This is a genomic window from Paenibacillus daejeonensis DSM 15491 (assembly GCF_000378385.1).
GTDB lineage: Bacteria > Bacillota > Bacilli > Paenibacillales > Paenibacillaceae > Paenibacillus_D > Paenibacillus_D daejeonensis.
On record NZ_KB899666.1, the window covers coordinates 115,344 to 343,932 of the forward strand.

The following is a 228,589-nucleotide window of genomic DNA, read 5'->3' on the forward strand; positions in this document are numbered from 1 at the left end:
CGCCATAGTCGGTATGCTCGGCTTCGATTCGTTCCGCAAGCGCGGGGATATCCGTGCGGCCTGCAGGAGAAAGCTTACCCGCCGTGCCGTGACCGTGCGCAGCGATCATGCAAGGACGGCGCTCTCCTGGCTGCAGATCGTCCGGAAGGAGTAGGTAGAATGGCATCCACACGTCCGGTTCGGTCTGGATTAGCCATTTCTCGCGGCGATATCCATCCTCCTGGACGGTTTCCAGACGTTCAGGGAGCAAGTCGCACATCTCCATCCGGGCGATGCCGATCAAGTCGCTCAGGGCAGCCTTCACCTTCGTCTTCCAGGCCTCGTACTCCTCCACATCCGACGCCTCGAATTTTAGCTTCCTTGCCTCCCTGTCGAACCTGCCGACCAGGCTTTTCATGGCTGTATAGTAGGTCTTCGTAGGCACCGTTCGCATGTAACTACCTCCAGGTCACTTGATTCAAGTCAATAATTCACGCATTAAGGCAAGACATACAGGCGCCCCTCACCCGGAGCAAAGGATGAAGACAACTGACCGGTGGCGGCATTATAGTTGGTTGCCGTCTCCAGTCCGGTCGATTGGGATACTTCGGTCACCGAAGCCGGTTGCGTGGATAAAACAAACGAAACGGTTCTTGCATTCGCCGTATCCCGGTTGACCACCATGACATATTCTCTGCCGCTGGCGTTTTTGAAGCTGCTCACAATGAGAGGCTGCGTCAGATCGACCGGCTGCCAGAAGAAGCTGGATGGCAACGCTGTTGTCGACTCCGGCAGCGTTCCGGTATGATACACCGCCTGCGAATCAAGTGTAGTCAGCGTAGGGCCGATCTGGAGCAGCGCAGCGTTAATTGTCTTCGCCCATGTATACAACGGCCCCTTGGAGCCATCAGGGAGAATAATCCCGTCATGGAATGACTCTCCTTGCCCGCTCGGCGTCTCGTACGTAAAATAATTGATGCCTTTGGCACCATATGCCAGACTGGTATAGACATTATACCTCAACTCATTTTCAGAGGGCGAACGCAAGCCGTCCGTAATCCCGACGGATTGAATATAAGTCCAGAAATCAAGCGACGCCATCTGCGCTTGTCGCCTTACAATCTCAAGATTAGTGTAATATTCGCCGCTGAAGCCGCCGCTAGCGCTGAACGGATAATGATCAAACATCAGCACATCCGGCTTCTTGCTCGCCCACCGGTACACATAATCTTCATAGGAGAAAGGCAGCAGATTTTGGTTCAAAGCAAACCAAAAATCGCCGTTGATCGGTGTCCCCGAAGCGTAAGCCGTCCCGTCCTTCTCCCATTTCGTGCCGCTGGTGGAACGAATAACCCAGCCAACAGCGTTGTCTCCGCCCCCGCCATGGGTCAATTCCCAATAGTATTCGGTATTCGGGCTCACCACTGCGTTAATCTCAAAGCGGGGGAAACTCGTAGCCGAGCCGGACAAGGTGCTCTGTCCGAGCAAGGTAGTCTTCGCAGGTGAGTCCCATAGCTTGAGCGTCAACGGTTCGTTGCTTCCCCACTGGCTATTGTCGATATAGAGCTGAATCGTCGAAATCTGAGTCGTCCCCGCATTTGTCTTGAATGACTGGCCCAACGCTCTGTCCGGCGTAACGTATTCGCCAGTCCGATCGCCGAATCCAAGATTGGCTGCGTAGGTCGGCAACAGATTGACGTAGGTCATGTGGTTCGGATCAGCCTGTCTGAACTTCTCCATCGTTCCGTGCAGCCCGGTCATGGCCGCAGCGGAAGGCTCATCCATGAGATTATAGCCGAGCAGCCCCGGATTGGAGGCATAGTGGGAGACAATATCGTTCACCGTGGCCGTCGAAGGCTGCGCAACGCCGCTATACATCTTCTGTCCATAATTCAGCTTGAACCAGAAGTCGTAATTACTCAGCGCCGTTCCATTCTGATACGCCGTTCCTCCGGCGTATACATCGGACGTTTGGCCGACGACCCAGCCAATGCTGGAGGCGCTGTCACTCGTCAGTTCCACATAATAGGTCGTATTCGGTTCGAGCCATTTGTAGAGTTTGAACACAGGATAATTGTCTGCTACCGGACCCGTGATGTTATCCGAGCCGATTAGCACGTCTTTACTCGGCGAGGTGTACAGGCTCAAAGTCAGCGTTTTGCCTGCCGTCCATTGCGACTTGTCGATATAGAGCTGGATCGTATCGATGGCCACATCCGGCTCGTCGGGCGTCGTGAACGTCTGGCCGAGCGAATAAGCGCTCGACACGTATTTGCCGTCATTTCCTGCCGTTTGGCTGACCGTGAACTTGTAGGATCCGAGCCGGTCATCCTGGACGATACACCTCAACCCTTGAGCCGCACATTGGGCCAGCGCCGCATCATTCTGAGCATACGAGTATACACCGTTGGACAGCAGTACATAGGTAGCATTCATTTCTTTAATCTCCTGGTACTTGGCGCTTGTGGTCTCCTCGGGGCCGGGCGACCAGAAGATGCCGATTGGAAACGGATCAACCTGATGAACGGCAGCCTGTGCAGAAGTCCCTCCAGTCAGGCCTGCCAGGGCAACGGACAATGCAGCGATTGTTTTGGTCATCTTGCTCATCTTACGTATCATACTCATCTCCCTCTTCGCTCCTGATCAATGGAGCAGATTCATTTCTTGTAACTGCAGGGTTGCTTCTTCCAGCAATTTCTGTCCCCCTGCAAGTAGCCACTCCTGCTTGAACGCCTCGTAATCGCTATCCTTACCAAGAATGTACTGGATATCGAAGGCTCGGGTAAGGTGCCTCAGCTCCGACAATACTTGCGGATCCAGGTTTAGCAATTCGTGATAATTAGGATAGCTTTCCATTAGGATTACCTTACCATCTATCTCCAGCTGTTTGTCGTCCGCAGCACCGGGACTGTCCGTCTGCCCCTCAAGCACCCGGTCCTGGCTAGTCGCAACCCACGCCCCCCAATCATGCGCACCGATCATCTCTTTCCGGTACGGATCATTTTTCATACCAATGAATTTGGCACCGTTTGGTAGATTACTGACCGTCTGGCCGTTCACGCCGACGCCCCAACGAAGCGCCCAATACCCTGCGGTCGGATAAACGGTCGAGTCGATGAAGGTCAGGATTCGTTCCATTTTCACCGGATCACTGGCAGCCTGCGCAGATACGGTCAGCATTCCTCCTGCAATTGGAGAAGGTGGGCGTTTGCCGCCGAGCTCCGAACCCGTGGGGATCGGGATCGCATCCCACCACTCCACCGTCCTACCCGTCGCGCCGGTCGCCTTCTCTGCTTCCTGGACGATCACCCCTGGATAGTGGACCATGCCGATTTGACCGCCGAACAACTTGGGCTTCCGCTGCTCCCAGCCTTGCGTGTACCAATCGGGATCGATGAGCTTTTCTTCAACGATCGTCCTCATGAAAGTCAGGAATTGCAAATGCGTGCCATTAACAATGCCGTGTTGGACGGTGCCGTCAGGACCGATGTGAAAGCCACTCTGACCATACATCGACTCAAGCACGCTGATTTCGCCTATATCGCTCCCTGCCCCTGCGGAACTGATTCCCCAGGTATCGTCTTTCCCGTTGCCGTCAGGATCGTCATACGTAAATTTGCGAAGGACCTCCAGCAGCTCGCTATCCGTTGACGGAGGATCAAGCTGAAGTGCATTCAGCCAGTCCTTACGAAGCATTAGCGTCCAGGTGAACGCATCCGGCATTTTGGGAAGACCGATAATGTTGCCATCTTTTGTGGCAAAGACCCTCATCTGGTCATTCCACGTACTGGTTACATTGGGGAGCTTGGACAAGTAAGGCGCCCAGTCGTCTAGGACAAATCCTTGGTTATGCAGCTGGGTAATCAAGTTGCGGTCCCATGTAAAGATAAGATCGGGCGGCTCATTGGAAGCGAAACGGACAAGTAGTTTGCTCTCCAAATCGCCAATCGACATCGCGTTCAACGTCATGTCAATTTGAAATTGATCCTCCACCCATTTCTTCCAGGGATCATCCGCATCGGTCGGTACATTGGACCATCCATTGAGCATCATTTCCAGCTTGATCTTACTCTCCGAGGGATTCGTTTCCGGGCGATTGCTCGTTTCCACCGGTTCATTCTTCTCCGAGCAGCCTGCACTGCTAACGATCAGCAACAGCACGCAAGCGATGATCAGCAACCATAGCTTCTTCATCAGTTAACTCCTCTGTGATGTGTATTCGTGGATTCACCTCCTCTGTTGATGGATCACTTTCATTATATAGAGGAGCGAAATCACGCTATAGGACAGGACATTGCGATAAAGGAACGGATCTTGCGAATGTTGTCTCACGGCTACGTAACGTCTCGACGGTAATCGGCGGGACCGATACCAGTGAATTCCTTGAACACGCGGCTAAAATGCTTCCAGCTCTTGTAGCCGATCTGCTCCGCAACTTCATATATCTTGATACCCGGCTCCTTCAACATGCGTTTTGCTTCTTCCATCCGCAAGGTTGTCACATATTCGAGAAAGGTCATGCCGGCCCGCTCGCGAAAGAGATGGCTCAAATAATGGGGGCTGACATACACTGCTTCCGCTACATCCGTCAGCGTGAGCGAACCTGTTAAATGGCTGCGGATATAACTCTTGGCACCCACAAGTACATGACCCTCCAGATGTTTGGGGAACAGAATCTCGGCCATGTGATTGACGTAATAAAGCACCTTTTCTCTCAATGCAGCTTCATTTCTTGTCCAGACCAGCTTAGCGATAAGATCGGCTGTTTGTTGCGCGCGAAAGGTTGCAGAGGCAGGCTGTCGCTCTTCCATATGCTCGTACAGCATGAGAAATAATGCCTCTAACCCTCGCACCAACACTTCAACGTCTTTTTGTGCAACCCACGTGTCTAATCGTTGCCCGACCTCGGCAATAAACACCGCTTCATTTGCCGTTTCCAAAGCTGCGCGAAGCGAATGTAAGTCATGCTTTGCGCGCTTGTCGCTTGTCTGTTCCTTGTCCGTGTCATAGATATACTCTCCTGTTCCGTCATACAGACGGGTTAATAAGGACACGCAGGCTTGAAACGCAAGCTCCCCTTCGGCACCTTCACAGACATAAGAAGCGGAACGTCCGATACTGACAGTCAACTTCATCCGCTCGCGCCAAAACGTTGTAAATTGTTCTGTGAATGCGTTGGCGACCCCCTCACCCGCTTCTTGCGAATCTGCAAATACGCCGATAACCAGATTGTTAGGTTCTAAGCGAGGGGTATCGGATATAGAACAGAGATGACCCAGTTCATCGGCAATCTCATCGAATACTTTGGCCAGCAGCCATGAGACCACCTGCACACCCCCAAGTTCGCGGACTCTTGTATCCTCCATATCGTCCACATCCACAGCCAACATCACCTTGAAGCGCTCGCTCATCTGCTCAAATGCCGATCGTGTCATATGCCGGTTCTTCCTAAGCTTATAATTGCTATGCAGCGCGGCGCGCTGCAGTGCAGCCTCCAATTCGCTCTCATTGACCGGCTTCAGCAAGTAATCCACCGTACCGAGTCGCACAGCCTTCTGCATATAACCAAAATCGCCATGCCCGCTAAGCACGATGATTTGAATCGACGGAAAACGGTAGCGGATCGTCTCCGTCATGCCGAGCCCATCCATCCCTGGCATACGGATATCCGTCAAAACGATATCTACGGCGCAAGCGCTTAGGAAATCCAACGCCGCCATCGCGTCCGGCACGGATCCGACCACTTGTATATCCCCATCGCAGGCGAACATCGTCCGAAGCATATGATGCAGTCCCTCCCTGATCTCCTGCTCGTCGTCGACGATCAGCACCTTCATCATCTGCACTCCCCCTCATAGGCTGACATGTCATTCTCGGCAAGAGGAATATGAATGGCTACAATCGTGCCTGCGCTTTCCATACTTTCGATATAGAATCGGGCCTCAGCACCAAATACTAGTTGAAGACGCTGGTAGATGTTCTCCAGACCAATACGTCCGCCCGGGGCTCTGGGGTGCTGCCGAAGCGATTCTAGAAGCGTATCCAGCTTGTCCGGGGACATGCCTTGACCCTCATCTATTATGGAACATACCATGTGCTCGCGTTGCCGTTTCACACGCACCGTAACGCGTATCCGTTGATCGTAAGGCGAAGCCCCATGAGTAATCGCATTCTCGACGAGCGGCTGCAGTAGCAAGCCCGGGACACGAACCTCCAATACCCCTTCCTCCACTTCCATCTTTACGCTGAGCCGCTCGCCAAAACGAAGGCGCTGGATGCTTATGTAGCTCTGAATGAACTGGATTTCCGTCTTTAGCGGTACCATTTCGTTTGCGTTTGTCGCGTGATAGCGCAGCATATGACCGAGCTCGACAAGACCCTGCTCACCTCTTTTGAAGTTGCCATTACGGATGGTCATTCGAATAGTTTCCAACGTATTATGCAGGAAATGAGGGTTAATTTGGCTTTGCAACGCACGAATCTCCGCCTCCTGATGAAGCAGCTTCTCATGCAGCACCTCATTGGATAACAACTGCATTCGCTGCATCATGTGCCGGAACGATTGGCTCAGTTGTCCGATTTCATCGTCGCCGACTTGGCCCATATTGACTGGCGGGGCGGAGAGGTCGACCTGCATTCTCGTAATTCGGGTCAGTTTGCGAAGTGGATTGGTCAGGCTAACCGACAGCATGGAGGATAACAGGATAACCCCCAATATACCTAATGCAATCCATACGACTATCCAGAGCTTCAACCGGTCAGCTTCCTGGCTGACGTTCTGCAGCGGAATGACACCCACGACCTTCCATCCGCTCTCGCGGGAACGGTGATAGCTAACCAGCATGTCGTCGCCATCCATCGTCTGGATACTCGAACCCGAGTCGCCTTGCATCTTTGTGAATCCAGCGTCGTAACCACTTTCCCAAGGGGTGCCCAGAAGGCTGCGGTCCGAAGCAAAGACAATCCGGTTCCGATTGTCTAACACATATAAGCGGGAGTCGGGGCCAAAATCAATATCGCGCATGATATCCCGGATCGCATCAAGCGTCCCGACAATTTGAATCATTCCTTTGAGTAGCTTGGTTTGGGTCTTGCGGAAGGGTTGAACCACGGAGAAGGCATGAAAATCGCCGATAAAAGGATTGTCCCCAAAGAGCGTGAACGGGATGGTCCCCAGGACGGTGGGCGTAAGCTGGTCCCCATCCACATCGCGGAACCAGGGCTGCTCCTCGACGGAGGCATCAAGCCATATGCCACTAGCGGATTGCCTTACGTAGACCTGACCGGAGTCGGTATAGAATAATACCCCTACATAATCCTTGCTTGGATTAAAGGTTATAAATGACAGTGCCTCATGCAGCTTAATCGTATCTTCGAGCCTCCGTTCGGTCCCGGAACTCTCGAAGCCGCTAATCGCTTCTTCCATCATTCGGCTATATGGCTCGACCAGTATCATCTGGGATAGCGATTTCACATCGTTTACATAATCCTCTAGCCTGACATTGACTTGATCCAGCACCTGGGGAATATAATGTTTGATTTGATTTTCCATCGACCGGCGCGAAATATCATAGGCCATCAGACCGGCCACGATGACAATAGCCGTTAACAGTATCGAAAATAAGATGGCCAGCTTGTAAGCAATCGGCCAATGCCTGAACTGCAAACCGTTGAGTCGCACGCCGTGTTGCCCCCCCTGATGCATCATGCTTAAAAGTGCCATCATTATATCAATTCCTCTGATCGACGTAAATTGATTTTATACGGGCTCGGTACCGGGCAGGCGAATAACCTGTTTTCTTCTTAAACAACGCATGGAAGAACTTCAAGTCGCGGTAGCCCACACGATTGGCAATCTCCTGAATGGAAAAAACTGACTGGCCCAACAGCTCGATGCTTTTTTTGATCCGTACATTCTGAATATACTCCGTGAACGTCTGGCCGGTAACCTGCTTAAACTGTTTTTGCATATTGCTTGAGCTGGTCGAAATTAACTGCGCTGCTTGAGTTAAGGTAATCGACTGATGATAATGTCGGTCGATATAGGCTAAGATCGCTCCGATGCCCGTAGCCTCCGGCAGACCTTGGGGCGGGCTGGTCTCCAAGCGATACAAATAGACAAGCAGCCTGGTCAGCTGCGCATACAAGACCGCCTCGAAGCCCGGTTGTCTGGCACAGTACTCCTGATGCATCGCTTCAAAAAGCTGACGGGCGGTTGCTTGCAGGTCTTTGTACTGCAAATAGCGCTGGCGGTTTGCGGCAAGCATAACGGATAGCTCTGCAGGGAGTGGGTAAGCCAGCGCCAGTTGGCGGGGAAGACGCTCGTCGAACAAGCAATTGTAGACGATCAGTTCATCCTTTGCCGATGGCGAAGAGGGGCGATAGACATGTTCCGTACCGATCGGAATCATGAACAGATCGCCTTTCTCTACCACGATGCGATCGTCGCCAATATAATGAAATCCCTTACCCTCAGCTACATATTGAAGCTCAATGAAGGTATGAAGATGAAGCGGCAGCGCGAAGGCCTCCCGCTCTCTCGTAATATGGAGGGGGAAACACTCATCCCAATAGTCTTGTCCATCCAATATACGTTTGTAGGAACTCATCCGTAACGCTCCTCTCCAGTCAGAACAAAAAAATAAGATTGCCCTATACATAGCATAGATCGTCCTCTATAAACAAGTAAAAAAGCTATGATATGCTGAGAAAAAATGACGACGCTATCGTTAAGGGAGGATATTTATGAAGTGGGAAAGCGAGTGGATATGGCGAAGCAGCGAAGTTCAAATCAATGATTTTGCGTATTTCCGCAAATCGTTTGACCTGCCGATACAACCGGCCTCGGCGCGCTTGTTCGTCTCTTGTCACCATTATGCGCAAGTGTATGTGAATGGCATCCGGCTTGGCGGGTACGGCACGCCTGCTCCGACCGATCCTGAGCATCGAAAACTGTATACGACTTACGAGGTGGCCGACTTGCTGATCGGCGGCTGCAATTGTATTACGGCAGATGCTCATTACCTGGGAGGAGACTGTCAGAATTCGGTCAATGGACGGCCAGGATTCCGTCTGGAGCTGCACTGGCAGGACACGAACGGCAAGACATTCAAGCTACTCTCGGATACGAGCTGGCAGGTGCTTATCGACATGCCGCATCAGACCGGAACACCCTATCAGCAGAACAGAAGAATCTCGGCTATCGAAGCCTATGATGCCAGGAAGTTGGATCCGCAATGGCGCGATCCGGGAGGGGAGTTCCGCCCTGTGTCTGCAGACGCGCAGTTGGCTGCCGTGCGCGTAGATGAGTGGCCTATGCAAAGACAGACGATACCAGAAGGGCATATTGGAGAGGAGATTGTTCCCGAGCAGCTCGGCGTGCTGCGTGGCACCGATGAGGAAGGGAGCGTACAGATCTTTGATGCGGGCAGAATCGTTAGCGGCTGGCCCCGCATCCGTCTCAAAGGCTATGAAGGCATGACGCTTCGCATGCGCTATTCGGAAAATCTCAACCCACTGGGGCGAGTGGGTCATAACGTAGCCAATGAACCTTCTGACACGTATTATGACGAATATACGATGCGCGGCGATGAGGTGGAGTGTTGGCAACCGGATTTTTCGTATAAATCGTTTCGATTTGTCGAGATTACCGGTTACCCCGATCCTATTACAGAGGCGGGCGATCTCGTCGTTTGCGCAGCCAGCACCGCCTTACCCTACGTTGGGCATTTTGAATGCTCTGACGAGCTGTTGAACCGATTGTACGAAGCTGCAATTTACACTCAAAAAAACAATATGCTAGGACAATTGGTCGATTGTCCGCACCGGGAGCAGGCGCAATACTTAGCCGATACAGAGCTTCAATCGGAACTGCTGCTCTATAACTTTGATGCAATCGCCATGATCGACAAGACCTTGTGCGACTTTGCCGATGCGCAGTTGGCGGACGGTACGTTCCCCTTCGTCGCACCGACAACCTACGAACACCCGTCGTTCCATATTCAGATCCCAGAGTGGGACCTGCACTACGCTACGTTGTTATGGAAGGTATACGAGGCAACCGGGGAATCCGCGAGATTAGCGGACCACTACGCAACAATGACAAATATGATTGCTTATTATCTTGGTATTATCGATTCGAACACGGGACTGGTGCCTACCGATAAAGGCTGGCATATCAGCGACTGGCCCTATCCGTCCGTAGATCATAAAGGTCAATTCCTTACCGTGCAACAGATCAAGTTAATTCAAGCGTTAGATGTGGCAGGAAAGGCCGCAGCCTTGCTGGGCAAGACCAGAGACTGGCATCACTACGAGCAACAGGCCAAGGCTCTGCGCAAGCATGTAAACTGGCATCTGTATCTGCCGGAGGTCGGCGGCTACAAGGACAGCCTCGCATCTTCCGCTGCGCATCAGGGAGTGAGCGCCATCGCATTATTTGCCGATGTTGTGCCGCAGGAGCTGCGTGGACGCACGTTAGCCTATGTAAAGCAGAAGGAGTGGGAATGCAGTACGGTCTTGTCGCTGCCTCTGCTACGTATGTTGTTCGACAACGGTTGCGGGGCGGAAGCCTATGCAATCATCGCCCGGCGGGCGTATCCCGGCTGGCTGCATATGATCCAGCAAGGGTCCCTGACACTGTGGGAGGGCTGGCAGGATATCGAAAGCCACTCCCATGCTTGGAACGGCTATCCAGCAAGACTCCTGCAGGAGTATCTCGTAGGCATCCTTTCGACAGCGCCAGGCTTCAAGAAAGCAGTGATTCGGCCGTTTCTGGCCACTGATCTTACTTTTGCCGAGGCCAGCATCTGGACGATACATGGCAATATCTACGCTCGATGGGAAAAAACAGCTCGCGGCCAACTACTTGTGACCACCGACATTCCCGCAGGCATAGCCACTCGGCTGGAGTTGTCTGTTGGCCATTCTATGATAGAAAAGGAACTGACAACAGGCGTAAGTGAGCTCGTGTTTGAAGGGTGCTGGTAACGCCAAGGATCTTAATCGGATAAAGAAAACTTTATATTGCAACTTTGAGCGTTGGAAGAATGCTATTATTAAAACGATTAGCACATTTATAGCGCATCTTGTAGATTGGGGTCGACTTCATGATGAGGCGTAAATTACGACTCGGTTCTCGTTCTATCCTGCTTCAGCTTGCTGTTGTCATTGCGGTTGGTTTGATTGCAAGCTTTACTATCGTGTCTGCGCCAGACTCCCCCAAGGTTCTCAGCGAAGAAGGCAGACTGAATTTAACACAGGCTCAAGTTAGCAAGAATCCCATGCATCTACAGGGTGAATGGACGTTCTACTGGCAAGAGCTGCTCTCGCCAGAGGATATACAGGTTCGTATGGAAAGTGGAGAACATCAGGATCAATACATAACCATTCCAAGCTCTTGGCTGGGTTACCCCATGGATGGTCAAGCGCTCACAGGTGAAGGCTTTGCGACCTATCGGCTAGTTATTGAGCTAAGCGAGCAGGATCGAAATGAGCGATTGGCGCTGCGGCTGCCTACCATTTTTCATTCGTATGTATTATGGGTCAATGGAGAACGGCTCGCAGAAGTAGGTAATGTTGGTCAGGACAAGCATGAGGCAACCCCCCAACTGGCCACAAGGCTGGTGTTCTTCCAACCCGAAGAGGATACGGTAGAGTTAGTCATGCAAGTCGCGAACTTCCATCATAAGCGAGGCGGCATCACCAAAACGATCGAGCTGGGCGGCAGTAACGAGTTATTGATCAGGACCAATCAAAACCTTGCTGCAGATATGTTTATATTGGCAAGCCTGCTAGTCATTGGACTGTATCATCTGCTGTTGTTCGTGCTGCGACGCAAGGACAAGGCCCCCTTGTATTTTGGCCTGCTCACCACGCTGATCGGCATCCGGTCCTTGCTGGTCGGTGAGCTTATGCTCACCCAATGGCTGCCTCATTTCCCGTGGGAACTGCAGTTCAAAATCGAGTACCTGATTCTGTGCATCAGTGGTTATATCATGACCAAGTACTTTGATTGCATTTTCCCCAATTACGTGTCGCGATGGTTTCGTCTTGGCAGCTGGATCGCAACCGGTGCACTCTGCCTAGTTGTTCTGTTGACCCCTGCCCTGATCTATTCCCAACTGTTACTGACGATCGGGGTCGTCGTTGTTCTGCACATGACGTATCTGATGATTGGGCTGGTCCATGAGGTTGTGCGGCGGCAGGAAGGCGCGTTGATCTTCCTGTTGATGTCGGTGATTGCGCTTGTTACGGTCATCAACGATTTTCTGTATTATAATGGCTGGTCACCCATCGGCAATACCTCTCCGACTGGTTTATTGGTGTTCACGATCGCACAGATGATTCTGCTTTCGACCAGATTTACGAGGGCGGCAACGAACGAAGAACGCATTGCACGTGAGCTGCAGGAAGCGAATACCAAGCTGACGGACATGAATGCCAACCTGGAGCGAAGCGTGATGGAGCGCACACAAGCCTTGTCCGCAGCTCACGAAGATCTCCGCCATTCCTATGAGCAACTGCTTCACTCCGAGCACGGGAGAAAGAAGCTGCTGGCCTACATTACGCATGATCTGCGCATGCCGCTCTCCAGTATGCTTGGTTATGTAGAGGCTGTGCAGGATGGAGTCAAGCCGGAACGCAATGAACAGTATTTGAAGTACATCCGGGATAACACGATCCGCATTAACCGCATGATTGAAGAATTGTCCTTCTTGTCCCATCTGGAGACAGGACAAATCGCATACCGAATGGAGCCAATCCCTGTGGTTCATTATTTGTGTGATTTCTATGAACAATATGAGCTGGTTGTGCGTGACGCCGGGTTGGATTTCAAGCTGGATATCGGGGACATAGAGGATCTGCTAACTGATTCGCCTATTGCCGAGATCGATGCACAACGATTGGAGCAAGCGTTGTTTAATCTCGTGTCCAATGCGATGAAGTTTACCCCTGCTGGCGGGACGGTGCGCATAGCACTCACCTTGGACGAAGCGCAAGATCCCCACTATGTGACCATTAGCGTCCAAGACTCTGGCACAGGCATTCCCCCGGAGCAGCTCGAACAAATCTTCGATCGTAATTACAGGTACGAACGATCCGGCATGGAAAAGGAAGTCGAGGGCAGCGGGCTCGGGCTAGCAATCTGCCGGGAAATCGTTCATGCGCATGGAGGAACCGTTCGTGCGGAGAGTGATGGACAGACAGGCGCAATATTCCGTGTCATAATTCCTTGTATTGTACTAGAGAGAAGGTGATGATGTGGCGGACACGCACAAAATAATGATTGTCGATGACGATCCTCATATATGCGAAATTGTTCAGGTGTACTGCGAGAGGGAGGGCTTCACCACCTCCTACAGTCATGATGGGCTAGACGCAATGAAGCTGCTGGTCTCGTTTGAGCCAGATTTGATTATTCTGGACGTCTTGCTCGCGCATGATAACGGCATTGATTGGTGCAGGAACGCACGGAATTACACGGATGCGCCGATCGTATTTCTGAGCAGCCGCGAGGAAGATGAAATCAAAATCAATGCCTTAGCTTATGGCGGCGACGATTATGTAACCAAACCATTCAGTCCGGGCGTCCTCATGGCCAAAATCAAGGCCCATCTTCGCCGAGTGTCCAAGGGCAGAAGAGATCAATTACTGGAGTTACCAGGCTTGACGCTGGATTTCTATGCACAGTCCGTCAACCTGGGCGGTGAACCCATTTTTTTATCTAAGAAAGAGTTCAATCTCCTCTCCTATATGGCGCAAAACGTGAATCGGGTCGTCAGTGCCGATGCGCTGTTTCAGCTCATCTGGGGAATGGAGAGCCTGGAGGATACGCGAACGGTCGCTGTCCACATCAGTAATTTGCGCAAAAAAATCGAAGCGGACCCCGCCAATCCCGAGCGAATCATCACCCTTCGAGGCGCCGGGTATATGCTGGTGGCCGGCAAGCGCGAAGTTTAAGTTTTCTTTGAACTTCACTTAGGAGCCTGTTTACCATGATAAGATGCAAGTAGGAAATAACCTATGCAAGATCCTTCATGGTAAAGGAGTGAGTCCAATGCTGGTCATTGGAAGAAAACCCGGACAATCCATCATTATCAACGAAAAAATAATCATAAAGGTCATCAAAACCGAAGAAGGCCTCTTACGCTTGGCGATTGATGCGCCCAAAGATGTTCCTATCGTGCGCGGAGAGCTGCTTAATTCGTAAGGACCTGACGTGCGTAAAAAGTCGAAAACAACCCGTTCGGGCATAACGCCACGGAACGGGTTGTTTTTTGCCATTTGAGCGTAAACCAAGTAAATCAAGAAGCCTGCTTCACCCTTGGACGTTTCGGCTAATTTATTAAAAAGAGGAAAGAAGGGATTCGATTAAAAAAACATCCAACCACCCTGTTGTGCGCCATCATGGCGCTAGTCCTTGCTATCAGCCCATTTCAGACGGCCCATGCGGATTCCCCCATCACAACCACCGAGTTTTACAAAGCGTATCTGGATGAAGCGATCGTCCAGAAGGCACACCAAGCGAAGGATGTGACGGAGGAGCTGGCGTTATACTTGGCAGATGAAGAGAATCCGCTCGCCGTGCGGGCCGCCGTGATTAATGCCATTGGCTGGGAGAACGAGCAGGCTGAACGAGCGGCATCCTTTGCGCAGCTCACGTATGACAAGCCACTGTCAGAGCTCGCGACGACCAATCTTCGCGGCGATGAGCGCTTCGTCATCGGCTATTTGCTCGCTATGGACGATTACTTCGATACCCGTGAGGCAGAGGCATGGTTAGCGGATGCCAAGCAACTTCTGCCGGACAGCTTTACCGCCGCGTTGATTCATGCCTTGGTCCAAGCGCAGCCAGAGGTGCAGTCCTCCGACTGGACACACGTCTGGAGGATCGTGGCAGACGTTGCCTTCAATACGGACTTGGAGATGGACATGCGGCCAGCAGCCGCCGAAATTATTATTGATTATATGGTGACGTACAGCGACAAGCGCGTCATCAACCCTTTTGCCGAACAAAGCCGTCTGGCGCTGAATATCGGAGCGAGTGATTTCACCCTGAACGGCGAGACGTTCGAGATTGATCCCGGCTATGATACAGCGCCAGCGTTGATCAACGGCACCGCCTACTTGCCGGTTCGTTTCTTGACGGAGGCCATCGGCGGTACGATCCGCTGGGAACCCAACACGCAGACAGTAACTGTGAATACGGCTCACGTGACGATGGAAATGTCGATTGGAGACACGACGGCTGTCGTGGACGGAGAAGAACAGCAATTGCTGGGCGCCCCCTACATCGCCAACGGACGCACCATGCTGCCCTTCCGTTTTATCGGAGAAGCGCTGGGGTTTGACGTATCCTGGAATAGTACCAGTGGCGAAATCGGACTCACGCTGGCCTCCCAGTCCCGCAATTAACGGTGCAAGCGAAGCGGCGAATGTTTAACAAAACCTCCTTGTGATATAATGGTAATCATGTGCCGGGTAAGGAGATGTAAGATCATGAACTTCGTCAAAATCAACAATTTAAAGCAAGAGTTAGATTCACTTCGACCACTTCCGGCTGCAGGCGTGAGAAATTTAGATGAAATTTACCGTGTGGAGTGGACTTATAACTCTAATGCAATCGAAGGAAATACATTAACCCTTCTCGAAACCAAAATGGTTTTGGAAGAGGGTCTTACGATTGGCGGAAAAAAATTACGGGAGCATTTTGAAGTTATTAATCACGCAGAGGCGATTCACTACGTAAAGGACATCGTTAACCGAGAAATAGAGTTGTCTGAATACGTAGTGAAGTCGATTCATCAACTTGTGTTAAGAAATATTGATGACGAGAATGCAGGCCGTTACCGCACGATCAATGTAGGCATATCTGGATCGAAACATACCCCGCCAAACTATACAGTCGTTCCACAGCAAATGGAACAGTTAATTCAGTGGTATCAACAAAATAAAGATCATATACACCCCGTTGAGCTAGCAACGCGACTACATTTTCAATTTGTCTATATTCACCCGTTTACGGATGGCAATGGACGCACGGCACGTTTATTAATGAATCTAGTCCTCATGGGATATGGGTTCCCGCCTGCTATCGTCAAGGCCGAAAGTGGCCTTCGTTTGCAATACTACGAAACGCTTGAAGAAGCCAGTGTCCATAATAATATAAATCCGTTCATTCACTTGATTACGGAATGTATAGAGGAAAGCTTGCAGAAATATATCTCCGTTGTAAAGTAAGGGAAATAAGTAAAAACAGTCGATCCTCTTTAAGGATCGACTGTTTTTGCTTCGTAACAGACTCTTCATCGTTATTCTAATGCATCATACAGCTTGTGGAATAAATTCAAAATGGCTTGCGCAGTTTCTGCGCGGGTGGCATTCGCTGAGGGATCGAAGATGCCCTGGCCTTTGCCTTGCAAAAGCCCGGCGGTCATGGCTTTATTCACGCCCTCTATGGCCCATGAAGAGATGCTAGCTCCGTCCTCGAGATCAGCTATTGCTTGTTCAGAAGCTGTAATGGTACCGTTCTCGTTCTCATAAGCACGAACAAGCAATATCGCCATTTGCTCACGGGTGATGTCCGCATGCGGATCGAATGTGGTCTCCGACACTCCCGTGATCAGCCCCGCTTCATAAGCGATCGCCACTTCCTCTGCATACCATTGTCCCGATGGAACATCTGCAAACGGCACGGAGCTTGCCGCATCTGTCAAGCCTAATGCCCGCACCAGTAAGGAAGTGAACTCTGCGCGAGTGGTAGACCCATTGGGCGTGAAGTGGGTATCGCTTGTCCCGTTAACGATATGCTTGGCGGCGAGCACCTCCAGCGTCCGGGCAGCCCAGTGTCCTGCAGGAACATCTGCGAAAGACTTCGCGTATTCCAGAACCGCATAGGTGCTCAGATGCTCAAGCGTGACCGTCATGGTGGTTGTGCCAGCGTCCACACGGCCTCCTGCATATTCCCACTGCTTGCTTCCTTCATTGTAATAATAGATGCCTAACAACTCTTCATCCACCCCGTCAAGATAAGGCAAGGTAAGCTCCACGCCGCCGTTCCCACGCTGGATGTCGATGACTTCATCGTTGAACTTCAGCTTCAGCGTGATGTCGTAGATCCCACCTACTACGGCCACACGCGCTTGACCTCCAGCGGCAGAGACGTTCGACAGATCTGAAGCACTCACTGGAGCCACGGATATCTCAAGGCTTGCTCCGGACGGGTTCCCCGCCGCCGTCAGCCATTGCTTAAGCGACTCCGCTTGAACCGTGACAATGGCCTTCTCCGCTCTCACCTGCAGCGTTCGTCCACCGAGATCCTCTACAGCTATGGACTTCGATGTGATCCCGCTGCCAAGCTCCACAATTGCTTTATCTCCATCTATGACGATGTCCCCTTGAGACGGCGTCGATGGTTCTGGATCGACTACAGGCGGACTAACAGGCCCTGGATGGATGGGAGGATTCGTTGGACCTGTAGGACTCGTGGTCTGGCCACTAATCGTAACCAGCTTTGTGCCCACAACGCCCGAGCCATCGGCCGCCGTCGCCACTACCGTGACGTTGCCGTTGCTAACAGCTGTCAACAGACCTGATTCATCGATCGTTGCGCTGCCGGTTCCATTCTCGACCGACCAGATGACCGACTTGTTGGTTGCATCTGTTGGCCGTACCTCTGCTGTTAGAGGAAGGGTACCGCCTTTTGTCGTGATGATATCATGACCGTTAACCTGAATGGATTGTACAGGTACCGTCTCTATATCCACCGAGAAGTCCTCAGGATGGTCCACGGTATTGAGCATGCCATAATTCTCTTCGCTTACCCGATAGGCAAAGGTCACCGCCGTATCCTTCTCCACCGTCAGGCTGCCACCTAATGTGCCTTCATGACTATCAATCTGGTCCGTCCAGGTGTAGGTTCCAGGTTCTATAAAGGCGGTCACCATATAGGCATCTTTTCGCGTCTGGACCATAGTGTACAAGCTCTCGTCTCCGTCTTTACGAAGTGACAGCTCCACCTTGGCGGTGCCAATAGGCTTGCTATAGTCTTCCTCGCCTTGAAGCTTGAATACCGTGCGCCCATCGTTAATGGAGTCAAACAGAATGCCGTTTATCGAATCCACCCATAGCACAAAGTTATCCGATTCTCTATCCGATGCCGGGAATACCACATTTCGATTTGCACCAGGAATCTCACCGTTATTCCATGTTCGGTCAAAATTGACCTTGTAATCATACGACACCGCCGCTTCTGGCACCGTATAGGTAAACGCTCTTGCAAAAATGCCGCCGCCAAGGTAATCAAGGGTAGACAACGGACTGGCTTGATCCCAACCGCCAAACGCTTTAAATTCCTCTATCCCCGTCCGATTAAAGAAATTCCCGGTCCAGTTCGCCACCTTCTTAATCTGCTGTACCGGATTACCGTTAACATCCTCACGGACATCCTGTCCCGTTACCACTTTCCCCTCTGTAGCCAATAAACGGATGATTACCTTCTGCGAAGCATTACTTTCGACTATCGCGCCTCTATAGATGGATTCTCCATTGCTTAGAACCTTATAGTCTTTTACCCCCTGAGGAAAGGCTACCTCTGCTTCGTAGATCCCCTGCTCATACAGGCTCATGTTGGTCACGCTATCGCCCACCTGGACCTGTACATAGTCCCCGGCCTTAACATCTATCTCTGCCGTCGGTTCCTCGTTATCCTCTGGGTTGGGCAGATGATAGACTTCCAGCTCATACAAGCTGGCGTAGTCGCTCTTTTTTTCAGTTACATGGACACGAACATATTGATAGTCCACAGCAGCGAAGCGTATCTCCTGTTTCGCGGTGCTTGTGCTTTCTCCTGTAGCAATGACCTCATATCCCGCTTCCGGATCATTTGTACCTTCAACTGTAAATTTTGCTTTGAATGAGTCTGCATAATCTCCAGTAGCACCCCAATACAGCGTCAGCTGATTGAAGGCTGTCGGTGTACCTAGATCCACACCAAACCACGGATTCGGATCCTCTTCATGCAATACGATAAAGGAGGTATAGCTACCGTCTGTAAGATTGCCAACATTCCGCGGGCCAATGCCACGCGTAGCGCCTCTTGCATTGGAGGATGCACTCCCTTGTTTTTGATGGGCAAGATTAACCGTCGCATCCACGCCGCGTCCGGTCACATCCGGTACTTGATCCAGATTGCGGTAGGCAGTTGCAAATGCATGGGCCTTCCGTTCAATGGCATTCACGAGATCTCGATCATAAGGAACCGGATAATTCCTGTAGTCCGAGCTCTCCACCAGCGCCCTCACGACGGACTGATCTTCCTCTCTAATCTGGAGAACGGGTTGTTCCGCTCCCGCGATGGTGTAGAATAGGGTACTCGCCGAGACCAAAGAAGCAAGATCATTCCCGTGAACATTGTCCCCGTTCCGATACCAGTGCTTGCCTTCGTTAAAATACAGGTCATAATAGGCCTCACCGCTAGGAGCAACTAAGGCGCTGTAGTCTTTTGCAACCGCAACGTAGGCATTTGTAAAGGTGGATTGCATGGATTTAAACACATCTTCATTGGACCAGGGCATATACAGCACAAGCTGTGGGTTGGACTCTGCCTCCTGAATCCATGGATCAAACGCCTGAACGCCTTGTCTTAACAAAGCCTCTGTAAATCCAGAGGATTTCTCCTGTAGGACGATATAATCATAGTCCCCCTCAACGATGGCCTCCCGTGTGCTCGCCGCAAGAATCTCTGCCTGATCAATCAGGGAAGCGCCCATCTGGGTCCGCGTATCTATCATCGCCTGTTTGCCGGCATATGCAAACAATCGCTCCAGCTTATCTGCTACACTGTTGTACCTGGTCAAACTGTTGCCCACCATTAATATTCGGATCGGATCCTCTTGAGCCTCCGCCTCTGATGCAAGCGCTTGCAGATTTCCGATGCTCAGAAGGATAACCAATACTATGGCGATCCATTGCCGCAAACTGCTTTTCGTTTTCATATATTCATCCCTTTTCCTTTCGACGCGTTGGATTTTGACTCACTAGCAGTCGGGATGATTATAGTTCAAAAAAAGAGTTGCTGAGAATAACCAGATTATATATATTCATATATATCACAGGATATATGGGGGCTGTATTCGGATGGAGCTATTACAACTACGTTATTTTCGGACAGCGGCCATACTGCAAAACTTCACCAAAACCGCGGAGCACTACAGGATCCCCCAGTCTGCGGTAAGCAAAACCATTCTTAAACTTGAAAGAGAGCTGGGCTGCGATTTATTCACCCGGCACGGAAAGAAAATCGTTTTGAATGAACAAGGCACATTGTTCTTGAAAAAGGTGGATATCGCTCTTACTCATATCGATGCAGCCATAGAGGAAGTGAAATACCCGGTTCTCAAAACCATTGGCATCCACATTCAAAGCGGGGTCCATTTTATACCCGATTTGGTCACTGCCTTTGAACAGTCCCACCCGGACAGTAAGGTGGTCTATTATCAAGGGGAACCCATCCTCTCCCATGAGGGGGAGTTCACCTTTTTTCAGCTTCCCATTGATGAGACCCTCTATAACTACCGCCTATTAATGGAGGATGAGATCATGCTCGCGGCTTCACGCAACAGTACATGGGCCAAGAAGAAAGAAATTGACCTGGCTGCGCTCCACAATGAACCGTTCATTTCCTATGATAAAGGAAACCAGCTTCGGATCTTCACCGAACGAATTTGTGAAGAGCATGGCTTTCAGCCGTCCATTATCTTTGAAGCCCATACTGTCTCCTCCCTCCGCTCCATGGTCGAAGCCAATATGGGCCTTTCTCTCGTTCCCTCGATCTCCTGGAATCTAGAGGTGTCCAAGCATGTGCAATTAATTCCGTTCACAACCCACCCCAAGCGCCAATTAGTCCTTGCCTGGAAAAAAGCCACGCCCCTGACAGCAGACAAGCAGCAATTTCTAGACTTTGCTCTTGCGTGGTTTAACGAGTTATCAAAACCCTAACGGAAGATTCAACAACGATCCAAATTTCCTTCCAAACAAACCTCAAGTTGCCATGTAGCCGTTTGACCGCCGGAAACCTGCTTCACCTTCCCTCGGTTATACGCTTCCTGCACGGAATCCAAATAGCCTGTCGCAGGTTCGGGGGCAACGGTGTAATGTCCAAAAGCGCCATAATGCGCCCATATGGCCAAATAAGGGATTTCCTCAGGATCAAAACGAAAAACAATGCCAGCGCCGGAGACCGGATCGGTGATGGCTGCGTAGCCATCTTGCAAAGGATCGGTAAAATAATACTTCTCCGCATGTCCACAGGAAGCGTCCTCCAGGATGGACAGGTCTGTAATCCCTTCATCTCTTGTTCGCGCCAAAGGGTAAGCGGAAATAGCATGCCTCTCGCCCAAACGTTCCCGATGAGAATAGGTAAGCTGAATGTTTCCTTCGGCGGGTATGGTATGGAGCTTCATCCCCGGCTCCACCTTCAGCAATGGATGAGCCGCCCATAAATAAGAAAATGATGCGGCAGCCCGATTCACAAGTTCATATTCCATATGGAGTCGGTTGCCTGTCAGAGTGAGTCTTTTTTTCAGAGTATAGGGAAGCTCAATACCATCCACTTCCATACACAACCGATCCCCCTCATAGGTGTACCGCCATGGTCTGCTCCATACCTCTCCATGGTCTGGAAACATAAGATGTTCCCAAGGCTTGTCGGGGCAAGCCGACGGCGTAATTGTCGGGAACATTTCATCCCAGCCGCCACAGTCGCCATCCTCCCAGCTCATTCCCATCGTCAAAGGCTCCCATGGGCGATTGGTTCGAAAAATCCATTCCCTTTCAATTGTTTTGTCGAACAAGGATACGATTTTACTACCGCGGTCTGGCACTACGGTTACCCCCAAGCTGCCATTTTCACCTCTGATGCATGTATAGCCCTCATAGGCAAACTCCTTCCAGGTTGTCTTATTCAATCCATCTCCTCCTCATCCCCCTCTTACTCATCTGAAATAATAGCCAAACCGTAAATATGGGCTGCCCGTCCTTCGTCATTGTAGAGCCGGATCTTATTATTGCCTGCCTGCATCCAGATGCGGATTTCGCGTTGCTCCTTGATATCCCACACCGGGAAGCCCCAGCCGGCCGTGCTGTGCAGATTGGTACGATACGTGTGCGCTCCTCCGTTAAGCTCGATGCTAAGGTCTCGGCTCTCCCCTGCACAGTAGTCAAAGCGCATGAGATAATAGCCCTCCGCAGGCACCGTAACAGGGTCAAACGCAAGCTCGCCGCCTTCACCAAGACCAGTAGCCTTCTTCGTGCCTACTGCATCCAGCACCAATTCGGCGCCGCCGCTCAGGTTGCCCTTCCCCACGGGAATATACATTTCTTTCGGTGGGTGGTTATCAATAATGTGGATTCGTTCCAATGCAGGCACCGCACCTGCGATTCGCTCCACTTCCAACGCGCGCACTCCGCCAGCGAACGGAAATACCACATCGCGGGTCATGAATATTTTATTGGACCCGCTTGGTGGCATATCCATGTCCACTTGGTTGATTCCGTCGCTTACACGTAGCGTCCAAGGCTCAGGTGCTGCATAGAACAGTCTTATAGTCTGAGGTGTATTCGTGGTTTCGACTGAAAAGACAAGACTGCCATTCAGCAACACCGCTGTCTGTTCATTTTCATATACGACCGGCTCACTGCCTTGCCGTGTTTTTCCTGCATGTGCCAAGTACTCTGTTCTTGCTTCACTCATGTAACCGGAGCACATGCCTTGGGGCAGGTCCGAGATTTGCTTAGTAATATAGACTCCGGCACCGCCGCTTTTCAGTAACGGAAGCTCTATGACTTCGCCAGAAGTCACTGTGATGCGCTTAACTTTCATCAATTCGCCGCTGGAGTCATCCTCATAGACATCTGCCTCAAACTCACCTTCTGGCAAGAAATCCATCGTTAGACGCAAGATCATCGCTTCATCGGTAATGCAGCCAATCAACCATTCCTCTTTCGACCGGCGCATAATAGCTGCATGATGACCTGGAAAACCGGACAACACCTTCACCTCATCGTAAACAGGCTTCATGCGGCGCAGCAACTCGGTTCCCCGCCATGCCTCCAAATAGTGAATGGAAGCCGCAATATGCGAAGCGCCGGATTCATAGACAACGGAGAGTGCCAGTTGATGCGCTAACGTCGTGTTTCGGTTGTTGTTGGAAAACCCGGTCGGCGTGTAATCCATCGGACCGATCACATTGCGCGTAAAAGGAACTGTGCAATTGTGCTTGGCGTCCGGCAAGCCGCCCCACATATAATGTTCAATTCCCAAGATTCCTTCTGCCGTCATAAAGTTCGGCCATGTGCGCCCTTCGCCCATACATTTGGTTGATCCATGAAAATTAATCATTAACCTATGTTCCGTCATTACGTTTGCAATCATCTCGTATTGCCACATCGTATGCTGGGAATCGTTCTGGAAGAAATCGACCTTTAGCCCGTCAACCCCGCAGCTCGCCCACAACGGAATTTTCTCTCGCGCTTTTTCAGGAGTGTCAATATATTGCATGGCGCTCCAGAGCCATACAACAATTCCCTTGGAATGGGCATAGTTGCACAGCTCTTTCAGCCATGTTATGTCCCAGTCCGCATCTACCGTCAGACCTTCAAACCCGACCGCTGCCGCAAAATCCACGTAACGTTTTTGCTCGGTGTAGAGCTGGGCACTATTCATATACTCCCACCAGCCCCATAAACAGCGCCCCGGCTTGATCCAGGTTGTATCCTCCATTACAGAAGGCGGATTCAAGTTATAGTTGATCGTGGTATTGACCAACTCATTCAAATCGTCTGTAGCCACAATGACGCGCCAGGGAGAGGAGAACGGAAGGCTGCAGGCGAGCGGTCCACCCATTTCTTCCGGTGCAAATTCCAAAGATAAGGTTCGCCCTCCGGCTCCGCGCAGATGACAGGAACAATAACTGCCGTCTGTGTTATACACCTCTGCTTCTGTAAGCATGACCCAGCCGCCATGGTCCGCATGGAACAAGCTAGGCATTCCGTAATCTCTGCCTTCCTTGTCCTCCCAGCCGGTACGGTCATAGGTGCCTTCATAGCTGCTTACCCACTGCTGCAGCCACAGATCATTGTAGGTCTCTGGCAAAGTGAAGGTGGTTGCTTCACGTATAATTTTCATGGGCTTCTCTACATCAGACCTTACTTGATAACGGAAAGCAGCGCCATCATTGTAAGCACGCGCACACAGGACAAATGTATACGAGCCGCACGCAAACGCTAACGTCATTTCATTCGCATGATTTTCATAAACCGCTTTTTTACCCGCGGGGATCGAATAACTCTCGTCCACAACAGCATGAGTTTTGTTTACAAAACGAAAGCCTGTTGTAAAGTTTTCTATATCACTTTCAAAGCCAAGCCCGCTTGGCCCGATGACCGTTTGGCCGTTGCGCTCCACGGTGTACCGCAACTCCTTCTCGGGAGTCTCATAAACGGTGAATTTAACTGCGTTATTTGGCGAATCCAATTTCCACATCGATGCAATCTCCTGTCTAATGTTATTTATTTCCCTCTCCACGCGATCGCTCCGGCAACAAGCGCACCATGCAGCTGGCATAGTCATGGTTAAGTGAAAGATCGAGACCATGATTCATTAAGAATGCACCTGAATAGTGCTGCTGTTGCTGGCCTTCTCTGTCCACCTGATAGATCGTTTTCGGGTTCAAGCCTCTTGGACGGATAGAAAACGTCGTGCGCCAGCGAGAAGGATGATCCAAGAAGGCAAACAGCACGCTTTCTTCTCCATTTTCGTATTGAACGGCCTGCAGTCCGTCCACCGGCAGCGAAGCCAATCGGTGTAATCGCCCAAACTGAATAATCGGACGGATGTCTTTATAGATCTTCACATAGGTTGCCAGAAGCTCCATATCCTCTACTGTGCACTCATTTAGATTCATCCCAATGCCGAGCGCACCGCACATGGAGCTATGCAACCGGAATAACAGCGGCATGGTACGTTTGCCATTGTTCCCCGAATCCGTCACCCAGGCACGCATATACTTGATGGGGTATAGATAGCTATATCCTTCTTGAATAGACAGCCGGTCCAGAGGATCCGTGTTATCACTTGGCCAGAACTCGTCAAAATAGTGCATCGCGCCATAATCCACGCGGCCGCCGCCGCTTGCACAAGCTTCCCACTCGACCTCGGGATGCAGCGTTCGGAGCGATTGGATAATATGATAGAACCCTTTCGTATGCTGGTACCAAATGGTTTTAAATTCACTGGGGTCCAAATTGGCAGAAGCCACCTCGCTTATGCCTCTGTTCATATCCCATTTGATATAGGCGATCTCATGCTCCGCAAGCAGCCGGTCGATCTCCCCAATGATATAATCCCGAACGTCTTGCCTTGTCAGGTCCAGCATGTACTGGTAGCGCCCCTCCATCACCGGACGATTGGGATAATGATAGACCCAGTCAGGATGCGCACGATACAACGCACTGTCGCGGTTTACCATTTCGGGCTCGATCCACAAGCCGAATCGCATGCCGTAGCTCTTCAGCTTGCGGGTCAACGGAGCCAGACCGTTGGGGAACTTAACCGCGTTCACCTGCCAATCCCCCAACCCCGCATGATCATCGCTGCGCTCGCCAAACCACCCGTCATCCATGACAAACAGCTCCACACCGATCTGTGCAGCCTTGTCGATCAGTTCCAGCTGCGCCTGTTCATTCACATCGAAGTAAGTGGCCTCCCAGGAGTTATATAAGACAGAAAGCGGCTGATCTGCCAACGGCTTGGGCATGACGTATTGTCTGGAGAACTCGCCCATCGCATTGGACATGCGGTCCAGCCCATCCGGCGAGTACCCCAGGTACAGAGCCGGTGTTTCCAGCGCTTCCCCGCCTGCCAACCGCCATTCAAAGTCGGTATCGCTCATCCCCGCCAGAATATTCAAATACTCGTACGGCGTTTGCTCCAACACGATTTTAAAATTGCCCGACCATGCCAGAGCACCGTAATAGACCTCTCCGTAGGTTTCACCCGCATTCTGATATAGCACAAAACTCGGATTGGCTACATGCCCGGTTGCGCCACGCAAGCTTTCCAAAACCGTCTTTCCGCCCGCGATGGTTTGCTCGTAAGCATCAAAATCCGCATTCCACATGCCATTAAAGTTTTTCAGCGTCCAGCCTGCTCCGGGCAATGAACATTCTCCCGAATGCAAACGCTCCATTGTAACCATTTCACTGCCGATGTTTTTTACGGTGCGGCGCTTCTCGATGATATCCACGTCTTCATACACCTTGTAGTGCAAGCACATTTGCAGCGGATACACTAGATCTTCCAACACCACGGTGAGTTCATTCTTGTCGATGGTGTGCCCCGCATAGCGATAACGAAAATCCCGGACGCCATCGGCAAACGCGACTTTGAACGACGTTTCTTTGAAGCGCATGGTTCCAAACGAGGAGCATTCTTCTCGCTTCACATCCTGGATCGGATGAAAGCCCTGCTCCCATACATAGGGCTCATTCTTGAAATCATCAACCGAATCAATGCGTGCTCCCCAATACAGATGCCGCAAGAGCCCCTCCTGATCCACACTAAAGCTGTACGAGCAGCTTCTTGTGGTTAACAAAAAAACATGGTTATCTCCATGGATAATAGCCATCTTAGTTCTCCTTTAATTGTTCTCGGCCGTATGATACAGCTCCATACGAACCTTATAGTTAGCCGTGTAAATATCTTCAATTTTCTTGGCATCATTGGCTTCTAATTCCGCAATCATGTCTGCATACATCTTCTCAATTTCATCCTGCGAATTGGCATACACCATATTAGAAAAGCTATTGTCGATAATATCCTTGATTTTTTGTTCACTTAAGGCGTCAGGCGTGCCTCCCTTTGGACCAAGATCATCATAGAGCGCCGTATCCCATGTGGAGCCTTCCATCGATTTCAAGGCGTGTTCATTCACACGATCCCTGTTGTAACGGAACATTAAGTCATAAGGCGTGCCATCCTCGCCCAATCCATTACGAATCATCCATGTCCATTTGCGCGCGCCCGTCGTTTTTGAGAATTCTGCCCAATCCGCACTGATGGCGTCCAACGCTTCCTGTGTCGGTACATGAACGCCGTTCTCCATATTCCAGTTCATGCCTTCTTTGCCCCACATCAGCAAATACTGACCTTCTTCACTTGCCAGGAAGTCCAAAAACTTGATGGTTTCTACCGGATGCTCGTTCGCTATCGTAATCCCAAGACCGTCCCAGCCCAAGGAACTGCGGGGACCGAAGGTGGTTTGATCCGGATTCACGCCTGGAGCCGTAACTTTAAATCCATAGAACAGTTGATTCGTGTCCTCGCCATGTTCAGCGCGGAATACGCTATTGGCTTCATTCACGATACCGCCCGCCGTCGCAAACACGCGTCCGCTGGCCGTTTTCTGCTCATATTTTTGAGCCTTATTGATGCCCCACTCCCGATCAAGCAAGCCTTCCGTATACAGCGTGTTGATAAATTTGATCATGTCCAAGTACCGCGGATCTCTGACGATAAATTCAAGACGGCCATCTTGCTCATAATACGTTTTCATCCCGTACATGGCTTTGAACGAACCCATGATGGTAGGCATGTGATCTGCGTTCACGGTCATCGGTATGGAAGGATTTCCGTCTACTGTCGGATACGTAGCTTTAAATTTTCTTAGCAAGTCTAAAAATTCATCCTGCGTAAAAGAATCTCCCGCCAACGCTCGCTCTCCATATCCGAACTCCTCCAGAATATCCATACGCATATTGATGGCCCAGTTAGGATCGGGGTCCAAGCCGTACCAGTTGTTCAGATAATAATTTTTGCCATCCTCATACACACTTTTGGAAAGCACGTCTCCATAACGCTCCTTGATATTCGGCGCGTGCTCCTCAATCAAATCATTCAGCGGGATCAAAGCTCCGCCGGCAATGTACTTGTTCAAGGTCGCCTCACGTCTGTCGATTAAAGCGATGTCAGGCAAATCGCCGCTGACTAACATCAAATTCAGTTTTTCATCCGGGTTGCCGGTTGGCTGCTGCACTTCAATGAATACACCGGTACGCTTGGTGATCTCTTCTGCGACGGGATTCGTAAATGGATCCCCTACATTTTTATCAAACAAAGTTAACGTGATTGGCTTCGTCGATGTGCCGCTACCGCCTCCCTCTTCGGATGTCGCGCCACCCCCGCTTTTGTTCCCATCACTGCATGCGCTCAAGAGCATGGTGGATGCAAGGACCGCTGCCAGGATCATTCTTTTTCTCATGTTGAAACCCTCCTATGACTGAATTCAGATTTTTGAACCTATCCTTTCACGGCGCCAATAAGCATGCCTTTGAGGAAATACTTTTGCAGCAAGGGATACATGAGAATAATCGGTAAGGTAGCTACCATGGTCACGGCCATTCGGATACTCTCACTGGATACCGGCATCTTGCGCTGTTCATTGGCCAGTTGCTGTGCCGTACTTAGCATGTCATTGGTCTGGAACTGATTAAGAATCTTCACCAGAACCGCAGACAAGGTTTTTAACTTGGGATTATACGTATAAATATAGGAATCGTACCAGGCATTCCAATGACTAATAGCCGAAAACAAGGTGATCGTAGCCAGTACAGGCGTACATACCGGGATGATGACTTTCAAAAATATCTGAATGTCATTGGCCCCTTCGATTTGTGCCGCTTCCTCCATTTCTTTGGGCAAGTTCTCCATATAGGTGCGAACTAATATCATCCAGAAAATACTAATCAGCCCAGGGAAGATAAACACCCAAAAATTATCAATTAAATTCAAACTGCGCACGACCATGTATGTGGGAATCAGTCCGCCACTGAAATACATCGTAAAAACAAAAAACAAATTGATCCCGCGCCAGCCAACAAGCTCTCTTTTACTTAGTGCGTAAGCCAGCATGGCAATGCAAGCCAGCGTCAGAGGTACGCCGATGACCGTGCGGCCGACCGTCACGACGATCGAATTCAGGATTTCTGCATCGTTCAAAACGGTTTTGTAGCTCTCCAGGCTGAAAGCACTCGGCCACATCATAAACTGTCCATAAGTTGGATCAGACGCATCATTCAGAGACAAAACGAAAATATGCCAGAACGGAAAAAAGGTAACGATGAACAATAAAACTAAAAATCCATAAACGATGAGATTCCCCGTTAGGGTACCCAACGTATAGCGCTGTGCCCATTGGCGCCTGGTGCTTGTGTGCTTTTGAGGCGCAACCTCATTCTGCATTTCTTTCTCCTCCCCCAGCCGCATGCTAAGCGTTTAGAACAAATGCGTTTGGCCCATTTTTTTAGCGATTCCATTAACCGTTATCACCAGGATAAACGCAATAACAGACTTGAACATACTTACAGCAGCTGCATAGGAAAACATGCCATTCTGAATGCCATAACGGAATGAATACGTATCAATGACATCCGAATAAGATCTGTTCAGTGAATTACCAAGCAAAAAATATTGATCAAACCCGGTATTCATCAAGTTGCCAATGTTCAAAATCAACAAAATTATAATGGTCGGTCTCAGCATCGGCAGCAACACATGCCAGATCTGCTTCAGACGATTGGCGCCGTCCACCTTCGCCGCTTCAAACAACTCCGCCGGAATGGCAGCAATAGCAGCCAGATACATAATGGAGTTGTACCCCATGTCTTTCCAGGCATTCGACAGAGCAATAATGATCCAGAACAGCTTGCCTTCCTGCATAAACAGCACACCTTGTTCGACAACTCCGAACTTCATCAGCAGTTGATTGACAGGCCCTTCAGCGGACAACAAGGTAATCACAATACTTGCCGCCACAACCCAAGAAATAAAAAACGGCAAATAGGAGGCTGTTTGTACCGTCCGTTTAAACCAGTTAATCCTCACTTCGTTCAATGCCACTGCAATAAAAATCGGAAGCACAAACCCAATTGAAAGGGTTAACACACTCGAAACCAACGTATTGCGCATCACTCGCCAAAAATCTTGTCCTGAAAAGAAGTAATCAAACCATTGAAAACCCACGAACTTTGCCTTAAACAGCGATCCCCAAAAATCTCCTAACGTCGGCTGATAATCGACAAAGGCCATAAACAAACCGGCCATCGGAGCGTAGGCAAACAATATTGCCCATAGCACACCAGGAATCAATAGGATATAAAAATATCGCTGTCGCACCATTTTTTTAAGCGTAGGATTTTGCAGAAACGGAGTTCTCTTGTTGCTTCGATCCACCTCAGCTTCCATTTTCCCGCCTCCTCCCATCCATAGTAAGGGTATAAATTTATCATAAGGAATCTTGTAGGGCATGGCTATATCACGATGTTCCGATTTCTATCGCAAAAAAACGGACTTCACAGAATCAAGGATGGAGGGGTTTGACAGGGTCTATAGGCAAATCTTATACTCTGTTCTAAGTAAGATAGGAAAAGAATGATGACCTACTTCAATGACATGCGTGGAGGAGCCTATGTACAATCTCATGTTAGTCGATGACGAACGGCTTACGTTGGAAACGCTTGCGCACTATATCGATTGGGAACAAATGTCCTGCCGTGTCATTGCGACGGCCAGGAACGGCAGAGAGGCATGGAATATGATTGAATCCTTGCAGCCGGATATTCTCATTACCGATGTTAAGATGCCCGTGATGGACGGGATCGAACTCTGCAAGCAAGTTCATGCCCGCTTCCCTGACATTCAAATTGTATTTCTAAGCGGATACCATGAATTCGATTATGCACGCGCCGCCCTGAAGCATGGCGCTTGCGGCTATTTGCTAAAACCCATCGACCACGAGGAACTGGCTGCTACGATGAGAATGGTTCGTCAACGCTGCGAAGAACAGAAAAACCGTCTCCATTCCACCTTACTCACATCGGGAGAATATTTGCGTGAGCTTCTTCAGATAGGGGGCACGCTGCTCTCCGGTTTAGCGGAAGAAGTGACCACCGTTTACAACCACCATATGCATCTTCCTGCGGATAACCAAATCTTTTCGTTTGTATTTATCACCATAGACGAGTACACGCTGTTGGCGAAGCATCCTCTTGATTTCGACGCGCCCTCAGAAGATTTTACCATCGTGGAAAAATTAGAATTTTTCATTGCCGGATTACCTAGCTTTTGCCCTGGCGTACTGACCAAACTTCGCGATGGGCAATGGATCTTCGTCACTCGGGAATTGAACGCCAATGTGTTGATTCGCTGGCGGAATCAGTCTGCAAATGCGCAGCGCTGGATATCGCTGTGCCTGACACCCCACCCGCAATCCCTGCTCTCCTTTGCCAAACAATGGCCAACCATGCTGCATATGCGCAATCATCGGGTTGCTGTGAATGGCACAGGACTTGTCATCGACAAGTGGGAACCGGTGCAATTCTCATGGCGCAAGGAGCTATTGCCCAGAACAGAGCATTTGATTGCCGCAGTACAACAAAACCGCAGAGACCAGGTGGAAGCCTGGCTGCATGATTTTTACGGTGGGGGTCTGCCAGCCGGGAATATCAGTCAAGTGTTCGTAGAGAGCGTGTCCGTTTTTGATGCCATCCTGTCTGCAGTCACAGCTAATCAACGTCGTATGAAAGAAGCTGCCGACAAGCATTCTCGTTTCTTGGAGCGCCTTGCCGTGATGGAGAGCATGCCCTCGATGAAAACACATATGCAGCACACGCTGAGCATGATGATGGACGAGTTGGAGGCCTCTCCTGTCGATCGTCATATCGAGATCGTTAATGAGGTGTGTGATATTATACAAAAAAATTACGGGGACATTATATCAATCGATAGGCTGGCCGAGCTCATCTTTCTATCGCCCAACTATCTCCGAACGATATTCAAGGAGGTTACTGGCAAAACCTTAAATGAATATGTGACACAGATCCGCATGGATCAGGCTTGCCGCATGCTGAAGGAGACGAATATTAGAGTGCAAGAGATTGCCAAACGAGTCGGGTATGAAAGCCCTTCTTATTTTGGCGCTGTCTTTTTCAAGCGTACGGGACTCACCCCTAACTCCTACCGGACGCACGCGAAAAAGGGATCCCGCACATGAAGACCATAAAAAAGTTATTCAATGATTCGTCATTGCTTCAAAAATTGTTGCTGATGTTTCTTACCATCACGATTACCCCGCTTCTATTCGTTACGGTTCTATTCTATGAACGCACCGAGCAGCGGTTGTTGGAGTTGACATATGACAATATGTCCAGCAGCAATCAGCAAATAAGAAGTAATGTGAATGCACATCTGGATAATCTTCGCCAGATTTCATCTTTAGTTTATACCGATGAGACCTTGCAGGCTTATCTTACGCAAACCTACACGAGTGACGTTGCGGTCCTCGAAGCTTACCGGTATATCGATGGCCTTCTTTACAGCTTGTTAACGGCCAACAGCAACCTAACCAGCATTAATCTGTATACAAACAACACGACCCTTCCAGAGGATGGACTGTTTCTCAAGCATATCAACTTAGAAAATGTGCAGCTGCAGTATCTTATTGAATTACAACAAACGTACGGGGATAATGTGTTCAGCAACGTGATACAGGATCCTAAAGAAAAAGACGTGATTTATCTAGGTCGTATGCTGAACTTCAATACCCAAAGCCAGCCCTACGGCATGATGACCATCGGCATCTATGAGGAATTGCTCTATCGCTTAATCGAGAAAGAGGATCAAAATAAAAACATCTACATTCTCAATGAAAAAAACCAAATCATCTCTGCATCGGATAAATCGCTATTGAACCTGCCGTTCAGCGAAGCCATCGGCCCGGAGTTGGCGGTCACTCAGGAGGTGGTCTCGATCAACGGAGAGCCCAATCTGCTCGTTTACCATACGATGTCCCATGGCTGGAAAGCCGTATCTCTCACACCGATTGACGAAATCATGCGTTCATCCAGGCAAACGGCTATGCAGATTGTCGGCCTAGCGATGTTTAGTCTTGTCATATCCGTCTTGATGATCATCGTCATCGCCAAATATCTGTCCCGCCGTCTGCGTAAGCTCAACCGTCAAGCCGCACAAGTCGAGCAAGGGAACTTTGCCCTCTTGCCTATCGATGCCAGTCGAGATGAAATTGGTCAATTAAGCACAGCATTTAACGAAATGGGAACAAGGCTCAAGCACATGATTGATACCCTGTATATCAAGGAAATTGCTAAGCGCGATGCCGAGCTGTATGCATTGCAAAGCCAGATCAATCCTCATTTCTTATATAATGCTTTGTCCAGCATCTCCTCTCTGTCTATACAAAAAGGTCATACGGACGTGAGCGACATGGTTAATCATCTCGCAAGGTTCTACCAAACGTCGCTGAATATGGGGCGTCAATATATTACGCTGGAAAAAGAAATTACGCTTACCAAACACTATCTTGCCATCCAGCACATGCGCTTTGATGATCGCTTTATGGAACAGTGGGAAGTGGACGACAGCTTACTTCGCTATGAAACGTTAAAATTAGTGCTGCAGCCCTTTGTCGAAAATGCTATCAATCATGCCATCTATGACGATCATCAATGCCTGACCATTGCCATCCGAGTCTACCGCTCCGTATACGCTGGTCTTCCATCGCTCGTCCTGGAAGTTGAAGATGACGGGTGTGGCATGTCTTCCGAGCAAGCAGAAACCTTGTTATCTTCCGAATCCCAAGCAGGATATGGGATCAAAAACGTCCATGAACGCGTACAGCTTGCATATGGACAAAACTACGGCGTAACGATCGACAGTCACTTGCGATCGGGAACAAAAATAACGATCACCCTGCCTCTACGGCAAGAGGTGATTTAGGCAAGGTGAAACGGCGGTCGCCGTCCTTTAGCGGCGCCGCTCGTTTCATTTCAAAAAGCTCTCCAGCTGTCAGATTGCCCTGACGTCTGGAGAGCTCTGTCTTTACGGGATTACGATGCCGAAGTTGTCGATCTCGGCCCCCCACCCCGGATAGGAGAACTTAATCGTATTGCTGCCGGCGTTCAGATCCATGGTGGTCACATAGCTTCGAACAACGTTCCAGCTTCCCGAATCCAGCCTTATTCGAAGTAAGGTGTCAGGCCCGCCATTCACACTGTAATTGGGCCACCTCTCGTCCCCGGCCAAATAATTTAATTTCACTTTGTAAGTTCCCGCCGCAGGTACGTTCACATCAAATTCTACTGCGCCTGCATTACTGCCCATATTGCCAACCTTATAGCCGTTCGTGCAGTTGACGCAGCTAACCACGTTAGCCGTCCCGATAAGCGTAGCGCTCTCCGCTTCATAGTACGTATAAGGATCATGAGGCATGCTCGGTACGGTGGTCTTGGAGATCAACACAGCGGCCCCTCCAGTTTCCAACAGTGGAATCGTGAGCGTCGAAGCGGCGGTCACGGTGCTGATCTCTTTACTAATGGACTCCCCGGTGTCTCCATCCTTATACACATAAGCTGTGTAATCGCCAGGCTCCAAGTTCAAGCTTGCCAGAGGAATGGATAACGTCCTCTCGTCTACAGTCATCCCGCCGATATACCAATCTGAGCCGCTGCGCCTTGCGATCACCGCGTGAGTTCCCGGGAAGCCGTCCAGGAGCTTGGTCTCGTCCCATGCAGCCGGTACGACCCGCAGCAGTTCCGTGCCTATCCAATTCCCATAGATGTCTATAGAATCAGCATAGTTTTGAATCTTGGTTTCATACACGACAGACATCGCCAGTTGGTGGCCCTGTGTGGTGTTTTTGTTCGTGTTGCTCAGCGCAACAGGCGTGTAGTCCATGGAACCCAGCACGTTACGCGTGAAGGGAAGCGTGGTATTGTGAACAGCGGTTGGAGCGGGCGGCCAATACAGTTTATACCGCTCGGAGCCGAGCACCCCTTCCGAACCGATTACATTCGGCCACGTCCGTTCTTCTCCGCCTGGCTTGGTAGAGTTATGGAAGTACACCATAAGCTCCAGCTCTGCGCAGTAATCGGCTACCGACTCCAGGAAGCTCATCCCGACCTGCGACTCATTGGCCGTCATGTCTACTTTTACGCCTTTGATGCCCCAGCTCGCCCATTTGCGCAGATTCATCCTGCTCGCTCCATACGGGGTATGGACATACGGACTCGCCCAGATGAAAATGCCCACATCCTTGGTGTCGGCATAGTCGACCAGATCGGCAATCGTGCCGTCGGTCCACTTCACCCATCCGGCGTCCACAGTCACATATTCCCACCCCATCGCGGCTGCGAAATCTACATAATCTTTTTGGCGCGCCAAGGAAAATGGCACTTCACGATAGCCTTCGGGCACATTCGGGTCGCCGTAATAGTCCTCGCTCCACCAGGACCATGCCGCGATCCCCGGCTTGATCCAACTGGTGTCGGCGATCTTCGACTCCGGATTAAGGTTCTGCACCAGGGTTGAATTGACCAGATCGTTCAGATTGTCGGTGACCATCACTGCCCGGTAAGGCGTCTGGAATGGCAAGGCCGCTTGAATCTGCGATCCATACATCGCCTGATCCTCCCCGCAGGAAAACGTCAGGTTCTGTCCCGGGTTGCCGGTGAGGATCGAAGGGCAATACGTCCCGTCCGCATTGTATACATTCGCTTCCGTCAATAAGGCCCAGTACGCATTGTTGTTAATCGAGGCCAGGAATGGCATAGAGACCGTGCTTGTAGCTAACGTGGCGGGATCGTAGTACTCCCACATGCCTTCATACGTGTTGACCGGCGGATGCCCCCATCCGCCCGTTCCGTCAGGCAGATTGTATTCGGTATATTCCTCTTCGATGAAGGTCTCCCCCATTCCGGGAAGAACGTACCGGAAGCCAAACCCATCATCATAGACCCTCATGATGATTTTGAGCTGAGCCGCCCCCTTCGAGACGATATATTCTCGTTGTACCCCATTATCCTGGTTGACGCTTTTTTTGCCGCCCGGAATGGTATAGGTATTATTCCAAGAGGTTGTACTCGTGGATACGAATGACATGCCCGAGTAGAAATCCGTGTCACTGGTCTTCAGACCCAACCGGGATTGTTCGACGATGGTCGTGCCATTTTTGGTAATGGTGTAGAACAATTCCCCGCCATCCAAGTACATCGTCGCCGTAAGCAAGCCATCCGGCGAGAGTGTGGCGTATTCCGTTCCGGGATCTGCCGCAAAAGCTGCAGGAACAGACGTAAGCAATAACGCAACTACCAGCATGAAGCTTACTACTCTCTTAAACGACATTACATTTCCTCCTCCATTCATCGCTTTAGCATCAAAGCAGCGGTCTGTACAGCGAAGACCAATTGCCTGATTCTATTATCGGGCGAACGAAGAGAGAGAATCTATCCCAATTTCCTCTGAATTCTATCGGAATTGAACGGACTTATAGCTCTTTAGTTGTAGACGGCAAGGGATCCATCTGCAAAGCCAAGCCACGCAGCTTTTGCTTAGCCCGATGGATTCTTGACTTCACGGCGCTCATCGATATCCTCTGGCAATCAGCGAGCTGTTCATAGGTCAAGCCATACTCGTAAATGAGCAGCAGCGCCTCCCGGTTGACCGGCTCCAGCGAAGAAAGCAATCGCTGAAGAAAGTCCTGATCAACGATCGTACATTCAACACTGGCTGCTCCTCGGCAGACAACCTGCAACGACCGATAGCTGCACATTTCCCGTCTGCGCTTGCGATACATGTCAATTGCCACATGTCGAGAGATCGCCACGAGCCAAGCTGCGCTCCCTTCTCGCCGCTTCAAAGAGTCGATACGGCAATAAGCCTTTAAGAACGCTTCTTGGACAGCATCCTGTGCAAGCTCGTGATCCCTGGTTATCGAATACGCCCCATAATAAAGCAACCTATAATAGCGGGTATATAGCCTATGGAACCATTCAGCGTTCGACATGCCCTGTTGTTCGGCTTCGTTATTCATTCAAATACGTTGTTACCCGGTTCTGGATCAGCTTGCTGACTTCTTCTGCGGATTTCTGTCCGCTTAAATAGCTTTCGAACTCCTCCATCGCGATCGTTAACACTTTCATATCGCTGGATCTGCGAGTGCCCGCCTCCGAGGTCAGCTTCTTTATCTCCTCCATCCGTTTTTCCATCGTTTCGATAGTTGGCAGCATATCTTCCGGGATAGGCAGATCAAGCGTTCCGCTCTCGATTAATTGCAACGCTTCATTCAATTTCACATCCGTAGCCGCTTGATTCATGGGTAATCCGAAGAGATCCGGCGAAGCTTGCATTTCATCGGAAAGCAAAAACTTGATGAATGCCCAGGCTTCCGGCTGTACATCGGATTTGCTGTTAATCCCCAGACTGTCAATCGCTTTGTACGGTATGCCTTCCTGGTTGCCGCTCACGCTTGGCTTCTGGTAGTATTCAAAGTCCGAAGGCATCATCAAGGCTGCCCTAGGGTTGAATATGCCCACCATCTGAAATACCGCTTTACTGGAATCGGCCGTAAACCCTTCGCTGAACAAGCCTTCGTCATAGATCGATTTGATTTCCTTCATCATGTTGCGGAACAGATCCGAATCGAAATTCGCCTGGCCTTGACTGACGAGCTCCGTATAATTTTCCTCCACATAATCATAGAGTAGCGGTGACATACCCAGGTTATAGTATCCTTCGCTATCCGCTTGTTGCTTCAGTTTCTTGGCGACATCCCTGAATTCGCTCCAGCTCCAGGGCTCATGTCTGTCGACTGTAATATTCTCCTTCTCCAGTATCCGGGTGTTTCCCTGGACCGTTTCAAGTGAAAAGGAGAGCGGCATGACATACAGGCCATCCCCGTCTTGGGCTGCCTTCAAAATATTGGTGTATAATGCGTTTTGGTCAAACGAACTGTCGCTTGCAATCAGGTCGTTCAAGTCAACTAACAGCTTTTTGTCGACAAATTTGTCTTGCGGCAGGTTGTTCATAAGAATAAGATCGGACCCTTTGCCGGAAATCACCTGCGTCGTCACCGATTGCACGTACTTTTCAATGTCCGCCAGCGAGAGAGCCTCCCGGGCCATGCCGCTTTCCGTTCCTTCCGACGCTTTGTATTCTTTGATTTCGATCTGAATGTCCTTATGCTTTTCCTCGAATAACCGTACAGCCGTTTCCAAAAACCGATTATTCTGCAGGACAGAAACGACGACGGTTTTTTTGCCGCCCTCCGTCAAACGATTGGCATCGCCTGTGGATTCGTTTCTAGGTACGTCTCCTCCATTTCCGGAACAAGCCGATGTCAGTAGCATGATGGACAGCATGACGAAGAACCCTAATTTTTTCACCTGAATCATCCTCTCAATGTAATCGAATACGGTTGCCTTCCTGCAACGGCTCGCTTGACTCCGTCACAATATCTTCTTCCGGGTAGAGACCTCCGAGTACAACAATCTCCTCGCCATTCTCCTTCCCCGTCGTTACATAAGCCTTCTGGACCGTGTAGGTGTTGCCGAGTGAGCTTCGATTCTCGCGCACGACAAACACATAGCTTCCGGTTGCATCTTTTTTGAGCCAGTTTTTGTCGATGACCAGGCCCTGCTCTTGGAACGGCTTCTTCAAGCTGATGCGGCTGGACTCACCTCCTTTGAGATGGTCTCCCGGAACGTGAACGACAATCGTTTTCTGATCCTTGGCGACGTCGTCTTCATCCTCCGGCATGCCGCCACCGTTCCCCGAGGGAGCATCCTTGATTTCGGCGACGGTCCCTTCGATATCCAGCGCCGTATCCTCGTTCACGTGAACAGGCACCTTCTCGTCGATTTGCATCAGATCGGCCAATTCTTTGGCAATTGTAAAAGAGAACTGAAATCCCTTCCCGGTTTCTACCAGTGTTAACAGCGGCTGCCCTGGAGGACTAGCCATTCCCGCTTCGGCTTGAAGATTTGTCACTTTGCCATCCACAGGCGCTGTCAACGTGCTTTTTCGTTCCAGCTCTTGGCGCAGGGATTCCATTCTCCGCTTCGCGATGTCAGCGTCTATTCGATCCAAATCAAGGTCTCGTATCGCCATGCGAATCTCACGCTCGTCTCCTGCGTGCTGAGCGGCTATGAACTGTTCTTTCAGCAATTCCCGGTTCAACGCTCTTTTTTTCATGTCGTCCTCCGCATCGAGCAGCTGCTGCTTCAACTCTGTTCCGTCAAAAGTTACGAGAATCTGCCCCTTCTTGACATCCTCTTCCTTGTGCACATGCACCTTCTCCACCTTCCAGCCGCTGTCGCTGTTCAATTCTAATAACTTGCGCGGCGTGATCAGACCATTGCCTTCGATATGATGGGATAACGTTTTTTTTACAGGCTTCGCTGTTGCAACTTTGGGCAGCAAGGCGGTTTGAAGCGTTTGGCTGAACAACGTAAACCCAGCCAGTACCAAGAGAAAGACTCCTAGTGCCACACCAGCCATCCGTTGTTTTCGCTGTACCATGTTGCCACTCTCCTTTCGCTCAGCCTTTCACGCCGGAAAGCTGGATTCCCTCAATAAAATACCGTTCGGCGCTTAAGAACAGGAGCACCATTGGCATCATATACACAACCGATACGGCAAACGATACGCTAAGCAGCTCTTCCTGGATGCTGGCGAGAAAAACCGATAGCGGCTGCATCGCGGCATCCTGAAGAAAGATAAGCGGCTGCTCAACCATATTCCAATAGTCGACGAACAGGAGGACGACGAGCGCGGCAATGCCCGGCTTCACCATCGGCAGCGCAACCGATCCAAGTATGCGCAGAAGACCGGCCCCGTCCATCTTGGCAGCCTCGATATAAGACGAATGGATATGGAGCATGAACTGCCTGAGCAAGAAGACGCCGAAGGGAGCGAACACGCCGGGCAGGATGATGGAGCTGGAATGATTCAGGAGGCCCAGCCGATCAGCCATCAAGTAATTGGGCACCAGTGTGACCTGGAACGGCATCAGCATGGTCATCAGATAGAGAAGAAACCATCCTTCCCTGCCCGGAAAACGCAGCTTTCCGAATGCAAATGCGGCAAGGGTTGCCACCAGAGCTTGTCCGATGATGATGGGCACCACCATATAGACGGAATTCCAGAACAGGTACAGAAACTTCGGCGTCGCAATCAAGGCTTTGTCATACTGCTGAAAGGAAACCCAGTCGGGAATCCATTTCAGATTGACGAAGAGGCTTGTATCGGTTTGGCCCAGCATCCCGTAATTCGCCATCATCTCCCGCTCCGTCATCAAGGAATTGACGACGGTCAAGACGACAGGCATCAGCAGCAGAGCCGCGATGGGGATCAACAGTATCGAGCGCAACAGCGGTGCGACCCATCCCTTGGTCACGTTCCTCACCTCTTTCTTGCCCTTACTCCATATAAGAGCGGAACATCCGCTCCATGCGGAACAGGACGAACACGAGCGCCATAATGCAGCACGCCATGAGCACCGCGGCGGACGAAACCTTCTGGATATCGAGGGACAAAAACATATTGTTCATGTAATGCTGCATCATATAAATCCGGTCGTGCGGGTAGGCCCCGGCAATGAGATACGTCTCGCGAAACACCTTGAAGGAATTCAGCACGGACATCAGTACCACCAGAAACGTCGTCGGCGTCAAATAGGTGAGCGTAATGCCGAACAGCTTGCGAACCGGACTGGCCCCTTCCAGGTCGGCGATTTCATAATATTGCCCCGGAATGTTCTGCAAGCCGGCCAGAAATAGAATGACATTGTAACCAACATTTTTCCAAATGTAGACCAGAACGATTACAAAACCGGCCCATTCTGATTTCATCCAGTCTTGGCGGTCAAGGCCAACATGCTGCAAACCCGCGTTTACTGCTCCATTCCAATCGAAGAGAATCTGCCAGACAAGGACAATCGAAGCGACCGGTACAACAAGCGGTAGGACATAAGCCGTGCGAAGCCAATTCCGGATGAACACCCGCTGATTCAAGAGCAGCGCCAGCAAGAGCGAAACAGCAACAAGAATGGGCACACTGATCGCGGTGAACCAGAACGTGTTGGACGCTGCTTTTTGAAACGAGGAGCTCAGAAGCAGCTCTTCGTAGTTGGATAACGTGAAGCCCTCTCCCCACCGGTCCTGGAACGAGTTCAGGACGCTCTGTCCGAACGGGATGAGGTAGAACAGGGAGAATCCTGCAAGGCTCGGAGCCAATAGCCAGAGGGCACTGACCGACTCGGATCGGATGAATCGTGTGAACCGACGGTTCAAGGGATTGGGAATCGCGTTGTTCTTCACGCTATCTCCTCCTCGGGAAGCACCAGCCGAAAGATGACGCCGTTTTGTTCATTGCTCACCTCAATCTGTGTACCGTAGCTACTCAATAGTTGCCGGACGATGGACAGACCCAGTCCGAACTGACCCTTGGCACCCATGCGATACGGTTCAAACAGACTTTTCAGCAGTGCAGAATCCAGTTGCGGACCGTCATTTCGGATTTCAATGACACGCTCCCCGGCATCGGCCACAGGAGCCGTAATGGCTATCTGTTGACGGGCATAACGAATTTGATTGTCTAGCAGATTCTCAAATACGATCTTCCATTGGTCGACATTGCCACGCATACGCCAGGAAGGCGGATTCACCACCCAATGAATCTCTGGCCTGCGGAGGCGCAGCCGCTCTACCGTATCTCGCACCACGTCATCGACGTTAAACCACTGGTGGGGGGCCTCGCGCGCTGACACGTATTGCAGCCTGCTAAGCGATAGCAGCTCGTACACCCGCTCCATAAGCCGGTCGGTTTCCTGCAGGATGGTGTCCACACTTCCCTTCAATGATCCTCTCGGATAAATGTCATCGATGATGGACTGGGCATAGGTGCGGATAATCATCACAGGCGTCTTTAATTCATGGGAGATATTCTGCAGCAGGACTTGCTGAGTCTCATCTTGGCGCAGCAGCCGCTGGCGCATCTCGTCGAAGGCGCGGGACAGCTTGCCGATCTCATCTCTTCTCCCCAACTCGAAGGACTCATGCCAGTTGCCCTCTGACATTCGGTTCACCTGGCGCTCCATGCGGGTAAGCGGATGGGATAAATACCGGGCGAGCCAGATACAGGGAATCGAGCTGATCAGCAGCAACGCAATCAGGAGTAGGAGCAAATGGCGGAACATTGTTCCGACCATCTCATTGCGATACTCCGCCCAGGCATAGGAGATCAACACGTCGGAACCGCCGTTCAAGGTTTTGGAGATGGAATAGAACAGGGTCTGCCCCTCAACTTGGATCGCGTTCGTCTCCACCTCCTTGACCTGTGCTGCAGCCTCCTGCTCTAACCGCTTGGTTAAGGACTCAGGCAAGCTCCTGTCCTGGTTCAAAAAAAAGGATTTCCCCTCCACCATGAAGAGATGACCAATAGCAGGCCCGCCCACGTATCCGGTAGACTCAAATTTTCCGATGCTTTGCTCCCCGCTATCGCCGTTCGTTTCCTCTGGATCTGTTGGCAGGGATAGGGCGATTTCCACACCGCCTTCTTCCTCCCTAAATCTGATGTGTCCCCTTTCCTGATCAAAAATCTCCGAGACCACGTTCAACTGCTGTTGAGCATCCCGAATCATCGCATAGGTTTGCTCGGTAAAAAAGCTTTTTAGTAGACTGGGGAGAGCCAAGGCCACCATCAAAAAAAGGAACAGCAATAAAGCAGCGAAGACAAACCATATTTTGATTGCCAAAGGCCAGTGCTTCATCTTTTCACCAGCCTGTAACCAAGCCCGTATAGCGTTTCCAGCCGCAGCGCCGGCATTTTCTTGCGCAGTCGCCAGATGAGATCGTCCACTACGCGGTCAGAGCCGAAATAATCCCTGCCCCATACCTCATTCAATATGCCTTCGCGTTGCACAACCTGTCCGGCATGCGTTACGAAATAGAGCAACAGATCAGATTCCTTGGCAGTCAGTTCGACTTCTTGTCCCGAACGCTCCGTCACCATGCGGGAATGTCTATTAATCGTGTAGGGTGGGTAGTCAACCTGCTCGAGAGGCGAATCCATCAATTGCGCAGGACGTGCTCCCCCATACACGCGCTCCATCAGCTTGCGAACCCGGATGATGAGTTCACGCGTCTGGAACGGCTTGGCCAGATAGTCATCACTGCCCAGCTCCAAGCCGTTAATGCGATCCAGATCCGAATCCCTTGCCGAAATAAAGATGACCGGGATGGACTCATGTACGCTCCGTATTTCGCGAATCAGTTGATACCCGTCCAGGCCAGGAAGCATAATATCGAGTATCCACAGATGAGGGGGCTCTTGCCCAATCGCAGCTATCGCTTCCCCGCCGTCCGTGAAGGAAACGACATTCCAGCCCTCCCTCCGCAGGTAGGAACAAATAAGCTGATTCAAACTGACTTCGTCCTCGACAAGATGAATGGTATACATGGTTGGTGATCTCCCCTTCATGTGGGTTCATTTAACAACTTATCAAATCAATGTAGCAGAATTATCTTAGAATTATCTGAAATTGTCTGACGACAAAAAAACACGAACCGTCGCCCCGAAATGATAATAATTATCAGTATCATCTTCTCAAATCAAAATCAATCTGATACAATACTACCAACGAACCAAACATCCTACGTTTAAACAAAGGAGTGATGCTGTTTGTTATCTCAGACGCAACGTTTAACCTTGGTGGAGCAGGTAGCCTCCCAGATCCAGGGGAAGATCGAAAACAATGAATGGCAAGTAGGGATGCGTATTCCCCCAGAGCCCGAACTGATGGAACAGCTTCAAGTCAGCCGTAACACCTTGAGGGAAGCCATTCGGGCTTTAACGTATGCGGGGTTGCTGAAGACCAGACAAGGGGATGGGACCTATGTCTGCTCCTCAAGTGTTTTGGGGGCAGTGGTTGAAAAGGTGATTCAGCACACCGATAGGTTTGAGAGCTTGGAGGTTCGATACGCCTTAGAAAGAGAGGCTGCTACCCTGGCTACGTTCAGGAGAAGCGAAGAAGATTTGGAGGCAATTCGGTCATGTTTGGAGCAGTGCAGACAAGCAGCCAACCAGCAAGATCTCAAAGCTTATGCTCACTGGGATGTCGAGTTTCATAAAATGGTGATTGCCGCTTCACATAACCAATTGATGTTGAATTTGTATAATCATATTTCCGAAGCGCTACAAAAAACAATTTTAGAAACCAAGGATTTCAAAAATGTAGCTTTTTATCACGACTCCCATGAGCTCCTTTATCAAGCTATTGCGAATCAAGATTGCCATCAGGCCGAGGAAGCTGTTCGCTTATACACTGAAAAGACCCGTGCTGCACTATGCTAAGTGAAGCTTAAAAGCACGAGCACGAAACTGCAATTTAGCATTTCCCAAGCGTAGGAGGAACCTTTATGCGTTCAGCAGAACAATTGATAAAAAAACAAAGTGCAATCCCCCAAACCGGAGCTCGCACACAAGCGACAGTCTGGTTTATGATTTTAGGAATTATTTTTATCTCAGCAAATTTGCGTGCTCCCCTCACCTCAGTGGGGCCATTAGTCAGTATTATTCGGGAGAACGTGCACATTTCAAACGCTTTAGCTGGCTTAATTACAACAGTTCCACTGCTTGCATTTGCATCGCTATCCCCTTTTATACCAAAATTAGGACGCAGATATGGTGTAGAGCGTATTATCTTGATTTCCCTGATTGTTTTAACCATGGGTATAGCTGTTCGTTCGTTATCCGGAGTGGTGACCTTGTATGTTGGAACCGCAATTCTAGGGTTCGCTATTACCATATGTAATGTATTACTCCCTAGCCTGATTAAACGGGAATTTCCGAAGCAAATGGGTGCTATGACAGGTATTTATTCTGTTTCCATGAATTTATGCGGGGCAATCGCATCGGGTATAAGTGTTCCGTTAGCTGTAGGGGCAGGCTTGAATTGGCAAGGCGCATTGGGGGTATGGGGGATACTTAGCTTCATTTCTATTCTCTTATGGGTGCCGCAGCTCAAGGTTTCATCGAAATCATCCGCCGTTGACAGCACTGCAGTTAAAAACCAGCAGATCAATATATGGCGCTCTCCATTGGCTTGGCAGGTAACTCTTTTCATGGGAATACAATCGACCATTTTTTATGTGCTGGTAGCATGGCTGCCTGAGATACTTAAAAGTCAGGGGATCAGCTCTAGTCAATCAGGCTGGTTTCTTTCGATTCTGATTATAGCTTCGCTCCCCTTCGCGTTTATCGTTCCTGTTGTAGCTGGGCGGATGCGTAATCAACGATTATTAGTTATTATTACAACGATTTTGTTTTTGAGTGGAACACTTGGCCTTCTCTACAGCAGCACCCATCTTTTTTCATTTTGGGTTATTATCCTAGGTGTTGGCGGGGGCTTTGCCTTTGGCTTATCTATGATGTTTTTCGGCTTGCGTACCCAAAGTGCCCATCAGGCGGCTGAACTATCAGGGATGGCCCAATCCATCGGATATCTACTGGCTGCTATTGGCCCCGTGCTAATTGGATATTTGCATGATGCCACTCATGGCTGGAGCGTTCCACTCTTGATAATGGTTTGCGCTTCTGCTCTACTCGGTATGGTTGGTTTAGGGGCGGCAAGAAATAAATTTGTTGATTCTGTCTAGCTGTAATGGTGGCAGATTTTTTTTAGCAGCTCAGCAGCTGTCCTTGATTTTCACGACATTCCTGGCTTCCGCCTTCACTTGTCACCCTCGCCTTCATTACAAATTTCAGAGCGCTGCGGATGGTTCATACCAAAGATATGATACGATGTGATCCCGTTGGCAAATAGGCTATCGATCAACTTGACCAATTCTTCCGACGATAAATCTTTGTCATTGCGTATCCACAGGCGAAACATCGATAGTAACGTGGATATGTAGAACTCAATGATGTAGGGGGCCAAAGCATCATTTGCGGGAAATTCTTTAATCAATCGCTCAAAGGGAATTTCTCTTTTCAGCCGTTCAATAAAATGAACTGCACCATAGTCGCCCAAGAGGGCTTTAAAAACGGAGATTTCGTCTGCATTTTCCAAGCATTGAAGTGCATCCTGGATCGTATGGGTAGAAAGCTCTCTGCTTGCCATTTCCTCGCGAATGGAGGCCAGGACACGCTCTTCCACGTAGTCCAACAACGCATAGATATCCGTAAAGTATTGGTAAAAGGTACTGCGATTATAGCCGGATTGTTTAGCAATCTCTTGAACGGATATTTTTTCAATCGGTTTTTGACTATATAAATTACAGAATACATTGATAAAGGTTTGCCTTGTTTTGTCCGTCATCTCAGGCTGCTTGTTCATGATTGGCCTCCATGTTCTGTTCCATCGATCACACGACAGATATTAAAAATCTGATGGTTGATGACCGTATAGGGAATGCATACAATATGATTATACAACACGTTGTTGGATGATCAACTATTCGGGGAGGCTACTATGAAAATTTTATTTTTCGGCAGAGGTGTCATATCGACCCAATATGCTTGGGCTTTTGAACAGGCAGGGCATACCGTTGAGTTTTACGTTAGACAAGGGAGAAAAGAAACGTTTGGAAGCAGTATAGAGCTTGAAATGTGGGACGGACGAAGAGGAAAACAGCTCATACAAGAAAGCTGGAACGTCACACTGCATGAGGAGATCAGCCCTGATTATGATCTCATCTTTGTGAGTGTCAACACGGAACAGCTTCCAGAAGCCGCACGCTTCCTATCCAGGGTTGCTGGGACCACTCCGATCCTCATATTCAATAACATTTGGCAAGATTTGAAATTATCGATCTCCCCATTGTCCATGAACCAAGTCGTTTTTGGGTTTCCAGCAGCAGGGGGCGGCATCGCGGACAATAAGCTTAGAGGCGGCTTTCTGAAAATGATATTTCTGGAAAAACCACGGGCAGGCACGGAACAGCTAAACAACAAGATCAAAGAGCTATTCGAACATGCCCATTTTAAAATTAGTTGGATCAAGGATATGGAAAGCTGGTTATGGAATCACTTTGCCATGAATGCAGCGATGGAGACCGAGGTGTTAAAACGGGGAAGCTTTCCAGCGCTCTTACATCATAGCGACTCATTCTCGAATGTGGGTAAGCATATGAGGGCCATTATGCCTGTACTTAAAGCAAGAGGCGCAAAGCTGGATGCGATTACGCTACTGGTGACCAAGATTCCACCAGTACTTCTCGGCCCACTTTTTAACAAGGTTGTTTTTGCAAAGGGCAGCTTACAGCGATTTTTCATGGAACACAACTATAGTAAAGCAGGCTTTGCGGTAGCTGAAGTAGTGAGAGAGGCAAAAAAGCTAGGCATCCCTCTGCCGCGCCTTAGTGGGGCAGTTGAAAACATTTTGTGAGAGAATCCTATGACTCTCCTGCTTCTTCTAATGAATTCAAGGTCGAACACATGTGGCATCGAGCTGCAGCCTCGGCGCCGGCCCCCCTTGTGTGTTGGCGATGCCGCTAACGACGAAACCGACGGATTTATAGAACGCTACCGCATGCGGGCCAGCGGTCACCTCAACACGCATACCGCGCCGTTCAACGTCTTTGATAAGGGAGCGCGCGATGCCTTTGCGCATCCAGTCAGGATCAGTGAACAGATCCTCGAGCTCTAGGAAGTCGTCGACAGGGCGAGCCGACGCAAAGCCAATGACACGCCCGTCCACGACGGCGACACGCGCGAATGGCAACATCGCGTCATCCCACACCAGCCACTCAGGATGGTCGGCGAAGAATGCTTGGGCGCCCTCGGTCGCCAGTGACGCACGGCGAAAGACGTCGCGCAGCGTATCGACGTCTTCGACGACTGCGCTTCTAATGACAAGGGTAGACGAAAATAAAGGTTTTTTCTCATTCACGGTCGAATCTCCTTATTTTGCTCACACAATAAACCGGTACCCCGAGCCCCACACCGTTCCAATGTATTGGGGCTTCGAAGGATTATCTTCGATTTTCTCTCGTATTTTGGCGATATGGACCGTTACGGTTGATGCATCACCCAGGGCATCCATCCCCCACACCCGCTCGAATAGCGTTTCTTTGTCAAATACGCGATTCGCGTGCTGCAGCAGGAACGTCAGCAAATCAAATTCTTTCTGCGCGAGCGCGACCTCTTTGCCACTCACGATGACGCGTCTGGAATCCTTGTGAACCTCCAGACCTCGAACGACCAGTTTACTGCTCTCCCATTCCTTGCCGAACCGCTCCTTCATGCGCTCGTACTTATTCAGGTGGGCGTTGACCCGGGCCACGAGCTCGCCAGAGCTGAACGGCTTCGTGATGTAATCGTCCGCACCGAGGCCAAAACCATTCACCTTATATATTTCTTCCGCGCGAGCCGAGACCAGCAGCACCGGCATGTCGCTCTTCTCGCGAATGGTCTTCAGCACATCGAACCCGCCCATTCCCGGCAGCATGATGTCGAGCAGCACTAGGTCATGGGCGTCTGATTCTTCAAGCGCAGTCAGCCCCTCCGGGCCACTCTCTGCGATGGTTACGGCATAGCCGCTCAGCTCCAGATAGTCCTTCAGTAAATTCGCGATACTCGGATCGTCTTCCACAATCAGTATCCGTTTCATGGCGCTCCCCTGCCTTGTCCATCCATTCTAAGTGAAATCATCATCCGGGTACCCTGGCCGACCTTGCTAAGCGCCCATATCTTTCCTTCATGGCCCTCAACGATCTGCTTGGCAATGGCGAGACCGAGCCCACTGCCGTCCGTTCGGTTCCTCGCCGGATCAACACGGTAAAAGCGTTCAAAAATACGCGGCAAATCCGCCTCGGGAATGCCCTGCCCATTATCCCGAATTTCTATGACTGCGGTGGCCGGTGTCTGACGCAGGATAATGACAACCTCACCCTCGCCCTTCTGAATATAGTTCCTTGCGTTGTCCAGAATGTTCTGAACCACTCGCTTCATGCGCTCCCGGTCAATTCGAACCGACACACTGCCGTTAAGCTCGTTATGTAGCCTCAGCCGTTTCCCAGCTTGGCTATACTCATATTGATAATCCAGGATGCAGTCCTGGAAATAACTAACTAGATCCGTCCGCTCCATATGATAGGACAACTGGTTCAGGTCGAGCTTGGAGTAAAGCAGTAAATCGTCAATCATGGCATTCACGAGCACCGTCTTCGCCCGCGCCGTCTCCAAGTACTGCTGCAGCTTCTCCGGCGTCTGGGCCACGCCATCCAGAATCCCCTCGATGTACCCCTTAATGGATGTCATCGGCGTCTTCAAATCATGCGAGATACTGGACACCAGGAAGCTCCGGTTCTCATCGTATTTCTCCTGCAGCTCAATGGATTCCTTCAGCTTGATTCGCATCAACTCCAGTGTTCGGCTAAGCTCCAGCACCTCTCCCTCGCCTTCCTCGGCAATGCCCCGCGAGAGATCGCCCTCCCGTATCCGAGCCGCCGCCTCTCGTAACCGGGAGACCGGAGCCGTGATCGTTCGCGAGAACCAATAGGAGACACCCAAATTAAATAGGAGGAACGTAAGAACGAACACACCGACGGTCACAAGACCGAAGATAAGATAGACATTCGTATGTACGGGTATCGGGGCAAGCAGGAGTAGCACACCTCTCTCGCCCGGCGCAATCTCATAATCGGTTCTGGCGAACGCATAGGGCGTGCCGCCAAGCTCCAGCGTATCCAGACCTGCAGCCTGATCCGTGAGAAGCAAGCTCCGCTCAATGTCAACGGAACTCATCGGCGATGCGGAATAGACTACGTTGCGATTTCTCACAATCACGGCGTTCCCCCCGAGCGTCCTCACACGATCCGAGAGCTCCTGCTGGTATTGATCCTCAAGCAGCTCCTCGAAGGTCATGGATGCCGCCATCCTCGTCAACTCACCGAACCCGGACTGAACGTCCAGGACGCGCTGCACCTCGTTCAAATTCGTATCCGTCCCGACCACCTTGGGGTAAAACCCCAAGAAGATGATGGCTGCCAATAAGGTAAACACGAACGCCCCCAGCATCGCCAGAGCATTCATCATAAAGAGTCGTTTTGTTACTTGCATGGGAATAACCTTCCTATATAAGGTTGTGCATTATATGAAGTTCACTATATGTCTTTGCGGTCAAACAGCATATATCCTGCGGTAAATAACATGACGCCCAAGCCGCCCATAATCAAGCCTTGCCGTACAATCTTAAATCCGCTCAGTTTCTCCGCTATCCACAGCGTATGCCAGTCAAACATGGAAGTCACCAGAAAGCTGGATGAGGCAGGAACGAGGATGCCCAGGAACGTGAAGGCTACAAACAGCAGCACGGACAAGAAAAAAACGCTGAGTCCGCCCCTCACCAGATTAGCCAGTAGCACAACGAGTAAAATGAAGACAAACACCGGCACGAAGGTCACCGCGTAGGACAAGAACACTCTTGCAACGCCAAGCCAGCCGCTCGACGTCGGATTGAAGATCAGCCCGGCGGTAAGCGACAGCACCATAACGAACGCTAGATTCACGGCAATAAACGACGCAATTGCGCTTACCTTTGCACTGAACACCCCAAACCGGGACACCGGTCGTGTCAGCGTGAGCTTCATCGTATTCGATGAATATTCACCGTTGAACATATCAATTGCGACGAAGGCCGCGAACAGCGGAAGTAGCGTATAGGAAAAGGCCGACAACACAACGAGTGGAAACTCCGTCCCGCCCACAAGGCGCAAGCCGAAGCCATGCTTGACCGCCGACACGGCGACTTGTCCGATAACGACTGCCAGAATCGCGAGAATCGCCGCCGCGTTCATTTTCTTGCGTTTCACCAGCTTGAAGAGTTCGTTCTGAAATGCCGCCTTAAACCCGACCATGTCGTTCCACCTCGCTCACGAAATAGTGTTCCAGCGAGGCATAGTCGCTAAGAATATTCTGCGTGTAGCCCTCGTTCACCAACCGCCCTCCGTAGACCACGCCGATCCGGTTGCACGTGAGCTCGACATCATGGATCAGATGGCTCGAGATGAAGAATGTCGTGCCTTCCATTTCGGCAAGCTGCTTGATCAGCCGCCGCAGGTCCAGCATCCCCTCGACATCCAGCCCGTTCAGCGGCTCATCCAGAATCAACACGCGAGGTCTCGACAGAATGGCCGCCGCCAAGCCGAGTCGCTGCTTCATGCCCAGAGAGAATTTCCTGACCTTTTCATGTTTATAGTTTAGCATGCCTGTGATCTCCAGGCACTCATCGATTCGTCGCCGGTCCACGAGAGGATAGTACCGAGCGAACAGCTTCAGATTATCGTTCGCCGTCAGATACGGATACGACTCCGCACTCTCGATCATACAGCCAACCTGCTTCATCGCTTGCACATAATCCTGCTGCACGCTCGCGCCGAAGATTCTCACCTCGCCGCTGTCCGGCTTCACGAGCCCAGCCATCATCTTCATCGCGGTCGTCTTGCCGGAGCCGTTCGGCCCCAGGAAGCCAAATATCTCTCCCTCATGAATCGTCAGGTTCAGATCTTTCATACCCCGGCCGTTTGAATACAGCTTCGTAAGACCTAGGATCTCTATGGCTTTCGTCATTTTGTCGTTATCCCCCCCAGAAACGTTGACAGGGCAGCTCCTGCGGGCACATGGTGCCAGCAGGAGCTGCCTGGTACGTTGGCATTTACTTTGAATGCCAAGCTTCTTTTTATTCTTCAAATACGCGTCTGAAATCTCCATTGTCATAAGGCCGATCATTGAACTGATACGAATGATCGTTCATGATCTGAATGTTCAACTGGAGATACACTCCCCCTGGGCTTGACAACTGCAGCTGTGCTTGCTCCTCTTCACCTTTCGAATTGGTATAGGTGAAGAAGTTCATTGAATTTGACGAAGTGAGCGTATGCTCGAACGTAAAGTTGTATTCCTCGCCATACTCATCCAGGTATTCAGGCTGCACCTTCTCGAAGTAGCTGCCGGAGATATCATTACCGTCGATACTGGAGATAATGAGAGTTCTCTCTCCAATTTTCACCAGAGCGCCATTCTCTTCTTTAACAATATCGTTGCGATACGTTCCCTCATGCATGGAGCTGAAGCCCGAGCCGCCGATCGACTCCACCGTGACATTCGTCAAGTCCGGTGCGGTCACGGAGGTTGTTCCGACGTCAACCAAGCTAAAGATCGCGCTCACCGTGAAATCGTTCAAATTTCCTGCTTCATCCTTGCCAGACAAGATGAGTTCACCTGTAAAGTGGCTAATCAAGCCGGCTTCGTCTTCCACAGCCATACCCGTCACCCGCTTCACGAACACATCGCTCGCCAGCTTGGGTATATCATAATCACGGACGATACGGCCTTGGTCCACAAGCATCTGCTTTACCCCAAAGGAGGCAACCGCGTTAATCAAAGCCGGCACCTGCACCTCAGACAAGCTGCCCGAATAGGTAACGCCTCCACCTGCCACCTCGTCGACTTGCACCTGGTCCTTCAGATTACCGATTACGGCATCGATGATCCGTTCCACTTCTGCTGCGCCCTCTTGTTCAAATGGATTAAAAACTCGATCATGCGAGTTCCACTCCTGATTGTACTCCGTCACATAATATTTCTCATCATAGCTGCTCTTCCAGATCATGCGTTCCTTATCCCTGTAGTTGTACCCCGTCGACACCTCGCCGTTGCCCAATAAGGTCGTGTTCGTTTCCTCCGTCGCTTGGTTCGCTGCGTCGAACTTGATCACACTGTTCAACTCATGCAGCACGCTTGTGTTGCTCTTTATCGTGTACCTCGCCTCAATGGTGTAGTTGCCCAATTCGCTCACCAGCTGCGCGGCTGTATGCTTCGACGCTGCTTTCAGGCGATCGTAGCCCGTACCCACGGCCAGATCCGCCAATGCCGTCGAGACAAAGACACAAGCGCCCAGAGCGAATGCGGCAATCGAGATGCCCTTTTTACTGAGTTTCATCGTTTCGTTTCCTCTCCTTTCCTATGTAAGGAAGCTTCCTCTACTGTTCATTATAGACGATGGCTATTGATTCCTTCTAAATGGATTATTAACACTTTATTAACTCCTTTTGGATACAAAAGAAAACACCCCTAAGGGTGCTCTCATTTGTTTTTTTAATATTTTTATTGGATTTGTATAGTTGTGGAAAGCCCCCTTAATTGAATAAAGAGTTGGGTATTTCACCATCAGTACTTATGTTGAACAAAAAGGTTCTATGCCAAAAATGTCATATTTTGATATAATACTAGAGTGCAACAGACTTGGGTGGGAAAGTATCGCCTCCAGAACGGCGGTGATGCGTATGCAATTTTCGTTGACAGAAGTGATTATGCTCGGTATGTTCTTCCTGGCGTTACTCACTTATCTGAATAAACGAAAATAATCCGCCCAGGTTAGCGCCAAGGTGCGGATTATTTTCTCTGAGTCATTTGGAGGTTTCCCACCCAAAATGTTGTGCAGGGAGTCGGATGGCAGTCCGGCTCCTTCTTTGTATCCTAATCATAACATGACCATTTCATTCCTGCAATTTGCTTTTTCTTTGCTGCTGTTCAACACTACACCAATGCTTATCCCCTCGGCTTCAACTGCTTAATCACCGACATGATCAGCATAATCATCCCTACGCCAAAGCCAGACATCGACAAGGGAGTAAGTAAAAATTGCATGATCTCCCCCTGCACAAAAAAGCCAGCCAGCATGACGATCATACATATCACTGTGAATAAACCGATGGTCAACGTCCCCATAAAGTCATTCAATAGATGGTTTTCTTCGCGGGCCAAGATGATTCGATTGTCTTTCAGTATAGGTAACGCCAGTAATTTGGGGAGGTAATCCTCTAATTGCCCCTTTGCCTTAGTTAGACGTTCCTTGGCTAAGTGCCCTTTATCGATACGGCTAGCGTACGATTGACTCGCCGCGGATAGGGAGTACCCTTTGTCTACAGAGGACAGGGTCCCGTCCAACGTAATGATGGCTCGGAACGCACCGGCAACCGTCGGTTTCAATGAGAGTCCCATCTCCGTAATCAGGGTCATCAGTCGTTTCATCATGACGCTCGTCGGATCATGTGAGAACGATGCTTCAGCTAAAAGCCTCCCGAGTCGTTGCTCTAAACGGTTCACATCGTGTAACGCCCCATCTTCACAAATGCTTATCAGGCCCTGCGCCATCTGCTTCGTATCCTTGCTGCCGAAACCGATCAGGAAGCTTAACATACCCTCTCGTTCATCAGCGGATAAATAGCCCACCGAACCAAAGTCAATCAGCGCAACCTCTCCATCCTTTGTCAGCATGAGGTTCCCAGGATGCGGGTCCGCATGGAAGATGCCAATGATCAGAATCTGATGCAGGAAGGCGTGCATGATCTTTTCAGAAACGTCGGTTGTCACTTCCTTGGTGAAGCTACTTCCCTCTATAAATTCCATCGTCAGAATTTGCTTCGTGGAGTACTCCGAGTAGACCCTCGGTACGCGTAGAGGGATATCGTGTTCTTGGAAGGCTTGTCGCAGCAGGTTGGTATTCAGGGCTTCAATATCAAAGTCCGTTTCCTCGATCAGATTCTGTTTGAAGCCTTGGGCCAGTTGGATTAAGCCAAGTTGTTTGATTTTGGTAGAGCGTTCGGATAACCAGGACACGAATTGAATCAGGAGATCCAAGTCCACGGTCATCTTTTGCTTAACATCCGGCCTCAAAATCTTAACAACCACTTTCTCTCCCGTCGATTTCAGCTTCGCCAGATGAACCTGACCGATCGAAGCCGCCGCGATAGGTTTCATTTCGAAGGCTTCATACGTCTCATCCAAGTTGCCAATTTTGCTGGCAATGATGCTCTTCAGCTCATCCTGACTGAGCGGTTTCACTTGGTCATGCAGACTGGAGAACGCTTCGATGTAGTTCGCGGGCAGCATATCTTTTTTGGTCGATAACACCTGGGCGAACTTAACAAACACGCCTCCCATGGTCTCCAGCACCCCAGCAATCGCATAAGGCAGCTTGGCATGATCCTGCTGAATCAAATGATTCACCCCTTTGCGCGACACAATCCAGAACAACCGAAGCATGCGACGATACCCTCGAATTTTATCCATGATGTACACAACGGGATTAGCGGCTTGCAGGATTTTGAAATTCAATACACAAAGCAGCATGTAGGCATAACAAGCAATAAAGATGATTAATAACGGGTAGTAAATAAACATTACTCGAATAATCTCAGAGTCCGAGGGTGTAGTGATTTGATTAAAATATGTAAAGGACAGGACAAGTGTCACGATGGACGTGCTAAAGAGCACCGCAACAAGCAGCTTCAGCTGTTCGTTCCTGAAGGTCTGAATGTTGCCGATGATGTAATACAAAACGAAAGCCACCACAATGATGCTGCTCAAATAGAACTGCTCCAGCACTTCAAGCACCACACTCACCACAAGCGCACTCGCCAGTGATACGAGGACCTTGTACTTTGTGTTGAATAGGAAACCAAGCGTCAGGAACAAGATAAAAGACACGACTAATGCGATAAAAAAGAACATCCCATCCCCCTAGTTACGTTGTGACTTTGATCGAAACAAGAACTCGAACAAATAATAAGTGAAGCCGCCTGCAACAAATGTTAAGAGAAAAGACAGATTGAAATTCCCGTGAAAGATAAGGGGTACACAGCCTAGAGCAGCTGCAGCCGCTATATAGAGTAGCAACTTCAAAACGGATTGTCTCAGGGATGCTGCAGGCGATGCCCCTCCGTCTTGTAAGACTCTTTCCATAACGAGCGATACCGGCAGACCTATCCCTAAAAATAGTACAAGCAGTACGAAAAAACCAGCCATGAATTGATACAAAAACGAAAATTGCTGGAACTCATTCTCATGTTGAACTAACGAAAATATCAAGGATAAGACAATCGCAGAACAAAGGGCGGATAATAGTTTTGCTATCAAAATGATCCCGTCCTTTCACACAAGAAATGCGTCTTCTCCCCCACTACTCCTCTGCTATGGATCGTAGCCATTCCGCAAATCGCTCTTTCTCTTCAAACTGCGGATAATGAGCAGATTTCTCGAACATCACGAACTCCTTCTTCGGAGCTTCCAGAACATCGAAATATTCTTTGGCTGCGTGTACTGAAGTCATATAATCATATTGGCCCATGACAAAATAAACAGGCAGATCTAATTTCTTAATAATCCTTGTTATATTGTTTTGTGACACTTCCTTCAACAAAATGTCCTGCGAGAGCGAAACGCCTTTTATATATCGAATAACATCAAGTAAATTATACTCCGGATTAAAGAGAAACCCTTGGTAATAATCCATATTATCATCAATTAATCTAGCTGCTCCGCCATACTTTCTCACCATATTTCTTGGCGTCAGGCGCTCCCCATTTTCGATTGGAGCCCGAAGCTTTTCTAATCGCTCGGCATCTTTTACGTTTCCTGCCAACTTTGCTTGTGCAATAGAATAATTCAAGCTATCCAGCTCGCTTTTCCCCATATCAGCAACCTGTCCAATACCCACGTAGGCCATAAATTTGTCAGGCGCTTTTTCGGCTGCCTTCATACCAATGTATGTGCCAAAAGAATGGCCGATCAGGAATACCTTTTCTTGTCCAAGTTCCTTCGTCACATCATCCGTTAATGCCAACAAGTCCTCTACGAGCAAGTCGGCGGATAAATCCGAATAGTCCTCCAGAAAGTGATACGACTTCCCGCTTCCACGTTGATCATAGTGTACAATGGTAAAGTGATCTTCCAGTAATTCTTGATATTTACATACATACGGAATTTCCGAACAACCAGGACCACCATGCACAAAGATTACGATCGGATTCCGTCTGTCCACGCCTCTAATCATTACTTCATGACCCGTGCCATTAATCTCAATCTGTTTCAAAAGGCTTATGCTGTGATGTCCTTCAATCCGAGGGGTCCAGGTTGGAAACACCAATCCGACTGAAAGAAGCAATACCATTATAAAAACAGTTATTTTTATCTTCTTATATTTCGTTTTCAATTGACTACTCCATCTTTTGGATTTGTATTTTCATGCGTCGTTATTTTAAGCTACCTCCATTTTACCATGGCCTATACCCTAATGCCTCTCCACTAGCTAAAAGAGCCATGCAAAAAACCTCCACCGCGGTGCGGAGAGGTTAGTCGGCCAGCGACAGCTTACGCTATCTGGTTAGGCCCGCCTTTATTGCTAGTTAATGAACTCTAACACTTGAAGCATCCGCTTCAGCATCACTGTCGCTTCGGCCCGGCTAGCCTTCTCCTTGGGGGAGAAGGTGGTAGCTGTTTTACCATAGATCACGCCTGCGCTCACAGATTGAGCAACGGCTTCTTTCGCCCAGTCGCTTATTGATGGACTGTCTGTGAATACGGACAAGCCTTCGGCATTAGCAGTTGGCTGCTGGTCGGCGAAGCGCATGGCACGAATGATCATCACCGCCATCTGCTCACGGGTAATGTTGGCACTTGGTCCAAAGGTACCCTCTTCAAGGCCCTCGACCAATCCCGCCTTAGCAGCTGCATTGACTGCGCCTGCGAACCAATCCGTCGATTGGACATCCGAGAATCTGGACGTGTGGTCCTCAGAGAGCCCCATGGCTCGTACTAAGAGCGTTGCAAACTCAGCGCGGGTTATCTCATGTTCAGGTTCAAAGCGATCGTCTGACATTCCTTTGACCACAAGTTTGGAAGCAAGCAATTCTACCTCTGCTTTGGCCCAGTGTCCCTTCAAATCTTCGAAGGTTTTCGAATATTGAATTACGGTGTAAATACTGTTGCCCGTTCGCTTAAGAGTCGCTATCGTTGCCCCATCTCTGCCACTCTGGAAGGTAGACGGAACGAACGAGAATGTCCCAAGCGTCGGATTGTATAAGACACCCGTAGCGGAGCTGGTGATTTCTTTAGTAAGTGGAATTTCCCTAGATACATACACGTCTCCAAAATCATCTACCGGTGATGTAATGCCGTTTGATTCTGCTGTTACATGAAAGTCTACCACTTCAGAAATGGGTTGCAGTCCCGATTGATTCGCTGCACGCTCAATAGCTGTAAGAGACGATCCGCTCACCTTATCAATCGTAACATTGACGTTCACATCTTCCACTTCCGCTCCTAATTTCTCTGCCATGGCCGGAAGATCGAGAGCTTTTACAGGAAGATCATAAGTCACGTTATCCACTCGTGCCGAAACTAATGCAGAAGGAACTTGAGCTTGTAGTTCTGCAATCATTCCAGCGCCAAGCAGGATATTCGTTATCTCCCCATTACCAGGTACGTCAATGATAATTGTTGGTGTACCTGAAGTGGACTTAAGCAAATCTATGGCTTTTTGCAAAACAGCCGGGTCGACGGTAGTCGTTGAAACGGTTCTGCCATCCTCGGTCTTCTCGATCGTAGAAGCAACCCTTAAGATGACCGTACGATTCTCTCCATCCGATGATCCGGATAAATTATCTTCTGTTAGGATTGGTGCTGTTATGGGCGATGTCGGTATAATGACTCCTGTCACGGGTGAAATTGGCACAACAACAATTGCGGTTGGTTGCGCACTACCCTCGTTGGAATGGGCGCTTTCCAATCCCTTATTCATCGCAGTCACGACATAATAGTAAGTCGTTCCGTTGACTGCTGTTGTATCTTGGTAGCTCGCTTCGGTCACATTGGCCGCTATTGTCGCATACGAACCACCTGAAGTTGTGCTGCGCTTCACTTGATAAGTGTACCCCTCACCCGGTGCCGCGTTCCAGACAAGATTCACTTGTCCATCGCCTGCTGTTGCCGTTAGGCTTGTAGGTGGAGCTGGAGCAGTCGTGAACGTATACGTATACTCACTCGAAGACGCCATCGAATGACTTGCAATCAGCGAGAAAGCATATTCTGTATTCGGCGATAGACCTGTAAGCTCATAGGAAACAGCAGTCACGCGCTCTTCAAAATCCTCACCATCGGATAAAAGGTATTCCGTGGCCGCAGGGATTTCATTCCACACTAACGTTGCAGTCGTAGCTGTTACATCCACTGCTCTCAGGTTCACTTCCGCAGCATCAGGCCATGAGCTGCCCGTTGTTGTGAATTCAATTTCAGCAGCAGTAGAGTACTGGAGACCATTGGATGCGTACACCTTTACCTCATAGGTCGTATTCTCTGTTAGATCACTAAGGGTATAAGGACTCTGGTCCACACCTCCTGCAAATTCGCCATTCACTTCCACCTCATATCTGGTCGCAAACGGATTAGGGTCCCAATGGATTTCCGCACTATTGGTCGCAACATTCAGAACCCTTACATTAGCCGGAGCTGCAAAAACTAATGGAGCCGTAGTAAATTCATGCTTAAGCTCGAACGTCTCACCAGCGGCATCCCGGTAATACAGCGTCATTTCTTGCACCATGTTAGGCTTCAAACCCGTCACCTCATGACGGAACTTATCTGGCGTAAAATCAAAGAGCTGCGTCCCGAATATATGTAAGGAATAACTTACCGCTCCCTCAATGGGGTCCCATTCCAAAGTCGCTGTCCTATCCGTGATATCGACTGCTTCAAACCTGGGCACGTCCTCACCGGATGCTGTTGCATGCCAATCCATTGACGAGAAAATCACACTACATACTAACGTGAAAATCAAAAGACTAGAAATGATTTTTTTCATGCCTATTCTCCCCATGATGTTTTTCAATCATCTTAACATCATAGATTAGGCCCGATTTGGAATGTAAAGAAAACTTTAGATTGGGCGATTGAAACTTTCGCTTTGGCTCCAATGAATAAGCTATGCGCTAATCTTTTCTATAAATCATGATCACATCTACGCTTTTAGCATGAGCCAGGTCATCAAAAGTAATGTTTTGTATATTCTCTTTCTTTCCAGAAGGGAAATTCACTATCAGTCCATCTACTTGAGCGATTTTTTTATTATCTTCTCCATAGAAATTCAATATGTAAGATCCGGTATGGACTTTCTTATTCCAGGCGTTCTCAATTTCAAAGAACACATCCCATCCATATTGAGCCTTTCTAGTTCTTATATTTCGAAAAATGAAGTCCCGATCCTCGGCAATATCTCTTATATAATTGATTTTCACGCCGTCTTTACTTGATATCGTGATCGTTTTATTATTTTCATTCCAAGCAACATCAGAATTGAGCATTTCAGAAACAGATCTTAATGGTACATATGTGGTTCCTTCGATAATCTTACTTGGACTAGATGATTTCACACCGTTAATAATAATAGAAACTTCTGACGAAGCATAAGCTCCAATGACGAAGGAACATGCCATAAAGCCAGTTACAAGTGGAACGAGATATCTCTTTTTCATGATTTAAGCTCCTCTGTTTCTACACAATAATTTCAGCTAACATTCGTGCATTTGGACATCTTCCAATTGTCACCTTACACTTCCCCAGTCAGCCGCTCCCGCGTGTCCGTCTCTATTCCTGCCAGACGTTTTTGGAACGTCGCTCTCCAATTCGAAGACAACTCCTGTACAGCTAGAATCTGATTCATGCCCTCGGTGTTCTCCTTGTCCTGGTGCATGATCCGGTTGGCAAAGGCAATCGTGATCTGCTGCGGATGCCGTTGTACGAGTGAAAGGCCGTCATTTCTGGAGACCATCCCTTCTCTCAGCACCCGGAAGTAAAAGCCCGTGTAGCCCGTCTGTTGAACCTTCAAGAGCATATCCGGCACCCCGTGTCTGAGGGTCAGCTTGTAGCAGGGCTGTCTCGGCTGGCTCACTTGAACCACGGCTTGTCCCCACTCAAAAATATCCCCAATACACACCTCCGTCTCCACCAAGCCTTGGGTTGTCAGATTCTCCCCGAAGGCTCCGTACACTAACGGTTGGGCCAGCTCCTTTTCCCAGAAGGGATAGTGCTCGTAAGGATAAACGCAGACGGCCTTCTCCCGTCCCCCATGATGCGCGAGATCGCCCTGCCCATCTCCATCCAAGTTGATATAAGACAAAAACAAAGCTTCGTCTGTAGGGGTTTTGAATATCCCTGTCGGCACCTCTTTCTTCTGAAATGGGACCACTTTGGGCATACCCACATTTAAGGATACGATAGGTATCACGCTCACTGAAATCACCTCGCGCTAGAATTTACACTTGCTCTCCCTCTTCATATGTAAAATACAACCGCCAGTGATCTGTTGCCTCCTCCGCACGGAGGGTTCGTTGCTGGTTGTCTTCAGACTCATAATAGTCCGCAAACAGCGAGACGATGTCCGCCATGTCGCAATCATCACAAATATTCGGCTCCGCAAAATACGCTGGCAAGTCCGGATCCAATGTCCGTAATGCCTCCTCAACGGTGGCATACAAGTTCACCATTTCGGGTTCGGTTGTTGGTTTGTTTATGTGAATGACCTTCGTTTGCATTGCAGGACGCCTCCTGTCCTCGTGAATGGCTGATGACAATGAGTTACCTTCATTTTACCATGGCCTATACAGTGGGAGGGGACAACATTTCAATGATAATTCCTAATACCTATCCAGTACAAAAAAGGCATACAAAAAAACCTCCACCGCGGTGCGCAGAGGTTAATAGGCAAGAGGCGGCTTTCCGCTATCTGAGTAGGGAGGGCTGAACGAATCGCGCTGATCGTCCTCCGCGGCTTGAGGACTCGGGTGCAGCATGCTCCTCGCCAGCTCCATCCCATCCTGGATCCCCTGCAGATACAACCGCTTCTGAACAGCAGCCTCTAATTGGTAGTGCTTCTCCTCCCAAGCCGTATAGGCTACGGAGCCTCCCTTATCCGAGAGTTCGGCATACAAAGCTTCGAAAGCTGCTTCTTCCTCAGCTCGCAAGTGGCTTAGCGAATCATCCAACTCCGCTTGAGCAACAACATCCACCAGCCGATGCTGGATGGCTTGCTGGAACCATGCTGGGATACCGATGGTCCTCTCCCCCTTTTCTAGGTTATAACGATCCGGCTGTTCATTCAACTTCATGCGGTCATGAAGCGCCGTCCAGGCATCCACCTTACGGCTCTGTGCCTGTACCTCTGGACACTTAGCCAGCGGCACACCCCGAGCCAGTGTCTGCATCCCCAGCTCATTCAGCCTTTGTCGCTCCCGCTCTACTATTCTCCGTATACGATGCATGAATCCACTCCTTTGTTTGGGGTGTAGGGATTGTGTTGGATGTCTATACTGAGTAGTAAATAGTAAATTTATAACTTTTTGTTGAATACTTTATCTGTCTTGATTAGTATATCAAATTGATAATGGACTTAAAAGGAGTAAATTTCCTTGAGCGAACCGTCCATCTCACTTAAACAGGTAATCGGCAAAACCGTTAAAGCCTTACGTATAAAAAAGGGGCTAAGTCAAGAAGACCTCGCCCATGAATGCAATGTAGACCGCTCCTATATCTCCATGATTGAAGTTGGCCGCAACGAGCCATCGGTCACTAAAATATTTGATTTGTGCCAGGGATTGCAGATCAAGCCATCTGACTTTATGAAGTTGGTTGAGGTTGAATATGAAGAACTGAGAAAAGACGAAACCCAATAAAAGCGAGACGGAAGCATAAATCTTAAGTCTCGTTTTTCAATCGATTTTGTTGCCCTGGAAGTAAACTCCGTTTTATCCCCGAATATATTTGTTCGACACTTCTAGAACATTCGAGTTTTCTATATGGAATTACTAAATGAACAGGATTAAAATAGAATAAGATTATACCTTGTGCGCACCGAGGTGAGAGGATGAAAAAAATGGACGGCTACTAGCTTCCCGTAAGGAGGTTAGATAGCCACTATGAGTAGAAGTTTAAAACGAACACCCGTATGTAAAGACCACAGTTCACCTGGGACACGTTGGGCAAAGCGTAAAGCGAGTAAAGCGGTTCGACGTTTCAGCGGCAAAGTCCCGAACGGAAAATGGTATCGTAAAATATTCTGTTCCTGGGATATTTGCGATTATCGTTTTTTCCAATCCGAACAACAAGCCATTCATGAGTGGGAAATCAATTTGTGGAGAAGCACTAAGAAGCATACTAAAGAAGAGATTATTCAATACTGGAAAAAGTGCTACAAAAGAAAGTAAGCTCAAGCGACGGTCAGGGAAGCCCGCCGCTTGTGCTTTTTCGACTATCCAGAGCTTGAGAGATTGCAACTCGGATGAAATATTACAAAGTTATAACTTCAGTTGGACGCTTAAATTTGGCCACCGCAAAAATTAAACCAACTTGTAGGAGTGCCACTGGAATTGCAACCTCCACACGATTAAGCAGAAAAAACACAGAAGGCAAAATGATGATAAGGATAATAGCCGTCCAACGCCGTAGCCCCTGCTTGCCCATACTTTTTTAATACCAAGTAACTGCTATGACCATGATTAACATGACAGGAAGAAAAAAGGAAAGCCCAAACAGAACAAGATTTGCTTTGAGCCATATTGTATCACACCTGTCTTCGTCATCCCGTAGATAAAGAAAAAAATAAAACTAGAATGACAATAAAAAAAATCGGCCAGATGGGCGCGTACAGTTTATTAATATACAGCTATACCCTCGAGTTCTTTAGTTTCTTTATAGTATCTATTAAACTTTCTTTTTCTACTTCTAAATATATCTTCTTTGATAAAAGTCTTTCTTTAGTCTCGAAAACGTACATCCCCTTTACATTCTCTTCATCCATTTCCCTATATAATATTACTTGTTCTTTGTTTGCCGGCTTTACTATGTAGAGTTTTCCATGTTCCTCGTGTTCAATAAAGTATCTATTTGTTATACCACTGATCGTTTTAAACAAGGGAACTATTTGCCAGTAAATCACGTACGCCAGCAATACACCTAATATCGATGTAGTAATTATTATCTTAAAGAGTTCCGACTCATTATCCTTATAGTTAGAGATATTATCACTTGTAAGCCACTCAATTAATTGCAACGAAATAAAGCTACAGAAAATTGACAGTCCTAGAAACCTAATTACATGAAAGATTATTTTTTGTTCGTCACTAAACAGCAATCTTTCTATTTTCGATTTATTCAAATAAGCTATTGTTTTAAGCACAATTAGTAGAATTGTTGTTATAGTTGTTATCGAAAGAATACTTGCTAGGTACTGCACCCGATTCTCCTCCAAATTTTAGTGTCCTTCCATACAACGTTCGTGCATTCACGAACCCTCACTGCCTTAAGTGACCTAAGGGAACGGCCGCAATGCGGTTAGGCTGTGCAGGGTTGTCCGCCTGATCCAGCTTCTTCAAAAACCCTCGGGCGGACCAAGGGACGACAGTCCCGCAGCGTGGATGTGGTATTATACGCAGTTACTGTCTTCTTCGATATACTATCTCCTGAACCTCTCTATTAGGGTCTTTATTTTTTCTCCATCTATAAAAACAATATTATTTTTAAGTGCATTATTTTCTATTCCCTCAACGATTTTCTCAATCGCATTCTCTTTAAACTTCCCTGAAACTGCTATAATTAGTTTTGATATTCTCTGTTTTGATCTTGTATAAACATCGTAAAAAGGCATTCTAAATGCATCAATTGCTTGCCCTGTAAGTTCATCAATATCTGAACGAACACCGCCCGAAACGTCACCAAATTTAGCTTGTATTCCCCAGTATTCATATTCATCAAATTCAGTTCTTCTAGTAAATATTACATCTTTTCCATATTCCTTTTTCCCATGGTTATAACGAACATTAGAAAAACCTAACTTCCTTATAAGTGGTATTAAAATTGCAATCGTAAAATCCGCTTCATTTTTTGCATGATTTATTTCTTTAAAGGGTGAATTTAATAATATATCAGTAGCACCTTGAATCTCTTTAACTAACTGTTCTGCCTGTTGGATTACTGTTTCAAGTAATTCAGAATCAATCTTCATACTATATCTAAGAGTGATATAGTCTCCATCATCATCATACTCATCAAATACAATATCTCCTATCTCTTTCTGTCTTTCAATTATCAAATCTCGCCTAGTCTCCATGTACAATTTATATCCAATTGGCCCATCCCAATACTTCCGTCTTCCAGATTCGTCAAAATTAACATCAACTATAGTCTTACTTTCTCTAGTTATTGTTCTAGTTATTGTATACGGGACTTGTTCAATAAAGATTGTATCATCGATAATTTTTTCACATATTTCCATTCTATATAAGGGATGCATTTCATCTATCCGTATACCTGAAACAACTGACTTTGGGATAACAAATTTATATTCATCATCCCTTTCAAATTCCTCACCATTAATAATTACTGATGAATATTCTTCTTCTTGTCCGATGTATTCCAACAAGCGATTTCCTCCTAAGGTTTCAATTCTTTCAGTAATTGCGTATAACGTTTCATATATTCGCGACGTCCGACGTAGTCGGATGTGTCCGACTGCCAATTCTCCCCTGCCAATTGCATCTGTCCGGACCGAGGGCGAAGCCCGAAGCGTGAATATGATGTTATGTGATGTTCCCGCCTTCCTCGACTTGACTTACAAAATATCTTTCTAGTGATTGTCTCATCCCTGCATTTCCCTCATCTTTCCATACAAGATTAACGAATTTTTCATTATCAAACCATAAATACAAATCAACCTCATTAATATCTTCGACGGTTCTGTGACCTACTCTATGGATGTTCATATATTCGCCTGAATCTAACAGCGCCTGACCAGTTAAAGTAATAAATAAATCATGTACATTTTTTAATGGATCTCGATTTAAAATCGCTAATATGTTTGGTATTTCATGATTAGAATTAACACTTTTGAATTGCTTCACAGCTTTATGTAAGTGTCTAGAAATAGCATTATAAGTTGAATCATCTTTCTCTCCTTCAAAATCGTCATAATCAAGAGTTTTTTCTTCACAGTAGAAGACTTTATGCTCTTCTTCAAACACTTCAAAATCTGGTGTTTTTTCGTCTCTTTCATTAATCTTGTCAGCTTTCAATCCTTTTCTTTCTAAGAATCTCTGAACAATATTTTGCCCAAATTCAGCCATAGTGATCTCTCCTTTTTTTGATTTGTGGAAATTTCACATAACGTTCCTGTATTCACGACCCGCCGCATGTCTGGTGTCCGGCGAATGCCGGATCAAGGATGAATGTCCTCAGCGTGAATATTATGTAATAGGATGTTAGCGACTTCTTTGATTAATCTAAATTTTCATTTTATCAAATACAGTTTAATATTATCTGGTTAACAATTTATTTAATTGAACCTGTGTTAACTTGTACAGTTTTTGTTGTCTATACTTTTCTTTATTTCTTAATGGTCGAGGATGTGTTACATAATAAAAAGGTTTCTTTGAGTAAATTTTATTTTTAGAGTTCATAAACTCGTAAGTATATATAGAATGTTTTTTCATCATAAAAGTTTTTAAAACAATACCGTTAACTTTTTGATGTTGAAATATTGCTTTTTGTCCTTTCATTCCCCACCCTACAAATATCATGTTTGATTCTTTCATAGCTTGTTGTATGAATCTCCAATTAATTTTATCGAACACGAATTTATCGCTGTTTAATTTGCTGCTACTCCCTCCTATGAAACTTGATACGTTAACAACATAAAGAGCATCATAATTATAATTCTGTGCTACTTCGATTAATTGATCGACAGTGTCGTCAGTGTTATCATGTGCTGCATTACTTGGGTTCATCATTATTGCAGTCAATATATTTTCGCCTTCACGCCAACGCTTCTCCAAAAAATAGCGTTTACGAGCACTTATATCTTTATTGAATACTGCTCTTCCTTCGATTCCATTGTGTACACCTGTGCATAGCCTTAAATTATTCTTTTCACTTAATTTCAAGAAAATCAAATTAATCACCGTCCATGTTTTTAAATTATAGATTTTCAAGCTAATTTCCTATAACGTCTGTGGATTCACGAACCCGAGAGGCTTAAGCTGCCTCGACGATCAGCGACGCGATCGTCACGCCGGGTCGTCAGACTTAACCTCGCAGGGTTGTCCGTTGATTCCGCTTCTTTGAGTTTGCATCCCGCGGACCAAGGGCGAATGCCCGATGCGTGAATGCGGCGTTAGATGATGTCACAGGCCTCCTCGAACATCCTCACAAAATCAGTTTTTCAGTCTCTTTATTACGAATGTCCTACTGTCTCTGTCAAATCCAATCTTCTCATAAAACCCTTCCGCTTGAGGGGCGGACGTCAGGATATATTTAACTTCATCATTTCCAAGTTTGTTTATTAATACATTAATCAATTCTCGCCCAATTCCAATAGCTTGGTATTCTTTGTCTACGGCTAAGTCAGATATATAGCAGCAGTATGAATAGTCGGTTATGGCTCTTAACACTCCTATTAACTTCCCTGAATCTCTTGCGGTCACGATCTCATCAGCATTCTCTATCATTCTCCTTAGTCGCTCAAGATCATCTGAAGGTCTTCTTATTCCAGATTTTTCGAATACTTCTGACAGTTCTTCAGATGAGCAATCTGAATTTATCTTGTACTCAAGCTCCATTGAACTTCCCCCAATTCTTCTATATATTCTTTATGTATTTCCTGTGATTTCATCTAACGTCTGTGGATTCACTAACTCGAGAGGCTTAAGTAGCCTGGACGATCAGCGTATCGATCGTCACGCCGGGTCGCCAGACTTAGCCTCGCAGGGTTGTCCGGCCGACTCCGCTTCCTCGCTTCATCACTCCTGCCGGACCAAGGGCGAATGCCCGCAGCGTGAATCTGGTGTTATGGGATGTTCCCCCCTGCTTTTCGCTTCTCCATGTTTTGATCTTTTAGAACCTGTAGTCTTTCGTTCTTAATAGTCATTGCTTTGTCGATCTCTTAGATCTCTTTAGAGCCCTTTGATCCTACAGGTTTTAAGCATTTTCGTCTTTAGTTTTCAATCATTCTCGTCTTGTTATTGTTAGCCTTTAGCTTATATAGTGTTGTCGTCTTTATTCCTTCTCATGTTGTTTAGTGTTTTAATGTTAGGCAGTGCAGGGTTGTTCGCCTGACTCCACTTCCAGAAACTTAAGCTTCGGGCGAATCAAGGAGCGAAGCGACGCAGTGTGAATACGGTGTTATAGGATGTCAGCGACTTCTTCGAAATTACTAACATCAGATCTTAAACTAAGTACTTCAATCTCTTCCATTCTCTTGGCACATGCAACCATATTGCAGGAAAAAAACAGGGTTCAAAAAGATCAGATTTCATAAATTCCTTAATGTATTTATTTATATTGTCATTTAAAGTCTTAATTTCTTCTTGTGTAACCTGTCCATGTTCAAATTGATCATAGAGTTCTTGGGATATATCAAAACTCTCAAAAATTAACTCCTATCTCACTAAACCAACCACTTAAAAATAAACTGGATGGTCCGCCAAATCCATGAGGACAATTAATACTTAACTTATTGTTTTCCGAACAGTGGCATCACCAAGTAACCCCATTAATCGCGATGCCTATACTTGTTAATTCACTTATTAAGGATTGGATTTGATTAGAACTGGTAATAAGATCGATATACCCGGATCCCACCGGTTGAGATTTATGCTTTTCTAATATTTCCTCGACTTTATGTTGTAAGAAATTACTAGATCTTAAGTAATTTAAGTAACTCATAAGATGGCACCTTAAAGTATTTTATTGTTTATTGGTTTTGCTGATTTCCTATAACGTTCCCGTATTCATGAATACTCCGGAGCATATTGAGCCATCGTTCCGGTGAGTGAGAGCCATCTCTCCGGCGTTTTTGAGCCACCCTTCCGGACGGGGTGAGCCACCAGAAGTGACCTCCTGTTAGAATGATCTTTATGCGTTATCGCAAGATAACGCAAATCATTCGTGAGGAGGTCACACCATGACCCCATATCGTGAAATCCTGCGGCTGCATAGCCAAGGGATCAGCCAACGTAACATCGCCCTCAGTTGCGCCTGCTCGCGCAACACCGTCGCCAAAATTATTGGGCGCGCAGGCGAATTAGGAATCGCCTGGCCGTTGGAGCGGGAGCTCACCGACGGGGAGCTTCGCCAGCGTCTCTTTGCCGAGTCAGCCCAAGTCTCCAGCCGCAAGCATCCGGATTACGCGTATGTCCACAAAGAAATGGCCAAAAGCGGCGTCACGCTTAGTTTACTCTGGAACGAGTACTGTGAGCAGTGTCGATCCAGCCAAGAGATTCCACTCATGTACTCGCAGTTCTGCCATCACTACCAGCAGTACACCCTGAAGTCGAACGCCACGATGCGGATCCAGCGTAAGCCCGGCGAACAAATTGAATTAGACTGGGCGGGACAGAAGGCAGCGATCATCGATCGAGACACGGGCGAAATGGTCACCATGTATGTCTTTGTAGGTATGCTTTCTTACAGCCAGTACGCCTATGTGGAAGCTTTCCCCTCGCAAGATCAGGAAAGCTGGGTTACCGCCCATATCCATATGTATCAAGCGTTTGGCGGTTCCTCGAGAGTCCTCATCCCAGACAACCTGAAGACGGGGGTCGAAAAAGCAACGCGTCATGAGCCTGTCATCAATAAGATCTATCACGAGATGGCTGAGCATTACAACACGGCTGTCATTCCAGCACGCGTGCGTAAGCCAAAGGACAAGCCTAATGTGGAAGGTTCCGTTGGCGTGGTCTCCACCTGGGTACTCGCCGCGCTGCGCCATCTGCAATGTTTTAACGCTGTTGAACTCAACCAGGCGATCAAGGAGAAGCTCGAGATCCTAAATGCCAAGCCGTTTCAGAAAAAAGAGGGGAGCAGGCGCAGCGTATTTATGGCAGAAGAAAAACCCTATCTGCTGGTTTTGCCGGCTACCCCTTATGAGATGGCGGTCTGGAAAACCGCCACGGTCCAATTCAATTATCACGTAAGTGTGGAGAAAATGCACTACTCTGTCCCTTATGAGTACATTAAGCACCGTATGGATGTTCGAATGACCCGAACGGCCGTTGAGTTGTTCTACCAAAATAACCGGGTTTGCTCACATCCGCGGCTTCACGGGAAACCCGGACAGTACCGTACAGTAGAAGCGCATATGCCAGAGAATCACAAGCGTTTTGTCCAGTGGAACGGGCAGCGTTTCATTTCTTGGGCAGCGCAAGTTGGACCTTACACAAGCACCGCCGTCCAGGCCATCCTCAGCTCTCACAAGGTCGAACAGCAAGGCTACAGAAGCTGTATGGCCCTCCTGAAGCTTGCTGACAAACACGGGGTTGACCGACTGGAGGCCGCTTGCGCCAGAGCGTTATCCTATACGCCAAGGCCCAATTTCCAAAGTATCAAAACGATCCTGACGACTGGACAAGATCGGCTTACAGACGCGTCCGCCTTGGACGAAACCTCATCCTCCTCTTCCGCCGAAAACCACGGCTTTGTGCGCGGCGCGGATACTACGGGAGGGGCTGATCATGGTGAATGAACCGACAGTACGCAAACTGCACGAGATGAGCCTATCCGCGATGGCTGAGTCGTTCCAAGCCCAATTGCTCGATCCTGGTTTTCAGGAACTGTCGTTTGAAGAACGTTTCAGTATGCTGGTGGATCTGGAATGGTCCAGACGAAAGAGTAATCGGCTGACCGCGTTAATCCGTAAGGCAGACTTTCAACAAACGAACGCCTGTATTGAAGACGTCGAGTATCACGCCGATCGCAAACTGGATCGCAAGCAGATCCTTCGCCTGGGCACGAGCGCCTACATTCATGATAAACACAATATCATCATCATTGGCGCTTCGGGTGCAGGCAAAACGTATCTGGCCTGCGCGTTAGGAATCGCCGCCTGTCGCAACTTCCTCCCCGTGAAATACATTCGACTGCCAGAGCTGTTAAATGAACTGGCAGTCGCACGAGGCCAGGGGATTTTCAGGCGCGTCTTGAAGGCCTACAAGAAAGTGCCTTTGCTCATCCTGGATGAATGGTTGCTGGTATCTCTCAAGGAGAGTGAGGCCCGAGACTTACTAGAGATCGTAGAGGGGCGCCATGACACCGGCTCCACCATCTTCTGCTCCCAATTCGCTCCTGGCGGCTGGCACAGTAAAATCGGTGAAAGCACACTTGCCGATGCCATTCTCGACCGCATCGTGCATTCCTCTTACACGATAACGATTGAAGGCACCGATTCCATGCGAAAACGCAAAGGGCTCATCAAATAATCGCCCGGGAGCCACCTCCGCACAGGTGGCTCCCTCCGCCGGAGGGGTGGCTCATGTTCGCCGGAGACCTGGCTCACTCATCACCGGAATGGTGGCTCTATTTCTTCGAAATATTCAATTCACGAACCCCGAAGGGGTTGTCTGCTGAAATGCCTCCTCGAAATGCTTCACTCAGATCAAGGCTCATCGGAGCCGCAGCGTGAATATTATGTTAGCTTAAGTACATCACTCCCAGAATTACAAGCGAAAAAGGTACAGACCCTAAGTTATGTCTGTACCTTGTTAATCACAATACCTTTTCAAGTAAAAAGCCGCTTCTGAATGTAGAGGACAGTCTTCTAGGGTCTATATTTTGGTAACCTTCCGGATACATATCAGTTAGAGCTGCAATAATCTTTTCATTTGCTCTGTTATACAATGCATCCTTTGCTCCTTCAAAATGAGACTTAGCAGTTTCAAAGTTAATATGTGTCAACGCCGCTAGCTCAATTTGCAGATCCTTAAGCAATAAGTCACCAATTATTGTTGACATAAAGTAATTGCTGTAGGGTAAATGGGGATATTTCGTTACAAGATTTTCGCGTTTTCTTTGGCTATCACAATACCTATAAATTAACACAGCTATTATTAGTTGTGCAGCGTTAAGACTATTAAAAATATCGTTATAAAACTTGCCAAATAATTCGTTTCGTTTGTATTTGGCAATGTGCGGTTGTTTCTTCCATATCGAAAAAACTGCTTCAGCTGCAACAGAAGAGGGAATTGAATCTCCAAAAGCAACGCCGCTATCCCTTTTTCTTTTATAGATGTATCCCAACTGTTCAACTGCTGTCTCTAATTGCTTTTGGTGTTTCTCGTTAGCACGTAGATCACGTAGGTCTACAGGATTTTGACTATTTGTAGCAAAGGTAATGTCTGCTAACATTTCCTCATGCTCTTCTCCAGGCAATTCATAAAGCCTCACTAAAACAAAACACTGAGAAAAATCTACATCAGGATTATCAATCACAGTTTGCATGATAGTTTTACTCGTTTGTCCACCATTTATAATCTGTAAGTCCTTAACATTCACAAGTCTGTTCTCTTCAGTAAATTTATTGTAATTGAATTGACTGCAGACCATGGTAATACCATTGTTGAAAAAGTAAAAATTAGGCTTCTTCTCTGATAACAATGTCTGTTGAATATCTGAATTCACGCGATTTTTATGAATTCCTAAATGTCTTCTAATGTTTTTTTCTAACAAACCATCGCCATACTTATCTAACAGATTAGCTATTTCCCTAACATTCATCTTTCCAATTACAACTCGTTTAAAATTAAAATCTTCTACAACGCTTTTACCTGATAGTGTTATTGATTCATTAACTTGATTTCTTCTTTGAATTTGGTTCACAATGTCACGATGATTAAAGTGGTCAAATAGAATTTGATCATTTTTTATTTCGTTTATATGCTGGTCTCCCTCGGCATTCCATGTGAGGCCATTATTTAACATTATACATCTTATATCTGGAATATAACCATCCATTATCAAGGCGCGTATTTCTGTTACCTTTTGCTGTAGGGTACTATTCATAATTAAGTCTTTATTAGGATTAAAAATAGCCTTAATTGCATTTGTTACCCTTAGGATACTGTTTGCAGGAAAGTTTGAATCATTTGATAGTTCAAATTTGTACTTTGCCTGAAAAATTACTACAGGAAAACTCACATTGTCATTATCTGTATCACCGATATAAATTGCATCAACCCCAGAATCATTTCCCCCATCTGTCATTAATGATTCAGCTTCAGATGGTTCAATACCTAAATATGAAGATACACCTAAAATGATAAAGGCTTTTGATATTTTTTTGTTTTCATCTCTATCCTTATCAAACCAATCTGGATGTTCTGTCACCATCTTACGTATCCACTGATCTACAATCTGTTTAGCAATATCCATGTTACTCACCTTCCAGATCCTGTTATAGTCTAATGATAATGAAATAATGAACATATTACAAGTTCTTGACTTTTAAAGGGGATTTTATTCATTCAAGGTATTTCAGCTAACGTTCAGGCATTCACGAAGCCTCACCACCTTAAGGAGAACCGAGAGGCTAGATATTCTTAGCCTCCCGGTTCTCCGGCCGCGATGCGGTTAGGTGGTGCAGGGTTGTCCGCTGAGTCCGCTCCTACGAAAATACTTCTCGCGGACCGAGGGGCGAATGCCCCGATGCGTGAATGCGGTGTTAGCTGATGCATCCACCATCTTCGATAAACCCAGCAACTATTGAAGTTTACTAATTAAATAATTCGTAAAACCAGAGCATATCACTAGAATATACTTCGCTTCTGAAAAAGTAATATTATCATTCCCTTCAATTAATGCATGCCGTATTCCCTTCTCATCACTCGTATATCCATATAGTTTATTAATAGATTCCTTTAATGAAGGATGCAAAAATAGTCCTTCTTGTTCAAACTTTTTTATTGCTTCTCCCAATGTTGCTTTTGGATTACTTGTAATTACTTTGCATAATGATTCAACCGCACTGATTGATTCTTTTATTGAATTCCTGTAATCAGGGTTCTTCCGATCTGACAGTAATGTAAGTGCCTGTTTAAGATGAATTTGAACACCATTAAACTTATTATTCTTTAAAGATTGATTTACTTCCTCAATTTCTATTTCAGAAGTTATAGTAGTTATATTGCCTTCAATAAATCTGTAACCTGAAACTTCTCGCTCCAAGACTAAATTAAATGAAGTAATTAATTTATTCCTTATTCCATATGTCTCGGAAAATCCAACAATAAACTCAAGCAAATCATACACTTCATACCAATGTGCATTTTCCAAAAAGAACTTTCTTAGAATACTAACACTTGTTAAAGTCTTACCAGCTAATTCTGGTGAATCTAAGGGTTTTTTAAAAAAGTTAGACCAAATCGATTTTAATAACCTATTGGCAATAGTGTCACGTATTGTGACCCAGGAATCGTACTTTACATCCTTCCAAATGGATTCATGTAACACATTCCATAGGCTATTTCTTAGTGCTTCATCCATTCCTTCTAATTGTATAACTTCTTTGATTGGAGTTATGCCCATTCTTTGAGAAAACTTCACTTGTATCACCTTTTTTATTATATATTTTGTGGATGTTTCAGCTAACGTTCTTGCATTCACGAACCCTCACTGCCTTAAACGACCAACGGGAGTGGCCGCGACGCGGTTAGGCAGTGCAGGGTTGTCCGCCTGCTCTCTCTTCCTCGAAAATCCTCGGGCGGACCGAGGGGCGATAGCCCCGATGCGTGAATGCGGTGTTATAAAGAAGTTGGCGCCTTCCTTGAAGTACATTCAAGTTCTGAACCCTGTTACTCTAAAATCATCTCCAGTAATTTCAGAAGAAATCATATCTATAAATTGGTATGCCGACTTAGTAATAAATTCAGACAGCAACCAACCAGCTGAGTTTGATAAATGTTTATCTAATGTGTTCGGGTCATAACGGGACATTTCACTTAACCTATGCATTGCAGCAAAAGTTAGTGTTAATGTGCTTTTATTTATTAATCCATTAGTTAGATTCGATCTTTTTATGTACCATAGTTTGTTTGGACTAAAGATATAACGAAGATTTCTTCTGTTCTTATAATAATATCTCTTAAAGCTCTCTACACTTACAGCAGTTGGTGCATTCCTAGGTGCTTCCCAAATGAAGGTCTTATTTCTTCTGATAACATAAAAATTTGAATTGCTATAATAGTTATCTAAACTATAGCCTTCTAACTTAGTTATTGTTGTTTGACTCGAATAATGAGGTTCAAGCACAGCTTCTAGCCAACCTATTTTCCGTTCCTTGTCATGGACAAATCTAATATCTTCTACAGGAATGTAAAGTTCAGGTTGATTTGAATACGTCATATTATACGCTCTATGTATATATTCCAGATTATAAAGTACATCCTTTAGGGTATAACTTTCTTTCGGGGCCGTAATCGATTCCCTGAGATAACTGCTAAGTCCCGAAAGAACTCCTCTTGGATGGATAGAAATTCGTTCATTTTGAATATTTACTCTTCCTGCGATACTTTCTCCAGACACACCATGCTGTAAATTGTATTGAACTTTACGAAATGTTAATAAAGCCTTTGTTGCATTTAAAAAACAATAATAAGATGTTAATGGCTTTGACAGCATATCTAGACTTTGAGTTGCTTTAAAAAAAGTTTTCTGCTTGGTACCAGTAATTTAGTGCCTCGCTTTCCTTATTTCTTTTCAGAAACAGTTCAACATAATGCCACTTTGAATCAGTTAGAACGGTTTTATTGGAGAAGTTAGGACTGATAACCGCTTTTCTAACAGGAATTTCATTGTTCCCCTTCTTAATTGCAACTCTTGCTTCTTTAACTTTGATTTTTTCTTTTACGGCTTTGATATCTTGGGAATTTTTTTGAATAGATTCTCTTAACCTTGTTATTGTTCTTCTATCAATCGTCATACTTTACACCTCGATAAGCAGTTTATGTAGTTAAGTGCATGATATTTAAGGTTTGCGCCAATTTCTTATAACTCATATATCTACGCACGTCATAAATGTCTGTATACTGGTGGTGTTTGCGTAGTAGTTCGTGAATACCATAAGAATCACGTGGTTTATGTAATTTTTTTTGTCTACTCATCAATTGTCTCGTCCAAGAGCTCCGAATTCTGGGAACAACCTTGATACAAACATTCGTATATTCGATTCTCGATTCCCTCCCAAAGCCGACACTGTTCGAATAATTCGTGACTTAGGAACAGCCTCTCTCTTTTTGCCCATGCTTTCACAAACTCTCCGAAGATAAGGCTAGCCGCATAGCTTTCCAAGGTCACAGGCAAGCAGCTCGGTGCCAATAGCCAGATGCATCTTATCGGTGCCTACATAAATGCCCTTTTTGCTCGTATATCTCCATCGTCTTGTACATCCCTCAGTTCTCATAGACAGCTAATCGTGTAAGGGTTAGTCCATAATCTCCATTATACCAAAATTATGAAAATAGAATAATAAAAAAGAGACTCTCCACCTGCTTCCAGCAAGTATCGAATCTCCGATGATTTCAGAAAATATTATACAGTTCCACCGACAAACTTCCTCACTAATAAAGCGACTGATTCTACATGCACCGTCCACGGAAACATATCCACCGGCTGCACCTCAACCGTCCGATACCCGCCATCCTCCAAAACCCGCAAATCCCGAGCTAGTGTCGACGGGTTACACGACACATACACCACCCGCTCCGGCTGCATCGCTAGAATAGTCTCCAGCAACTCACTGTCGCAACCTTTCCGCGGTGGATCCACCACAATCACATCAGGCTTGTTCCCTTCCTGCTTCCAACGCGGGATCACAACCTCAGCCGGGCCCGCTTCGAACGTCGTGTTGTCGATCTGATTCAGCTCTGCATTCTGCTTCGCATCCTCAATCGCTTCAGGTACGATCTCCACCCCATACACATGGCCAGCTTGTCTAGCCAGGAACAGTGAGATGGTGCCGATGCCACAATAGGCGTCGATAACATTTTCGTTCCCGGTCAGGCCTGCATACTCTACTGCCTTGCGGTAGAGCGCCACGGTCTGCTGCGGGTTAACTTGATAGAATGACCTTGCAGATATTGCAAAACGGATGCCGTCCAGCTCGTCATAGATGACTTCGTTGCCCCACAGGACACGGGTCTCGTCGCCGAAGATGACATTGGTGTTCTTTTTGTTCACATTCTGTACGATACTCGTTACTGCAGGCAGCTCAGCTCGGATGCTCTCGATCCACTGCTCCACCTGCGGGATACGCTGGCCGTTGGTAACGAGGACGATCATCATTTCGCCGCTGATATAGCCTGTCCGCGCGACGACATGGCGCAGCAAGCCTCGTCCACTCTGCTCATCATAAGCGGTTATGCCAAGTCTTCTGCCGATCTGCTTCACTAATCGTACGACTTCATCGTTGCGCTCATCTTGGATGAGACAGCTTTCCATATCAATGATGCGATGGCTACCCTGCGCATAAAAGCCAGCAATCAACTCACCTACGTCAGCAGTCCCACGCTCTTCCTTGCGCGCACCCTTGGGGTGGGTCTGGCCCCAGCTACTTCCTGACATTCCGACTGGTACCTGAGCCTTGTTCCGATAACGCCATGGATCGTGCATGCCAAGCGTATCGTGAACGATAACACCACTCTGCTCTTCCCCACCAGCGATTTGTAGTTTGCCGATCCGTTGCAGGTTGTCCACCACATGCTGACGCTTCCAGCGCAGCTGGGCTTCGTAGCTCATGTGCTGCAACTGGCAGCCGCCGCATTGGTTGAAGATTTCACATGGAGGAGACACGCGGTCCGGGCTGGCTTCCAATATCTCCAGCATTTTGGCATAGCCATACTGCTTCTTGACCTTCAACACCTTGGCCTGCACGCGCTCGCCGGGCAGTGCGCCCCGCACAAATAGGGTAAACCCATTTACCCGGCCTACCCCTTCGCCCTCATGCGTCAAGCCGACAATCTCGGCCGTAACGATTTCATTCTTACTTACAGGTATACTCATATCCTTCTCCGTTCTTGTTCTGTTGCCTTTTGCTTCATATTATAAGTTTGCTCGATCCAAAGAGCAAACGCCTCTACTTCTTTCTTCCCTTATAAAAAGAGTCGACGAGGACCGAAGGAACCGGAAGCATGCGGAGAAACGAAGTGTTCGCCTTTGTCCCCGGGTGTCGACCATAGGTCGCATCCAATCAAAGACACCTGGGGACAACAGCGATCAGAGCATGCTCCGGTAACTGTGGGTCTGACGCTTGACTCTTTGCACTTTCTACTTCCACTGTCCATTCCGCAGGTCCACGCTCGCCTATTTATACGACGTATTCCCCAACTCATCCACAAAAATCCGCAAATGCGAAGGCAACACCGACACCGAGCAAGGCAGTGTGCCGCCATACTCCCCATCCAAGTTGAGCTGGACGTAGTCGGGGGTCGTGATCTTGAGCTGGTTGGTCTGGAAATGGAGGACATGCGGGTCACTCAGATGATCGCCGCGCTGCGCCAGGGTGGCGATGCGGATGAATTCCGCGAGATTGCACTTCTTGAGCACAACGACATCGAACAGTCCGTCCTGCAAGCTCGCCGCCGGAGCCAGCTTCTCGAAGCCGCCCACGGAGTTACTATTGCAGATGAGGAACAGCAGCACTTCCTCTTGGATCTCGTCGAAGCCGTTGCCCTCGATGTGCATCATCGTCGGCCGCAGGCGCGTCATTTTTTCCAGGCCCTTCATATAATACGCCAGGTTGCCGATCATCGTCTTCAGCTTGCTCGGTACCTCATAGGTCAGCTCCGTCAGGGAGCCGCCACCAGCGATATTGATAAAATACTTCGTATTAATCTTGCCCACATCGATAGGCCGCGTATACTGCCGGATGATCAGGTCGCACGCCTGCTCCCACTGCTTGGGAACACCGAGCGCCCGTGCAAAATCATTGGTCGTACCCAGCGGCAAGATACCGAGCGGCGGCCGCGAGTCGCGTTCGGCCATGCCGTTGATAACCTCGTAGAGCGTGCCGTCGCCGCCAGCCGCGATAATAATATCGAAGCCGCGCTCGATGGCATCAGAGGCAGCAAGTGTCGCATCGCCTTCCCCCGCTGTCGCGTGACAGCTCGTCTCGATCCCGCCCAGCTCCAGGCGCTGCAGAATATCTGGCAAGCGCCGTTTCATCTCCTCGCGTCCCGAGGTCGGATTATAGATTAGTCTGGCCCGTTTGATGGTCATGCCCGTTCTCCCTCCAGCTGATCAGATCCTACGTTACGCTTGAACCCGTCCAGCCAGGCGGCCGCCTGTCGCTCCATCCACCGGGTGGCGAAAGGATGCGGCAGAATCGTCCGACCATTGTAGCGGTAGTCCAATCCGGACAACCGCGCTGGAATCACAGACTGGGTGAAGTACCCCCGGCTCAAAAATAATGGAACCACCAACACCGCCGTCTCCGGCTCCTGCCGTTTCATTGCGCCCAGCACACAGCCTGCCTGATTCGGCAGCAGCATCGCTGACTCGGCGCGACGGAAACCGCCTAGCTCACGGACTCGATCCGCCAAGCCGCGCATCCCCTGCCGCCAGCGGCCGTGGAACACCGGCTCCTTGCTGCCGTGGGCAACAAGCAACAGCGCTTCCCTCTCCGGATGCCCTGAGAGCTCCCGAATGTTGCCGAGCAGCACCTCCGCCAGCTCCGGATCATCATCAATCGGCGGACCGACCGTGATCCGCGCCGAGCGGATCGTGAAGACACCAAGGTCGCCCTCACGATCCGAAACGGGCGGCTGCCCGAAGCCTTGCCCGATATCATCAATATGCGTGCTGCCAGAGGAGACGAACAAGGGCAGGACATACATGTCCGTCACGCCCCTGCCCTCCAGGTCATCAATCCCGTCCTGAATGAGCCGGCCATCGATGAGCTCGAGGAACGAGGAGACGATCTCCACACCAGGAGGAACCTTCACTGCAGCGACTGCTTCATCTACCAGTGTGACCCAATCGGCATCCCGTGAACCGTGACTGATGACGAGGATACCGAACTTCCTCGCATCGCGAGGTTCCTCCCCATGCCGGTCCGAAGCAACTGCTTTTCCCGCTGCTCCACCGGCCAGGGCCAGTCCGCCAATACTACCCGCACCAGCAGCGAATTGCCCTGCACCCTCGCTACCTTTATCCCTACTATCTTCCCTTGCTCCGCTCGCCCCACCAACCCTCACCAACCGACTGTGGGGCTGTGCCTTGTCTTCGGGCCCTTGCATGGTTAGCGCCCCAGCCGTTCCAGAGCCATTTTGTAGCCGTCATTGCCATAGTTGAGGCAGCGCTTCACGCGAGAGATGGTCGCCGTGCTGGCTCCGGTCTCGGCTTCTATCTGATTATATGTACTGCCCTTGCCCAGCATGCGGGCAACCTCCAAGCGCTGCGAGAGCGACTGGATTTCATTGACCGTACACAGATCATCGAAGAACACATAACACTCCTCCACCGACTTGAGCGTCAGCACCGCTTCGAACAGTTGATCGATCGCTTTATCATTAAGCTTCTTCAATTGCATCTATTATTCACTCCTGTCTGATCCCCGCATAACAAAAAGCTTCGCCGCCCTTTGCGGGAAGCTCGCGGCAGATCGCACTTGCATGAGATTCCTTCTCTTCATTGTATAAGGTATGGGGGCATTTTTCAACCACTGCCGTATTCACGCTTTACCGCCCAAAAGAGCTTAATGTTAAAAAAAAGGACGCAGCGATAAGGGCTACGTCCTTTGGATCGGCCTGTTCTTTTCATAGTGAATGGAGTGCGCAGTGAACGGCGAGACTGTTTCATCCAATTAACGGTTCTCTAAATTATGCGTCATTCCATTTTTTCAAGAATTGGTGTAGTAACTTTTTTCTCGCTCTAAACAGCCGCTGGGCAATTACTTGCTCGCTTATTTCTAATTCTAAAGCAATCTCTTTGTACGACTTTTCATCCAAATAATATTTAGAAAGTACAATGCGGTATCCTTCCTTTAATTCGAGAATCGTTTCATGAAGTAGTTTGTTGCGAAATGATATTTCGAAGTTGGTTTCTGTATCCCATTGAGTCGTACAATTTAAATCATCTTTATCAACGTTCTCTAAGCTTGTGCATTGAAAATTCTTTTTGTTTTTTATAAAATCCTTCATTTGATTTTGGACAATCTGCCGCACCCATTGCCTTCCGGAAGCAACATTTTTCAGTTGGAGACGTCTGGCTGTTGCTTTTAAGAACGCTTCTTGAATAATATCTTCTGCAAGTGCATGGTCTTTAAGGGAAAAGATAATTTCTCTATAGGCAAAACAATAAAAAGATCGATACATATGCTGCTGCAGATCTTCATTTAACGTTTCGAAATCTGTCTCTAGTAACAGCCACCAGTTTTTCTTCATTGTTCCCCCTATCAATTTGGAAATCAAGACAACAATAAAACAACAACTAACTATATAGTATAATATTGTAATTTGTATGTAAAGAGAGGGGATGGAATAAAGCTAAAAAAATCCAAATTTTATTCAAAGAGGATTTAGCCGGAGATGGTCATAAATTTCTTGCAGAATTCATTGATTAGACAGATACTTCGAGATATATATAACCAATTGTAGCGGGCACTTTACGCCCGCCACATTCTTCCTTGGACGAACATGGTTCGTTCATCTTATTGCTTACCGGCAAATAAATCTGGAAATTGCTCTTTCCCCAAACTTATGATGTAATCATTTAATTGCTGGTCTTTATCATCGGTAGCTTCATAATGAATTTGATTAAAGGTAAGGTTGCTGTCCAAACGATACGTATTACTTCCTTCTTGGATATCCAGATAGTACAGATACCCTACGCCTTTACTGATCGTCTCCTGAACGTCTATCTGTGCAATCTTTTCTGTAATTCCATCGATTATTTTCGAGTCCGTTACTTCCATCTCGTGTCCATCACCAAATTGTACATGGATGGCCACTACATCAGAAAAATCGGTACCAATTACATCAGTCATGTTTTTGACCGCCAAAGTTCCTACTCCATTCATTTCACCATTTTTTGATTCGGTACATCCACTGCCGATAATTGTTACCAATACCAGAAGAGCACTGTAAAGTATAACTCTTATTTTCCACATATTATCCCTCCCTAATTCTAGACGTCGGCTGATTATAAATGGTTTCAAAAAAAGAAGTAGTCATCTGACTACTCCTCTCTGATATTCTCACCACTTCTTACTTAATTAGGCACAACTTTTACAGTTTCATTCCACGAAAGCTGTGGCAAGTAAAGGTAAACATCCGTTCCAGTACTGCTCCAAGTATCGTGCACAATGACGTATCTAAACCAAGCTAGGTTCTGATTTGTATCCTGGTATTCCTCGTAACCCACACCAGTCATATCATGGTCGCTATAAGTAGGATCATTTACAGTATTGATAATGTCTGGCCTTCCATTATTGATTTCTGTTTTATGCGTACTGAAGTTTGCGCTAATTCTTGTCACCGCTACGGAATAACCTCTGTCTGACCAAAAGTTCTGCATTCCTGTTACTCTGTCGTTCCAATTCGTTGTTCCGTTGCTCAGTGTATTCATGTAACTTGCCATAACTTGAATTAGTGTAGTAGAAGTGGTTGTACTTTGAACCAAGTTTGGATAACCATTGTTGTCCCAATACTTAACGATATTAGAAAAGGAAGTAGGGCTACATCCTATCACATTAGTATAATCGGGTACACCTGAAATGATTCTACGCGAATAGCTAATTATAGTAAACGGTCGTATATCTGCTGTTGACGAAAATGAAAGTACTGAATCCTTGTTTGGAGCTAAACTTTTATTAGTTTCCATTCCTTGCAGGGTGCCGCTTCCTTTAAGCTCGTTACTATTGATAACTTTACCTTGACGATGATCAATAATATGTTCTTTGTCTACTTGGCTATAGTGCATCGTTGCCCCAACATAATAATGGAGGTTTTCGCTTGATTTACTATAAGGGTGACTTCCCTCTCTAGTTGATTCCAATACCACAGGATTATCATCAACACTCACAATTAAGTACCCGCTGTCCACACCCAAAGAAGAGACGGAAAATAAATGAGCTGTCATTCTTTCATTAAAATCAAAAAGCGGAAACTCATAATTTACTTGAGCATGAGGCCAATCTTCTGTATTATTTTGTACAACTTGTACATACTGCGCTGCTACTTCTACCGCTTTATCATATTGGCTGAACTCGATCTTGGAGTTTTCTGTAACTTCTGCATAAGCAGTAATAGGGGTAATCGCAATAAGCCAAACCAAAAATAATAACATCCATTTCTTCTTCACAGGATCTTCCTCCTTCAGTTAGCAATAATTTAAAACTCATTAGTCAGACTTCTTTCGGCCTCCTTTCCTTTAAAGTGCAAGTCCTACCTGTCATTCATGCTGTTACTATTAAGACGACCATTTCCGAAAAATATTACGTTTTCAAAAAAAATCATTTTATTAGATGAGGATAAAGTACGCAAGAAAAGCAAATCGGTGAAACTGCTCATCACTCGGGCCAAGCGAAAAAGCCGCCACTCCGGTGCAATGTCATTAAGTTTAGCTTACTTAATGACATTGCACCCCCGTGACGGCTTCTCTCTACTGCCAGCGCAGCCTGCCTAAGCTGTTCTGCACCTCTTACGTATCATAACTCACCAAATAGTTCTGCAGCTCTGTCTGATAATAACCGACGCTGTACTCCACCAGCTGGCCGTCCACATCGTACGTGCGGCGCAGCCGGACAAGCAGCGGCGTTCCAATGGAAACGCCCAGCAGTCTCGCGGTCTCGGCGGAAGCCGGACCTACCGAGAACGCATCTCGGAAGTTGTCCAGCACGATATCCTGCTCTTCCAGCAGATCGTACAGCGATTCGAACGCGGGCTCGCCTGCCTCCGGCTCAGCACCGGACAACGTAGCAGCAGCCAAGTAGTGCTGAATATGAATATACGGCTGATCATCCAGCACATACAGCCGCTCGATCCGTACCGCTTCGGGTCCCAGCAGGCCATGCAGCTCCGTCCCCGGCAGCAGCCGTTCGTTGCCTACCTTGAGCAGCCGCTTCTCCAGCCGGTGGCCCTCCTCGACGAGCAGCTCGGTGAACCGTTTGCCTTTGGAGAGCCGGGTGACCGGCGTGTTGGTGAGGACGATGGTGCCGATGCCGCTTTTTTTCTCGACATAGCCCTCGTCCGCCAACTCGCGGATCGCGTTGCGCACCGTCATCTTGCTGACGTTGAACTCCTGCTCCAGCTGCGGCTCCGACGGGATATGGCCGCCCAGCGGATAGACCCCGTGCAGGATGCGATCCTTGACGATCTTCTTGACCTGCAGATACAGCGGCCCCTTCTTGCGCGTGATGGTCATCCCGGCTTCCCTCCTCTCCTACATGTGCCAATCTGCCTGACCTGGGTGGCACGGGCACTAGGGGCGGTAAGGGCGGCATGATGTAAGTCTGTGATGTCTGGTGCCTGATTCTTCCCTTCCCTAGCCACTACCAACCTCAAGCCATGCTACCTCTCCACATCCCCAGCCGTCCGCGACATCGCCCGGACCACATCGGCCTCGGTCGACATCGGCGTATCGCCGTGCACCGTGTGTGCTAGCACGGCCGCAGCCGTTGCATAATCGACACAATACTGCGGCTCGTCGCCGCGCAGACGGGTGTGGATGATGCCACTCGCATAGGCATCGCCGGCGCCGACCCGGTCATAGACCGAGAAGGTTACCGGCAGCGAGTACCAGAAGGTTTCTTCAGTATACATATACCCAACCAGGGAATGCGTATTGTCGGCGTTCACCTGGCGATGCGTACCCGCGATGGTGCCAATGTTATATTCTTTCGCGATCTGCGGAATGAGTTCCTGCAATTGCTCGGTCCGGTCTGCACCGCTGCTCGTCATGCCAAGAGTGAACATAGCATCCTTCTCGTTCATGAACACGATATCCGCCAGCTCCAGCATCTCGCGATAATGCGGGGTTGCCAACGCATAGCCACCCTCGCCCCACAGTGATGGCCGGTAGTTGCAATCGAAGATGACCCGTCCGCCCTGGCGTTTGACCTCACGGGCCAGCTCCTTGATCTGCCTGCGCGCGAGGTCGTTCATGGCCAGCGTAATCCCGCAAAAATGCACCGCATCCACCGTGGACGCGATCCGCTCCCAGTCACCAGCCGCATGGGGCACCGTGTTGAAGCTGCTGCCGAGCCGGTCGGTGTAAGTCACCTTGCTGGGACGCAAGCCGAAGCCGTGCTCCAGAAAGTACATGCCCACATATTGCCCGCCCCGGTTCACAAAATCCGTAGTGATCCCCAGCTTGCGCAGGTACGCCAGCGCGGCGTCGCCCAGCGGATTGGCCGGCAGCGTGCTCGCCAGGTAGGCCTCGTGGCCGAACCGGGACAACGCCGAGACGACATTGACCCCAGTCCCCGAGAACGAATACGCCAGATTATTGCTCTGTGCCAGCGTCTGGAAGCCCGGCGCCTCCAGGCGCATCATCACTTCGCCGAACGCGGCAATCTTAGGCATACTTATCAACCAGTGCTTTCAGCTCAGCCAGCAGCGTTTTAACATCCTCGACGCGCGTGTCGCCAGTCTCCGAATCGATGATCGAGGAGTATACATGCGGGATCACCTGTGGTACGCCTGCTTCCAGAGCGATCTCGAGGATTTTGCCGAAGTTCTCCAGGTCGATACCGCCTGTCGGCTCCAGCGCAAAGCCTTCCTCACCACAAGCCTTGGCAACCGCACGGAACTCATCCTCCAGCTTCAGCCCTTGCATTGGGAAATACTTGAGCGCATGACCGCCCATGTCGCGCACAAGCGCGATAGCTGCCTTAACTGGGACAATCGCTTTATCCTCGATCGCTGCACTGTGTACGCCCGTCGAAATGTTCACATAGCCCGGCTTGCCGCAAGGCGATACGAGCGCATTGATCCAGCTTTTACGGTCGCCCAGATTAGCACTGGTTGCGCCAACAGCCGGTAGGATTTGATTGATGTGCTGACCCTCATACGATTTGACGATCTCCGCCACAACAGCGCCCTGACGATTGTCGCCTGCGCCGAGGCCGATGGATACCGCGTCTTCGATAGCCAGTCCGTATTCTTTCATCCCGATTACAGCTTTCGCTGCATCCGGATACGCTTTGGAGAGCACGCCGACAACGACGTGGCCTTCTGCGGCTTCGTAGATTTCTTTTGCATTCTCGATGCTGCCTGCCAGTACGTTCAGTGCCGCTCTGTCCTTGTACAATCGCTTGTAGATAGCTTCCATTTAGTGATTCCCCCCGATAATATCTTGGATGCGTGTGATGATAACTTGCAGATCGTCGCCCTGAAGTGAACGTGGATCGAGGTCAAAATAACCCTGCGCCAATCCATAATCCCGCGTGTACACTGCGATATCGCCGCCTTGGAGCTCAGCATTCACCGTGCGTGCGGATTTGCCTGCCTGTGCCTCATCGATCTTGATGCGTCCCCGGAAAATAGCCCGGCCCGCTTCGTCCTGCACGATGCTTACGCTCACGCCCGGCAGCTCGCCGAGGACGTTGAGCGCGGCCAGCGCCGCTTTTTCCTGCTCGCTCTTGTCTTCCTTGACGAAATACTCGTCCAGCGCCTGCAGCAGGCCGAAGATCGATTCCTTGCCTACCTTCATGCTGCGACCAATCCCGTATAGCTGCGTTTTCACCCAGCTTACCAGCTCACCCTTGCCTGCGACGATACCCGAGGTCGGGCCTTCGATGGCCTTGGAGCCGCTGTAGATGACCAGATCCGAGCAGGTTACGTACTTGCGCAGATCCTCTTCAGCTGCAGCATCGACAATCAGCGGCACTTCGAGACGCTGGGCAACTTCCCAGGCATCCTCGACCTTGATCATGTTCTTCTGGACGCAGTGATGGGACTGGACAAAAAGAATCGCCGCCGTCCGCTCATTCACAGCCATCTCCAAATGCTCTTTTTTGCCTTCGTTGGCGTAACCCACCTCGACCAGCTTACCGCCACCCAGTGCCACCATCGTCTCGACCGGTGCGCCATACTGGACATTATGGCCTTTGAACATGACGATCTCGTTATTCGCCGGCAGCTCCTGGTGCAGCTTCAGGCTGGCACGCTTGTCCCCGCGCGTAACGACTGCCGCTACAGTCAGAGCAATCCCGCTGGATGCCGAGTTCACAACCACAGCATCCTCCGCATTCAACTGCTTGGCAACATAAGCGCCGGACTTGTCTACAAGGTCAGCCATCTCCACGTAGCTTTGACCGCCAGTCTTCACAGCATTCATGACGCCATCGGTTGGTGCCGAGACGCCGAGAATGCTCATGCGGCCGCTCGCGTTGACGACGCGTTTTAATCCGTATTTAGCATGCAAAGTATGATCCATCAATAACCGCTCCCTTGGCTTGAATGTATGTCTCCGCTGTCCGGGTCTCACCCTCGGAGTCGGTCAGCGTCTTGCTGCCCTGCACTACCTCAAAAACCGTCAGGTCAGCGGCTCCGCCAACCTTGACCTCTGCCAGCTCCGGTCGTCCCAGCCACGTAGCGGCGTTCACCGTCACGGCATCGACCACTTCCTCCAGGCTGTAGCCGAGATAGAGGAACTTGGTCATCACGTCAGCCAGGCTGTACACCGGACCGTCCAAGCGGTTGCTCTCATAGATGTCCGTGCTAATGGTTTGCAGAGGAATGCCGTGCGCCTTAGCCTGCTCAGCCACACGGAAGGCAAAGCTCGCCGTCCCGTGCCCAACATCCAGTCTGACCCCACGGGCCACCGCATCCACGAGTGCCGGCAGTGGGCGCCCCTGCTCATCGAACAAATTGTTGGCCTTGCCATTCAGATAATGCGTGACGATATCGTCCCGCTCCAGCAGCGCCATCACTTCCCCAATCGCTGGCGGCCCTGAGCCAATGTGGACCATCAGCGACAGACCTGTGGCTTCGGAGAGCTGGCGGGCGCGGCGCAGCGGCTCGATCCCTTGCTCCTTCACCACGCTGCGGCTGATTCGTGCCTTGAGCCCCACTATGAAGTCGGGATGCGCACGGAGCGCCTCACGTGCAGCCTTCTCATCGATCCACGACAGATCCGACAGCTCATCAATCCGCTCCAGACCGATACGGGAGATGTTCAGAAAAGCAAGCAAACGCGTCTTAGCGCCCTCGCCTGCCGCTAGCAACTCACCGATCCGGTTGGCGCCGCAGCTGCCAGCATCGACGATCGTCGTAACGCCCTGCTTCAAGCCGATTTCGTCAATCGCATCGCCATAAGGCTTCAGCTCCTGGAACGCATGCACATGCATGTCGATCCAGCCGCTGGAGACGTAACCGCCCTCGGCCACGACCTCGCCTTGTCCGATTCCCGGCGCGGCGATCTCCGCGATCTTGCCGTCCGAGATGACGATATCGGCGACCTGTCCGTTCCTAAGTGTCATATTACGCAGTACAGTACCCATATCTTGGTGTGTCCTTCCCTTCTGCGACAGCGCCTGTACGTTGTCCCCTTTTTCTTCGCCCTTAGCTTAACACATCCTAGCATTAAAATAAATATAACGTTATAATGTTTAAGTGACGTGAAGTTGAATTGAGACAAGTTGCAGCCAAAAGCTTGTCATCCCCTACAAACTCTGTGTAGAATAAGGTCTTATCCTAATCTATATGCTTCTTAATGTTTCCTTCAGCGCCCCGCAGCGATCTCCATAGCTGCGGGCAGCTCTAGTATTCCGGGTCTTCGGTCCTTTTAAATTTTGGTTTTCCCTTAAGCGTAGCGCTAAAGGGCTGGCGGAGAAACGACAGTGTTCGCCTTTAACGACCGATTTCATCCACTGAGGATGCTAATCAAGAAATCGGGCGTTAACAGCGATCGGAGCCACCCTTTAGCGCATAGCCACACAAGAAAACCACCTTTATCCAAAGTTGTCCGAAGTCCTTCTCAGGAGGTTTGTCCGTGAAACTACCCCAGCCCTTTCAACTAGCCTCGGGCATCCGCCCGACCTGGAATCGTTTCAAGTCCAAATTGCTGGTGACCTACACCTTGTCCTATATACTCATCTTCTTGGTTCCGCTTACAGGCGTGACCTATTTCATCTACCATAACGCTGCGGCCAACCTGCGCTCCGAGATTGAGCAATCCAACGTCAATCAGCTCAACCAGGTGAAGATGACCATCGACAATCAGATGACCAACCTGCTGGAGATTGCCAGTAAAATCTCCTACGATGAACGGCTAACCCCGTTTATGGTCACTCACCCCTACTACAGTCAGGAAGCCATTGCTGCGCTTGGCCAATATCAGGCCAACAACTCGCTAATCGAGGAGCTATTCCTGTATTATCACAATGATGACCATCTCTATTCCAGTCTGGGCATGACCGATGTGGACATTGTGTTCGGACGGATCTTCCGCTTCGAGAAGTGGCAACTCCCCGATGTGGCCCGTGCGCTGAACGACACCAAGTTGACAACGGTGCGGCCCGCGGAGCTTGTAAGCGTTAACTCCCGTCGCGAATCCCTGCTGTCCATGCTCATTCCCATCAAGCCCAACGATCCGTATCCATACGGCACGGTGCTTTACCTGATGAAGGAATCACAGCTTACCGGCGTCATGAACACGATTTTAACCGACTTCTCTGGAAGTAGTTATATCTTCGGCCCTTCTGGAGAGGTATTGACCGCCAATTACCGGGGCGACGCCCTGCGCGGCCAAGATTTGACCTCGCTGACCGAGCTGGAGCCTGGTATTCACAGTATGGCTCTGGGCGGCGAACGCTACTCTGTTGTGACCGTAAAATCCAGCGTCAACGGCTGGACGTATGCAACAGCAATTCCGAGCTACCAGTTCTTCGAGCAAGTTGGGCAGATTCGAACGATCATCTTGCTCGTTTTTGCGGTAACGGCACTAGTCGGTATTGCTGCTGCGACACTGCTCGCCAGACGGCAGTACCATCCGATTCGTGACTTGCTGGAGTTTGCCTCCCTTGAGGGCGTCAACAAGGAAACACCAAAGAACCGCAATGAATGGGACTGGATCAAGCAGACGATTCACGACTACCATGAACGCATCGATATGCAGGAGCCGTATGTGCGGAATCAGTGTCTGATGCTGCTCTTCAAGCACACCAAACCAGAAGATCCCGAGATTGAGCGGATGATCGTGCAATCCGGCTTGAAGCTGCCTGAGCAGGCCCGCTGCTTCACCATTATCCTCAGCTGGGATGAACAGAGCCGTAGCGGACAGTCCTGGAATCATCAGCAGGAACTGCGTCAGTGGCTCAGCCATATGGAACTGCCGGAGCTGCAAGCACGCATCTATGGCGTCGAGTTCTCAGTCAAGCAACAGATGGCGCTTATGGTGACGCTGTTGCCTTCAGAGTCGGAGGACGACGAAGCAAGCCGCGTCAGTCTGATTATCGACCACCTCGACGAACAGCTAGCGGAGCGGCTGGCGGCACGCCCGAATTTGGGCGTCGGCACCGTCTACGAAGACCTGTCCGACCTCCATCAGTCCTTCCTCGAAGCGGCTTCTGCCCTGGACCAGCGCATGTTGACCTTCAGCGGTCGGATCGCCTACTTCGAGGAGCTGACCGAGCTATCAGCTTCGGTGGTGGCTGGTGAGAGCTACTGGATTCCGAAGAAGTCGCTGCTCAAGCTGGAGCAGAGTCTCAAGCAGGGCAACGAAGCCGCCGCCGTCCAGCTGATCTCCGGCATGATGGAAGAGATTAAGCGCCAGACCTTGTCGGTCGCCCTGCTGCGCTGCCTGTGCTTTGACGTGCTGAACTCGCTACTGCGCACGGCTGCCGAGCTGGGCGTCGATGTGCATGATGAGATCGGCTCGCTGCATGCCTTTGAGACGTTGGAGGAGTTGGAGAACCGTCTCCGCATACTAGCTGCGCGAATCTGTGGGGTTGCCACCCATCAGACAGAGACAGAACAGCCGACACTCATGGACGAGATCGTCGCGTATGTCGACCAGAACTTTGCCGACTATACCCTGAGCTTGGAGCACGTCGCGCTCAAATACGACATCTCCACCTCCTACCTGAGCCGCAGCTTCAAGGACAAGACCGGCCACAATTTCACCCAGTACATCTGGCAGTGCCGGCTTAAGGAAGTTACGCATCAGCTCACCCATACGAGCGCACCGCTCAAGGACATCATCGAGCGCGTCGGCTACCTGGATGCCCCGAACTTCATCCGCAAGTTCAAAAAGGAAACCGGCCACACCCCCGGCCAATACCGCAAGCTCCACAGCACCAGCGGCGGGGTAGTGGAGGAAGAGGAGTAAGCTAAGCCAGAGTACAACAATAAATCCTAGTTCAAAGTACAACAATAAATCCTAGTTCAAAGAACGCTGCAACGTTTGACTCCACGAAGCGCCATTGACTGTAGTCAATTCAAGATGATAAAATGTCTTTAGGTATCATTTTGTATGAAATAAATGTACGTATGAATGCACTGGCTTTCGTCGTATACTAAGAAGAGCCTTTGCCGCGTCAACGGCAAAGACTCTTGAGACGCAGAAGGGCTGTGGATCACCACGGCGTGCATTAGAATTTAATCCGGATGCAAAACCCACCGTTAGGCGGCAACCTTACGCGGTGGGTTTTTGCTTGCGTTTTTTACGAAACTTACGTCGCAACCAACGGTACAGCTTGCGCACACCAAACACTAGGCTTAGTGTGGCAGCAACCCATCGGAGAACGTCCAGCCACGCCACAAGTACGGCCATCGGCGTCACCTCCTCTCAGGAGTTGTCACGCCGTGACCTCAAAAACATCCACCGCTTTTCTTTGTCCTATTTAAGAGTATAGCATGATATCATTCGAGCAGTAAGGGGCTGTCCTGGAATCGGCCAAGGACTGCTTAGGAGAATTCTAAGAATTTATATGGAAAACCTATACATCTTAGAATTAATAAAAGAGCCGACCCGCAAGCTCCATGCAGGTCGACTCTTTTATTGTGCAGCGCCTTACTTCGGCTCGTTCAACACATACTCCACCAGCTCATCCAGCGGCACAGTCGCCAGAGCGATGGCTGTATCCGTTACGCCGTAGTAGATGTAGAGCAGGTCATCCTTGACAACGTTGCCGGTTGGGAAGACGACGTTCGGGATTTGGTAGCCGAACTTCTCGTAGTACGTTTCTGGCTCCATGATGTAGTTGTGCGTGCGGGCGATGATTTTCTCCGGGTTCTCCAGGTCGAGCAGCAGCGCGCCCACGCGGTAGACGATCTTGTCGTCTACGCCGTGGTAGAGCACGAGCCAGCCTTTGTCCGTTTTAATTGGTGGCGTCGAGCCACCGATTTTGCGGGATTCCCAGTCCATGTTCTCTGCCTTTGCGAGCAGCTTCGGCTCATCCCAGGTAATCAAGTCATCGGAGTAGGTGATCCACATGGCGGCTTTTTCGGTGCCGTATTCCTTGCCGACATACTCCTCCGGACGACGCAGCAGCACATAGCGGCCGTTAATTTTCTCCGGGAACAGGATGTTGTCGCGGTCGTTGATGTCCAGCTCGGTGGTGTCCGCCACGAACTCCCAGTCGATCAGGTTGTCGGATTTCACGATGGAGGAGCGGGTCAGCCAGTGACCCGGGTCCTCCCCCCAGCCGTCCGGATACTCGGGAATCGAGCGCTCCGGTACGCCCGTGTTGGTCGGGTAGTAGCTCATGGCACACGGACGGAGCGCGTAGTTCATGTAGAAGGTGCCATCGATTTTGACCACGCGCGGGTCCTGCACGCTACCGTATGGGAAGCCCAGTTCGTCTGGTGTCAGAACCGGCTCATCCTTCACGTGTGTGAAGTGAACGCCGTCTTCACTTTCCAGCAGGCCGAGATAGTTTTTGCAAGGGGTCAGGGAGCCAGCAGTACGCTCGATCATGTAGAACTTGCCGTTGTCGATAATGACGGCTGGGTTAAAGACCGTCGCTTTGCGCCATTCGAATTCGCCGGGAACGACGATCGGGTTTTCGGGATGTCTAGTAATTTTCATAATAGATAAAGGCCTCCTATGCTGTTGCAGCTTCTGTAATTTTGATGGTGCGGACTTGATACGGGCGGAATGGTAGCTTCAGCTCGCCATCCACCACGGACAGCTCGCTGAGCTCATCCTCCAGCAAGTTGACTTCAGTGATACGCGCCGATGACGGTAGATCGCGCAAAACCGCGTGATCGCGGCCGCCGCCGGACTCGTACATGCGGATGATCGTGCCGCTGCCGTCCTCGGCCTGCTTGATGGTATCGAGCTGGACATGCTCGCTGTCGTAGGACAACCACGCATGCTTCGTGCCGAGCGTCCCCGGATGGGACGAGGTCGCCACGACCTGCAGCGGCTCATTGAGCGCTGCCGCCTCACGGACGACGCCCGCTTGACGCCAGTCGCCGCGATGCGGATAGAGCGAGTACGTGAACGCATGCGCGCCACGATCCGCGTCTCTGTCCGGCCAGGACGGCGCGCGCAGCAGCGTGATACGCATCACGCCGTCCAGGACGTCATAGCCGTACTTGCAGTCGTTCAGCAGGCTGACGCCATAGCCGTTCTCCGACAGGTCGGCGAAGCGATGGCCGCATACTTCGAACTGTGCCTGCTCCCAAGTCGTGTTGCGGTGTGTCGGACGCGCGAGCGCGCCGAAGGGAATTTCGTAGGTCGCCTGCGTTGCCAGCACATCCACCGGGAAGGCAGCCTTCAGCACCTTGTGATTCTCCTGCCAGTCAACCTTAGTGACGAAATCTACGCGGCCTGTATGCTTGTAGAACACCAGATCCTGCTCTACCGTGGAACTGCCGATGCGCCAGCGGAAACGCAGCACATCAAGCACGTCGCCAGTGATTGCCACTGACCGCTCCAGCAGCTCAGCCTGCTCGGCAGGCTGCTGCTCGAACCGTGGATCGATATCCCAGGCATCCCACTCCACTGGCGTGTCGTAGAACAGTTGGAGCTCGTTGGCCCGCTGACCGTCTGCAATCAGCTCACGCCCAACAACCTTGTCCAACCAGCGCGTAATCTCACCCCGCGCATTGAAATGCAGCAGCCAGCGGTCCGTCTCCCACGTATCAGAGAGCTCTGCGCCTGCTGTCTTACCCGCAACAACTGACTCCGCCTGCGGACGCTGCCAGATGACCCGGCTGCCGAATGCGGGTACAGCCTTCACTTGCACTGCCCATGTGGTCCGGCCAGTCTCCTCATCTACAGATCGAACATCACTTGCCAGCTCACCCTCGACATCCCAGAACGCAACGCCCGCCTGAGCGTCACTCTCAATCAGCACAGTATCTGTACGGTCCCAGCCCAGGCTGTTGAAGACCACATACGGCTGGCCTTCGCCCTCGGTATGCATCGCGGCAGCCAGCGCCGTTTGTCCCTGCTCGAGCGCCTCATGTCCCAGTTGGAACACTCGCTCATACTGTTCTCTCGACGTGACGTACACCTCAGGAATCGCCGTGCCCGGTATAATATCGTGGAATTGGTTAAGCAGCAGCAGCTCCCAGCCTTCCTGGAGCCCGTCCAGCGCAGCAACCTTCGTTCCGCCCAGCTCTGCGAACCGGCCCCAAATCTCTGCACGGCGATAGAGCTGCTCTGCCCGGCGGTTACTGAGCTTGTTGTACGCGTGCGTGGTCAGGGTGCCTCGGTGCAGCTCCAGGTAGAGATCCCCGTGCCAGGTCGGCAGCTCCGGCTGCTTGCTGTCGATGCCCGCAAAGAATTCTTCCGCAGTCGAGATCCGGCCAGCCGGCTGACCGACCATCAGCTCCCCGCGGTCAACGTACTCCAGCATCTCATGCGTGACGCCGCCTCCGCCGTCGCCGTGTCCGTACAGGAGCATCAGCTCGTCGTGCTTGTCCTTGGTCGCATATGCCTTCCAGTGGTCCTGCACATCCACCGGCTTGGTGTGCTCGTTGAGCCCGTGATTCTGGTAGGCCACCACCGAGGTCCCGTCGATGCCGACCCAGTCGAACAAGGTATGCGGGAATGTGTTGGTGTCGTTCCAGCCCAGCTTGGTCGTCATAAAATGATCGATCCCCGCCTGCTTCAGCAGCTGCGGCAGCGATGCACAGTAGCCAAAGGTATCTGGCAGCCATTCAATCGTCGAACGTTTGCCGAATTCCCGCTCGTAGAAGCCTTGGCCATAGAGAATTTGACGCACCAGCGATTCGCCGGAAGGCAAGTTCAGGTCCGGCTCGACCCACATGCCCCCGACCAGCTCCCAGCGCCCCTCCGCTACCCGCGCCTTGATCCGCTCGTACAGCTCGGGATAGTACGCCTTGACGTAAGCATAGAGCTGCGGCTGACTCTGCGAGTACGTAAAATCCGGGTAACGGTCCATCAGCGCGCAGACGGTAGAGAACGTGCGGCCCACCTTGCGCATCGTTTCCTTGAGCGGCCACAGCCAGGCCACGTCGATATGCGACTGCCCCACCATATGCATCACGCCGGTGCCAGCGCCACTTGCGCCTTCCTGCAGAGCGACTTCACGCAGCTCTTGCTCTGCTGCGGCTACGCGCTCCTCATCAGCCAGGCGCTCTGGCTGCGGATATAGCGCGTCCATCGTCCGCTCCAGCGCCTGCTCCAAGCGAATACGCCGCATGTCGGCCTCCGGCAGCAGCGCCGCAGACTCCTGCACCATTCGCACAGTGTGCAGCAGGCTGTAAACCGGTCGGTTAATTCGGGCCAGGGCGATCTCCGCGCTCTGCAACTGCGGTCGGACCGGCGCCTGATTATTGAGCGGATCCACAGGCTCGGGGAACGGGTCGAACAGCTCAATATCCAGCTGCAGCTCCTTGCCTGATTTGGCTGCAGGCAGCGGCACCAGCCAATGATTGCGATCCAGTCCGTGATACGGCGCGCCATCGATCGACAGCATGCCCTCACCCGTTCCGTAGTAGAGCAGCACGCTATCCTGCTGCGGCCAGTCTGCCGGAACCGCTAGCGACCGGCTCAGGAAATACGTCGTGCCTGCCCCGCCCGTCAGCTTCTCCAGCGAGCGACCGTGCGTTTCCGCTGCGGTCTCTTCGTAGACGCCCTGTGCGATGTAGCTCGTCTCCCGGATCGTCCAGTCGCCGAGCGGCTGCTTGTCCGCCCATTGGCCCTGATCCAGGTAACGGATGAATCGGTTCATACGCTTCACTACAGTTGCCTCCTTTGCTTCTCTGCTGCCCCTCTCGGGACCTCAATAGAAAAACTCTCCGAACGCAGATGCCTTCGGAGAGTGGTTGGACGATTAGGCCTGTCGTCTAGCTGTTTTTCCAACGGTCGTATGCCGCTTGATGAATTTCAGCCATGCGGTCGCCGCCCATTTTTTGAATCGTGCTTACATAGTTGTCCCAGTTCGTCATCGGCTCAGCGCCTGTCACGAACTTGGCTTCCATTTGACGAACATAGGTGTTGAGGTCAGACGTCATCATGGTGACTTCAGACTGCTCTTCCGGTGTCAGGAACAATACAGGGAAAGGAATCCGAGCGCCGCGGTCAAGCAGCTTGGTCTTCGTCTCGTTCTTCACCCAGTCATCGACTTCCTCCAGAAGACCATTTTCGATTTCAGCCAGGTTGATGGTTGGAGCCGGGATACCGTAGTTTGGTGTAATTCTGGAACGGTATTCCTCACGGTCGCCGCCGTCTGGTACAGGCAGATATTCCTTCACGTAGTTGTCTTTATCCGTGTACTGCCACAGGACACCTTCAGGTCCTTTGTTAAACATGGTCGCGCCCTCGATGGAGTACGCATGGTCGATCCAGCGCAGCGAAGCTTCAGGCGACGGATTCGTGTTGGAGATGGCAAACGCGCCCGTGTTGATGCCTTTGTTCATGGCGATCGCAGGCTTGTCTACGAATTCGCTGACAATCGGGGCGAACATTGGATCACTTTCACTCGGCTCTTCGCCCATCATTTGCCAAGGCACCCAAGCGGAGAACATGCCCAGCTGGTTATTACGAGCTTTGGCTTCGCGCTGCTCAGCAGTTTGGGAGAAGCTCTCCTGGTCCAGCAGACCTTCGTTCCACAGACGATTCAGGTACGTCAGGTACTCTTTGTAGCCTTCTTCCATAGGTGTATAACGGACAACTTCGTTGTCATCGACATAGATTTCTTCTTCATAGATACCGAATGCGCCCAGCAGCCATGTACGGATATCACGCAGACTGTTATTCGGGGAAGCAGAGGACAATGGAATCTCGTCCGCTTGGCCGTTGCCGTTCGGATCTTCTTCTTTGACACGCTTCAGGTACGTGAAGAGCTCTTCTGTCGTCTCAGGCAGCTTGTCCACGCCGAGAGCTTCCAGGAATTCACCGTTGTACCAGAGCGGGTTGCGGTACCAAGGCTGGTTGAATTCAATAACCGGCAGCGCGTAGATATGACCGTCCGGTGCGGTGATCGATTTGCGAATCTCCGGGTTTTCTTCAAGAATCTGTCTTACATTTGGTGCATGCGTCTCAATGAGATCTTCGAGCGGCAGCAGAATTCCCTGTTCCCCGTAGTTCATTTGCTCTGCAGGCGTGAGTCCCGCTGCATAGAAGATGTCAGGATACGAACCGCTGGAGAACACCAGGTTCTTCTTGGTTTCGAAGCCGTCCTTCGGTGCGTTCTGGAATTCCATTGTGATGCCCGTCAATTTCTCCATCTCTTGGAACACCAGCATATCATTCCAGTTCTGAATCCCTACGTCCGGACCCATCATGGTGAGCGTAAGCGGCTCATTAACAACCGGGAACCCTTCAGCGTTTACCGTTTCTGCAGATGTGCCCTGCTCGCTCCCTGTGTTTGTGTCTGATGAGCTGCAAGCAGATAGTGCTCCGGCGATCATGGCACCCGCAAGTACCAGTCCCAGCCCCTTTTTAACTCTTTTCATACGTGATCCTCCTTTGTAATAACCTTGCTTATGATTCTTATAATAAACGAAGATGACGGCAATTCCCTTAAACGACGGACGGTAAAAAATTGCAATCGCTTTTATTCGACCCGGCGCAGAGACCCCTCTTCGGTTATTAGCACAGTACAATTACGGCAGCCGCACAGCGCGGGACCGCTTACAACGTCGATATGGAAAGTGGGGCGTTGTGCCGGCACCCTCAGCGGGGTACCGGCCTGCCCCTGGCTGGCGAAGCAGGACCGGCATGAAGCCGGAACCCGCAATCGTCAAGCCTTTGACCCTTTTACTTAACCTTTTACCGAACCGATCATGACGCCTTGAACAAAGAAGCGCTGCAAGAACGGATAAACGGCAATAATAGGTAGCGTGGACACAATAATGACTGAATATTTAACCATGGATGCCAATTCAGCCTTGGATGACGCAATCGCCGCCATATCAGCGGTCATGGTGCCGCCTGTTGTTTCTGCTGTCGCTTCCTGGAGGACCAGGATCTGACGCAGAATCATTTGCAGCGGGAATTTGCTCTCGTCATTCAGATAAATCAAGGCCGAGAAGTAGCTGTTCCAGTGCATGACACCGTAGAACAAAGCCATAACTGCAATGATTGGCGCTGACAACGGAAGCACAATCTTGATGAACAGGCGCATGTTGGTACAGCCGTCAATGTGCGCAGCCTCCTGCAGCTCCTTCGGAATCGTGGAATGGAAGAACGTCCGGGCAACAATAATATTCCATACCGTAGCGGATACCGGAAGAATCAATGCCCACATGGAGTTAATCAGGCCCAGATCTCTTACGACCAGGTATGTCGGTACCAGACCACCATTGAAGAACATGGTGATCAGAATCAAAATCATGAACAGCTGACGGCCGTAGAAGTCGCTCCGGCTCAGCGCATAGGCTGCAGGCAGTGTGACCGCCAGGTTAATCAGGGTTCCGACCACGGTATAGAGAATCGTGTTGCGGTAACCCATCCATATTTTTGCGTTATCCAGGACAAGCTTGAAGCCCTCCAGCGTAAACCCTTTGGGCAGCAGCCACATCTCGCCGGAGTTGACATAACGCGGCGTACTGACCGATGCGCTGAGCATGTAGACCAGCGGATAGAGCACGACAATCAATGCCGCTGTCAGGAAAATATAGACGAAGACAAGAAATAACTTGTCGCCTCTGGATTCTTTAATTGCCGATATCATAGATGTGACCTCCTTTTACCACAGACTGTTGTCGCTGGTCTTTTTGGCGATGCGGTTGACCGTTATGAGCAGGATGGCGTTGACCACGGAGTTGAACAAGCCCACCGCCGTGGAGAAGCTGAGCTGGTTGTTAACCAAGCCTGCCCTGTAGACAAAGGTCGAGATGACATCGGAGGATTCCATGTTCAGCGAGTTTTGCAGCAATAATATTTTCTCGTAGCCGACACCGAGAATGTTGCCCACATTGAGGATGAGCAGAATCGAGATCGTCGGAATAATCGTCGGGATATTAATATGAAGCACCCGTTTGAACCGGCTGGCGCCGTCCACAATTGCCGCTTCATGCAGCTGCGGATCCACACCCGATAACGCGGCCAAATAAATGATCGTGCCCCAGCCTGCACTCTGCCATACGCCTGATAGCACATAGACCGTCTTAAACCAGGCCGGATCCTCCAGGAAATTCGCTGGCTGCAGTCCAACCCATTCGATCATGCGGATCAGAATCCCTGAGGACGGGCTCAGGAACGTAATGATCATCCCCGCCATAACGACGATAGAGATGAAATGCGGTGCATACGTAACCGTCTGGACACTTTTCTTGAAAAAGCCATTACGGATTTCGTTAAAGGCCAGTGCCAGGATAATCGGCAGCGGGAACCCAATAGCTAGCTCATACAAGCTGATGCTCAGCGTGTTCCACAGGAGATCCCAGAAATAGTAGGAGTTGAAGAATCGTTCAAAATGATCGAATCCTACCCATGGGCTGCCGGTAATGCCTTTGGCTGGCTGAAAGTTTTTGAATGCAATCTGCACGCCATACATCGGTAAATAATGAAAGATAAAAAAGTACAGCATGCACGGTAAGATAAATAAGTACAGCTCCCAATTGTGCATGACTCTTCTGCGCCAGGAAGTTTTCTTCGGTCGTTCCGGCGTGGTGTTTGTCTGAGGCGTCAATTCCTGACTTGCTTTCAAATCGTACCGTCTCCTTTCCCTCGGCTCAGCCCTGTGTTCTGCCTCTTTCCCGAAGCCGCTTTCATAGCTCTCATATAGAGCGCGTAACAAGGATCTGCGACGCATGCAATGGACGACTTCGCCGGTGTGTGGGCAGCTGTGACTGATGCCTTATCAAGCAAGCGTATTCATATCCGTCTCGCTCCGGCTTATAGGTCACATTGTAGGCATTGCGAGGGGTGAGGGTAAATATGTCGTCTATGCATTGTCATGACAAAAAGCCCGTCACGCCAGGTGTGGCAAGGCTTCCAGCGTGTTGACCCTCGGAGCTGAATGGGGGTTGTCATCGACGGAATGTGTAGGTTTTGACCCGGTAAAATGCAGCTCAAATGATACATATTGTGCTTCCGGGCGAGGTGTGACACCCTGTCTTGAGACCGATTACAACGTTACAGGAGGTTCTTCACCCCATGACAATTCCAGCATCCGTATCCCGCTATCTGGACCAGGTCGATGAGCGTCTGGCTCACCGCCCGAAGCTGCAGCAGCTGTTCCGCAACACCTTTCCCAATACATTAGAAACGACGACCAAGCTGATGGACGACGGCACGACCTTCGTCTTCACCGGAGACATTCCGGCGATGTGGCTGCGTGATTCCACGGAGCAAGTTCGTCACTATCTGCCGCTGACCAAGGACGATCCCGAGCTCCAACGCATCATCAGCGGATTGATTGCCCGCCAGATGTTCTACCTGACCATTGATCCATACACCAATGCCTTTAATGAAACCGCCAGCGATGCGCACTATCGTGCCTCCGACGATTGCAACCTCAATCCGTGGATGTGGGAGCGCAAGTATGAGCTCGATTCGCTCTGCTTCCCGTTCCAGCTGTTGCATGATTATTGGACAACAACGGGCGATACGAGCGTGTTCACCGACATTTGCTACCGGGCCATGACCTCCGCCGTGGACCTGATGATCACCGAACAGCGGCATATGGAACGGTCGCCATACCATTTTATCCGTGACACTCACCAGGAGACGGAGACGCTGCAAAATGAAGGCCGCGGCCTTCCGGTCAACTATACCGGCATGACTTGGTCCGGTTTCCGTCCAAGTGATGACGCTTGCCTCTTCGGCTACAACATCCCGAACAACATGTTCGCCGTCGTCGTGCTGGGCCATATCCGCGAGATCGCTAGCGAGATCTATAAGGATGAGCGGCTGGCCGCCCGGGCCGAGAAGCTACGCAAAGAAATCGACTTCGGCATTCGTGCCTACGGCATCGTCAACCATCCGAAGCATGGACCGATCTATGCCTACGAAACTGACGGCTTCGGCAACTACAGCCTGATGGATGACGCCGGTACGCCGGGCCTCATTTCGATTCCTTATATCGGCTACGTCGGTGCTGACGATCCGGTGTACCAGAACACGCGGCGGTTCGCGCTGAGCTTCGACAATCCCTTCTACTTTGAAGGTAAACACGCGCGTGGCATCGGCAGCCCGCATACACCAGGCGGCTATGTGTGGCACATGGCGCTCTCGATGCAGGGGATCACTTCAGAGGACGATGACGAGATCCGCGAGCTGGTCGACATGCTCGTCAATACTGATGCGGACACCGGCTACATGCACGAGGGCTTCCACCCCGACAACCCGGCGATCTACACTCGCCCTTGGTTCGCATGGTCCAACAGCCTCTTCGCCTCCCTCATCGTCAAAGCGATGGATCGGGGATTGGTGTAGGTTGACAGACTAGTTGTACGCGAGCCTTCAAGACCTCAGAAACGATTTAGTATTACTTAGAGTTACTTAGTATTACACCGTGAAGAAGCCCGTCTGATCTGTTGAGATTAGACGGGCTTTTTTTTGCTTCAATAGCTCACCCCGATTGAAATATATGATCGCTGTAAGCCCCCAATCTGGCGACAATGGCATGCGCTTGAGCACTCTGCAAGAAATCCACCTCCGATACCCAGGCTTTTCTTCTGCATACTCCCCTAACACCTCATCGTCCGCTTTATTCAGGTTCGCACTGCTCGTTTGCTGCGTAACAGTCGATGTGGCTCCTTAACCACTGGGGATTCTTGCGCCTCTCTAACCTTTACCGGCCCCTCACTGAGTTAGCAAATTCTAACGGCCACCACGGCTGCTATTTCGACCAAAATCGGCACTTTGAAACTCTAACGGCCATATAATCAGTTATTACATGTAAAAACGCCGCTTTTCATGAGTTCTTGTTACAATAGCTGCACCTGTGGCCGTTAGAATCGTAACCCCCTCAAAAAAGCCGAAATAAGCGCCTATATGGCCATTAGCGCAAGTTGTCGCGGAGCGAGAAATTTGGGCACCTGCTACGCACCGCTCTTTTGTCTTCAACTAGTTAATAACGTCTAAATGGTGCCTGCGCTGGTCAGAATTTCGTGTGGAACCCGGGCATCCGTCCAATCCTTATGTTTGCCTACCACATAGAGTAGTACTAAGAAGACACGGCTAATGCCGTATTCCAAAACAAAAAAGGGTTGTGATCCATGTGACTTATCGCTCTGATCCACGTCAGAGAGCATCATCGCACCCGTCGGGCAATCCATCCACAGTGGCACCGGGCGCCGCTTCTCGGTCGGCCACATCAGGTGCTGCAACAAAAGCCGCGAGACAGGAACTTGGAGCGCCGGGCGCTGTTTCTCGGAGCGCAACACCAGGTGCAGGAGCACCGGGTGCTGCATCCAGGACTGCGCGGCCGGGAACTGGCGCACCAGCCCCCGCTCCCCTGACGGCGGCCTCAAACGTCGGACCGGGCTATGCCCCGCGAGCCGGTAGTGTTGCCGGCACCGGAGTGCAGGGTCCAGGAGCCCGCGCATTGACACCATTCGGGCCATCCTCCTCGGAGCTGCCGCCGGGCGCTTCGCCGGTCTTCATGCCGGCGGTCGTCCCAGTAGCTGAACCGACCGTCATCCCGGCTTCCGGGTCGAGTGCCGCCGGCTCCTCTTCCAAGCTTGGCGGGATCATGAACGGTCTCGGCGAACTGAAAGGCGTTGTCGACCGTATGGGCGGCATCGATGGCATCATCGGTACCATGGGCAAGGTCCAGAAGGTCGTCGCCGGCGTCCAACAGATGGCCCCTATGGTGAAGCTGCTCATGGGCTCCTTCGGCAAGAAGGGCGCGGTCGCCCAAACCGCCGAAGAAGACACCGAGTGGCGCCCCCCTCGTCGCAGACGCCGTCGCCGTCCGGCTGGAGCAGGCAATGGCGCACGTCCCGGCAGCGGCCGTCGCCGCCCGGCGTCCTCCGCCCGACCACGAAAACGCCGCCCTCGTTAGGGCGGCGTTTGGTGTTCACAGGGCTGCTGGCTCCTGAGCCAAGCCGTCAGGAGCCAGCGCTTAGAAGCGAGTAGTAAGCAACGCGCAATCAGGTGCGTGCGGATGGGCATTTGCAATCAGGTGAGTGGCGTCAATTGCGTGCCCGTCAGACGCGGGTTAGTCGCGTGCAGCTAGGAACAGGCGCTCAGATGCGTTTACCAGGCGTGTTCGGCCAGGAGCAAGTGCTCAATATTGTGCGATCAATCGCGTTCGGCTAGGAGCAAGTGTACAGGACCGTTCGATCAGACGCGTACGCTCAAGAGCGTAAGTGTAAAACTACCATTAGTTTCTGGCTGGGACGGCTCCTTGTTTCTCGTAATTGCAAAACTACACTTAATCCAGTTGAAATCTCCTTGGAATTTCCAATTCCCTTAGGATTAGTTGTATTTTCGCTTTTAGCAAGGCTCTTCCTGTTCTTTTTATGGTTCGTAATTGTATTTTTGCAGTTGTTGAAGAACGGCCGGAGAGGCACGGAATCGAATCTGGTCAACGCTTTCTGAAAGAAAGCGACTTCGGAAGTATACGCTGCGAAGCGTTCGCCTAAAAGCTTTTCGCAGAAAAGCTAGCTTCGAAAGCATACGCTGTCCCCGGATTTCACCCCTACAAGGGGTAAAAATCAAAGAAATCTGGGGACAACAGCGATCGGAAGATCGATCCGTGACCGTAGGCTTGCTTTTCAACATCTTCGAAGAGGTCGAGTACACCTCACTGAACCACTTCGTGATCCAAACTGAATGAATGTTCCAGCCAGAGGTTCAAGTGCTGCCTGACCACCTCACCCTGTCCTTGCAGACAGAAGGCGCTCATCTGGAGCTCATTGCTGGTTACATACACATTCGTCGTCATGCCTTCGAACGCTGCCTGACCATCCAGCTGCGTAGTCGGCTGATACGTAGAGGCATCTGTTCCCGCGTGCTGATACAGGGTCAGGTAGTTATAGACCGGTACTTGCATCTGCTTCGGATCGATCCCTGCAAACGCCGCAGCTACCGCAGCATATTGCGCCTGGATGGACGGCTCGGCCAGCATGGCGGCCATATTGATATTGTGCTTCTTCAGGAACGCCAGGCGGTCTTGGATTTGACCAAGCGCCGGGTGCTCCTGAGACGTGTCCAGCACACTAGGAACAAAATCGATAAATTCCCCAATGTAGTCATAGAATTGCCGATCCTTCATGCTTCTGCCGGTGTGTACGATAAGCACTGGTATTTTCGTCTGCGGGAATACGCTTTTCAACAGCTCACCATACAGCTGACCGGGCAGGTGCCATTGCTGGTCTTTGAGACGTTTGGCCTGGTCTGCATCCAACCGGAACGTATAATGGAAGCTTTCAAACGTTTGGTTGTGTGAAGCTGCTTTGTACTGCGCGACCGCTTCACTGAATTCACCCAGCTGCAGGACAGACACGATGTCCTCTTCCGTGGTCAGACTTGGTCCCCGCTGGATCTGGTCCAGATAATCCCGGTAGTCCAATCTTTCCTTAGAAGATTTACTTGTCGCTTGCCCCACGGCGTCCCCATAGAGTGCCAACAGTTGACTGCAGAAGCTCTCGTGGCTCATCCCGTCGAAAATCAAATGGCTGCATGGCATAAGGAAGGTGTAATCTGCCTCTCCGCCCTTGAGCAGAATCATCGACTGTGTAAGCGTCTCTCCCTTGTACTGCCGTTCTTCGTCATAGCGGGCATAGAGCGCACGCGCGTGCTTCTTGACGGCCTCCCGCAGCTCCGGGGAACAGGACGTTAAATCATACACAGGAAGAGGTAAGCGTGTTGGACAAGCAAGCTCCATCAGCTCATTCGCTTCCACATGAATTCGGGTACGGAGCAGTGGATGTCTGTCCAGCATCTGCTGCAATGCCAACTCCAGCTTGTCAGGCTCGACCGGTCTATCAAAATGCAGCTCAGCCATGCTTGACCGGACACCCATCGCATACGACAGCTTCTGAATTGGGGAGAGCGGCAGCACGTTTGTGACCGGTAGCGACGCCAACTCGTCAGCGAAATGGTTCAGCAAGCCTTCAATTTGCACCACATGCCGAGCTAACTCGTCAGGCGCGACGGCGGCTCCGGCTCCGGCTTGGATTCTAGCCCCAGCTGCTTCAGCTGCCACTGCCACTTGCTCGTGTGCTGCTTGAGTCTGCACTGTTGAAACCTGCACCGCTTGATCCTGCGCTGTTGAACCCTGCACTGCTTGAACCCGCGCTTCTTGACTCTGAACTTGTTGAACTTGTACTTCTTGGCCTTGCCCTTCTCGACCCTGCGCTTCTTGACCAATTACCACATTCACCCGCTGTCCCTCACTCTGGATTACGGCGGCAAATGCAGCAACCGTCGGATGATTGAACAACTGTACAATCGTTGCAGGATAACCAGCATCACGCAGGAGCGCCATCATCCGCATCGCCTTGATGGAATCCCCGCTAAGCTCGAAGAAATGATCGTAGATCCCCACCTGTTCAACACCGAGCACCTGGGCGAACATGTCCGCGAGCAGCTGCTCGCGCTCGTTTCTTGGCGCCACATAGGCCTCGCCCGAGGTGTACACCGGCTCCGGCAGCGCGCGGCGATCCAGTTTGCCGTTACTTGTAATCGGCAGCTTCGCCAGCGCCATGATGCTGCCTGGCACCATGTAGTCCGGCAGATCCTCGCCAATGCCAATCTTCAGCGCTTCGACATCCAGCTCGGCTTCGACATCCTTGCCCACAACGTAGGCGCTCAGGTAGCTGTCACCTGCACCATCCTGGCGCACAATGACTGCTGCATCCTGCACCCCAGGCTGCTTCATCAGCACCTTCTCGATTTCCTTGAGCTCGATCCGGTAGCCCCGGATCTTCACCTGGTCGTCGATCCGGCCGATGTATTCGACGTTGCCGTCCGGCAGCCAGCGTGCCAAGTCACCGGAGCGGTACATCCGCTCGCCTGGTACGTACGGATTCTCTACAAACTTGGCCTCCGTCAGCTCGGGCCGGTTCACATAGCCCCGCGCCACGCCAGCGCCGGCAATACAGAGCTCGCCCGGCATGCCGATGCCGCACAGCTGATTGCCATTCAAAATGTACAGCTTCAGCGTCGGGATCGCCTGTCCGATATTGCTGATGCCGCGCTGGATATCCTCGGCTCCGATCCGCTTATGCGTCACGTGCACCGTCGTCTCCGTGATGCCGTACATATTCACAATCGCCATCTCTGGATACTTCTCCAGCCACGCCTTCAGCTTGCTGACATGCAGCGCCTCCCCGCCGAAGATCAGGTAGCGTACGTGCAGCGGCTCGCCTTCGCCCGCCAGCTCCGCATGCATCAGCTCATAGAAAGAGGATGGCACCTGATTCAGTACCGTGACCCGCTCCTTGCGGAGAATGTCCAGGAAGGCGTAGCTGTCTCGGGTGGCAGCTTTGGGAATGACCACGACCTTGCCACCATACAGCAGCGCGCCGTACATCTCCCACACCGAGAAGTCGAAATTGTAAGAGTGGAACAAGCTCCACACGTCATCCGTCGAGAAATCGAATGGCATTCGGTCGTTGACCATCAACCGCACCACGTTGCGGTGCTCGATCATCGTCCCCTTCGGCTGTCCCGTCGTACCGGAGGTGTAGATCATATAAAGCGCATTCTGCGGCTGGATCGGGACTACCGGGTTAGGATCGAAGGTGCTATCCGCACGGTCAGTCACATCGGACGCCAGCAGGCTTTCAACTTGTAGAACGGTCCCTGAGAACGAAAGATTCGAGAATCGTGAACCGACATCCACATGATCTCCCCTGGTGTCTCCGTCCCCGCTTGCGTCTCCCTTCCCACTTGCAAGCAGCACACGCGCCCCACTGTCCTGCAGCATATAGGCAATCCGGTCCTCCGGTGCATCCGGGTCCATCGGCAGGTAGGCACAGCCCGCCTTTACGACACCCAGGATACCCGCCAACAGATGCAGATTGCGCTCCAGCAGCAGCCCGACGATGGTCTCGCCTTCCCCTTTTTCCTCCAGCAAGCGACTCGCGATCCGATTAGCCTGGCGGTTGAGCTCCGCATAGGTCCATTGCTCTCCCTCGCATGTTGCAGCGATCTGCTGTGGCGTGCGACGCACCTGCGCCTCGAACAGCTCTTTGATCGTGGCCTGCTCCGGATACGACGCTGGGGCTTCGTGGAAATCATGCAGCAGCAGCTGTTTCTCTGCGGCCGTCACAACCTCCAGCTCCCCGAGCTTCTGCTCCGGCGCTGCGGTCACGGCCTGCAGCAGCTGCTCAAAGTGCGCGGTCATCCGCTCCACGGTTGCTTCCTTGAACAAATCACGGCCATACTCCCAGTGCAGCTCGTAACCGGACGGGGATGCCGTCACATTAATGCCCAGGTCGAACTTGGTCGTACGGAGATCGGCTTCCATCTCGCCAAAGGCCATGCCTTGTGCGGTAAGTGACGCTTCCTCCTGATTTTGCAGCACCAGCATCACATCAAAGAGTGGATTGCGTGACATGTCACGCCGTACCTGAACTTGCTCCACAATGTCCTCGAATGGATACGCCTGGTACTCGTAAGCCTTCAAGCTCGTTTGCTTAATCTCCTCCAGGAAATCCGCGTACGCCTTGTCCGCCTCCGGCTGGCCTCGCATCGCCAGCGTATTCACGAACATGCCGACCATCTGCTCGGTGTCATGATGCACTCGCCCGGATACCGGACTACCAACAATGATGTCTTCCTGTCGGCTATACTTGCCCAACAGCTCCATCAAGGAAGACAACAGCACCATATATTCCGTTGCTCCGGTAGCCCGGCACAGCTTCTGCACCTGCTCCCGCAGCCCAGCATCGAGTTGCTGAGTCACCACGGCGCCGGCAAAGCTCTGGAACTGCGGCCGCGGATAGTCCAGCGGCAAGTCCAATACCGGCAGCTCGCCTTCGAATTGGCGGAGCCAGTATTGCTGCTCTTCGCTCTGATCCTGGGTTCGCAGCCACTCGCTGTAATCCTTGTATTGAACAGCTGGCTGCTCCAGCTCCTCGCCATTGTAGAGCTGTGAGAACTCCTGTGTAATGATATTCATCGTTGTGCCGTCGGAGATCAGATGATGCATGTCGAACAGCAGCAGGCTGCGATTTTCCTCCGTCTTCACGACCTTGAGTCGAATCAATGGCCCCTTGCTGACATCAAAAGGACGGACGAACGCCAGTAGCATATCTTGGAATGACGCGGCCGGCCCTTCCAGCTCCTCGTAGTCAACGCTCACGTCCAGTCGCTCATGGATCTGCTGCACAGGCTCCCCTTCAATCATATGGAAGGTCGTTCGCAGACTTTCATGCCGATTCACAAGCTCCTGGAATGCCTCCGTAATCCGTGGCAGATCCACCTCGCCGTGCATGTCCATCATGCCCGGCATGTTATACACCGTGCTCGTCTTGTCCATCTCATGAATGACGAACAACCGCTTCTGTGCCGAGGACATTGGGTACCGGTCTCGGATCGGCGCCTGCGGAATCGGCTCATAGGCAGCCTCCGGCTCGCTGACCAGCACCTGGCTGAGCGCTTCGGCTGTCGGATGCTCGAACACCGTCCGCAGCGGCAGTCGGATGCCGGTTTGCGATTCGATCAAATTGATTGCACGAATTGCTCGTAACGAATGACCGCCGAGCTCAAAGAAGCTGTCATGGATGCCAACCTCATCCTGCTGCATGCCCAGTACTTCACTAAACGCTTGCACAATCGAAGCCTCAGTTTCGTTTCTCGGTGCTACCGTAGTACGGGCGCTATTGCGCTCCGGCTCCGGCAGAGCCCGGCGGTCCAGCTTACCATTGCTTGTCATCGGCAGCTGCTCCAATGTGACGTAGCTGGCTGGCAGCATATAATCCGGCAAGACCTGTCTCAGCTCACTGCGGCACTGCTCGATCAGCCGAGACTCCCCTGCTTCGTCAGCACCAGCCTGCGGCACAAGGTACGCGCAGAGATATTTTTCCCCTGACGCATCCTCCCGCACAATGACGGCGGCATCCAGCACGCCCTCTTGCCTGCGCAGGACGCTTGTAATCTCACCCGGCTCAATGCGGAAGCCGCGAATTTTGACCTGTTCGTCGATACGTCCCACATATTCAATGCTGCCATCCGGCAGCCAGCGGGCCAGATCCCCGGTACGGTACAGACGCCCTTCGGGCGCATAGGGATTCGGAACAAACTTCTGCTCAGTCAGCTCCGGACGGTTTAAGTAACCACGCGCCACGCCATCCCCGCCAACATACAATTCGCCCGGGATGCCAATGCCGCACAGACGGTCCTCTTGCATAATATAGGCGGTACTGTTACTGATCGGCTTGCCGACAGGAATGTTGGCATACGAATCCTCAATGTCAAAAGTGAGGGAGAAGGTCGTATTCTCTGTCGGACCGTATCCGTTCGTCAGGCGCAGATCAGGCAGCATAGCCCGCACTTCCTGCACATGCTTGGCGGATAACTTCTCGCCCCCGATCAACAAATGCTTCAAGCCTGCCAGTGATTGCGGTGCGGTATCTATCACGTGATTAAACAGCTGTGCCGTCATCCACATCGTATTGATGCGCTTGTCTGCGATTATCGCGGAGAGCTGCTCGCCGTCACTCACGGTTTCGCTCTCCGCCAGCACCAGCAACCCACCGTTCAGCAGCGCGCCCCAGATTTCAAAGGTGGAGGCATCAAAGGACAACGCGCCCGTCTGCAGGATGCGTGCTCCTTCAAAATTGGCATAGGTGGTATGTTTGACGAGCCGCACCACATTCCGGTGTTCAACCACGACGCCTTTCGGCTGGCCGGTGGTCCCGGAAGTGTACATCACATAAGCAATATTCGATGCATCGGACGTCCCGTTTTCCAAACCAACGCTGTCCTGCTCGCTCTCCGATGGCAAAAAGGCGCTGGCCTCCAGCCCGATCAGGTTCAGGTTGTCATCCACATCCTTGAACACATCGGCATGGGCCATTCCGCACAACACCGTACGAATTGAACCATCCTCCAGCATATAGCGAATGCGGGAATGCGGATCACTGCTGTTCAGCGGAATGTAGCCACAGCCTGCTTTGAGGATACCGAGAATGCCTGCGATCATATTCACGCTTTTCTCACTGGCGATCCCCACCAGTTCCCCTGCCTGCACACCACGCCGCTGCAAGGCGGCGCAGATCCGGTTGGCCGCACGATCCAGCTCGGCATAGGTCATCGCTTCACCCGGACTGGCTACAGCCTCCGCATCTGGAGAAGCCAGCACCTGCGCTTCGAACAGCTGGTGGATCGTCTGATCGGCCGGATAGTCCGTCATCGTATCATTGAATTCGGTCAGAATGAGTCGCTGCTCCTCCTCTGTCAGACAGGACAACTCGCACAGCGGCTTGTCTGGTGCTGTCGTAAGCTCACTCATCAGCTGCTCGAAATGGCCGGCCATCCGCGCAATACTATCTTCTCTGAACAAAGCCTGGACATAGTCCCATTGCAGCTCGTAACCGGAGGAAGAAGCCGTAATATTCACGGTCAAATCGAACTTGGCTACCCGCGTCTGGCCTTCCGAATCACCCAACGTTAAGCCCTCGGCCGTTAATGTCTCTTCCTCCTGATTTTGCAGTACCAGCATCACATCAAAAATCGGATGACGCGACCGGTCACGGTTTACCTGCACCTGCTCCACGAGATCCTCGAACGGATAGGTCTGATGCTCAAATGCCTTCAAGCTGGTTTCCTTGATCTCCTCCAAGAATTGCTTGTAGCCTTTGGCCGCCTCCGGTTTGCCACGCAGAGCGAGCGTGTTCACGAACATACCGACCATCTGCTCGGTGTCCTGATGCACCCGGCCGGAAACCGGGCTGCCGACGATAATATCTTCCTGACGGCTGTACTTCGCGAGCAGCACCATTAAGGCGGAGAGCAGCACCATATACTCGGTTGCTCCCGTGGCCTTGCAGAGCGCCTGGACACGCTCCCGCATGGTCGAATCCAGCTGCCAGGTAACCGTACCGCCCTCGAAGCTCTGCAGCTGCGGACGGGGATAATCCAGTGGCAAATCCAGCACGGGCAGCTCGCCACCCAGCTGATTTAACCAATACGCTTGTTTATCAGCCAGGTCCTTAGTGCGCATCCATTCGCTGTAATCCTTGTACTGCACCCCTGCCGGCACCAGTGTTTCTTCATTATATAGCTGGGAAAATTCCTTCGTAATAATGTTCATCGTCGTCCCGTCGGATACGAGATGATGCATATCGAACAGCAGCAGATGCTCGCCATCCCCCTTGCTCGCTACCTTGAGTCGGATCAGCGGAGCCTTGCTTACATCAAAGGGCTGAATGAATGCCGTCAGCAAGTCATCGCCATCCACCTGCTCATAATCAACAGCTACACTGACGCTCGTATGAATACGCTGCATCGGCTCTCCGTCAATCATATGGAAGCTGGTCCGCAGGCTCTCATGCCGGTTCACCAGCTGCTGGAACGCCCGCTCGAGGCGCGGCAAGTCAATCTTCCCGCTCAGCTTCAGCATGCCTGGCATATTGTAGACGGTGCTGGCCTGGTCCATCTCGTGAATGACGAACAAGCGCCGCTGTGCCGACGACATCGGGTAGTACTCCCGCACTTCTGCCAGCGGAATGCCCTCGTAGGCTTCGGCTGGCTCGCCCGTCAGCATCAGACTGAGCTCGGCTGCACTAGGGTGCTCGAAGATGGTACGTAGAGGCAAGCGTACGCCTGTCTGCGATTCAATGGCATTCATGGCCCGTACGGCCCGCAAGGAATGACCACCCAGCTCGAAGAAGCTGTCATGGACGCTGATGTCCGATACACCCAGCATTTCACTGAATACCTGAACAAGCTTCGCTTCCGTCTCATTACGCGGGGCGACAGCTGCCGCCTTGCTGCTGCGTTCCGGTTCCGGCAGCGCGCGCCGGTCCAGCTTGCCGTTGCTGTTGACCGGCAGGTGGTCAACCGTAACGAAGTAAGAAGGCACCATGTATTCGGGCAGCTCCTTCTTCAGTTCAGCCCGGCACTGCTCCACCTCATATTCCGCAGCGGCTTCACCTTCAGCCGTCACCACATAGGCACAAATATAGTTATCGCCTGCGGCATCCTGACGTGCAATGACCGCCGCATTGCGCACGCCTCGCTGCTGGCGCAGTATCGTCTCAATCTCGCCCAGCTCGATGCGGTAGCCTCGGATCTTCACCTGCTCATCCATTCGGCCCAGATATTCGATTGTGCCGTCAGGCAGCCAGCGGGCCAAGTCGCCCGTCCGATACAGCCGCTCCCCCTCCACAAAGGGATGCGCGATAAAGCGGTCCGCCGTCAGCTCCGGCCGTCCCAGATAGCCTCTGGCTACCCCTTCACCACTAATACAGAGCTCACCCTTCAGACCGATGGGCTGCAGATTCAGACGCGGGTCCAGCATGTATACTTGCGTATTGGCAATCGGCTGGCCGATGTTCACTTTCTCGCCACGGCGAATCTCCTGCATCGTCGACCAGACCGTCGTCTCGGTCGGGCCGTACATATTCAGCAGACGTCCATTCCATCCACTCAGCATGGCGGCAGCCAGATGGTCCGGTACCGCTTCGCCGCCCACCATAATTTCCTGCAGCGACTGGAACGGTGCATAATCCGTCACGCCGCTCAACAGCAGCTTAAGCCGGGATGGTGTGGTCTGCATCATGTCGATCTGCTGGGATGCGATCAATTGTCTCATCAGCTCCGGGTCCTTCTGCTGCGCTTCGTCCGCAATAATTACCTTCAGACCCTTAATCAGAGCAAGCAGGGATTCCACGATGAAGATATCAAATCCGATACTCGTTGCATTGAGGATGGACTTGCCCGGAACGAAGCTGATGTTGTTGCTCATGCCTTCCATAAAGTTATGTACAGACTGGTGCTCCAGCATGACGCCCTTGGGCTTGCCCGTCGAGCCCGACGTGTAAATGACATAAGCCAAATCGCGGGACGACAGCTCGGTCTGCAGATTCACTTCCTCCGACTCACTGTCGAGGCGTAAGGCCGCATCAATGACAGGGCAGCCCGCATCCAGTTCAAGTTCATGATAGAGCTTCAGGTCCGCCAGCAGCATCCGCGCAGCGCTGTCCTCCAGCATATACCGCATGCGGTCTGCCGGATGCTCGGGGTCAATCGGCAGATAAGCCCCGCCAGCCTTCAGCACGGCAAGCATGGACACCAGCATGTCTGCCGAGCGGCCGACCAGAATGCCTACAATATCCTGCGTGCGCATGCCTTGCGCCTGCAGCGTTCTGGCCAGTCGATTCGCACGCCCGTTCAGCTGCCGATAGGTCAGCGTTCCATTCTGGCATACCAGAGCCACGGCATCCGGGGACCTGCGCACCTGTTCCTCGAACAAGCCATGAAGCAGCTGCTCCCTGCGATACTCGTTATCTGTTGCATTGAACGCAGAGATCAGCGACTCCCGCTCGGCTGGCTGGACAATGGAGATATCGCCCAGGCTTTGCTCCGGCTGGGCCGCTATGCCCTCCACCAGGAGCAGCACACGCTGCATCAGCTGTTCGATGTCGTCTGCTGCCAGCACCGCAGGATCATACATCAGGTTCAACGCATAGACATCCGTATAGTGAATCATGAAATTTACCGGATAATTGGTTTGCTCACGGAACACATCCGTCTCGATCTGGAAGCTGTCCTCCAGTCCCTCAGGGGCACTCCGTTCAAAATAGTTCTCAAAAATCATCAGCGTCTTAACCGTATCGGCTCCGACTTCACTGAGCGCCTGTACCTCACCCAGCGGACAATAGTCGTAGTTTCCCGAATTCAGAGCCTGGGCATGAAGCCGACTTGCCAGTGTAGCAAAGCTGTCCTCCACATCACTAGTCATGCGCACCGGAATGGTATTAATGAACAAACCGACGATTTCCTCAATGCCTCTCAAGGACGCGTTGCGGCCGGATACGACCTTGCCGAACACAACATCGCTGCTTCCCATATAACGCTGCAGAATGGCGCCCCACACGACTTCGAAAAAGGTGTTCGCAGTCACCTGGTAACGTGCCGTCAGCGCGCTGATCGCATCGCTAAGCTCCTTGCTCAGCTCCGCTTGTACACTGGATACCCCATGCTTGCCTGCAGGTACGGGACGAACGGCCGCGATGTCCGCGACCGTATCATAGCCCGTGAGCAAGGACTTCCAATAGCCCATGCCTTCCTCGACATTTTGGGTTTTGAACCATTTGATATAATCCTCGTAGCTGGCAGAGCGCAGCTTCTCTTCTCGAACCGCAGCACTTAGCGCCTCAAGCGAATTCCCTTCCTTCAATGCCGCATAATAGCTCATGAAATCCGAGCAGATAATGGACAGGCACCAGCCATCCATAATGATGTGGTGGAAGCTCCAAATAATCTTGTACGACTTCGGGCCGCAGTGAATAACCTTCATACGGAGCAGGGTATCCTTCTCCAGATCGAAGCCACGGGCCACATCCGCATCCTTCATCTGTCCAATGGCTGTGCTTTGCTCCTCCGGCGACAGGCTGGTGGCATCGACATACTCGCATTCGATTTTGCGTTTATAGAACAGCAGCTGCTGCGGCTTGGCTACTTTGCGGTAGACGACCGCGGTGCGCAGCATATCATGCCGCTGGCTCAGCAGGTCCAGGGTCTGCTCGATCAGCGCTGGCTCCAGCGCCGCCCGCACGGACATAACCTCCTGCACGACATAGCTGGTCGACTGCTCGTCCATGATTTTATGGAAGAGCATGCCTTCCTGCATCGAAGTCAGCGGATAAATACGCTCAATGACTCTGCTCTTTTTCTTCTGCATACCCAACCCTCTTCCATGTAAATTATTAAATATTTTAGGCTACCCTCTAGAGTGCCGAAGAGGCACGGAATCGAATCTGGTCAACGCTTTCTGAAAGAAAGCGACTCCGGAAGCATACGCTGAGGAGCGCTCGCCTTTGTCCCCGGATTTCAACCGCTAGAGCGGTTAACAATTCAAGAAATCTGGGGACAACAGCGATCGGAAGATCGATCCGTGACCGTAGGCCCCTCTTTGAGGGCAGCCTGATTTTTTAGAATGTTACATTGTAGAGCGAGTAAAACATGCCTTTTCGCTCCAGGAGCTGCTCAAAGGAGCCTTTCTCGACGACTTCACCGTTCTTCATCATGATGATCTCGTCATACATCGCCAGCGAAGCAGAGTTTAGCTTGTGGGTAACGATAATGCGCGTCGTGCCTTCCAGCTCCAGGATGGACTTCTCGACCGCCCGGGCGGTTTCATTGTCGAGCGAGCTTGTAGCTTCGTCCAGCAGCAGGATGGGCGTATCCTTGATCAAGGCACGGGCAATGGAGACCCGCTGCTTCTCGCCGCCTGACAGGTATGTACCATTCTCTCCGCAATCGAAATCCTCGCCTCTGCGCTTGATAAACTCATCCAGACCGGACATGCTGATCGCTTTGGCCAGCCGCTCCGGCGGGTAGGTCTTATACAACTGAATGTTATTTTTCAGCGGCGCGTCGAACATGAACACTTCCTGCTGAATAACCGAGAGATTCTCGTACAGACTGGCCGGGCTGATCTCCTTGAGCTCATTTCCATCCACATGGATGCTGCCCTGGTAGGAATCATAGTAGCCCATGAGCACGTTCAGCATCGTCGATTTGCCACTGCCACTCAGACCGACCACCGCGTAGGACTTGTTCTTCTCCAGCTCCAGATTGAGATTGGACAGCACGTTCTTCTCCCCGTCAAACGAGAAGGATACGTCCTTGAACACAATTTTGTCCTGGAAGCGGCCCATTTGTTTGCCTTCTTCTTTTTGCTCGTCGCTCAGCAGCATAGTGTCGATCTTGGTGATCAACACAGCACCAGCCTTGCGCTTGTTGACCGTCTCGGACAACACGATAATCGGTCCCAACATGTAGTTGATCAATTGAATATAAGCGACAACCTCACCAACCGTGATATCGCCCATAATCGCCAGCCAGACGCCGAAGGCGATCGTTCCGATAAACATAATAAATCCCGTAACCTCGGTCAGTGTTTTGATGAGGCCTTGAACGTCATAGAGCTTTCTTTTCTTCGACTCCAGATCCTTGTTCACATCTGCAATCGTCTCGGTGACCTCTTTTTCCACACCGAAGCTCTTGATAACCGTGAAACCGTTGAAGATATCTTTAATGGACGTCGTGAAGCCTTCGTTTTTGCTGGAGACTTCTCTCTGGGTGGTGTCCACCTTGCCGTTGAAGCCAACCGTAGCCAGAATTGGCAGGATGCTGAGCACGATAACCGCAATCGCAATGTACGGATTCAGATAGAACATCGCCGCCAAACCCATAATGAACAGGGAGACCTGGGTGATAATCACCAGGTTCCCTTCCACATAATCCGTCTCAATCGATTTCACATCATTATTAATGACCGAGATATAACTGCCCGTGTTGCGCTTGCGGAAATCCGCCAGATTTTTCTTGATGATGATCCCCAGAATGGCATCCTTGTAGCTGATAAGTGCACGCATCACGTAGATGTTTTTGATTTTGTAATGAAAGACATTGACAAGCAAATAAATGAGCAGCAATCCGCCAATAATCCAAGCCATGTTCACGAGCTCGCTCACTTCACCATACACACCCAAATCAATGAGGATCTGGAGAATAAAAGCCAAGCCGACGTTCATAGCCGATATGATGAGCGAGAAGAAAATAGCACCCACAAACAAATGTTTGTTTTTGAATAAGTGATGTTTGAGAGAATTTGTCTGTTTAATGCTCCTCACCTCCATCATATAACTGCAGCACGCCTTCCAACTCGCTCTCATCCCACTCCAGCTCATCTCCGTAGTCGGATAAGGTGAACTGGGTATCCTCCTTGCCTGCACAATGCAGGATTACCTCCGTCAAGGCCTGCTCGAAGCCTGTACAGAACTGCTGCACCGCCCTCTGACTGAACGCGGAACGGTCATAGCCAATCGTAAACTTCAATTGATTTCCTTCAATAAGACCGTCAATGGTCATCGCTCTGGTCATCTGATTCTCCTCCGCGCTCATTGCACCAAAGCCAAGGCCGGAGAATTCGAAGGCTCCGCTGTCTTGATCGATGCTGCCTAAATAATTGAAGCTAACCTGTACCTGGTCCGAGCACCGCTCGGCTCTGTCCTTCAGTTCCGCCGTATCCTTCAGCAAGCTGTAACCTAACCCGTGATTCGGGATTTTGCGCAGCCCGTCCTTCGTCTGGGTAATGACGGCTCCGATATCCTCGCCAGCCTGCGACTTCAGCAGCACGGGATACATATTCGTAAACCAGCCCACCGTACGGTCAATCGCGATATCCGTATGGATCGGGTGACGGCCGTGGCTTTCCAGCTCGACGGCAATCTGATCCACGCCATAGCTTCTGCGGAACGCCAGCTGCACAGCGGCCAGCAGCAGATCATTGATCTCCGTATTGTAAGCATGGCTGCTATCATACAGCAGGTGATTCGTGAGCGTTTCGGATAGCTCCATCTGCTCATTACCCACTTGACGCTTGTTTTCACCATCTTTTGTCAAAAAATGTTCATCCCGACTCAACGGCGGCGTCGTCTCGCCAATCTCATCCAGCAGTGCGCTCCAGTAGGGAAGCTCCCGCTTCAGCAGATAGGAATCCGCATATTCCGCAAGCTCCTCCGACCAGCGCTGCACCGAGGCCGTCTTCGGCGGCAATTCCGCTCCCTCACCAGACAGCAAGCCGGTGTACAGGGTACTGAGATCCTCTAGCAGGATGCGCCAGGAAACGCCGTCTACCACCAGGTGATGGATACACAGGAACAAATGCGTCCCGTCCGCCATGTAGAACAAGGCAGCCTTCACCAATGGGCCCTGCTGCAGATCCATACTTTGCTGGATGGCCAGACAGTGCTGCTCCACCAGCGGCGCAAGCGTTGCAGTGTCATGTACATCTCCAAAATGAAGGGCCGCAAGTTCGAAGCCCTCGCCTTCATCGGTGCGGCGTACGCGCTGCGATCCATCCGCTTCGAACACGGTGCGCAGACCGTCATGATGAACAACCAGTTGTCCAAGCGCTGAACGAATCAGCTCTTCTTGCAGCGGCTGCTCGGACCGGATCATAACCGCCTGGTTGAAGTGATGCGGCTTGGCCAACTGCCAGTCAAAGAATTGCTGCTGGATCGGCGTTCGCCGTACCGGTCCTTCGACCTCGGCTTGATAAGCGGCCCATTGATCCTGCTGCACCTGCTCCAGCATGCCGCTGAGGCTGCGAATATCGCCCTGTTGGAACAAGGAGCGGTTATCCAGAACCAATCCCTGCTCCCTTGCCTTGGAGACGATCCGGATCGCCTTGATCGAATCCCCGCCGAGCTCGAAGAAGTTATCGTCAATGCTGACGCGGGGAATACCCAGCACGTCCTGGAAGACCAGGGCCAGCTTCGCTTCGGTTTCATTTCTCGGTGCAGCATACGCGCTGCTGCCTCCTCTGTCGGGCTCAGGAAGTGCCCGCCGGTCCAGCTTGCCGTTGTTCGTGACTGGGAGCCGGTCGAGGACGACCATGAATGGCGGAATCATAAATTCAGGCAAGCTCTGTCGCAGTTCATTCCTGCTGCGCGCCGCATCAAACGGCTCCGCCGCCTCATCCATTACGACATAGGCACAGATATAGGCATCTCCCGCTTGATCTTCACGAGCAAGGACCGCGGCATCACGCACTCCCGATTGCTTGCGGAGCGCGCTCTCGATCTCGCCGAGCTCAATCCGGTAGCCGCGAATTTTCACCTGCTCATCCAAGCGTCCCAGGTATTCGATATCTCCACCAGGAAGCCAGCGGGCCAGATCGCCCGTCCGGTACATGCGCTCACCGGCTGCGAATGGATTGGCTACAAACTTCTCTGCCGTCAGCTCCGGACGGCCCAGATACCCGATAGCGACGCCTGCTCCTCCGATGCACAGCTCTCCCTTCATGCCGACCGGCAGCAGGCGCTGGTGGGCATCAACGATATAGGCTGTTGTATTCGGTGTCGGTTTGCCGATGGTGACCCGCTCACCCTTGCGGATTTCCTTCACGGTTGCATACACTGTACATTCCGTCGGGCCGTACATATTCAGCAGCTTGCCGCTGATATGCTCTAGAATTGTGTCCGCCAGATGCTCGGACAGTGCTTCGCCCGCCACAATGACTTCCTTCAGCGAGCGGAACGGTGCGGAATCAGATACGCCGCTCAGGAGCATTTTCATCCGGGACGGGGTCGTCTGTACGATGTCGACTTCATGGGTTTCTATCAGACGTCTCATCGCTTCCGGATTCTTCTGGTCTTCTTCGCTCGTGATGACAATCTTGAGTCCCTTGGCAAGTGCAACAATCGACTCCACGACGAAAATATCAAATGAAATATTCGTTACGTTAAGGATCGACTCGCGCTCTTCAAACGGAAGGATCTGTGCCATGCCCGCAATCAGATGACTGACCGAGCGGTGTTCAATCCGAACGCCCTTCGGCTTGCCGGTGGAGCCCGAGGTATAGATCAGATAGGCTGGTTCCAGCGTCGTCATCATGACATCCAGACTCGTGTCATCTGCATCATAGCTGCTCTCATCCCGCACATTGACCACCTGTCCGTCAAAGGCAAGCTCCAGCTTGTCATAGATGGCAGGCTCGGTCAGCAGCAGTTCAGTGGCGCTGTCCTCCAGCATATAGCCGATCCGGTCCGCAGGATATTCAGGGTCGATCGGCAGGTAGGCCGCTCCAGCCTTCAGCACGGCCAGGATCGAGACGATCATCTCCAGGCTACGGCTCACCATAATGCCAACAATATCGCCGTTGCCCACCTCTTTGGCACGCAGTGCTCGTGCCAGTTGGTTGGCCCGCTCATTCAATTGCGCATAGCTTAGCGTTTGATCCTGATAAGCCAGGGCGATGCGCTCCGGTGTCCTGCGCACTTGCTGCTCGATCTGTGCGTGGGCTGTCTGATCCACCGGATAAGGCAGCGCCGTGTCGTTGAATTGGCCGAGCAGCTGCGATTGCTCTTGCGTGGTCATGAGTTCATATTCGCCCAGCTGCTTCTCCGGCAGCGACGCCAGCTCCAGCAGCAGCCGCTCGAAATGAGTGGCCATACGCTCCACGGTGTCTGGCTTGAACAGCTCGCGCACGTACTCCCATTGCATGCTATATCCTGTGCGAGTAGCCGTTATATTCAGAGTCAGATCGAACTTCGCCGCATGAAGGTCAGCCTCTACCTCGCCGAATGACAAGCCCTGCGCCGTGAGTTCTTCTTCCTCCTGATTGTGCAGCACCAACATGACATCAAAGATCGGATTGCGTGACATATCCCGTCGTACCTGTACCTGCTCTACGAGGTCCTCAAACGGATAGGTTTGATGCTCGAAGGCTTTCAAGCTCGTTTCCTTGATTTCCTCCAGGAAGGACAGGTAGCGTTTGCCTGGCTCAGGCTTGCCGCGCAGAGCCAGTGTATTCACGAACATACCAACCATCTGCTCGGTATCCTGATGCATACGGCCGGATACGGGACTGCCTACGATAATGTCCTCTTGACGGCTATATTTGCCCAGCAGCAGCATGAACGTTGATAGCAGCACCATATACTCCGTTGCTCCGGTTCTGCGGCACAGCTGCTGCACCGCCTCACGCGCTGCCGCGTCCAGCTGCCACGCCACCTCTGCTCCATTAAAGCTCTGCAGCTGCGGGCGGGCATAATCCAGCGGGAGATCCAGTACCGGCAGTTCACCCTTGAATTGGTTCAGCCAGTACGACTGATGCGCGTTCATATCCTGCGTAAGCATCCATTCGCTGTAGTCCTTGTAGTGGACCTTTACAGGCGCTAACGCCGTACCGTTATACAGCTGGGAGAACTCCCTTGTAATAATCGCCATCGTCGTGCCGTCGGAGATCAGATGGTGCATATCGAACAGCAGCAGATTCTGTGAGGGTCCGGTATGGATAACCTTCAGACGAATAAGCGGTGCGGTACTGACATCAAATGGCTGTACAAAAGATTCCAATCTGTCGCTGGCCGACTGTTCAACTCCCGACGCATCCTCATAGTCAACAATGACGCTAATGTGCTCATGGATGCGCTGCACCGGCTCGCCTTCTTCCATAAGGAAGCTCGTCCGCAGGCTTTCATGCCGGTCCACCAATTGCTGGAATGCTTGAGCAATTCGCGGCAGATCGGCTTCACCCGCCATCTCCATCATACCTGGCATGTTGTAGACAGTACTGGAAGGGTCCATCTCATGAATGACGAACAGACGCTTCTGGGCTGGCGACATCGCATAGAAAGGCTTCGATTCGGCCAGCGGGATCGGCTGATATGTGGTCTCGGGCTCGCCCGTCAGCAGACGGCCAATCCCTGCCACGGTCGGACTCTCGAAGATCGCGCGCAGGGGCAGCCGCGTGCCCGTAAGCGACTCAATCTGATTGACCAGCCGGATGGCTCGTAGGGAATGCCCGCCAAGCTCGAAGAAGCTGTCGTGAATACCCACTTCCGTTAAGCCGAGCACCTCGCCAAAGGCCTGTGCCAGCTGGGCCTCGGTTTCATTACGGGGCGCTACCTTGCCTCCCCTGCTGCCGTGATCCGGCTCAGGCAATGCCCGCCGGTCCAGCTTGCCGTTGCGTGTGACTGGCAGCTTCGCCATCAGCACGAACGAAGAGGGCACCATATAGTCCGGCAGCGTCTCTCTGAGCCCGCTGCGGAGCTGCTCCTGAAGATGCTGGTCAGACGGTAATCTGCCGTCGCTTGCAGGGTTGTTCACCGAATCGGTCTGCACAGGGACGACATAGGCGCACAGGTACGCATCACCCGCCGTCTCCTCGCGGACGATAACAGCGGCATCGCGCAAAGCCGCCTGGCTCCGCAAGGCCTGTTCGATCTCACCCGGCTCCACCCGGTAGCCGCGGATTTTCACCTGGGCATCGATGCGCCCGAGGTAGTCGATCGTGCCGTCAGGACGCCAGCGGGCCAGATCGCCCGTCCTATACAGCCGGCTTCCCGGAGCAAACGGATTGGCGATGAATTTCTGCTCCGTCAGCTCCGGCTGATTCAAGTACCCTCTGGCCACGCCATCTCCGCCGACATACAGCTCGCCAGCCATCCCGATGCCGCACAGCCGCTCTCCCTGCAGGATATAAGCCGTGCTGTTGCTAATCGGCTTGCCTACTGGGATATTGTCGTAATCGCCGTCGATCGCGAAGGTCAACGAGAAGGTCGTATTCTCAGTCGGGCCATAGCCATTGGTGATCTTGAGCTGCGGCAGGCTGGTCCGGACAGCGTGAACGTGCTTCGCAGACAGCTTCTCGCCGCCAATGAGCAGATGCTGTAGACCCGCAAACGCCTGCGGATACGTATCGGTCACGTGATTGAACAGCTGCGCGGTCATCCACATCATTGTGATGCGCTCGCTGGCGATCAGGCGCTCCAACTGCTTGCCGTCGCTCACCGTATCGCTCTCAGCCAGTACTAGCAGGCCGCCATTCAGCAGTGCGCCCCAGATTTCAAAGGTCGACGCATCAAAGGATAGCGCACCTGTCTGCAGGATGCGGGCGTCTGCAAAATCTGCATAATTCGTATTCTTCACCAGGCGCACGACATTGCGATGCTCGACGACGACGCCCTTGGGCTGACCCGTCGTACCCGACGTATACATCACATACGCGGCATCGGAGGCCTGTCCGGTCTGTGCCGGGAATGCGGTGCGAGACGCTACCGCTTCGCTGTTAGCTGTCTGACCGGTTACAGCCGATTCCAGCTCAATTACTTTCAATTGTTCTCCAAGATTCAATTCACTTACAACTGCCAGGCTCGCTTGCCCGCACAGCACTGTGTTGATCGCAGCGTCCTCCAACATGTAGCGAACGCGGCTCTGAGGGTCGCCTGTATGCAGCGGCACGTAACTGCAGCCGCTCTTGAGAATGCCGAGAATACCGGCAATCATATGTACGCTTTTTTCACTGACAATCCCAATTCGTTGCCCTGCCTGGACTCCCTGGCGCTGCAGCTCGCTGCTTACCAGGTTCGCAGCATGGTTCAACTCGGCGTATGTCATCCTCATCCCTGGGCTCGCAGCTGCTTCGGCATCTGGCGTCAGCCGCACCTGCTCTTCAAACAGCTGATGGATCGTCTGATCTGACGGATAGGCCGTTTTGGTCTCATTGAAACGGTGAACCATTAGCTTCGCTTCCGCCTCAGAAATAAAGCTCACTGCACTTGCTTTCTGCTCCGGCGATTGGGCAATATTCGTCAGAATGGCGGTCAATTGCTCAAGAATTCGTTCGATATCCTGTGCTTCGAACGCATTCGGATCATACATCATCTCCATGCGGAGCACATCATCGAGGTAAACGACTAGCGAGAGCGGATAGTTGGTCTGTTCCTTCAAGCTCTCTACCTCGATGGTCACTCCGTCCATATGCGCCTCATCATAATTGGCATAGTAGTTCTCGAAGGCAATGAGCGAGCGGATCAGCCGGCCTCTGAGCGGGGTCTGCTCCTGAATCTCGGTCAGGGAGCAATAATCGAATGGGCCGGTTTCAAGGGCCTGCACCTGCATGCGCGCGATGAGATCCTGCAGACGGTCACCTTCTTCGCACTGGACGCGAACCGGCACGGTATTAATGAACAAGCCCACCGTTTCCTCAATGCCTGGTAGATCCGCATTCCTGCCGGAGACGACCTTGCCGAACACGGCATCCGTCGTTCCGTTATAGGCTTGCAGCAGCAGTCCCCACGCTGTCTCGACGATGGTATTGACCGTCACGTTGAGCGTCGAAGCCAGCTTCGCCAGATGTTCACTCGTCTCTTCGCTCACTTCCAGATTGGCGATCTCCACCTGACTCTCTGACGGGGATGGGGGAGTCAACGGTTCGATACCCGTTTCCTGCTCGTATCCCTCCAGCAAACCGCTCCAATAGTCCATGGCCCGTTCCTTGCTCTGGGTCTGCAGCCATTTAATATAGTCCTCATACTTGGCAATGCTTCTTGCCTCATCTTCCGTATACCGGACCAGATCCTCCAGACGCTTGCCTTGCTGGATGTTGTTGTAGTTGCTCATGAAGTCCCGGACGATGATCGACATGCACCAGCCATCCATAATGATATGGTGGAAGCTCCAGAGCATCTTGTAGTCCGACTCCGCCAGCTTGATAACGGTCACCCGCATCAGCGGATCCTTCTCCAGATCAAAGCCTTTGTTCAGGTCATCCGTTTTGATCTGCTCCAGCTGCTCCGCCTGCTCCTGCTCCGGCAATGCACTGATATCGAAGGAGAAGAGCTCGAGGGCTCTCTCCTTCAGAACGATTTGACGCGGCTGCTTGATTTTCCGGTAGAAAAAGGAGGTCCGCAGCACCGCATGCTTGCGCGTGAGCAGGAATAGGCTTTGCTCCACCTTGCCCAGGTCCAGCTCGCCACGCAAACGAATCATATTTTGCACAACATAGCTTGTCGATGCATCATCGATCAGTTTATGGTACAGCATCCCTTCTTGCATCGAAGTCAAGGGATAGATCTTTTCCACGTTACTATTCATGTTCCATGTCTCCAATCCCTTGGTTAGGAGTAGTTTTTCATGATCTCATCGAACTCGTCCAGCTCCAGCTCCAGATCGCCAAAATCAGATGCCGTCAGCGAGCTGGTTTCCTTGGAGGTACAGTGATCAGCAATGCTGGCTGCCACTGCCCGGAACCGTTTGGAGAAGTCGCTGATTTGCTCCGCTGTATATCGGCTCATATCATAAGTGATCTCTAGGACAAGCTTTTCTTGAACGATGCTGGCATTGATCGTCAGCGCGTTCGGATGCTGATTGTCCTTCGCCATGCTCTCACCCGCCGACCAATCCGAGAGTCCCAGCAGTCTGCTGCCCGATTCGTTGTCCAGCTGCCCCAGATAATTGAAGCAATAGGTCGGGTGAAGCTCAGGCAGGGCATCTTCCCTGAAATGCTTGATCACACCGTAGCCCATGCCGCGATTCGGCACCTTGCGGAGCTGCTCTTTGATGGTACAAATGTGCTGCTCCATATCCGCGACGACAGGCAGATGAACCGGGAAGATACTGGTGAACCATCCCACCGTCCGGTCAATGTCCAACGGTCTGTGGATGCTCTCGCGGCCATGGCCCTCCAGGTCGATCGTCACGCCCTGCGCGGACGTCCAAGGCTCGAGTGTGCGGACCAGCGCAGTCAGCAGCAGATCATTGATCTCCGTATGGTAAGCCGTGTTCGCTTCGAACAGCAGCTTGTTCGTCGTTGCAGAATCCAACTCCATATCTACGGTGTGATAGCTTGCAGCAGAAGCTGTGTCGCTGCTCTGCTGTTCTGCGGCAGCTTGTGCTGTTGTGCTGACGTCCTGCCAGTACCGAAGCTCACGCTCCAGCTCTTCACTGCGCGCATATTCCTGCAGCGCTTGGGCCCATTGCTGATACGAGGCGGTTTTGGCAGGAAGCACAATCTCCTCTTTCCGCATCGCCTGCTCATACGCGGTCTCCAGATCCTCCAGTATGATGCGCCAGGATACCCCGTCCACCACGAGATGGTGAAGGCACAGCAGCAGCAAGTCGCCATTCATTATTTTGAATAAGCCCACCTTCAGCAGCGGTCCATCGCTCAGGCTGATGCTCTCCTGCAGCCGGTTTGCTTCCTCTTCCACCGCCTGCCGCACGTCTTGCTCGCGCTCCAGGTTCTCCAGGTGGCATTCCACAAATTCAAATCCCTTGCTCTCCTCCGAGCTGAGCAGCACTTGTCCCCGCTCTGCCGTATATACCGCCCGCAGCATATCGTGATGCTTGACAACCTCGGCTAACGCCTGGCGCAAATGCTCCGAGCTCAGCGCTGCAGTTGAAGTCAGCAGCATCGTCTGATTGTAATGCTCCGGCTTCGCAAGCTGCCAGTCGTAGAACTCCTGCTGAATCGGGGTCAGCAGCACCTCGCCCGTCACTTCCTCCTGCGGGTATTTGGTTACGCCCTCGACAGCTTCTTCTACTTTGACGGCAATCCAGCGAATCGTACGCTCCAGCATCAGGTCCTTCACTGTCAGCTCGTAGCCTGCTTCCCTGAGCTTGGAAATGACGCGAATTGCTTTGATCGAATCGCCACCCAGTTCGAAGAAGTTGTCATCGATGCCTACTTGCTCCATCCCCAGCACCTGGGCAAATACATCCGCAAGCAATTGCTCGCGCTCGTCTCTTGGCGCTACGTAGGCTTCGCCCGAAGTGTAGACCGGCTCCGGCAGCGCACGGCGGTCCAGCTTGCCATTGCTCGTAATTGGCAGCTTCGCAAGTACCATGATGCTGCCTGGCACCATGTAGTCCGGCAGATCCTCGCCGATCCCGGCCTTCAACGATTCGAGATCCAGATCGGCTTCGTTTTCCTTGCCGACGACATAGGCGCTCAGGTAGCTGTCACCTGCACCGTCCTTGCGCACAATGACCGCTGCATCTTGTACTCCAGGCTGCTTCATCAGCACCTTCTCGATTTCCTTCAGCTCGATCCGGTAGCCCCGGATCTTCACCTGGTCATCGATCCGGCCAATGTATTCGACGTTGCCATCCGGCAGCCAGCGTGCCAGGTCACCGGAGCGGTACATCCGCTCGCCTGGTACGTATGGGTTGTCCACGAACTTGGCCTGCGTCAGCTCGGCCCGGTTCACATAGCCCCGCGCCACGCCAGCTCCGGCAATACAGAGCTCGCCCGGCATCCCGATGCCGCACAGTTGGTCGCCATTCAGAATATACAGCTTCAGCGTCGGAATTGCCTGTCCGATATTGCTGATGCCGCGCTGGATATCCTCGGCTCCGATTCGTTTGTGCGTCACATGAACGGTTGTCTCGGTGATGCCGTACATGTTCACAATCGCCATCTCCGGATATTTCTCGTGCCAGGCCTTCAGCTTGCTGACATGCAGCGCCTCGCCACCGAAGATCAGGTACCGCACGTGCAGCGGCTCGCCTTCGCCCGCCAGCTCTGCGTGCATCAGCTCGTAGAACGAGGATGGCACCTGATTCAATACCGTGACCCGCTCCTTTCGGAGAATGCCCAGGAAGGCATAGCTGTCACGAGTTGCAGCTTTTGGAATGACCACAACTTTGCCGCCGTACAGCAGCGCACCGTACATCTCCCACACCGAGAAGTCGAAGTTGTAGGAATGGAAAAGGCTCCATACATCATCCGCCGAGAAGTCGAACGGCATTCGGTCGTTGACCATCAGGCGCACCACGTTGCGGTGCTCGATCATCGTCCCCTTCGGCTGCCCCGTCGTACCGGAGGTGTAGATCATGTACAATGCATCTTGCGGCTGCATCGGTACTTCCGGATTCACAGCATAAGAAGCGGAATCGGCCGTTTCCAATTGCTCCAGCAGCGCTTCAATGGTCAGCTTCGTTCCGTCGAACGCAAGGTTCGGCAGGGCATTCTCACCAGTGTCTCCCCCCGCTAACAGAACGCGCGCCCCGCTATCCTGGAGCATATAGGCAATCCGGTCCTCTGGCGCATCCGGGTCCATTGGCAGGTAGGCACAGCCCGCCTTCACGACGCCCAGGATACCGGCCAACAGATGCAGATTGCGCTCCAGCAGCAGCCCGACGACTGTCTCGCCTTCCCCTTTCAACTCCAGCAATTGACGTGCGATGTAGTTGGCTTTGCGGTTCAGCTCCGCATATGTCCACTGCTCACCCTCACATGTCGCAGCGATTTGCTGCGGTGTGCGGCGCACCTGCGCCTCGAACAGCTCCTTGATCGTCGCCTGCTCCGGGTATGACGCCGGGGCTTCGTGGAAATCATGCAGCAGCAGCTGTTTCTCCGCTGCTGTCACCACTTCCAGCTCCCCGAGCTTCTGCTCCGGCGCTTCAGTCACGGCTTGCAGCAGCTGCTCGAAATGCGCAGCCATCCGCTCCACTGTTGCTTCCTTGAACAAATCGCGGCCATATTCCCATTGCAGCTCGTAGCCGGACGGGGATGCCGTCACATTGATCGTCAGATCAAACTTGGCTGTACGCAGATCCGCTTCGATATCGCCGAAGGCCAGGCCCTGCGCAGAGAGTGCTTCTTCCTCCTGATTCTGCAGCACCAGCATGACGTCAAACAACGGGTTACGCGACAGATCGCGCCGTACCTGCAGCTGCTCGATGATATCCTCGAATGGATACGCCTGATACTCGTACGCCTTCAAGCTCGTTTCCTTGATCTCGTTCAGGAAATCCGTGTACGCCTTGTCCGCTTCCGGCTTGCCGCGCATCGCTAGCGTATTCACGAACATGCCGACCATCTGCTCGGTGTCATGATGGAGCCGTCCGGATACTGGACTACCGACAATGATATCCTCCTGGCGGCTGTACTTGCCTAGCAGCACCATCAGGCCCGAGAGCAGCACCATGTATTCTGTTGCTCCGGTCACCCGGCACAGCTCCTGCACCTGCTCCCGCAGCGCAGCATCCAGCTGCCAGGTTACGGCTGCGCCGGCAAAGCTCTGGAGCTGCGGGCGCGGATAATCCAGCGGCAGATCCAGCACGGGCAGCTCGCCCTCGAACTGGCTAAGCCAGTAGTTCTTCTCTTCGCTGAGATCCTGCGTCCGCAGCCACTCGCTGTAATCCTTATATTGAATGACCGGCTGCTCCAGCTCCTCGCCGTTGTACAGCTGCGAGAATTCCTTGGTAATCAGATTAATGGTCATCCCGTCGGATACCAGGTGGTGCATGTCGAACAGCACCAGGCTTCTGCTCTCGCCTGTCTTCACAACCTTGATCCGCATTAACGGCGCCTCTTGAACATTGAATGGCTGGACGAAATCTGCCAGCAGCTCATCCGCGGTCTGTTTGTTCGGCACTTGTCCATCTGCTTCCTGTACGACCGTCTTCTCGTAGTCGACCGTTACCGTGACCGCTGCATGGATACGCTGCACCGGCTCCCCTTCATGCATGTGGAAGCTTGTACGCAGACTTTCATGACGGTTAACCAGCTGTTGGAACGCCTGGGTAATCCGCGGCAGATCCACCTCGCCATGCATCTCGATCATGCCCGGCATGTTGTACACGGTGCTCGTCTTGTCCATCTCATGAATGACGAACAACCGCTTCTGTGCCGAGGACATCGGATACCGGTCGCGGATCGGCGCCTGCGGGATCGGCTCATAGGCCTGCTCCGGCTCGCTCACAATCATCCGGCTGAGCGCTTCAGCCGTTGGATGCTCGAATACGGTCCTTAGCGGCAGTCGGACGCCGGTATACGACTCAATCAGATTGATCGCCCGAATAGCTCGCAGGGAGTGACCTCCCAGATCGAAGAAGCTGTCATGGACACTGATTGCGTCCCGATCCAGGCCCAACACCTCACTGAACGCCACGATAATGTACGCCTCCGTGTCGTTGCGAGGTCCCACGGTCTTACCTCCGCCCTGGCGCTCTGGCTCCGGCAGCGCCCGCCGGTCCAGCTTGCCGTTGCTGGTAACCGGCAGCTGCTCCAGCGTCACGAAGTAGGATGGCATCATATAGTCCGGGAGCTCTCGTCTCAGCTGGATACGGCTCTGATCCACATCGAAGGTTGTCCCTTCCGCCGCAGGCACCACATAAGCACAGATGTAAGGGTCGCCAGCTTCATCCTCGCGGGCAATGACCGCCGCATCCCGGACGCCAGGCTGGGCGCGCAGCACACTTTCAATTTCGCCCAGCTCAATGCGGTGTCCGCGGATTTTCACCTGTTCGTCCATCCGGCCCAGATATTCAATATTCCCGTCCGGCTTCCATCTCGCCAGATCACCTGTGCGGTACATCCGGTTATGTCCTTTGATTGACGATGGCTCCGCGTACGGATCGAGCAGGAAGGACTGCCGTGTCTTCTCCAGCTGATTGACATACCCCCGCCCGACACTGATACCAGCCACACACAGCTCCCCTGCGACACCGACCGGACAGAGACGGCCTTCGGCATCCAGGATGTAGATCCTTACATTCGCAAGCGGCTTGCCGATCGGCACGTTCGTCAGCTTCTCCGGCATACTGTCTGCTACGTATTGAGTAACATCGTCCGAGGCTTCTGCCGGTCCGTACGCATTGACGATCGCGATGTCCGGATAGACGGCGAACCATTTCTCCAGCAGATGCGGCTTGACCATCTCCCCGGTAATGATCAGATGCTTGAGCGAGCGGTATTCCGTCCTGCCGTCCTCTGCATCCTCCAGCATCACAGTCATGTAGGAAGGAACGACCTCCAGCAGCGTCACCCCGTCCTGCACCACTTGATCAATAAAGCGCTGCGGCTGACGGACAAGCTCGTTGGAATAAATCGCTGTCGTACCGCCCAATACAAGTGCACCGACCATCTGCCATACCGAGATATCGAAGCAATGGTTGGCATTCTGGGCAAATACCAGGCTGTCGTCCAAGCCTAACAAATCCCGTTCGGCCCAAATGTGATTCAGCATGCCTGCATGCTCGATCATGACACCCTTCGGCTTGCCCGTAGAGCCTGACGTGAACAGAATATACGCCAGCTGATAGGCATCAATGGCTGTGCCCACGTTGTCTTCCTGCCAGTTACTCCACTGAGACTCCAACTCATCCAGGCATAGAATCGTGCCTTCAAAACGGGCTCGGAAATCCGGCTCCACATGCGCGGAATCGGTCAGCACTACTTTCACACCCGCCTCCTCTAGCACGTTCAGCCGCCGCTCCAGCGGATGATCCACATCCAGCGGCAAGTAGGCGCCGCCCGCCTTCCAAATCCCCATAATGCTGCGGAGCATATTCGGTGAACGGTGCATCATGATTCCAACCACGTCTTCTTGCTGGAGTCCCTTGCTAAGCAGCAGGCGAGCCATTTGGTTGGCCCGGCTATTAAGTGCCAGATAGCTGATGCGTTCTCTCTCGAACAATAGGGCGGTCTGATCTGGCTTCGTTGCAGCCCAGCGCTCGAACACATCCACGATGGTCTGTCCTTCTTCATAGACGGTGTGCGGGGAGTTAAATTGCGTCAGAATCTGTTGCTTCTCTTCCGCCGTCACCATGTCGAGTTCAGCCAGCTTACGCGAACCATCCGTTACAATAGAGCTAATCAGCGTCATATAATGCTGGATCATTCGATCAATCGTCGATTCCTCGTATAGCTCCGACGCATATTGCACAATCAGCTCAAACTGTTCACCGCTGTCGACGACTTCAAATTCAATATCAAATTTGCAGTCCTCGGTCCACAGCTCCTCATATTGGAACGTCGTGTCCTCACCCGGCAGCTTGAATGCGCCAAAATCCTGATAGGAGAACAGCAGATCAAACAGCGGATTTCTCCCTTTCTCATGCTTGGCCCCCGACAGATCAACGATTCGGTCGAAGGGCACCTCGCTATTAGCAAAAGCTTGCATCGCTTGCCGTTGCACCGTCTGCATGAAATCTGCGAACGACTGCTGCTGATCGACGGTTGTCCGTATTGGCAGCGTATTGACGAACATCCCAATCAGCGGTTCCAGCTCATAGTGATGCCGTCCCTCAACCAGCGTGCCTACGATCAAATCCTTCTGCATCGTATACATGGACAACATCGCCTGAAGGGCCGATAGGAAGAACGAATAGGACGTTGTCCCCTGCTCTTTGCACAGCTCCAGAATGGCGTGCTTCAGCTCAGGGCTAACCACCTGTCTTCTCAGCTTGCCCGCACACGTCCGATGCTCCGGGCGTACATGATCCAGAGGCACAGAGCTGCCCGGAGGGCTCGCCTCCAGCTGCTGCTTCCAGAACAATTCCTGCTGCTGCATCTCTTCTGAGGCGAGCCTTTCCTTGTGCCACATCACAAAATCCTTGTACTGAACGGGAAGCTGCGGCAGCTCCATCCCGTCGTACAGTGCCATCACTTCTCTGGCGAAGACCAGAGAGCTGGCCCCGTCAAACACAATATGATGAAAATCCATAAAGACCATATATCGCTGCGCTTCATATTGAATCACGCTCACACGCAGCAGCGGCGCCTCGTTCAAGCGGAAAGGCTTGATATACTCCGCTTTGAGCATCGCCACAAGCTCTTCCTCGTTCAACTCGCCGGTTCTGTCCGACAGCTCCACTTGAACATCGGTGAGGTCCGTTACAATCTGAACGATGTCTCCGTCCGCTTCCAGGAATCGGGTCCTCAAGTTCTCGTGCCGCTGCACGACTCCGCTAACCGCAGCTTGGAACCGGTCGGGATCGAATTTCCCTTCAACCTTCACGATGGAAGGCATGTTATAGCCCAGCGTATCCGGCTGCATCTGATTCAGCGCATACATCCGTTTCTGGGCTGCCGACGTCTCGTAGAACGCCTGATGGTCAGGCATCTTCGGAATCGATGCCAGCTGGGTCTGGCCTTCTTGCAGAAGACCATCAACAATCGCAGCGATCCCGCTAACCGTCAAGGCGTCAGCAACCTCCGTGATGGGTACGCGAATGCCGTTATACTCCGCTTGAACGTTGGAGAGCAATTGCAGCAGCTTCAGCGAGTTCATGCCGAGCGAGATAATATTGTCCTGCTTCCCGAATGCATCAAAGCCGAGCAACGTGCTGATCATGCCGAATACCGTTTTCTCGGTCGCGGTCATCTCATCCGCCTGATAAGTCAGTTCCTGCGCCTGCTCAGATGCCAGATCAGCGACTGCATAGAACTGCTTGGGCAGCATGTGGAGCGGCATGCGCGGCAGACACCATTCCACCAGATCATTGGCTGTCAGGCCTTCGGCGGCTGGCACCACGTAGGCTGACAAGTCGCCGCTTGCTTCGTCGAGGCTCACCCGCGCGTCTTGAACGGCGGGAGATTCCTGCACAACCCCGGCGATCAGCCAGAGGCTGTACCATTTGCCATCCCGCACGAAACAATGCTCCTCCGGCCCCAGGAGCTCCAGGCGCGCATCATGCGTCACCCGTGCTGCCCATCCGGTATGGAAATTCTCCATTCGATTTCTTCCTATGTACAGATAGCCGTACTGATCAGTCGGGACGGGTCTGCCTTGCTTATTCAGAATCAGACCATAGACGCGATCATCCGTTATCCCATAGTCCGCACGCTTCAGCCCGAGCTTGGCTTCCAGCTCATTCAGCTCCACATGGGTCATAGCCTGTTCAGCTGCAAACACATCGCTTGAGACGAACATTTGCAATTCATCCAGCTGCTGCTCCGGCTGCGCGCACCATTGGGATACGATATCCAAGTACAGGTCCAGCCACCGCACCACCGTCGGTCTGGCCAACATGTCACTGTTATAATCAATGTCGAATACCGCTTTGCCGTCGAGCTCGATAATGTTGAAGAATAAATCGTACATTGAGCTCTCTACTTCAACCGGCTGCAGGCTCATCGTCGTCCCTACAAAGGACTTGGTCTGCGGCATCCGGTCCATGTTGAACATGACGTTCATACGCGGATGGACAATGCTGCCTTCGTGATCCACCGCATCGAGCGCTACATTGTGAATCCCATCGAGCTGCTTGAACCGTTCCCGGTTATAAGCGGCAAGCGTAGCCAGCGTAGCCCGCTCATTTACATGCGCCACTACCGGGAGAATCGAAACACAGTTGCCGATGAGCGCTTTGGGCGCGACCGTCGCCTGACCGGCGAACGGTACGCCTACTGCAAACTGCTGCTGCTGGGTAATCTCGTGCAGCATCGCCTGATAAGCGGACAGCAGCACCATGAACGGACTGCATCTGGAGGCGGCAGCTGCCTTTCTCACCTTCTTCAGCCATTGCTCGTCAGTGGTATGCGTAATCCGCTCGCCCCGACCGGCATGTGCCTCCGCCATCACATCCTTGGTTGGCAGCGCGAGCTCGTGATCACAGCCCGCCAGGTAGTCCTCCCAGAACTGAAGGACCTCCTGCTTGTCCAGCTTGCCGACTAGCGCCTCGTGGTTATGAAGAAACTCCCGGTAGCTGACGACCTCGCCCAGGCTCGGCGATGTACCAGTCCGGAATGAGTTATAAGCTTCAATCAATTCCTCGCAGAACAAGGAAAGCGACCAGCCGTCTGCGATGAAGTGATGCGCCACCACCAGCAGCTTGCTCTTGCGGGTGTCCTGTTCATTGCGGAGCAGGAATATCCGGTAGAGCAGCCCATTCACATAGTCAAAAGAATACTTGGTTAAGCCGGACAGCACCTCGGCCTCCGACGATTCCTGAACGGGAATGACCGATACGCCCGTCTCGAGGGATGGATTCGGCACCAGCTTCGACATGTCACTGGAGAAGGTATACCGGAGAATCTCATGCCTCGAAGCCATCAGCTCCGCGGCCTTGTTCAGGTCGCCGGTATTCAGTTCGCCTTCGATTTGCAGCAGGATGCATTGATGAAAGGCGCTTGTGCCCTGATTCATCATTTCGGACGCAATCATCTTCTGCTGCTCCAGGGTCAGCTCAATCTCTTTTTTTTTAGCGAGTACAGCAGGCTCTTCATTCTTGGCAAAGAACACATGCTTCATGGCGAGGCAGGAATCTTTCACACCCTTGATGATCCGGTCCATGTCCTCGTCCGTATGACTCGCAGACAAGAAGCAGTTGCGGCCTTCCCAGATATAGATGCCCTTATCGAGCAGGTGATAATAGAACATCTCCATGTTCCCTTTGAGCACAAAGCGGAACAGCGAGCCGCAATAGACAATCTCGGCAGGGACGTTCTCTTCTTGGAAGAAAGCATTCAGCTCATCCGCCAGGCGCTTCGTTCGCTGATTAATGAGCGGGTAGATCGTGTCTGCCTCTTCTCTGATCTTCAGCAGCACCGCTCTGGCCGCCGCCATCGCAAGCGGATGATGACAGAAGGTACCACCGGCAAACGTTCGTTTGTCTTCATAAGGCGGAACGGAATCATCACCATACTGCCAGACGCCGCCATCGATGCAGTCCATGACCTCTTGCTTGCCTGCGACGATACCGATTGGCATGCCGCCGCCAACGATTTTGCCGTAGGTGACCAGGTCGGCCTGAATGCCGAAATATTCCTGAGCTCCGCCCTTCCCTAAGCGGAAGCCGAGAATCATCTCATCGAAGATCAGCTTGATGCCGCTGTTTGCGGTCAGGTCTCTTAACTGATGCAGGAATTCACGGGGCTGCAGGTCCGGTCTGCGGCTCTGCACCGGCTCCACCATAACGGCAGCAATCTCATCTGCGTGCTCCGAGATGAACGTCAGGGATGCCGGATCGTCGTAATCCAGAATGAACAGGTCATCTACGTAGTTCTGCATGATCCCGCCCGCGATTGGCGAGACGGCATCTTTTTCCCTGCCCATCGGGTGCATCCCCAGTACACCGTCGAAGGTGCCATGATACGCCCCGGAAAAAATAACGATCTTATCCTTGCCTGTGGCCGCCCGCGCCAGACGCATCGCAACCATGACCGCTTCTGTACCGGAGTTAAAGAACGACACCCGCTCTACTCCTGTAAATTCAGAAATGTACTGGGCCACTTCGCCGGACAGCTCCGTAATCAGGCTGAGCGGAAAGCCCTTGGTCATTTCCTCGCTGATCGCTTCCTTGATGAACTCTGCATTATGGCCGAACAGGCTGACACCAAAATCCATCGTCAAATCGATATAATCATTGCCGTCGATATCGGTAATATGTGCGCCCTGGCTGTTCTGGAACACAAGCTGGTAGACCATTTCCTTGATGGCTGGCCGGAAGCCCGAAATGTTCCGCCAGTCGGCGTATGGCAGACGGTACTTGGCTGCGAAGGCTTTGGAGCCTGGGGTTTTGGCCGTATAGCGCTCCATCAGCTCCTGAATGTGCTGCTGCTGTTTCTCGTTGCCCTGCTTCTTGGTCGTTTCTATCCGTTTGTGTGCAATATACGGCTGGTGGCCTGGCGCCGTGCTGTCGTTCTGTGCGGCAGCTTCAGCCTTGGGTGCAGCCGCTGCTTGCTGCTCGCGGCTTGCGATTTCCGGAGCGGCTGCTTCGCGCGTGGCTTCGGCGGTCGCCGCCGTAGCTGCTGCGGCTGTTGCCAGTTCGGCCACGGTCTGGCTGGCGGCGGGGGCCGCAGCCAGCTGTCCGCCGGACAGCATGCGAATCTGGTTGTTCATAATCTGCAGCTGCTGGGCAAATAGCTGCGTAATATCGGAGGCCGGGCCTTCGGTGACAGGTAACGCCTCCAGCTGTGGTAGCTGTGGCATTTGTGCCATTTGGGGCTCCTGTCTCACCGGATGAGCTTCTTGTACAGGGGTAGGCGCGCTTGCTTCAAGCGTACTGGCCAACGCTGGTTCCTGTACTTGCGCGCTGCCCTTGGTGAAATACTCCGGTGCCAGCTGCGGAACCAAATATTCCGCGATTTCGGCCACGGATGTCAGACGCTCAAAGAACAGGGTGAGCGGAATTTCTACGCCGAATTCCTCCCGAATATAGCTGTTCACATCCGTTAGGATGATCGAGTCGGCTCCCAGCTCAATCAAGTTCTCATAAGGATCGATATCTTGGGGTTCCATTCTTGCGGTAGTGGCTATTAATTGGGTTAATCGTTCCACTACGAGTTCGTAATTGCTAGCGTCCAATACCCTCACCTCATGCCCAGTTTTTAGATTGCTTCGTAACACCTTCAGTCACAGAACGTTCTTCCGATCGCTGTTGTTCCCGGATTTCTTGATTTTTGGACCCCCTCAAGGGGGGAAATCCGGGAAAGCGTATGCTTCCGAAGCGAGCTTTTCTGCGAAAAGCTTTCAGGCGAGCGCTTCGCTTCTCCATCACATTCCGTGCCTTTCAGGCTTCTAGAGTAATCTGTATTTTCTATTTAGAAATTAGGCCAGCATCTTTCTTGTTTGAATTTATAGGTTGGCAGGCTGACTCTGCGGACGTCTTGTTGGTTGAACCATTCTTGCCAGCTAGGGTCGGCTCCTCGAACGTATAGTTCGCTCAGCTTGCGAAGGAATGATTCCCGATCCTCCGGTTGCGGCTTGTTCAGCCAGTCGGCAATGCTGGTCTGGGTTGCTTGCTTCAGTTGCTCGGATTCGTCCTCGGTCCATTCGCCCCATTGGCGGGTCTTGCGGGTATGGCCCACGACTTTGGCCATCCCGACATACCGGTTGGCGCTGCGATCATTGGACCACTCATAGGCTTCCAGTTTGCTTAGCAGCTCTTCGGTATCGCTGACGAGCAGGGCCAGCCTGTAAGGGTAATGACCACGGCCCGTTGCAGCGGTGTAGCTGATGTCCGAGAGCCGGATGCCGTCATGGCGCGACAGATAGTCCACATACGCTCGAACCAGCTCTTGCAGGCTTTCTTTGGATGCCGCCGAGAGGACAAACGGGAAGAGCTCGCGGGCTTCAGCAGGCCGCTCCGGCTCCTGATATTCCTCCAGAATGGTATGGCAATTCGTGCCCGAGAAGCCGAAATTGCTCACACCGCATCTGCGCGGAAGTTGTTCGGTCTCCCACGGCTTAAATTGCGTATTCACATAGAAAGGCGATTGCTCAAACGGAATCCGATGATTAAGGGCCTGAATGTTCACTGTTGCAGGAATCATTTTATGGGTAAGCATCAAGCTGCACTTCATAATACTGATCAGTCCAGACGCCGCATACAGGTGACCGATATTGGATTTCACGGAGCCAATCGCGCAGCTCTGACGCTGCTCCGCCTTGGTCGCAAATGCCTGCATCAGCGCATGGACCTCAATCGGATCGCCCAGCTTCGTCCCCGTACCGTGTGCTTCAATATATGAAATGTGGTCTGGCTGAAGCTCTGCCTTGGCCAATGTTTCAGTTACAAGTGCGGTCTGTGCTTCCGGATTAGGTGCCGACAACCCGACGGAATAGCCATCCTGGTTGCTATGCGCGGCGCGGATAATGGCATAAATCTGATCGTTGTCTTCCACCGCCTGTTCGTAAGGCTTGATCAGTACGGAGACAATGCCCTCTCCTTCGCCCGTACCATCTGCATCCTCTGCGAACGGCCTGGTATGTCCATCGGAGGATTCAATCCCCACGTCATCATGGGAGAGGACCGGCAGCACCTTCAGCTGCACACCGCCCACGATGGCCTGTTCGCAATCTCCGTTAGCAATCCCCTGGCAGGCCAGGTTCAGTGCTGACATGGAGGACGAACATGCGCTGTCCACCAGCATGCTTGGTCCCTTGAAGTCCATAAAGTAGGACAGCCGCCCGCTAATATTTGCACTTAGTACGCCCGTCGCTGTCTGCGTCTCCTGCGAATGCTTGAGCATGTCCTGATAGTGGCCGCCGTCCAAATCTGCAATATAGCCGACATAGACGCCCGTTCTGCTCGATCGCAGCGCTTCTCCTCCATACCCCGCATGCTCCATCGCCGTATAGGCGGTTTGCAGGAACAAACGTTGGGAAGGCGACATCGCAATCGCTTCGCGTTTCATTATTTTGAAGAACTCATGATCAAAGGTATCAATCGCATAGAGGAAGCCCGATTCGCGAATGCCTTTGGCTTCGGTGTCTCCCCTGCTGCTCATGTAAGCTTCGACATCCTTCATGCGTACAGAAGACAGCGGGCCAACACTCTCCACACCGCCGCACAAGTTGCTCCAGAACTGCTCGACATCCGCCGCACCGGGTACATTCGCAGCCATACCGATAATAGCCATCGCCGGGCTGTGCCCGTTCACACGTTCTCTCTGCTTCGGTGGCGCCTGCCCTGTCCTGCTTGGCTGTCTGTCAGCCTCCGTCTCACAGAGGTATGCAGCCAGCTTTCTTACGCTGGAGTGCGTGAAGAAATCTTCGACTTTGATCGTCTGCGGGTACGTATCATCCAATCGTGCTGCAATCTGATTGAGCAGCAGCGAATTAATGCCGTATTCAAAGAAATTATCATTCAACCCAATCGGCCATTCAGGTGCAAGCTCCTGGCAGATGGCCAGAATGTCGCGCTCCACCTCTCGCTGCTTGTCCTGCTGCGCTGCAACCGACTGCTCCACCGCTTGGTTCTGCTCGGCCGTTGCCCCCAGGCTTCCGCCACCGCATTCCTTGAGCAGCTCTGTGAATTCACCATTCTCGAACCGCTGCTTGAGCACATAACGCATCAGCTTGCCACTGGATGTTTTGGGGATTTGCCCGACTGGTATGACGTAGTCCAACATCAGTCCAATGCTTCGGGAGAAATGCTCCCGTAGCTTGCCAATCAGCGGTACGAACTTGCTTACGTCTCCTTTATGTACAACAAATGCCGCGAGCTTGTCCCGCTCTGCATCCTTATCCTGTACCGAGCAGATGGCGACCTTATTGATCTCTACCTTCTCTACTTTACTGGCGATGCGCTCCAGATCATGCGAGAAATAATTCTGGCCATTCACAATGACGAGATCCTGCAAGCGTCCAATGACAACCAGCCTGCCGTTGCACAAGAAGCCGATGTCACCCGTCCGGTACCATCCGTCTTTTGTGCGGCTGTCCCGGTTCGCCTGCTCATTAACATAATAGCCCTTGGATACATTCCCGCCTCTGATTTGAATCAGACCGAGCGTATCCTCGCCAAGCACGTTGTCGTCCTCATCCGTCAACCGGAACTCGCAGTTCTTGACCGGGAAACCCTCGTCCACATAGCAGGCGGCATCGGGATCGTTCTCATCGGTCATATAGTTCACCGGGCTGCCAACCGTCATCTGATTACGGTCAATGACCACCCGGGTAATCTGCTCTTCTCTGTAGTCTGGGAACGCTACAGCCAGTGATGCTTCGGCCATCCCATAGACCGGGAACATGACGGAGGGCTTCATGCCGTATTTCGCCGTCTTCTCCAGGAATTCATCGCATACCTTGACCGAGATCGGCTCCGCTCCATTGAAGATCAGACGCACGGAGGAGAAATCGAAGGTTTTATTGCGGCTCCGTTCCATGGCCATCAATGAGAATTTCAAGCCGAAATTCGGTGAGGTCAGGATCGTCGCTTGAACCTCCGAGATTTTGTCCAGCCAAAGGGCCGGCCTCATGACGAACAGCTTCGTCTCCATCGTATACTGCACCATATTCGCTGCCGTCACGGCCAGGTGACAGCCGATCAAGCCCATATCATGGGTCAGCGGCATCCACGATACGATCGTATCCTCCGGTCCCAAGGCGGCTCCCTCAATCATCGCATCGATGTTCGTGATCAGATTGGCATGCGTCAGCACCACACCCTTCGGCATCCCCGTGGAACCGGACGAGAACTGGATAAAAGCTGTATCCTCAGGCTGAGCCTCGTGAATGCTGCCTGCTCCACCCTCATAACCAAACGCTTCGTCGATATCCAGAAAGCGGCTTGCCAGCGAGTCATAATCGTACCCGCCCTGCTCCGCAAACGTTTTGAGCTTGGGCAGTGCTCCGGACTTGCCTATCACCACGCCATCTCCGAGAATCTGCAGCACATGATACAGCTTGCGGCGGTATTCATCCTTCTCCTCTGCGACAATCGGAACAGGGACGATGCCCCCCATCACGCTGGCCCAGAACATATGTATAAAGTGATAATTATCCTCCAGTTGAAAGACCAGATGATCGCCTTGCTTCAGTCCCTTGCTCTGCAGATACCCCAACAGAATTAACGATGTATCAAATAATTGCTGATACGAGCAATAGACCTCTTCCGACTTGCTCTTAATAAAACCAATGCCTCTGTCCTCCACCTCCCGCTTCATTTGAAACAGCTCGGTCAGCGTGGCGGCCTTTATCTGTAACGGACTAATGGATGGACTACTCAATGGGTTCACTCCCTATTGATGATTGTTCATTAATTTCCTTTTTTAAATATGAAGCCTATAGAGCGAACCTGTTTCTTATCAGGCTTTTAATAATAACGCCTGACTGCGTCCTTGAAGTTCATCGTAGCTTTGAGTCTCATGTGCAACGCACGCTCGGCTTTTTGCGCACCTCTCAGCTAGGGGCTCGAGGCATGGGCGATCAGGAAGGGCCGTTGAAGCGCCATTGAAGGAATGTTGAGGGCCCTCCGCCCGTCTTCCCGGTAACCCCTCCCGCTCTAACGCTTGCCACAGAGCCTTAGCAACCTTTTTTTACCCGTTTCCCATCCTAACGCTTGCCACGTGACGTTAGCGGCATAATTGGGCTCGTTTTAGCTCGTTTTAACCTCTTTTTCGCTTCTAAGGCTTCGTGGCAAGCGTTACAGCCGCGCTCGTGCCCAAATCGACCGCTAAGCGCTCCCCACAAGCGTTACATACTTGGCCCCCTCCTCCGGCTCGACCTCCCCAGGCTTTTAGGTCACTCGTGGACGTCCGTCTTCTCTTCACGCATGAATCCTCCGGCCAAAAGGCCGGAGAGGCACGGAATCGAATCTGGTCCACGCTTTCTGGAAGAAAGCGACTTCGGGAGCATACGCTACGAAGCGTTCGCCTGAGAGCTTTTCGCAGAAAAGCTAGCTTCGAAAGCATAAGCTGTCCCCGGATTTCAACCGCTAAAGCGGTTAGATAATCAAGAAATCTGGGGACAACAGCGATCGTAAGATCGATCCGTGACTGTAGGCTTCCTGTTTCAACAACCTGACTTATTAGGAGTGGGCTACTAGGCTGACCAGATGCTCCTGCATAACCTCACTCAGAATATCCAAGCCCTGCATAAGATTGGCTTCCTCAATCGTTAACGGCGGCAATAGCTTGATTACCGCATCCTCTCTGCCCGCTCGCTCAACGATCAACCCTCTGTTGAAGCACTCCGATACAATGGTGCGCGTCAGATCCGACCCTCCAACCTTGGCCATGTCAATGCCCCAGATCATGCCGATGCCGCGAATCTCAATGTCCTTATGCAAGGCAGCAACCTTGGATTGCAGCACCTGCCTGATGGTTGCCTCATGCCTCTGCACCTGCCGGTCCAGATCCATCATCTCCCGCAGCTCCAACGCAGCAATCGATGTTACAAACGCCAGCTGATTGCCACGGAATGTCCCGTTGTGTTCTCCGGCACTCCACAGGTCTAGCTCCGGCTTCATCAGCAGCAGCGACATGGGCAAGCCATAACCGCTAATGGACTTAGACAGGGTGACGATGTCGGGGACAATACCCGCGTGCTCAAACGAGAAGAAGCTTCCGGTTCTGCCGCAGCCCACCTGAATGTCATCGCAGATTAACAGGATGTCATACTTGCGGCAGAGCTTCTCCAAACTTTTCATCCAGTCACTCGATACCGGAATGATACCTCCTTCTGCCTGTACCGACTCAAAAATAATGGCCGCCGGAACCTCGATGCCCGAGTGATCATCCGTCAACACGTTCTCGATATAATCAATGGTGTCGAAGCTGCCCATGAAGCCGTGCGGGTACGGCATGAACGTCACGTTATTCAGCGGCATGCCCGCCCCTTTTCTGCTGCTTCTGCTGCTGGTAGCAGACAAGCTACCAATCGACATGCCATGGAAGGCACCCATGAAGGAGAAGATCGTCTCTCTTTTCTTCACTTTTCTGGCCAGCTTGAGCGCTGCTTCTACCGCATTCGTACCCGTTGATCCGCAAAACTGCAGCTTGTAGTCCAACCCTCTGGGCGCCAGTACGCTGCTTACGAACTTGTCGATGAAAGCTCGCTTGGCACCTGTATACATGTCCAATCCATGTGTAATTCCATCGGATTGAATGTAAGCCAGCAGCTGCGACTTGATATAGTCATTGTTGTGGCCATAGTTCAGCGCACCTGCGCCGGCAAAAAAATCAATATAGGTCTTGCCCGATTCGGCATAAATGTTCTCATTCTTAGCTGTCGTGAACACATCATCGAACAGTCGGCAGTAGGAACGAACATTGGATTCGTGAGTCTCAAATGTCAGCACGATACACATTCCCCTTAAGATTGGATTAGTGAGGACTCCTTGCTCAAAATCAAATTCATGCTGTTCACGATTTCCGTTGTACGCTCGTTAATAAAAAAATGCGTGCCTTGAAACGGATAATAAGCACAATTGCGCTGTGCGTACTGCTGCCACTCCATCATGCTGCCATAGGCAATGTCGGACTCACTGTTAAATAGACTGACCTCACATGCAAACGCGGCTCTTCCTAGTGGCAACCGGTATTCCTCGACCGCTTTGATATCGTTTCTCAATAAGCGGAAGAGCATATCCGCAAATTCCTTGTCTGCTGCAAGCGCCTCAGGAATACCGCCCAGCTCGCACATGCTTGCTCTGAAGCTCGCGTGATCCAGCAGATGATGCCCCTTGGACACATAGCGATGGGGCGGTGTCATCCCGGAGATAATCACATGCTCAGGCATCGGTCCCCCTGAGGCGGCCAGTCTGCCGTATGCCTCCAAAAGGACATAAGCGCCCATACTGTGACCGAATAGGCTAAAGGGGCCGGGGCTTGTCCCAATCTCGGCAATCACATGCTCTGCCATCTGACCAATGGTCGTGCAGAGCGGCTCGGAGGATCTGCCTCCTCTGCCAGGCAGCTCAACTGGAACCAACTGAATGCTGGGCTCAAGCCCCCGCTTCCATTTCAGGTACGTAAAAGAAAAACCTCCCGCATAAGGAATGGTAAAGAGCTTCATACACCTGCTCCCTCCAATTCCCTGACGGGAGCGGGTAGTCCCGCTCTGCTTACGGACGTCTCATAGCTGAATGCTTGTACATCCGGTGCCGTCGACCCGAGCAAGCGGGTCAGAATTTGTCCGCTGCCAAGCTCAACGAATGTGTCCGTATTCTGTTTGGTTATGTATTGAATGGTGTGATGCCATTTCACTGGATGCTGAAGCTGCAGTAGCAGATTCTCTATGGTGGAAAACTCCGTGTAAGGTTGCGTGGATACATTTGAAACAACGGGATATCGGGGTGTTGTAATCGTACAGCCTTGGAGGAAACCCCTTAGTTCCTCCACCGCATCACGCATCAGAGGCGTGTGGTACGGTGCATTTCCGTCAAGACGCTTGTAGGAAGCCCCAAGCCGCTTGGCTTGTTTCTCCAGCGTGGCTACATCTCTTTCTCTGCCAGCCACACACACCTGCTGGTCAGAGTTGTAACAGCTGATCCAGACCTGGGCCCCGCTTCTGCGCATCTGCTTGCAGAGCCCCTCGACTTCTGATTCGCTGATTTTGAAGATCACACTCATTACGCCTGAATGCTCCGCCATCACCCGCTTGGCAAGCTCAGAGCGATAGGTGACAAGCGGCAAAGCCTGCTCAAAGGCTAACATACCTGCACACGTCAGTGCCGTGTATTCTCCAAGACTATGGCCGGCTGCGATCATGGGTTTCATACTGTAGTGCCTATGTATATGCCTATACGTTGCTACGCCCGCCGTTAGGATAACAGGTGCGCTGACAGCAATATCCATTAACCTGCCTGTGTCGTCATTAAAACAAATATCTGCTATGTTATAGCCAAGAATTTCCGAAGCCTCTGTAAAAGTTTGTCTTACGGTATTGCTTTCCTGATACAGCTCTAGCAACATTCCTTTTCGTTGAGAAGACTGCCCTGGAAAAATAAATGCAAATTTACTCATGCAGCTCACCTTTCATAGAAAAAATGATCTGACAAATACTTCATTAACAAAATCTACTAGTTTGATATAAACGCTTATTTTATTTTTTAAACAGGGCCAATTATTTATTTTTTTTGTTAATATATACGCCTTTTTTTGGTTAAATAAATCTCTAGTCAAACAGTACCCATTTAAATCCAAACCGTCAATATAGTCAAAAAGTCGCTACTGTACCTATCCCCCTATGCTGCCTGTGGAAAATAACATAGAATAGAAGGGAATAAAATAATTCCTCTCTTATTGGAAAATAGAAGCTTACATAGGCTTAAAGCTGCGTCATCCCGTGATTTCCAAATGAAGATCTACCTATCGCATACATCGTCTTAACCCAAACATATTTCGCTTCTCCTAAACCTTTCATCCCGGGACTTTAGTTCTGTAGCGGAAGGCTAAAACATGGATATGTTTTTATTGTTAAGCGTTAGAATTCGACTAACTGAATGGAGTGTGCCATCGTGGAACGACGCAAAACAGTCCTTATTATAGAAGATGAAAAAGACATTTCCCGCATTCTCAGGGACTATTTGACCAAAAACAACTATGAGGCTGCCGTAGCAGGAAATGGTGCAGATGGACTACAGATGATGGAGATGCTGCAGCCGGATTTTATCATTCTGGATATTATGCTGCCCGATATGGATGGCATCGACGTCTGTAGAGAAATCCGAAAAAGAAACAATATCCCGATTTTAATCTTGAGCGCACGCGGTAGTGACACCGATAAAGTGCTTGGACTTGGGTTCGGTGCGGATGATTATATGACCAAGCCTTTCTCTCTGAGCGAGCTGCTCGCCCGTATAAATGCGCATTTCCGCCGGTACGAAAGCATGCCGGTTCAGCCGCCGCAGCAGCAGGATCCGGACATACTTCAACTGGGCAGCCTCGTCATTGATAAGAAAGCTTACAAAGTAACGCTTGAAGGGAAGGAAATTTCTCTGTCAGCCAAAGAATTTCAAATGCTGCATCATCTTGCGAGCCATAAAAACCAGGTTTTCTCTAAATCACAGCTGCTTGATGCCATCTGGGGCTATACCTCACACGGGGACGAGAACACAGTAACCGTTTATATACGCAGACTCCGAGAAAAAATTGAGAGCGACCCCTCCAAGCCAAGCTATTTGAAGACGGTTTGGGGTGTCGGCTATAAGTTCAGTCAGGACTAACCCGGATAGGAGAAACAAACATGTCTTTTCAACTATGGACCAAAAAATGGCTTGTAGCTGTTACCGTCTGCCTGATTGTCTCAACAACCTGCAGCCTAATCTTGCTTGTGAATACCTTAATGAACGGGACATCGGATCCAAAATACGTCGTAAATCAGGTCCGCTTAGCCGGCAATCCAATCATCCTCTATCTGGAGAGGAATGGAAGAAATCTTGATCGTGCGAATGTGCGTGAAGCCCTGCTGGCCCCCTCGATAAATTCCATTTTATTCAAGATCTCCATAGGTTGGAACAGCACCTTGGCATCGGCTGGTTTTGGGCTGTCGCTCTAAGACGATGCCTGGGTAGGACAGACGCTTGGCGGCCCTCACCACTAAGCTTGCTTTGTCTGAAAAAGGCTCATAGGCAAGTAGCGCCAGCTTTGCAAACTTTTAATATCGACCGTATGACTCCGCGGTTGCCGCACGTTAATTCTGTACCTTGATTCTACCGTGGAGACCGTATACGGCAACCAGTAGAGAGCGTAATTGGATTAGATATTCCACAAGAACGGACGCAAAACCAACCACACCTGCTCTTATGTATGAAGGGGATCGTCGATTCTGGCGAACGCCCGTCTGCACGCTGTCAATAAAAGTTCGAGCAATATCCTGCCTTTTGTTCAGCAGACATTAACCATGCTTGGTTCCCGTCACGTGCGCTATGCGCGTTTTGACAAAGGCTTTAGCAGAGAGGTGTTCCATGCTTTTTGGCAGTCGCGACAGATCGGGTATGCCTGAAAAATAAATGGACCGAGCGTCTAGCGAATCAAATCAAAACCTGCGAGAAGTGTGAGGATTGGATCATTGAAGTACTACAAAGCCAAGACGTAGGAGAAGACGCGCCGTTTCGCCGTCATCCTCAAGATGCCACGCCGGGACGACGATCAGTCACAGCTTGAACTCGACTTGCTTTAGGCAGTACGAAGCAATGGTGACCATAGAAGCCAGGGAATTCATCGACTTATGGCGCTCCTACAACTAGCGGTTCTTATAGAAAACTACATTTAAGGAAGGAAGAATAGATTTGCCATCCATCGCATTCCTATATTGTCGTTTGACACTAATGAAATCGATCTATGCTTGAAACTGCTCAACTACAATTTCTTTAATCGATTAAAGCAACACGTGCTGTGAGGCGATTCATCAATTTTATACCGTTAAGCGAGTCCGACGAGAGTTCTTCCGCTCTAGTGCCGTACTGGTACGCCATGTCAGGAAAGTGACGCTAAAGCTAGGCTCGCAACCTCCCAAACCAAGGCGCCAACTAGCCTTCGCCAAACCTAGGAAATCAAAGTTTACGATGACTCAAGCCAATTTCCGTTCTTCGAGACTTGAGTTATTAATACAAAATGTACTATATTGAACCTTTTTTAAATGATAATTTAAAGAGATTTTTAAATTTAATTCCAACCCAACAAAATCATTTATTATTAAAAATTAAATATTAATACTTTCTTCGGCGTCAAGTCGGTTCTTTTTAACTACTGTCATCAAAAATCCTGTAAATTGCTCGCTGAATTTTTTCAATGACAGCTTAATCCTCCCTAAGGGTGGGTCAACAATACGAGCATAGTTCCCATCTATCCTTTCAAGAACCACATAATGTTCTTGGTTCCAATGTAGAATTGCTGGTAGGGTAACCTGCTTAAATTGATTAATACTCTCAATGCGGTAAGCTTTAACATCAAATCCGATATTTTCAGCTATTTTTTTTAATTGCAATAACGTCATGCCATCCCGTCCGATATTTGCCTGTTCACGTAAACTATATAATGAAATTTCCTTTTGATAGTAGGCTGAGATCATAGCAAGGCAACAAAGTCCACACTCTGAATGATGGATCTGAGCGATATATGGCACACGCCTACGGGCCATTACATTCTCTCCCTTCTTCTTTGATTCAAAATCATACACTCAACCATAAGTGGAAGAAAAGAAATCTTCATTCTCCAAATTCAAAATGTTAGGAACTTTATCCGGAAATGCCTGCTTTAATAACCCAAATCCAATCCCCGCCAAACCAGCCATTAATCCTTTTATATCAAAAGCACGATGGACACCCGGTGTAGTCCATGGTTTATCTTTGAGAAGTCTAAGCAGATGTGCTCTAACTACATTTAAAGTATCATCATTGCGATCAAGAACTTTATTAGCAAAAAGTAATATTTCCAATTGCCCAAAATCACCGTGACAATAAACAGGTTCTGTTCCAAAACCTAATTTGAGAGTTGTTTCCAGTGCAATATTAATTTCTTGAGCAATACTTGCATCCCAATATCCGTTTTCTAATAAGCGGACTCGTGATAACAATACGCCTGGTGCTCCATGACACCATGTCACCTTTGCTGTATGGTTAGGAGAAATCCAATTCTTTAATTCAGCATCATAATTTGCCCGCTCATACTTTAATCCTTTTTCGATATATTCTAAGTACACCGCAAGCTGAGTTACCCTGTATAATGCCGATAATGGAGCAATAATTCCAGAAACACCATGAGAATACCCAACAAAGGGCTCATCATCTGTTTTCGTCAACCAAGCTATGCTGCCATCCGGCAGTGTTTTAGCGTTCTGAAGCACATGCTCTGCGCATTTCTCAGCGCCTTGCAACGCTTCTAGCCAGCCTGTTCCATGATATATATGTAAGAGTATATCAATAGCTCCAGCTGCACCACTTATATAATCGAATTCAACGTCTTTCTTAACGAGTTGACAATAATAAGGAAGATATTCTTTAACTAATTGTAGTAATTGTCCATCATTCCATAAGCGTGATAATTGATATGCAACAAATATGCCTCCACCGATGTTGCCATTTCCAAATGCTCCAATACCTAACGATACTTCATTTAGTTTACCTTTATCTCTCAGGATTTCTAGCATCGGTTGCAATGCTTTTCGAGCCATACGTTTGTATTCGCTTTTTGCAGTCAGTTCAGCTAAATAACCCAAGAATAAAGCAATCCCACTATTACCACTATATAGGTCATACCCTACTGGAGATAGCCTGAGATTCCTCTCCTCATGACTGGATACTAAACCAATCCATGTTATGTCATCGACTTTAGTGTTCAAAGATACAACTGCCGATTGAACGAGATATTCTCCAATTGAAGTAGCTAATCGGACATACTCTGCTTTCCAGTTAGATTCCAAAGCTTCGTTTGAGTCAATAATTCGAAATTCAGGAATACTATATGAGTAAAGGTCAGGCCTGGACGCCAAGACAGACATATTTAATAATTGCAACTGCCCTCTTAAATCCTTTTCGTCCATTTTTTCGATTTTGTTCATTACAACATCTATCCCTGATTGTTCGAATAACTGAGGAATCCGCTCACCACCTGATGCCCAAACATCTATTTCAGACGGATCGGTATAAAAGATAGGGATATCCCCGTCTTCAATATCCCGTATCTCGTGAGAAACCAATTTTAATTGCTTAGGATCTGCTAAACATTTCAACCACAATCGATGTACAACAACCTTACGATCTAATTCATCTCGCAATAAGTCAGGATGATAGAGTGTACGAATTAATTCACTATACGATTCACTACTTCGCACAATCACTCTAACTCTAACGTTATCAAACTCTCGAATCATTTCTCTCAGTCTTTTCTTGTTTCCAATTATGATCCTGTAAGCTTGAGAAAAACCTTCTACAATGTCATTAACATATCGATAACTGTCGATAACTTCGTCCTTGTAGGATGGAAGATTATTGCCCTCCCCTATTTGGCCTACGCCTCTTTCTAACCTCATTTGATCCGTACCTCTGTGAGCTAAACGCATAACATTATGTATTTCTTTCCCACCAGATCCAAAGATACCACTAACATCTACACCTGGATGAGTTTCTGTTCCGAAAATATATTGCGGCAGCATACCTGAAGACATGACAGAATTCTCTAGCAACTCAGAGGCATGGCCATTTGCATTTTTTCCATATATTTTTAAATTTATGGAACGATGAAACAGGGATTCTAAATCAATAGCAACCGGGCTAGATCCATGTGCAATAATATTTTCGTAATGGAAATCTGTAGCGTTTAACATGTACATGATTGCCAATTGTATCCCCATATTATGATAAAATCCCTTGATCTGATCTATTGATACACACTCAGAGAAATCTATAAACTCTGTCCAACCGTAACTTTCGCAATCTATAATTTTCATCATTTTAATCTGAGGAATACCAAAACACATCATATTAGACAAAACTTTATAATAACCTTCATCAACCTTTAAAGAACGGGGCTTATAAACCAATTTATTCCCCTTTGCAAACTCTAAAATCGTCACACTTCTTCCATTATGAGTGTCCCCTGCTCCAATATGAATCTTAATAAGCTTACCGAATTGCTTGACCTCAGGCATATGTAAAACAATTCTTGAATAGTCATCCTCGAACCTATGTAATATTTCACAAATATGAACAACCCATTTTTCAGTTGCACGAAGTAATGAACGAATTAACATAGGATACTCAAATGCCAATTGCTTTAAATACTCTTTATCATAAAGTAATTTTTCAAAATACTGATATCTTTCTTGTGAACTCTCTCCGTGCAATAGACCTTGATCTTTAAATACATTCATCTCTAAAATAAGAGTTTTACAACTATAATCCATGATTTTTTCGAATAAAGACGGTAATGCACTTTTGAAAATAGTAGCATTTGTATGCAAATCCGCATCATTATTTCTACCGTTTTTTTCAAATAAATCAATAGCCAGTATAAAGAAACGTTCAACGAATCCAGAAAACAAAGGTGGGTTAAAAAAGAAGTCTTCCATTGAGCAATTCAGTAGCTCTTCCCACTCGAATCTCCATTTTGAGTCATTTTTCTCTAAATTAAAAATGGTTTCAACCTCAAGGCTTGATACTTCCCTAAGGCTCATTTTTAAATATTCTTCTTTGTCATAAAAAAATTTTTTCCAGTAATTTATCTTCTCAGAAGCATTTATCACTTTAAAATCACACCCTTTCAATAGTATAAAGTTAATTATTGAAACAAATCTATAAATTCTGATCCAGAATCTATCAAATGAAGCGGAGGGTATTTCATACTGCACAATAGGCAAGCATTATCTACAATGCTCCTAAGTACAAGAAATACCCTCCTAATAGAATCCATGCAAATAAACTTACTCGCTAATCCAAGACCAATATCACTTAAGTAGTACAATAAAATAACATTTCCCCTTCATTGCACTGTTATCAAATTTAAAAATTATAAAACTACCAACTACAACCTGATAAAAGCGTCCAGATAGTACAATTCTTCGTAAGGCTAGGACGATGAGGAAAGTTACCACCAACCACTGTCTCCATTTCAGTATCTGTCAATTCGGACAGTACACTACCTACTGGATTACAAGTATCAAGCTCGACATTTTCCATTTGATTTTTCCAATTCATAGTTATCACCTCCTTTCATAAACTTTATCCTTGCGTGCATTTAAGATTCACCCCCAAATGAAAAGCTGAATGTAGCGCATTAAATACCCAATTCATATTCACAATTGCATTATAAATCTCTACATTCCACAAGAGCTATAAAGAAATCCATCTAATTATATTTTTTAAATACTTTTTATAGACATTATAGTAAATGATGTAAACTTATTGTTTGCATGATATCATAAAACATTATACCAAGTAAAGGGGGAATTTATAAAAATTCCTGAAGAGATATATTGATAGATAGATACGATTATCAAATTAATTAGGTACCAGTAGAAATCTCATCCCTCTTTTAGTAAGACCTCTCGAGGAGTAAGAAGGAGCTTAATCTATTTTCTGGGAGATTCATGAATTTGCCTATGACGTTTAATTTCTTCCGTTCTTTCACCAAATGAAAATTCCGTCTCCATAACAGAGTGGATCATTCATGACATTCACCTCAAAATTATTTACATAATTTATAGAATAAAAAAACAGAATTTCAATCAAAATGAAACGCAATTTAGATATTACCCATTTAAATACAATTAGTCAATATAGTAAAAAAGTCACTACTGCACCTATTCCCCTTTGCTGCCTGTGGAAAATAACATAGAATAGAAGAGAAGCTATTAGGGTCTTCCTTATGGGATAATAAAAAGTTTTATTGGTTCAAAACTGCGTTATCCGGTCATTTCATAACTAAAATAGAAAGCTTACAAGGTAACGATTGAAGGAAAAGAGGTCTCTCTCTCCGCCAAAGAATTTCAGATGCTGCATCATCTTGCGAGCCATAAAAATCAGGTCTTCTCCAAATCGCAGCTGCTTGATGCCATCTGGGGTTATACCTCACACGGGGATGAGAATACAGTAACCGTCTATATACGCAGACTCCGAGAAAAAATTGAGACCGATCCCTCCAAGCCTAGCTATTTGAAGACGGTTTGGGGAGTCGGCTATAAGTTCAGTCAGGACTAACCCGGATAGGAGAAACCATCATGTCTTTTCAACTATGGAACAAAAAATGGCTTGTAGCTGTTACGCTATGCCTGATTACCTCAATCATCTGCAGCCTGCTCCTGCTTTTGTATGTCATCACGTCAACTGGGGCATCCGACCCAAAATATGTCGTGAATCAGGTTCGGTTAGCCGGCAATCCGATCATCCTTTACCTTGAACGGAATGGAAGCCATCTTGATCGTGCGGATGTGCGTGAGGCCCTGCTTGCCTTAACGGAATCCAGTCAAATCAAGGCGATGTATGCAGAGCTGGACGGAACAGTTACCTTTAATTCCGCCGGCGCGCTGCCCCAGCGCAAGCTCAATCTCCAGACGGAGCTGCACTACGATTTGCATGATGCCGCGACCATGGGGAATGAATTCCGGATTGCCTTTCCGATCGTAGATGAGTTGAGCCAGACGCTGACTGGTAACGTGATCTTAACGCTACCGAGCAACAAGGTGATTCAACCCACCTCCTATAAGCTTCCGATTGCGCTATTCCTTATGGCTTCTGCCCTCTCCCTGCTGTGCGCCATGCTCGCTCTCACGATTAGACGAAAGCTCAAGCGGGAGATGATTACCCCCATCCATACGTTGAAGCAGCATGCGGAAGCGATCCTGAAGGGCAACTATGAGACCCGGATCCAGTACGACCGAATGGATGAGCTGGGCGAGTTATACACCATGTTTGACTTGATGCGGACTGAAATCATGCATTTGAGTATGGAACGAATTACACGTGAAAAGGCGCAAAAGGAGCTCGTCACCAATATTTCGCATGAGCTCAAAACACCCTTGACGACGATGAAAGCCTACATCGATGCCATCCTGGAGGGCGTCTGTTCGGATGAGGAAATGATGATGGAGTATGTCGAGGTGATGCGCGGCAATACCGACAAAATGGCACGTCTTGTCGAAGATCTGCTGATCCATGCGCTGCAGGAGCTGGGTCAGATTTCGGTGGAGCCCCAGGAGCAATATAGTCAAGAAGTCCTTGAGCCAATGCTGAAGACGATCGGACACTATGTTCGTACCAACGGTCTTCTCTACACTCCGCCCCGGGAGATCCCGAATGTCCTGGTCCGGATCGATTCCGTTCGCATTGAACAGGTCATTTCCAATCTCGTATCCAATGCACTCAAGCATACGACCCCTGGAGACAGCATTCGCATCAATACCCAACTCGAGCCCGGCCAGCTGAGAATCACAATTGCCGACTCAGGCAAAGGGATCCGTGCGCAGGATATGCCGTTCATTTTTGAGCGTTACTTCAAGGGACGCGCCAGCGACCCTGGCACCGAGGGCGTCCAGAAAGGCACAGGCCTCGGACTCTCGATATGCAAAACCATCATCGAAGCCCACGGCGGCCAAATCTCCTTTACCAGCAAAGAAAAAGAAGGTACCGTCTTCCACTTCACCCTCCCGGTCTAGTCAGAATTTCAACTTTTGAAATCGTGCCGATAGGTACGGAATCGATTCTGGTCAACGCTTTCTGCAAGAAAGCGACTTCGGGAGCATATGCTGCGGAGCGCTCGCCTTTGTTCCCGGATTTCACCCCTTACAGGGGTACAAAAATCAAAGAAATCCGGGAACAACAGCGTTCGTAAGAACGATCCGTTACCTTGAGGCTTACACATTTCAACCCTCGAATTTCTGTAATACTTTATTTATAACTTGATAATGGTTTTTAAAGATCGCTCCTTTACACTGGGTTCCATACAGATAAATAGGAGTGATGACCATGGCCAAGAAATCAATCATTCGCGCAAATAACTTATGCAAAACATATAACACAGGCACCGAGCAGTATCATGCAATTCGCAACGTGGACCTGGAGCTCTATGAAGGGGACTTTACCGTCATCATGGGTAACTCCGGTTCCGGTAAATCGACCCTGCTCTATATGCTTAGCGGTTTGGACAGTGTAACGGCTGGTGAGGTGTACTTCCGCGACAAGCGGATTGATACCTACAATGAGCAAGAGCTGTCTGATTTCCGCACCAAGCAAATCGGCTACATCTATCAGAGCATTAATCTGGTCCCCGATCTGACCATCCTCGAGAACGTCTCCTTGCCTGGCTATATCGCGGGCAATAAGAAGAGCGCCATTAAAGCCAAAGCTAACGAGCTGATTACAGCCATGGGTATTGACGGTCAGCACGGCCGACTGCCGGCCCAAACCTCTGGTGGCCAGCAGCAGCGTGCTGCGATTGCCCGAGCACTGATCAATTCGCCGGATATTATTTTCGCTGACGAGCCAACAGGAAGCCTGAACTATGACCACGGCAAGGCTGTGCTCGACATCCTCACCGATATTAACCGCAAAGGCCAATCCGTTGTCATGGTTACCCATGATATCAAAGCGGCTTGCCGCGCAGATCGACTCATCTTCATCCGGGACGGAAAAGTTGGCGGCACGCTGGAGTTTGATAAATACGATGCCAACAACACGGAAGATCGTGAATCCATGATCTTTGCTTTCGTGTCGGGGAAGGAGTGAGCTTATGACTGCAGTCTGGAAGCTTAGCTTTTCCTACCTCAAAAAAAGCAAAATACAAAATCTGTTCGTGGCGCTCTTGATTCTGCTATCTACGCTGCTGGTGTCCACAGCTACGATCATCATCGCCAATACCGGGAACGCGTTCACAGACATGCACAACCGAACCAACGGCGCGCATCAAATCCTGACGATGGACAAAGGGCTGCATGACCCGGAATTCGTTCACTCCTGGTGGGCAACACAGGACGGTGTTCAAGCCTCGGATCTGCTGACCTATCGCACCCTGTCAGGCATTACACACGACGGTAACGATTACCCAAATCTGTTTCTGTATATGATTGATACGCCGTCGCTCCCTTTTGAGGTCGACAATCTGGTATTTGCACAAGGCATGCAGACGGACACGCCGGATAAAGGAACCATCTGGATTCCGACGTCGATGGCGAATAGCTATAATATCTCGCTTGGCGACTCGGTCGGATTCCGCACAGGTGATTCTCCACTGGAGCTTCAAGTCTCTGGCATTGTCGTTGACGTTGCATATGGCGCCCCCTTCAGCAACACGTCGAGAGTCTGGACCAACAGCGACGATTATCAGGAAAGCCTATCGGACCTGCCAGGCAATGACAATTACATGATGGGGCTGCGGTTTGCCGATTACAGCACCAATTTGACCTATTGGGACCGTTTCGAAAATGAAATGGGAACCCCATTTTTGGAATCAAAAATGGAATTCGAGGGCATCTCGTCCTTCTATCTGATCATCAATCAGATTATCGGTTTCATTATGATCTTCCTCGGCCTGGTCATGATGTTCATCGCGTTGATTACGATTGGCTTCACGATATCGGACGCCATTCTTGCCAATTACAAAACGATTGGCGTACTGAAATCGCTTGGTCTGACTTCGAGCCGAACGATTGGTACCTACGTCATTCAATATGCATTCTTATCGATCATCAGCATTATTCCAGGCTTGGCACTCAGCACCATACTCTCAAAGCTGATTATTAATTTCTCGGTATCATCCCTTCGAACAAATGATGCGTCACTTGCCATCAAGGGCTTCGGGGCCGCATTGCTGGTTGGGCTGTTCCTGTTCGCACTCGTCATTTTGTTCGTTGTGCTGTATGCGAAGAAAGCCCGCAGCGTACAGCCAGTACAGGCGATTCGTTATGGGATGTCGGAGACGGACAGCATCAAGATGACACGCCGGATGAATTCGGCAGGCGCCCGTCGCTTCGGCTTCGGCTCCCTTCCTGTCACCGCTGTCATCGGCATCCGGAATCTGATAAAAAACATCAAGGGCTCCGTACTCATGCTGGTGCTGACAATGATGGCTGCCTCCGTGCTCGTGCTGGGATACGTGATACTGAACAGCATTATCGGCATTCAGCAAACCGCAGGCCAATGGGGGTACGACAACGCCAACATCTCCGCCCTCGTCGTCAACAAAACGACGTTCCCACAGGAAGAGTTCGAGCAAGCGCTGCTGAATGACGACCGGATCCAAACCATTGGCTGGAAGAGTAATTTAACAGGCATCGTAGATTCACAAGCTTTGGCCAGCTCGGACAGCACAAATATCCAGAACCTAAGCGTCTACCTGGGCATCCTCGATGGCAGTTATGACGATTTAGGCTTCGAAACGATACGCGGGGAGGACCCCAAGGAACAAAATGAAATCTCCATCGGAATAAGCGTGGCAAATCTATTGAATAAAGACTTGGGTGACACCATCGATCTGTATATCCTTGGCGAAAGACAGTCGTTGATCATTACGGGCATCTATCAGGCGATTGAAAATTCGGCGATCTCGGGACGCCTCACAGTCGATGCCATACGCTCAATCGATCCGAATTATAGCGAATTAGATGTAGCTTTTATTAACGTCCAAGACATTAATCAAGTGGATGCTATTGCGGAAGAACTTAATAAACGTTTCCAAGATTCTGTTTCGGTCTTGACCCAACAAACCCTGCTTGATTCCTTGTTTACAGAAGCGGCTAATATCATGATCTATCCGATGAGCCTGATGGGGCTGCTGTTTATTATCGTGACCTTCATCATCATTTACAGCACCTGCCGCATCAACATTCGTAAAGAAAGCCGTACGTACGGCATTTACAAATCGATTGGCATGACCTCGAACCGGATTCGCTGGTCGATCGCGCTCGGCGTTGGTGGTCTGGCGTTGATTGGCTCCTTGCTGGGCATCCTCGTCGGTGTCTATCTGCTGCCGATGTTGCTCGAAATGGTTCTGCTCAGTTACGGCCTTGCTGAATTGCCTGTTATTCTGAATTGGGGCGGCATTCTGGTGATGGCTATCGCTACAGTTATAGCGGCCACACTTGGCTCCTGGGCTTCCTCCAAGGTGATTCGCAAAGCCTCGCCTCGTAATCTCGTGGTCGAGTAATCCATACAAATGTTCGATAAGGGAGGATGAACAACATGCGAAAAATATACAAGCGGTTATTGTTAGTCACGGTTGGATCAGTTGGTTTGTTGACGGCTTGCAGCAATATGATCAACTCTTCGGGAGCGGGCGGTACTACACTCAAAGGTCCTTCGGAGTGGATGGATCAAATTAGCCAAAATGGGCTGAAGAAAGAGCTTGCGATTGTCCAGGAACCTGCCACTGCAGCATCGCTGCTGCTTAAAAATGAGGTTGGTAATGTAACCATCACCCCAAGCTCTGATGATAACATCACGGTCCGTACCTATATCTGGGCAGTTAATAACGATCAAGGGGCCTCCCTTCTGGAGGAGGTAACAGAACAAGCTGCGGTGTCCATTAGGAAAGACGGTAAGCAGCTCGTCATCCAAGCGCATCCGCGGGGTGACGAGAAGCAGGATTTGTGGACGTGGGCGGAGAAGAACATCGGTCATTCCCGATTCACGGTGAACTATGAGATTGAACTCCCGGCTGCCATCTCTGCCTATGACGTGTCCACCACCGTAGGCGGCATCACGCTAGATGGACTGGCGGGCAACTACAAGGTCTACAACAACGTGGGCAAGATTAGCATTGGAGATGCCCAGGTGCAAGGCAAGTCCAGTGTAAAGTCAGATGCGGGAACGATTGAACTGGATGTGAGTGATTTCGAAAGAGGCAGCAGCCTCAAAGCATCGGCGGAGGTGGGCGGCATCACTGCTACGCTCCCTTCCTCGCTGGCTTACAGCCTGAAGACCGAAACGGATTTAGGCAAAGTCACCGGCGCAGCCAAAGGAAAAAGCGACATCAACGGCGGCGGTCCACTGCTCACGTTGACGACCTCGGTCGGATTTATCAAAGTCGAAGAAAAATAAAAGAGAAATAAAAAAACAAGGGGTTGTTCCAAGGTCATGCTGACCAGGGATAACCCCTTGCTGCTTATCCATTTAAAGTGTCCATCTAAAATCTCTCTTAAAGCCAAATCCACTCAATCACCTTGAAAAACACCGCAGCCATGAAAGCGGAAATCGGAATCGTGATCAGCCAGGACATGACGATCCGGCCGGCCATCGACCACTTGACGCTGGAGAAGCGCTTGGCGCTGCCCACGCCGAGGAGCGAGGATGTGATCGTGTGCGTCGTACTGACCGGGAAATGCGCCAGCGTCGCTGTCAGGATAACCATTGCCGATCCCAAATCAGCAGCAAAGCCGTTGATCGGCTCGATTTTGAAAATCTTCGTGCCCATCGTCTTGATGATCTTCCAACCGCCGACCGAGGTCCCGAGCGCCATAGCGGTAGCTGCGGAAATTTTAACCCACAGCTGGACCTCATCGGTGCTCTGCATCTGCGCTGCCACCAAGGCGAACGTGATAATCCCCATCGCCTTCTGTGCATCATTCGTTCCGTGCGTGAATGCCTGGAATGCTGCGGTGACGACTTGGCTGGAGCGGAAGCCTTTGTTGACCTGATGCGGGCTGCGGTTGGCAAAAATTTTCTTGAGCAGCATCATCAGAATAAATCCGAGTGTAAATGCAATGAGCGGTGAAAAAATCAACGCTTGTACAATCGAAGTGAAGCCTGCTGCATTAATGCCGCCCATCCCCTCTGCCCCGATGACAGCACCCGCGAGGGCACCGATCAACGCATGAGAAGACGAGGACGGAATGCCGAACCACCAGGTAAGCAGATTCCAGGCAATTGCCGCAAGCAATGCCGCGATAACGATCTGTTCCCCGAAGGCCAGCTTCGTCGGGTCAGCAATACTGCCACCAATCGTCTTGGCCACCCCAGTGAACGTCAACGCGCCGATAAAGTTCATCACCGCGGCCATCAGAATGGCTACTCTAGGTGACAATGCCCGCGTCGACACCGAAGTGGCGATGGCGTTGGCCGTGTCGTGAAATCCATTAATGAAGTCAAAAGCAAGTGCCAGAAACACGACCACGCACATGATTATAAATACTGTATCGAACATGACTCAGGTCCCTCGCTTAGCTGTTGCGCATAACGATCGACTCGAGGGTGTTAGCAACATCCTCACAGCAATCGGTCGTCTGCTCCAGCCGTTCATAGATCTCTTTGCGCTTGATGATCTCGATAGGGTCTGTGACATTAGCAAACAGGCTCATGACGCATACGCGCAGCAGGTCATCGGCCTGATTTTCCAACTCGTTAATATGAATAGCCGGCTCACGAATGGCCAGCAATTTCTTCTCAGTCAGCAAATAGATAGCTTTTTTGATCTGCTGTGCACTGCGGACCAAATTGTCGGCGAACAGAATAATATACTCGTCCGGTTCCTGGAATTGATACATCTCAAACCTCGAAGCGCATGCCTCGATGCCGTCCAGTACATCGTCGAGCGACGTCGTCAGTGCCATAATGTCTTCACGCTCGATGGGCGTGATAAACGTCTTGTTCAGCTCCGTCAGGATCGTGTGAACGTACAAATCGCATTTGGATTCGTACTCCTTCATCTCCTTGGCGAATACCTTCAGATCTTTCAGATCCGGGACATTGCGGTGAAAATACTCGGCAGCCTCAAGAATCGTATCGGCCATTTCCTCCAACGTCTTGAAAAAAATATTCTTTTTTTTCTTCACCTTCAAAGACTCCTTTACCGCCTTGCGGTTTGATTTGCATCTTCTGTTCAGCCGAAGAATATCTTATCATACTTTACATCATAATTGTTAAGATAGTGTAAAGCTTTATGAAAATTTTTAGGCGGATTTTCAATCCTCTTCATGCACATATCCAGCGGCTGCCGGAGTACTCAGTTTTCACCAAAAACCACCGATTTTATCCGCCCATAATCTTCCTGAACCTCAATGTCAAGAGACCCACTCTATTAAAAAAGCCCACTCCCGCGCAGGCGGAAGCGGACATGAACCTATGGTGCAAGCTGGATAATCATCAGTACACGACATGCTCGGCAAACGTCGGTGTCATGGGAACGATGTGATAAATCGTCTTGCCCGGGACAAAGCCCAGCTCGGAGCCGTTCTGAAGAATGCGGATGAAGTTATCGCCGCGACGCTCCCATTCGGCCTCAATGACGGTGCCCTGACGGAATAGCATGGCGGGACCGCCGGAATCAAGATCCACGGCCAGTCTGCCCTCGCTGTCCAAGGTGCGGTGCGAGGTGCCGAGCACGACCAGGTTGGCGGCAGCAAGCTGCTCGTCATTGTTCATATCTGTGTGAGGTTTGTCATTAATCGAGCGCAGATAGAGGCGGGATTCCTCGTCATAGCTATACGATACTTTGTAGTCCTTGAGCAAGAAGCGAATGTCGATCTGTGTGGCCGAATCGCCTGTCGCCAGTTCTTCGCTGTCAAGGAACCGCATGACCGGAACCGCTACGTCGGTTCGGTAATTGCGGCGTTCGATGCCCTCCCGCAGCTTCTCTAGATTGGAGTACAAATTATGTGGAGCCTTGCGGAAGGACTCGCGCCAGAAGGAGCTGCCCGCGTTAGAAATCTCATCCAGGTAAGGCTTCGCTTGCTTTTGCAGAATCGAATACGCATCCGGGCTGCCGCCTGCATGAGCCAGGACAGCCTCATAGCTCTCGCCCAGTTCAATCAGATACGGACGGATGCTGCGGATTGGACCAATCGCCTCCGGGAAATCCTGACTCTGGTAGATCGCAACCAGTCGCGTAATTCCACCCTCTGCGAGTACCTCCCAGATGACATCGGCACCGCTCAGTCCCGACTGGGGACGCGCCGGACCATTGTTGTTAATCATCACCGCAATTGGCCGCTGGGTAGCCTTTTGCTCCTGCAGCAATCCGGTCAGAGGGGCCAGGTATCCGTCCAGCTCCGGCTCGGGTTCCGGCTCTGACACGACCGGTTCTTCAACCGCTGGCGGGTCTGGCGGGGTTACTTCCATCGATTCATTCGAACTGCACGCTGCCAGCAGCAATAGAGCCAGCATGGCCAGCCCGGCACGGTACACGGTGATCCGCCGTCTCAATGTGGCAGATCCGTCTGCCGATCTTGGCTTGTTCAATTCCATCCATCCTTTTCCACCGTTTCATAAGCTCGTCCCTCTTATTAAAACACACCCGCACCGGATTTGTCTTGAATTCTTGGAAACTCGCCTAAATAATCCTACAACTTGAGAAGCTGGCGACACTGGTATACGGGTTGGGCGGTGCGCGTGTTGGGGTGCTGGCGCGGGCGGGGGCTGTAGTTAAAGAATCTTTACTTGCAGACGGCGGTTGAGGCGCGCACGGGAGCTGCAGTTAAAGAAACTTTACTTGGAGACGGCGGTTGGGGTGCGTACGGGGGCTGTAGATAAACAAACTTCACTTAGAGCCTCGGTTGGGGCGCGTGCGGGAGCAGTAGTTAAACAAACTTTACTTGGAGACGGCGGTTGAGGCGCATACGCGGGCTGCAGTTAAAGCAACTTTACTTGGAGACGGTGGTTGGGGTGCGTACAGGGGCTGTAGTTAAAGAATCTTTACTTGGAGGCGACGGTTGGGCCAGGGGCGGAGTGGCGTTAGCGGCATACCCAACTACATAGCCCGCCCACGACCTCAAACTAATCAAAATTAAAAATCGGACACCGATAAGGATCGGGGTCCGATTCTGATGTTTCCACGGGAAAAGTTGCTTAGATACTCCAATGATGCCACTGCTCGTGCCGCTTTTGCAGGTCATTCAACCATTTGATGCTGGAGCCGATAGCCGTCTCCTGGTGCTTCTGATTGGAATACGTATGATCCGCCTGAAAAATGATTTCCTTGTCGCAGCCGCCGTCGGGACGGGTCCAAAGGACCTTCTGCAAAAGGAAGCTGTAATCGACTGGAATAACATCGTCACTGGTACCGTGAACGAGAAATACATCCCCGCCGAAGCGCGGTGCCGCTTGGAACGGCTGGTGCTGCATAAGCGATTCGAAGAATACGGGCTGGAGCGCATAACCGACGTAATCGGTTTGTCCCGTCTTGATTGCTTCGTCGTAGCTCTCGCGGCCGATAATACCGACGATATCATTGAACGGATAAGCAACTGGCGACCACAGGATGAGCGACTTCACCCGGCGGTCGCGAACCGCGGTCAGCAGCGCTACAGCCCCACCCAGACTATGGCCGAGCAGTGTTACACGCAGCGGATCAACGCAGTCCATCTCCAGCATGTAGTCCAGTGCGGTCCTCGTCTGGTCAATCATCGACTCCAAGCCCAGTGATCCATAATCGCCCTGGCTCTCCCCGCAGCCGCCGTAATCAAAGCGGAGCACATAGCTTCCTTGGGCAGCTAGCTCGCGTGCCGCTTTGACGAATAGTCGGTCCGTACCCATCCGGTTGCCTACGAAGCCATGACAGATGATGACCGCCGGCGCCTTGGAGCCGCTGGCTGTGCCATTCGTCGGATAGTGCAGCGTCGCCGCCAGTTCCAGCCCCTCGTCCAAGTGATGCAGCGTCAACGATTTCTCCATCATCCATCCACTCCGTTCATTTAATCTAAATATAATAATTCCAATGCATTTAGTTGGTTTTAATTCATCATACTCGGAGTGACCTCAAATGTCAACTATTTGGCTGAGACATACCGAACTGCAAACGATACACATAAGGCTTTGGATTACCGGGCACCTTACTGATAAAAGCAATTGCGATCTCGAACTCACGCTTAGAACGAGGAGGCAGAGCGATATGAATCAGTTTGTACAATGGTTTGCTGAACAATGGCTAACGGTCCTGCTTGTCGCAGGAGTTATCATAGCAGGTATCATGGTCTATGCCAAGCGTAATGAATTGTTTTTGAAGGAATAGTTAGCAGGGGGACTCCACGTACTGGGAGCTGTCCGGCCAACTTGGCCTTACGCTAACGGCCACCACAGCAGTTATTATTGCGTTAAATGAACACTTTTCAAGCTAACGGCCACCAGCGCAGTTATTTGTGCAAAAATGGGCCCCAGTCAGACGAAAAGACTTGAATAACTGCGCTCATGGCCGTTACATTTTGAAATCATCTATTTTGGCGCGCTAAGCAGCTCTGGTGGCCGTTACAACATGGATTACATATAGACCAACCAAACCCCGGACCGTCAAACGACAGTCCGGGGTTTTGGTTTCCTGTTAGTACACTTTCGGCACTTCGATATGCTCGGTGACACCCAACTCATCCGTAAAGTAGAGATGCACGCCGTGATCCTGATCGTCCATAAAATAAGATACATACCGCTTCTGGTCACGCTTCATCGGCACGAGCAGCGTCGCTATACGATGCGATCTCCGCTGCGATGTCACCGCTCGCAAATGCCAATGGCGGTCCAGTCCGTCCAGCTCCTCGGGAGCTACCCCTTGGAAGCCTTCATGCTGAGATAGTGCCAACTCGCCTGATGAGCAATACACAAATCGTCCATCCAGCTCCGCCCGCTCCCCCTGGAGGCGGAATGTCTGCCCCGACAGCTCCAGCGGTCGCAGCGTCTGCAACAGCCAGTCCACGCGGCCCGGCTGATCCAGATCCACTGAATCGATAATCACAAAGTAAGACTGCCGGACAAAATAGATTTCACGCATATATCGTTTCAAGTACGGCACCTGCTCCTGATAGGCCGCTGTCGCATCACTCCGGCAGTACCCATTTGCCCCGCGCATACCCGCTTCGATCACCTGCCCAGCCGCAGCCATGCAGAGCGCCTTGTTCGTACCCGCATATTGGCCTTGTCCGTCGATGAGCAGATTGTTGGTCGAGCAGGTCTGACGGCGCCATTCCCGATGCATTGTGCTGCCAAAGGCCACATAATGACCGCTCTCAATTGCTAGCGGTTCGCCATAAGCATGCAGCAAGAAACCGTTCTGGTCCCCATGACTATGACTGATGGAGCCGTAGGGGCTGCTCTTCGTCATCAGCATAACATGTTCCCCTGGTTCATCCATCCGGCGGTGCATGGCGACCCAGCCGATATCACGGAACCACTTTACAGGCTCGACCACACCATCGACCGGGACAATAGCAGACGATTCCGGATAGCTATGTCGGTAGAGCAGCTCATCGAAGCGAAAATCCCACCAGCCATAGTTGTAGAATTTGCTGTCCGGATCAGTATCCGTGCTTGCAATCTGCTCATAATACCATTGGTAACGCCCATCGCCCGTCCAGCCAGCAAACTGGCGCATATTGAAGCCCGTCTTCAGACTAGCTGGCTCACCGAGCGTCGATTGATCACCGAAGCTGGCGCGGACCGTCCCCGGCGGATTGCAGTAGAGTGGAAAATCTCCTGTCTTGCGGAAGAACGGCCGCTCAAACAACGCAATTCCTGTGTATTGGTGCAGCAGATTCAGCGCATCGATGACATAGGCCATTCCCGTCGTCCAGTACATCGGGCCTTCTGCCCAGCCGCCATCAGCGCCACCCCACGGCGTGTAGATGCAGGCGAAGTAATCCACCGCATAGTCCAGCCACTCGCGGGCCTGCGGTTCTTCGTGCAAGAGGGACAGACAACAAGGCACCAGCACCGAAGACAGAGAGCGTACCGCATGACTGTCAAAAGGCACCTGATGAATGCGTGAGCGTTCCATCACGTGATAAGCAACCTGCTCCGTGCGGCGAAGCAGAGTGCCGCGCACCTCCTGCCGCTCCGTCCCCGTCAGCTCGTCATGAAGCCAATCGTAGCCCCAGGCGAGTGCGCCAGCGATGCGAAAGGCCGCTTCGTCATTGTAATCCCGCGAAGTTGTCCCCTCCGGGTCCCACGCCGCCGCATGCAGGAGCCATCGCTTCGCCGTAGCCAACAGCTGCTGGTCGTTCAGTATTCGCCCGGCCACACTCAAGTGGCGGATGGCGTAGAGAACCTCTTGGCAGTCCATGTACATCTGCCGCCATAACGCTGCTACACGGCGATGGCCCGGGTACGGCGCAGGCTCGGCAACCAGCTCACGCGACAGCCAGGGCAGTACAGAGCCCTCATAGAACCGTTTCCAGCCTGCATAGCCGGGATCAGTAGCCAGCCTCTCCCGGAATTCAGCCAGACCATCCGCGCTCAGCCATAACCGGGGATGTGCTGCGCTGGTGGCAGCATATCGGATCTCTCTAGCAGGCAAAGGCGTCTGAGGCAAGTCAGCTGGTACGTTGAAGCAGCGGGTCTGGCTCCATTCCGAATCCCGGTGTGGCTGCGTGGGATGTCCCTTGTCTGGCTGGCGTTCTGTGGTCAGGGGGGCTTCGTTCTCATGCCATGACGCTTCACTCTCCGCAGCTGCCAGAGCATAGCGCCAATAATAGCTCCCCGGCTCATAGGCGTGATCAGGCACATACAGATTGTAGGGGAGCGGCCCGATAGTCTCGGTCCGATCATCTGCAAAATCCGGCGATGCCGAAATCTGCAGCACATAATCGGCCCGCTCTGGTACCGCTGGAATCCAGGTGAAACGGGGAGGATTTTCAAATAACCTCGTATCCTCATCCGGCGCGTACTGAATGGTCAAGCTTCCGCTCTGCGGTTCGAATAGAGCCTTCATAGCGCCCCCTCCTCCATTAGTCCATCCTGCGTCATCTGGTACGTACGGAGTTTGCCAGCTTGCTTAATTCCGATTCGTCCCGCTTCATCTAACTGCACATGTGGACATGCCTTACTTGCACTGTATACCGCCACGAAGCGCGCTGTGGTACCCCGGCACCGCATGAGAATGCCCTCCATCTCGCGGCTCGGATCGGTTGTCAGGCCGGGAGATTGCACGCGTATAATCTCGGTACCTGCAGTAGGCAGCCCTTGCAAGAAGACTGGCTCCATTCTCGCAGCATCTACGAGACCTGCCTCCTTATCAGCATTCGCCCGACCTGCCTCCAGATCAGGATTCACGGTACCATCAGCCGTACCTTCTACCGTGCCGGCCTGTGTTACCTCTCCTGCTGCACTCCGCGTCACCTCTTCAGCTTCTCTGGAGACTACGTCTTCAGCTTCTCTCGACGCTTCGATTCGCAGCTTGAGCGGCGTGCCGTCACTAAGCAGCGATTTAGTCGGCCGGATGTAGGCATATCCATCCTCCGTCCCCAGCGTTCCTTCGTGTGGCTGCCACTCGATCAATGGATTCATTGTCCCGCCAGAATGCGTTTCTTCCACTACCTCTACAGCTTCGCCGATATAATGAAACCACCAATCGATCTCAGCCTCTGTCTCCAGCTCCACCTCGAACCAATCAAGCACCCAATCCGCTGTCACCATCACGTGCCGCGCCAGCCGTGAACCGGAATACGCTTCGGTTGTTTCCAGCCAGGCATACGCAGACTCCTGCGTGATCTCCAGCTTCCGGCAAGCCCCTGCTGCCGCGGACTGGGAACGTCCGCCAATGGTCACCGTGTTGTGGCAGGCCGTGTGCGGATACCAGCCTTTCTTGAGCGGCGAGCCGTACGGCACCGTCCCGCGATCAGGCGCAACCGGAGCTGCCCGGTGACCCAGCATCAGATTCAGCTTGTCGAAGTGACCGTGCGAGCCGCCGTGCGGACCGTAATCCACCAGAGCAGATAACGGATTGCCCGGATGAGACAGCATCGCCCAGCCGCTCTCCGGCAGGAGGCCGCTCACCGGACAAGGCAGCACCGTCTTCAGCTCCCGGCCGCCGCTCCCATACAGCACCGCCTCCAACCCGCTGCGCTGGGATTCACCTGACAGCTGACGATACGCCTCGGCCAGCAGGGGTTCATACGCCTTGTTGCCGTACCGGGCCAGACCGATCTCGAGCACCTCCGCAATCTCCCGGGCATACGGCACGCGATCATACGGACCATCATGCAGTGCCGCGAGTCTCCCGTTGCCATCCGCCAGCGAGACCAGCACATCACACATCCCTTGCAACGTTTGACCGTCCTCGCCCGCTGCATCCCACAGCAGCAGACCGCAGCGCTCCGCCATCTCAGCCGTGATGAAGTATGCTCGCAGCACGAACACATGGTAGTACACGCTGCCCTCGAACTCGAGCCCATCGCTGCGGATTGCCAGGTCCAGATGATGCTGGAAGCCTCCCTCCGCCGTAATCAGATCCACAAGCTCATCACGCTCGCCCCGGACTGCATAAATGGAGGCTAGTGCCGCAATAAGCCAAGCCGTATAATTGTTCTCCGGCTCTCCGCGCTTGTGCACGAGGATGCCGTGGTACTCCCGCAAACTACTCTTCAGCAGATCCAGGAAAATATCCAGCGCTTCCCGGTCTTCTTCAAAGGATACGCCCTCATCCCTCAGCAGCACATAGGCCCTTAGCAGCGTGGTCGCCCAGATGGCTTCGGTCAACGCCTGATGGAAGGCCCGCCCCTTCAGCATCCACGGCTGGGCATCAGGATGGACAGGATAATGCGGGAACAGGCGGGCATAGCGAACGATAATCTGCCGTCCCAGCTCCGCATAGACCATCTCTCCCGTCCCGGCATGGACAACCGCAGCCTGCAGCGCGTAACGCGCCCAAGCCTGATGCCGGTATACCAGCCAGGCGCCGCGATAGGCGTCTCCCGCCAGCTCACACCCGTAAGGGCAGCGATAGCTGTGTGCATCCTCCTCCAGCGGGTCGAACAACAGCTCCGTATGATGCTCCGGGCATACATACTGATGCCACCAGCCGCCCGGCTCCGTCGGAATCTGTGGGTGCGGCACGGCATGCTCCCCGACATCCTCTGTAGCCTGGGAATTGGCATGATCCGCTGCTGTAGAGACAGAGCTGCCCTTCCTCATCACCTGGTCCAATTCCTCCTGCAGCACCTTCAGCTCCGCCCCGCACCAGTCCAGCTCCGCCAGCTTCTCCTGAATATTCATCGCATGAACATGCCGCCGTTGATCTCGATCGTCTCCCCCGTCACATAGGAAGACAGATCGGAGCACAGATAGAGGGCGGCGCCTGCCACATCCTCCGGCGTCCCTTCCCGTCCCAGCGGAATACCGGCGACAGTCGCCTTACGGGCAGCATCCGGGGTGAAGGTGGCATGAAAAGCTGTCTGGCCGATGAAGCCAGGCGACAGCGCATTGACCAGAATGCCGCTGCCCGCCAGCTCCTTGGCCAGTCCCTTCGTGTAGGCAATCACTGCAGCCTTGCTGGCTGCATAGATGGATGCGCCGGGACCGCCGCCGTTGTGCGCAGCTACGGAGGTGAGGTTGACGATCCGTCCGCCGCCAGCTGCCTTCATCCCTGGGATTACAGCCTTGCTGACGAACACAGTGCTCTTCAAATTCACGTCGAGCACGCGAGTATACAGCGACTCACTCATTTCTTCGTTAGCCAGCCGTTCGACCAGATGACCGGCATTATTCACCAATAAGCTGACTGGTGCTCCCCAGGTGTCCTCCACCGCCTGCACCAAGCTTTCGATCTGTCCGATATCTGTCACATCCGCCTGAAAAGCCTTGGCCGTCCCGCCATCTGCGGCAATGTCGGCCACCGTGGCCTCGGCGCCCTCCTGGTTGTTCAAATAATTAACCGCAACCTGGGCCCCGCTGGCAGCCAGCATCCGCGCCACTGCGCGTCCGATACCGCCGCTTGCCCCAGTCACCAATGCAATGTTTCCTTTAAGATCAATAGCCATAATCAATTGCTCCTCTCTTCTTGCGGCATCACCATTGTGACCGTCGTGCCCTGATGCAGCTGGCTTTCGATCTGGATGCCGTATTCGTTGCCGAACACCATCTGGATACGACGGTGTACATTCATTACGCCGATCCCGCCCCGGCTAGAGCGGACGCCTTCATCCTCATCGCTGCCTGGCAGACGGTTCTGACTCAGTCGGCTGCGCAGCAGCGCCAGTCGCTCCTCGCTCATACCGATGCCGTTGTCGGAGACCGAGATCAGCAGCCGTCCGCCTTCCTCCCGGGCATCAATCCTTATATAATGATGCGGCTGAATGCCGTCTGGATAGGCATGGTGAAACACGTTTTCCACTAGTGGCTGCAAGGTTAGACGCACCATTTTCTTCAATAGCAGCGCTGGCGGCACCAGCACCTCCGCCTCGAAATCGCGCTGAATGCGGTGCTTGAAGATAATCAGATAATTGCGCACATGATTCAGCTCATTGGCGATTGTAATCTCCTCCAGATTGGTCTGGATGGAGTAACGCAGCATGAACGCCATCGCCTCGACCATCTCCGAAATATCGTCGGAGTCCTGGACAATGGCATAGCAGTTGATCGTCTCCAGTGTGTTGTACAGGAAATGCGGATTAATCTGCAGCTGTAGCGCCTGGAACTCGGCACGCTGCCGCTCCAGCTCGATACCCTGCAGCCGCAGCTGGGTTTTCTGATTGGTCAGCTCAGCGTCGTACACCCGCTCGATCATCTCGGAGAGCCGTCCTACCATCAGGTTGTAGCTGTGCACCAGCCCGCCGATCTCATCCTGGCGTGCCGGTCCTTCAATATGCGTCCAATTGCCCTTCTCCGTCTCCCGCATGCCGTCCTTCAGATGCCGGATCGGCTGCACGATGGAGCGTCCGAACCGGATGGCAATGATAGAGCCGATGACGAGCGTGACCAGACCGACGACGAGCGTGGTGGAGCGAATGCTGGAGATTGGCGCCCGCAGCTCCGAGAGCGGCATCGACACGGCCAGACTCCACCCCGAGTAGTCCGAGGTGCGGGACACCACCATTTTGCGGTCCCCGTCTACAGGCTGGATCAACCGGTTCTCTCCGCGCAGGATCTGCTCCCGCACACCGGTCTCCAGCAGCGGCTCTAGCAGCCCGTTCTCCGGCCCGAAGATAACCTCTCCGAAGCGATCCAGGATGAAGAAATAGCCATTCTCGCCCAGATCAAGCTGGCTCCACAGATCCGTCAACTGCTGCTTGTTGAACTCTATGGCGAGCACGCCTTTGACGTCGTAGGAGGCGTAGCCGCGAATTTTGCGGGCGACTGTAATGACCTCGTCCCTGTCGCGGGGGAGCAGACTTGTGTTAAGAATCGCGATCTCGCCCGTATCCGGCGTCTTGGCATTAAGCTCCTGCAGACGTGCTGACGGATCAACGGAGATCGCCGAGAAGCTCTGGTTGTGATCGAAGATCGACCGGCCGTGATCCCCCAGAATGTAGATCATATGAATCTGGGTCGGATACGTGATGAACACACGCTGAAAAACATCCTTGCGAATCTGGTTCGAGAAATTATAAAACTCATAGCTGTCCGTCGGGTCCATATCCAGGAAGCGCTTTACAATCTGTTGGGACAGAATCGAATTGCTGACCCGCTCGAAGGTCATGAGCTGATTATCCGTCTGCATCGCCGCGTTGTTGATGACTTGCGCCATGTATTTCTCCACCTGCTCGTCGATGGCGCGCGACGATTCCAGATACGAGAAGATGCCGACCATGGACAACGAGAACACAATGACGATGAGGAAGGAGATGAAGAGCTGACGCGCCAGACTTCTTCTCATCCCTGAATCCCCAGCAGGCCACGGTATTCGGCGGGCGTATACCCCGTACTCCGCTTGAACGTTTTGGTGAAATGGGGATGGTCGGCATAGCCCACTTCATGCGAGATATCCGTAATTTTGACATGCGGCTGGGCAAGCAGACGCTTGGCCAGCTCGATCCGACGCTTCGTGCGATATTGGACAAAGGTCTCTCCGGCCACCTGCCGGAACAGCTGGCTCAGATAGGAAGCGTTCAAGCCGAGCCGCTCCGCCACCTCCTCCAGCGACAACTCGCGGGACAAATGCTGCTCGATGTACCGCTTCGCCTCCTCAATCGGCTCCTTCGGATTGCCCTTGCGCTTGCCGCGGATCAGCCCTGTCAGGCGGCCAGTCTCTTGGCGCAGCCAGGTGTAGCAGGCCTGCTCATCGATCAGGGCGTCCGTCTGCGAAGGAGCGCTCTCCAATGGATACACATCCCGCCGGTTGAGTGCCTGGAGCAGGCCGTCCTGCAGCTGGGCGACGAACTCCCGCAGCTGCCGCACACTCATTCGCTGCTCACGGCAATAGTGCTCCAGATCGTCCAGCGTCTGTTCGATCTGTTCCTCTTGCAGGAGCCATATCGCCTGATCCAGCGTCTCCAGCCAGTGCCCGGAGGTGGACAGCGGAATATAGCCACCCGGCTGTTTTTCGCGCAGCTTTTCCAACAGTTTGCCTACCGTTTCGTATACCGCAGACCTGGTCACGGGCTTGAGCAAATATTGCTTCACACCCCAGCCCATACATTGCCGTGCATATTCAAAATCGCCATAACCCGATACCACGACGATCTGCACATCCTTGTACGTCTCACTCACCCTGCGGCATAGCTCCAGACCGTCCATGCGGGGCATCCTTATATCGGTGAACAGGAAGTCGGGGCACTGCTCCCTCATCTTCTCCAGCGCATCCGCACCATCGACGGCGGTTGCCGTCTCCGTAATCGCGGCATCTGCCTGTCGGATCAGCTTACTCAGTCCTTGTCGAATCATCGGCTCATCATCCACTATCAGCACTCGGACCATCTGCAGCCTCTCCTTCCCGTGGCACCCTGCCCGATACCGGTTTCCGTACCGCTACCTGGCAGGAAGCTTAGTTATCACCTATAGTAATGGAAGTCCCTTGCTACGACAATCTTATTCGAAAGCGTTCTCTTGATTATTGTATCTGGCAGTTGCCTCTTCAATAATTTCCTTGCCGCCCTTGGACAGATATTCGTCCAGCACCGCTTCGTAATTGTCGATTTCCTCCCGCCCATACACCATCCGCAGCACATGCTCCAGAATGAGTGGCGGCATCTCATCCGACTTCGGATTGAGATCAGGGTAACGAATGAGTGCTTCGAGCCTCGGATCGAACTCAATGCCTTTGCGACCCTCATGGGCCAGCATGTTGTCGAACGCGTCAATCATCTGCTGCCCGGTCTCGGTGAGCGACGACACCATTTTGTTGTAGGTGGTATCCTGCACCAGCCACAGCCAGTAGTTCAGGTAACGCATTTTGTCTGTTCCCGCCGTGTCGGTTGGCACCTCGAAGGATGGCTCACCGTTCACCATGGTATAGTCCTCGCCCTCCAGACCGTAGCTGAAGAACAGCTCTGCCTCATCGCTTACCATCCAGTTGAAGAATTGCACAATCTCCGCCGCCTTGTCTTCGGCCTTCTTATTGATATAGAAGGAGCGGGTGACCGGATTATAATGGGCATACCCGCCACCGCCGTCAGGTCCGGTCGGGGATGGAATGAGCGCCACACGGGCGTCCGGTACATTTTCCATCAGCTGTGCGCCCCAGATTGGCAGCTCGTTGGCATTCATCGACCACATGCCTGCTTTGCCGCTGGTGACGATGCTGCGGAAGTCGGTGCTCTCGATGGTGGCGAACTCCCGGCTGATCAGCCCTTCATCATGCATCGTTTTGTAGATGCCGATCGCAGCCTTCATATTGTCGACGTCAAAAAAGTTCGGCTTCACCTGTCCGTCCGGGAACAGTTTAAACTGGTTGAGATAACCCAGCACATCGTACGCGCCGAAGAACGTATCGGCATACTTGAAGTTCTGGCGTCCGGCAAACGGCTGCTCCACCCCTGCTTCCTTGAAGGCCCGCAGCACCTCCAGCGTCTCCTCGACGGTTGTCGGGATGTCCTTGCCTACCTGCTCCAGCAGGTCGGTACGGATCCAGGTCGCCCGCCGCGATGGATTGGACAGAATCTCTGGAATGCCGTAGATATTGCCCGTCTTCGAATCCGTCATGCGTGCCCACGCTTCTTCAGGAATGAAGGCGAGGAGATCCTTGCCGTGCTCCTCCAGCAGATCGTTGAGTGGCAGGAAGACGCCGTTCTCTACTGCGCCTGCGAGCTCGGGACCGCTGATGCCGCCGCTGCCCTGCACCACATCGGGGATGTCGTTGGTCGCGAACATCTGCACCATTTTGTCCTGATACTCATTGTGCGGAATGAGACGGATATCCAGATCCGTGTTCGTCATCTCTTCCAGAGCCTGCACATAAGGATCCTTGTTAATATCCGGATGCTTCTCGACATAGGCAACATTGAGCGTCCGCATCGATATGGAGAATTTGGTCGGTCCCTGTACCTGCGGCGTCTCGCCGCTGCCTTCCGCAGTGCCTGTACCTGGAGACGGTTGATTGTTGCCTGAGCATCCCGCCACGATGGCGAGGACGAGAATCAGCATGAGCATACGCATGGCTTGCTTTGGCATAGTACCCCTCTTTTCTATGGATAATAGCGCTTACAATTGTGAAGCTATCGTCTTATCGATTTAATGGATTATGATTTAATCGATCCAATCAGCATGCCCTTAATGAAGAAACGCTGCAGGAATGGATAGATCATAATAATCGGGATCGTCGCCACGAGAATGACCGCCATCTGTACACCTTGCACAGACTGGGAGGTAATCTCGAACGCCAGATTTCCCGTGTCACTCAGGTCGTCAGTAATGAGCAGCTCACGCAGCTTGACCTGAAGCGGATATTTGGCGCGGTCATTTATATAGTACAACGCATCCATGTACTTGTTCCAGTTCGTCACCGAGTAAAATATTCCCACTGTCGCCAGTGCCGGCTTCGACAGCGGCAATACGATGCTCCATAACGTTCGCAGCTCCCCGCATCCATCGATCCGTGAAGAGTCGATCAGCTCGGTCGGCAGCTGGGCAAAAAACGAGCGCAGGACGAACAAATTGAAGGCGCTGATCGCCGTTGGAATCATGAGCGCCCACAGCGTATTGACCAGACCGATCTCCCGCATCAGAATAAACTGGGGAATCAGCGGTGCGCTAAAGATCATCGTCAGCAGGATCACCATCAGCACCAGCCGCCGGCCGACATACTCCTGTCTGGATAGCGGATACGCCAGTGTCGCCGTAGCGGCCAGGTTGATAGCTGTGCCCAGCACGGTAATGTAGACCGAGATGCCAAAGGCCCGCCAGATCGAGACGTCCTCGAAAACATACTTGTAATACTGGGTCGTGATCTCTACCGGCCAGAACAACACCTCGCCCCGGTCAATCGCGCCTGCACTGCTCAATGACTGGGCAATTACATTCAAAAACGGCAGAAACATGGTCAATGACAGCAACGTTAGAAACGTATAATTAAATCCTAGAAACAGCTTACGGCTCAAGCTCTCGCGCCTTACCATAGGACTTTCTCCTTCCTTTAAAAACTAGAGGTGTGGTGATACGTGCCGGAGAGGACGGAATCGATTCTGTAGAATCAGAGTATAGGCTTCCGAAGTCGCTTTCCTACAGAAAGCGTTTAGCGTTCGCCTTTGTCCACGGATTTCTTCTGCTAAAGGGTTAACCAATTCGAAATCTGTGGACAACAGCGATCGTAAGAACGATCCGTACTCGTAGGCCGAAACACATCACCTCTAATACAGCGACTCGCCGGTGGCTTTCTTGCTGAGCGTGTTAGCAATGGCGAGCAGGAACAGCCCTACGACGGATTTGAAGAGCCCGATCGCTGTCGCGTAGCTGTACTGCATCTGCGTCAGCCCCGCCTTGTAGATGTACGTGTCCAGAATTTCGCTGTTGCGGATATTGAGCGGGTTCTGGAAGACAAAGACACGCTCGAAGCCGTAATCCAGGAAATCGCCCATCTTCAGCAGGAATAGGATCGTAATGACCGGCAGCAGCGCCGGCAGCGTGATGCTCAGCATCTGACGCCACCGTCCGGCACCGTCCATCTCGGCTGCCTCGTACAAGTCAGGGTTAATACTCGCGAGAGCTGCCAGATAGATGATTGTTCCCCAGCCGACGTCCCGCCACAGTCCTGATCCGACCAGCACCGAGCGGATGTAGGAATCTTCTCCGAGGAAGTAAATAGGTCCGAGACCGAACCAACCAAGCATCGTGTTGGCAACACCGGAAGATGGAGATAACACACCGATGAAGATACCGCTTACAATTACCCATGAAAGAAAATGTGGTGCATAGATTACGGTCTGTACGACCTTCTTATACAGGACCATTCGCACTTCATTGAGCAATAAGGCAAGAATGATCGGGGCCGTGAAGGCAAAGGTAATATCATAGATGCCCAGCAGCAACGTATTCTTCAGAATGTTGAGAAAGTCGTAGTGACTGAACATCCGTGTGAAATGCTCCAGGCCCACCCACGGGCTGCCGCTGAATCCGGCAAACAGATTGTAATTCTGGAACGCAATGACGGAGCCCATCAGCGGGATGTATTTGAAGATTAGAAAGTAGAGGATGCCCGGCAGTGACAGGAGATAGAGTGCTTTGTACTTCCACATGAAGCGCAGCACACGCCGTTTGTCCCGGGGCTGCTCCTTCTTCGTCAGGGTAGTTTGGGCGGCCGTCGTTGCTTCCATGCTTATCCCCCCTTGGCGCGCAGGTTGCTCGGCGCATTCTCATCCAGCGGTTTCTCGTCAAAGCTAATATGGATATACTCCGGCTCCCTGTCGATAATGCGGGACAGCTCGCGGGTGAACACCTCGACGATCTCTTCCTTTTGCTCGTTGGTCCGGCCTTCATACATTTCAATTTTAATTTTTGGCATGTGGCTTTCCGCCTCCTTTGAGTCAGTAGGTTACAGCTGTAGCTCTATCCTATTCTCTTTGGAGGAGACCAACAATGGAGTGCCTTTGCGTGCAGTTGTGTTTTTTTTAGGTGGAGGATGGGCGGCACCAAGCAAAACACCCTTGCCGGAATTCGGCAAGGGTGTTGCAGACGGAGGTTAGTCGATACTCGTTTTGGGCAGTAAGGATGCATTGCGCATGATCGGATATGTGGCCAGCAGCGCCATCAAGCCGACCGCTCCTGCAAGCGTGAATCCCGTCATCGCATTCATATTCATCAGCGACAGCCATTCTGTAGGCACACCCAAGGCGCCTGAGTACACCAGGAGCATCGTCACCATGCCCAGAATCGAAATACCGATGAGCGTACGTTTCATACCCAAACGGTACGTGATGCAATAGAGGAAAAACATCGAACCGAACAGCAACATGCCAATCATGAGATCAATCCATAAGTAGGGCAGGAATTGATGTTCACTGGAATAGAATTGCCCCGGATGCAAAATGCTGGCGGAACTGATCCCCTCCTGATGCAGATATGCAAGCAGCCATTGGCACAAATTTAAAAATAGCATATACACCAAGACTAAAGATGTACCGACGAGATAAAACATCTTAAGCAATTGGGTTCTTGTGCTCCCGAGTCCGACTGCGATCGGCAGCAGGCTTTTAAAACCAGCCGCACCATAATAGGGAATGAAGAAGAAGTATGCCGGACCGATCAGAAAACTTTCCGAGCCGGCCTGTTCAAAGAAAATGCCGATGATCACCCAGGCTGCGGTTAACGGCAAAGTGATGTACAGGAAAAGCAGCTTAACCAAAAACCACCTTGCATCTTCATAAATCAAACGGGCCGTGCCTTGTGCGGCATTCATAAGGAAGCCTCCTTTACCTTATCGGTCATTTGTAGTAAATAGTCCTGGAGCTGAGCTTTCTCCAGCGATACACCAGCGGCCTGGGCCCGTTTTCTCCACGCATCGGATAATGAGGCGTCGATCATCACTTTTTTTGACGTTCCGATGGCATCTTCATCCAGGATCCGCTGTCCCTCCGTCAGTTGATCCACTTGAGCTCGCTCACCCGACAACCAAAAGCCTCGTTCACGTACCTGTTCCATCGACTCATTCATCATCAGCTTGCCCTCATGGACCACCACGAGGGATTCCAGCAACGGCTGGATTTCCTCAATATGATGGGTCGACACGAGAATCAGGCGAGGATATTCATCGTAGCTATCCAGCAGCAGTTCATAAAACTTCTTGCGCATTCCTGCATCGAGCCCGTTGGTTGGCTCATCCAAGATCGTAATATCCGCCTGACTGGCCAGGCCGATTACAAGCTGCAAAGCGGTTTTCATTCCGGTAGACAGCTTACTCGAGTTTTTGCTCATCGGTAATTTGAACGTCTCAATGAGCTGATCAGCCATGCCTTGGTTCCAATTCGGATTAAAATACTTGTAGAAGCGCAGCGCATCCCGAACCGTCCAGATGGAACTGAAGATATGATCCTCCATCATGTAACAAAGGTGCTTTTGCGCTTCGGGATTATTATAGGGCTCGTGCCCGTTGATCCTGATGCTTCCCCCGCCTGGCTTCATATGTCCGGCCATTAGCTTCATAAGGGTCGTCTTTCCTGCCCCGTTACGTCCCCAGAGACCCGTGATGACGGGTTCTTGCTCAGTAAATGAGATGCCTTTCAACACCGGATGCTCATCATAACCAAATGTGAGGTTCTCGACTGAAATCATAGTTTCTTCTCCTCCTCCATAATCCATTGAATGACCTGATCAACGGGCATCCCAATTCGCTTGGCTTCTTCCAGCAACGGACGGATGTATGCTTCCCTGTAATGACCCTGTTTTTCCTTCAGCACCTGGCTTCTCGCTCCTTCCTGTACAAACATGCCGATTCCCCGCTGCTTGTAGATAATGTCCTGATCCACCAAGGCTTGGAGCCCCTTGCGCGCAGTAGCACGGTTGATATTATAGAATCGCGACAACTCATTCTCAGACGGTACGCGCTCGCCTTCTTTTAACTGGCCGTCCACAATATCGTCTATTATCATCTGAGCAATCTGTTGAAATATGGGCTGGTCTTCGTCCAACATTGCCCTCAAACGGCTTCCCCTCCTCTGAATCCTGTTCTTGATGTTCATGATAGGATGTATGGTTGGTTACTCGTATAACCAACTGTACAACATAGAGATGAAATTGTAAAGTCAAAACAAAAAAACGTCCGCATAGTCGGCTGCCCTGATAGGCAAGCCGTCCATGCGGACGTGAAATGATGAGGTTAAATTTCCAGGCCTTGCAGCGCCTTTACACCAATGTCGGTGCGGTAGTGGACACCGTCAAATTTGATCGTATCCGCAGCTTTGTAGGCTCGTTCCCGTGCCTGTGCGGTGTCTGCGCCGAGGCCGACAACGCCGAGTACACGGCCGCCGCTGGTGACAAACTGATCGCCCTGCAGCGATGTGCCCGCGTGGAAGATCTGGACGCCTTCCTGCGCCGCTGCTTCTTCCAGGCCAGAGATAACGCGACCTTTTGGATAGGATGCCGGGTAGCCTTCGGAAGCGAGGATGACGCAGACGGCTGCCTCGTCACTCCACTCGATCTCCAGTTGGTCCAGTCTGCCGTTCATGGCAGCCAGGATGATGTCGACCAGATCCGTCTTGAGGCGCGGCAGCACGACCTGCGTCTCCGGATCGCCCATCCGGGCATTGAATTCAATCGTCTTCGGTCCGTCCTTGGTGATCATCAGGCCGGCGAACAGCACGCCGCGGAACGGCCGTCCTTCGCTGACCATCGCCTTGGCCGTCGGGATCACGATCGTCTCGATCGCTTCGTCGATGATGGCCTGCGGGATATGAGGCAGCGGCGTGTAGGTTCCCATGCCGCCTGTATTCGGTCCCAGATCGCCGTCATAGACCGGCTTGTGGTCCTGCGCCGGCACCATCGGTTGCACGCTCTCGCCGTCTACGAATGCCAGGATGGACATCTCCTGGCCGACAAGGCACTCCTCGATGACGACTTGGCTGCCCGATTCACCGAACACCTTGTTCACCATCATGTCCTCCAGCGCTTGCTTGGCCTCATCCATGGTCCGGGCCACGGTCACACCCTTGCCCGCTGCCAGCCCATCGGCCTTGATGACAATGGGCGCCGACTGCTCAGCCAGGTAGGCCGATGCCGAAGCATAATCCGTGAAGGTCTCATACTTGGCGGTTGGAATATTATACTTGCGCAACAGGTCCTTCATGAAGATCTTGCTGCCTTCAATCTCTGCCGCATTCTGGCGTGGTCCGAAGATCGGAATACCGCGCGCTTCGAATGCATCAACAATGCCCGCTGCGAGCGGGTCGTCCGGTCCTACGACGACCAGGTCAATCGCATGATCCACTGCGAACTGAATCAGATCGCCGAACCGGCTGACCGGAATTGGCACACATTCCGCGAGTTGTCCGATACCCGCATTACCCGGTGCACAGTAGATTTCCTGCACCTTCTCGCTCTTCTTCAGCGCCCAGACGATGGCATGCTCACGCCCGCCGCCGCCGATGACTAGTATCCGCACAGTTACCCCTCCTTGATGTTAGTGTCTGAAATGACGTACGCCAGTCATAACCATGGCGATGTTGTGTGCATTAGCCACAGCGATCGACTCTTCGTCCTTGATCGATCCGCCAGGCTGAATGACCGCGGTAATTCCGGCTTTGGCAGCCAGCTCCAGCGTATCACCCATTGGGAAGAATGCATCCGACGCCAGAATCGCGCCTTGCGCTTCCAGACCTGCTTGCTCGATGGCGATGCGAGCCGCCCCTACCCGGTTCATCTGGCCAGCGCCGACGCCAATCGTCATGTTGTTCTTGGCGAGCAAGATGGCATTCGATTTCACATGCTTCACGACATTCCAGCCAAACAGCAGCTGCTTCAGCTCTTCTTCGGAAGGCTGACGTGTAGTCACGACCTTCAGGTCAGCAGCCGTGAGGGTATGCACATCGCTTTGCTGAACCAGCATCCCGCCGTCCACCGAAGTGACCAGCCATTCCGGCTTGCGCTCGGCACCCGATTTGAGTTCACCCAACTGCAGCAAGCGGAGATTTTTCTTCTGCGTCAGAATATCCAGCGCTTCTTGTGTGAAGTCTGGTGCGATGACAATCTCCAGGAAGATCTCGTGCAGCAGGACAGCCGTCTCTTTGTCGATCGTCCGGTTCGCTGCAACGATACCGCCGAAGATCGAAGTCGGATCAGCTGCGTATGCTTTTTGGTAAGCTTCATGGATGTTCTCGCCGATGCCTACGCCGCAAGGGTTCATATGTTTCACAGCGACAACCGCTGGCTCTTCGAATTCCTTGACGATCGAGAGCGCCGCATTGGCGTCGTTAATGTTGTTATAGCTCAGCTCTTTGCCGTGCAGCTGTTTGGCTGTGGTGATGTTGCCTTCCGGCGCCAGTGGCTTACGGTAGAATGCAGCCGCTTGGTGCGGGTTCTCCCCGTAACGCAGGTCTTGGACCTTCTCATACGTGACGGTCATCCGCTCAGGCAGCACTTGACCTGTCTGCGTAGTCAAATAATCGGAGATGAGCGCGTCATAGGCACCGGTGTGACGAAATACTTTGGCCGCCAGCGCTTTACGCGTTTCCAGAGTGGTGTCCCCGTCGCCGCGCACTTCCTCCAGCACGTTGCTGTAATCCGCTGCATCCACCACAACAGTAACGAAAGCGTGATTCTTGGCTGCCGAACGAAGCATCGTCGGTCCACCAATGTCGATATTTTCTACCGCATCTTCATAGGACACATCCGGCTTGGCAATCGTTTCTTGGAATGGGTACAAATTGACGACGACCAGATCAATGTACTTGAGCTCCAGCTCTTCCATCTTCTTCTGATGCTCCGCATCGTCGCGAATCGCCAATAGCCCGCTGTGAACAGCAGGATGAAGTGTTTTTACACGGCCGTCCAGAATTTCCGGGAAGCCTGTTACATCCGAGATGCCGATAACCGGTACGCCTTCCTTTTCCAACAGACTTGCCGTTCCTCCGGTAGAGATAATCTCAACGCCCAGCTTGGACAACTCACGCGAAAACTCAACGATCCCCGTCTTGTCCGATACACTGATCAGCGCTCTGCGAATAGCCAATCGAATCCCTCCAAAAATAGATTAGTATAAGTATTTCAATAACTACTAATTAATTTGAACATGCCGCCCATCTAGATGGACGCGGCCGCGGGCGATCTGCTGCACGACCCAGGGAAGCAGCGCTTGCTCGGCCTCATGAATACGAGGGGCAAGTGAGTCTTCCGTATCGCCGTCAGCCACCTCGACCACCCGCTGGGCAATGATCGGCCCACTGTCGAGACCGCCATCTACGTAATGCACCGTCACTCCTGTGACCTTGACGCCATAGGCCAACGCCTGGGCAATCCCGCCAACACCCGGAAAAGCAGGCAGCAGCGAGGGATGGATATTAATCATGCGACCATAGAACGGCTCTACGAGGACAGGTGTAATAATCCGCATGTAGCCTGCCAGAACGATAAGTTCTACGCCGAGCTCTTGCAGCTTGGCCAGAATTTCTTGCTCATAGGCTTCTCTAGAAGGATAGGACTTGGGCGAAAAGGCATGAACGGAAATACCCGCACGCTCCGCACGTCCGACCACTGGCGCAGATGGCCGGTCACAGACAAGCAGCTCGATGCTGACATCGAGCCGCCCTTCCTGTACTCTATCCGCCAATGCCTGAAAGTTGGTGCCTTGGCCGGAAGCGAACACAGCGATTTTTAACGCCATTAGACGTCCGCTCCCGTAAAGGTCACAACCCGGTTACCTTCAGTAACTGTGCCAATCCGGTAAGCCTGCTCACCTTGCTCGGCAAGGATCTGCAGCGCTTGCTCAGCTTGATCAGCTGGCACGACAGCCATATAGCCAATACCCATGTTAAACGTTGTAAACATATCACGATTCGTAATGCTGCCCTTCTGCTGCATGAGCTCGAAGATCGGCAGAATCGGCCAGCTGCCATAGTTGATCTCCGCGTTCACACCCTCAGGCAGGACGCGCGGGATGTTCTCGATGAAGCCACCGCCTGTAATATGTGCCATGCCTTTGACCTGCACCTTATCGATCAAGGCAAGTGCCGGCTTGACGTACAACTTGGTTGGCTCTAGCAGTACATCACCCAGACGCTTGCCGTCCAGCTCGTCCACCGTATCTGTCAGCGCGTAGCCGGATTGCTCCAGCAGCAATTTGCGAACCAGCGAGAAGCCATTGCTGTGGATACCGCTTGAGGCCAGACCAATGATGGCGTCCCCAGGCGCAATTGTGCTGCCGTCGATAATCTTGGCTTTGTCTACGACGCCTACGGTGAAGCCGGCGATGTCGTATTCGCCTTCGCCATACATGCCTGGCATCTCAGCCGTCTCGCCGCCGATCAACGCGCAGCCGGAACCGATGCAGCCGTCGGAGATGCCTTTGACGATTGCTTCAATCTTCTCCGGGATGACCTTGTCGCAAGCCAGATAGTCGAGGAAGAACAATGGCTCTGCACCTTGCACGACGATATCGTTCACGCACATGGCAACCGCGTCGATGCCGATCGTATCATGCTTGTCCATAGCAAAAGCAAGCTTCAGCTTAGTGCCAACTCCGTCCGTACCGGACACGAGAACCGGCTCCTCATACTTGCTCTTGTCCAGACCGAACAGCCCGCCGAAGCCGCCCAGCTCGGTGAGGACCTCCGGACGGAGCGTCCGCTTCACGTGCTTCTTCATCCGCTCTACTGCTTCATTGCCGGCTGCGATATCGACGCCGGCCTGTTTATAGGCTTCTGACACCAGTAACACTCCTTTAGATGAGGTTCAAAACGTGGATCTACGTTAAAAATAGGCTGCGGATTGAAATAGGAACCTACGGTCACGGATCGATCTTACGATCGCTGTTGTCCCCAGATTTCTTTGATTTTTACCCCTTTTAGGGGTGAAATCCGGGGACAGCCTATGCTTTCGAAGCTAGCTTTTCTGCAAAAAGCTCTCAGGCGAACGCTTCGCAGCGTATGCTCCCGAAGTCGCTTTCTTTCAGAAAGCGTTGACCAGATTCGATTCCGTGCCTCTTCGGCACTATTTTCAAAAACATGACCAACATAGATCCTAAACTTGCAGCCGCAAACCGACGAAGTGTCTGGGACTTCCCCAGACACTCGCTACGTGAGCTGTAAGTGCAAAAGTGCAATTAGAGTACACAAACAGCTGCAAGTTGTGGAGTTTAGTTGCAAAAATACACTTAAGCAAGTTAAAAAAGTGATTATATGGAAAAATCGTTGTGAGTAGTTGTATTTTTGCACTTAGCAGGTACAAAACCGGCTATGTTAGCAGAAATAGTTGTACTTTTACAGTTAGTTAGCAGCCGATTTGTGCATGCGAGTAACTTCAACCTTTTAGCCTTAAGCAACACACGTGCCAGGGGTTGCGTTTAATTCCGTGTCCGAATTCTGGACCTGGGCCACAACTGGGACCTATCCGGCCCCAATCCAGTCCTACCCGGCTCCATGTCCAGACTTCTGTCCGGTCCGAGCTATTGCCAAGCTAACGCCATCTATCACCTAGCAGCTGCAGCTCTTCTCGGCTTCCGCATCGACAGGCGTTGGATAGTCGTTGTCGAAGCAGGCCAGACACATGCCGCGGTTCATCTCGCCCTGGTTGCCGCCGATGGCCTCGATCAGCCCGCGGTGGCTCAGGAAATGCAGGGAGTCGGCGTTGATCGCCTCGCGGATCTCTTCGACCGTCTTGGACGAAGCGATCAGCTCCTTGCGGTCCGGCGTGTCGATGCCATAATAGCAAGGGTTGGCGAACGGCGGCGAAGTGATGCGTACATGCACTTCCGTTGCGCCGGCCTCCCGCAGCATATTGACGATCCGCAGAGAGGTGGTGCCGCGGACGATGGAGTCGTCGATCATGACGACGCGTTTGCCCTCGACAACCTTGCGGACGGCGCTCAGCTTCATCTTGACGCCCTTCTCGCGCAGCTCCTGCGACGGCTGGATGAACGTCCGGCCGGTATACTTGTTCTTGATTAGGCCAAGCTCATAAGGAATGCCCGTTTGCTCAGCGTAGCCGATAGCGGCCGAGATACTGGAATCCGGTACCCCGGTGACAATATCGGCATCCACGAAGGACTCAATCGCCATCTCCTTGCCCATCCGCTTGCGGGCGGAGTGCAGGTTGATGCCGTTGATATCGCTGTCCGGTCTTGCGAAGTAGATGTACTCCATGGAACAGGTCGCCCGCCGCTCCAGCGGCGCGTAGCGATCAACATGCAGACCGTCGCGATCAAGCACAAGCATCTCACCAGGCTGTACATCACGCTCATAGATCGCACCGCACGTCTCGAGCGCACAGGTCTCCGAAGCAAACACATAGCCAGTGCCCAGCTTGCCCATAACGAGCGGACGCAGACCATGTGGATCGGAAGCGACGACCAGCTTGTCGTTGGTCATGATGAGGAAGGCATACCCTCCGATGATCCGCTGCATCGCATCCCGCACCGCAGACACGAAGTCTTTGGGCGAGCGAGCGATCAGATGCGCAATGACCTCGGTATCACTTGTCGTCTGAAAAATCGAGCCTTGGTTTTCCAGCTCTCGGCGAATCTCCGGCGCATTGACGATGTTGCCATTGGTGGCAACCGCCAAGTCACCGTCCCGGTATTTGAAAATCAGAGGCTGCGCATTGGCAATCTTGCTCTCCCCTGCCGTCGAATAGCGGACATGGCCGATCGCACGGTCGCCTTGCAAGTAATCCAGACGATCCTGGGTAAACACTTCCTTAACGAGCCCCATCCCGCGATGGTAATGGAACCCGTTGTTCACCGAATCAACCGTACAAATGCCCGAGCTCTCCTCGCCCCGGTGCTGCAGCGCATGCAGTCCGTAGTAAGAGAGCGTGGAGGCGGACGGCAGTCCGAAGACGCCGAACACGCCGCACTCTTCTCTCAGTTTGTCAAAAATATCGTCACGGCCAATGCCCTCGTTGTAATGGTCACCTGTCCACAGCTTAGGGAGCTGTTCTACTTCATTAGACATGGAATCGCATCCTTCCAGACCTTCTCCAGTTGTTGTACCGGCGCATTAATGGCCGGCTTGCCGTTTACGTTAATGGTAAGGTTGCTGCCTGTTACTGTGCCGATAACCGCGTGCTGAACGCCTTGCTCTCTCAGAAGTGCCGTGAGTTTCTCCGCTTGCTCCGGCTTGGCCGAGAGCAGGATGCGGGACTGCGATTCACTGAACAGCAGGTGGTCCGGGCGAAGCTCGCTAGATAACGATACGTTTGCGCCTTTGCAACCGCTCATGCAAGATTCAGCTAACGCGACAGCGATGCCGCCTTCCGACAAGTCGTGAGCCGATGACACGAGACCTTGTTGAATCGCGCTCAGAACCGCACCTTGAACTTGCTTCTCCACGTCCAGATCAATCACTGGAGGACGTCCTGACGGAGCGCCGTTCAACACGTATTGCAGCTCGCTACCGCCGAATTCAGCTTTTGTATCGCCGAGCAGTACGATGACGTCGCCTTCGCTCTTGAAGCCTTGTGTCGTGATATGGTCGGTATCATGCACCAGACCTACCATGCCAATGACCGGCGTCGGGTAAATGGCGCCCTTGGCATTCTCGTTGTACAAGCTGACGTTGCCGCCGATGACCGGCGTATCCAGCTTCACGCAGGCTTCGGACATGCCGTCTGCCGATTTCTCTAGCTGCCAGAAGATTTCGGGCTTCTCGGGGTTGCCGAAGTTAAGATTATCCGTAATCGCCAGCGGCTCTGCACCAGAGCACACGATGTTGCGTGCGGCTTCCGCGACTGCGATCCGGCCGCCCATCTCGGGGTCCAGATGGACATAGCGTCCATTACAATCCGTTGTCATGGCCAACGCCTTGCGCGTACCGTCAACAAGCACAACAGCCGCATCCGAGCCCGGGCGTACAGCTGTAGCCGTACGGACCATATAATCGTATTGGTTATAAACCCACTCTTTGCTTGCTACCGTTGGGGAAGCCAGCACTTTTTCAAGCGCGCCATTCAGATCCGTAATTTCTTCAAAAGCTCCCGTATCGATCGATGCACTCTCGCGGAACGAGGCTGGCTCGCTCGATGGCTTATTGTACACCGGACATTCGTCGACAAGCGCTGTGACCGGCATATCCGCTACTTCCTCGCCCTGGTGGAACAACCGGAGACGTCCGTCATCCGTCACTTTGCCCACTTTGGCGCAAATGATGCCCCAGCGGTCAAAGATTTCCTTCGCCTGTTCCTCATGCTGCGGTTCAACGACGAAGAGCATGCGCTCCTGCGATTCCGACAGCATCATCTCGTAAGGCGTCATCCCCGTCTCGCGTTGGGGCACTTCATCGAGGTACAGCTCCAGGCCATTGCCGGCCTTGGAAGCCATCTCTGCGCTGGAGCAGGTTAGACCCGCCGCGCCCATATCCTGAATACCCAGAACGATGCCGGAATCGATCAGCTCCAGCGTGGCTTCCATAACCAGCTTCTCCATGAACGGATCGCCAACCTGGACGGCCGTACGTTTCTCTTCCGATTCCTCGGACAGCTCGACAGAAGCGAAAGTCGCGCCGTGGATGCCATCGCGCCCAGTTGCCGGTCCTACGTAGAAGACCGGGTTGCCTACGCCCTTGGCGACGCCGCGCTGAATTTTGTCATGGTCGATCAGACCCACGCACATTGCATTAACCAGCGGATTGCCCTCATAGCTCTCGTCGAACATCACTTCGCCCGCCACGGTTGGAATACCGATACAGTTGCCGTAGCCGGCAATGCCGCCGACGACGTTCTCGAAGAGGTACTTCACACGATCATTGGTCAGATTGCCGAAGCGCAAGCTGTTGAGCAGCGCAACCGGACGCGCGCCCATCGAGAAGATATCGCGGATAATGCCGCCCACGCCAGTGGCCGCGCCTTGGTAAGGCTCAACCGCAGAGGGGTGATTATGCGATTCGATCTTGAACACAACCGCTTGGTTGTCGCCGATATCCACGATACCCGCGCCTTCTCCCGGTCCCATCAGAACGCGGGGGCCGGTGATCGGGAATTTTTTCAGGATGGGCTTGGAGTTCTTGTACGAGCAGTGCTCTGACCACATAACGCTGAATACGCCGATCTCGGTGTAGTTGGGCTTGCGTCCAAGAAATCCGCAGATCAGCTCGAATTCCTCATCCGACACGCCAAATTGTGTATATATCTTCTGGTCGACGATTTGCTCAGGTGTCGGCTCCTTAGCCGTTAATTGCTGCGCCATGCTGTTCCCTCCATGCATTCAAGATCGATGTAAACATCCGTTTGCCGTCCTCGGATCCAAGCAGGCTGTTCACTGCGCGCTCGGGATGCGGCATCATGCCAACGACATTGCCCGCCTTGTTGCAAATGCCGGCGATGTCTTCGACGGAACCATTTGGGTTGGCTCCGGCAACATAACGGAACACGATCTGGTTATTGGCCTTGAGCTGTTCAAGTGTCGCTTCGTCACAATAATAGCTGCCCTCGCCGTGAGCGATTGGAATATCAATGACTTCTCCCTGCGCATACTGATTGGTGAACGGGGTCTCATTGTTCACGACTTCCAGCAGCGCCTGGTGGCAGCGGAATTTCATACCGTTGTTGCGCAGGAGCGCGCCAGGCAGCAGCCGGGATTCGGTCAGGATCTGGAACCCGTTGCAGATGCCCAGGATATATTTGCCGGCTTCGGCCGCTTTGTGCACTTCATTCATAACCGGAGCAAAGTTAGCAATGGAACCGCACCGCAGGTAATCTCCGTAGGAGAAACCGCCCGGTACGATAATGCAATCATAAGCAGAAAGATCTGTTGTTGTATGCCAGACATAGTCTACCGACTGTCCGACCGTCTGCTCGACCGCTTTGTAGCAGTCGATATCGCAGTTCGAGCCAGGAAATACTAGTACCGCGAACTTCATGGATTAGCCCTCCAATTCAAAACGGTAATCTTCAACCACCGTGTTGGCCAGCAGCTTCTCGCACATTTGTCTGATCCGCTCTTCCGCTTCTGCGCGGTCGTTCGTGTCTACGTCGAGCTCCAGGTATTTACCAATGCGGACCTTATCCACTTCATTGAAACCGATGGAATGCAGTGCGCCTTGGACGGCTGTGCCTTGCGGGTCAAGTACGTTCTCTTTGATCGTGACATACACTCTAGCTTTCATGATCTTCGTATTCCTCCTAAATGGGCGTGTAAATGCAGAATAATGACAGGCTGTTCAACCATCTATTTCGTCAAAATATTGAAAATCTCCATATACCGCCGGGTCGTTTCCGATACGACTTCCTCCGGCAGCGGTGGCGGTGTGCTGTTCTTGTCCCAATCGGACTGGGCCAGATAATGACGCACCGGCTCTTTGTCCATGCTGTCAATCTCCGTATCCAGGGCATAGCTGCTCTTGGCCCAGAACCGGGAGGAATCCGGGGTGAACAGCTCGTCGATCAGAATGACTTCTCCGTCGATCAAGCCGAATTCGAACTTGCAGTCCGCGAGGATGATGCCACGCTCGGCACAGTAGCCGTGCGCATATTCGTACAGCTTGAGGCTGCGTTCGCGCAGCTCCAGCGCCAGCTTGTCCCCGACCAGGTCCTTCATTATCAGAAAAGGAATGTCCTCGTCATGGCCGACGTCGTTCTTGGCCGCCGGGGTGAAAATCGGCTCCTCCAGTCGCTCATTCTTGCGTAGTCCGCCCGGCAGCGAGATGCCGTTGACTGCGGAGGTTTGCTGATATTGTCTCCAACCGCCGCCCGTGATATAGCCCCGGACGACACATTCGATGTCGATCCGCTCTGCCTTGCGGGTAACCATGATCCGATCGCGCAGCAGCTCCGGCTCAGTCACGATGTCGCCCAGCTTGTCCACATCGGTATGGACCACGTGGTTGGGTTGGATCTCGGCCGTCTGCTCGAACCAGTGTGCGCTTAGCCGGTTCAGGACGTTGCCCTTGCCTGGCACCGCCGGCTCCAGCACGTAATCGAAGGCGGAGATGCGGTCGGTGACGACAATCAGGTAGTGCTCGCCGAGGTCGTACAGCTCGCGAACTTTGCCTTTGTACAGCAGCGGCGCTTTGATATAGTCCACCGCGGTGGAGATTGCCTGTGTATTCATCGTGGCTTGGGCCTCCTTAGAATGAATCGTGGTGGGGCAACTTTTGCTATTGTCCCTCAATGAAAGGCTAGCCTCCACCGCAGGGTCGTACCTCCATTGCTGCTGTCCCTTAAATATGAAACTCATGAAAATATGGCCTATTGGGCGGATCGTTCTTCCGATCGCTGTTGTTCCCAGAATTCTTTATTAGGTTTTAATAAGGTTGAATTCCGGGAACAAAGGCGAGCGCTACCGCTTCTCCAGAACGATTCCGCCTCTTTGGCACTTTCATCACTTTCTCTCAGGTCCAACATCATTTCCAGGACTGACCCTGCCGTTACGGCATGCTCACCTTGAGCAACTTTAGCTAGGCAAAGCCCCACCAATATTCGCTGCGTATGCAAGCGGTGGGATTAGTTAAGACCGAGACGGTCGAAGATGGTCTTGACGTGCTTGAGATGCCAGGTCGGGTTGAAGCAGTCGTCGATCTCTTCCTCGGACAATGCCTCGGTGATAGCAGGCGTCTCCAGGATGATGTCTTTGAACTGGCGTTGGCCTTCCCATGCTTCCATGGCGCGCGGCTGGACGGTGTCGTACGCCTGCTCGCGGCTGAAGCCTTTGTCGATCAGCTTGGTCATGACACGGCCGGAGAACGGTACGCCGTAGGTGCTCAGCATGTTGCGCTTCATGTTCTCTGGGAACACGGTCAGGTTCTTGATGATGTTGCCCAGACGGTTCAACATGTAATTCAGCAGCATGGTCGCATCCGGCAGGATGACGCGCTCTACGGAGGAGTGGCTGATATCGCGCTCATGCCAGAGCGGTACGTTCTCGTATGCAGCTACCATGTGGCCACGGATAACGCGTGCCAGGCCCGAGATGTTCTCAGAGCCGATCGGGTTGCGCTTGTGCGGCATCGCCGACGAGCCTTTTTGACCTTTGGCGAACGGCTCCTCGACTTCGCGGAACTCACTCTTCTGGAGCGCACGGATTTCAGTAGCGAACTTGTCCAGCGATGTGCCGATCAGTGCCAGTGTCGCCATGTACTCGGCATGACGGTCACGCTGCAGGGTTTGCGTCGAGATCGGCGCTGGCTTAGTGCCGAGCTTGCGACAAACAAACTCTTCCACAAACGGATCGATGTTGGCGTAAGTACCAACTGCGCCGGAGATTTTGCCGAACTGCACGCCATCGGCTGCATGCTCGAACCGCTCCAGGTTGCGCTTCATCTCTTCGTACCAGAGGGCAATCTTCAGACCAAATGTCGTCGGCTCGGCATGGACACCATGCGTACGGCCCATCATCGGCGTGTCGCGGTATTCGATCGCTTTATTTTTCAGAATCTCAATGAACTGCTCGATATCGCGCTGCAGAATTTCGTTGGCCTGACGCAGCAGGTAGCCATTGGCTGTATCTACGACGTCCGTGGACGTCAGTCCGTAGTGAACCCATTTGCGCTCGGGACCTACCGTCTCCGAAACGGCACGGGTGAAGGCAATCACGTCATGACGTGTCTCCAGCTCGATCTCGCTGATCCGGTCGATATCAAAGCTTGCTTTGCTGCGCAGCGCTTCAACGTCTTCCTTTGGAATCACTCCCAGCTCTGCCCACGCTTCGCAAGCGCACAGTTCTACTTCCAGCCACGCCTGGAACTTGTTCTGCTCTGTCCAGATGGCTCTCATCTCAGGTCTGCTGTAACGTTCTAACATGTCTTTATGCCCTCCATATGTTCGTTTCGGAAATCCATGCCAGCGCCGATTCCGTATCGGCCGCCAACACATTGACGTGCCCCATTTTGCGTTTATGCTTTGCTTCGTGCTTGCCGTACAAGTGAACCTTGGGCTCAACGCCCAACCGTTCAGCAGCCTCGTCGTGCTCAGCCATACGCTCCAGCAGCGGCGCGACATGCTCGCCCAGCACATTGACCATGACCACTGGCGTCAGCAGCTCCGTGCCGCCCAGCGGCAGGTTGCAGATGGCCCGGACATGCTGCTCGAACTGCGACGTCCGGCATGCCTCCATCGTATAATGTCCGCTGTTGTGCGGCCGGGGCGCGAGTTCATTGACATAGAGCTGGCCGCCTGCCAGGAACAGCTCGACAGCGATAAGCCCCACTACGCCAAGTGCCTCTGCAATCCGGCGGGCCAGCGCCTCTGCCTCCGAGGCGACTGCATCCGGAATTCTTGCCGGTACAATGGACAAGTGCAGGATATTGTCGACATGGACGTTCTCCGCTGGCAGGAAGGTGGCTACCTCTCCCTGCGGGCTGCGTGCGGCAATGACGGAGATCTCCATATCGAAGCGGATGAACTGCTCCAGCACCAGCTCCATCTTGCCGCCGCCCAGCGCCTCAAACGCTTCTGCAATCTCATCCTCGCTGCGCAGTACCCATTGCCCCTTGCCATCGTAGCCGCCAGTGACGGTCTTCAGTACGCTTGGAACACCAAGCTTGGCTACGGCTTCGCGCAGATCAGCCTCGCTGTTCACTGCTGCATACGGTGCGACGGGAACGCCAGCCGCTTCGATCGCCCGCTTCTCGCGCAGCCGGTGCTGCGTCGTGTAGAGCAGCTCGCTGCCCTGAGGCACGTAAGACTCCTCCATCAGCATCGCTGCTACGCCAGCATCGACATTCTCGAACTCATACGTGATGACGTCCGAACGCTTGGCGAGCTCGCGAGCCGCCTCGCGGTCATCATAAGCGGCAACGATCTGTCCGGCCACTTGGCCGGTTGGCGCATCCTCCGTCGGGTCAAGGGCAACAAACCGATAGCCCAGCCGGCTACCCGCATGGGCCATCATCCGGCCAAGCTGTCCACCGCCAAGAATGCCAATTGTGGATCCGGGCAGAATCGTCTGTGTCCCGGCTGAATTCGCCGCTTGTGGCTTGTGTGCCTCACTCATAGCGTGTCGCTGCTTTCGATAACCTGAGCGGCGATCTTCTCGCGCCGGGCAACGACGCGCTGTTGCACTTCCGGATCAAATGCGCCGAGCATCTGTGCTGCCAGCAATCCTGCATTTGAGCCGCCAGCGTTGCCGATCGCTACTGTCGCCACAGGAATGCCTGCAGGCATTTGTACAATAGAGAGCAGCGAATCCATACCGCTAAGGTTGGATGACTTCACGGGCACGCCAATAACCGGCAACGGGGTCTTTGCAGCTACCATGCCGGGTAAGTGAGCAGCACCGCCCGCGCCTGCAATAATGACCTTCAGACCGCGCTCTGCCGCCGATTCCGCATATTCGAACATCAGATCCGGCGTACGATGCGCCGAGACGACTTTTTTCTCGTAAGGAATCTGAAGCTCCTCCAGTACGTCACAGGCCAATTTCATCGTGTCCCAGTCGGACTTGCTGCCCATAATGACGCCTACCTTAGCAGACATAAGTAAAACCCACCTTTTATCATAATATAGAGTGCACTGACCCGCCTGCTGCCAAATCATCCATAAACCTCAAAAAGCCCGGAAGCTGCGACGATAGAGCGAGCTGCGGGACTAGTAGCGTAGTTAAGGAAGACGTGCCAGGACAGCAACGGGCTTCGTCGTCTGGAGACGTGCGAAGAGCGTTGCGCCAAAAGACAGCAGAAGGCTGCCCCAGCTATGGGACAACCTCTTCCTATTCCAGGCTCGTAGTCCGAAAATTTAGGGTTCTCGGGTAGAGACGATCGGGCCGTATTCCCGATAATATACGAGACTTCACATCCAAGCTTGTTATGCCGTTCCACTCAGAGCATGACAAAAGGCTTGGTTTAACATCAGTCGACAATCACGCCGCCAAAAATGCGACAGCCGTTTCACCTTAAATAACCTTCTCTAGTGTATCAATCCTTACGTACCTTGTCAACGAAAAAACACGAACATTAACCTCTAATATAGGAGGTATCATTCGTGTTATTTGCAATGATTTTGTTGAACCTTGCCAATTCATGTTAGCTTCGCTGCACATCTGGTCTTCTTATCGGAAGAATGCCCTTACAATGCAAAACCCTGACTCCACCAATGAATTTTTACTATTCCTATCTGTTCAATGGGTTATACCCAGTCCGCTGAATAATTTCTTGTCCCTGGTCTGACAGGATCCACGCGATGAACGGTTCCACTTGGGGATGTTCGGTATCTGTCGTTACAGCATAGAATTCAGAGGTGAGTGGATACTCGCCGCTGGCGATCGTCTCCCGATTCGGATATACGCCGTCAATCGACAGCAAGCGGATTTCGCCGTTGTTAACCATCTCCGTGGCAAAATAACGGAACGAATATCCCAGCGCATTGGGATAATTGCGGTAATCCGCCGTCTGCTCAATAATGCCGCCCATGCCTGCCGCAACATCTTCTTTGGGAGGTGTCATGAGCGTTTCACCTTCCATCAGCCGCTGCAGCGCTGTCTGACTTCCGCTGCCTTCCGGACGCTGGAATGCCCGGATCGGCGAGTTTTTGCCGCCGACCTCCCACCAATTCGTGACCCGCCCTGCGTAGATGTCTCTAATATCCTGAAGCGTCAACCCTTGAATCGGATTATCCGCCTGGACAAAAAAGACGAAGGCCTCCCGGCCGATTGGCGTCAGCTTCAGCTCTTTGCCAGCCGCCTTGGCTTCATCCATCTGCTCCTGGGAAGGATGCGCTGCGAACACAATATCCGTCTCGCCCTTGATCAGACTTGCGTAGGCGTAGACGGTGTTGCTCGATTGCACTTCGCTCCCATACACCTCATACTCCCCCTCTGGATAGACCGCCTGGGCAAATGCAGCATAGAGCGGGTACAACGCCGTAGCTCCGTCCAGACGCGGGAGGTCCCCCTCTAATCGCAACGTCGCTGAATCCTCCAGATGGACCGCCTTGCTCCCTTCCTGAAAAGGCTGGTACGCATACAGGTCCACGCCCTGGTCTACCCGGGCAAAGCTATTATGATACGCACGATTGATCTCATATACACCAATCGCTACGCCAAAGAGCAGAATAAAGCCCGTGAGGCCAAGCCATGTCTTGCGTGGCTGGATTCGGGTGAACAGCAGCACAATCAGAAAAGCGATCACAACCACCGCCGCTGCGGCTACCAATGGTGTGTAGAATCGATCTCCGCCATGCAGCGAAGAGATCACCATCCCCACCAGGCCAGTCAGTAGAATAACCGGAATCAACAGTGCTGCCAACCCAACCTTCATTAGTTGACGATGCTTCATGTGGTAAATCCCCCCTTTTTTCTCTCTCTGGGGATATTATACGTGCCCTTGAAGGACGTGTAGAGTACCAGATTTGCCTGGTACCTTGCCTAGGCAGGCCGTTGCCACCGTGTCCCTACTTTGCTGTCGCTGCGATCCAAATAACTTTTTGCCCTTGGTTGACTCCGGCTCCCTACTTTCCTGCGATTCAAGTAACATTTTGCCCTTGGTTGCTCATGTCCATATTGTCACTTGGTGCCCGCGAGCGAAAAAAGAAACAGGCTGTCGAGAAAATCTCGACAGCCTGCACTACAATTCACATTAACCATCAGCCTTCACGATCCGGCATCAGTTGCAGCGGCGCTCAACCCGCGGCTGGAGCCTGTCCAGCCAAAACATCCTCGCCGGACTCGCGCTCCAGCTGCTCGCGCAGGCGTTCGCGGTCCTGGCGTTTCTGTTCGTCGCGGGCCTCACGTTCGAGGCGGTCTTGCTCCTTCTGCGCCTCTCGTTCCTCACGCTCGCGGGCTTTCTCCGCGTCCCGCTCTGCCCGCTCGCGCTCCCGCTGCTCCGCTTTTTCCTTACGCTCCTGCTCACGAGCCTTCTTAGCTTGCTCACGCTCCAGCTTTTTCTGCTCGCGCTCCAGCCGCTTCTGTTCTTCGCGTTCGCGGCGCTCCTCCGCCTTGATGCGACGTTCTTCTTCCCGTTGCTTGGCCTTCTCCTCGCGTTCCAGTTGCTTCTCGAAGCGGTCATGCTCCCACTCGACCAGCTTGCGCTCCCAGGTTGCGCGGAATCTTGCTTTGCGCTGTTCTTCTGCATAAGCCTCCGACACCGTGAACTCCTGCACCGGTTCGCCATCCAGGGCGCGTGTCATCATCGCCTGGAACACCTGCGCCGGGAAATCCCCGCCAGAGCTAGTCAGATAGTGCTGAGCATCCGTTTTGTCATAGCCCATCCAGATTGCGGCCACCAGCTCCGGCGTATAGCCCACAAACCAGGTATCCCGTGAACCGCTCAAGCCTTTGAACTCCGGCAAGTCAGGAAGCTGGGTCGTCCCCGTCTTGCCTGCAGCCGGGCGCGTGAGCTTCGCTTTCTTGCCAGTGCCTTCGTCCACGACGCCCTGCAACATTTCCGTCATCATATAGGCGGTCTCGGCCCCCAGTACCTGGCGCTCCTCCACCTTGGCTTCGGCTACGACGGAGCCATCCTTGCGCTCAATCCGCGTAATCGCATGTGGCGTAGTCAGCTTGCCTTCATTAGCAAACGCGCTGTATGCACTAGCCATCTGCAGCGGCGAGACCCCCTCGTTCATCCCGCCAAGTGCAAGACTGAGACTGCGGTCGCTGTCCGTGGTCGGGATACCGAGACGGTGGATATACTCCAGTCCTGTAGACACGCCTACCTCGTTAAGCAGCCATACCGCAGGTATATTATATGAGCTCTCTACTGCTTGCTCCAGCGTGACCGCGCCACGTGTCCGACGGTCCGCGTTGCGTGGCTGATAGCCTTCAAAATCCATCTCTTTGTCTTCCAGCCGGGAGTACGGCGTGTAGCCCGCCTCCAGCGCAGGAGCATAGACAGCGATTGGTTTGAATGCCGAGCCCGGCTGACGTTTGAGCTGTGTCGCATAGTTATACCCGCGGAACACAGGATCGCCGCGCCGTCCTACGATCCCCCGGATTCCACCGGTCTGGGGATCGAGCATGACAGCACCGCTCTGGACAATCGTCTCGTCCGGGCTGGCCGGGAATAATTCTTCCTCCGTGTATACGTCCTCCATGGCCTGCTGCACCTTGGGATCGAGATTGGTATAGATGCGGTATCCCCCGCGAAGCAGGTCATCCTCTGTTAGTCCGTACAAGGCTTCGGCTTCCGAGATGGCATGGTTGACATAGGAGAGGTATTGACCCGCCAGCTCATTCGGTGAACCCTCATTCAGATCGAGCACCTCATTCTGTGCCTGCTTCATCTCCTGCTCCGTAATCTTGCCTTGCTGCTGCATAAGCGTCAGTACCAAGTTGCGGCGCTTGAGTGCCTTTTCCCTGTCTACAAAAGGCGAATAGTGCGAAGGCGCCTTCGGCAGCGCCGCCAGCATAGCCGATTCGGCCAGCGTCAACTCCGACGCATCCTTGCCAAAATACGTGCGGGACGCCTGCTGCACGCCCCAGGCCCCTTCACCAAAATAAATCTGGTTTAAGTACATTTCTAATATCTTATCTTTGCTATAAGTCCGGTCAATTTTTATGGCCAGCGCAACTTCCTTCAGCTTTCGATCGTAGGTCCGCTCCGCATTCAAAAAGAGGTTTTTGGCCAGCTGCTGGGTGATCGTACTCGCTCCCTCAACGACACCGCCCGCCTGGGCATTACGCATAAAAGCCCGGGCCATCCCATTGAGATCGATACCACCATGCTTGTAGAACCTCTGGTCCTCAACAGCAACGACGGCTTCTTGCAGTGCCTTTGGCATATCCTCCAACGCAATTGGGATCAGCCGTGTAGCTGCAAGCTGCGATGCCGGTTCCCCTCTCACATCAAGAATCAACGTCGGCTCCGGCAACGGATCCTCGAGTCGATCAATATCTTGTCCATTAATCCATATCGCTGCGGCCACAAAAAACACAACCAGCACCGCTCCAAAACCGATGCCTGTGTTGCGCCAGAATTTCCACGTTCTCAACATACTGCCGATGCGCCAGAATTTCCACGATCTCATCTTGCTGGCGTGGCGCCAGAACTTCCAGGTTTTCCACATGGTGCCGTATCCCCCCTGCCCCAAGTACATTCTGTCTAGCTATTATACGACTCAAACCTCTGAAAAGTCGCATGAACTGCCAAAAATTGATTCACAACAAACACAAAAAAACACGGCCAGGCCGCCTCTTGACGGCCCAACCGTGTGTTATATTGCATCGCAGAAGCAGCTCTCCCACTCAGCCTTCACTATTCCGCAGCGTTTGTAGCGGAGCCATTGTCAGGCTGCGGCTCCTCGGGTGGCGTGCTTACGGGTTCGTTCGAATGAGTGGAGGCGCCGACCTGGGTGCTGCTGGTGGAAGCTTGGCTCTCCTCCTGCACCGGCTGCTCCTGTTGCTCACGCCCACTCTCTCGCTCCCTCTCTCGTTCCTCGCGGCGCTGTTCACGTTCCTCGCGTTCGCGTTCGACGCGCTCTTCCCGCTCTTGGCGCTCACGCTCCTTGCGCTCTTCTCGTTCGCGCTTCTCCCGCTCTTTGCGATCCTCTTCTTGCTCTTCCTGCTCTTGCTCTTCCTGTTCGCGCTCTTGCTCCTCTTGCTCACGTTGTTGCTCTTCCTGCTCGCGTTCGAGACGCTCCTGTTCTTCCCGCTGGCGCTTTTCCTCCGCCTCCCGGCGTTTTTCTTCCTGCTTTTGCTGCTCACGCTGCTCGCGCTCTTCGCGTTTCTGCTCAGCCTCACGACGTTTGCGCTCATCGCGCGCCTTGCGCTCGGCCTCTCGCTTCAGCTTTTCATACTCCTCGGAGACGGTGAATTCGCTCACCGGTACACCGTCCAGTGCCCGACTCATCAGGGCCTGGAACACCCGGGCCGGGAAGTCCCCGCCGGAAGTGGTCATGTAATGCTCGGCATCTGTTTTGTCATAGCCCATCCATACAGCCGCGACCAGATCTGGCGTATAGCCAACGAACCAAGCATCCCGGGTCCCGTTCAAGCCTTCGAACTCTGGCAGGTCCGGCAGCTGAGTCGTGCCTGTTTTGCCAGCCGTTGGCCGATCCAGATCGGCTTTTTTTCCGGTGCCGTCCTCGACGACGCCTTGCAGCAGCTCTGTCATCATATACGCCGTTTGCGGCTGGAGCACTTGCTCTTGCTCCACATCCGCTTCGGCGACTACCGAGCCGTCCTTGTGCTCGATCCGCGTAATCGCGTGTGGCGTTGTCCGTTTTCCTTCATTGGCAAAAGCACTATAAGCAGACGCCATCTGCAGAGGTGAAACCCCCTGGTCCAGTCCGCCCAGGGCCAGACTCAGGTTGACGTCCCGGTCGGTCGTTGGGATGCCAAGACGATGAATATACTCCAGCCCTTTGTCGATGCCCATCTCATCGAGCAGCCAGACCGCCGGAATATTGTACGACCATTCCACCGCTTGCTCCAGCGTGACGGTGCCACGCGTGCGCCGGTCCGAGTTGCGCGGCGTATAGCCGTCAAAATCCATCTCGATATCCTCTAACTCGGAAGAAGGGGTGTAGCCTGCCTCCAAAGCAGGTGCATAGACGGCAATCGGCTTGAAGGCCGAGCCCGGCTGGCGCTTCAGCTGAGTTGCATAGTTGAAGCCCCGGAACACCGGATCCCCCCGGCGGCCAACAATGCCCCGGATGCCGCCTGTCTGCGGGTCGAGAAGGACAGCACCGCTTTGAACGATGATGTCATCCGGACTCTCCGGGAACAACGTTTCCTCCTGATATACCGCCTCCATCGATTCCTGCACCTTGGGGTCCAGATTCGTGTAGATCCGGTAACCGCCCCGCAGCATTTCGTCCTCCGTCAACCCGTACATGGCCTCAGCCTCGGCGATTACATGATTGACATATGACATGTATTGCCCGCTAAGTTCATTGGGCGATCCTTCATTGAGGACAATGTCTTCGGCTTGCGCTTGCTGCATCTCCTGCTCGGTAATCTTGCCCTGCTGTTGCATGAGCGAGAGCACGAGATTGCGACGCTGTACGGCCCTCTCCATATCTACGAATGGCGAGTAATTCGACGGCGCCTTGGGGAGCGCAGCCAGCAGCGCAGACTGGGCGAGCGTCAGCTCGGAAGCATCCGTGCCAAAGTACGTTAACGAGGCTTGCTGTACGCCCCAGGCCCCCTCACCGAAGTAGATCTGATTCAAATACATCTCCAGAATCTCACGTTTATCATAGGTTTGGTCGATCTTGATCGCGAGTGCCACTTCCCTCAGCTTACGGTCGTACGTCTGCTCCGAGCTGAGAAACAGATTTTTAGCCAATTGCTGGGTAATGGTGCTGGCGCCTTCGACCACGCCGCCTGCCTGTGTATTTCTAAAAAACGCCCGCGCCATTGCGCTGGCATCAACCCCGCTATGATCCCAGAATCGTTGGTCCTCGACGGCAACGATCGCATCCAGCAGGGACTGCGACATATCTTCAATCGATATCGGTACCATCTGCGCTCCCGAAAGCTGGGACGCCGGCTCGCCGTTCACATCGAAGATCAGGGACGGCTCCGGTAGCGGGTCCTCCAACCGATCGATGTTTTGGCCATTAATCCACACCGAAGCCGCGCCAAACATAGCTACGGCCATCATAGCCACTGCGACTAGGGTGTTGCGCCAGAATTTCCAAGTTTTCAGCATGGTGACTCTCCCTTCAGGTACTGCACTTATACCGTTCGTTGTTCAAGTACGGTTTCTGTACAATCTACCCCGATATTAAACGGCAGAAGGAAGGTTCAAACAAGCGGTAAATCCTGTTAAACCAAGTAGGAAATAAACATGGTAGCAATACCGAAATAGATAAACAGCGACAATACGTCATTGAGTGTCGTAATGAGCGGGCCAGAGGCAACAGCCGGGTCTACCCCCAATTTGTTCAGGATCAACGGGATAATCGTACCGGCCATCGTCCCGATAATGAGCGTACAGATGAGCGAGAGACCCACGACAAAACCAAGCATAATATTGCCCTGCCACAGATAAATCAGGAACGTAATCAGGATGCCGCACGTGAGTCCGATCATGACGCCAACCATCAGCTCGCGCCTGACTAATCCAAAAACCTCCTGCGCAGTCAGCTTGCGGCTGATCAATCCACGGACAACAACCGCGAGGGACTGCGTACCGGTGTTCCCCGTCATCCCCGCAATCATCGGCATGAAAAACGTCAGCGCCACAATCTGGTCGAGTGTATCCTCAAACGTACTGATGATCGTACCGGAGACCAGACCAATGAACAGCAGCAGGATCAGCCACGGAATCCGGCGTCCAGCTGCGACATGTGCTTTGGTATTGAAATCAATGTCCTTGCCACTACCGGAGAGCTTCTGAATATCTTCATTGGCTTCCTGGATGACGATATCAATAATGTCATCGACCGTGATAATGCCGATCAGCACATCATGATCATCCACAACCGGCACGGCCGTGAAGTCATAGTCCCGAATGACGTCAGCGACATGCTCCTGGTCCATTCCAACATGGACAGAGATGACGCGTGAGCTCATAATGTCGCTCATCCTCTCATCTGGCGTGGCGAGAATGATATCGCGGTAGGACACGACGCCGAGCAGCTTTTTGGCTTCGTCGATAATGTAGAGATAACTGATCGTTTCGGAGATTTTTGCAAAATCACGAATTTTCTCGGTTGCTTGCCTTACCGTGTAATGCTCCGGAATCCACACATACCGATTGGTCATAATCCGACCCGCCGTCTCTGGCGGATACGTCATCAGCTTGCGGACCGCACCGGATTCGAGCACGTCCATGGACGAGAGAAACTCATCCCGCTCTTCATCGGTCAAGGAATCGAGAAAGGCCGCGAGATCATCATTATCCATTTCATCCATGACTTCAGCTGTACGCTGGGGACCGATCAGGTGGAACGCTTCGTTCTGCTCCTCGGTATTCAGCTCCTGAATCATGTCTGTGAGCACCTGCGTCACCAACGGCTCCAGGAACGACGGTCTCAACTCTTCTTCAATACCCCGGTACAGCTCTGCCAGGTCAAATGGATGAATATCTTCGATCAGACGTTGAAACTCATCATTGCGCTTACTGCTTAGAATCAGATTCGTATGAACAATTAATTGCTCGGTGGTAAAATTTTCAAACATGACGATTTCAACCTCCAATCCCGGATCAACCGAAAACAGTGCGGAGGCTCTACATGCCCCAGCACCTGGTTTTCCATCCCATTAGTATATACCATACTTAACCCAACAATCACCCTGCTTTACCAAACAATCATCAACAATTTAAAAAGGTCTCTGAGGAAGCCGATTTGTATCCCTCATGACGAAGTAAATGCGCGGATGCAGCGGTCATCCCTGGAAGAATCCAGGACCGCATGATGAATGCGCACAAACAAGCGACCATAGCCTTCATCCACTAGCAGCTCGCGCCACCATTTTGCAATCTGCACCGGATCGTTGCCGAACACCCCACATCCGTACGCACCCAGTATCAGTTGCCTGGCTCCACATTCGGCGAAGATAGCCAATGAGAGACGCATCCGCTCTCGCATGACGGCGTTAGCCTTGCGGGGGTCTTCACCTTTTTTGAGCACTTGGCCATAGTTTACGGCAGGTAAGGTCAATACTGACGCTGTGACTGGCTGCTTCAGCAGCTCAAAACGGGCATTTCGATAAAAGGGCACCTCCGGCGAGTAGATGGCATGATCGGTATACATCATGGAGGCACATTCGCGATTGGCAGTGTAATAGCGTTCATGGCGCAATTGCGTCCCATAGAGGCCGCTGGAAGCGGCCAGACTTTCCTCTTGGGCCATGGCCCCGTTCAGGAAACCGCCGCCTGGATTGCGCGCACTGGCAAAATTAAGTACACCAATATCCGTTAACCCGGCGCGGTCAAAATCCAGGATTGCCTTCACCGTCGGCTCATTGGCAACTGTTGGCTTGGGGAGTGCTCCCTCGGTAGGCGGCACAATGCGATTCAAAATCTTAGCGCCCTCAGCCGGAGTGAACAGGCGGCTGTTCTCCTCCGCCTGGCGTTGGGCCAGTGCAATATCCACGGTCTGCCCGTTGATGCTGTATTGCCCCTGCCGCATAATCCGGACCGTTTCTTCGGCGATGGCTTTGCGGTTCATCATTCAACCCAACCTTTCTCCAATACATGATCTCTTACCTCTGTAAGAGCAAATCCGAGGCGATTCTCACCCCTCCAGTGAAGTGGATTGGAAGCATCAGGATGGTCCTGAGCCAAACCAATTCCCCATACCGTATCAACCGGACTTGCTTCCTCCAACATTTGACCGGCCGTTGCCTTCAGAACTTCCCATAGGTCAGGGTTTTGCTTAAACTTCACATACGTACCTCGCTTGACGATGGCATAGCTGTGACTGTCCCACTTCGCAGAGTCAAATGGTGTGACTGACCGGCCCAATTGCTTCATCTGTTTGGGATGGGTAGCTTCCATGATTGCTTGCTCTGCCTGCTTGTCGCCAAAAAGTCTGGCTTTCTCGGCCATCATGTACTGCTCGGCACAGCTGTAATGCTTTCCGTCCACCATGAATTCGCTCCCCCACCACTGACTGAAACAACTGACGTCCAGTTTTCCGTCTGGCCTCGGCGTATGCCCCCAAAACATCAGGTATTGGAAAGCTCGCCCTGCACTAACAGCCGTTTTCAGCTGCTCCCAATTGTATGGATTCATCGTTATACCTCCCCCTCCCAATGTCTTCGGTACAGCCGGGACGGCCGGTGTCCGCCATGCTCGGTATAGTGATCGGTCTTCTCGACAAGGTGACCCACCTTGCGCCGAAAAGCCGCCTTCAGCAGCTCTTTGTCCAAAATCACCTCATACACCTGCTGCAGCTCGGTCAGCGTAAATAAACGGGGCATCAAATGCAGAGCGAGGTCGGTATAATCAATTTTCCCGCGCAGACGCTCTATAGCATAAGCAAGAATCTTGGCGTGATCAAAGGCCAACCCCTCATTGCTCAGGATCGCAAAAGTAGAAGATGTCGCCTCCCCTGTTACCGTCCTGCGCCGTTCTACAACCGCTGATAGCGTCGTACTCTCACCTTCCAATGTCAGCTCATACTGGTGCGTCTGTACATAGCCATCCTCCAGCATTTCCTTACTCTCCCGCAGCAGACGATAGGAAAAACGAAACCATGCCGCTTCTGCAGCGTCATCTCCGGCTTGAAGCTTGACCTTGGTGCTGTCAATCAGCGCCATATAGGCACAGCTCATCACCCAGGTCCGAGGATCGCGGCCAAGATCACTGAAGGTATAGAGCTGCTCCAGGTACACCTGGTCCACGCCCGTCTCCTCCTGTAATTCCCGCTGCGCCGCTTGCTCTGTCGTCTCATAGGGACGCACGAACCCGCCTGGTAGCGCCCATGCACCAAGATACGGATGCCCCCCACGCTGAATGAGCAGCACACGCAGCTCCTTGCCGGACAACTTGCGATAATTATCCTGCTCCCTCTCCATCACTGTAAAAATAACCATATCCGCCGCGACCGACGGCCGTTCATAATCCCCCGCACGGTAGTCTGCCAGAAACTCCTGTTCCGTCAACCCGCTGCGATCCCTTCGTTCCACTTGCCTGCCCCCGATCAAGTTCGTAACACATTGTTATTATCAACATAATACTAACATAATCCAAATGGAAGAATTCGTCAAGTGACAAAGTAATCAGCCTGCCATAGCTAGAGACCGTCCACCGCCACCACACCTGCCTCTCCCTTGCACGACTTCCTCGCGCTAACGGCCACCACGGCGCTTATTACAGCACTAAACACACCTCCGCCAACCTAACGGCCACCCACGCAGTTATTTGCGCGAAAATGGGCGCCATGCACACGAAAATGCTTAAATAAGTGCGCTCATGTCCGTTAGAATGTAAAACCCTCGATTTGGACCTCAATACCTGCGCTGGTGTCCGTTACAGCGTAAAAATGGCCCTGCCGACCGCTCAGATGGCCCGCTTAGATGGCTGCAATTAGGATGTATGGGTGTATGCAAAAAAACCAAGAGCGCAAATGCACTCCTGGTTCTTTAAAGTAACAAACTTCCGGGGCGAGGGCCGCTAACGCTCGCCAATTTCCTAAAACCCTTAATGCCCGTCCATGAACAGGTAACGCGCCACGATGAGAATCGCGAGGACCCACATCAGCCAGTGCACGTTGTATTTCTCCTTGGCTTTGCCGCTCAGGTTGGCAACGACGGCCAACACAACGTAGAACACGATACCGAACGAGATACCGTTCGCGATGTTGTACGTGAAAGGCATCAGCGTAATCGTCAGGAAAGCTGGTACCGCATGAACCATATCCGAGAAATCAATCTCTTTGACCGATTGCATCATCAGGACGCCGACCACGATCAGCGCCGCTGCTGTCGCCGAACCAGGTACAAGTGCAATCAGCGGGGAGAGGAACAACGCGAGCAAGAAACACGCGCCAGTCGTAACAGCAGTCAGACCTGTGCGGCCGCCCTGAGCGATCCCGGACGAGCTCTCCACATAGGCAGTTACGGTACTGGTACCGAGCATGGCACCGCCGCTGACGCCGATCGCATCAACGAACATCGCTTTGCCGACTTTCTTGCGGCCCTTCTCCTTGTCTTTCATGATGCCCGCACGGTTGGCCGTACCAACCAGCGTGCCGAAGGTATCGAAGAGCTCAACGAATGTAAATGTCAGGATGACGGTAATCAGACCGACCTCAATGACACCAGCGAAGTCAAAAGCCATGAAGTTCAGCTCGCTAAAGTCAGGCGCCCAGCTCTGCCCGCTCACTGCGTCGCTTACATTAACATTGCCGATCAGAATGGCAACGATTGTGGTGGCCACGATGCCGAACAAAATCGCACCTGGCACCCGCAGGACCATCATAACCGCGATAAGCAGAATCCCCAGTACAGTCAGCAGCACGCCTTGATCATGCAAGCTGCCCATATGGATAACCGATTCAAATCCCATCAGGTTCGTGAAGGTACCCGCCTGAACATCCTCCGTTGTCTCAACTGCGATGCTCAGCAAGCCACTGTTCTTGAGACCGATGATGGTAATGAACAACCCGATACCGACGGTAATTGCATGCTTGAGACTGTCCGGCACCGCGACGAGCAGCATCTGCCGCAGCTGCGTGATCGTGAGCAGGATGAAGATCAGACCCGAGATAAAGACTGCGGTGAGCGCCATCTCCGGCGTAATCGGCGTCCCTGTCGCAGCGGAAGCCAAGACGACTGAAGCAAAATACGCATTCAGGCCCATGCCCGGTGCGAGCGCAACCGGGAAGTTAACGAACAATCCCATCGCGATGGTGAAGATACCCGCCGAGAGGGCGGTGGCCAGGAAGACTGCATGCCAACTGAGTCCAGTCGGCTCGAGGATGCTCGGGTTGACGGCCAGGATGTAAGCCATCGTCATAAAGGTCGTCAAGCCCGCCATAATTTCCGTTCTGACATTTGTTCCGTTTTCCTTCAGACGAAAGAAACGTTCCATTTTCTTTGTTCCTCCCCAAAATAGGTTGTGAAGCAAGTCGAAACAACTGCCTTCCAAGCGTGTACCCGAGCCAAAGAGGCTCGCCACGCTGGAACACCGTTCGTTTCATTCTGGAGAATTCTAAGCTGTCTGACCGCCAGGGACGCTCATGACTTAGAATTAACAAAAAACCTGCAAGGAAACCTTGTCTCCAAGGCATCTCTTCCAGGTTCGCGCAAAACGGCAACAGCAAACGGCGCGAGCGGCTTCGCGCCGCCGTTCCATTGCCGATTTTCGTAGCCAGATCATTACGGTGACCTCGTAGAGACTTCCGGGCCGATTCCCGGAATTATACGAAAAATATGCTTTTTTTGTTATCCATTACTAGCGACGTCAATCCGTGTCGCTTCTGCTTGTCCAGATTCATTTTATAGACGGGTGGCTGTTTTTGTCAACTAGTGTCCAGAAATCTCCACCACAAAAACAAGCCCTACCTCCTGTCTCGGGTGAGACGGCGGTAGAGCCCTGTCCTGATAAAGGTATGAATTACTGATTTACAATTGAATCAAGAGTCGCGTGTACAGCCGGCTCGAAGCCTTCCGACGCTTCCGATGGCACCGTCTCGATCTCGAAAATATAGCCTTGGCCATCGACTTCCTTGACAATGTACTGGCTCGCCTGTTCCTCATTGACTGCGCTCAGATGAAGAACCGCATCCGTCATCGCTTGGTCACCTTCCAGCTCTTCTACATTACCAATTCCAGCGAGCTTCTCCTCGGCTTCTAGGCGCAGCTCATCGGTATTATAATCCGAAGGCAGCTTGGTAATAATCGCCTGCAGGGATTCATCGGCCGACATCGTCAGCTTGTTCTCTGCCGCATCGAAATCCAGGACGTCAAGAACATACAGAGCGTAGCCTTCTGCTGTCTCCAGCTGTGCTTCCCGCTCCTCCTCCACGCCTTCCACCGTCACAGTAAGCGTCTTGGTAGCCGGGAGTTCACTCGTGTCGCCCGAGCCTGCGCCGCCTGTAGCGTCATCTGCCAGCTCCAGCTTGGTCAATACCAGCTGCTTGAGCGAATCGTCGCCCTCAATCGGATGCTCTTCATACGTATAGGCTACGCGAGCGTCATCCTCAAGCTCATTCACGAGCTCGTCCATGCCCTCGCCCAGACGGAATGCCTCTGGCCCGTTCTCGGTCTCGATTTCAATGGAATTATTATCGATCTGTCCTTTGTAGATGCCGACCCCCTCGATTGTCGGTACCTCTTCAGGCTGATTGCCAGGATCATTCTGATTGTTTTGGTTGTTCTGGTTATCCGCTACATTGCTCCCTGGTGCGAGTGGCTGATTGGCACTGCCTCCGCAGGCCGCCAGTGATACCGCCAGCACGGCTGTGGCTGTCATCAGCACAATTCGGTTTGTTTTCTTCATGATGAACACCTCCACTAGGTTAGACGGATGAGTAAGGGAAAGGTTTCAAAAAAAAATCCGGCCCCCGCCGCAAGGCGAGAGCCGGATGTTAGCTAATTAAGCTTACAGGTTAACGATTGTTCCGTTCGCTTGGGACTCAAATGCAGCCAGAATGACGGCAAGCGATTTGCGACCTTCTTCGCCGGAGATGCTCGGTGGCGTCTTAGTGATGATCGCATTCACAAACTCGTCGATCACACCGCTGGTGGTTTGCGCTTCATTGGTCGCAATCGCGCCAACTTTGTGACGCTCGACGGAGCCGTTGCGCAGCTCGACGATGACTTGATCTTCAGGATCGGTACCGATCTTGAGGACGCCGTTCTCGCACCAGATCACCGTGCTGTTATCTTCACCCTTGTAGTACGTCCAGCTTGCCACGAGGGAGCCGATCGCACCACTCTTCATGCGCAGCACGACGTTGGCATTATCGTCGATATCAGTGTCCTTCTTGTCCAGGGTGCCGATGAAGCCTGTAACCGAAGCGACTTCATCATTGATCAACCAACGGATGAGGTCAGACTTGTGCACGCCCAGGTCGCCCATAGCGCCCAGTGCAGCCTCTTCCTTGCGGAAGAACCAGCTCTCGCGTCCATCCAGACTCCAGCCTTCTGGTCCAGGATGGCCAAAGGACGTACGGAATGTCAGCACACGGCCGAGGATACCGGAGTCCAGGATTTGCTTGGCCTTCACGTGAGGCGGCATCAAACGCTGGTTGTGGCCAACCATCAGATAAACGCCTGCTTCCTTGGCTGCAGCAATCATCTGCTCCGCTTCTTCGTCGGTCACTGCCATCGGCTTCTCAACCAGGACATGCGCGCCAGCCTTGGCAACTGCGATGGATTGCGAGGCATGCAGCGTGTTCGGCGTACATACGCTTACTGCGTCCGGCTTTTCTTCCTTCAGCATATCCTCGTAATTGTCATAAGCGTTGGCTCCGTAATGCTCGGCCATTTCCTTGGCACGATCCAGCTTAGGATCAACGAAGGCAATGAGCTCCACATTTGGATTCGCAGCGTACTCCGGGATGTGTCTACGTTGGGCGATGGCCCCGCAGCCGATAACAGCAACTCTGATCTTTTTCAATGCGATAACCCCTTTATTAAATGATGGTAGGATATCCGTCCTGCGGATAATTAGTTGTAGTTAGCCTTGAGCCACTCGCGGCTCGTGCGCACCGACGCCAGCGGCGGATTGGTACAACGGTCTTGCTCGACGATGATCCATTCGACCTTCGCCTTGCCAGCGGCTTCGATAATTGGCAGCAGGCTCAGATCGCCTTCGCCCAGTTCCACGGTGTCGATCGGCTGATCCTTCGGTCCTTCACGGAAGTCCTTAAGGTGCAGCAGCGGCAGACGGCCTGCATATTTGGCGATATAAGCCAATGGATCTTCACCAGCATATTGAACCCAACCGAGGTCCATCTCGCATTGCAGCAGGTCGGCATCAATCTGGGTGTACATAGCGTCAAACACATACTCGCCGTCGATTTTCAGATCGAATTCGAAGGCATGGTTATGGTAGCAGAGCGTCAGACCATTTTCTTTCATGGTCTGGGCGATGGAGCGCATACGGTCGAACAGCGCCTGCCATGTTTCCGTGCTCTCGCGCACCTCTTCGCCAACATAAGGGATAATGGCGTACGAAGCGCCGATTGTTTTCAAGTAAGCGATTTCACCTTGCAGATCTTTGATCAAGTTATCCAGGCTGACATGGCTTCCGATTGCCTTGAGGTTCAACTCATCCAGCACTTCACGCATGCGCTCTGCCGGTACACCAGCATAGCCTGCGAATTCTACGCCTTCATAGCCCATTTCAGCGATTTGGCGAAGTGTGCCTTCCATGTCCGCATTCGCGTCTTCACGTACGGTGTACATTTGCAAGCCGATTCCCATCTTGCTCATCGTAGCACTTCCTAACTATTGAGTTTTAAAGAGGGCTCGAAAGTCCATTGCCGGCCTTTTTGAGCTCGCACTTTGTTTGTACTAGAAACCATTATAGGAATATTGCAATCCATATACAATGTAGGATATGGTTATGACATGAACAATTCTGCTATTACTATTGCCAAGCCGGAGGTGCGAGTGCGGATGTGCGGCTACTCGTACCATGCCCAGCCTTTTTATACCGAAGAACGCCCTGGCCTGAGCACCTACCTGTTCCGCATTCAGACTGAAGGTCACGCACATGCCCTGGTAGGCGGTGAGATGTGTCCCATCGGGCCAGGCGATCTGCTGCTCTATTCTCCGGGCGAGATGTACCGTCTGCAAGTAAGCGAAGTCGAGCATCCCACGCGGGGCTCCGTTCTAATGAGCGGCGATTACTACCTGGCCTGTGACGGCAGCTGGGTCGATCAGTGGTGGAGCCGTCGTCCCCCTCAGCAATTGATCCGAATGGCCGATGATGAGAAGCTGCTGGCGCTCTGGCGGCTGCTCCTTCTGGAGAAGCGGCGTCTGGAAGCGGAGAACGAAGAACTCACCGTCAGTTTGCTAAAATCGCTATGCCTCAGCTTCGACCGACTGGCCGGCGAGACCCGCAGCACCCCTGGCAAGCCCTTCATCGCTTCGCGCATGAAGAGCTTCATCGAGGAGCACGCCACGACTGCTTTTAAGATCGAGGACCTCGCCAATCATATTGGTCTCAGTGAATCTCGGACCGCGCATTTGTTCAAGGAATGGCACGGCGTGACCGTGATTGAGTATGTGCATGAGGTACGCTTGGCCATCGCTGAGGAGCGGATCCGCTACAGCTCGCTCACGCTCGAGCATATTGCCGAGAGCTGCGGGTTTCGCAGCTACTCCTACTTTTTTCGCGTTTTCCGGCGCAAGTTCGGACTCTCCCCGGCGGACTATCGCCAGCAGGCCAAGCTGTAGGTCGCGTTTAGTTCGCCTCTACTGCGCCTCCTCCATCTTGGCTTCAAGCCTGGCAAGGTCTATAATGTGGACCATTTTGTTGCGGATCGCAATCAGGCGCTGATCCTGCAGCTCCAGCAGCACCTTGGTCGCCGTCTCGCGCACCGAGCCCACCATATCGGCAATTTGCTGATGGGTCAGCTTCACCTCAATCAGGATGCCCTCCCCGGAGGGATCGGGCTTGCCCCGCTCCGCCGCCATCCGCAGCAGACGCTTGACGATGCGCGTGCGGACATTGAGGAACGTCAAATCATAGATCTGCTGATTGGCTCGCCGCAGCCGTTCCATCGTGTAGTTCAGCATGTGCAGCGCCAGCCGGGGGTGCTTCTCCAGCAAGCCTTCAAAATCTGGCCGCCGTAGCGCCAGCAGCTTGGTCGGGGTCATTGTCTCCGCTGTTGCCGACCGTAGCAGTCCCGGCTTCATGAGCGCCATTTCCCCAAAAAAATCGCCATCCTGCAGCACGGCGAGGATCACCTTTTTCACCCCATCAAAGCTGTAGATATGGACTGAGCCGGAATAGATAAAATAGATCTCGTCGCCGACATCCTCCTCAATAAAGACGATCTCGTTCCTCTTGAGCGTTCGCATATTCATCCACGGCATGACCTGTGCCAGCACCTCCGGCTCCAATTCCCGAAAAAAAGGAATCTTCTCCCGCAGTAAATCCTGATTGACCTTCAACCGATTCACCCCCGTATATGACAAGATATTTCGACAAAAGCCTTTCCTTTTCCTTCCTGTCGTTCTTGCCAAGCACCTAAAAGCTGCGTAAAAGCCCCATCTCGCTCCTCTCGGAAACTTCCACACCAAAAATATGGATTATTATTCTAATTTATGTTAATCTGTTCTCAGCTTAGCGATAAGCAAGTTTCTGACACGAAGGGAGATGTGTTCAAATGGCAGCTACTACTATGGTGGTTTCGTCTTAGAACTGAATAGAGGCATATGCACGATAAAGGGTCCCGGAAACATCTAAAAAAATCGGGAATTGCCCGTTTTCTTTGCTATGCCATCCCAAGTAACCTTTCGTGAATAATGCTGTTAGCAGATACGATGAAGGTCGTATCTTTTTTGCGTCCTGATGCCGCGTAACAGCAGCTTCCTTCGAGGCTGCTTGTCCGCGGCTTTTTTGCGTCCACAAAATGACATGAAAAGAATATAAAATGGAGGCTAGAACCGTGAATATTAAACTTGAAACGCTGAACCATGTGTTGAGCAAACAACTGGCTACGACGATTACTCGCACTGATTACCAAACAGAGCAACTACATGGCGGGACGGTAGGACAGGTGCATCTGGTATCAGGGACCGCTGAAACCGCGAATGGGGAGAAGCTGCCTTTCCGACTCGTGCTAAAGGTCCAAAGTAAATGGGAACGTTACGGCGATCCCGATTCGTGGCGTCGGGAATATGATCTCTACCTGTCTGACTTGGGCTCGACGTTCTCGCAGAATTTTCGCTGGCCCACGTGTTATCACGCGGAGATGAATGCCGAGGAAGAGAAATTTGAGTTATGGCTGGAATACATCGAAGGTGTATCTGGTTCGGACTTGACCGGTGACATGGTTGAACAGGCCGCGCTTGAATTGGGGCGTTATCAGGGCAAGCTGTATGCGGAGCAACCCGCTGTGCTGCTGAGCCTGGGTAATCTGAGCATTCCGGATCTGATGAAAAATACGTATCTCCATTACCGGTCATGGCCTGTCGTCTACGATTACATCCGTTCGGCGGACTGCGCATTTCCACAGCATGTGCGGCAAATGCTCATTGAGCTCGACGAGCAATCGGATGCGATTCTTGCCCGTATCGAGCAGTTGCCCCTCGTGTTATGCCACCGGGACTTCTGGGTGACGAACCTGATCTATGCCGACGGGACCTTCGGCGTCATCGATTGGGACACGAGCGGCTGGGGCCGCCTAGGCGAGGATATCGCAAGCCTGATTGCGGACGAAGCCGATATTAATCACATGGTCGACTATTACCAGCGGTGCGTCCCCTCCTACTATAGAGGGTTCTCAGAGTTTGCGGACGCCCCTCCTCTATCAGACCATTGCGTCTATGAACTTATTCTGCTCATGTTCGGATATAGGCTGGTGGAATGGTATCTCCACGAGGAGGAAGATGATACGAAGGCGGAGCATCTCCAAACCCTTGAGCAAATTTATAAGATGAAGAACGATCCGACATTCACCAAATAACTACCAGGACTGTGGCCCACAAAAACACTCCCTTCTACTTGCCCAAGCAGGCACATGAAGGAGAGTGTTTTTTCATTTGCTTACACCGTAGCCAACTTAAGGAGCAGTAAAAATAATAAAGCTTGATTTATTAGTAGTAAGCTGATAAGATTCAATATATCAAATAGATATATCAAAAAGATATATTAGGAGGCGTCGCAGCATGTTGGACAATGTGATCCTCGGAATGTTATTGCAAGGAAAAATGAGTGGTTATGATTTGAAGAAGATCATCGAGCAATCCGTTGGTATCTTTTACAAAGTGAGCTATGGAAGTCTATATCCTACACTGAAGCGTATGTCTGAACAGGGGTTGATCGACGAGGAAGAAACGGGCAATACCAAGAACAAGAAGCTGTATTCCATCCGGCCAGAAGGGACCGAGTCATTTCAACGCTGGTTGAAGGAGCCGCTGCAAGCGAATAAGCGCGAGCATTTAATCAAAATTTTTTTCTACGACTATTTGGATGAGTCCACAAGGCAGCAGCAGTTAGAGGCCTACCAGCGCGGCATCCAAATGCAAATCGCCCAGATGGAAGCCGTCCAGCAGATCGTTGCCGGCGAACTGGAGCACATTGAGAATAAAGAAGACTACTACCATCGTCTCAGTGTGATGTACTATGGCATTCAATTTTTCAAGATGGAAAATGACTGGTTAGAGACCATTAGAACCCGGGGGAAACTAAATTGACAACAGAAAGCCGCTTTGCACCTAAACGTCCGTATCTTGCCATTGTTCTGTTACAGCTTGTCCTTGCCATTGGCCTGGTAGGGGCGGGCGCTTATATCACTATTTCGGGACGAACAGATCTGCAGCCCGCCTTTGTAGCTTTCATTCCCTTCACTATTATTTTGCTACTGTATTTGGCTTTGAAAACCCGCTGGCGCACCTTCTTCTTCGACGGACTGTTGAACGTGAAGGGGAAACAATGGCTGGATTACACGCCTCTGGCAGCCATTCTATTGATCGTGTGGGTGTCGGCCCAAGGTATCCAGATCGCTCCTGCCACTCAGATCGCCTATCTTGTAACTTTTGCACTATTAGTCGGATTTGTTGAAGAGGTGCTGTATCGGGGAATCATTCTGCGGCTGCTGCTGCCCAAAGGGCGTCTCCTGGCTGTCCTGGTATCCAGCGTGTTGTTTGGCGTAACACATCTGCTGAATGCTGTAGGCGGCCAGTCGCTGACCGACACCCTGGTTCAAGTCGTATACGCATTTCTGATCGGGATGGTTCTTGCTCTGCTCGTATTGAAGCACCGCGCCTTGCCCTTGGCTATCCTGTTCCACGCTGTACATAATTTCATTCAATTTGCTGCAAAGAGTCCTGCGGGAGGCACAACGGGGTACGATCTGCTCATTATGCTCATCTTGGCTTGCTCTGCGTTGTATCTATGGAAATCCGACAAAACAGCTTCGTTCCATCCATCGCCAGCGATTTAGAGCCACCTTGTCTGGCGCTTGGTCCGGGGCTGCCACTCTCCTCACCCACAGGTCCCGCACTCCATTGATCACAAAAAAACTCCGAAACCCTTAAGTACCAAGGATTTCGGAGTTGCTTTTATGCCTATTCCCACTCAATCGTAGCCAGCGGCTTCGACGTGACGTCGTAGACGATTTATAATCTTCTATGGAGATTCTGGTCGGAACCATGGAACAGGAGATCAAACTGCGTGAGGTACACATCCCTGCCGACTTCAAAGAAGAGCTGAAGACGACAACCAAACGTATCATGTCATAGCACGGACGGATTAGCATCACTACAAAAATACTACACCTTAGTAAACAAGACCCCAATACAAAAAATAAGACCCGTCTTGATAACGAGTCTTAAATGAATTATGGATTAGAGATCGTAAATACGCCGTTTTCAATGATATAATTTAGTGCATATTCAGCAGCATAGTAGTCCATGCTATAATCTGGTACATACTCCACACCTTCAATATAAAGTTCCACAACGTGAGCCAGCGAACCAAGGAACGCTACGTTGTACACATAGATATTCTGAATCCCATTAGTTTGAATTGTTTCCATATAGATCCATGCCTCATCAGCTCCATCGATATACGTTTGAGATGAGTCAGTCCAACGGTTTTCGTTCCACAGTTCGTTGCTGAGGAAGTTCTGCTCAGAGTCAAACATGAAGTCAAGTGGACTAGCCTGATGGTATTCCAGGACATAGTTCGTTACGGTGATGCGATCGCCAATATACATCATGGTCCGATAGCGATGATCTGGTCCACCATTGACGATTTGACCGCTCGGATCATAGACTACAGCTGGTGTTCCCCAGCTTGCAGGGAATCGTGTGCGGAATCCGGTAACGTCCACATGGACTTTTGTATTTCTATCTTGTGAATACGTGGTGTCCTTTGCAAACCACAAGTTATCTGCGCCTGCTTTGTTGTAGATCGCAAATACCATGGAGTCCATCATTTTGTGTTGAACCACTTTCGCGTTGAATGCTTTTGTGAACGCCATTAATGGAACCATGAGCGTATCATTCATTGTGAACGTTGAATGTGGCAGGATCACCTCACCATTACTGGTCCAAAGTCGCTTACTGCCCGGTGTGGTCTTAACGAAACGACCATCGATCGTGAATATGCTAAGCTTTGCTTTCGCATCCCATTGCACGCTACCGCCTAAAGCCAGCGTTACTGCAGCAGCTGGTATGTAGGTTGAACCATTGCGTTCAATCGGTGTCAGATTACCGCGGTTACCAGCGAAGCTCAAGAAACGACCATTCGCGATGTACGTGGATTCATTCAGCTCAACCAGCACCTGTCTCTCTTTACCGGTGATTGCTGCATGCGCCACCCCACTATCCCCCAGACCAAACGGAACAACCAAAGCCAACAACATGACGAGCACCAAACTTTTAATTATAACTTTCGACAAACTCAACGCCTCCTAAAGAAATATATTTTGATCTAACCTTAAAATTTCGTCCATCCTCGACTCGCCCCCGTCAGATTTTACTGTTAGGTCTTCAATTCCTTGACATACTTCTCAGCCTTGTAATCTTTCTTAATCTCATGAAGCACAGCAGTAGTCGCCTCATTCCATGACTCTAAAATCATTCTAGGCTCAGCTTCAATTCTATCCCTAACCGCTTTAATGTCGTCCATCCTAAAATCTTCTATCATCTTTATTAGATCGCTTCTATCCAGCAGTTTCACATGATTAATTCCTGCTAAAGTCTCGCATGGTTCTGTGAACTTCGCTGATGCAATCACAATCGCTTTTTTCGCTTTATAGTATCTCATACATGAAAACACCTCTTGCACCGCACTTATACCAACAAGATTATCAACCGCATATCTTTTAGCCTGTACTACATTTCTAATCCCTTCTCGATCAGTAAATACAAGGTCTGCTCCGAAATCCCTACTGCTCTTCGTTTTATATACCCCTTGGTAGCCTAATGCAATGAATAGTCTATAAAGATACATCTCAAAATCTAGGCCATCAGTCATTTCATCTATTTCCTTCATTCCAATCACTTTTAAATCCCTTTTGTTTAAAATTCCTTTTTTAGGCTGAACTTGATGTTGTTTGATAGACTTCTGATAAATTATCGTGATGATAATCAATACGGCGATTAGTAAAAGGACTCCTATTATAGCGATACCGCCATCTCCTCCTAACCAGTCTTAAAAGATCAATATAACATCCTATGTATGTAGTTAAATATTACTACATTTAGGCCATTTGAACCATAGGTTCACGCAGAATGTATTGAAATTTCTTTTTTATTTAACAATAAACTTCATGGAACTATGAAAAAAGCCATCTCTAAATAGAAATGGCTTGAACTAAAGACTCGTAAAAGAACACTAGCAGCCCACTTCATATTCCTGATTGAAATCAAATTGGTTCATTTTCAAAGCAGTTCTTTATGTTTATTGAAGCCAAAATTCATATTTAGTCCTCCCACTCCTATTTCAACCAACAAAAAAACTCCCTTCTATCTGCAAACAACTCAGATAAAAGAAAGTAATTTTTCACACTCTATAGTTGCACTTTAACTGGAAATCATCATGCAGCCTATGCCAGAAACCCTTATAGATCAAGGATTCCCGGCATCAAACTACATCATTTAAATCCAATCTATTCCCACTCAATCGTAGCCGGCGGCTTCGACGTAACGTCGTAGACGATCCGGTTGACGTTGTCCACTTCGTTGACGATACGGACGGAGATTTTCTCCAGCACGTCCCACGGGATACGCGCCCAGTCGGCGGTCATGCCGTCGATGGAGGTGACGGCACGGATGCCGACGGTGTACGAGTACGTACGCGCGTCGCCCATGACGCCGACACTCTTCATGTTCGGCAGCGCTGTGAAGTACTGCCAGATCTCGCGGTCGAGGCCAGCTGCAGCAATTTCTTCGCGCAGGATGGCATCGGATTCGCGGACGATCGTCAGCTTCTCCTCGGTCACTTCGCCCAGTACGCGGATCGCCAGACCCGGTCCAGGGAACGGTTGACGGTGTACGATCTCATCCGGCAGACCGCACTCTTCGCCGACCTTGCGAACCTCGTCCTTGAACAGCGCCTTCAGCGGCTCGATGAGCTTGAATTTCATGTCCTCAGGCAGACCACCAACGTTGTGGTGCGACTTGATCGTCTGCGCCGTCGCCGTACCGCTCTCGACGATATCCGTATAGAGCGTGCCTTGGGCCAAGAATGTAAAATCGTCGAATTGCGCCGATTCTTCTTCGAAGACGCGGATAAATTCGTTACCGATGTTTTTCCGTTTGATCTCGGGATCAGAGATGCCATGCAGCTTGTCCATGAAACGGTCGCGGGCATCAATTTTGACAACCTTCATATCGAACTTGCCGACAAAGGTTTCCATGACGCTATCCGCTTCGCCTTTGCGCAGCAGACCATGATCGATGAACATACAGGTCAGCTGATCGCCAATTGCTTTGTGGATCAGGATCGCTACAACCGAAGAGTCTACGCCGCCCGAGAGCGCGCACAGCACCTTGCGGTCGCCAACTTCTTCACGGATTTCACGGATCGTATCTTCAATAAAGGTCTCCATGCTCCAGTTGCCTTCGCAGCCGCAGACTTCGTACAGGAAGTTGCGGATCATGTCGTTGCCGTTCAGCGAGTGGCGAACCTCCGGATGGAACTGCACCGCGAAGAAGTTTTTCTCCGGATGGCTCATCGCGGCGATTGGCGCGCTCGGCGTGCCTGCATCGAGTTTGAAACCTTCTGGCAGTGTGACGACATGGTCGCCATGACTCATCCATACGGATTGCTTGACTTCCAGTCCTTGAATCAGCTGCGAACCTTCAACAAACTCTACCTCAGCTTTGCCGTACTCACGCTTGCCTGCCCGCTGTACCTGTCCGTTCAACTGATGCGACATCAGCTGCATGCCATAACAAATACCGAAGATCGGAATCCCCAGGTCATAGACCCCTGGATCGACCAGCGGCGAGTTCTCCTCGTACACACTTGCAGGTCCGCCGGAGAAGACGATTCCTTTGGGCTGCAGTTCCTTGATGCGTTCCACTGTCGTGTTGTATGGCAGCAATTCGCTGTACACGCCCAGATCACGAATCCGTCTTGCAATTAGCTGATTGTATTGCCCACCAAAGTCGAGGACAACAATAATTTCATTTGGCTTTTCCATTCCCGAGCCTCCCTCAATTCATAACGAATATTATATCGAATCTCGGCGAAACGAGTCAAGGTATTCCTGTGCTTGTCTGCATAGGTTCCAACGGTCAAGCCAGCGGTTTGGATCGCCACGCGACAGTCGCACAGACGAGGAGCAACAACCAGGCCATACCCGGCAAGTGCTGCTGGTACAGAACATAGCTCAGGATAGCCCACACACTAACCAGACCCATAACAAAAAACGCGCTTGTCCGAACGGGATTACGGGTTCGTTTGGCTACCCGACGAAGGATAAAACCCCCAAGTAGCCCAAAAAGCGCGAAAAGTGCTACTACACTAAATAAGAATGCCAGATAGGTTCCCAACCTCATCCCTCCCTTGACCTGAACCGTATCATCCCAGGAACTGGAAGTCAACAGCTGCGCACCTACAAACGAGAAAGCCGGCCGTCCAAGAACATCCCTGGGCCGGACGGCCGCTCCTCATTTCGCTTCGCGCCTGCCGGGCAGACTCGGTGTGCTCAGGTTCAAGATGGAACGCAGGGAGCGTCTCCCCGTCATCCCGGCTTGCAGCTCAGTGAGAACCGCGCGTAGTTCACCCGGGTCCGGATGCTGCCATGCCCCTGCACCATAACGAGCATCTTCCTCCCACCTGACCAGTGTTAGCAGACACTCGGCAACTGAGGAAGACATAGTCAGCGATCTGACATACTCCCGACCGGACACATGCATCCGACGGCCGCCATACGTGCGCGCAACCAGTGGCCACAGCTGCCTAATCACTGCAAGGAGCTTGTGCCGGGTTGGACGCCCTGCCCCACAAGCCCGTTGGTAGCTCCGAAGGGCGAGAGCCAGCACAACCTTGTTGCGCCTCTCCCAGAGCACTAGCACAGCTACAGCCAACATCATAAAGCCGATGAACCAGATGGTTGCCGCTCTCAAGGACCAGAGCTCACGAGCTTCATTCACCACCGATTGCATATGCTGACCCATCTCCAGCGAGTAGTCCGCACCGGACTGCAGTCCAAGCGCGACATGCTGGGCGGTCCACTCACCAGCTTGCTGTACTCCCTGAGTCCAACGAGTCAGAGTATCCCCATCGCTGCCCGTGAAACGTCCACTGTCCTGACCCACGCCCTGATCAGCATCCACTCCACTGCCAGTCGCTCCCACGGCTACAGTCGTTCCAACTGCCGCTGGCGGTGTCGGGTCAAATCGCACCCAGCCGCTGCCTTCAATATAGGCTTCGACCCAAGCATGTGCATCCCGTTGATCAACATCCGCACGATACCCGTAGGATATGAGCTCAGCATCGCCTGCTGAAGCTCCTGCTCCCTGCTCCAATAGCGGCTGCGCCAGCGGAGTCGTAGGCGAGGCAAAACCTTTGACCCAACGGGCTGGAATATCCAGCGTCCGCAGCATCACCGTCATTGCGCTGGCAAAATGAACACAGTATCCCGTCTGCTGATCGAACAGGAAGTGGTCTACGAAGTCCTGTCCCGCTCCCGGGACGGCCGTATCCTGCAAGGTATAGCGGTAATTCTCCTGCAAAAAACGCTCCATGGCCAACGCACGCGCATAGGCATCACTGCCAGCTGCTTCCGTAATTGTACGGGCGAGCGCCGTTGTCCGCTCCGATACGCTTGAGGGCAGCTGCAATGCATCACGGATTTGTATTTCCTGCACCGGAGACATCTCGTCCCTCCCGCGCGAATTACCGACCACCGTCCGCTCATGCGACAGCTCCGAAACTCGACTCTCCAGCTCAACTCTGCTCACTGCCACCCGCTTGCGCGCCGGAAATAAGCTATCCGTTCGCCGATCCCGCTCATAGGAGATCATACGCTCGCTGCCCGCATCGACCCGCAGCACTCTTGTGTCGATACCCACCGAGAATAGTGGCAGCCCTGCTTGGGGCTGCGGATACTCCAACCTATATCTAATGGCTGGATCAGGAGAATCGCCGAGAGCGGCAGAGTAGATGGATTCATCATTTTGCGGTTGTCCTGCCAAGGCCTGAATCATTCGCTCGCTTGCATAAGGCAAGTCCAGCGGGGACGCCAGTCTTTCTGGAGACGAGGTATGCCAGCCACTGCCGTCATAGAAGGTCTTGGCCTCGCCACGCCAGTAGGTGACCGGGGCGGTCGCATACGCTGTGAACAATAGCGACTCTCCCGAGGCGAGCGGAGCTCCTAATCGGCTATCGTCATCCCCGTAGCCTAATTGTACCGGTTGCTGTCCCGCAGTCGTCTGGGCTCCTGCCCGGTCAGACGCATGCCGGACTCCCGCCTCACGGTGCATGGTTCGCATGAGCCATGCCTCACCCTGCTCCTGCCAATGCGCCGCCCAGGGCGCAGGCTCGTCAGCTGTGGGGCGTTCAGATGCTGCCCACCAACCAGCTCCCAACAACATGGTGACCGCCAGTAGGGCAGCCCCCAGCCAGCGTAACGGCCAGCCGTTCTGACGCGGCGCTTCCTTCGTTTGCACCGCAGCAGCGACAGCATGAAAAGCCCGATTGTAGGTCAGCAGCACCGCCAGTATCCCGCCAGCAATCAGAATACGCAGCAGCGGCATTAGCGCATCGATACCGAACCACCACTCCAGGTTCAGCACAAACAGCCCCGTGGCCAGTGCTATACCCGCTCCCCAACCGCGGAGCCACATCAACGACTGGATGGCGCAAGATAGGGCCATGCAGCCGCTTAGAAGCAAGACCGTCCGCAGCTCGGGAGAGAGTATAGGTTTCCCTGCCATCAACATCCTTGCATCCTCCAGGAAGACGGTTGTCAGCCGGGGCAACCAGCTGCCTAAACCCGATCCGCCGTAATATAGCCACGGAACGGCGAGAGCCAGACCGGCGCCCAGCAGAAGGGGCAGACGTTTCCAGGACAATACCAGGGTGCCACACACCAGCGCAAAAGCCACACTATAGATAATCACATCTACACGGGTAAGATCGGTCCATGCAGAAATATACGACAGCGGCAGCAGCCATTCGCGAAGCAGCACAAAGAGCAGCAGGCTGGTTATCGCCCGGACAAGCCAAGCCGGAGGCGGCGCTTCGTCTGATACGGACGGAATTGTTTTGCCGCTTAGGCTTGCCCCGCCGGTTTGGGTTCCAGCTGTCACCCTGCGCCCTTTAAGAAATGCCAACATCTCGCCTTCCTCCTTCCTCTGATCTGCTCAGCCGTAATGTGTTATCGGTTAAGACCCACTCTCTTATTGCCCCATTCCACGCCGGATACTCCGCGCCTCTGACATCAGACTGTCCAATAGCTTGTCCATCAGCCAAGGTTACTTGCCAGATCTCTAACCTTGCCCCTCTGGCCCTGGCCTCAACTGCGAGCGACTCCCAGGAGCTGCTATGGCCAGAGATAATGAGCCATGCGCCAGCTTGGCCACCCCCCACACTAACCGGCGGCCGCTTACCCAGGGGTGAACGGATGCTCCCCTTCAACTGGGCTAACGCCTGCCGAATGGACGTGATGCCATTCAAGCTCGCTGCGCTTCCCGTCGTACGGCCCTCTACGATCAGCTCTGCACCTCCATCCTGACAGGCCTCCGCAGCTGTAAGTGCCAATTCAGCGCATGCATCCAGCAGACGCTGACCAGCAGCGGAGCGCTCTACCCCCGTATCGATGATGATTCGCAGCGGGATCGACTCCTCAGACGGGGCAATCCGGGTCAGCCAGTCTCTCCCTTTGGCTGCCGCGCGCCAGTCCAGATGGCGCAGTGGATCGCTTGTTCTGTAAGGACGTCGCTCCACACCTGCCCCGGGCTGCATATTTCGGTAGCTCGAATCAGCCGGCTCCACAGTACCGCCTGCACGCAGCAGAGGCTCTGATAGACCTTCCTTTATCGAACGCGGCGCCACCCACAGGCAAGACTCAACGGTTAGATGCCGCCGATGCTCGGTTACGCCGAACAAGTCACCTGTAGTCAGGAGTAAGCTCTGCCAGCGATAGACACCTCTTGGCAACGCATCGAGCGCGTATTTAAAACTCCATGCTCTGCGTAACCACGGCAGTACGAGCTTGCGGTGCGTTACAACGACCGGCTCCAGCCGGTTCTCCGCTATCAGCTGCTCCCGGACGGATACCCACACGACCGGCAGCGGCATACGTGTGCGCACTGTCAGCTTGACGTTCACTACATCCCCGCTGGCAATTAGCTCCCGCTCCAGCTCTCGACTGGCAGTGGTACCGCCCAACGCCACAAGCGGCAGCACTAGACCGCAGCCTATCAAACCGGTCAGCGTCATCCAGGCCAGCCATTCCCCCGCACTGCCACGTTGCAGCATAGCGGCGCTTATGCCGAGCCAGATCAACAGCAGCAGCCCAGCGCGCAGCAGCGTCTGCCCGATCGCTTTCCGACCAGCCTTACTGTCCTGTTCCTTCATCGCCGTCCCCTGCTAGGAGCCGCCACCTCAACGGGTAATGGCACCCGGTTCAGGATGCCTGACAACACCTCAGACGCCGCAACGCCACGGTACGCCGCCTCTGGGTGCAGCCGCAGTCTGTGCGCCAACACAGGCTGCGCCAGGCGCTTGATATCATCCGGGTTCACATACCCTCTGCCTTCCATATAGGCGCTCGCCTGTGCCATCCGCAGCCAATCCCTAACCGCGCGTGGACTCGCCCCCAGACGCAGGTCAGGTGCGACACGTGTCGCCCGCACGATCTCTACCATATAGGCGACCAGCGCCGGATGCGCGTGCACCTGCAGCACCTCCTGCTGCATGACTGCCCACTCCTGCGGCAGCAGGAGTGGACGCAGCGTCTCGATACGTCGATGTCCGATGCCATCAGTCAGCATGCGAATCTCGTCCTCAGCCGCAGGATACCCTACCGACAGACGGACCATGAAGCGATCCAGCTGCGCCAGCGGCAGCGGGTACGTTCCCTCCTCGGCTGCGGGGTTCTGTGTTGCAATCAGGGCAAAAGGCTCCGGCAGCCGTCTGCTCTCACCGTCCACGGTCACACTCCGCTCCTCCATCGCTTCCAGCAAGGCAGATTGCGTGCGGGGAGCCGCCCGGTTGAGCTCGTCGGCCAACACCAGATTGGCCATGATTGGCCCTTCCCGGAACACAAAGTCGCCCTTACGCCCATCCCAGATCGAGCTGCCCGTGACATCCGCCGGCATCAGATCCGGCGTAAACTGAATGCGGCTGTACGAGCCGCCGATCATCCGGGCCAGTGCCTGCGCCAGCAAGGTTTTGCCTACGCCTGGCACATCCTCCAGCAACATATGACCGCCTGCCAGCAGCGCCGTTATGGCCATGCGCACCGTTTCTTCCTTACCCAGCAATACCGAGCTCACGCGCACCTCCATACGCCGGAGCTGCCCCGCAGCCTCGTGCGGCCATGCTGCCGTCTTTCCCCCGTCGTCCGACGCGGCGTCCCTAGCATAAGACAATCTCGTCATCTGCCACCCCTCCAAATTTCACTTTTGATCACGAAGTAGTCCAGTGAAGTTCTTGGTGCTCCAAACCGAACGTTACCTTGAGCTTCTAGCATCTAGTCTGCACAGATTGAGAGATTCTTAGACTCCTCGCTGCAATAGAGTTGGCCGGCTGCTGCAATTAAGCTTGATTTTTCGTGTTCGTGGTGCGAATTTGGGGTGGAAACTATCCAACGAACTCGATTTTTCGTGTTTATTTGCTCACTTTGCCCTGGTCGCAGGCTAATAAGCTTGATTTTTCGTGTTTATTGCGCCCACTTGAGACGATGACCGCCCAATGTACTCGATTTTTCGTATTGCGGCCCTCGTCGGCCCTCGTCGACCCTCGCCACAGCTTGTGCGAATTCAGGCGCTCCTGAACGTAGGAATCAGGAGTAACAGCCACCTCCTGCCAACGCAATGCAAAAAAAAAAAAACAGCTCCCGAATGCCTCTCCCGTTAAGGGGAAGAGAAAACATTCAGGAGCTGTCTATTTATTGCTTCCTTTACAATCAAGAAATCCGGGACAGCAGCGATCGGAAGATCGATCCGTGACTGTAGGCTTTCTTGTTCAACATTCTCCAACCTTGCTACAATTCCTCGCGAACGAAGGCCAGTACTTCATCGATGTGATTCTTGATGCGCACCTTGCGCCATTCCTTCACCAGGACGCCGTCCTTGTCGATGACGAATGTGGAGCGTTCGATGCCCATGTACTCCTTGCCGTACATCTTCTTGAGCTTCCAGACGTCATACTGCTCCGCCACCTGATGGTCCTCATCGGCCAGCAGCAGGAATGGTAGCTCGTGCTTGGCAATGAATTTGTCATGGCGCGATGCCGGGTCGGTGCTGATTCCGAGAATCACGGCCCCGGCATCGGCGTAATCGGCGCTCCGGTCACGGAAGTCGCATGCCTGCGTCGTACAGGTCGGCGTCATATCCTTGGGATAAAAGTACAGCACCACGTGCTTGCCCCTATAATCCGACAGCTTGACCCGCTGTCCTCCGCTTGCCTCCAGCTCAAAATCTGGCGCTTGTTGCCCTACTGCTATTGTCATCGAAACATCCTCCTCTGGTCGTTGTCCGTCCTATCCTTTTCGCATGTACCAACATACCAAAGTTTGCCGGCCATTTCAAACGGGCTTAGCAGCTCAGAAGCCTTCACGATCCTACTAGGAGCCCGCACCACGGTACCGGCTGACGCCATGATTCCAGATCGCCAGACCGATGAACAGGAAGACCAGACCGACCACAGGGGTCAGAATCGCCATCGAGCCCTCGATGCCCGGCCGCTCCAGGAAGTACGATGCCGGATACACGCCGACAAAAGCAAACGGCAGCACCCAGGTGAGGATGAAGCGGATTGTTTTGTTGAAGATGCCGACCGGGTAGCGCCCATAGTTCTGAATATTGTACATGAGCGGCAGAATCCCTGTCGGAGAATCCGAGTAAAACGCAACAGCGGTCAATGCGATGTACAGTCCGGCATAGATCATCACCGAGCTGAGGACGAGCGCTGTCATAATGAGCAGGTCCAGCAGTTCAAACGGCATGCCTAGCTGCGACCAGGAGATTCCGACAATGATCATGCCGATGAATGAGCCGATTAGAGATGGCGGGTCCATATTTTCCAGGACAATCTGCACGAGATTATGCGCCGGCCGCGTCAGCACGCGGTCCATCTCCCCTTTGACAATATAGCGCTCACTGAAGCTCCACAGGTTGAAAAAGGTATTGAAAATCCCATACGGGATCATAAAATAGCCGTACACAAACACGACCTCTGCCTGCGACCAGCCGCCCAGCGAATCGGTATGCTGAAACACGACCAGGATGAAGATCAGATTCAGACCCTGGAAGAGCAGATCGCTCAACACTTCAATCCAAAAGTCGGCCCGGTACGTCAGGCGCGTTTTGGCGTAGTTTTTCATATATTCCCAGAACAAACCCATCACAAACATCAGCTAGCCCCCCTGTACGAACAGCCGGGTCCGCGCCGCACGCCACACTGCCAGGATCGGCACCGCGAGCAGCACACACCACAGCACTTGCAGACCAAATACCGCACCCGCTTCGGAGATTGGCGTGCGTCCCGTAAAGACGGAGCTCGGCAGATAGGTGATGGCCTGGAACGGTAGCCACTTCATAATGCCCTCCAGCCAGCCCGGGAAGAACGACATCGGGATAATCACACCGGAGAACAGGTCAACGAGCACCCTTTTCATCCGGATCAGCCCGGTATTGTTCTCCACGAAGAAAGCGAACAGACCCGTCAGCATATTAATCTGCGTATTAATGAGGAAGCTGAAAAACAGCATCACCAGGTACCACCCCCACACCGTGGGATCCGTTGGCAAGGTGACAGGGAAAATGAGACAAACGACGACCATGCCAGGCACCATGAACAGCAGCAGCCGGAATAGGCCTTCGCCCAGCCCTTGCATCAGTTTCACCATTAAGTAATTGTAAGGTCGAATGAACTGAATCGCTACGCTGCCGTCCCGGATTTCGTCCGCAATTTCCCGGTCCAGGTTATTGAAATAAAAAGCTCGCGCCATCCAGGAGACAGCGATATAGGTGGTCATCTGATTAATCGTAAAACCGCCCAGAACTTCTTGGTTGCCGTAGATGGCTTGCCACAAAAAGTAATAGGCACCGATATTAATGGCATAAATAATAATGCCGCTATAGTAGTTCACCCGATATGCGAGCATCATGAGAAAACGAATGCGAATAATATCTACGTAGGCTGGATTCATGTCGGTGTCTTCTCCGTCTGGTAGATCTCACGAACAATCTCGTCTGTATTCGTTTCAAAAATCTTAATGTCGCGAATGTCGCCTACGACAACTACGCGTGCCATCGCATCCGAGACATTGACCGCCATCGGCAGCCACAGGACAGCTGTAACCTCATTAACCAGCTTCCATTGTACACCCTCAAGTCCAGCAGTCAGTTGCTCCAGCTGAGGCAGTTTCACCTGGGTGCCGAACTGGAATTGAATCTCGCGGCCTTTGCTCCATTTAGTCTTCAGGTCCGTCAGATTACCATCGTAGATGATCCGACCGTCATCAAGCATGATGACCCGTGAGCAGAGAGCCTCAATATCCTGCAGGTCATGCGTGGTCAGCAGAATCGTTGTGCCGTGCTCCTGATTCATCTCTTTGAGAAACTCCCGAATCTCGGTTTTCACCAGAATATCGAGGCCAATTGTTGGCTCATCTAGAAACAATATCGACGGATTGTGCAGCAGCGCCGCCACCAGCTCACAACGCATGCGCTGCCCCAGACTAAGCTTGCGCACGGGACGATGCAGCAGATCAGCGAGCTTAAGACGTTCTACCAGCTCCGTGAGTCGTTTGCGGTATTCGGCTTCTGGCACCTTGTAGACCTTGCGTAGCAGCTGGAACGATTCAATGACGCCGATATCCCACCAGAGCTGGCTGCGCTGGCCGAAGACGACGCCGATGCCTTTGACGAACGCTTCCCTCTCCTTATGCGGTATGTGTCCGTTGACCCGAAGGCCGCCCGAGGTCGGAACAAGAATGCCCGTGAGCATCTTAATCGTTGTCGATTTGCCTGCTCCATTCTCACCAATGTAACCACAGATTTCGCCCTGCGGAATCTGAAAGCTGATTTCCTTAACGGCGGTGACGTCGGTATACTCCCGTTTGAACAGATCTTTCATTGCGCCAGCCAGACCTTCGCGGTTCTTCTGGACGCGGAATTGTTTTTTGAGCCGATCTACATCGATCGCTATGTTGGCAGACACGGTTTTCCGCTGGCCCCTTTCACTCGACATTTCCCGGGAAATTGTGAGAGTTCTTTAACCCCATTCGAAAAAACTTGATAAAACACTATCCGACAATCTATAATTTAATGATATGTAATCATACATGATTTCTGTCCAGCCGTAAATAACCTGTCCATGCGCTCAGAGCGATTACGCTGGGAGTTTACGGGGTAGATAGAAATAAGACCCCGGTGCCTGCATGCAACCTCATCAGTGGCTACCTCGTCTCATATGTATGAGGCACCTTTTTTCTCCACAAACCATCAAATCCGATTATGTTCTCAATTTTCTGTCGAAGGGATGAATAGAAGCGAATGGACAGCAGAGTAAAGAAAAAGAGAAGACCTTGGAAATACGCCTTGTACGGCTTGCTCGTTGCTGTCGGCATCGTAGGTGCGTACGCGGCATACCAAGCGTTCGGTGTATATACTGCGCTTGATGGATTCCAAAAAGATCAAACCGAGTCCCGATTCGAGCATATTCCCGTCGAGCCGGTGAACCTCCCACCCAAATGGGAAGGAAAGGAACGCGTCAACATTCTGATGCTTGGCGGCGATGCCCGCGACTCCGACGTGAACGGAATTGCGCGTAGTGACTCATTGCTGGTTGTTTCCGTTGATCCTCAGACTAAAAAAGCACATTTGTTCTCGATTCTCAGAGACACCTACGTAGATATCCCTGGCCATGGCAAAGGACGCATTAATACCGCCATTACTTCCGGCGGACCAAACCTGGCGATGGAGACGGCAGGCAATCTGCTTGGCCTCGACATTCAGTATTATGTGTACGCCGAGTTCGAAGGATTCAAATCGTTGATCGACGCGATGGGCGGCATTGAATTCGAAGTCGAGAAGAACATGCGTTACACAGACAATGCTGACGGCAACCGTTACGACATCGACCTGAAAAAAGGTCTGCAGGTGCTCGACGGTGACAAGGCATTGCAGTATGTTCGTTTCCGCCACGATGCCATGTCTGACTTCACTCGTACTGAGCGGCAGCGTAACTTCATGAAGGCCGTTGCTGACGAGATGCAATCGACCTGGAATCTGATTCGGATGAAAGAGATTCTGGAGAGCGTTCAGCCTTTCATTGAAACCAACCTGACCGTCAACGACATGCTGAAGCTGGGGCAACTCGGCCTGGGTATTCATATGGCTGGTTCCGCACAGGTACCGCCAATGGATCTGATTCGTGAAGAACGTGTGGGGTCCGCATCGGTCCTGATGCCTCGTAGTGAAGAGCGTGTTCAGAGCTATGTAGAAGAGGTCTTGGCTGGAGATGACACCATCGTACCAACCGACGAAGAAACCGATACAACCGATGCCCGCGGCGGCTCAGTCAAAGCCGAAACCGAAGGTGCCGATATCGGCGAATAGGATAACTGCAAGCCCGTTCCCTTTGGTGGGGAGCGGGCTTGCTCGCGCTGGTGGCGGTCAGGGCACTTGTGCGCCTGTATGCGTGCTGACAGTTGGGATGCTGGTGCGCCTGTTTGTATGCAAGTCGGCACTCCAACTCGCTTCTCTGTAACATGCGACTGTCCATGCTGGCAGTCTTTTGTTACGATAGGTGTATTGTGAACTTGGGCAGCAAGCAAAATTACGGCATGAATTACTCGGCTGCGCTCTACGTTTTATGGCCCGGACTTTACCCAGAATCTCGTCGCGTGGACTAATTGCCGAGGGATGGCTAGCTGTCAGCTAATACGAAGGATTAACTGTTAATTGCATTTGGATCAGCTCGCTGCTAGGCCTTCCGCCGAATTAACTCCCGTTCGGTATTTGGATCGGCTCGCTGTCGTGTCTTATACTGCATTAACTGCGTTTTGGCAGTTGAATCGGCACACTGGTGCAACTTACATCGAATTAACTGCCATTCAGCATTTGGATCGGCTCGCTGCCGGACATTACAACTAATTAACTGCTTTTCGGCAGTTGGACAAGCACACTGGCGGGTCTTACATCGTATTAACTGCGTTTTGGCATTTGCTCCTATGCGAACAAGTGCCTCAACACTCGAAATCAAGTAACCTATTTATCTTTCTCTACAGCTAGTGCATCACATCGCTAATCCAAGTAACATTTGTTACTTAATTACAGCCGTGACGCCTCATTTCGATGATATACAGTAGTTTGTGTACCATGATTTGGAGTCTATCCAAAGCATAAAAAAGAAGGGTATTCTCGGGAGTGACGAAACCACCAAGAAAGGACCCTTCTCGATGACTACTATAACCCAAAGCACACTGAATGAGCTAGTTGAAAATCTTGTTACTGACTTCGTGAAAAACACGCTGGAGACCATCATGCGAGCAGAGATCCAATCGCATCTGGAGGAGAATCAAGACGGACCGCACAACAGTCGAAATGGTTACTACAAACGAACGCTCCATACGAAATTCGGCCAC

The 228,589-nt window shown here is 51.7% G+C and carries 153 protein-coding genes, 1 pseudogene and 2 riboswitches (1 of these 156 running past the window's edge); of the genes and pseudogenes, 32 read left to right on the plus strand and 122 right to left on the minus strand.

The genetic code is table 11. From position 1 onward, the window contains the following. From F556_RS34735 to F556_RS34745, 6 genes are all read right to left on the minus strand, one after another. Positions 1 to 433, minus strand: partial view of an alpha/beta fold hydrolase gene (locus tag F556_RS34735; RefSeq protein ID WP_020618984.1) — the beginning only. It extends 644 nt beyond the left edge of the window; 433 of the gene's 1,077 nt are visible here — the first part of the coding sequence; it begins with the start codon at positions 431 to 433; the stop codon falls past the left edge of the window. Between the two features lie 44 nt (positions 434 to 477). Next, positions 478 to 2,586 (minus strand): beta-galactosidase, encoded by a 2,109-nt coding sequence (locus F556_RS36480; RefSeq protein WP_169447619.1) that lies wholly within the window; start codon positions 2,584 to 2,586, stop codon positions 478 to 480. A 36-nt stretch (positions 2,587 to 2,622) separates the two neighbouring features. Next, on the minus strand, positions 2,623 to 4,173 hold the full coding sequence (locus F556_RS0121090; RefSeq protein WP_020618986.1) for an extracellular solute-binding protein: 1,551 nt from the start codon (positions 4,171 to 4,173) through the stop codon (positions 2,623 to 2,625). Positions 4,174 to 4,313: 140 nt separating this feature from the next. Continuing rightward, a complete protein-coding gene (locus F556_RS0121095) occupies positions 4,314 to 5,819 on the minus strand; it encodes a response regulator transcription factor (protein WP_020618987.1) in 1,506 nt (501 codons plus the stop codon). After that, positions 5,816 to 7,687, minus strand: coding sequence for a sensor histidine kinase (locus F556_RS0121100; RefSeq protein ID WP_211222624.1), 1,872 nt, complete (start codon positions 7,685 to 7,687; stop codon positions 5,816 to 5,818). Before F556_RS0121100 ends, F556_RS0121095 begins: the two co-directional genes overlap by 4 nt. Positions 7,688 to 7,709: 22 nt before the next feature. Beyond that, positions 7,710 to 8,588, minus strand: coding sequence for an AraC family transcriptional regulator (locus F556_RS34745; protein WP_020618989.1), 879 nt, complete (start codon positions 8,586 to 8,588; stop codon positions 7,710 to 7,712). 136 nt (positions 8,589 to 8,724) lie between these two features. Between F556_RS34745 and F556_RS0121110 the strand changes: the two genes are divergently transcribed. From F556_RS0121110 to F556_RS0121135, 6 genes are all read left to right on the plus strand, one after another. After that, entirely contained in the window at positions 8,725 to 10,968 is a 2,244-nt protein-coding gene (locus F556_RS0121110) for an alpha-L-rhamnosidase (protein WP_020618990.1), read from the plus strand. 119 nt (positions 10,969 to 11,087) lie between these two features. Next, entirely contained in the window at positions 11,088 to 13,238 is a 2,151-nt protein-coding gene (locus F556_RS0121115) for an ATP-binding protein (protein WP_020618991.1), read from the plus strand. 25 nt (positions 13,239 to 13,263) lie between these two features. Continuing rightward, on the plus strand, positions 13,264 to 13,941 hold the full coding sequence (locus tag F556_RS0121120) for a response regulator transcription factor (protein WP_040717473.1): 678 nt from the start codon (positions 13,264 to 13,266) through the stop codon (positions 13,939 to 13,941). A gap of 97 nt (positions 13,942 to 14,038) precedes the next feature. Further along, complete coding sequence (locus F556_RS0121125) at positions 14,039 to 14,191, plus strand: carbon storage regulator (protein ID WP_020618993.1); 153 nt, start codon at positions 14,039 to 14,041, stop codon at positions 14,189 to 14,191. Between the two features lie 185 nt (positions 14,192 to 14,376). After that, complete coding sequence (locus F556_RS0121130; RefSeq protein ID WP_020618994.1) at positions 14,377 to 15,396, plus strand: copper amine oxidase N-terminal domain-containing protein; 1,020 nt, start codon at positions 14,377 to 14,379, stop codon at positions 15,394 to 15,396. 84 nt (positions 15,397 to 15,480) lie between these two features. After that, complete coding sequence (locus tag F556_RS0121135) at positions 15,481 to 16,221, plus strand: Fic family protein (RefSeq protein ID WP_020618995.1); 741 nt, start codon at positions 15,481 to 15,483, stop codon at positions 16,219 to 16,221. Between the two features lie 71 nt (positions 16,222 to 16,292). Here F556_RS0121135 and F556_RS36485 read toward each other — a convergent pair whose 3' ends face one another. Further along, a complete protein-coding gene (locus F556_RS36485) occupies positions 16,293 to 19,976 on the minus strand; it encodes an S-layer homology domain-containing protein (RefSeq protein ID WP_020618996.1) in 3,684 nt (1,227 codons plus the stop codon). 142 nt (positions 19,977 to 20,118) lie between these two features. On the opposite strand from F556_RS36485, the gene F556_RS0121145 reads away from it, so the two are divergent. Then, positions 20,119 to 20,979: a LysR family transcriptional regulator gene (locus tag F556_RS0121145; protein ID WP_020618997.1), complete on the plus strand. Its 861-nt coding sequence runs from the start codon at positions 20,119 to 20,121 to the stop codon at positions 20,977 to 20,979. Between the two features lie 8 nt (positions 20,980 to 20,987). On the opposite strand, the gene F556_RS0121150 is transcribed toward F556_RS0121145, so the two are convergent. Genes F556_RS0121150 through F556_RS0121175 form a run of 6 tightly spaced genes read right to left on the minus strand, consistent with a single transcriptional unit; the run spans position 20,988 to position 30,280 of the window. Next, entirely contained in the window at positions 20,988 to 21,947 is a 960-nt protein-coding gene (locus tag F556_RS0121150; protein WP_020618998.1) for a DUF4432 family protein, read from the minus strand. Between the two features lie 23 nt (positions 21,948 to 21,970). Continuing rightward, on the minus strand, positions 21,971 to 24,523 hold the full coding sequence (locus F556_RS0121155) for a glycoside hydrolase family 97 N-terminal domain-containing protein (protein WP_020618999.1): 2,553 nt from the start codon (positions 24,521 to 24,523) through the stop codon (positions 21,971 to 21,973). A gap of 22 nt (positions 24,524 to 24,545) precedes the next feature. Continuing rightward, positions 24,546 to 26,666 carry an alpha-galactosidase gene (locus tag F556_RS0121160; protein ID WP_020619000.1) on the minus strand — a complete coding sequence of 707 codons (2,121 nt, stop codon included), beginning with the start codon at positions 26,664 to 26,666 and terminating at the stop codon, positions 24,546 to 24,548. Between the two features lie 12 nt (positions 26,667 to 26,678). After that, positions 26,679 to 28,298, minus strand: a complete 1,620-nt coding sequence (locus F556_RS0121165) for an extracellular solute-binding protein (RefSeq protein ID WP_020619001.1) — start codon at positions 28,296 to 28,298, stop codon at positions 26,679 to 26,681. A 38-nt stretch (positions 28,299 to 28,336) separates the two neighbouring features. After that, positions 28,337 to 29,278, minus strand: coding sequence for a carbohydrate ABC transporter permease (locus F556_RS0121170; protein ID WP_020619002.1), 942 nt, complete (start codon positions 29,276 to 29,278; stop codon positions 28,337 to 28,339). 33 nt (positions 29,279 to 29,311) lie between these two features. Further along, positions 29,312 to 30,280, minus strand: a complete 969-nt coding sequence (locus F556_RS0121175; RefSeq protein WP_020619003.1) for an ABC transporter permease — start codon at positions 30,278 to 30,280, stop codon at positions 29,312 to 29,314. Between the two features lie 223 nt (positions 30,281 to 30,503). Here F556_RS0121175 and F556_RS0121180 point away from each other — a divergent pair, with 223 nt between their 5' ends. Together F556_RS0121180 and F556_RS0121185 are read left to right on the plus strand one after the other, a co-directional pair. Next, positions 30,504 to 32,087: a response regulator transcription factor gene (locus F556_RS0121180; RefSeq protein WP_020619004.1), complete on the plus strand. Its 1,584-nt coding sequence runs from the start codon at positions 30,504 to 30,506 to the stop codon at positions 32,085 to 32,087. Continuing rightward, positions 32,084 to 33,829, plus strand: coding sequence for a cache domain-containing sensor histidine kinase (locus F556_RS0121185; RefSeq protein WP_020619005.1), 1,746 nt, complete (start codon positions 32,084 to 32,086; stop codon positions 33,827 to 33,829). The genes F556_RS0121180 and F556_RS0121185 overlap by 4 nt, the downstream gene beginning before the upstream one ends. 102 nt (positions 33,830 to 33,931) lie before the next feature. Here F556_RS0121185 and F556_RS0121190 read toward each other — a convergent pair whose 3' ends face one another. From F556_RS0121190 to F556_RS0121225, 8 genes are all read right to left on the minus strand, one after another. Beyond that, a complete protein-coding gene (locus F556_RS0121190; protein ID WP_020619006.1) occupies positions 33,932 to 36,232 on the minus strand; it encodes a glycoside hydrolase family 97 N-terminal domain-containing protein in 2,301 nt (766 codons plus the stop codon). 142 nt (positions 36,233 to 36,374) lie between these two features. Then, a complete protein-coding gene (locus F556_RS36490; protein ID WP_020619007.1) occupies positions 36,375 to 36,920 on the minus strand; it encodes a sigma-70 family RNA polymerase sigma factor in 546 nt (181 codons plus the stop codon). After that, entirely contained in the window at positions 36,913 to 38,280 is a 1,368-nt protein-coding gene (locus tag F556_RS0121200) for an ABC transporter substrate-binding protein (RefSeq protein ID WP_020619008.1), read from the minus strand. Before F556_RS0121200 ends, F556_RS36490 begins: the two co-directional genes overlap by 8 nt. 4 nt (positions 38,281 to 38,284) lie before the next feature. Then, complete coding sequence (locus F556_RS0121205; RefSeq protein ID WP_020619009.1) at positions 38,285 to 39,406, minus strand: efflux RND transporter periplasmic adaptor subunit; 1,122 nt, start codon at positions 39,404 to 39,406, stop codon at positions 38,285 to 38,287. Between the two features lie 19 nt (positions 39,407 to 39,425). Further along, the gene (locus F556_RS0121210) at positions 39,426 to 40,283 is read right to left on the minus strand and encodes a carbohydrate ABC transporter permease (protein WP_020619010.1); all 858 of its coding nucleotides are present in this window, start codon (positions 40,281 to 40,283) and stop codon (positions 39,426 to 39,428) included. Between the two features lie 22 nt (positions 40,284 to 40,305). Further along, positions 40,306 to 41,205: a carbohydrate ABC transporter permease gene (locus tag F556_RS0121215; protein ID WP_020619011.1), complete on the minus strand. Its 900-nt coding sequence runs from the start codon at positions 41,203 to 41,205 to the stop codon at positions 40,306 to 40,308. After that, entirely contained in the window at positions 41,202 to 42,656 is a 1,455-nt protein-coding gene (locus F556_RS0121220; protein ID WP_020619012.1) for a HAMP domain-containing sensor histidine kinase, read from the minus strand. The genes F556_RS0121215 and F556_RS0121220 overlap by 4 nt, the downstream gene beginning before the upstream one ends. Continuing rightward, positions 42,653 to 43,345, minus strand: coding sequence for a response regulator transcription factor (locus F556_RS0121225; RefSeq protein ID WP_020619013.1), 693 nt, complete (start codon positions 43,343 to 43,345; stop codon positions 42,653 to 42,655). Before F556_RS0121225 ends, F556_RS0121220 begins: the two co-directional genes overlap by 4 nt. A 222-nt stretch (positions 43,346 to 43,567) precedes the next feature. Here F556_RS0121225 and F556_RS0121230 point away from each other — a divergent pair, with 222 nt between their 5' ends. Then, complete coding sequence (locus F556_RS0121230; protein ID WP_020619014.1) at positions 43,568 to 44,239, plus strand: FadR/GntR family transcriptional regulator; 672 nt, start codon at positions 43,568 to 43,570, stop codon at positions 44,237 to 44,239. A gap of 65 nt (positions 44,240 to 44,304) precedes the next feature. Next, positions 44,305 to 45,543 carry a CynX/NimT family MFS transporter gene (locus tag F556_RS0121235; protein WP_020619015.1) on the plus strand — a complete coding sequence of 413 codons (1,239 nt, stop codon included), beginning with the start codon at positions 44,305 to 44,307 and terminating at the stop codon, positions 45,541 to 45,543. 74 nt (positions 45,544 to 45,617) lie between these two features. Here F556_RS0121235 and F556_RS0121240 read toward each other — a convergent pair whose 3' ends face one another. Next, positions 45,618 to 46,223 carry a TetR/AcrR family transcriptional regulator gene (locus F556_RS0121240; RefSeq protein ID WP_020619016.1) on the minus strand — a complete coding sequence of 202 codons (606 nt, stop codon included), beginning with the start codon at positions 46,221 to 46,223 and terminating at the stop codon, positions 45,618 to 45,620. A gap of 135 nt (positions 46,224 to 46,358) precedes the next feature. Between F556_RS0121240 and F556_RS0121245 the strand changes: the two genes are divergently transcribed. Continuing rightward, positions 46,359 to 47,273 carry a ketopantoate reductase family protein gene (locus tag F556_RS0121245; RefSeq protein WP_020619017.1) on the plus strand — a complete coding sequence of 305 codons (915 nt, stop codon included), beginning with the start codon at positions 46,359 to 46,361 and terminating at the stop codon, positions 47,271 to 47,273. 36 nt (positions 47,274 to 47,309) lie between these two features. On the opposite strand, the gene F556_RS0121250 is transcribed toward F556_RS0121245, so the two are convergent. The 13 genes from F556_RS0121250 to F556_RS38615 all read right to left on the minus strand — a co-directional run bounded on the left by F556_RS0121250 (position 47,310) and on the right by F556_RS38615 (position 61,983). After that, complete coding sequence (locus F556_RS0121250) at positions 47,310 to 47,777, minus strand: GNAT family N-acetyltransferase (RefSeq protein WP_020619018.1); 468 nt, start codon at positions 47,775 to 47,777, stop codon at positions 47,310 to 47,312. Between the two features lie 21 nt (positions 47,778 to 47,798). Continuing rightward, entirely contained in the window at positions 47,799 to 48,497 is a 699-nt protein-coding gene (locus F556_RS0121255) for a response regulator transcription factor (protein WP_020619019.1), read from the minus strand. Further along, positions 48,494 to 49,948, minus strand: a complete 1,455-nt coding sequence (locus tag F556_RS0121260) for a sensor histidine kinase (RefSeq protein ID WP_020619020.1) — start codon at positions 49,946 to 49,948, stop codon at positions 48,494 to 48,496. Before F556_RS0121260 ends, F556_RS0121255 begins: the two co-directional genes overlap by 4 nt. Positions 49,949 to 49,992: 44 nt before the next feature. After that, positions 49,993 to 50,745, minus strand: a complete 753-nt coding sequence (locus F556_RS0121265; protein WP_020619021.1) for an ABC transporter permease — start codon at positions 50,743 to 50,745, stop codon at positions 49,993 to 49,995. Continuing rightward, on the minus strand, positions 50,732 to 51,457 hold the full coding sequence (locus F556_RS0121270; RefSeq protein ID WP_020619022.1) for an ABC transporter ATP-binding protein: 726 nt from the start codon (positions 51,455 to 51,457) through the stop codon (positions 50,732 to 50,734). The genes F556_RS0121265 and F556_RS0121270 overlap by 14 nt, the downstream gene beginning before the upstream one ends. Before the next feature lie 109 nt (positions 51,458 to 51,566). Next, the gene (locus F556_RS0121275; RefSeq protein WP_020619023.1) at positions 51,567 to 52,829 is read right to left on the minus strand and encodes a hypothetical protein; all 1,263 of its coding nucleotides are present in this window, start codon (positions 52,827 to 52,829) and stop codon (positions 51,567 to 51,569) included. Positions 52,830 to 53,437: 608 nt separating this feature from the next. Further along, positions 53,438 to 55,378 (minus strand): ABC1 kinase family protein, encoded by a 1,941-nt coding sequence (locus F556_RS0121280; RefSeq protein ID WP_211222625.1) that lies wholly within the window; start codon positions 55,376 to 55,378, stop codon positions 53,438 to 53,440. Positions 55,379 to 55,850: 472 nt separating this feature from the next. After that, positions 55,851 to 56,882: an alpha/beta fold hydrolase gene (locus F556_RS0121290; RefSeq protein WP_020619026.1), complete on the minus strand. Its 1,032-nt coding sequence runs from the start codon at positions 56,880 to 56,882 to the stop codon at positions 55,851 to 55,853. A 189-nt stretch (positions 56,883 to 57,071) separates the two neighbouring features. Beyond that, entirely contained in the window at positions 57,072 to 59,555 is a 2,484-nt protein-coding gene (locus F556_RS36495; RefSeq protein WP_083938081.1) for an S-layer homology domain-containing protein, read from the minus strand. A gap of 100 nt (positions 59,556 to 59,655) precedes the next feature. Next, on the minus strand, positions 59,656 to 60,198 hold the full coding sequence (locus tag F556_RS0121300) for a stalk domain-containing protein (protein WP_020619028.1): 543 nt from the start codon (positions 60,196 to 60,198) through the stop codon (positions 59,656 to 59,658). 74 nt (positions 60,199 to 60,272) lie between these two features. Then, positions 60,273 to 60,920 (minus strand): MOSC domain-containing protein, encoded by a 648-nt coding sequence (locus F556_RS0121305; RefSeq protein ID WP_051108774.1) that lies wholly within the window; start codon positions 60,918 to 60,920, stop codon positions 60,273 to 60,275. A gap of 58 nt (positions 60,921 to 60,978) precedes the next feature. Further along, positions 60,979 to 61,257 carry a hypothetical protein gene (locus tag F556_RS0121310; protein WP_020619030.1) on the minus strand — a complete coding sequence of 93 codons (279 nt, stop codon included), beginning with the start codon at positions 61,255 to 61,257 and terminating at the stop codon, positions 60,979 to 60,981. Positions 61,258 to 61,419: 162 nt separating this feature from the next. Continuing rightward, entirely contained in the window at positions 61,420 to 61,983 is a 564-nt protein-coding gene (locus F556_RS38615; protein ID WP_020619031.1) for a hypothetical protein, read from the minus strand. A gap of 147 nt (positions 61,984 to 62,130) precedes the next feature. Between F556_RS38615 and F556_RS0121325 the strand changes: the two genes are divergently transcribed. Together F556_RS0121325 and F556_RS38390 are read left to right on the plus strand one after the other, a co-directional pair. Then, the gene (locus F556_RS0121325) at positions 62,131 to 62,394 is read left to right on the plus strand and encodes a helix-turn-helix domain-containing protein (RefSeq protein WP_020619032.1); all 264 of its coding nucleotides are present in this window, start codon (positions 62,131 to 62,133) and stop codon (positions 62,392 to 62,394) included. A gap of 243 nt (positions 62,395 to 62,637) precedes the next feature. Next, positions 62,638 to 62,925: a hypothetical protein gene (locus F556_RS38390; protein ID WP_083938083.1), complete on the plus strand. Its 288-nt coding sequence runs from the start codon at positions 62,638 to 62,640 to the stop codon at positions 62,923 to 62,925. Between the two features lie 458 nt (positions 62,926 to 63,383). On the opposite strand, the gene F556_RS37980 is transcribed toward F556_RS38390, so the two are convergent. From F556_RS37980 to F556_RS0121350, 5 genes are all read right to left on the minus strand, one after another. Further along, on the minus strand, positions 63,384 to 63,656 hold the full coding sequence (locus tag F556_RS37980) for a hypothetical protein (RefSeq protein WP_157272877.1): 273 nt from the start codon (positions 63,654 to 63,656) through the stop codon (positions 63,384 to 63,386). A 516-nt stretch (positions 63,657 to 64,172) separates the two neighbouring features. Further along, on the minus strand, positions 64,173 to 65,138 hold the full coding sequence (locus tag F556_RS0121335; protein WP_020619034.1) for a restriction endonuclease: 966 nt from the start codon (positions 65,136 to 65,138) through the stop codon (positions 64,173 to 64,175). 157 nt (positions 65,139 to 65,295) lie between these two features. After that, on the minus strand, positions 65,296 to 65,838 hold the full coding sequence (locus tag F556_RS0121340) for a hypothetical protein (RefSeq protein ID WP_020619035.1): 543 nt from the start codon (positions 65,836 to 65,838) through the stop codon (positions 65,296 to 65,298). 189 nt (positions 65,839 to 66,027) lie between these two features. Then, entirely contained in the window at positions 66,028 to 66,702 is a 675-nt protein-coding gene (locus F556_RS36505; RefSeq protein ID WP_020619036.1) for a DUF1643 domain-containing protein, read from the minus strand. 222 nt (positions 66,703 to 66,924) lie between these two features. After that, entirely contained in the window at positions 66,925 to 67,329 is a 405-nt protein-coding gene (locus tag F556_RS0121350; protein ID WP_020619037.1) for a GNAT family N-acetyltransferase, read from the minus strand. A gap of 1,343 nt (positions 67,330 to 68,672) precedes the next feature. Between F556_RS0121350 and istA the strand changes: the two genes are divergently transcribed. Further along, positions 68,673 to 70,232, plus strand: coding sequence for an IS21 family transposase (gene istA, locus F556_RS0121355; protein WP_020619038.1), 1,560 nt, complete (start codon positions 68,673 to 68,675; stop codon positions 70,230 to 70,232). Further along, a complete protein-coding gene (gene istB / locus F556_RS0121360; protein WP_020619039.1) occupies positions 70,222 to 70,965 on the plus strand; it encodes an IS21-like element helper ATPase IstB in 744 nt (247 codons plus the stop codon). Before istA ends, istB begins: the two co-directional genes overlap by 11 nt. 286 nt (positions 70,966 to 71,251) lie before the next feature. Here the strand turns inward: istB and F556_RS0121365 are convergent, their stop codons facing one another. The 16 genes from F556_RS0121365 to F556_RS0121435 form a co-directional block, all read right to left on the minus strand. Then, positions 71,252 to 72,913, minus strand: a complete 1,662-nt coding sequence (locus tag F556_RS0121365; protein ID WP_020619040.1) for an AIPR family protein — start codon at positions 72,911 to 72,913, stop codon at positions 71,252 to 71,254. 327 nt (positions 72,914 to 73,240) lie between these two features. After that, on the minus strand, positions 73,241 to 74,143 hold the full coding sequence (locus F556_RS0121370) for an AbiJ-NTD4 domain-containing protein (protein ID WP_020619041.1): 903 nt from the start codon (positions 74,141 to 74,143) through the stop codon (positions 73,241 to 73,243). Between the two features lie 171 nt (positions 74,144 to 74,314). Then, positions 74,315 to 75,157: a YaaC family protein gene (locus F556_RS37265; protein WP_083938085.1), complete on the minus strand. Its 843-nt coding sequence runs from the start codon at positions 75,155 to 75,157 to the stop codon at positions 74,315 to 74,317. 19 nt (positions 75,158 to 75,176) lie between these two features. After that, a complete protein-coding gene (locus tag F556_RS0121375; protein WP_020619042.1) occupies positions 75,177 to 75,458 on the minus strand; it encodes a hypothetical protein in 282 nt (93 codons plus the stop codon). Positions 75,459 to 76,066: 608 nt separating this feature from the next. Next, the gene (gene rlmD, locus F556_RS0121380; RefSeq protein ID WP_020619043.1) at positions 76,067 to 77,536 is read right to left on the minus strand and encodes a 23S rRNA (uracil(1939)-C(5))-methyltransferase RlmD; all 1,470 of its coding nucleotides are present in this window, start codon (positions 77,534 to 77,536) and stop codon (positions 76,067 to 76,069) included. 300 nt (positions 77,537 to 77,836) lie between these two features. Further along, on the minus strand, positions 77,837 to 78,751 hold the full coding sequence (locus F556_RS0121385) for a diacylglycerol kinase (protein ID WP_020619044.1): 915 nt from the start codon (positions 78,749 to 78,751) through the stop codon (positions 77,837 to 77,839). Beyond that, complete coding sequence (locus tag F556_RS34785) at positions 78,748 to 79,770, minus strand: CbiX/SirB N-terminal domain-containing protein (protein ID WP_020619045.1); 1,023 nt, start codon at positions 79,768 to 79,770, stop codon at positions 78,748 to 78,750. Before F556_RS34785 ends, F556_RS0121385 begins: the two co-directional genes overlap by 4 nt. A 2-nt stretch (positions 79,771 to 79,772) precedes the next feature. Continuing rightward, positions 79,773 to 80,063, minus strand: coding sequence for a YerC/YecD family TrpR-related protein (locus tag F556_RS0121395; RefSeq protein WP_020619046.1), 291 nt, complete (start codon positions 80,061 to 80,063; stop codon positions 79,773 to 79,775). Positions 80,064 to 80,352: 289 nt separating this feature from the next. Then, complete coding sequence (locus tag F556_RS0121400) at positions 80,353 to 80,916, minus strand: RNA polymerase sigma factor (RefSeq protein WP_020619047.1); 564 nt, start codon at positions 80,914 to 80,916, stop codon at positions 80,353 to 80,355. A 266-nt stretch (positions 80,917 to 81,182) separates the two neighbouring features. Then, complete coding sequence (locus F556_RS0121405; protein ID WP_020619048.1) at positions 81,183 to 81,641, minus strand: hypothetical protein; 459 nt, start codon at positions 81,639 to 81,641, stop codon at positions 81,183 to 81,185. A gap of 101 nt (positions 81,642 to 81,742) precedes the next feature. Next, positions 81,743 to 82,834: a C39 family peptidase gene (locus F556_RS0121410; protein WP_020619049.1), complete on the minus strand. Its 1,092-nt coding sequence runs from the start codon at positions 82,832 to 82,834 to the stop codon at positions 81,743 to 81,745. A 339-nt stretch (positions 82,835 to 83,173) separates the two neighbouring features. Then, positions 83,174 to 83,896 (minus strand): GntR family transcriptional regulator, encoded by a 723-nt coding sequence (locus F556_RS0121415; protein ID WP_020619050.1) that lies wholly within the window; start codon positions 83,894 to 83,896, stop codon positions 83,174 to 83,176. 146 nt (positions 83,897 to 84,042) lie between these two features. Next, positions 84,043 to 85,056, minus strand: coding sequence for a sugar kinase (locus F556_RS0121420; protein WP_020619051.1), 1,014 nt, complete (start codon positions 85,054 to 85,056; stop codon positions 84,043 to 84,045). After that, the gene (gene dagF / locus F556_RS0121425; protein ID WP_020619052.1) at positions 85,049 to 85,804 is read right to left on the minus strand and encodes a 2-dehydro-3-deoxy-phosphogluconate aldolase; all 756 of its coding nucleotides are present in this window, start codon (positions 85,802 to 85,804) and stop codon (positions 85,049 to 85,051) included. Before dagF ends, F556_RS0121420 begins: the two co-directional genes overlap by 8 nt. After that, positions 85,805 to 86,911, minus strand: a complete 1,107-nt coding sequence (locus F556_RS0121430) for a DgaE family pyridoxal phosphate-dependent ammonia lyase (RefSeq protein ID WP_020619053.1) — start codon at positions 86,909 to 86,911, stop codon at positions 85,805 to 85,807. Then, positions 86,889 to 87,977, minus strand: a complete 1,089-nt coding sequence (locus F556_RS0121435; protein WP_020619054.1) for an amidohydrolase/deacetylase family metallohydrolase — start codon at positions 87,975 to 87,977, stop codon at positions 86,889 to 86,891. Before F556_RS0121435 ends, F556_RS0121430 begins: the two co-directional genes overlap by 23 nt. A 491-nt stretch (positions 87,978 to 88,468) precedes the next feature. Between F556_RS0121435 and F556_RS0121440 the strand changes: the two genes are divergently transcribed. Then, the gene (locus F556_RS0121440) at positions 88,469 to 90,805 is read left to right on the plus strand and encodes a helix-turn-helix domain-containing protein (protein WP_020619055.1); all 2,337 of its coding nucleotides are present in this window, start codon (positions 88,469 to 88,471) and stop codon (positions 90,803 to 90,805) included. 684 nt (positions 90,806 to 91,489) lie between these two features. Here the strand turns inward: F556_RS0121440 and F556_RS0121450 are convergent. The 5 genes from F556_RS0121450 to F556_RS0121470 all read right to left on the minus strand — a co-directional run bounded on the left by F556_RS0121450 (position 91,490) and on the right by F556_RS0121470 (position 99,551). Beyond that, positions 91,490 to 92,506: a glycoside hydrolase family 130 protein gene (locus F556_RS0121450; protein WP_020619057.1), complete on the minus strand. Its 1,017-nt coding sequence runs from the start codon at positions 92,504 to 92,506 to the stop codon at positions 91,490 to 91,492. Positions 92,507 to 92,522: 16 nt separating this feature from the next. Next, a complete protein-coding gene (locus F556_RS0121455) occupies positions 92,523 to 95,636 on the minus strand; it encodes an alpha-mannosidase (protein ID WP_020619058.1) in 3,114 nt (1,037 codons plus the stop codon). A 106-nt stretch (positions 95,637 to 95,742) separates the two neighbouring features. Beyond that, positions 95,743 to 97,353, minus strand: coding sequence for an extracellular solute-binding protein (locus tag F556_RS0121460; protein WP_020619059.1), 1,611 nt, complete (start codon positions 97,351 to 97,353; stop codon positions 95,743 to 95,745). Positions 97,354 to 97,661: 308 nt separating this feature from the next. Then, a complete protein-coding gene (locus tag F556_RS0121465; RefSeq protein WP_020619060.1) occupies positions 97,662 to 98,573 on the minus strand; it encodes a carbohydrate ABC transporter permease in 912 nt (303 codons plus the stop codon). A gap of 15 nt (positions 98,574 to 98,588) precedes the next feature. After that, complete coding sequence (locus F556_RS0121470) at positions 98,589 to 99,551, minus strand: ABC transporter permease (RefSeq protein ID WP_020619061.1); 963 nt, start codon at positions 99,549 to 99,551, stop codon at positions 98,589 to 98,591. 449 nt (positions 99,552 to 100,000) lie between these two features. Between F556_RS0121470 and F556_RS0121475 the strand changes: the two genes are divergently transcribed. Both F556_RS0121475 and F556_RS37985 read left to right on the plus strand, forming a co-directional pair. Beyond that, positions 100,001 to 101,281: a glycoside hydrolase family 125 protein gene (locus F556_RS0121475; protein ID WP_020619062.1), complete on the plus strand. Its 1,281-nt coding sequence runs from the start codon at positions 100,001 to 100,003 to the stop codon at positions 101,279 to 101,281. Between the two features lie 787 nt (positions 101,282 to 102,068). Next, positions 102,069 to 102,854, plus strand: a complete 786-nt coding sequence (locus F556_RS37985; RefSeq protein ID WP_157272878.1) for a hypothetical protein — start codon at positions 102,069 to 102,071, stop codon at positions 102,852 to 102,854. A gap of 744 nt (positions 102,855 to 103,598) precedes the next feature. Here the strand turns inward: F556_RS37985 and F556_RS34795 are convergent. The 8 genes from F556_RS34795 to F556_RS0121525 form a co-directional block, all read right to left on the minus strand. Beyond that, positions 103,599 to 114,653, minus strand: a complete 11,055-nt coding sequence (locus F556_RS34795; RefSeq protein WP_020619065.1) for a non-ribosomal peptide synthetase — start codon at positions 114,651 to 114,653, stop codon at positions 103,599 to 103,601. A 250-nt stretch (positions 114,654 to 114,903) separates the two neighbouring features. After that, positions 114,904 to 116,547, minus strand: coding sequence for an ABC transporter ATP-binding protein (locus F556_RS0121495; RefSeq protein ID WP_211222626.1), 1,644 nt, complete (start codon positions 116,545 to 116,547; stop codon positions 114,904 to 114,906). 49 nt (positions 116,548 to 116,596) lie between these two features. After that, on the minus strand, positions 116,597 to 124,363 hold the full coding sequence (locus tag F556_RS0121500; protein WP_020619067.1) for a non-ribosomal peptide synthetase: 7,767 nt from the start codon (positions 124,361 to 124,363) through the stop codon (positions 116,597 to 116,599). Between the two features lie 23 nt (positions 124,364 to 124,386). Beyond that, positions 124,387 to 136,347, minus strand: coding sequence for an amino acid adenylation domain-containing protein (locus tag F556_RS0121505; protein WP_342663316.1), 11,961 nt, complete (start codon positions 136,345 to 136,347; stop codon positions 124,387 to 124,389). 194 nt (positions 136,348 to 136,541) lie between these two features. After that, positions 136,542 to 140,453, minus strand: a complete 3,912-nt coding sequence (locus tag F556_RS0121510) for a beta-ketoacyl synthase N-terminal-like domain-containing protein (RefSeq protein ID WP_020619069.1) — start codon at positions 140,451 to 140,453, stop codon at positions 136,542 to 136,544. An 800-nt stretch (positions 140,454 to 141,253) separates the two neighbouring features. After that, a complete protein-coding gene (gene ectB / locus F556_RS0121515) occupies positions 141,254 to 142,534 on the minus strand; it encodes a diaminobutyrate--2-oxoglutarate transaminase (RefSeq protein ID WP_020619070.1) in 1,281 nt (426 codons plus the stop codon). 5 nt (positions 142,535 to 142,539) lie between these two features. After that, positions 142,540 to 143,241: a thioesterase II family protein gene (locus F556_RS36510; RefSeq protein WP_020619071.1), complete on the minus strand. Its 702-nt coding sequence runs from the start codon at positions 143,239 to 143,241 to the stop codon at positions 142,540 to 142,542. Next, entirely contained in the window at positions 143,238 to 144,191 is a 954-nt protein-coding gene (locus F556_RS0121525) for an ACP S-malonyltransferase (RefSeq protein WP_020619072.1), read from the minus strand. The genes F556_RS36510 and F556_RS0121525 overlap by 4 nt, the downstream gene beginning before the upstream one ends. A 494-nt stretch (positions 144,192 to 144,685) precedes the next feature. On the opposite strand from F556_RS0121525, the gene F556_RS0121530 reads away from it, so the two are divergent. Together F556_RS0121530 and F556_RS0121535 are read left to right on the plus strand one after the other, a co-directional pair. Next, a complete protein-coding gene (locus F556_RS0121530) occupies positions 144,686 to 145,393 on the plus strand; it encodes a response regulator transcription factor (protein WP_020619073.1) in 708 nt (235 codons plus the stop codon). A gap of 20 nt (positions 145,394 to 145,413) precedes the next feature. Continuing rightward, positions 145,414 to 145,725 (plus strand): hypothetical protein, encoded by a 312-nt coding sequence (locus F556_RS0121535; RefSeq protein ID WP_020619074.1) that lies wholly within the window; start codon positions 145,414 to 145,416, stop codon positions 145,723 to 145,725. 1,146 nt (positions 145,726 to 146,871) lie between these two features. Here F556_RS0121535 and F556_RS0121540 read toward each other — a convergent pair. The 3 genes from F556_RS0121540 to F556_RS37270 all read right to left on the minus strand — a co-directional run bounded on the left by F556_RS0121540 (position 146,872) and on the right by F556_RS37270 (position 150,862). Beyond that, entirely contained in the window at positions 146,872 to 147,294 is a 423-nt protein-coding gene (locus F556_RS0121540; protein WP_245583110.1) for a cysteine peptidase family C39 domain-containing protein, read from the minus strand. A 54-nt stretch (positions 147,295 to 147,348) separates the two neighbouring features. Further along, positions 147,349 to 150,516, minus strand: coding sequence for a type 2 lanthipeptide synthetase LanM family protein (locus F556_RS0121545; RefSeq protein ID WP_245583116.1), 3,168 nt, complete (start codon positions 150,514 to 150,516; stop codon positions 147,349 to 147,351). Between the two features lie 166 nt (positions 150,517 to 150,682). Then, positions 150,683 to 150,862 carry a hypothetical protein gene (locus F556_RS37270; protein WP_083938088.1) on the minus strand — a complete coding sequence of 60 codons (180 nt, stop codon included), beginning with the start codon at positions 150,860 to 150,862 and terminating at the stop codon, positions 150,683 to 150,685. A gap of 738 nt (positions 150,863 to 151,600) precedes the next feature. Between F556_RS37270 and F556_RS34805 the strand changes: the two are divergent. From F556_RS34805 to F556_RS0121570, 5 genes and pseudogenes are all read left to right on the plus strand, one after another. Further along, positions 151,601 to 151,864 (plus strand): annotated as a pseudogene (locus F556_RS34805) (winged helix-turn-helix domain-containing protein); the annotation flags it as partial. A gap of 20 nt (positions 151,865 to 151,884) precedes the next feature. Next, positions 151,885 to 153,318, plus strand: coding sequence for a sensor histidine kinase (locus F556_RS0121555; RefSeq protein ID WP_020619078.1), 1,434 nt, complete (start codon positions 151,885 to 151,887; stop codon positions 153,316 to 153,318). Positions 153,319 to 153,628: 310 nt separating this feature from the next. Beyond that, on the plus strand, positions 153,629 to 154,387 hold the full coding sequence (locus F556_RS0121560; RefSeq protein WP_020619079.1) for an ABC transporter ATP-binding protein: 759 nt from the start codon (positions 153,629 to 153,631) through the stop codon (positions 154,385 to 154,387). Positions 154,388 to 154,391: 4 nt separating this feature from the next. Further along, the gene (locus tag F556_RS0121565; protein ID WP_020619080.1) at positions 154,392 to 156,803 is read left to right on the plus strand and encodes an ABC transporter permease; all 2,412 of its coding nucleotides are present in this window, start codon (positions 154,392 to 154,394) and stop codon (positions 156,801 to 156,803) included. Positions 156,804 to 156,838: 35 nt separating this feature from the next. Further along, the gene (locus F556_RS0121570) at positions 156,839 to 157,696 is read left to right on the plus strand and encodes a DUF4097 family beta strand repeat-containing protein (protein WP_020619081.1); all 858 of its coding nucleotides are present in this window, start codon (positions 156,839 to 156,841) and stop codon (positions 157,694 to 157,696) included. Between the two features lie 97 nt (positions 157,697 to 157,793). On the opposite strand, the gene F556_RS0121575 is transcribed toward F556_RS0121570, so the two are convergent. The 39 genes from F556_RS0121575 to F556_RS0121770 form a co-directional block, all read right to left on the minus strand. Then, a complete protein-coding gene (locus tag F556_RS0121575; protein WP_020619082.1) occupies positions 157,794 to 158,798 on the minus strand; it encodes an inorganic phosphate transporter in 1,005 nt (334 codons plus the stop codon). A 16-nt stretch (positions 158,799 to 158,814) separates the two neighbouring features. Continuing rightward, positions 158,815 to 159,426: a DUF47 domain-containing protein gene (locus tag F556_RS0121580; RefSeq protein WP_020619083.1), complete on the minus strand. Its 612-nt coding sequence runs from the start codon at positions 159,424 to 159,426 to the stop codon at positions 158,815 to 158,817. 310 nt (positions 159,427 to 159,736) lie between these two features. After that, positions 159,737 to 160,837, minus strand: coding sequence for a DUF3048 domain-containing protein (locus tag F556_RS0121585; protein ID WP_020619084.1), 1,101 nt, complete (start codon positions 160,835 to 160,837; stop codon positions 159,737 to 159,739). Positions 160,838 to 161,437: 600 nt separating this feature from the next. Further along, a complete protein-coding gene (locus F556_RS0121590) occupies positions 161,438 to 162,262 on the minus strand; it encodes an alpha/beta hydrolase (RefSeq protein WP_026297430.1) in 825 nt (274 codons plus the stop codon). Between the two features lie 643 nt (positions 162,263 to 162,905). Beyond that, positions 162,906 to 165,284 (minus strand): DUF4962 domain-containing protein, encoded by a 2,379-nt coding sequence (locus F556_RS0121600; RefSeq protein WP_020619087.1) that lies wholly within the window; start codon positions 165,282 to 165,284, stop codon positions 162,906 to 162,908. Continuing rightward, positions 165,281 to 167,566 carry a heparinase II/III domain-containing protein gene (locus F556_RS0121605; RefSeq protein WP_020619088.1) on the minus strand — a complete coding sequence of 762 codons (2,286 nt, stop codon included), beginning with the start codon at positions 167,564 to 167,566 and terminating at the stop codon, positions 165,281 to 165,283. The genes F556_RS0121600 and F556_RS0121605 overlap by 4 nt, the downstream gene beginning before the upstream one ends. Next, the gene (locus F556_RS0121610) at positions 167,563 to 168,330 is read right to left on the minus strand and encodes an SDR family NAD(P)-dependent oxidoreductase (RefSeq protein WP_020619089.1); all 768 of its coding nucleotides are present in this window, start codon (positions 168,328 to 168,330) and stop codon (positions 167,563 to 167,565) included. Before F556_RS0121610 ends, F556_RS0121605 begins: the two co-directional genes overlap by 4 nt. Before the next feature lie 2 nt (positions 168,331 to 168,332). Beyond that, positions 168,333 to 170,165, minus strand: a complete 1,833-nt coding sequence (locus F556_RS0121615) for a cache domain-containing sensor histidine kinase (protein WP_020619090.1) — start codon at positions 170,163 to 170,165, stop codon at positions 168,333 to 168,335. Continuing rightward, positions 170,162 to 171,205 carry a response regulator transcription factor gene (locus tag F556_RS0121620; protein WP_020619091.1) on the minus strand — a complete coding sequence of 348 codons (1,044 nt, stop codon included), beginning with the start codon at positions 171,203 to 171,205 and terminating at the stop codon, positions 170,162 to 170,164. Before F556_RS0121620 ends, F556_RS0121615 begins: the two co-directional genes overlap by 4 nt. A gap of 111 nt (positions 171,206 to 171,316) precedes the next feature. After that, on the minus strand, positions 171,317 to 172,897 hold the full coding sequence (locus F556_RS0121625; protein WP_020619092.1) for an extracellular solute-binding protein: 1,581 nt from the start codon (positions 172,895 to 172,897) through the stop codon (positions 171,317 to 171,319). A 68-nt stretch (positions 172,898 to 172,965) separates the two neighbouring features. Continuing rightward, the gene (locus F556_RS0121630) at positions 172,966 to 173,841 is read right to left on the minus strand and encodes a carbohydrate ABC transporter permease (protein WP_020619093.1); all 876 of its coding nucleotides are present in this window, start codon (positions 173,839 to 173,841) and stop codon (positions 172,966 to 172,968) included. 231 nt (positions 173,842 to 174,072) lie between these two features. After that, positions 174,073 to 175,035, minus strand: coding sequence for an ABC transporter permease (locus F556_RS0121635; protein WP_020619094.1), 963 nt, complete (start codon positions 175,033 to 175,035; stop codon positions 174,073 to 174,075). Between the two features lie 2 nt (positions 175,036 to 175,037). After that, positions 175,038 to 175,223 (minus strand): tautomerase family protein, encoded by a 186-nt coding sequence (locus tag F556_RS0121640; protein ID WP_020619095.1) that lies wholly within the window; start codon positions 175,221 to 175,223, stop codon positions 175,038 to 175,040. A 177-nt stretch (positions 175,224 to 175,400) separates the two neighbouring features. Continuing rightward, a complete protein-coding gene (locus F556_RS0121645) occupies positions 175,401 to 176,117 on the minus strand; it encodes a hypothetical protein (protein ID WP_020619096.1) in 717 nt (238 codons plus the stop codon). Next, on the minus strand, positions 176,114 to 176,989 hold the full coding sequence (locus tag F556_RS0121650) for an ABC transporter ATP-binding protein (protein ID WP_020619097.1): 876 nt from the start codon (positions 176,987 to 176,989) through the stop codon (positions 176,114 to 176,116). The genes F556_RS0121645 and F556_RS0121650 overlap by 4 nt, the downstream gene beginning before the upstream one ends. Further along, a complete protein-coding gene (locus F556_RS0121655) occupies positions 176,986 to 177,357 on the minus strand; it encodes a GntR family transcriptional regulator (RefSeq protein WP_020619098.1) in 372 nt (123 codons plus the stop codon). The genes F556_RS0121650 and F556_RS0121655 overlap by 4 nt, the downstream gene beginning before the upstream one ends. A 176-nt stretch (positions 177,358 to 177,533) precedes the next feature. Then, positions 177,534 to 178,814 (minus strand): phosphoribosylamine--glycine ligase, encoded by a 1,281-nt coding sequence (purD, locus tag F556_RS0121660; protein ID WP_020619099.1) that lies wholly within the window; start codon positions 178,812 to 178,814, stop codon positions 177,534 to 177,536. 18 nt (positions 178,815 to 178,832) lie between these two features. Further along, positions 178,833 to 180,380: a bifunctional phosphoribosylaminoimidazolecarboxamide formyltransferase/IMP cyclohydrolase gene (gene purH, locus F556_RS0121665; protein WP_020619100.1), complete on the minus strand. Its 1,548-nt coding sequence runs from the start codon at positions 180,378 to 180,380 to the stop codon at positions 178,833 to 178,835. Positions 180,381 to 180,425: 45 nt separating this feature from the next. Further along, positions 180,426 to 181,031, minus strand: a complete 606-nt coding sequence (gene purN, locus F556_RS0121670) for a phosphoribosylglycinamide formyltransferase (RefSeq protein ID WP_020619101.1) — start codon at positions 181,029 to 181,031, stop codon at positions 180,426 to 180,428. After that, complete coding sequence (purM, locus tag F556_RS0121675) at positions 181,031 to 182,074, minus strand: phosphoribosylformylglycinamidine cyclo-ligase (protein WP_020619102.1); 1,044 nt, start codon at positions 182,072 to 182,074, stop codon at positions 181,031 to 181,033. The genes purN and purM overlap by 1 nt, the downstream gene beginning before the upstream one ends. A 764-nt stretch (positions 182,075 to 182,838) precedes the next feature. Then, the gene (purF, locus tag F556_RS0121680) at positions 182,839 to 184,317 is read right to left on the minus strand and encodes an amidophosphoribosyltransferase (protein ID WP_020619103.1); all 1,479 of its coding nucleotides are present in this window, start codon (positions 184,315 to 184,317) and stop codon (positions 182,839 to 182,841) included. Next, positions 184,302 to 186,545, minus strand: coding sequence for a phosphoribosylformylglycinamidine synthase subunit PurL (gene purL, locus F556_RS0121685; protein WP_020619104.1), 2,244 nt, complete (start codon positions 186,543 to 186,545; stop codon positions 184,302 to 184,304). The genes purF and purL overlap by 16 nt, the downstream gene beginning before the upstream one ends. Then, a complete protein-coding gene (purQ, locus tag F556_RS0121690; RefSeq protein ID WP_020619105.1) occupies positions 186,523 to 187,218 on the minus strand; it encodes a phosphoribosylformylglycinamidine synthase subunit PurQ in 696 nt (231 codons plus the stop codon). The genes purL and purQ overlap by 23 nt, the downstream gene beginning before the upstream one ends. Positions 187,219 to 187,221: 3 nt before the next feature. Then, a complete protein-coding gene (gene purS, locus F556_RS0121695; protein ID WP_026297432.1) occupies positions 187,222 to 187,467 on the minus strand; it encodes a phosphoribosylformylglycinamidine synthase subunit PurS in 246 nt (81 codons plus the stop codon). 59 nt (positions 187,468 to 187,526) lie between these two features. Continuing rightward, positions 187,527 to 188,408: a phosphoribosylaminoimidazolesuccinocarboxamide synthase gene (locus F556_RS0121700; protein ID WP_020619107.1), complete on the minus strand. Its 882-nt coding sequence runs from the start codon at positions 188,406 to 188,408 to the stop codon at positions 187,527 to 187,529. Between the two features lie 392 nt (positions 188,409 to 188,800). Then, positions 188,801 to 190,096 carry an adenylosuccinate lyase gene (gene purB / locus F556_RS0121705; protein WP_020619108.1) on the minus strand — a complete coding sequence of 432 codons (1,296 nt, stop codon included), beginning with the start codon at positions 190,094 to 190,096 and terminating at the stop codon, positions 188,801 to 188,803. Between the two features lie 4 nt (positions 190,097 to 190,100). After that, complete coding sequence (gene purK / locus F556_RS0121710) at positions 190,101 to 191,288, minus strand: 5-(carboxyamino)imidazole ribonucleotide synthase (RefSeq protein WP_020619109.1); 1,188 nt, start codon at positions 191,286 to 191,288, stop codon at positions 190,101 to 190,103. Then, on the minus strand, positions 191,285 to 191,770 hold the full coding sequence (gene purE / locus F556_RS0121715; RefSeq protein ID WP_020619110.1) for a 5-(carboxyamino)imidazole ribonucleotide mutase: 486 nt from the start codon (positions 191,768 to 191,770) through the stop codon (positions 191,285 to 191,287). Before purE ends, purK begins: the two co-directional genes overlap by 4 nt. 226 nt (positions 191,771 to 191,996) lie before the next feature. Then, positions 191,997 to 192,098: riboswitch (purine riboswitch) on the minus strand. Positions 192,099 to 192,402: 304 nt separating this feature from the next. After that, positions 192,403 to 193,566: a PstS family phosphate ABC transporter substrate-binding protein gene (locus tag F556_RS0121720; protein ID WP_020619111.1), complete on the minus strand. Its 1,164-nt coding sequence runs from the start codon at positions 193,564 to 193,566 to the stop codon at positions 192,403 to 192,405. Between the two features lie 343 nt (positions 193,567 to 193,909). Next, on the minus strand, positions 193,910 to 196,294 hold the full coding sequence (locus F556_RS34810) for a transglycosylase domain-containing protein (protein WP_020619112.1): 2,385 nt from the start codon (positions 196,292 to 196,294) through the stop codon (positions 193,910 to 193,912). A 188-nt stretch (positions 196,295 to 196,482) separates the two neighbouring features. Next, entirely contained in the window at positions 196,483 to 198,882 is a 2,400-nt protein-coding gene (locus F556_RS34820) for a transglycosylase domain-containing protein (protein ID WP_020619113.1), read from the minus strand. Between the two features lie 116 nt (positions 198,883 to 198,998). Next, entirely contained in the window at positions 198,999 to 200,357 is a 1,359-nt protein-coding gene (gene mgtE / locus F556_RS0121735) for a magnesium transporter (protein ID WP_020619114.1), read from the minus strand. Positions 200,358 to 200,533: 176 nt separating this feature from the next. After that, positions 200,534 to 201,349, minus strand: coding sequence for a TIGR02452 family protein (locus tag F556_RS0121740; RefSeq protein WP_040717526.1), 816 nt, complete (start codon positions 201,347 to 201,349; stop codon positions 200,534 to 200,536). Further along, positions 201,349 to 201,915, minus strand: a complete 567-nt coding sequence (locus F556_RS0121745) for a riboflavin biosynthesis intermediates N-glycosidase (RefSeq protein WP_020619116.1) — start codon at positions 201,913 to 201,915, stop codon at positions 201,349 to 201,351. The genes F556_RS0121740 and F556_RS0121745 overlap by 1 nt, the downstream gene beginning before the upstream one ends. A gap of 2 nt (positions 201,916 to 201,917) precedes the next feature. After that, a complete protein-coding gene (locus F556_RS0121750) occupies positions 201,918 to 202,811 on the minus strand; it encodes an NUDIX hydrolase (RefSeq protein ID WP_020619117.1) in 894 nt (297 codons plus the stop codon). A gap of 514 nt (positions 202,812 to 203,325) precedes the next feature. Then, positions 203,326 to 204,717, minus strand: a complete 1,392-nt coding sequence (locus F556_RS0121755; RefSeq protein WP_020619118.1) for an NCS2 family permease — start codon at positions 204,715 to 204,717, stop codon at positions 203,326 to 203,328. 256 nt (positions 204,718 to 204,973) lie between these two features. Then, a riboswitch (purine riboswitch) is annotated at positions 204,974 to 205,073 on the minus strand. A 169-nt stretch (positions 205,074 to 205,242) separates the two neighbouring features. Beyond that, a complete protein-coding gene (locus F556_RS0121760) occupies positions 205,243 to 206,127 on the minus strand; it encodes a hypothetical protein (protein WP_020619119.1) in 885 nt (294 codons plus the stop codon). Between the two features lie 102 nt (positions 206,128 to 206,229). Further along, complete coding sequence (locus tag F556_RS0121765) at positions 206,230 to 207,249, minus strand: Gfo/Idh/MocA family protein (protein ID WP_020619120.1); 1,020 nt, start codon at positions 207,247 to 207,249, stop codon at positions 206,230 to 206,232. 50 nt (positions 207,250 to 207,299) lie between these two features. After that, a complete protein-coding gene (locus tag F556_RS0121770) occupies positions 207,300 to 208,067 on the minus strand; it encodes a sugar phosphate isomerase/epimerase family protein (protein WP_020619121.1) in 768 nt (255 codons plus the stop codon). Positions 208,068 to 208,205: 138 nt separating this feature from the next. Between F556_RS0121770 and F556_RS0121775 the strand changes: the two genes are divergently transcribed. Next, entirely contained in the window at positions 208,206 to 209,036 is an 831-nt protein-coding gene (locus F556_RS0121775; RefSeq protein ID WP_020619122.1) for a helix-turn-helix domain-containing protein, read from the plus strand. Between the two features lie 18 nt (positions 209,037 to 209,054). On the opposite strand, the gene F556_RS0121780 is transcribed toward F556_RS0121775, so the two are convergent. After that, positions 209,055 to 209,780 carry a Crp/Fnr family transcriptional regulator gene (locus tag F556_RS0121780; RefSeq protein ID WP_245583112.1) on the minus strand — a complete coding sequence of 242 codons (726 nt, stop codon included), beginning with the start codon at positions 209,778 to 209,780 and terminating at the stop codon, positions 209,055 to 209,057. Between the two features lie 473 nt (positions 209,781 to 210,253). Between F556_RS0121780 and F556_RS0121785 the strand changes: the two genes are divergently transcribed. The 3 genes from F556_RS0121785 (at position 210,254) to F556_RS0121795 (ending at position 212,752) form a co-directional block, all read left to right on the plus strand. After that, a complete protein-coding gene (locus F556_RS0121785) occupies positions 210,254 to 211,273 on the plus strand; it encodes an aminoglycoside phosphotransferase family protein (RefSeq protein WP_020619124.1) in 1,020 nt (339 codons plus the stop codon). 202 nt (positions 211,274 to 211,475) lie between these two features. Then, positions 211,476 to 212,003: a PadR family transcriptional regulator gene (locus tag F556_RS0121790; protein WP_020619125.1), complete on the plus strand. Its 528-nt coding sequence runs from the start codon at positions 211,476 to 211,478 to the stop codon at positions 212,001 to 212,003. Beyond that, entirely contained in the window at positions 212,000 to 212,752 is a 753-nt protein-coding gene (locus F556_RS0121795) for a CPBP family intramembrane glutamic endopeptidase (protein ID WP_020619126.1), read from the plus strand. Before F556_RS0121790 ends, F556_RS0121795 begins: the two co-directional genes overlap by 4 nt. 396 nt (positions 212,753 to 213,148) lie before the next feature. Here the strand turns inward: F556_RS0121795 and F556_RS0121805 are convergent, their stop codons facing one another. From F556_RS0121805 to F556_RS0121855, 10 genes are all read right to left on the minus strand, one after another. After that, positions 213,149 to 214,213, minus strand: coding sequence for a stalk domain-containing protein (locus tag F556_RS0121805; RefSeq protein ID WP_020619128.1), 1,065 nt, complete (start codon positions 214,211 to 214,213; stop codon positions 213,149 to 213,151). Between the two features lie 83 nt (positions 214,214 to 214,296). Beyond that, complete coding sequence (locus F556_RS0121810; protein WP_020619129.1) at positions 214,297 to 214,908, minus strand: restriction endonuclease; 612 nt, start codon at positions 214,906 to 214,908, stop codon at positions 214,297 to 214,299. A gap of 517 nt (positions 214,909 to 215,425) precedes the next feature. After that, the gene (gene guaA, locus F556_RS0121815; RefSeq protein WP_020619130.1) at positions 215,426 to 216,964 is read right to left on the minus strand and encodes a glutamine-hydrolyzing GMP synthase; all 1,539 of its coding nucleotides are present in this window, start codon (positions 216,962 to 216,964) and stop codon (positions 215,426 to 215,428) included. 469 nt (positions 216,965 to 217,433) lie between these two features. After that, on the minus strand, positions 217,434 to 220,106 hold the full coding sequence (locus tag F556_RS0121825) for a transglutaminase-like domain-containing protein (RefSeq protein ID WP_020619132.1): 2,673 nt from the start codon (positions 220,104 to 220,106) through the stop codon (positions 217,434 to 217,436). Beyond that, positions 220,090 to 221,349, minus strand: coding sequence for a DUF58 domain-containing protein (locus tag F556_RS0121830; RefSeq protein WP_020619133.1), 1,260 nt, complete (start codon positions 221,347 to 221,349; stop codon positions 220,090 to 220,092). Before F556_RS0121830 ends, F556_RS0121825 begins: the two co-directional genes overlap by 17 nt. Further along, a complete protein-coding gene (locus F556_RS0121835) occupies positions 221,346 to 222,374 on the minus strand; it encodes an AAA family ATPase (RefSeq protein WP_020619134.1) in 1,029 nt (342 codons plus the stop codon). Before F556_RS0121835 ends, F556_RS0121830 begins: the two co-directional genes overlap by 4 nt. Before the next feature lie 605 nt (positions 222,375 to 222,979). Beyond that, complete coding sequence (gene bcp, locus F556_RS0121840) at positions 222,980 to 223,447, minus strand: thioredoxin-dependent thiol peroxidase (protein WP_020619135.1); 468 nt, start codon at positions 223,445 to 223,447, stop codon at positions 222,980 to 222,982. A 114-nt stretch (positions 223,448 to 223,561) separates the two neighbouring features. Then, positions 223,562 to 224,350, minus strand: coding sequence for an ABC transporter permease (locus F556_RS0121845; RefSeq protein ID WP_020619136.1), 789 nt, complete (start codon positions 224,348 to 224,350; stop codon positions 223,562 to 223,564). A gap of 3 nt (positions 224,351 to 224,353) precedes the next feature. After that, a complete protein-coding gene (locus F556_RS0121850; RefSeq protein WP_020619137.1) occupies positions 224,354 to 225,148 on the minus strand; it encodes an ABC transporter permease in 795 nt (264 codons plus the stop codon). Then, positions 225,145 to 226,191 (minus strand): ABC transporter ATP-binding protein, encoded by a 1,047-nt coding sequence (locus tag F556_RS0121855; RefSeq protein WP_051108768.1) that lies wholly within the window; start codon positions 226,189 to 226,191, stop codon positions 225,145 to 225,147. Before F556_RS0121855 ends, F556_RS0121850 begins: the two co-directional genes overlap by 4 nt. A gap of 305 nt (positions 226,192 to 226,496) precedes the next feature. Between F556_RS0121855 and F556_RS0121860 the strand changes: the two genes are divergently transcribed. Next, positions 226,497 to 227,561 carry an LCP family protein gene (locus F556_RS0121860; RefSeq protein ID WP_026297435.1) on the plus strand — a complete coding sequence of 355 codons (1,065 nt, stop codon included), beginning with the start codon at positions 226,497 to 226,499 and terminating at the stop codon, positions 227,559 to 227,561. Positions 227,562 to 228,403: 842 nt separating this feature from the next. Next, on the plus strand, positions 228,404 to 228,589 hold a 186-nt coding region (locus F556_RS38000), incomplete at its 3' end, for a transposase (protein WP_211222627.1).

What these genes read in the sequence shown, in the direction of transcription:
- F556_RS36480 (WP_169447619.1), bottom strand. Translation starts at nt 2,586, where the DNA reads ATGAGCAAGATGACCAAAACAATCGCTGCATTGTCCGTTGCCCTGGCA.
- F556_RS0121090 (WP_020618986.1), bottom strand. Translation starts at nt 4,173, where the DNA reads ATGAAGAAGCTATGGTTGCTGATCATCGCTTGCGTGCTGTTGCTGATC.
- F556_RS0121095 (WP_020618987.1), bottom strand. Translation starts at nt 5,819, where the DNA reads ATGATGAAGGTGCTGATCGTCGACGACGAGCAGGAGATCAGGGAGGGA.
- F556_RS0121100 (WP_211222624.1), bottom strand. Translation starts at nt 7,687, where the DNA reads ATGATGCATCAGGGGGGGCAACACGGCGTGCGACTCAACGGTTTGCAG.
- F556_RS34745 (WP_020618989.1), bottom strand. Translation starts at nt 8,588, where the DNA reads ATGAGTTCCTACAAACGTATATTGGATGGACAAGACTATTGGGATGAG.
- F556_RS0121110 (WP_020618990.1), top strand. Translation starts at nt 8,725, where the DNA reads ATGAAGTGGGAAAGCGAGTGGATATGGCGAAGCAGCGAAGTTCAAATC.
- F556_RS0121115 (WP_020618991.1), top strand. Translation starts at nt 11,088, where the DNA reads ATGATGAGGCGTAAATTACGACTCGGTTCTCGTTCTATCCTGCTTCAG.
- F556_RS0121120 (WP_040717473.1), top strand. Translation starts at nt 13,264, where the DNA reads ATGATTGTCGATGACGATCCTCATATATGCGAAATTGTTCAGGTGTAC.
- F556_RS0121125 (WP_020618993.1), top strand. Translation starts at nt 14,039, where the DNA reads ATGCTGGTCATTGGAAGAAAACCCGGACAATCCATCATTATCAACGAA.
- F556_RS0121135 (WP_020618995.1), top strand. Translation starts at nt 15,481, where the DNA reads ATGAACTTCGTCAAAATCAACAATTTAAAGCAAGAGTTAGATTCACTT.
- F556_RS36485 (WP_020618996.1), bottom strand. Translation starts at nt 19,976, where the DNA reads ATGAAAACGAAAAGCAGTTTGCGGCAATGGATCGCCATAGTATTGGTT.
- F556_RS0121145 (WP_020618997.1), top strand. Translation starts at nt 20,119, where the DNA reads ATGGAGCTATTACAACTACGTTATTTTCGGACAGCGGCCATACTGCAA.
- F556_RS0121155 (WP_020618999.1), bottom strand. Translation starts at nt 24,523, where the DNA reads ATGTGGAAATTGGATTCGCCAAATAACGCAGTTAAATTCACCGTTTAT.
- F556_RS0121160 (WP_020619000.1), bottom strand. Translation starts at nt 26,666, where the DNA reads ATGGCTATTATCCATGGAGATAACCATGTTTTTTTGTTAACCACAAGA.
- F556_RS0121165 (WP_020619001.1), bottom strand. Translation starts at nt 28,298, where the DNA reads ATGAGAAAAAGAATGATCCTGGCAGCGGTCCTTGCATCCACCATGCTC.
- F556_RS0121170 (WP_020619002.1), bottom strand. Translation starts at nt 29,278, where the DNA reads ATGCAGAATGAGGTTGCGCCTCAAAAGCACACAAGCACCAGGCGCCAA.
- F556_RS0121175 (WP_020619003.1), bottom strand. Translation starts at nt 30,280, where the DNA reads ATGGAAGCTGAGGTGGATCGAAGCAACAAGAGAACTCCGTTTCTGCAA.
- F556_RS0121180 (WP_020619004.1), top strand. Translation starts at nt 30,504, where the DNA reads ATGTACAATCTCATGTTAGTCGATGACGAACGGCTTACGTTGGAAACG.
- F556_RS0121185 (WP_020619005.1), top strand. Translation starts at nt 32,084, where the DNA reads ATGAAGACCATAAAAAAGTTATTCAATGATTCGTCATTGCTTCAAAAA.
- F556_RS0121190 (WP_020619006.1), bottom strand. Translation starts at nt 36,232, where the DNA reads ATGTCGTTTAAGAGAGTAGTAAGCTTCATGCTGGTAGTTGCGTTATTG.
- F556_RS36490 (WP_020619007.1), bottom strand. Translation starts at nt 36,920, where the DNA reads ATGAATAACGAAGCCGAACAACAGGGCATGTCGAACGCTGAATGGTTC.
- F556_RS0121200 (WP_020619008.1), bottom strand. Translation starts at nt 38,280, where the DNA reads ATGATTCAGGTGAAAAAATTAGGGTTCTTCGTCATGCTGTCCATCATG.
- F556_RS0121205 (WP_020619009.1), bottom strand. Translation starts at nt 39,406, where the DNA reads ATGGTACAGCGAAAACAACGGATGGCTGGTGTGGCACTAGGAGTCTTT.
- F556_RS0121220 (WP_020619012.1), bottom strand. Translation starts at nt 42,656, where the DNA reads ATGAAGCACTGGCCTTTGGCAATCAAAATATGGTTTGTCTTCGCTGCT.
- F556_RS0121225 (WP_020619013.1), bottom strand. Translation starts at nt 43,345, where the DNA reads ATGTATACCATTCATCTTGTCGAGGACGAAGTCAGTTTGAATCAGCTT.
- F556_RS0121235 (WP_020619015.1), top strand. Translation starts at nt 44,305, where the DNA reads ATGCGTTCAGCAGAACAATTGATAAAAAAACAAAGTGCAATCCCCCAA.
- F556_RS0121240 (WP_020619016.1), bottom strand. Translation starts at nt 46,223, where the DNA reads ATGAACAAGCAGCCTGAGATGACGGACAAAACAAGGCAAACCTTTATC.
- F556_RS0121245 (WP_020619017.1), top strand. Translation starts at nt 46,359, where the DNA reads ATGAAAATTTTATTTTTCGGCAGAGGTGTCATATCGACCCAATATGCT.
- F556_RS0121255 (WP_020619019.1), bottom strand. Translation starts at nt 48,497, where the DNA reads ATGAAACGGATACTGATTGTGGAAGACGATCCGAGTATCGCGAATTTA.
- F556_RS0121260 (WP_020619020.1), bottom strand. Translation starts at nt 49,948, where the DNA reads ATGCAAGTAACAAAACGACTCTTTATGATGAATGCTCTGGCGATGCTG.
- F556_RS0121265 (WP_020619021.1), bottom strand. Translation starts at nt 50,745, where the DNA reads ATGGTCGGGTTTAAGGCGGCATTTCAGAACGAACTCTTCAAGCTGGTG.
- F556_RS0121270 (WP_020619022.1), bottom strand. Translation starts at nt 51,457, where the DNA reads ATGACGAAAGCCATAGAGATCCTAGGTCTTACGAAGCTGTATTCAAAC.
- F556_RS0121275 (WP_020619023.1), bottom strand. Translation starts at nt 52,829, where the DNA reads ATGAAACTCAGTAAAAAGGGCATCTCGATTGCCGCATTCGCTCTGGGC.
- F556_RS0121300 (WP_020619028.1), bottom strand. Translation starts at nt 60,198, where the DNA reads ATGAAAAAGAGATATCTCGTTCCACTTGTAACTGGCTTTATGGCATGT.
- F556_RS0121305 (WP_051108774.1), bottom strand. Translation starts at nt 60,920, where the DNA reads ATGCCCAAAGTGGTCCCATTTCAGAAGAAAGAGGTGCCGACAGGGATA.
- F556_RS0121310 (WP_020619030.1), bottom strand. Translation starts at nt 61,257, where the DNA reads ATGCAAACGAAGGTCATTCACATAAACAAACCAACAACCGAACCCGAA.
- F556_RS38615 (WP_020619031.1), bottom strand. Translation starts at nt 61,983, where the DNA reads ATGCATCGTATACGGAGAATAGTAGAGCGGGAGCGACAAAGGCTGAAT.
- F556_RS38390 (WP_083938083.1), top strand. Translation starts at nt 62,638, where the DNA reads ATGAGTAGAAGTTTAAAACGAACACCCGTATGTAAAGACCACAGTTCA.
- F556_RS0121340 (WP_020619035.1), bottom strand. Translation starts at nt 65,838, where the DNA reads ATGGCTGAATTTGGGCAAAATATTGTTCAGAGATTCTTAGAAAGAAAA.
- F556_RS0121350 (WP_020619037.1), bottom strand. Translation starts at nt 67,329, where the DNA reads ATGGAGCTTGAGTACAAGATAAATTCAGATTGCTCATCTGAAGAACTG.
- istA (WP_020619038.1), top strand. Translation starts at nt 68,673, where the DNA reads ATGACCCCATATCGTGAAATCCTGCGGCTGCATAGCCAAGGGATCAGC.
- istB (WP_020619039.1), top strand. Translation starts at nt 70,222, where the DNA reads ATGGTGAATGAACCGACAGTACGCAAACTGCACGAGATGAGCCTATCC.
- F556_RS0121365 (WP_020619040.1), bottom strand. Translation starts at nt 72,913, where the DNA reads ATGGATATTGCTAAACAGATTGTAGATCAGTGGATACGTAAGATGGTG.
- F556_RS37265 (WP_083938085.1), bottom strand. Translation starts at nt 75,157, where the DNA reads ATGCTGTCAAAGCCATTAACATCTTATTATTGTTTTTTAAATGCAACA.
- F556_RS0121375 (WP_020619042.1), bottom strand. Translation starts at nt 75,458, where the DNA reads ATGACGATTGATAGAAGAACAATAACAAGGTTAAGAGAATCTATTCAA.
- rlmD (WP_020619043.1), bottom strand. Translation starts at nt 77,536, where the DNA reads ATGAGTATACCTGTAAGTAAGAATGAAATCGTTACGGCCGAGATTGTC.
- F556_RS0121385 (WP_020619044.1), bottom strand. Translation starts at nt 78,751, where the DNA reads ATGACCATCAAACGGGCCAGACTAATCTATAATCCGACCTCGGGACGC.
- F556_RS34785 (WP_020619045.1), bottom strand. Translation starts at nt 79,770, where the DNA reads ATGCAAGGGCCCGAAGACAAGGCACAGCCCCACAGTCGGTTGGTGAGG.
- F556_RS0121395 (WP_020619046.1), bottom strand. Translation starts at nt 80,063, where the DNA reads ATGCAATTGAAGAAGCTTAATGATAAAGCGATCGATCAACTGTTCGAA.
- F556_RS0121400 (WP_020619047.1), bottom strand. Translation starts at nt 80,916, where the DNA reads ATGAAGAAAAACTGGTGGCTGTTACTAGAGACAGATTTCGAAACGTTA.
- F556_RS0121405 (WP_020619048.1), bottom strand. Translation starts at nt 81,641, where the DNA reads ATGTGGAAAATAAGAGTTATACTTTACAGTGCTCTTCTGGTATTGGTA.
- F556_RS0121415 (WP_020619050.1), bottom strand. Translation starts at nt 83,896, where the DNA reads ATGACCATCACGCGCAAGAAGGGGCCGCTGTATCTGCAGGTCAAGAAG.
- F556_RS0121420 (WP_020619051.1), bottom strand. Translation starts at nt 85,056, where the DNA reads ATGCCTAAGATTGCCGCGTTCGGCGAAGTGATGATGCGCCTGGAGGCG.
- dagF (WP_020619052.1), bottom strand. Translation starts at nt 85,804, where the DNA reads ATGGAAGCTATCTACAAGCGATTGTACAAGGACAGAGCGGCACTGAAC.
- F556_RS0121430 (WP_020619053.1), bottom strand. Translation starts at nt 86,911, where the DNA reads ATGGATCATACTTTGCATGCTAAATACGGATTAAAACGCGTCGTCAAC.
- F556_RS0121435 (WP_020619054.1), bottom strand. Translation starts at nt 87,977, where the DNA reads ATGGGTACTGTACTGCGTAATATGACACTTAGGAACGGACAGGTCGCC.
- F556_RS0121450 (WP_020619057.1), bottom strand. Translation starts at nt 92,506, where the DNA reads ATGAAAATTACTAGACATCCCGAAAACCCGATCGTCGTTCCCGGCGAA.
- F556_RS0121460 (WP_020619059.1), bottom strand. Translation starts at nt 97,353, where the DNA reads ATGAAAAGAGTTAAAAAGGGGCTGGGACTGGTACTTGCGGGTGCCATG.
- F556_RS0121465 (WP_020619060.1), bottom strand. Translation starts at nt 98,573, where the DNA reads ATGATATCGGCAATTAAAGAATCCAGAGGCGACAAGTTATTTCTTGTC.
- F556_RS0121475 (WP_020619062.1), top strand. Translation starts at nt 100,001, where the DNA reads ATGACAATTCCAGCATCCGTATCCCGCTATCTGGACCAGGTCGATGAG.
- F556_RS34795 (WP_020619065.1), bottom strand. Translation starts at nt 114,653, where the DNA reads ATGCAGAAGAAAAAGAGCAGAGTCATTGAGCGTATTTATCCGCTGACT.
- F556_RS0121500 (WP_020619067.1), bottom strand. Translation starts at nt 124,363, where the DNA reads ATGAATAGTAACGTGGAAAAGATCTATCCCTTGACTTCGATGCAAGAA.
- ectB (WP_020619070.1), bottom strand. Translation starts at nt 142,534, where the DNA reads ATGTGTATCGTGCTGACATTTGAGACTCACGAATCCAATGTTCGTTCC.
- F556_RS36510 (WP_020619071.1), bottom strand. Translation starts at nt 143,241, where the DNA reads ATGAAGCTCTTTACCATTCCTTATGCGGGAGGTTTTTCTTTTACGTAC.
- F556_RS0121525 (WP_020619072.1), bottom strand. Translation starts at nt 144,191, where the DNA reads ATGAGTAAATTTGCATTTATTTTTCCAGGGCAGTCTTCTCAACGAAAA.
- F556_RS0121535 (WP_020619074.1), top strand. Translation starts at nt 145,414, where the DNA reads ATGTCTTTTCAACTATGGACCAAAAAATGGCTTGTAGCTGTTACCGTC.
- F556_RS37270 (WP_083938088.1), bottom strand. Translation starts at nt 150,862, where the DNA reads ATGAATTGGAAAAATCAAATGGAAAATGTCGAGCTTGATACTTGTAAT.
- F556_RS0121555 (WP_020619078.1), top strand. Translation starts at nt 151,885, where the DNA reads ATGTCTTTTCAACTATGGAACAAAAAATGGCTTGTAGCTGTTACGCTA.
- F556_RS0121560 (WP_020619079.1), top strand. Translation starts at nt 153,629, where the DNA reads ATGGCCAAGAAATCAATCATTCGCGCAAATAACTTATGCAAAACATAT.
- F556_RS0121565 (WP_020619080.1), top strand. Translation starts at nt 154,392, where the DNA reads ATGACTGCAGTCTGGAAGCTTAGCTTTTCCTACCTCAAAAAAAGCAAA.
- F556_RS0121570 (WP_020619081.1), top strand. Translation starts at nt 156,839, where the DNA reads ATGCGAAAAATATACAAGCGGTTATTGTTAGTCACGGTTGGATCAGTT.
- F556_RS0121575 (WP_020619082.1), bottom strand. Translation starts at nt 158,798, where the DNA reads ATGTTCGATACAGTATTTATAATCATGTGCGTGGTCGTGTTTCTGGCA.
- F556_RS0121585 (WP_020619084.1), bottom strand. Translation starts at nt 160,837, where the DNA reads ATGGAATTGAACAAGCCAAGATCGGCAGACGGATCTGCCACATTGAGA.
- F556_RS0121590 (WP_026297430.1), bottom strand. Translation starts at nt 162,262, where the DNA reads ATGGAGAAATCGTTGACGCTGCATCACTTGGACGAGGGGCTGGAACTG.
- F556_RS0121600 (WP_020619087.1), bottom strand. Translation starts at nt 165,284, where the DNA reads ATGAAGGCTCTATTCGAACCGCAGAGCGGAAGCTTGACCATTCAGTAC.
- F556_RS0121605 (WP_020619088.1), bottom strand. Translation starts at nt 167,566, where the DNA reads ATGAATATTCAGGAGAAGCTGGCGGAGCTGGACTGGTGCGGGGCGGAG.
- F556_RS0121610 (WP_020619089.1), bottom strand. Translation starts at nt 168,330, where the DNA reads ATGGCTATTGATCTTAAAGGAAACATTGCATTGGTGACTGGGGCAAGC.
- F556_RS0121615 (WP_020619090.1), bottom strand. Translation starts at nt 170,165, where the DNA reads ATGAGAAGAAGTCTGGCGCGTCAGCTCTTCATCTCCTTCCTCATCGTC.
- F556_RS0121620 (WP_020619091.1), bottom strand. Translation starts at nt 171,205, where the DNA reads ATGGTCCGAGTGCTGATAGTGGATGATGAGCCGATGATTCGACAAGGA.
- F556_RS0121625 (WP_020619092.1), bottom strand. Translation starts at nt 172,897, where the DNA reads ATGCCAAAGCAAGCCATGCGTATGCTCATGCTGATTCTCGTCCTCGCC.
- F556_RS0121630 (WP_020619093.1), bottom strand. Translation starts at nt 173,841, where the DNA reads ATGGTAAGGCGCGAGAGCTTGAGCCGTAAGCTGTTTCTAGGATTTAAT.
- F556_RS0121635 (WP_020619094.1), bottom strand. Translation starts at nt 175,035, where the DNA reads ATGGAAGCAACGACGGCCGCCCAAACTACCCTGACGAAGAAGGAGCAG.
- F556_RS0121640 (WP_020619095.1), bottom strand. Translation starts at nt 175,223, where the DNA reads ATGCCAAAAATTAAAATTGAAATGTATGAAGGCCGGACCAACGAGCAA.
- F556_RS0121645 (WP_020619096.1), bottom strand. Translation starts at nt 176,117, where the DNA reads ATGAATGCCGCACAAGGCACGGCCCGTTTGATTTATGAAGATGCAAGG.
- F556_RS0121650 (WP_020619097.1), bottom strand. Translation starts at nt 176,989, where the DNA reads ATGATTTCAGTCGAGAACCTCACATTTGGTTATGATGAGCATCCGGTG.
- purN (WP_020619101.1), bottom strand. Translation starts at nt 181,031, where the DNA reads ATGGCGTTAAAAATCGCTGTGTTCGCTTCCGGCCAAGGCACCAACTTT.
- purF (WP_020619103.1), bottom strand. Translation starts at nt 184,317, where the DNA reads ATGTCTAATGAAGTAGAACAGCTCCCTAAGCTGTGGACAGGTGACCAT.
- purL (WP_020619104.1), bottom strand. Translation starts at nt 186,545, where the DNA reads ATGGCGCAGCAATTAACGGCTAAGGAGCCGACACCTGAGCAAATCGTC.
- purQ (WP_020619105.1), bottom strand. Translation starts at nt 187,218, where the DNA reads ATGAAGTTCGCGGTACTAGTATTTCCTGGCTCGAACTGCGATATCGAC.
- F556_RS0121700 (WP_020619107.1), bottom strand. Translation starts at nt 188,408, where the DNA reads ATGAATACACAGGCAATCTCCACCGCGGTGGACTATATCAAAGCGCCG.
- purB (WP_020619108.1), bottom strand. Translation starts at nt 190,096, where the DNA reads ATGTTAGAACGTTACAGCAGACCTGAGATGAGAGCCATCTGGACAGAG.
- purK (WP_020619109.1), bottom strand. Translation starts at nt 191,288, where the DNA reads ATGAGTGAGGCACACAAGCCACAAGCGGCGAATTCAGCCGGGACACAG.
- purE (WP_020619110.1), bottom strand. Translation starts at nt 191,770, where the DNA reads ATGTCTGCTAAGGTAGGCGTCATTATGGGCAGCAAGTCCGACTGGGAC.
- F556_RS0121720 (WP_020619111.1), bottom strand. Translation starts at nt 193,566, where the DNA reads ATGAAGCATCGTCAACTAATGAAGGTTGGGTTGGCAGCACTGTTGATT.
- F556_RS34810 (WP_020619112.1), bottom strand. Translation starts at nt 196,294, where the DNA reads ATGTGGAAAACCTGGAAGTTCTGGCGCCACGCCAGCAAGATGAGATCG.
- F556_RS34820 (WP_020619113.1), bottom strand. Translation starts at nt 198,882, where the DNA reads ATGCTGAAAACTTGGAAATTCTGGCGCAACACCCTAGTCGCAGTGGCT.
- mgtE (WP_020619114.1), bottom strand. Translation starts at nt 200,357, where the DNA reads ATGTTTGAAAATTTTACCACCGAGCAATTAATTGTTCATACGAATCTG.
- F556_RS0121740 (WP_040717526.1), bottom strand. Translation starts at nt 201,349, where the DNA reads ATGAACCGCAAAGCCATCGCCGAAGAAACGGTCCGGATTATGCGGCAG.
- F556_RS0121745 (WP_020619116.1), bottom strand. Translation starts at nt 201,915, where the DNA reads ATGAATCCATACAATTGGGAGCAGCTGAAAACGGCTGTTAGTGCAGGG.
- F556_RS0121755 (WP_020619118.1), bottom strand. Translation starts at nt 204,717, where the DNA reads ATGGAACGTTTCTTTCGTCTGAAGGAAAACGGAACAAATGTCAGAACG.
- F556_RS0121760 (WP_020619119.1), bottom strand. Translation starts at nt 206,127, where the DNA reads ATGAAGAAAACAAACCGAATTGTGCTGATGACAGCCACAGCCGTGCTG.
- F556_RS0121770 (WP_020619121.1), bottom strand. Translation starts at nt 208,067, where the DNA reads ATGAGCAAGATGGGAATCGGCTTGCAAATGTACACCGTACGTGAAGAC.
- F556_RS0121775 (WP_020619122.1), top strand. Translation starts at nt 208,206, where the DNA reads ATGAACAATTCTGCTATTACTATTGCCAAGCCGGAGGTGCGAGTGCGG.
- F556_RS0121790 (WP_020619125.1), top strand. Translation starts at nt 211,476, where the DNA reads ATGTTGGACAATGTGATCCTCGGAATGTTATTGCAAGGAAAAATGAGT.
- guaA (WP_020619130.1), bottom strand. Translation starts at nt 216,964, where the DNA reads ATGGAAAAGCCAAATGAAATTATTGTTGTCCTCGACTTTGGTGGGCAA.
- F556_RS0121825 (WP_020619132.1), bottom strand. Translation starts at nt 220,106, where the DNA reads ATGTTGGCATTTCTTAAAGGGCGCAGGGTGACAGCTGGAACCCAAACC.
- F556_RS0121830 (WP_020619133.1), bottom strand. Translation starts at nt 221,349, where the DNA reads ATGAAGGAACAGGACAGTAAGGCTGGTCGGAAAGCGATCGGGCAGACG.
- F556_RS0121835 (WP_020619134.1), bottom strand. Translation starts at nt 222,374, where the DNA reads ATGACGAGATTGTCTTATGCTAGGGACGCCGCGTCGGACGACGGGGGA.
- bcp (WP_020619135.1), bottom strand. Translation starts at nt 223,447, where the DNA reads ATGACAATAGCAGTAGGGCAACAAGCGCCAGATTTTGAGCTGGAGGCA.
- F556_RS0121845 (WP_020619136.1), bottom strand. Translation starts at nt 224,350, where the DNA reads ATGTTTGTGATGGGTTTGTTCTGGGAATATATGAAAAACTACGCCAAA.
- F556_RS0121850 (WP_020619137.1), bottom strand. Translation starts at nt 225,148, where the DNA reads ATGAATCCAGCCTACGTAGATATTATTCGCATTCGTTTTCTCATGATG.
- F556_RS0121855 (WP_051108768.1), bottom strand. Translation starts at nt 226,191, where the DNA reads ATGTCGAGTGAAAGGGGCCAGCGGAAAACCGTGTCTGCCAACATAGCG.
- F556_RS0121860 (WP_026297435.1), top strand. Translation starts at nt 226,497, where the DNA reads ATGGACAGCAGAGTAAAGAAAAAGAGAAGACCTTGGAAATACGCCTTG.